The organism is Ferribacterium limneticum (assembly GCF_020510625.1).
Taxonomy (GTDB): Bacteria; Pseudomonadota; Gammaproteobacteria; order Burkholderiales; family Rhodocyclaceae; genus Azonexus; species Azonexus limneticus_A.
On sequence record NZ_CP075191.1, the window covers coordinates 1,974,247 to 2,204,932 of the forward strand.

179 protein-coding genes, 1 tRNA gene, 9 pseudogenes and 1 other annotated feature (2 of these 190 running past the window's edge) are annotated in these 230,686 nt (G+C 58.5%); of the genes and pseudogenes, 107 read left to right on the forward strand and 82 right to left on the reverse strand.

The window, feature by feature from the left end:
* The 5 genes in view from KI617_RS09370 to KI617_RS09390 are tightly spaced (at most 14 nt apart) and all read left to right on the forward strand, a layout consistent with a single transcriptional unit that may run on beyond the window.
* On the forward strand, positions 1–1,049 hold the 3' portion of the coding sequence (locus KI617_RS09370) for an EAL domain-containing protein (protein ID WP_226451729.1). It extends 1,516 nt beyond the left edge of the window; the window shows 1,049 of its 2,565 coding nt (coding positions 1,517–2,565); the start codon falls outside the window, past its left edge; the stop codon is at positions 1,047–1,049.
* Positions 1,042–1,347, forward strand: coding sequence for a hypothetical protein (locus KI617_RS09375; RefSeq protein WP_226451730.1), 306 nt, complete (start codon positions 1,042–1,044; stop codon positions 1,345–1,347). Before KI617_RS09370 ends, KI617_RS09375 begins: the two co-directional genes overlap by 8 nt.
* The gene (locus tag KI617_RS09380; protein ID WP_226451731.1) at positions 1,344–2,207 is read left to right on the forward strand and encodes an HDOD domain-containing protein; all 864 of its coding nucleotides are present in this window, start codon (positions 1,344–1,346) and stop codon (positions 2,205–2,207) included. The genes KI617_RS09375 and KI617_RS09380 overlap by 4 nt, the downstream gene beginning before the upstream one ends.
* Before the next feature lie 14 nt (positions 2,208–2,221).
* Positions 2,222–4,339, forward strand: a complete 2,118-nt coding sequence (locus KI617_RS09385) for a hemerythrin domain-containing protein (RefSeq protein ID WP_226451732.1) — start codon at positions 2,222–2,224, stop codon at positions 4,337–4,339.
* A gap of 9 nt (positions 4,340–4,348) precedes the next feature.
* Positions 4,349–5,395, forward strand: a complete 1,047-nt coding sequence (locus tag KI617_RS09390) for an ATP-binding protein (RefSeq protein ID WP_226451733.1) — start codon at positions 4,349–4,351, stop codon at positions 5,393–5,395.
* Between the two features lie 127 nt (positions 5,396–5,522).
* On the opposite strand, the gene dinB is transcribed toward KI617_RS09390, so the two are convergent.
* The gene (gene dinB / locus KI617_RS09395; protein WP_226451734.1) at positions 5,523–6,671 is read right to left on the reverse strand and encodes a DNA polymerase IV; all 1,149 of its coding nucleotides are present in this window, start codon (positions 6,669–6,671) and stop codon (positions 5,523–5,525) included.
* 216 nt (positions 6,672–6,887) lie between these two features.
* Here dinB and KI617_RS09400 point away from each other — a divergent pair, with 216 nt between their 5' ends.
* The 7 genes from KI617_RS09400 (at position 6,888) to KI617_RS09430 (ending at position 14,481) form a co-directional block, all read left to right on the forward strand.
* Positions 6,888–8,915 (forward strand): PAS domain-containing hybrid sensor histidine kinase/response regulator, encoded by a 2,028-nt coding sequence (locus tag KI617_RS09400; protein WP_226451735.1) that lies wholly within the window; start codon positions 6,888–6,890, stop codon positions 8,913–8,915.
* A gap of 106 nt (positions 8,916–9,021) precedes the next feature.
* Positions 9,022–9,405, forward strand: a complete 384-nt coding sequence (locus KI617_RS09405; protein WP_226451736.1) for a DUF302 domain-containing protein — start codon at positions 9,022–9,024, stop codon at positions 9,403–9,405.
* A gap of 111 nt (positions 9,406–9,516) precedes the next feature.
* Positions 9,517–10,437, forward strand: a complete 921-nt coding sequence (locus KI617_RS09410) for a bestrophin family protein (protein ID WP_226451737.1) — start codon at positions 9,517–9,519, stop codon at positions 10,435–10,437.
* Between the two features lie 84 nt (positions 10,438–10,521).
* Positions 10,522–11,106, forward strand: a complete 585-nt coding sequence (locus KI617_RS09415; RefSeq protein ID WP_226451738.1) for a TetR/AcrR family transcriptional regulator — start codon at positions 10,522–10,524, stop codon at positions 11,104–11,106.
* Positions 11,107–11,215: 109 nt separating this feature from the next.
* Complete coding sequence (locus KI617_RS09420; protein WP_226451739.1) at positions 11,216–12,304, forward strand: alkene reductase; 1,089 nt, start codon at positions 11,216–11,218, stop codon at positions 12,302–12,304.
* A gap of 64 nt (positions 12,305–12,368) precedes the next feature.
* A complete protein-coding gene (locus KI617_RS09425) occupies positions 12,369–13,283 on the forward strand; it encodes a DMT family transporter (RefSeq protein WP_226451740.1) in 915 nt (304 codons plus the stop codon).
* Between the two features lie 40 nt (positions 13,284–13,323).
* Positions 13,324–14,481, forward strand: coding sequence for an iron-containing alcohol dehydrogenase (locus KI617_RS09430; RefSeq protein ID WP_226451741.1), 1,158 nt, complete (start codon positions 13,324–13,326; stop codon positions 14,479–14,481).
* A gap of 18 nt (positions 14,482–14,499) precedes the next feature.
* On the opposite strand, the gene KI617_RS09435 is transcribed toward KI617_RS09430, so the two are convergent.
* Positions 14,500–15,117 carry a TetR family transcriptional regulator gene (locus KI617_RS09435; RefSeq protein ID WP_226451742.1) on the reverse strand — a complete coding sequence of 206 codons (618 nt, stop codon included), beginning with the start codon at positions 15,115–15,117 and terminating at the stop codon, positions 14,500–14,502.
* 134 nt (positions 15,118–15,251) lie between these two features.
* On the opposite strand from KI617_RS09435, the gene KI617_RS09440 reads away from it, so the two are divergent.
* From KI617_RS09440 to KI617_RS09450, 3 genes are read left to right on the forward strand one after another with little or no spacing between them, the layout of a single operon-like run.
* Positions 15,252–16,445, forward strand: a complete 1,194-nt coding sequence (locus tag KI617_RS09440) for an efflux RND transporter periplasmic adaptor subunit (protein ID WP_226451743.1) — start codon at positions 15,252–15,254, stop codon at positions 16,443–16,445.
* Positions 16,446–16,454: 9 nt separating this feature from the next.
* On the forward strand, positions 16,455–19,577 hold the full coding sequence (locus KI617_RS09445) for an efflux RND transporter permease subunit (RefSeq protein WP_226451744.1): 3,123 nt from the start codon (positions 16,455–16,457) through the stop codon (positions 19,575–19,577).
* Positions 19,574–21,001 carry an efflux transporter outer membrane subunit gene (locus tag KI617_RS09450; RefSeq protein ID WP_226451745.1) on the forward strand — a complete coding sequence of 476 codons (1,428 nt, stop codon included), beginning with the start codon at positions 19,574–19,576 and terminating at the stop codon, positions 20,999–21,001. Before KI617_RS09445 ends, KI617_RS09450 begins: the two co-directional genes overlap by 4 nt.
* A gap of 197 nt (positions 21,002–21,198) precedes the next feature.
* Here the strand turns inward: KI617_RS09450 and tnpC (KI617_RS09455) are convergent.
* Positions 21,199–22,509: pseudogene (tnpC, locus tag KI617_RS09455) on the reverse strand (IS66 family transposase); the annotation flags it as partial.
* A pseudogene (locus tag KI617_RS09460) lies at positions 22,510–23,283 on the reverse strand (IS3 family transposase); the annotation flags it as partial.
* Between the two features lie 157 nt (positions 23,284–23,440).
* On the opposite strand from KI617_RS09460, the pseudogene tnpA (KI617_RS20525) reads away from it, so the two are divergent.
* From tnpA (KI617_RS20525) to tnpC (KI617_RS09475), 3 genes and pseudogenes are all read left to right on the forward strand, one after another.
* Positions 23,441–23,755: pseudogene (gene tnpA, locus KI617_RS20525) on the forward strand (IS66-like element accessory protein TnpA); the annotation flags it as partial.
* A complete protein-coding gene (gene tnpB, locus KI617_RS09470) occupies positions 23,752–24,099 on the forward strand; it encodes an IS66 family insertion sequence element accessory protein TnpB (RefSeq protein ID WP_226446023.1) in 348 nt (115 codons plus the stop codon). The pseudogene tnpA (KI617_RS20525) and the gene tnpB (KI617_RS09470), both read left to right, overlap by 4 nt.
* A 64-nt stretch (positions 24,100–24,163) precedes the next feature.
* On the forward strand, positions 24,164–25,684 hold the full coding sequence (tnpC, locus tag KI617_RS09475; RefSeq protein WP_226451746.1) for an IS66 family transposase: 1,521 nt from the start codon (positions 24,164–24,166) through the stop codon (positions 25,682–25,684).
* Positions 25,685–25,723: 39 nt separating this feature from the next.
* On the opposite strand, the pseudogene KI617_RS09480 reads toward tnpC (KI617_RS09475), so the two are convergent.
* The 15 genes and pseudogenes from KI617_RS09480 to KI617_RS09550 all read right to left on the reverse strand — a co-directional run.
* Positions 25,724–26,148 (reverse strand): annotated as a pseudogene (locus KI617_RS09480) (transposase); the annotation flags it as partial.
* 32 nt (positions 26,149–26,180) lie between these two features.
* Positions 26,181–26,396, reverse strand: a complete 216-nt coding sequence (locus KI617_RS09485; RefSeq protein ID WP_226451747.1) for a hypothetical protein — start codon at positions 26,394–26,396, stop codon at positions 26,181–26,183.
* Positions 26,397–26,528: 132 nt separating this feature from the next.
* Entirely contained in the window at positions 26,529–27,461 is a 933-nt protein-coding gene (locus KI617_RS09490; protein ID WP_226451748.1) for a DUF6708 domain-containing protein, read from the reverse strand.
* Positions 27,462–27,473: 12 nt separating this feature from the next.
* Complete coding sequence (locus KI617_RS09495; RefSeq protein WP_226451749.1) at positions 27,474–30,026, reverse strand: T6SS effector BTH_I2691 family protein; 2,553 nt, start codon at positions 30,024–30,026, stop codon at positions 27,474–27,476.
* Positions 30,023–30,904, reverse strand: coding sequence for a DUF4123 domain-containing protein (locus KI617_RS09500; protein ID WP_226451750.1), 882 nt, complete (start codon positions 30,902–30,904; stop codon positions 30,023–30,025). The genes KI617_RS09495 and KI617_RS09500 overlap by 4 nt, the downstream gene beginning before the upstream one ends.
* A gap of 3 nt (positions 30,905–30,907) precedes the next feature.
* Positions 30,908–33,697, reverse strand: a complete 2,790-nt coding sequence (locus KI617_RS09505; RefSeq protein WP_226451751.1) for a type VI secretion system Vgr family protein — start codon at positions 33,695–33,697, stop codon at positions 30,908–30,910.
* Between the two features lie 132 nt (positions 33,698–33,829).
* Positions 33,830–34,303 (reverse strand): type VI secretion system amidase effector protein Tae4, encoded by a 474-nt coding sequence (locus KI617_RS09510; protein ID WP_226451752.1) that lies wholly within the window; start codon positions 34,301–34,303, stop codon positions 33,830–33,832.
* A 38-nt stretch (positions 34,304–34,341) separates the two neighbouring features.
* Complete coding sequence (gene tssH / locus KI617_RS09515) at positions 34,342–37,041, reverse strand: type VI secretion system ATPase TssH (protein WP_226451753.1); 2,700 nt, start codon at positions 37,039–37,041, stop codon at positions 34,342–34,344.
* A gap of 17 nt (positions 37,042–37,058) precedes the next feature.
* Positions 37,059–38,123: a type VI secretion system baseplate subunit TssG gene (gene tssG / locus KI617_RS09520; RefSeq protein ID WP_226451754.1), complete on the reverse strand. Its 1,065-nt coding sequence runs from the start codon at positions 38,121–38,123 to the stop codon at positions 37,059–37,061.
* Positions 38,087–39,919 (reverse strand): type VI secretion system baseplate subunit TssF, encoded by a 1,833-nt coding sequence (tssF, locus tag KI617_RS09525; protein WP_226451755.1) that lies wholly within the window; start codon positions 39,917–39,919, stop codon positions 38,087–38,089. The genes tssG and tssF overlap by 37 nt, the downstream gene beginning before the upstream one ends.
* Positions 39,920–40,399, reverse strand: a complete 480-nt coding sequence (gene tssE / locus KI617_RS09530) for a type VI secretion system baseplate subunit TssE (RefSeq protein WP_226451756.1) — start codon at positions 40,397–40,399, stop codon at positions 39,920–39,922. It lies immediately after the preceding gene.
* A gap of 48 nt (positions 40,400–40,447) precedes the next feature.
* Positions 40,448–40,984: an Hcp family type VI secretion system effector gene (locus KI617_RS09535; RefSeq protein WP_066881473.1), complete on the reverse strand. Its 537-nt coding sequence runs from the start codon at positions 40,982–40,984 to the stop codon at positions 40,448–40,450.
* 32 nt (positions 40,985–41,016) lie between these two features.
* A complete protein-coding gene (tssC, locus tag KI617_RS09540; protein ID WP_226451757.1) occupies positions 41,017–42,501 on the reverse strand; it encodes a type VI secretion system contractile sheath large subunit in 1,485 nt (494 codons plus the stop codon).
* Entirely contained in the window at positions 42,498–43,010 is a 513-nt protein-coding gene (gene tssB, locus KI617_RS09545; protein WP_226451758.1) for a type VI secretion system contractile sheath small subunit, read from the reverse strand. Before tssB ends, tssC begins: the two co-directional genes overlap by 4 nt.
* Before the next feature lie 80 nt (positions 43,011–43,090).
* Positions 43,091–43,582 carry a tetratricopeptide repeat protein gene (locus KI617_RS09550; protein ID WP_226452045.1) on the reverse strand — a complete coding sequence of 164 codons (492 nt, stop codon included), beginning with the start codon at positions 43,580–43,582 and terminating at the stop codon, positions 43,091–43,093.
* 327 nt (positions 43,583–43,909) lie between these two features.
* Between KI617_RS09550 and tssJ the strand changes: the two genes are divergently transcribed.
* The 8 genes from tssJ to tssA all read left to right on the forward strand — a co-directional run bounded on the left by tssJ (position 43,910) and on the right by tssA (position 54,385).
* Positions 43,910–44,503: a type VI secretion system lipoprotein TssJ gene (tssJ, locus tag KI617_RS09555; protein ID WP_226451760.1), complete on the forward strand. Its 594-nt coding sequence runs from the start codon at positions 43,910–43,912 to the stop codon at positions 44,501–44,503.
* Between the two features lie 12 nt (positions 44,504–44,515).
* Positions 44,516–45,859: a type VI secretion system baseplate subunit TssK gene (gene tssK / locus KI617_RS09560; protein ID WP_226451761.1), complete on the forward strand. Its 1,344-nt coding sequence runs from the start codon at positions 44,516–44,518 to the stop codon at positions 45,857–45,859.
* Positions 45,856–46,629 carry a type IVB secretion system protein IcmH/DotU gene (gene icmH / locus KI617_RS09565; protein ID WP_226451762.1) on the forward strand — a complete coding sequence of 258 codons (774 nt, stop codon included), beginning with the start codon at positions 45,856–45,858 and terminating at the stop codon, positions 46,627–46,629. Before tssK ends, icmH begins: the two co-directional genes overlap by 4 nt.
* 10 nt (positions 46,630–46,639) lie before the next feature.
* On the forward strand, positions 46,640–49,411 hold the full coding sequence (locus tag KI617_RS09570; RefSeq protein WP_226451763.1) for a type VI secretion system Vgr family protein: 2,772 nt from the start codon (positions 46,640–46,642) through the stop codon (positions 49,409–49,411).
* 14 nt (positions 49,412–49,425) lie between these two features.
* Entirely contained in the window at positions 49,426–50,970 is a 1,545-nt protein-coding gene (locus KI617_RS09575) for a hypothetical protein (RefSeq protein ID WP_226451764.1), read from the forward strand.
* 8 nt (positions 50,971–50,978) lie between these two features.
* Complete coding sequence (locus tag KI617_RS09580) at positions 50,979–52,133, forward strand: hypothetical protein (RefSeq protein WP_226451765.1); 1,155 nt, start codon at positions 50,979–50,981, stop codon at positions 52,131–52,133.
* A 23-nt stretch (positions 52,134–52,156) separates the two neighbouring features.
* Positions 52,157–53,110 carry a hypothetical protein gene (locus tag KI617_RS09585; RefSeq protein WP_226451766.1) on the forward strand — a complete coding sequence of 318 codons (954 nt, stop codon included), beginning with the start codon at positions 52,157–52,159 and terminating at the stop codon, positions 53,108–53,110.
* A 174-nt stretch (positions 53,111–53,284) separates the two neighbouring features.
* Entirely contained in the window at positions 53,285–54,385 is a 1,101-nt protein-coding gene (tssA, locus tag KI617_RS09590) for a type VI secretion system protein TssA (protein ID WP_226451767.1), read from the forward strand.
* A gap of 46 nt (positions 54,386–54,431) precedes the next feature.
* On the opposite strand, the gene KI617_RS09595 is transcribed toward tssA, so the two are convergent.
* From KI617_RS09595 to KI617_RS09620, 6 genes are read right to left on the reverse strand one after another with little or no spacing between them, the layout of a single operon-like run.
* Positions 54,432–55,211 (reverse strand): OmpA family protein, encoded by a 780-nt coding sequence (locus KI617_RS09595; protein WP_226451768.1) that lies wholly within the window; start codon positions 55,209–55,211, stop codon positions 54,432–54,434.
* A 2-nt stretch (positions 55,212–55,213) separates the two neighbouring features.
* A complete protein-coding gene (tagF, locus tag KI617_RS09600) occupies positions 55,214–56,197 on the reverse strand; it encodes a type VI secretion system-associated protein TagF (protein ID WP_226451769.1) in 984 nt (327 codons plus the stop codon).
* Positions 56,194–60,009 carry a type VI secretion system membrane subunit TssM gene (gene tssM / locus KI617_RS09605; RefSeq protein ID WP_226451770.1) on the reverse strand — a complete coding sequence of 1,272 codons (3,816 nt, stop codon included), beginning with the start codon at positions 60,007–60,009 and terminating at the stop codon, positions 56,194–56,196. The genes tagF and tssM overlap by 4 nt, the downstream gene beginning before the upstream one ends.
* Before the next feature lie 21 nt (positions 60,010–60,030).
* Entirely contained in the window at positions 60,031–61,452 is a 1,422-nt protein-coding gene (locus tag KI617_RS09610; RefSeq protein WP_226451771.1) for a hypothetical protein, read from the reverse strand.
* 19 nt (positions 61,453–61,471) lie between these two features.
* Entirely contained in the window at positions 61,472–61,738 is a 267-nt protein-coding gene (locus tag KI617_RS09615; RefSeq protein ID WP_226451772.1) for a PAAR domain-containing protein, read from the reverse strand.
* A gap of 43 nt (positions 61,739–61,781) precedes the next feature.
* On the reverse strand, positions 61,782–62,612 hold the full coding sequence (locus KI617_RS09620) for a M15 family metallopeptidase (protein ID WP_226451773.1): 831 nt from the start codon (positions 62,610–62,612) through the stop codon (positions 61,782–61,784).
* Between the two features lie 220 nt (positions 62,613–62,832).
* Here KI617_RS09620 and KI617_RS09625 point away from each other — a divergent pair, with 220 nt between their 5' ends.
* Positions 62,833–63,432: a hypothetical protein gene (locus KI617_RS09625; protein ID WP_226451774.1), complete on the forward strand. Its 600-nt coding sequence runs from the start codon at positions 62,833–62,835 to the stop codon at positions 63,430–63,432.
* A gap of 32 nt (positions 63,433–63,464) precedes the next feature.
* Here the strand turns inward: KI617_RS09625 and KI617_RS09630 are convergent, their stop codons facing one another.
* The 6 genes from KI617_RS09630 to mltG are packed head-to-tail and all read right to left on the reverse strand — an operon-like array spanning position 63,465 to position 67,904.
* The gene (locus KI617_RS09630; protein ID WP_226451775.1) at positions 63,465–64,124 is read right to left on the reverse strand and encodes an ankyrin repeat domain-containing protein; all 660 of its coding nucleotides are present in this window, start codon (positions 64,122–64,124) and stop codon (positions 63,465–63,467) included.
* 5 nt (positions 64,125–64,129) lie between these two features.
* Complete coding sequence (locus tag KI617_RS09635) at positions 64,130–64,903, reverse strand: TatD family hydrolase (protein WP_226451776.1); 774 nt, start codon at positions 64,901–64,903, stop codon at positions 64,130–64,132.
* A gap of 9 nt (positions 64,904–64,912) precedes the next feature.
* Positions 64,913–65,275, reverse strand: a complete 363-nt coding sequence (locus KI617_RS09640) for a PilZ domain-containing protein (protein WP_011287936.1) — start codon at positions 65,273–65,275, stop codon at positions 64,913–64,915.
* 6 nt (positions 65,276–65,281) lie between these two features.
* The gene (gene holB, locus KI617_RS09645; RefSeq protein WP_226451865.1) at positions 65,282–66,301 is read right to left on the reverse strand and encodes a DNA polymerase III subunit delta'; all 1,020 of its coding nucleotides are present in this window, start codon (positions 66,299–66,301) and stop codon (positions 65,282–65,284) included.
* A complete protein-coding gene (tmk, locus tag KI617_RS09650; RefSeq protein ID WP_226451777.1) occupies positions 66,298–66,912 on the reverse strand; it encodes a dTMP kinase in 615 nt (204 codons plus the stop codon). The genes holB and tmk overlap by 4 nt, the downstream gene beginning before the upstream one ends.
* A complete protein-coding gene (mltG, locus tag KI617_RS09655) occupies positions 66,909–67,904 on the reverse strand; it encodes an endolytic transglycosylase MltG (RefSeq protein WP_226451778.1) in 996 nt (331 codons plus the stop codon). The genes tmk and mltG overlap by 4 nt, the downstream gene beginning before the upstream one ends.
* Positions 67,905–67,996: 92 nt before the next feature.
* Between mltG and ygfZ the strand changes: the two genes are divergently transcribed.
* Both ygfZ and KI617_RS09665 read left to right on the forward strand, forming a co-directional pair.
* Positions 67,997–69,016, forward strand: a complete 1,020-nt coding sequence (gene ygfZ, locus KI617_RS09660) for a CAF17-like 4Fe-4S cluster assembly/insertion protein YgfZ (RefSeq protein WP_226451779.1) — start codon at positions 67,997–67,999, stop codon at positions 69,014–69,016.
* Positions 69,017–69,028: 12 nt separating this feature from the next.
* A complete protein-coding gene (locus KI617_RS09665) occupies positions 69,029–69,778 on the forward strand; it encodes an NRDE family protein (protein ID WP_226451780.1) in 750 nt (249 codons plus the stop codon).
* On the opposite strand, the gene KI617_RS09670 is transcribed toward KI617_RS09665, so the two are convergent.
* Together KI617_RS09670 and tadA are read right to left on the reverse strand one after the other, a co-directional pair.
* Positions 69,748–70,230: a L,D-transpeptidase gene (locus tag KI617_RS09670; RefSeq protein ID WP_226451781.1), complete on the reverse strand. Its 483-nt coding sequence runs from the start codon at positions 70,228–70,230 to the stop codon at positions 69,748–69,750. The two genes, KI617_RS09665 and KI617_RS09670, sit on opposite strands and share 31 nt — an antisense overlap.
* Positions 70,227–70,667: a tRNA adenosine(34) deaminase TadA gene (gene tadA / locus KI617_RS09675; protein ID WP_226451866.1), complete on the reverse strand. Its 441-nt coding sequence runs from the start codon at positions 70,665–70,667 to the stop codon at positions 70,227–70,229. The genes KI617_RS09670 and tadA overlap by 4 nt, the downstream gene beginning before the upstream one ends.
* Positions 70,668–70,945: 278 nt before the next feature.
* On the opposite strand from tadA, the gene KI617_RS09680 reads away from it, so the two are divergent.
* From KI617_RS09680 to KI617_RS09735, 12 genes are all read left to right on the forward strand, one after another.
* The gene (locus KI617_RS09680) at positions 70,946–71,935 is read left to right on the forward strand and encodes an ABC transporter ATP-binding protein (RefSeq protein WP_226451782.1); all 990 of its coding nucleotides are present in this window, start codon (positions 70,946–70,948) and stop codon (positions 71,933–71,935) included.
* The gene (locus KI617_RS09685) at positions 71,935–73,170 is read left to right on the forward strand and encodes an ABC transporter permease (RefSeq protein WP_226451783.1); all 1,236 of its coding nucleotides are present in this window, start codon (positions 71,935–71,937) and stop codon (positions 73,168–73,170) included. Before KI617_RS09680 ends, KI617_RS09685 begins: the two co-directional genes overlap by 1 nt.
* A complete protein-coding gene (locus KI617_RS09690) occupies positions 73,163–73,942 on the forward strand; it encodes an outer membrane lipoprotein-sorting protein (RefSeq protein ID WP_226451784.1) in 780 nt (259 codons plus the stop codon). Before KI617_RS09685 ends, KI617_RS09690 begins: the two co-directional genes overlap by 8 nt.
* 14 nt (positions 73,943–73,956) lie before the next feature.
* The gene (locus KI617_RS09695) at positions 73,957–75,204 is read left to right on the forward strand and encodes a hypothetical protein (protein WP_226451785.1); all 1,248 of its coding nucleotides are present in this window, start codon (positions 73,957–73,959) and stop codon (positions 75,202–75,204) included.
* A gap of 52 nt (positions 75,205–75,256) precedes the next feature.
* Positions 75,257–86,557, forward strand: coding sequence for a non-ribosomal peptide synthetase/type I polyketide synthase (locus tag KI617_RS09700; protein WP_226451786.1), 11,301 nt, complete (start codon positions 75,257–75,259; stop codon positions 86,555–86,557).
* Positions 86,558–86,575: 18 nt separating this feature from the next.
* Complete coding sequence (locus tag KI617_RS09705; protein WP_226451787.1) at positions 86,576–90,646, forward strand: non-ribosomal peptide synthetase; 4,071 nt, start codon at positions 86,576–86,578, stop codon at positions 90,644–90,646.
* A gap of 8 nt (positions 90,647–90,654) precedes the next feature.
* Positions 90,655–96,216: a type I polyketide synthase gene (locus KI617_RS09710; RefSeq protein ID WP_226451788.1), complete on the forward strand. Its 5,562-nt coding sequence runs from the start codon at positions 90,655–90,657 to the stop codon at positions 96,214–96,216.
* A gap of 123 nt (positions 96,217–96,339) precedes the next feature.
* Entirely contained in the window at positions 96,340–103,833 is a 7,494-nt protein-coding gene (locus tag KI617_RS09715) for a non-ribosomal peptide synthetase (protein WP_226451789.1), read from the forward strand.
* Between the two features lie 26 nt (positions 103,834–103,859).
* Positions 103,860–104,048: an MbtH family protein gene (locus tag KI617_RS09720; RefSeq protein WP_226451790.1), complete on the forward strand. Its 189-nt coding sequence runs from the start codon at positions 103,860–103,862 to the stop codon at positions 104,046–104,048.
* A gap of 11 nt (positions 104,049–104,059) precedes the next feature.
* A complete protein-coding gene (locus KI617_RS09725) occupies positions 104,060–105,283 on the forward strand; it encodes a DUF711 family protein (RefSeq protein ID WP_226451791.1) in 1,224 nt (407 codons plus the stop codon).
* 11 nt (positions 105,284–105,294) lie between these two features.
* Positions 105,295–106,059: a thioesterase II family protein gene (locus tag KI617_RS09730; protein WP_226451792.1), complete on the forward strand. Its 765-nt coding sequence runs from the start codon at positions 105,295–105,297 to the stop codon at positions 106,057–106,059.
* Entirely contained in the window at positions 106,022–106,759 is a 738-nt protein-coding gene (locus KI617_RS09735) for a 4'-phosphopantetheinyl transferase family protein (protein WP_226451793.1), read from the forward strand. Before KI617_RS09730 ends, KI617_RS09735 begins: the two co-directional genes overlap by 38 nt.
* Before the next feature lie 320 nt (positions 106,760–107,079).
* Here the strand turns inward: KI617_RS09735 and guaA are convergent, their stop codons facing one another.
* Both guaA and guaB read right to left on the reverse strand, forming a co-directional pair.
* On the reverse strand, positions 107,080–108,714 hold the full coding sequence (gene guaA, locus KI617_RS09740; RefSeq protein ID WP_226451794.1) for a glutamine-hydrolyzing GMP synthase: 1,635 nt from the start codon (positions 108,712–108,714) through the stop codon (positions 107,080–107,082).
* Between the two features lie 61 nt (positions 108,715–108,775).
* A complete protein-coding gene (gene guaB / locus KI617_RS09745) occupies positions 108,776–110,239 on the reverse strand; it encodes an IMP dehydrogenase (protein ID WP_226451795.1) in 1,464 nt (487 codons plus the stop codon).
* Between the two features lie 63 nt (positions 110,240–110,302).
* Here guaB and KI617_RS09750 point away from each other — a divergent pair, with 63 nt between their 5' ends.
* Entirely contained in the window at positions 110,303–110,803 is a 501-nt protein-coding gene (locus KI617_RS09750) for a DUF4124 domain-containing protein (protein WP_226451796.1), read from the forward strand.
* A gap of 13 nt (positions 110,804–110,816) precedes the next feature.
* On the opposite strand, the gene KI617_RS09755 is transcribed toward KI617_RS09750, so the two are convergent.
* A complete protein-coding gene (locus KI617_RS09755) occupies positions 110,817–111,143 on the reverse strand; it encodes an RnfH family protein (RefSeq protein WP_226451797.1) in 327 nt (108 codons plus the stop codon).
* Complete coding sequence (locus KI617_RS09760; RefSeq protein WP_226451798.1) at positions 111,136–111,579, reverse strand: type II toxin-antitoxin system RatA family toxin; 444 nt, start codon at positions 111,577–111,579, stop codon at positions 111,136–111,138. Before KI617_RS09760 ends, KI617_RS09755 begins: the two co-directional genes overlap by 8 nt.
* A gap of 59 nt (positions 111,580–111,638) precedes the next feature.
* Here KI617_RS09760 and smpB point away from each other — a divergent pair, with 59 nt between their 5' ends.
* Together smpB and KI617_RS09770 are read left to right on the forward strand one after the other, a co-directional pair.
* Positions 111,639–112,088, forward strand: coding sequence for an SsrA-binding protein SmpB (gene smpB, locus KI617_RS09765; protein WP_226451799.1), 450 nt, complete (start codon positions 111,639–111,641; stop codon positions 112,086–112,088).
* Positions 112,089–112,195: 107 nt separating this feature from the next.
* On the forward strand, positions 112,196–112,831 hold the full coding sequence (locus KI617_RS09770) for a response regulator (RefSeq protein ID WP_226451800.1): 636 nt from the start codon (positions 112,196–112,198) through the stop codon (positions 112,829–112,831).
* 15 nt (positions 112,832–112,846) lie between these two features.
* On the opposite strand, the gene KI617_RS09775 is transcribed toward KI617_RS09770, so the two are convergent.
* Together KI617_RS09775 and KI617_RS09780 are read right to left on the reverse strand one after the other, a co-directional pair.
* On the reverse strand, positions 112,847–113,239 hold the full coding sequence (locus tag KI617_RS09775; protein WP_226451801.1) for an Hpt domain-containing protein: 393 nt from the start codon (positions 113,237–113,239) through the stop codon (positions 112,847–112,849).
* Between the two features lie 186 nt (positions 113,240–113,425).
* Positions 113,426–113,502, reverse strand: a tRNA-Asp gene (locus tag KI617_RS09780).
* A gap of 119 nt (positions 113,503–113,621) precedes the next feature.
* Here KI617_RS09780 and menD point away from each other — a divergent pair.
* Genes menD through KI617_RS09800 form a run of 4 tightly spaced genes read left to right on the forward strand, consistent with a single transcriptional unit; the run spans position 113,622 to position 119,723 of the window.
* Positions 113,622–115,235: a 2-succinyl-5-enolpyruvyl-6-hydroxy-3-cyclohexene-1-carboxylic-acid synthase gene (gene menD / locus KI617_RS09785; RefSeq protein ID WP_226451802.1), complete on the forward strand. Its 1,614-nt coding sequence runs from the start codon at positions 113,622–113,624 to the stop codon at positions 115,233–115,235.
* A gap of 43 nt (positions 115,236–115,278) precedes the next feature.
* A complete protein-coding gene (queF, locus tag KI617_RS09790; protein WP_226451803.1) occupies positions 115,279–116,130 on the forward strand; it encodes an NADPH-dependent 7-cyano-7-deazaguanine reductase QueF in 852 nt (283 codons plus the stop codon).
* A 21-nt stretch (positions 116,131–116,151) separates the two neighbouring features.
* Positions 116,152–118,734 (forward strand): DNA mismatch repair protein MutS, encoded by a 2,583-nt coding sequence (gene mutS, locus KI617_RS09795; RefSeq protein ID WP_226451804.1) that lies wholly within the window; start codon positions 116,152–116,154, stop codon positions 118,732–118,734.
* The gene (locus KI617_RS09800) at positions 118,731–119,723 is read left to right on the forward strand and encodes a metallophosphoesterase family protein (RefSeq protein ID WP_226451805.1); all 993 of its coding nucleotides are present in this window, start codon (positions 118,731–118,733) and stop codon (positions 119,721–119,723) included. The genes mutS and KI617_RS09800 overlap by 4 nt, the downstream gene beginning before the upstream one ends.
* 32 nt (positions 119,724–119,755) lie before the next feature.
* Here KI617_RS09800 and KI617_RS09805 read toward each other — a convergent pair whose 3' ends face one another.
* From KI617_RS09805 to KI617_RS09835, 7 genes are all read right to left on the reverse strand, one after another.
* Positions 119,756–121,018 (reverse strand): IS4 family transposase, encoded by a 1,263-nt coding sequence (locus KI617_RS09805; RefSeq protein WP_264180071.1) that lies wholly within the window; start codon positions 121,016–121,018, stop codon positions 119,756–119,758.
* A gap of 188 nt (positions 121,019–121,206) precedes the next feature.
* Entirely contained in the window at positions 121,207–121,707 is a 501-nt protein-coding gene (locus KI617_RS09810; protein ID WP_226451807.1) for an FKBP-type peptidyl-prolyl cis-trans isomerase, read from the reverse strand.
* Positions 121,704–122,177: a peroxiredoxin gene (locus tag KI617_RS09815; protein WP_404826805.1), complete on the reverse strand. Its 474-nt coding sequence runs from the start codon at positions 122,175–122,177 to the stop codon at positions 121,704–121,706. The genes KI617_RS09810 and KI617_RS09815 overlap by 4 nt, the downstream gene beginning before the upstream one ends.
* Before the next feature lie 96 nt (positions 122,178–122,273).
* Entirely contained in the window at positions 122,274–122,558 is a 285-nt protein-coding gene (ftsB, locus tag KI617_RS09820; protein ID WP_226451808.1) for a cell division protein FtsB, read from the reverse strand.
* Between the two features lie 6 nt (positions 122,559–122,564).
* Entirely contained in the window at positions 122,565–123,848 is a 1,284-nt protein-coding gene (eno, locus tag KI617_RS09825) for a phosphopyruvate hydratase (RefSeq protein ID WP_226451809.1), read from the reverse strand.
* A gap of 62 nt (positions 123,849–123,910) precedes the next feature.
* The gene (gene kdsA / locus KI617_RS09830; RefSeq protein ID WP_226451810.1) at positions 123,911–124,747 is read right to left on the reverse strand and encodes a 3-deoxy-8-phosphooctulonate synthase; all 837 of its coding nucleotides are present in this window, start codon (positions 124,745–124,747) and stop codon (positions 123,911–123,913) included.
* Positions 124,744–126,384 carry a CTP synthase gene (locus KI617_RS09835; RefSeq protein WP_226451811.1) on the reverse strand — a complete coding sequence of 547 codons (1,641 nt, stop codon included), beginning with the start codon at positions 126,382–126,384 and terminating at the stop codon, positions 124,744–124,746. Before KI617_RS09835 ends, kdsA begins: the two co-directional genes overlap by 4 nt.
* A 158-nt stretch (positions 126,385–126,542) precedes the next feature.
* Here KI617_RS09835 and KI617_RS09840 point away from each other — a divergent pair, with 158 nt between their 5' ends.
* The 15 genes from KI617_RS09840 to KI617_RS09910 all read left to right on the forward strand — a co-directional run bounded on the left by KI617_RS09840 (position 126,543) and on the right by KI617_RS09910 (position 141,412).
* Positions 126,543–127,487, forward strand: a complete 945-nt coding sequence (locus tag KI617_RS09840) for a dialkylrecorsinol condensing enzyme (RefSeq protein WP_226451812.1) — start codon at positions 126,543–126,545, stop codon at positions 127,485–127,487.
* A complete protein-coding gene (locus KI617_RS09845; RefSeq protein WP_226451813.1) occupies positions 127,477–128,628 on the forward strand; it encodes a beta-ketoacyl-ACP synthase III in 1,152 nt (383 codons plus the stop codon). Before KI617_RS09840 ends, KI617_RS09845 begins: the two co-directional genes overlap by 11 nt.
* On the forward strand, positions 128,618–129,013 hold the full coding sequence (locus KI617_RS09850) for a hypothetical protein (RefSeq protein WP_226451814.1): 396 nt from the start codon (positions 128,618–128,620) through the stop codon (positions 129,011–129,013). The genes KI617_RS09845 and KI617_RS09850 overlap by 11 nt, the downstream gene beginning before the upstream one ends.
* Complete coding sequence (locus tag KI617_RS09855) at positions 129,013–130,005, forward strand: BtrH N-terminal domain-containing protein (RefSeq protein WP_226451815.1); 993 nt, start codon at positions 129,013–129,015, stop codon at positions 130,003–130,005. The genes KI617_RS09850 and KI617_RS09855 overlap by 1 nt, the downstream gene beginning before the upstream one ends.
* Positions 130,005–130,916 (forward strand): ABC transporter ATP-binding protein, encoded by a 912-nt coding sequence (locus tag KI617_RS09860; RefSeq protein WP_226451816.1) that lies wholly within the window; start codon positions 130,005–130,007, stop codon positions 130,914–130,916. Before KI617_RS09855 ends, KI617_RS09860 begins: the two co-directional genes overlap by 1 nt.
* A gap of 3 nt (positions 130,917–130,919) precedes the next feature.
* A complete protein-coding gene (locus tag KI617_RS09865) occupies positions 130,920–132,152 on the forward strand; it encodes an ABC transporter permease (protein WP_226451817.1) in 1,233 nt (410 codons plus the stop codon).
* Entirely contained in the window at positions 132,149–132,418 is a 270-nt protein-coding gene (locus tag KI617_RS09870) for an acyl carrier protein (RefSeq protein ID WP_226451818.1), read from the forward strand. The genes KI617_RS09865 and KI617_RS09870 overlap by 4 nt, the downstream gene beginning before the upstream one ends.
* The gene (locus KI617_RS09875) at positions 132,415–133,494 is read left to right on the forward strand and encodes a beta-ketoacyl synthase N-terminal-like domain-containing protein (RefSeq protein ID WP_226451819.1); all 1,080 of its coding nucleotides are present in this window, start codon (positions 132,415–132,417) and stop codon (positions 133,492–133,494) included. Before KI617_RS09870 ends, KI617_RS09875 begins: the two co-directional genes overlap by 4 nt.
* A complete protein-coding gene (locus KI617_RS09880; RefSeq protein ID WP_226451820.1) occupies positions 133,494–134,168 on the forward strand; it encodes a hypothetical protein in 675 nt (224 codons plus the stop codon). The genes KI617_RS09875 and KI617_RS09880 overlap by 1 nt, the downstream gene beginning before the upstream one ends.
* Positions 134,169–134,186: 18 nt before the next feature.
* Positions 134,187–135,044 (forward strand): tetratricopeptide repeat protein, encoded by an 858-nt coding sequence (locus tag KI617_RS09885; RefSeq protein WP_226445936.1) that lies wholly within the window; start codon positions 134,187–134,189, stop codon positions 135,042–135,044.
* A gap of 22 nt (positions 135,045–135,066) precedes the next feature.
* Positions 135,067–135,969: a histone deacetylase family protein gene (locus KI617_RS09890; protein WP_226445938.1), complete on the forward strand. Its 903-nt coding sequence runs from the start codon at positions 135,067–135,069 to the stop codon at positions 135,967–135,969.
* Between the two features lie 108 nt (positions 135,970–136,077).
* Complete coding sequence (locus KI617_RS09895; protein ID WP_226445940.1) at positions 136,078–138,795, forward strand: ATP-binding protein; 2,718 nt, start codon at positions 136,078–136,080, stop codon at positions 138,793–138,795.
* A 15-nt stretch (positions 138,796–138,810) separates the two neighbouring features.
* Complete coding sequence (locus tag KI617_RS09900; RefSeq protein ID WP_226445941.1) at positions 138,811–140,307, forward strand: NAD(P)H-hydrate dehydratase; 1,497 nt, start codon at positions 138,811–138,813, stop codon at positions 140,305–140,307.
* Between the two features lie 33 nt (positions 140,308–140,340).
* Positions 140,341–141,204 (forward strand): carboxylating nicotinate-nucleotide diphosphorylase, encoded by an 864-nt coding sequence (gene nadC, locus KI617_RS09905; RefSeq protein ID WP_226445943.1) that lies wholly within the window; start codon positions 140,341–140,343, stop codon positions 141,202–141,204.
* Between the two features lie 70 nt (positions 141,205–141,274).
* The gene (locus KI617_RS09910; RefSeq protein WP_226445945.1) at positions 141,275–141,412 is read left to right on the forward strand and encodes a hypothetical protein; all 138 of its coding nucleotides are present in this window, start codon (positions 141,275–141,277) and stop codon (positions 141,410–141,412) included.
* Here the strand turns inward: KI617_RS09910 and KI617_RS09915 are convergent.
* The 7 genes from KI617_RS09915 to KI617_RS09945 all read right to left on the reverse strand — a co-directional run bounded on the left by KI617_RS09915 (position 141,399) and on the right by KI617_RS09945 (position 148,791).
* Positions 141,399–142,028 carry an SAM-dependent methyltransferase gene (locus KI617_RS09915; RefSeq protein WP_226445946.1) on the reverse strand — a complete coding sequence of 210 codons (630 nt, stop codon included), beginning with the start codon at positions 142,026–142,028 and terminating at the stop codon, positions 141,399–141,401. The two genes, KI617_RS09910 and KI617_RS09915, sit on opposite strands and share 14 nt — an antisense overlap.
* Complete coding sequence (gene thrC, locus KI617_RS09920) at positions 142,025–143,452, reverse strand: threonine synthase (RefSeq protein ID WP_226445947.1); 1,428 nt, start codon at positions 143,450–143,452, stop codon at positions 142,025–142,027. Before thrC ends, KI617_RS09915 begins: the two co-directional genes overlap by 4 nt.
* A gap of 32 nt (positions 143,453–143,484) precedes the next feature.
* Positions 143,485–144,609, reverse strand: coding sequence for a hypothetical protein (locus KI617_RS09925; protein ID WP_226445948.1), 1,125 nt, complete (start codon positions 144,607–144,609; stop codon positions 143,485–143,487).
* Entirely contained in the window at positions 144,610–144,885 is a 276-nt protein-coding gene (locus tag KI617_RS09930; protein ID WP_226445949.1) for a DUF2249 domain-containing protein, read from the reverse strand.
* Positions 144,886–145,016: 131 nt separating this feature from the next.
* Complete coding sequence (locus KI617_RS09935; RefSeq protein WP_226445950.1) at positions 145,017–146,093, reverse strand: rhomboid family intramembrane serine protease; 1,077 nt, start codon at positions 146,091–146,093, stop codon at positions 145,017–145,019.
* Positions 146,094–146,233: 140 nt separating this feature from the next.
* A complete protein-coding gene (locus KI617_RS09940; RefSeq protein ID WP_226445951.1) occupies positions 146,234–147,544 on the reverse strand; it encodes a homoserine dehydrogenase in 1,311 nt (436 codons plus the stop codon).
* A 2-nt stretch (positions 147,545–147,546) separates the two neighbouring features.
* On the reverse strand, positions 147,547–148,791 hold the full coding sequence (locus KI617_RS09945) for a pyridoxal phosphate-dependent aminotransferase (protein WP_226445952.1): 1,245 nt from the start codon (positions 148,789–148,791) through the stop codon (positions 147,547–147,549).
* Positions 148,792–148,896: 105 nt separating this feature from the next.
* On the opposite strand from KI617_RS09945, the gene KI617_RS09950 reads away from it, so the two are divergent.
* Complete coding sequence (locus tag KI617_RS09950) at positions 148,897–149,268, forward strand: Mth938-like domain-containing protein (RefSeq protein WP_226445953.1); 372 nt, start codon at positions 148,897–148,899, stop codon at positions 149,266–149,268.
* Here KI617_RS09950 and KI617_RS09955 read toward each other — a convergent pair whose 3' ends face one another.
* Complete coding sequence (locus tag KI617_RS09955) at positions 149,269–150,708, reverse strand: mannose-1-phosphate guanylyltransferase/mannose-6-phosphate isomerase (protein WP_226445954.1); 1,440 nt, start codon at positions 150,706–150,708, stop codon at positions 149,269–149,271.
* A 42-nt stretch (positions 150,709–150,750) separates the two neighbouring features.
* Positions 150,751–151,548 carry an outer membrane lipoprotein-sorting protein gene (locus tag KI617_RS09960; RefSeq protein ID WP_226445955.1) on the reverse strand — a complete coding sequence of 266 codons (798 nt, stop codon included), beginning with the start codon at positions 151,546–151,548 and terminating at the stop codon, positions 150,751–150,753.
* Positions 151,549–151,598: 50 nt separating this feature from the next.
* On the opposite strand from KI617_RS09960, the gene KI617_RS09965 reads away from it, so the two are divergent.
* On the forward strand, positions 151,599–152,360 hold the full coding sequence (locus tag KI617_RS09965; RefSeq protein WP_226445956.1) for an ABC transporter ATP-binding protein: 762 nt from the start codon (positions 151,599–151,601) through the stop codon (positions 152,358–152,360).
* Positions 152,361–152,417: 57 nt separating this feature from the next.
* Positions 152,418–153,743: a DUF1302 family protein gene (locus tag KI617_RS09970; RefSeq protein WP_226445957.1), complete on the forward strand. Its 1,326-nt coding sequence runs from the start codon at positions 152,418–152,420 to the stop codon at positions 153,741–153,743.
* A gap of 257 nt (positions 153,744–154,000) precedes the next feature.
* On the opposite strand, the gene KI617_RS09975 is transcribed toward KI617_RS09970, so the two are convergent.
* The 7 genes and pseudogenes from KI617_RS09975 to KI617_RS10005 form a co-directional block, all read right to left on the reverse strand.
* Positions 154,001–154,525: a hypothetical protein gene (locus KI617_RS09975; RefSeq protein WP_226445958.1), complete on the reverse strand. Its 525-nt coding sequence runs from the start codon at positions 154,523–154,525 to the stop codon at positions 154,001–154,003.
* Positions 154,495–156,099 carry an IS66 family transposase gene (gene tnpC, locus KI617_RS09980; RefSeq protein WP_404826696.1) on the reverse strand — a complete coding sequence of 535 codons (1,605 nt, stop codon included), beginning with the start codon at positions 156,097–156,099 and terminating at the stop codon, positions 154,495–154,497. The genes KI617_RS09975 and tnpC (KI617_RS09980) overlap by 31 nt, the downstream gene beginning before the upstream one ends.
* A gap of 60 nt (positions 156,100–156,159) precedes the next feature.
* Positions 156,160–156,498 (reverse strand): IS66 family insertion sequence element accessory protein TnpB, encoded by a 339-nt coding sequence (gene tnpB, locus KI617_RS09985; protein WP_226445959.1) that lies wholly within the window; start codon positions 156,496–156,498, stop codon positions 156,160–156,162.
* Positions 156,495–156,890 carry a transposase gene (locus KI617_RS09990; RefSeq protein WP_226445960.1) on the reverse strand — a complete coding sequence of 132 codons (396 nt, stop codon included), beginning with the start codon at positions 156,888–156,890 and terminating at the stop codon, positions 156,495–156,497. The genes tnpB (KI617_RS09985) and KI617_RS09990 overlap by 4 nt, the downstream gene beginning before the upstream one ends.
* Before the next feature lie 138 nt (positions 156,891–157,028).
* Positions 157,029–157,190: pseudogene (locus KI617_RS09995) on the reverse strand (transposase domain-containing protein); the annotation flags it as partial.
* Positions 157,191–157,270: 80 nt separating this feature from the next.
* Positions 157,271–158,260 carry a PEP-CTERM sorting domain-containing protein gene (locus KI617_RS10000; RefSeq protein ID WP_226445961.1) on the reverse strand — a complete coding sequence of 330 codons (990 nt, stop codon included), beginning with the start codon at positions 158,258–158,260 and terminating at the stop codon, positions 157,271–157,273.
* Positions 158,261–158,484: 224 nt separating this feature from the next.
* Positions 158,485–159,236, reverse strand: a protein-coding gene (locus KI617_RS10005; protein WP_226445962.1) for an IS5 family transposase whose coding sequence is annotated in 2 segments (ribosomal slippage) — positions 158,485–158,909 and positions 158,909–159,236 — 753 coding nt in all. Because the reading frame shifts where the segments join, the coding sequence is not laid out codon by codon here.
* A gap of 344 nt (positions 159,237–159,580) precedes the next feature.
* Between KI617_RS10005 and KI617_RS10010 the strand changes: the two genes are divergently transcribed.
* From KI617_RS10010 to KI617_RS10120, 23 genes are all read left to right on the forward strand, one after another.
* Positions 159,581–160,741, forward strand: a complete 1,161-nt coding sequence (locus tag KI617_RS10010) for an ABC transporter permease (RefSeq protein WP_226445963.1) — start codon at positions 159,581–159,583, stop codon at positions 160,739–160,741.
* Positions 160,742–160,744: 3 nt separating this feature from the next.
* On the forward strand, positions 160,745–161,962 hold the full coding sequence (locus KI617_RS10015; protein WP_226445964.1) for an ABC transporter permease: 1,218 nt from the start codon (positions 160,745–160,747) through the stop codon (positions 161,960–161,962).
* 59 nt (positions 161,963–162,021) lie between these two features.
* Complete coding sequence (locus KI617_RS10020; protein WP_226445965.1) at positions 162,022–162,894, forward strand: ThiF family adenylyltransferase; 873 nt, start codon at positions 162,022–162,024, stop codon at positions 162,892–162,894.
* Between the two features lie 169 nt (positions 162,895–163,063).
* Positions 163,064–163,687, forward strand: coding sequence for an XrtA/PEP-CTERM system exopolysaccharide export protein (locus KI617_RS10025; RefSeq protein ID WP_226445966.1), 624 nt, complete (start codon positions 163,064–163,066; stop codon positions 163,685–163,687).
* Positions 163,688–163,755: 68 nt separating this feature from the next.
* Positions 163,756–165,315, forward strand: a complete 1,560-nt coding sequence (locus KI617_RS10030) for an XrtA system polysaccharide chain length determinant (RefSeq protein WP_226445967.1) — start codon at positions 163,756–163,758, stop codon at positions 165,313–165,315.
* Between the two features lie 9 nt (positions 165,316–165,324).
* Positions 165,325–166,290: an XrtA-associated tyrosine autokinase gene (locus KI617_RS10035; protein ID WP_226445968.1), complete on the forward strand. Its 966-nt coding sequence runs from the start codon at positions 165,325–165,327 to the stop codon at positions 166,288–166,290.
* The gene (locus tag KI617_RS10040; protein WP_226445970.1) at positions 166,256–167,845 is read left to right on the forward strand and encodes a TIGR03016 family PEP-CTERM system-associated outer membrane protein; all 1,590 of its coding nucleotides are present in this window, start codon (positions 166,256–166,258) and stop codon (positions 167,843–167,845) included. The genes KI617_RS10035 and KI617_RS10040 overlap by 35 nt, the downstream gene beginning before the upstream one ends.
* Positions 167,846–167,849: 4 nt before the next feature.
* Positions 167,850–168,944 carry an XrtA/PEP-CTERM system-associated ATPase gene (locus KI617_RS10045; protein ID WP_226445972.1) on the forward strand — a complete coding sequence of 365 codons (1,095 nt, stop codon included), beginning with the start codon at positions 167,850–167,852 and terminating at the stop codon, positions 168,942–168,944.
* Positions 168,937–170,109 carry a non-hydrolyzing UDP-N-acetylglucosamine 2-epimerase gene (gene wecB, locus KI617_RS10050; RefSeq protein WP_226445974.1) on the forward strand — a complete coding sequence of 391 codons (1,173 nt, stop codon included), beginning with the start codon at positions 168,937–168,939 and terminating at the stop codon, positions 170,107–170,109. Before KI617_RS10045 ends, wecB begins: the two co-directional genes overlap by 8 nt.
* 2 nt (positions 170,110–170,111) lie before the next feature.
* Complete coding sequence (locus KI617_RS10055) at positions 170,112–170,951, forward strand: XrtA system polysaccharide deacetylase (protein ID WP_226445975.1); 840 nt, start codon at positions 170,112–170,114, stop codon at positions 170,949–170,951.
* Positions 170,952–170,954: 3 nt separating this feature from the next.
* Entirely contained in the window at positions 170,955–171,989 is a 1,035-nt protein-coding gene (locus tag KI617_RS10060; protein ID WP_226445977.1) for a FemAB family XrtA/PEP-CTERM system-associated protein, read from the forward strand.
* Positions 171,990–171,995: 6 nt separating this feature from the next.
* Positions 171,996–173,216, forward strand: a complete 1,221-nt coding sequence (locus KI617_RS10065) for a TIGR03087 family PEP-CTERM/XrtA system glycosyltransferase (RefSeq protein WP_226445978.1) — start codon at positions 171,996–171,998, stop codon at positions 173,214–173,216.
* A complete protein-coding gene (gene xrtA, locus KI617_RS10070) occupies positions 173,207–174,724 on the forward strand; it encodes an exosortase A (RefSeq protein WP_226445979.1) in 1,518 nt (505 codons plus the stop codon). Before KI617_RS10065 ends, xrtA begins: the two co-directional genes overlap by 10 nt.
* Complete coding sequence (locus KI617_RS10075; RefSeq protein ID WP_226445980.1) at positions 174,721–175,884, forward strand: TIGR03088 family PEP-CTERM/XrtA system glycosyltransferase; 1,164 nt, start codon at positions 174,721–174,723, stop codon at positions 175,882–175,884. The genes xrtA and KI617_RS10075 overlap by 4 nt, the downstream gene beginning before the upstream one ends.
* A gap of 11 nt (positions 175,885–175,895) precedes the next feature.
* Complete coding sequence (locus KI617_RS10080; protein ID WP_226445981.1) at positions 175,896–177,803, forward strand: XrtA/PEP-CTERM system amidotransferase; 1,908 nt, start codon at positions 175,896–175,898, stop codon at positions 177,801–177,803.
* On the forward strand, positions 177,800–179,017 hold the full coding sequence (locus tag KI617_RS10085) for a TIGR04063 family PEP-CTERM/XrtA system glycosyltransferase (protein WP_226445982.1): 1,218 nt from the start codon (positions 177,800–177,802) through the stop codon (positions 179,015–179,017). Before KI617_RS10080 ends, KI617_RS10085 begins: the two co-directional genes overlap by 4 nt.
* Before the next feature lie 37 nt (positions 179,018–179,054).
* Positions 179,055–180,272: a glycosyltransferase family 4 protein gene (locus KI617_RS10090; protein ID WP_226445983.1), complete on the forward strand. Its 1,218-nt coding sequence runs from the start codon at positions 179,055–179,057 to the stop codon at positions 180,270–180,272.
* Positions 180,273–181,544 carry a putative O-glycosylation ligase, exosortase A system-associated gene (locus tag KI617_RS10095; RefSeq protein ID WP_226445984.1) on the forward strand — a complete coding sequence of 424 codons (1,272 nt, stop codon included), beginning with the start codon at positions 180,273–180,275 and terminating at the stop codon, positions 181,542–181,544.
* Between the two features lie 11 nt (positions 181,545–181,555).
* A complete protein-coding gene (locus KI617_RS10100; protein ID WP_226445985.1) occupies positions 181,556–182,230 on the forward strand; it encodes a tetratricopeptide repeat protein in 675 nt (224 codons plus the stop codon).
* Between the two features lie 97 nt (positions 182,231–182,327).
* Positions 182,328–183,302: a polysaccharide deacetylase family protein gene (locus KI617_RS10105; RefSeq protein WP_226445986.1), complete on the forward strand. Its 975-nt coding sequence runs from the start codon at positions 182,328–182,330 to the stop codon at positions 183,300–183,302.
* A 7-nt stretch (positions 183,303–183,309) separates the two neighbouring features.
* The gene (locus KI617_RS10110) at positions 183,310–184,269 is read left to right on the forward strand and encodes a glycosyltransferase family protein (protein ID WP_226445988.1); all 960 of its coding nucleotides are present in this window, start codon (positions 183,310–183,312) and stop codon (positions 184,267–184,269) included.
* A 133-nt stretch (positions 184,270–184,402) separates the two neighbouring features.
* Positions 184,403–185,557, forward strand: a complete 1,155-nt coding sequence (locus KI617_RS10115) for a glycosyltransferase (RefSeq protein WP_226445989.1) — start codon at positions 184,403–184,405, stop codon at positions 185,555–185,557.
* A gap of 133 nt (positions 185,558–185,690) precedes the next feature.
* A complete protein-coding gene (locus tag KI617_RS10120; RefSeq protein WP_226445991.1) occupies positions 185,691–186,404 on the forward strand; it encodes a class I SAM-dependent methyltransferase in 714 nt (237 codons plus the stop codon).
* Here the strand turns inward: KI617_RS10120 and KI617_RS10125 are convergent.
* The 13 genes from KI617_RS10125 to KI617_RS10185 all read right to left on the reverse strand — a co-directional run bounded on the left by KI617_RS10125 (position 186,378) and on the right by KI617_RS10185 (position 202,558).
* Entirely contained in the window at positions 186,378–187,541 is a 1,164-nt protein-coding gene (locus tag KI617_RS10125) for a carboxylate--amine ligase (RefSeq protein ID WP_226445993.1), read from the reverse strand. The two genes, KI617_RS10120 and KI617_RS10125, sit on opposite strands and share 27 nt — an antisense overlap.
* Positions 187,542–187,591: 50 nt before the next feature.
* Complete coding sequence (locus KI617_RS10130) at positions 187,592–188,749, reverse strand: acyltransferase family protein (RefSeq protein WP_226445994.1); 1,158 nt, start codon at positions 188,747–188,749, stop codon at positions 187,592–187,594.
* Complete coding sequence (locus KI617_RS10135) at positions 188,746–190,479, reverse strand: asparagine synthase-related protein (protein ID WP_226445996.1); 1,734 nt, start codon at positions 190,477–190,479, stop codon at positions 188,746–188,748. The genes KI617_RS10130 and KI617_RS10135 overlap by 4 nt, the downstream gene beginning before the upstream one ends.
* A gap of 43 nt (positions 190,480–190,522) precedes the next feature.
* Positions 190,523–191,962 carry a lipopolysaccharide biosynthesis protein gene (locus KI617_RS10140; RefSeq protein WP_226445997.1) on the reverse strand — a complete coding sequence of 480 codons (1,440 nt, stop codon included), beginning with the start codon at positions 191,960–191,962 and terminating at the stop codon, positions 190,523–190,525.
* 27 nt (positions 191,963–191,989) lie between these two features.
* Positions 191,990–193,177, reverse strand: coding sequence for a prenyltransferase/squalene oxidase repeat-containing protein (locus KI617_RS10145; protein ID WP_226445998.1), 1,188 nt, complete (start codon positions 193,175–193,177; stop codon positions 191,990–191,992).
* Between the two features lie 346 nt (positions 193,178–193,523).
* Positions 193,524–193,832 carry a hypothetical protein gene (locus tag KI617_RS10150; RefSeq protein WP_226445999.1) on the reverse strand — a complete coding sequence of 103 codons (309 nt, stop codon included), beginning with the start codon at positions 193,830–193,832 and terminating at the stop codon, positions 193,524–193,526.
* A gap of 454 nt (positions 193,833–194,286) precedes the next feature.
* Entirely contained in the window at positions 194,287–195,540 is a 1,254-nt protein-coding gene (locus KI617_RS10155) for a glycosyltransferase (protein ID WP_226446000.1), read from the reverse strand.
* 169 nt (positions 195,541–195,709) lie between these two features.
* A complete protein-coding gene (locus tag KI617_RS10160) occupies positions 195,710–197,389 on the reverse strand; it encodes an asparagine synthetase B family protein (protein ID WP_226446001.1) in 1,680 nt (559 codons plus the stop codon).
* 55 nt (positions 197,390–197,444) lie between these two features.
* On the reverse strand, positions 197,445–199,757 hold the full coding sequence (locus KI617_RS10165) for a VanZ family protein (protein WP_226446002.1): 2,313 nt from the start codon (positions 199,755–199,757) through the stop codon (positions 197,445–197,447).
* 118 nt (positions 199,758–199,875) lie between these two features.
* Positions 199,876–200,739: a hydrolase 1, exosortase A system-associated gene (locus tag KI617_RS10170; protein ID WP_226446003.1), complete on the reverse strand. Its 864-nt coding sequence runs from the start codon at positions 200,737–200,739 to the stop codon at positions 199,876–199,878.
* A complete protein-coding gene (locus KI617_RS10175) occupies positions 200,736–201,482 on the reverse strand; it encodes a hydrolase 2, exosortase A system-associated (RefSeq protein WP_404826698.1) in 747 nt (248 codons plus the stop codon). Before KI617_RS10175 ends, KI617_RS10170 begins: the two co-directional genes overlap by 4 nt.
* Positions 201,483–201,555: 73 nt before the next feature.
* A complete protein-coding gene (locus KI617_RS10180; protein ID WP_226446006.1) occupies positions 201,556–202,257 on the reverse strand; it encodes a GNAT family N-acetyltransferase in 702 nt (233 codons plus the stop codon).
* A gap of 49 nt (positions 202,258–202,306) precedes the next feature.
* On the reverse strand, positions 202,307–202,558 hold the full coding sequence (locus KI617_RS10185; RefSeq protein ID WP_226446008.1) for an acyl carrier protein: 252 nt from the start codon (positions 202,556–202,558) through the stop codon (positions 202,307–202,309).
* Between the two features lie 113 nt (positions 202,559–202,671).
* Between KI617_RS10185 and KI617_RS10190 the strand changes: the two genes are divergently transcribed.
* The 13 genes from KI617_RS10190 to KI617_RS10250 all read left to right on the forward strand — a co-directional run bounded on the left by KI617_RS10190 (position 202,672) and on the right by KI617_RS10250 (position 220,767).
* Positions 202,672–204,270 (forward strand): acyl-CoA ligase (AMP-forming), exosortase A system-associated, encoded by a 1,599-nt coding sequence (locus KI617_RS10190; RefSeq protein ID WP_226446009.1) that lies wholly within the window; start codon positions 202,672–202,674, stop codon positions 204,268–204,270.
* Positions 204,260–205,498, forward strand: a complete 1,239-nt coding sequence (locus tag KI617_RS10195; RefSeq protein ID WP_226446010.1) for a pyridoxal-dependent decarboxylase, exosortase A system-associated — start codon at positions 204,260–204,262, stop codon at positions 205,496–205,498. Before KI617_RS10190 ends, KI617_RS10195 begins: the two co-directional genes overlap by 11 nt.
* A gap of 359 nt (positions 205,499–205,857) precedes the next feature.
* Positions 205,858–207,240: a TIGR03013 family XrtA/PEP-CTERM system glycosyltransferase gene (locus KI617_RS10200; protein WP_226446011.1), complete on the forward strand. Its 1,383-nt coding sequence runs from the start codon at positions 205,858–205,860 to the stop codon at positions 207,238–207,240.
* 41 nt (positions 207,241–207,281) lie between these two features.
* Positions 207,282–209,396 carry an XrtA/PEP-CTERM system histidine kinase PrsK gene (prsK, locus tag KI617_RS10205; RefSeq protein ID WP_226446012.1) on the forward strand — a complete coding sequence of 705 codons (2,115 nt, stop codon included), beginning with the start codon at positions 207,282–207,284 and terminating at the stop codon, positions 209,394–209,396.
* Positions 209,393–210,748, forward strand: a complete 1,356-nt coding sequence (gene prsR, locus KI617_RS10210) for a PEP-CTERM-box response regulator transcription factor (RefSeq protein WP_226446013.1) — start codon at positions 209,393–209,395, stop codon at positions 210,746–210,748. Before prsK ends, prsR begins: the two co-directional genes overlap by 4 nt.
* A gap of 30 nt (positions 210,749–210,778) precedes the next feature.
* Positions 210,779–213,550 carry an XrtA/PEP-CTERM system TPR-repeat protein PrsT gene (prsT, locus tag KI617_RS10215; RefSeq protein ID WP_226446014.1) on the forward strand — a complete coding sequence of 924 codons (2,772 nt, stop codon included), beginning with the start codon at positions 210,779–210,781 and terminating at the stop codon, positions 213,548–213,550.
* A gap of 38 nt (positions 213,551–213,588) precedes the next feature.
* The gene (locus tag KI617_RS10220; protein WP_226446015.1) at positions 213,589–214,869 is read left to right on the forward strand and encodes a nucleotide sugar dehydrogenase; all 1,281 of its coding nucleotides are present in this window, start codon (positions 213,589–213,591) and stop codon (positions 214,867–214,869) included.
* 1 nt (position 214,870) lies between these two features.
* A complete protein-coding gene (locus tag KI617_RS10225) occupies positions 214,871–215,776 on the forward strand; it encodes a lytic transglycosylase domain-containing protein (RefSeq protein ID WP_226446017.1) in 906 nt (301 codons plus the stop codon).
* Positions 215,773–216,540, forward strand: a complete 768-nt coding sequence (locus KI617_RS10230) for a S1C family serine protease (protein ID WP_226446018.1) — start codon at positions 215,773–215,775, stop codon at positions 216,538–216,540. The genes KI617_RS10225 and KI617_RS10230 overlap by 4 nt, the downstream gene beginning before the upstream one ends.
* A 217-nt stretch (positions 216,541–216,757) precedes the next feature.
* The gene (locus KI617_RS10235) at positions 216,758–217,387 is read left to right on the forward strand and encodes a hypothetical protein (protein ID WP_226446019.1); all 630 of its coding nucleotides are present in this window, start codon (positions 216,758–216,760) and stop codon (positions 217,385–217,387) included.
* A gap of 282 nt (positions 217,388–217,669) precedes the next feature.
* Positions 217,670–218,581, forward strand: coding sequence for an HprK-related kinase A (locus KI617_RS10240; protein WP_226446020.1), 912 nt, complete (start codon positions 217,670–217,672; stop codon positions 218,579–218,581).
* 1 nt (position 218,582) lies between these two features.
* Positions 218,583–219,704: a nucleotidyltransferase domain-containing protein gene (locus tag KI617_RS10245; RefSeq protein ID WP_226446021.1), complete on the forward strand. Its 1,122-nt coding sequence runs from the start codon at positions 218,583–218,585 to the stop codon at positions 219,702–219,704.
* A gap of 13 nt (positions 219,705–219,717) precedes the next feature.
* Positions 219,718–220,767 (forward strand): IS630 family transposase, encoded by a 1,050-nt coding sequence (locus tag KI617_RS10250; RefSeq protein ID WP_226446022.1) that lies wholly within the window; start codon positions 219,718–219,720, stop codon positions 220,765–220,767.
* On the opposite strand, the gene KI617_RS20530 is transcribed toward KI617_RS10250, so the two are convergent.
* Positions 220,756–221,259 (reverse strand): tyrosine-type recombinase/integrase, encoded by a 504-nt coding sequence (locus KI617_RS20530; protein ID WP_404826700.1) that lies wholly within the window; start codon positions 221,257–221,259, stop codon positions 220,756–220,758. The two genes, KI617_RS10250 and KI617_RS20530, sit on opposite strands and share 12 nt — an antisense overlap.
* A 46-nt stretch (positions 221,260–221,305) precedes the next feature.
* Here KI617_RS20530 and tnpA (KI617_RS20535) point away from each other — a divergent pair.
* The 3 genes and pseudogenes from tnpA (KI617_RS20535) to tnpC (KI617_RS10265) all read left to right on the forward strand — a co-directional run.
* Positions 221,306–221,620: pseudogene (gene tnpA, locus KI617_RS20535) on the forward strand (IS66-like element accessory protein TnpA); the annotation flags it as partial.
* Positions 221,617–221,964: an IS66 family insertion sequence element accessory protein TnpB gene (gene tnpB / locus KI617_RS10260; RefSeq protein WP_226446023.1), complete on the forward strand. Its 348-nt coding sequence runs from the start codon at positions 221,617–221,619 to the stop codon at positions 221,962–221,964. The pseudogene tnpA (KI617_RS20535) and the gene tnpB (KI617_RS10260), both read left to right, overlap by 4 nt.
* A gap of 64 nt (positions 221,965–222,028) precedes the next feature.
* On the forward strand, positions 222,029–223,549 hold the full coding sequence (tnpC, locus tag KI617_RS10265) for an IS66 family transposase (protein ID WP_226446024.1): 1,521 nt from the start codon (positions 222,029–222,031) through the stop codon (positions 223,547–223,549).
* 40 nt (positions 223,550–223,589) lie between these two features.
* Positions 223,590–223,705 (reverse strand) — a sequence feature (AL1L pseudoknot).
* On the opposite strand, the pseudogene KI617_RS10270 reads toward tnpC (KI617_RS10265), so the two are convergent.
* Positions 223,592–223,983, reverse strand: a pseudogene (locus tag KI617_RS10270) (transposase); the annotation flags it as partial. (Overlaps the previous feature by 114 nt.)
* A 49-nt stretch (positions 223,984–224,032) precedes the next feature.
* Here KI617_RS10270 and KI617_RS10275 point away from each other — a divergent pair.
* Positions 224,033–224,341, forward strand: a pseudogene (locus KI617_RS10275) (transposase); the annotation flags it as partial.
* 437 nt (positions 224,342–224,778) lie between these two features.
* Here the strand turns inward: KI617_RS10275 and KI617_RS10280 are convergent.
* Positions 224,779–227,277 (reverse strand): sensor domain-containing protein, encoded by a 2,499-nt coding sequence (locus KI617_RS10280; protein ID WP_226446025.1) that lies wholly within the window; start codon positions 227,275–227,277, stop codon positions 224,779–224,781.
* A gap of 794 nt (positions 227,278–228,071) precedes the next feature.
* Between KI617_RS10280 and KI617_RS10285 the strand changes: the two are divergent.
* Positions 228,072–228,365 (forward strand): annotated as a pseudogene (locus tag KI617_RS10285) (3'-5' exonuclease); the annotation flags it as partial.
* A gap of 60 nt (positions 228,366–228,425) precedes the next feature.
* Here KI617_RS10285 and KI617_RS10290 read toward each other — a convergent pair.
* The 4 genes from KI617_RS10290 to KI617_RS10305 form a co-directional block, all read right to left on the reverse strand.
* On the reverse strand, positions 228,426–228,647 hold the full coding sequence (locus KI617_RS10290; RefSeq protein WP_226446027.1) for a hypothetical protein: 222 nt from the start codon (positions 228,645–228,647) through the stop codon (positions 228,426–228,428).
* Positions 228,648–228,992: 345 nt separating this feature from the next.
* Positions 228,993–229,415, reverse strand: a complete 423-nt coding sequence (locus KI617_RS10295; protein ID WP_226446029.1) for a deoxycytidylate deaminase — start codon at positions 229,413–229,415, stop codon at positions 228,993–228,995.
* The gene (locus KI617_RS10300) at positions 229,415–229,672 is read right to left on the reverse strand and encodes a hypothetical protein (RefSeq protein ID WP_226446030.1); all 258 of its coding nucleotides are present in this window, start codon (positions 229,670–229,672) and stop codon (positions 229,415–229,417) included. The genes KI617_RS10295 and KI617_RS10300 overlap by 1 nt, the downstream gene beginning before the upstream one ends.
* Positions 229,673–229,931: 259 nt before the next feature.
* Positions 229,932–230,686, reverse strand: partial view of an AAA family ATPase gene (locus tag KI617_RS10305; RefSeq protein WP_226446031.1) — the 3' portion only. It continues 1,411 nt past the right edge of the window; only the last 755 of its 2,166 coding nucleotides appear in the window; its start codon lies off the right edge, out of view — the gene reads right to left on this strand; its stop codon occupies positions 229,932–229,934.

Here is a 230,686-nt window from a genome sequence, read left to right on the forward strand (position 1 = left end):
TTACCGCCGATCCGGATGATGCCTCGATCACGCGAGCGGTCATCACGATGGCCCACCAGTTGAAGCTGAAGGTGATTGCCGAAGGTGTCGAAACTGAAGGGCAACTGACGCTGCTCATTGCGAACCAATGCGACGAGATTCAGGGTTTCTTTTTCAGCCGCCCGGTACCGGCCAGTGAGCTGGAGTGCATGCTTCGGGAAAAACGCTGCTTGCCGGCAGAGTTGATCCGCCCGGAGGACCGCCAGCGAACCATCCTGCTGGTCGATGATGAAGAAAACATTCTGGCCTCGCTTCGCCGCCTCCTGCGCCGCGATGGTTACCGCATTCTGGCTGCCACCAGCGCAGCCGAAGGCCTTGAACTGCTGGCCAAAAATTCGGTAGATGTGATCATCTCGGATCAGCGCATGCCGTCGATGACCGGCGTGGAGTTTCTCCGCCGGGTCAAGACCATTCATCCGGATACCGTGCGGATGGTCCTTTCGGGCTACACCGAACTACAGTCGATTACCGATGCGATTAACGAAGGGGCAATTTACAAGTTCCTGACGAAACCATGGGATGACGATCAGCTTCGCGCCAATATCGAGGAAGCCTTTCGCCACAAGGGTCTGGCCGATGAAAATCGACGTCTCGGCCAGCAACTGCAAATGGCCAATACCGGCTTGGCACGGACCAACCAGCAGCTCCAGGAATTGCTGAGTTCTGAGCAGCAACGGATCATTCGTGACGAAACCATGCTTGGGGTGATCCAGGAAGTGTTGCGGCAAGTACCAATTCCGATCGCCGGCGTCGATGAAGAAGGCATGGTGGTCTTTGCCAACGAAGAGGCGGACCGGCTGCTTGGTGGTGGCGCAAGCCTGCTGGGAAATTACGCCGGGGAGATCATCCCCGCTGCCCTGCTCGATCTTTTGGCCCGCCCGGTGGGCAGCACCCAGCACTGGGAAGCCGAAAATACAAGCTATCTGGCCTGTACCCGACCGATAGACGATCGCCAGAACGCCCGTGGCACATTGCTGATGCTGGTTCCGGAGAGGAGCAACCGTGGGTGATCACGAAGAAAGCCTTGATGAAAGCCCGGTCGGCGCAGAACTGAGCAATGCCGTTGTCGATGCCGAGGGTAACGTGCTCGTACCATGTGGCACCTTGTTGACGCCGCCGATAATCGAGCTATTACGCTCCCGGGGGATTGAATCGCTGGTGATTTCACAGCCGCCGATTGAACCGGCAGACAAGGAGCGTGAAATGTTGGACCGGATCAATTACCTGTTCCGGAATTGCGGCAACAACCTTCCGGCCAGCGACCTGCAGCGGCAGCTCATCGCTTACCGCCTGAAGGAGAAGTCATGACCGATGCCGGGGTATTTCACCTCGATCCAGAAACAGTCGCCCAGAGCATAGTCAAACTGCCTTCTCTGCCAGCGATCGTCCTCGACCTTCTGCAGTCGATGGAAAATGACGGCGTTTCCACCGAAAGCCTGGCGGCCAAGATTTCGGGGGATCAAGCCCTGGTCGCCCGTTTGTTGCGCATTGCCAATTCATCGTTCTATGGCCTGCAACGGAAGGTGCTCTCCATTCCCGATGCAATTTTCGTACTCGGGATGAGCAACGTCCGCACAATCGCCTTGGGAGCAACGCTTTCCGACAGTTTGAGCCGGCAACTGAACGGGAGCTCATTCAACTTCAATAGTTTCTGGCGGCACAGCGTGGGAACCGCCCTCTGCGCCCAGGCACTTGCCGAAAAGTTCAAATGCTCCCGAGAAACCGCCTTTGCTGCCGGGCTGATGCACGATATCGGACACCTTGTCCTCGCCACCGCCTTTCCGCAGCACCTGGAAGAAGTCAGGAAGCAACAACTCGGCATGGACTGCCAGGCTTACGAAGCAGAATGGAGTGTGCTCGGCACAGACCACGCCCGTATTGGCCAACTATTGACCACACGATGGAATTTCCCCGACTCCTTAAGTGAGGCAGTCGGGGCGCACCATAATCCTGAATTGTTATCCGGCAACCGTTTGGCCTGCACGATTCACCTGGCCGATGCGATCGCCCATTGCCTGGATCTGACCGGCGATGAGCGAGAGTATGTCCCTCGCATCTACCCTCACTGCTGGAGTGCGGCCGGTTTGTCATGGTCCGACACCCAGGAAATTTTTGCCCAGGTTGAAAAAGGCCTCGATACCCTCTGCAACCTGCTCTCCATTTCATAAAAGAGAAGCTGCCAATGGACACTTTTGCCTGGAGCGACCGCTTTCTGACCGGCGAACCGATCGTCGATAGCGAGCATAAGGAACTGTTCCGCATTATCAATTGGGTTGGCCAACTCCAATCCCAACCTGAACGTACCGACGAAATCAAGAATGTCCTGGCGGAACTGGTGCAATACGCCGCCAATCATTTCAAGCACGAAGAAGATTTAATGAAGGAAAGCGGGTGCGATCTTCGGCATGTTGAGTTGCATCAAGCGATTCATCGCGATTTCGCGCAGCAGATCACCGCCATGCGGGAGGTCACTCTCGGGCCGACTGACACCGAGTTTCTGCTCCGTTTCCTGGCCAGTTGGCTCGCCTATCACATCCTGGGCATTGATCAGGCGATGGCCCGTCAAGTCCAGGCCATACGGGCCGGGGCCACACCAGAATCGGCCTTTGAAGCGGAGCGCGCCACCCTGGCCGATCCCGCCACTGCCAGTCTGCTGGATGCCTTGAATTCGCTGTATCGCGTCATCGCTTCGCGAAACAAGGCGCTTATCGACCTCAACCAAGACCTGGAGCATTTGGTCGGGGAGCGCACCATGGCCCTCTCCAATGCCAATGCAAAGCTGGTCTCGGAACATGCCGAACTCAAGGATGCGCTGAACGCCGTGGAGGCGACCCAGCGCAAGCTGCTAGAGTCGGAACGGCGTCGTGCTCTGGATGCGCACCGCTATATGCAGCAGCTACTCGCCCAGATTGTGGATGGCGACCCGGTGCCGACATTGGTCATCGATGCCAACCACAAGATAACGCACTGGAACAAATCCTGCGCCGCCGTTACCGGCGTCGTCGCCAGCGAGATGATTGGCACAAACCGCCAATGGTCGGCCTTTTACCCGAACGAGCGGCCGATCATGGCCGATCTCATCGTCAGTTCTGCGATCGATGGCATGGAGGCGCTGTATCACGGAAAATTCAAGCGATCCAAACTGATCGAAGGCGCGTACGAGGCCGAGGATTTCTACCCCCACATGGGGGATTCCGGCCGCTGGCTCTACTTCACCGCCGCACCGTTGCGCGATGCCAATGGCCGCATCATCGGTGCCATCGAAACCCTGCAGGATGTCACCGAACGCCACAAGGCCGTCGATGATCTGCAAAACTATCAAACCCAACTCGAAGACCTGATCGAAAAACGGACGAGCGAACTTGGCAACGCCAATCGCCAGTTGGCGCAGGACATCGCCAAACGTGAAGAAGCCGAAACCGAACTGCTCCGGCGCTATTCGGAACTGACTGAACTGAACATCCAGCTCTCGGACGCCAAGAATCAACTGGTTCAATCAGAAAAACTGGCCTCAATCGGCCAACTCGCCGCCGGCGTCGCCCACGAGATCAACAATCCGATAGGCTATGTCCATTCGAATATTGGCTCTCTGCAGAAATATCTCTCCAATCTGTTCCGGATGCTGGACGCCTATGAGTCGGCCGAAAATGTGATCGCTGATCCGGCCGAACGCGCCCGTTTGCAATCACTGCGCCGGGAGATTGATCTGGACTTTCTCAAGGAAGACATTCCGGTCCTGATGGAAGAATCCAGGGAGGGCATTACCCGGGTCAAAAAAATCGTTCAGGACCTGAAGGATTTCTCCAGAGTGGATACGACCCAGGAATGGGAGTTGGCCGACCTGCACCAGGGAATCGACTCGACGATCAATATCGTTGCCAGCGAACTGAAGTACAAAGCTGAAGTGGTCAAGGAATACGGGGTTCTGCCAAAAATTGAATGCCTCCCATCGCAGCTCAACCAGGTTTTCATGAACCTCCTGGTCAATGCGGCTCACGCCATGGGGGATCAGCGGGGTGAAATCCGCATTCGTACCGGCGCGGCGAATAATCAGGTCTGGCTGGAGTTTTCGGACAACGGCAGCGGTATCCCGGCCGAAATCTGCGGCAAGATATTCGATCCCTTCTTTACGACCAAACCCGTGGGCAAAGGCACCGGGCTCGGGCTTTCGCTCGCCTACGGAATAATCCAGAACCATAACGGCTCCATCGAGGTGAGTAGCGAAGTTGGCAAGGGAACAACCTTCCGCATACAACTTCCTGTCCGGCGCGTTGATTCTTTCGTCGCCGCCAGCCAATGAGCGACTTGTATGCATCCATTGCTTAAACGCCAGCTAAAACGCCAATTCGGCTCCCCGGAGGCCGTTCCGGAGTCTCTGCAAGAATTTTTCGAACGGATCAATGTCGATTATGAGAAGGGCGATGCCGACCATGCGCTCGCTTTGCACTCCCTGGGCGAGATGTCTCGCGAACTCAATGAGCGTAACGAGACACTGCGGCGAGAACGTGATGAACAGGTAGCGCTCGCCAAGAGCCTGGAGGAGGCTCATAACCAGTTGCTGCAGTCAGAAAAGATGGCCTCGATTGGTCAACTGGCGGCGGGTGTCGCGCATGAAATCAACAATCCGGTTGGCTACGTAAATTCAAACCTGAAGTCTCTCGATACCTTCACTCAGGATTTGCTCACCCTCGTCGATGCCTACGAGCGATCTACAGAACATTTGCCGACGGACGCCCAAGAATCGTTATCCACCCTCAGGGAGCAACTCGATATCGATTTTCTCAAGACCGATGTGGTCGCCCTCCTCCGTGAGTCGCAAGAAGGGATCGACCGGGTCAAGAAGATTGTCCAGGACCTGAAGGATTTCTCGCACGTTGACGATGGCAATTTCAACTGGGCAGACCTGCACCTGGGCCTGAACTCAACCCTCAACATCGTAAACAACGAGATCAAGTACAAAGCCGATGTTTTCAAGGAGTATGGCGACATCCCGATGGTCGAATGCCTGCCTTCTCAGCTCAACCAGGTATTCATGAATCTTCTGGTGAATGCTGCCCACGCGATGCCTGTCGATGTACGTGGCAAGATTACGGTACGTACCGGAATGAATGCCGACGATATGGTCTGCGTGGAGGTATCGGACAATGGCAGTGGTATCCCGAAGGAAAACCTGACCAGAATCTTTGACCCCTTCTTCACCACCAAGCCGGTCGGCAAAGGTACCGGTCTTGGCCTCTCACTGGCCTATGGCATCGTGAAAAAACACGGGGGGCACATTGAGGTTAGCAGCACGGTAGGCGTCGGAACGACGTTTCGGATTCTGCTTCCAGTCCGCCAGCAAACCAGTGCTCAATAAGCAATAGATCTGAATGGATGCCGGGGGGGCTCTTTGGCGTCAGCAAGCGTTCAGCGGCCACTTCGGGAAACATCCGTCCTCGACCATCGGCGTATTCTTGCCGCAGGCCCCCTTCATGGGTGGATTGTCAAAACGGCAACTCCGCCTGCACCGAACCGGAGTCAATCTCGACCTCATCCAGGGAAACCAGACCGCTGGCCCGTACGCCGAGCAGTCGAATCCGTTGCGTCAGCGGAACGCGTTTCAGGCATTCACCGGCCGCCTTGCGAATCTGCTCGCCATCGCTGACGCCAACCGGCAGGGTCACATCGCGGGTCACTGCATGAAAGTCCGAATAGCGCAGCTTGATCCCGATCGTTCGGCTGGCGTAGCCCTTGCGCTTCAGATCGTCGGCCACCCGCATGCACAGCGACGTAAATATCTCGGATAGCGCCGCCCTGTCCTGCCGGGCGTGCAGATCGCGGTCGAAGGTGCTTTCCCGACTGATCGACTTGGGTTCGGATTCCATGACCACCGGCCGCTCGTCCAGGCCATGCGCCACCCGGTGCAACCAGGTGCCCGTTGTCCGGCCAAAGGCATTGACCAGAAACTCGACCGGAGCGGCGGCCAGTTCGCCGATTGTCGTGATCCCCAAGCGGCTCAGGCGTTCCGTTGCCTTGGGTCCGATACCGTTGATCTTCCTGGCTGGCAGCGGCCATATCCGCGTCGCTACCTCGGCCATGCCAAGCACGGTAATGCCGTTCGGTTTATCCAGGTCCGAGCAGATTTTCGAGAGCAATTTGTTCGGCGTGATGCCAATAGAACAGGTCAGGCCGGTCGCATCGAATACCGCCTGCTTGATACGCCTGGCCAGGACATGGGTTTCTTCCGGAATGTCGCTGAGATCGATGTAAATTTCATCGATACCTCTATCCTCGATTTGCGGTGCGATCGTCGCTACCGCGGCTTTGAAGCGGCGCGAATAATCGCGGTAGGCATCGAAATTGGCCGGCAGCAGAATCGCCTCCGGCGCCAGTTGCGCCGATTTCATCAGCCCCATGCCGGAAAAGACACCGAGGGCCCGTGCTTCGTAGGTGGAGGTGGTCACCACACCGCGCCCGGCATAGTCGCCCAATCTGGCGAAGCGCCTGGCGCCATCGGATTGATTGACCGGCTGATGAACATTGCGGCCGCCCACCACCACCGGCTTCCCCTTGAGTTCCGGGTAGCGTAGCAATTCGACGGAGGCAAAAAATGCATCCATATCGAGGTGGGCGATGCGCCGAGCACTGTTCATATTTACAGTTTATCGAATTTTGATCACCAGCGGCGAAGCGCTTGCCGGCTACGGACATGAAAAGCCAAAATCGGCACAAAGTAAGGTCTGCTTTGGCACTTGGCCGAATTCAATCACTGTCGGGAGGAGTAAACTGCGCGATGCTAATCACCGTCAGCCCAAGGATCCATTGGCATCATGGAAGTCAGCCAGCCAAGCAAAGAATTTCAATCATCATTGCAAAAAGCCATTCTCGATGAGTCGCCGGACGGAATTCTCGTCGTTGACCGGGAAAACCGGATCGTTTCGGTCAATAAGCGTTTCTACACGACTTGGGATATCCCCCAACCGGAATGCTCGCTGGATGATTTGCTACATAACGTCGATACGAAAATCCTTGAATATGGGTTGACCAAGGTACTTTACCCGGAACAGTTTCTGCAACGCGTCCAGGAGCTGTATGCCAACCCCGAGATGGAAGATATCTGTGAAATCCAGCTGAAAGACGGACGCACCCTTAAACGCCACTCGAATACGCTGTACGGCGCAGACGGTGTGTATCTCGGGCGAGTCTGGTATTTCCGCGACATTACCGAAATGATTGCTTCAAGGCAGGCCCGGGAAGACAGTGAGACACGCTATCGCACCGCCTTCCAGACATCGCTCGACGCGATTGCCATTACGACCCTGAGCGACGGTATCTATGTCGATGTCAATCAAGCCTTTCTGGATATTTTGGGCTATGAGCGGCATGACTTGATTGGCCACAGCTCGCTCGAACTGAACATCTGGGTCGATCCCGCCGATCGGCAATCCTTTAGCGAAAAATTGCGCCAGGAGCCGCTGCACCTGAAATTCGAAGCGCGCTTCCGCAAGAAGGACGGTAGTATTTTCTGGGGCCTGTTTTCAGTTTCGCGCCTGGTACTAAATGGCGTTCCCTGCCTGATGTCCATCACCACCGACATTACGCAGAGAAAAACGGCAGAAACCGAACTGGTGCAGCATCGTGATCACCTGGAGCACCTGGTCGAGGAACGCACCGCCGAGTTATTGCGCGCCAAGGAAGCGGCAGAAGCCGCCAATGTGGCGAAAAGCGCATTTCTTGCCAACATGAGCCACGAAATCCGCACACCGCTGAATGCCATTACCGGCATGGCCCACCTGATCCGCCGCGGTGGCCTGACGCCGAAGCAACAGGAGCAGTTGAGGAAACTTGAGGGGGCCGGCGAGCATCTCCTGAGCATCATCAATGCCATCCTTGAGCTTTCGAAAATCGAAGCCGGAAAATTCGTCTTGTCCGAATCGGCGATCAGCGTCGCAAACATCCTGGACAATGTCGCATCGATGCTGCAAATGCATGTCCAGACCAAGCATTTGACCCTGAATATTGAGGCCGATGGCATCCCCGAAAACCTGCTCGGTGATCCGACATCCCTGCAACAGGCGCTGCTCAACTATGCGGCCAACGCGGTCAAATTTACCGAAACCGGCAGCGTCACCTTGCGGGTCGGCTTGATCGAGGATCACCCGGAAGACGCCTTGCTCCGCTTTGAAGTCGAGGATACGGGCATCGGCATTCCGGAAGAGGCGATGGCCAGGCTGTTCGCAGCCTTCGAACAAGCCGACAACACAATGACCCGGAAATACGGCGGAACCGGCCTGGGACTGGCGATCACCAAGAAGCTGGCAGAGCGGATGGGCGGCACCTCGGGGGCCAGCAGTATCCCCGGAAAGGGCAGCACCTTCTGGTTCACGGCACGACTCAGGAAAGGCTCATCGCCCAGCCCGAAATCGCCCAGCCCGAAATCGGCCACCAAAGAATCCATCAGCGCCGAAGAGATTCTGAAACGCGACTATCCGGAACGCCGCATCCTTCTGGTTGAGGACGAACCGATCAACCGCGAGGTCGCCACGGTCATGCTTCAGGATGCTGCCCTGGTCGTCGACACGGCTGAAGACGGTGCTGAAGCCGTCGCGCTGGTGCAACGAAATTGCTACGACCTGATCCTGATCGATATCCAGATGCCAAAAATGGACGGGATAGAAGCGACCAGGATCATCCGCACGCTACTGAATGGGCAAGGCAAACCGGTCATCGCGATTACGGCCAATGCATTCTCGGAAGACAAGACGCGCTGCCTTGCCGCCGGCATGAACGACTTCATTGCCAAGCCGGTCGAACCGGAAATCCTTTATTCGACCCTGCTCAAATGGCTGGCTCAGCCGACGGGCGAACCGGCTCGTGAGCTTGCCTCCAGCCACTGATTCATAGGTTTCAGAAAAATCCAGGCCTGCGGCAGAACCGCGTGATTGTTTGATCGGCAAGCCTCCGTTATCCTGCAACCCGCCACCGTTGTGCCAAGGAAAGTTCGTGTTTTATATCGTCGAAAGCAGCAAGTCATTTTACGAAGCCGGTTTCGATCTGGAACCGGTGGTCCAGCGCCTTGGCTTTGCCATCCTGCACACTTTCGACTTCAGCGAAACGCTTCGCCGCAAGGGCATCGAGCTGGACGAAGACTGCCAGGTATTTGAAATCTGCAATTACCGCTACGCCGAAAAGATGCTCAGCCTCGACATGCGGCTCAGCCTCACGCTGCCCTGGCGGATTTCGATCTTCACCCAGAACGGCGCGACGATGATTGGTCTGACCCGCCCCGACACGATGCCCTCAATACTTGGCGAAAACGATGAACTGGCGAGAACTGCCGCCGAAATCGAAGCCAAGATGATCATGATCGTGGACGAAACGCGCTGAACGTTCTCTTTTTACTCAATTCAATTCCCGTAAGGGCCTAGCTGCCCACTTTCGGTGCTCCCAAGCGCTGCGAATTCCGCCCGCTTCCGCCAATTTCCTGCGAATTCCCACATGATCGTCCGCCCTCATTTGCATTGGTTCCGACTGCTATTTGTCTGGCGCGGTTCGGTGCTGCCTTACATCATCAGCCGACTGCTCCTGGTTCTAGCGGTTTCCGTGCTCAGCATCCTGAGCCGCGACTGGTGGATGAGCGCGCATGCCGCCTCGGCCTTGTCGATTCCGCCATTTACCCTGATGGGCATCGCCCTCGCCATCTTCCTCGGCTTCCGCAATTCCGTCAGCTACGACCGCTACTGGGAAGCCCGCAAGCAATGGGGGGCGCTCTTGATCGGCGCCCGCTCCCTGACCCGTGAGATCGCCAGCTTCGCCCCGACTGAAGTTGATTTGCAGCGACGCGTCGCCCGTACCCTGGCCGCCTTCGCCTATGCGCTCAAGCACCAGCTGCGCAACACCGATCCACGGGTCGATCTGGCCTGCCGATTGGACGCTGCAACGCTGGAACGGGTTTGCGCCGCCCGCTTTGCGCCATCAGCCCTGCTCCTTTGTCTGGCGCAGGATATTGGCTCGGCTCAGAAAGCGGGCGTCATCAGCGACCTGCAGTGGCAGTCGATCGATCGCAACCTCAACCTGCTGACGGAAGCCTCCGGCGCCTGCGAGCGGATTGCCAACACGCCCATTCCCTATACCTACCGGGTACTGATGAACCGGACGGTGATGGTCTATTGCCTGTTGCTGCCGGTCGGCCTGAGTACCTCGATTGGCTGGCTGACTGTCCTGGTCGCGCCGTTCATTGCCTACACCTTCCTGGCGCTGGATGTCATCGGCGAACAGATCGAGGAACCCTTTGGTAAGGAACCGAATGACCTGGCCCTCGCCTCGATGTGCCATGGCATCGAGGTTTCCGTCTGCGAACTGGTTGGTGAGCAGCCCCGGAGTTCGCCGCCAGAGGTGCTTGATTACGTCGTGATCTGAGCGGTGACTCGGCTTTACGGTCAGAAATTCGCGACCACGAAAGATTACTAGACGACCGGTCTAATTCATGGCAAAGTTCAAGCCATGAACATTCGTCACGACAATACGCGCCAGCACATTCTCGATACCGGCCACCGGATCATCGCCGGCAAAGGCTTTTCGAGCGTTGGGCTCAATGAGATTCTGACTACGGCCGGCGTGCCGAAAGGCTCGTTCTATCACTACTTCGAGTCCAAGGAGCAGTACGGCCAAACCCTGCTCCAGGAGTATTTCAATCGCTACCTGACGACGATCGACACGTTAGAGCAAAGCGATGCCGCATCCGGCCATGAGCGCCTGCTACGTTACTGGCAGCAATGGCTGAACGCCCAGTGCGATGACTGTGCCGATCAAAAGTGCCTGGTCGTCAAACTGAGCGCCGAAGTGGCCGATCTCTCGGATGCGATGCGCGTGACGTTGCGTGACGGCACCGATCAGGTGGTTGCCCGAATTGCCGGCTTGATCGAAGCGGGCGTTGCCGATGGCTCGCTGCCGGCACTGGAGCCGCGCTCGACCGCCCAAATGCTCTACCAGCTCTGGCTGGGCGCCAGCCTGCTCGGCAAACTGCACCGTAATAGCGATGCGCTGGAAGGCGCCATGAAGTTCACCCGGCAATTGCTGTCCCGCTGAATCCTCAAGCTTTGACCGGCCGCATCCAAGTGCGGCCAATTTTTCACTCTGATCTATAGACGACCGGTCTAATTAGTTTCTTAATACCAGCCACGAAGGAGAATCACCCATGAATTCCCTGTTCGACCCGATCAAAATTGGCGATATCGCCCTGGCCAACCGTATCGTCATGGCCCCGCTGACCCGGAATCGCGCCATCGAAGGCCACAAGCCCGGCCCGCTGACCGTCGAGTACTACCGCCAGCGCGCCACGGCCGGCCTGATCATTGCCGAGGCCAGCCAGATCAGCCCCATGGCCCAGGGCTATCTCGACACCCCGGGCATCTACTCCACCGAACAAGTGGCCGCTTGGCGCGAAGTGACCGATGCCGTGCATGCCGAAGGTGGGCGCATCGTCCTCCAGCTCTGGCATGTTGGCCGCATTTCGCATACCTCGCTGTTGCCGGATGGTGCCGCCCCGGTTTCATCAACCAGTCGCCGCCCCGAAGCCATGACCTTCACACGCGACGGATTCGTCCCGGTTTCGGAGCCACGTGCTCTGCGCGATGACGAGTTGCCCGCCCTGATCGAGGACTATCGCCGCGCTGCCCGCAACGCCATCGCCGCCGGGTTTGACGGCGTCGAGATTCACGCCGCCAATACCTACCTGATCGAACAATTCCTGCGCGACAGCATCAACGACCGCAGCGGCCCCTATGGCGGCAGCATTGCCAACCGCGCCCGCCTGCTGCTCGAAGTCGTTCAGGCCGTCACTGAGGAAATTGGCGCCGGCCGGACAGGTGTTCGCCTCTCGCCGATGACCACCTTTGGCAACACCGCACCGCTCGATAGCGACCCGCAGGCGCTGCACAACTACGTCGTCGAACAACTGGCGCCATTTGGCCTGGCCTTTCTCCACGTCATCGAAGGCGAAACTGGCGGCACGCGCAGCCCGGAAGGAAAAACCTTCGACTACGAGGCGCTGCATCGTCGCTTCCCCGGTGCCTGGCTGGTCAACAACGGCTACAGCCTTGAGCTGGCAAAGCAGACCATTGAAGATGGCAAGGCGGACCTGATCGCCTTTGGCCGCCCCTTCATCAGCAACCCCGATCTGGTTCGCCGCCTGCGCGAGGCCGCCCCGTTGAACGATTTGCGGGCCGACAAGCTCTATGGCGGTGGCGCTGAAGGCTACACCGACTACCCGTTCCTGCCCGCCTGATTAGCCTCTGTACCGTGGCGGCTGACCCCGTCACGGTTCCCCGCCTCTTGTTCCGGATATTTTGATGTCGTCATTTCGCCGCTGGCTACCCCCGCTCGCCCTGCTCGTCCTATCCCTGACCTGGGGTTACACGTGGGTGCTGGCCAAACAAGGGCTGGCCTATGCCCCGCCCTTTGCCTTCGCGGCGGAACGTTGCGTCGGTGGCGCCGTCGCCCTGTTCCTGGCGCTCAAGTTGATGGGGCGCCCGCTCAAGCTGGTCGCACCATGGCCCACATTGGCCATCGGCCTGACCCAGGTGGCCGGATTCATGGTTTTCCAGACCTGGGCGCTGGTCGAAGGCGGCCCCGGCAAAACCGCCGTGCTGATCTTCACGATGCCGATCTGGACGCTGCTGATGGCCTGGCCCATCCTCGGTGAGCGGGTCAAAGGCAAGCAATGGCTGGCTGCAGCCAGCACCCTGATCGGCCTGTTGCTGATCATCGAGCCCTGGGACATGCATTCCAGCCTGTTCAGCAAATTCCTCGGCCTGATGGCGGCGCTGTGCTGGGGCATCGGCACCATCCTGATCAAACGCCTGCGCTCGACTCAACCGGTCGACCTGCTCTCCCTGACCGCCTGGCAGATGATCTTCGGTGCCATCCCGCTCGTGCTACTGGCGCTGGTCGTGCCGGAGCGCTCAACGGAATGGACGCCTCACTACCTGGGCATTCTCGCCTTCATGTCGATTGCCAGCACCGCCCTCTGCTGGTGGCTGTGGATTTACATCCTCGACCGGGTACCCGCCTGGGAGGCCAGCCTCTCGGTGCTTGGTACGCCGGTCGTTGCCATCCTCTCTTCCCGCCTGACCTTCGGCGAGGAATTCAAGGCACTTGAAGTCGCCGGCATCCTGCTGATTGGCAGCGGGCTGGCCATGTTGTCCCTGCTGAGTTGGGCCGCCAGCCGGCGAAATCCGGCAAAATTGGCGCTCGATAAAGCCTGATTGCGCACACCGCACCAAACCGTCTCGAAGGAATACAGTCATGACCCACCTCTTTCAATTCAGTTATCACAACCCGACCCAGATTCACTTTGGTCTCAACAGCTTCAGCAAGCTAAAAGAACTGGTCCCGCTGGATGCCCGGGTACTGATGCTTTATGGCGGTGGTTCGATCAAGAAGAATGGCGTCTATGACCAGGTAAGCCAGGCGCTATCCGGACATCAGGTGGTCGAATTCGCCGGTGTCGAACCCAATCCGACCTTCGAAACGCTCAATCGTGCCGTCGAGCTTGTGCGGGCCGAAAAGCTCGATTTCATTCTGGCCGTCGGTGGCGGCTCAGTCAGCGATGGCGCCAAATACATCGCCTGCGCCGCCCTGTACGACGGTGACGGCTGGGACATCGTCAGCAGCAAGCACAGGGTGGAACGTGCCCTGCCCGTCGGTGTCGTCCTGACCTTGGCCGCAACCGGCTCCGAATCGAATGCCGGCGCCGTGGTCACTCGTGCCGCCAATCACGAAAAACGCGTGTTTTATGTCCAGCCAGCCCGGCCACGCTTTGCCATCCTGAATCCTCAGGTCCTGGCCACCCTGCCGGACCGGCAACTGGAAAACGGTGTGGTCGACGCCTTCGTTCACGTTTGCGAGCAATACCTGACCTATCCGGTCGGCGCCCTGGTCCAGGATGGCTATGCCGAAGCGGTCATGCGTGCCCTGAAAGCCCTGGCCGACACTTTCGACCAGCGCCGCGACATCGGCTGGCTGCAGAACCTGATGTGGGCTGCCAATCAGGCTCTATGCGGCGTTATTGGGGTTGGCGTGCCAACGGATTGGGCCACCCACCGGATGGCCGTCGAACTGACCGCCCTTTACGGCATAGACCACGGGCGGACATTGGCTATCATCCAGCCAGCACTGCTCCGCGAAGCCATTGAAGCCAAACGGGCCAAGCTGGAACAAATGGGGCGTGCCGTTTTCGGCCTTGAGCATCCGTCGGCCGAAGCGACCATCGCTGCCATCGAGAATTTCTATCGCAGCCTGAATATGCCGCAGCACCTGAGCGACACCGACATCAACGATCCCGATGCCGCAGAGCGCGTCATGCAGGCCCTGCGCGATCACGGCAATGCCGCCCTGGCTGGTCATGCCCAACTTGATGAAGCCAAGACGGAGCGGATAATCCGTGCCGCCTGCGCCAGATAAGAGAGAACGCCTTGCGGCTCAGGCGCGCCGCATCGCCATGTGAGCAGAGATCATCTCCGGAACCCGTGACGGCAAATCCGAGCCTTTCTGACAGCCGAGCAACAAGTGCAGCAAACCAGAGGTAAACGCCCAGGTATCCTTGGCCGTAGCGAGCGGATCCAGCCCTAATCGCAAGGTGCGCCGGTCAGCAGCCTGCTGATAGATCCGCTCGATCTTGGCGAGAAACGTCTGGGCCGGCCGGCCGACCTCTTCCTGTACCGCGGCAAACTCGTCGACATACTCGCAACGCGAAATCATGATCTCGAACACTTCGCGAACCACCGAACAGTCCTCGAGAACCCGGAAGAACTCCTTGATCGACGCTTCGATGGCATCGAGCGGATTGGAAAACTGATCTGACAGCAAATAAGCGTCAGTGCGCTCGACCATCGGCGCGAAAACATCCTCGCGCATGGCGAAGAACAATTCGGCCTTGTCCTTGAAATGCCAATAAACGGCGCCACGCGTTACACCGGCCGCCTTGGCGATTTTCTCCAGCGTCGAACGGCTGACGCCACACTCGTGAAATACGGTTCGAGCCGCTTCAATAAGGTGCTTGCGGGTCTGCTCCGCTTCTTCCTTTGTTTTACGTACCACTTTCTCTCCTGACCGAACCTTCCCCTGATTTATGCATCCTAAATCACACGGTAACGGTTCGTTACAAACTTCTATTTACATACATCCATGAATGTTTATAATCTAGCCAGCAAAAATAATCAAGGAGAACCGGCGTGAACCCAACTTCAACATTCCAACGTAAGGCCCTGCCCTTCATCGTTTCGGCCATTATCGGCGCACTGGCTGCCGCCGGATGTTCCGGCGACAAGACGGCGGGTGGCCCCCCCAAGATGGGGCCGATGCCGGTCACCGTCATCGAGATGCAGCCGCAGAAAGTACCTTCCAGCATAGAGATCATGGCGCAAACCGAAGGCGCTCGTGAAACCGAAGTTCGCGCTCGCGTTGGCGGCATACTGACCAAGCGTCTTTATCAGGAAGGCGAAACAGTCAAGGCCGGCCAGCCGCTGTTCCAGATCGACCGCTCTCCTTATGAAATTGCGCTCACCGAGGCCAAGGCCAAAGCCGAGCAGACAGCCCGCGAAGTGGGCCGCTTGAAAGGTCTGGCCGAAGCCAAGGCCATCGCCCAGAAGGACTATGACGATGCCGTCTCGGCCAACGCCATGGCCCAGGCTGCATTGCGCCAGGCTGAACTGAATCTCTCCTGGACCATCGTGACGGCGCCAGTCGCTGGCACGACCGGCCGCGCCATCAAGTCGGACGGCAACCTGATCTCGACTGCTGACAGCCTGCTGACCTCGATCTATCAGACCAATCCGATCTGGGTCCGCTTCAGCCTGGGCGAGAGCGATCTGGCTAAATTCCCCGGCGGTCGCGTTACCGCCAAGGACGTCAAGGGCGTCGAGCTGGTCATGGCCAATGGCCAGAAGTACGAGAAGCCGGGCAAAGTCAATTTCCTCGCCACCAATATAGACACCACGCTGGGCACCCAGGCGTTGCGCGCCGAGTTCGATAATGCTGGCGGCCAGTTGCTGCCGGGCCAGTTCGTCCGTGTCCGCCTGCTGACCGGTGAGCGTGACGGTGTCTATCTGGTGCCGCAATCGGCCGTCCTGCAAACCGAACAAGGCACCCTGGTCATGACCGCCGGTCCCGAAAACAAGGTGGCCCCCCGCCCGGTCAAGGCCGGCGAGTGGTACGGCAAGGACTGGGTCATCCTCGGCGGCCTGAATGCCGGCGACAAGGTGATCGTCGACAATCTGATCAAGCTGCGCCCCGGCATGCCGGTCGATCCCAAGCTACAGGGTACTCAGCCTGGCGGAATGGCGGGAATGAACGGGATGGAGGGCGCATCGTCAATGACTGGCATGTCCGGAATGTCCGGATTGACCAACAATCGCGCCAAGCCATAAGGAATCGCCATGGCAAAATTCTTTATCAACCGGCCGATTTTCGCGTCGGTCATCTCGATCATCATCGTCATTGCCGGGCTGGTCGCCTCGCAGGTATTGCCGATTGCGCAATACCCGCAGATCGCCCCGCCGACCGTGCTGATCACCGCTACCTATCCGGGTGCTTCGGCTGAAACGCTGGCCAAGACGGTGGCTGCGCCCATCGAGGAACAGCTGAATGGCGTCGAGAACATGCTGTACTTCACGTCATCGGCCAGTGCCAATGGCGCGGTAACCATCACGGCTACCTTCGAAGTCGGCACCAATGTCGATATGGCCTCAGTCAACGTCAATAACCGGGTCAAGGCGGCCGAACCGCGCCTGCCGGAAGCCGTTCGACGCAATGGCGTGATCGTCCAGAAACGCTCCAACGACATTCTTCAGGTCGTCGCCCTGAAGTCGGAAGGCGGCAAGTACAACACGCTCTTCCTGTCCAACTACGCCAGCCTGAACATCGTTGACGAGTTGAAGCGGGTCAAGGGCGTTGGTGATGTCACCATTTTCGGTGCGCAGGATTACTCGATGCGCGTCTGGCTGAAGCCGGATCGCATGGCCCAGCTTGGCTTGACGACGACGGAAGTTGCGGCCGCCATCACGGCGCAGAATGCCCAGAATGCGGCCGGCAAGATCGGCCAGGAACCGGCACCGAACGACCAGCAACTGGTTTACACGGTGACCGCGAAGGGCCGCCTGCTCAGCGAAGAGGAGTTCGGCAACATCGTCATCCGCGCCAGCGGCCCGGGCGGCGTGTTGCGTCTTAAGGACATCGCCCGCATCGAACTCGGTGCCTACAGCTACGACCAGCGCGTTACGCTGGATGGTCAGCCGACCATTGCCATGGGCGTGTTCCTGCAGACTGGCGCCAACGCGCTGGAAGTTGCCGAACTGGTCAAGGCCAAGATGGTCGAGCTGAAGGGCAAGTTCCCGGAAGCAATGGATTACGTCATTCCGTTCGACACCACCCGTTTCGTCTCGGCCTCGATCAATGAAGTGGTCAAGACCCTGATCGAAGCGATGATCCTGGTACTGGCTGTCGTCTTCCTTTTCCTGCAAAGCTGGCGCGCCACGCTGATTCCGATGGTTGCCGTGCCGATCTCGCTGATCGGTACCTTTGCCGGCCTGTGGCTGTTCGGGTTCTCGATCAATACGCTGACCCTGTTCGCCATGGTGCTGGCCATCGGTATCGTCGTTGATGACGCGATCGTTGTGCTCGAAAACGTCGAGCGCTTGATGGCCGAAGAGAAACTGCCGCCCAAGCTGGCAGCGATCAAGGCCATGCAGCAGGTCACCGGGGCGCTGATCGCCATTGTGCTGGTGCTTTGCGCGGTGTTCATCCCGGTCGCCTTCCTTGGCGGCATTGCCGGCCAGCTCTACAAGCAGTTCGCCGTGACCGTGGCTGTCGCTGTCGTGCTCTCCGGCGTGGTTGCGCTGACCCTGACACCCGCCCTCTGCGCCCTGCTCCTCAAGGCCCAGCATACCGAGAACAAGCTGTTCGCCCCGTTCAACCGGATGTTCGAACGCCTGACCGACAACTACACCCGCGCCGTCGGCTTTACGATGAAGCACGGCATCGTCGGCTCGCTGGTTTTCCTGGCCGTGATTGGCGCCACCTTGCTCTTCTTCCGCGTTATCCCGGGCAGCTTCGTGCCGGCCGAAGACCAGGGCTACCTGATCTCCGCCCTGATGTTGCCGGATGGCGCGACGCTGAAGCGCACGGAAAAGACCGGCGAAGGCATGCGTCAGATGATCGCCAACGATGAGGCCGTCAAGCATACCTTCATCGTTTCCGGCTTCGACCTGATCGGCGGCGGCAACAAGCCAAACGCCGGCACCATGTTCATTCCGCTCAAGGACTGGTCCGAACGGCAAGGCAAGGCGCAGGATCTGGCTGGCAAGTTCATGGGTATGGGCATGATGCAGCCGGACGGCATGGGTCTTGTATTCAATCCCCCACCGATCATGGGCCTGGGTTCGGCTGGCGGTTTCGAGGTCTACGTGCAGAACCGCGTCGACGGCGATGCCCGCAAGCTCAACGATGTCACCCAGACTTTCATGGAAGCGCTGAAGACGCATCCGGAATTCACCCGGATCTCCACCTTCTTCCGCCCGACCGTGCCGCAGTTGTTCGTTGAGGTCGATGAACAAAAAGCCCTGGCGCTGGGCATTCCCATCGCCGACATTTATTCGACGCTGCAAAGCACGATGGGCGCACTCTACGTCAATGACTTCAACAAGGCGGGTCGGGTCTATCGCGTGCAATTGCAGGCTGAAGCCAACTATCGCATGAAGGCAGACGACATCGGCAAGGTCTATGTGCGCAGCGCAACGACCAACGCGATGATTCCGCTGTCCGCCGTCAGCAAGGTGAAGAGCGTGGTCGGCCCCGAGCAGGTCGAACGCTTCAACGGCTTCATCGCCGCCAAGGTGATGGGTGACTCGAAGCCAGGCGTCAGCTCGGGCGATGCGATCAAGATCGTCGAGGAGGTGGCTGCTGCCACCCTTCCCGATGGCTACGGCATTGCGTGGACTGGTCAGGCTTTCCAGGAAAAGCGCAGTTCCGGCTCTTCCCTGCAGGCCTTCGGTTTCGCCATCATCATGGTCTTCCTGATCCTGGCTGCCCAGTACGAGAAGTGGTCGCTGCCCGTTGCTGTCGTGATGGCTGTACCTTTCGCGCTGATGGGTGCGCTGACCGCGATCTGGCTGCGCGGCATGCCGAACGACATCTACTTCCAGATCGGTCTCGTCGTGCTGATCGGATTGGCCTCGAAAAACGCCATTCTGATCGTCGAGTTCGCCGCCCAGAAGTACGCCGAAGGCATGAGTGCAGCCGATGCAGCTATTGAAGCAGCCCGCCTGCGCCTGCGCCCGATCATCATGACCTCGCTGGCCTTCGTGCTCGGCGTCTTCCCGTTGGTCAAGGCCACCGGTGCCGGTGCTGCGGCCCGTCAGTCGATGGGGACCGGCGTCTTCGGCGGCATGCTGGCCGCCACCTTCATCGCCACGCTGTTCATCCCGCTGTTCTTCAATTGGCTGGAGCGCGGCAAGCAGATCGACCCCTCGCACCTCGACATCAACGAGGAGGAACAAGCATGATTTCACCCGCCCTATACCGTCTGACGCCGCTGGCGCTGGCCTTCGCCCTGAGCGGCTGCGCCATCGGCCCTGACTACCTGCGCCCTTCATCCCTGCTGCCCAGCCTCTTTGGCGAAGCCAAGCCGGCGGAGACGGTCGCGATTGCGCCCAACCCAGCCATTGATCCTCGCTGGTGGACGCTGTTCAACGATGCCACACTGAACGACTTGGTCGATCAGGCGCTGAACAACAACGCCAGCCTTCGCCAAGCCATCGCCCGCGTCGAACAGGCCGAAGCCGTCGCCCGCGAGGCCGGTGCCTCCTTCTTCCCGGAAATTGACGGTTCGGCCGGAATCAGCAATACCAAGGCAAGCACCAAGACGGCGACTTATGTCGCTTCGCAACCGGCAATACGCCATGCCCGCAGCGCTGGGCTCAGCACATCATTCGAACTCGATGTCTGGGGCCGCATTCGCCGCGCCAACGAATCAGCCCGCGCCACCCTGCTGGCCAGCCAGTATTCCCGCGACTCCATCCGGATCACGGTGGCTGGCCTGGTTGCCAGTAACTACCTGGCCCTGCGGGCCTACGATGCGCAATTCGCCCTCACCAGCGAAACGCTGAAGAGCCGCGAAGACAGCCTGAAACTGGTGAAAACCCGCGTCGATGCAGGCCTGGTTTCCCCTCTCGATGGCTATCAGGCAGAAGGAGCGCTTGCCGCCGCACAGGTTCAGATCGCCGAACAACGCCGGCAGCGTGCTCTGGCCGAACACCAACTGGCGCTGCTGACCGGCAACCCGGAACTCAAGCTCGCCGCCGGCGACCTGCGCCAACTGCCCATGCCGCCACTCCCCCCAGCCGGCCTGCCCTCGGACCTGATCGAAGGCCGCCCCGATGTCCGCCAAGCCGAAGCCGAGTTGATCGCCACCAATGCCGGCATCGGTATCGCCAAGGCAGGCTACTTCCCGAAATTCACGCTGACCGGCAGCGTCGGCAGCGAGAGCAAGATACTTTCCGACCTGTTCAGCGCCGGTTCAGGCACCTGGTCGCTCGGCCTCGGGGCACTGATGCCCATCCTCGACTTCGGTCGCACCTCAGCCCGCGTCGATCAAGCCAAGGCCCTCAACCAGCAATCCCTGATCGCTTGGCAGAACTCCCTGCAAACCGCCTACAAGGAAGTCCGGGATGCCTTGGTCAGCCTGCGCGAAGACGGCGAAGCCGAAACCGCCCAAAATATCCGCGTAGACAGCGCCCGCAAGGCCCTCGACGTTTCCCGCCTACGCTACGAAGCAGGCCACGCCGGCTACCTCGAAGTCCTCGACGCCCAACGCACCCACAACGATGCGGTAACGACAATGATCACCATGCGCCAAGCCAGGCTAGGTGCGGCGATTGATCTGTTCAAGGCACTGGGTGGCGGGTGGAAATCAGACGGGCAGTCTTGATGGCTTGTTGAAAACAGTAGATTGCTGCATCAGAAAGACAAAACCCGAAGCTCTTGAGCTTCGGGTTTTTCGTTTCCGCCCACCATTCCAAGCAGGGAGTTGGCTACCGCTTGTTTGTTTTGACGATGAAATTTTGATTCAGATTGTTCTTTCAAAGTAACCGTCCGGCCACCACCGTCTTTCCGAGTTAATCGGAATCAGGCTGCAGCAGCGTGATGCTCGGTCTTGGCGATCCGCTCGGCGACACGCCAAGGCAGCAGGTCGTCGAGTTCGCTGATTCGGTAATCAGCAATTCGCTCAATGACGAAACGCAGATAGGCTTCCGGGTCGAGGTCGTTGAGTTTCGCTGAGCCGACCAGGCTGTAAATCGCGGCAGCGCGATCACCACCGGCATCAGAACCCGCAAACAGGAAATTCTTGCGTCCAAGCGCCACCGCCCGTAGCGCCCGTTCAGCCGCATTGTTGTCGATCTCGATGCGCCCATCCGAGGCATAGCGGATCAGTGCCTGCCAATGATTCAAGGCGTAGCCGATGGCATCCGCCAGGCCGGATTTCTTTGAGAGTTGTCGTCGCGTGTCCAGTAACCAGGCATGGAGTTCTTCGAGGATAGGCTTGGCCTGTTCCCGTCCTTTGAGCCTGACATCTGGCGGTTGTCCGCGAACCTTGCTTTCAATCGTATACAAGGCTGCGATTCGTTTGAGTGCCTCGGCGGCAATCGGTGAGCCTTGGGCCTGGTGAATCTCGAAGAACTTGCGGCGGGCGTGGGCCCAGCATGCGGCTTCCAGAATGTCACCCGTGGCATACAAAGCATCGAAACCGGCAAAGGCATCGGCTTGCAGAATCCCCTTGAAGGATTTTAGGTGGCTCTGCGGATGCTCGCCCTTGCGATTTGGTGAGTAGGCAAACCAGACGGCGGGCGGCATGTCGTTCCCGGCCGGCCGATCATCGCGGACATAGGTCCATAACCGCCCGGTCTTGGTCTTGCCATCGCCCGGGGCGAGCACCGGCACCGGCGTATCGTCGGCATGCAGCTTCTCGCCGGCCAGCACGTGGTGACGCAGCCGTTCCAGCAAGGGGCGCAGCAGCGCTGAACATTGCCCGACCCATTCGGCCAGGGTCGAGCGTTCCAGATCAACGCCTTCCCGAGCATAACTACCGCTCTGCCGATACAAAGGCAGGTGATCGCAATATTTGGCGACCAGCACATGGGCCAGCAATCCAGACCCTGCCATGCCTCGGGCAATCGGCCGACTGGGTGCCAGTGCCTGAACGATGGTGTCGCAACGGCCACAAGCCAGCTTCGGCCGAACATGGCGAATAACCCGGAAGCTGGCAGGTACGTAGTCGAGTACTTCCGAGACATCCTCACCCAGCGGCTTGAGATGACCGCCGCAGTCCGGGCAGCAGGCGTGCTCAGGCAGATGAACCACGGTGTCGTGTGGCAAGTGATCCGACAGTGGTTTGCGGACTGAGCTTCCCTCGGTTTTTCGTCTGCCAACGGGTGGGTTTCATGCTACCCGTTTTTCCTGATGCTGCTCTCTGATCCAGGTCTCCAGAAACTGAACAGGCGACTTGTAACCGAGCGTCGAATGCTGCCGTTTCCGATTGTAAAAAACCTCGATGTATTCAAAGGTTGTGGCCTTGATCTCGGCGTGCGTGGCGTAGCGAACACCATGGACTCGCTCGTTCTTGAAGCTGTTGAACCAACTCTCCGTCGGCGCATTGTCCCAGCAGTTTCCTTTCCGGCTCATCGAGCAGGTCATGCCGTAGGCTCTGAGCTTCTCCTGAAAGACCTGGCTGGCGTATTGGCTGCCCCGGTCGGAGTGATGCATCAGCCCCGGCGCCGGCCGCTTCCTGAACCAAGCCATGGTCAGCGCATCCGTCACGATGTCCGCCGTCATGCGCGGCTTCAACGACCAGCCAACCACTTCGCGGTTAAACAGGTCGAGAACGATCGCCAGATAGAGCCAGCCTTCATCGGTCCACAGGTAGGTGATGTCCGACGTCCAAACCTGATTCGGCGCCGTCGGCATAAAGTTTCTGGCGAGCAGGTTCTCCGCCACCGGCAGGCCGTGCTTCGAGTCGGTCGTAACCTTGTAGCGTCGCTTGTGGCGGGCGTAGATGCCGTTGTCACGCATCAGCCGTTCAACCCGTGCCTTGCTCGCCGAGAAACCTCTCGTCCGCAGCTCGCGCACCATGCGCGGACTGCCGTAGGCCCCTCTGAGTTCGGCATGAATAGCGCGGATCAGGGCCAGCATCTGGCTGTCGGACGTAAGCGTCCGGCCACAACCATCTTTCCACCGAAGCTTCGTTGTCTGAAGATACCTCGCGGACGGGCACCTCAAATTTGTGCCCACGAAGGGATTTATGGACACAAATTCAAAGGCAGTCATGGCCTCGAAGCGGCGAGGCCCCTACCGGCATCACCCGTTGGCGCAGAAGCGAGCGATCGTTGAAGAAACGCTGCAGCCAGGTGCCTCGGTTGCACAGATTGCCCGCAAACACGGTGTCAACGCCAACCAGGTATTTTTGTGGCGCAAGATCTACCGTGAGGGACTGCTGCCCGAAGTGAAGCCAGCGCTGTTGCCGGTCACCCTCACGCCGCTGATGGTCAGCGATCAGTTGCCGGCAGCCAGCAGCTCTGCCAGCACAGGGTGTCTGACGATTGAGTTCGGGCAAGTTCGCGTTCGCATCGAAGGCCGCCCTGACGCCGAGGTGCTGCGGCTGGTTCTCGCGGCGCTGCAGCAGCGATGATCGGGCTACCCAGCGGCACCCGGATCTGGCTCGCCGCCGGCTTGACCGACATGCGTCGCGGCTTTGATGGTCTGGCCAGCATCGTTCAGGAGAAACTCGCCGCCGATCCCTTTGCCGGTCACGTCTTTGTCTTTCGCGGTCGCCGCGGTGATCTGGTCAAACTGCTCTGGTGGGATGGCGATGGCCTCTGCCTTTTTGCCAAGCGCCTGGAGCGCGACCGCTTCATCTGGCCACAGGCCAGCGAGGGCTCGGTGCACCTCTCAGGCGCCCAACTTTCCATGCTTCTGGAGGGCATCGACTGGCGTCGCCCGAGTCGCACCGGGCAACCGGAACGGGCCGCATAAGAAAGCTGGAAAACCTTGGCTGGCGGGGCTGTTCACCCGTGGGCTATTCGCGTAAACTCGCCGCATGAACAGCGCTCCTCTGCCCCGCGACACCACGACCTTGCAAGCCATGGTGGTCGCCCAGCAAGCAGAAATCGAGCATCTCAAACTGATCATCGCCAAGCTGCGTCGTATGCAGTTCGGCCAGAGCTCCGAGAAGATCGACGAGATGGTCGGGCAACTCGAACTGGCGCTGGAAGAACTCGAAACCGGCAAAGCGGAACGGGCCGGCATCCCGGAAATCACCCCGGCCGAAGAAGTCCCCGGCAAACCAGTCCGCAAACCACTGCCGGATCACTTGCCACACGACACCGTGGTTCATCTGCCTGAGCACGCCTGCTGCCCGGACTGCGGCGGTCATCTCAAGCCGCTGGGTGAGGATGTCTCGGAAGTACTCGACTACGTACCTGCCAGCTTCCGGGTTATTCGCCATGTTCGGCCGAAGCTGGCTTGTGGCCGTTGCGACACCATCGTTCAGGCACTGGCACCCAGTCGGCCGATTGCCCGAGGCATGGCAGGGTCTGGATTGCTGGCCCATGTGCTGGTCGCCAAATATTGCGATCACCTGCCTTTGTATCGGCAGAGCGGTAGTTATGCTCGGGAAGGCGTTGATCTGGAACGCTCGACCCTGGCCGAATGGGTCGGGCAATGTTCAGCGCTGCTGCGCCCCTTGCTGGAACGGCTGCGTCACCACGTGCTGGCCGGCGAGAAGCTGCATGCCGACGATACGCCGGTGCCGGTGCTCGCCCCGGGCGATGGCAAGACCAAGACCGGGCGGTTATGGACCTATGTCCGCGATGATCGGCCGGCCGGGAACGACATGCCGCCCGCCGTCTGGTTTGCCTACTCACCAAATCGCAAGGGCGAGCATCCGCAGAGCCACCTAAAATCCTTCAAGGGGATTCTGCAAGCCGATGCCTTTGCCGGTTTCGATGCTTTGTATGCCACGGGTGACATTCTGGAAGCCGCATGCTGGGCCCACGCCCGCCGCAAGTTCTTCGAGATTCACCAGGCCCAAGGCTCACCGATTGCCGCCGAGGCACTCAAACGAATCGCAGCCTTGTATACGATTGAAAGCAAGGTTCGCGGACAACCGCCAGATGTCAGGCTCAAAGGACGGGAACAGGCCAAGCCTATCCTCGAAGAACTCCATGCCTGGTTACTGGACACGCGACGACAACTCTCAAAGAAATCCGGCCTGGCGGATGCCATCGGCTACGCCTTGAATCATTGGCAGGCACTGATCCGCTATGCCTCGGATGGGCGCATCGAGATCGACAACAATGCGGCTGAACGGGCGCTACGGGCGGTGGCGCTTGGACGCAAGAATTTCCTGTTTGCGGGTTCTGATGCCGGTGGTGATCGCGCTGCCGCGATTTACAGCCTGGTCGGCTCAGCGAAACTCAACGACCTCGACCCGGAAGCCTATCTGCGTTTCGTCATTGAGCGAATTGCTGGTTACCGAATCAGCGAACTCGACGACCTGCTGCCTTGGCGTGTCGCCGAGCGGATCGCCAAGACCGAGCATCACGCTGCTGCAGCCTGATTCCGATTAACTCGGAAAGACGGTGGTGGCCGGACGGTTACTGTCGGACAGGCGCTTGCGATCCGGTTTGCCGCCGCGCTTCCAGGCGCGATAGCCGCTGATGCTGACGTCGAGGACATCGCACATTTCTGTCAGGGAATACGCCTTGCCCTGCGCAGCAATCCAGGCGTACTTCACAGAACATCCTTTGCGAAGTACGCCGTCGCTTTTTTTAGGATTTCGTTCTCCCGCTTGAGCCGGAGATTCTCGGCACGCAGCCGGGTGAGTTCCATCTCTTCTGGCGTCACTACTCTGCTACCCGCCCCGGCAAGCTTGCCTTCTGCTGATGCCTTGACCCAGTTGCGCACGGTCTGGTCGCCGAGGCCGAGTTCCTTGCACACCGTGCTGACGCTCTGGCCATCTTTGATTCGTTTGACCGCCAGTTCCTTGAACTCGATCGTGTATGCCTGTTTCGGTATCTTCATTTCCTGCCTTCCAAAAGTGACTCGATTTTATGTCACCCTTGGCAGACGAAATTTCGGGGGAAGCTCAAGTACCACTTATCTACGCATTCGATGAAGGTGCTATTGAGCTTGATGAGCGAAAGGTCATAGAGAACATGGTCGCTGGCAGATTTCTTGACGTTCAAGTGCTGCTCTCGCTCGTGCTCGTTGAGTGGTCGGTTGACCAGGAAGCCCTGGGGGCCCATGCCGTAGGCGCTGAAGGTGGACATAGCGGTGCGTCCTTAGTCAGCCAGCGCCAGTTTGTACTGTTCGGCATGGCTCGTTACATTAGGGTACTTGTCATTCCCGGTACCGAAGTGGCAGCGCGATAGCCATTCTTGTAGTTTGTCGCAAGAACCCACTTACGCCCTATGCCTTCCATCGCGCACCCAGGGATCGTCTGGTGCAACGGCGCATTCATCCTCAACCCATTGCGGCCACATGGGAATCTTGCTGGTGCGCATGACGATCCAGCGGAATAAGCTAATCGGCAGCAGGAAGGGCTGAAAGAGTATTTGCAAGAGCGGTAGTCCTTTCATGCCGCCGGTCAGATGCTCCCAGCCGAAGAACCAGCTTTCTTTTTGATGATCGATACCCGGCAGCATGATCAGCGGCACAGGCTTGAGGGCATCGAGCACCGGGCCTGGCCCCTCCTCCATGTAACGGCGGAAGAATTCGAAGAATTGCAGCAGGTTCTGCCGACCGGGTTCGCCGGCATCCACAAGACTGAGTGCAATCGATTCTTTGATCGTGACACCATCCTTTTCCAATAGATGCCCCATCACGTTCAGGTCGCCGCCGCCCATGCCTAGCTTGGTGTTATAGATCGTCCAATAAACCTCGTCCCAGCCTGCCTTCAAGATGCTGCCGTCGCGGCGGAAGGCGTACACCCGTCGGTTCTGTCGGTTCAGGCGAATTGGATAGTGGGTGTAGGTAAAGGCGTCAGAGAGGAGAAATTTTGCTACGAACCAGAGAAACACAAAGAAAAATGGAAAGCCAAGTAGTTCTACGACAGACAATTTTTCAGAAAAAGCCAAATAGAGCAGTAACCCCTGCATACCCAAAGCGATTACCGACAACGCCCCCCCAACCATCGCCACAAAACCGCGCATTGAATACCATTTATCCACACATTCGACGAAGGTACTGTTGAACTTGATGAGCGAAAGGTCATAGAGAACCTGTTCGCTGGCTGATTTCTTGACATTCAAATGTTGCTCTCGCTCGTATTCGTTGAGCGGTCGGTTGACCAAGAAGCCCTGGGGGCCCATGCCGTAGGCGCTGAAGGTAGACATATTGGTGCGTCCTTAGTCGGCCAGCGCCAATTTGTACTGTTCAGCATGGGTCGTTACATTGGGGTACTTGTCATTCCCGGTACCGAAGTGGCAGCGCGATAGCCATTCTTGCAGTTTGTTGTCTTTGGTGTTCTCAACGAAGAAGATGGCAACCAGCCAGATCAGTACACCTATCGCCAACACAATCCAGCCAATGGGGCCAAGAGCTACCCAGCCCATGCCAACAAAAAGCATCGTCGTGGCTACACTTATTCCGGCTGCTCCTGATACAAAATACGCGCCGGCGATTCCACTCGGATCTCCCTTTGCACGCTCATCCCACCACTTTGACAAGTCCCACAACCCCAAAAACACCCCCACCCCAAACCCGGCGAAACGCCCGAACCATTGCAGTGCCCTTGGCGCGTATGCGGTCGCGCGTCCCATCATGTTTTTCAAGCGCGCTTCACCCAGTTTTTCCAGGCCATTTCCCATCTGTTCAGCCACAAAACCGGCAATGGCGATTTTGCCTGCCATGAGCTTGGAGGCTGCCTCGGTTTGTTCGTGGCTCATCCCTTTTTCAACATCTTCCAGGAGCTTGGAGAAGTTCCACAGCATTAATATCCCGGAAAGGACTGTAGCGCTGGCGTAGGCACCTCCCCTGATCTTGGCGGCACGACCAAGGTCGATTTTTTGGAGGTCTTGAGGTTTGTTGATGGCCTTTGCGAGTTCGTCCGCCAAGGCTTGGCCGCTCAGGTTTTTTGTGGTGGCACCAGCGACTACCTCCCTGTCCAGCAGCACGTACCAGCCCAATTTGCTCTTGGCTTGAGTCGGCACCCCTTCGATTTCGAGCAACCGGACTTGTGCCGCAACGGCTTTTTGCAACTGGTTTGCGCTGGTCTTCAGATTGGGGTCCAGACGAAAGAGTTGTTTGACGTGTGCCTGAATGAATTGCCCCTTGTTGCCAACGACTGGCAAGCGAACGATCTGCTTTCCAGTTACCGCTGCCATGGCAGCGGCCGCTTTCGGGCCAACTTTGCCCACATTGAAATCATCCCAGTATTTTAGCGCCGGGCCGCTGATTCCAGCCAGTAGGCCGGCGAGTTGGACATTCGCCGTGGGGGGCATTTTCTCCATGAAAGCTGCAACGGCTGCCGCCACGCCGTCGGTCGGGAAGGCGCGAGAGTCGACAGCCGCTGCATCCGCTTTATTGATTTTTTCGACCAACTCTTTTTGATTGAATGCCATCGCCCGCATTACGAGATTCTCAGCTGCGAACTCGCCATTTTTCAGCCAACCCAAGTAAAGATCATAGCTGGGTTGTTTGTCAGTCGTGTGGCGCAATAGATCGACGCAAACTTTGGTGTAGGCAACCCCGCTTTCGGGGTCTGCTTCATCGAAATTACAGGTCATGTATTCGGTCAAACTAGTGTGCTTCATCCAGGCAGCATGGGCTTTGGCCAGCGGCAAAATGTGTTCTGCGTCATATTTCTGCAACTTGTCGTTGTAGGTATTGAGCCAGTTCTTGCTGGTAGCCTCGTCAAATCGTGGCTTGCCGGCTGGGGTGTGCGTATAAGTACGCCATTGCTTATCCGCAGCACGCTGCAACTCCGCTGGTGTCGGATTGCGAACCCGTTCAACCTGTTTTTGGTATGAGTCAAGGAGGTTTGCCGCACCGCCATCGACAAGCATCTGGTTTGCCAATTCGTCGCCACTCAGGATTTCGCTGAGTTTTGCTTGACCCTTGATGGTCAGTTCCAACTGCGCGATCGTGCTGGCAGCAAAATGGGGTTTAGCTTCGCTTTCTGCTTTGGTAAATGCAAGCTTGCGCAGATCCATCAACGCAGCAAGTTCCATTGCCAGTCCAATCGGATCAAACAACGCTACCACCGCTGCACCGCCCTGTGGCCGCGCTTGCTGCACCGCAGCCTTGAAATCCTTGGCCTGTGCAACCCGGCTGTTGAACGGAAATGGGCACCACGGTTCGATCTGCTTCTTGACCGTGGCCGCATCGATCTTGAACTCTGGCACAACGCTGTCCACCTTGTCCAGTGGCGCAGTGTGCGGCTGGGGATTGACCTTACCGCCCGAGATCACGACCTTTTGCATGTGCCGTTGACGGTAGGCTGCATCGTTGTGCTTGGTCAATGTGTCGTCCGTCCATTCGACATCACTGAAGCCGATCCAGATGTTGGTCGCATGCTTTGGATTGCGGATGGTGATGACGCCAGCCAAGGGGGCTGCGCCGTTGCGGGCGCAAGCAAACTCGGTAGCCGGTGCGGCACGCGTGCCGGTCTTCGGGCGCGGTGGTAGCTTGGTCAGGAAACCGTCCGCGGTAACAAAGTATTCATCCCAGTGTTTTCGTGCTTCGTCGTAGACATAGACATAACCGCTGCGGAGCAGGCGAAGTCCGTATTGGGCGTGCTTGCCCACGGGAATCGATGCGAGTGCACCGCCGCCCAGCTGCCCCGTCAAGACTGGAGCCTGGCTTTCCTTGGCGTGAACCGCGTAGCGGGTCAGCAACAGCGGGAGCCCCTCCTTCTTGCAGGTTTCACAGGGGTTTGCACACATTTGGGCGGTGGTCATGGCTTGCTTCCTTGATCGTTCGTTGCTGCATTCAGTTCTTGTGCAATCCGCGCCCAGTCAACCTCATCCAGGCGGGATGTCAGTTCGCGATAGTCGAGTTCATCGTCGGGCATAGCATCAGCCAGCTCCGCGAGAAGGCGTCGGACAGTCGGATGGCGGTCGAACTCGGGATGCCATTGCCAGGCATGCAAAGCAAACAAGACAAGATCATCGCGCGCTTCAAGTTTGTGTTGCGCTCGAGCCCGTTCAATATGCTGCCTTGTCTGCAGTGCCGCGTGACACCACGCTCGCTGACTGCCGACGTCAGGCAAACCGATCAACACCCGGTTGACGACACTAGTCGTTTGCAGTCGTTCCCAGTGCGCTCGAAGATCGAAGTCTGCTGCGATTGGGGCATCATGCCGATCATAGCAACACCATTCACCCAACCAAGGGACGGCCAGCGTCTGTATAGGCCCCAGTAGCCACGCCATCCCTGCGGCACCCAGAATATCGGGTAGCTGGATGAATGTACCGGGATCGAAGTAGCGGAACTGTCGGGGTTGTCCATCCTGCGGATCAATCACCTGTATGCGGTTTTGCAGGTGATTGAGCAGCCCGGCTTCTGTGATGCTCGCTGCCAGGGCAAGGCTGACCAGACATTCCTGACCGGCTCGTGTTTCGGCTTCAATTCGATCCATCAGCGAGCTACGTTCTGCTAGTGGCAGTACATTTGTATCGATCAGTACGGGGCAACGCGCAGTGTCCCTGCCCAAAAACGCTGGGGCGATGGGTCTCGCAGCCCAGGAATCCGGCATCTCGTCGCGATACGCAGCATCGACAATGACGTAGGGGAAGCGCTCCAGGAAGCGATGTTCAAACTTTAGCGGTTGCGACATGGGTCAGAATTCGGTGATCGCATCCAGACCCTTGGCGCCTTGTTGCGAGCACCCCTTCACCTCCTCCGCCTTCGGCAAACTCGCACTACTCGAACTACTCGCCGGCCCGGTCAAATTCTTCTGACTCGCCTTAAGTTCCACCTTCTTCGGTGCATGCAGTTCGATGTTCCCGCCTTCGATCTTCAGGTAAGCGCCTTGGGCGGTGGCGAGGATTTTCTGCTTGGCGCTGGCGGTGAGGCTGCCGGTGGTGCTGGCGATGGTTACTTTCTTGTCGGCCGCTGCCGTGGTTTTGCCGCTCTGGCTTTGCAGGCTGACTTGCCCGCTGGCGGCGTGGAGGTGGATGCCGGTTTCTGTATTGGGTTTGTTTTTGCCGTTGGCTTTGCCGATCGTAAAAAGGGCAATGCCATCCTTGATGGCGAGGTTGTGGTGGCCTTGGGCGATGAGGTTGGTGTCTTGCCCGGTGGCGATGCTGAGATTCTTGCCAGCGGCGAGGATGTGGTTTTGCGGGGTGAGCTGGGCGATGCCGGCCGGGGCGCTGTATTGGATGCGCGGTTCGGACCAGGCGGGGACGGTGCCGGTGCCGCCCTGGGTGGCTTTGATGATTTCGCTGCCGGCCTGGGTAGATCCCTGGCTGGCGGTGGTGCTCATGACGTCGATGGCGTGTTTGAGGGCTGCGCTGGCCGGGAGTTGGTCGGCCTGGGGGTCGCCCTTGATTGCGGCGTTTTGTTTGGCAGCGACTTCGGCCAGGCTTTGCGTCAGGCTTTGGGCGTCCTGGGTCTGGGCGATGGGTTCGCGGCTATCGAGGTGAGTGCTGCTGGCGTTGGGACGGGCGTCGGCGCTGATCAGCAGGCCGTTGCCGGCACGCAGGGCGAGGCTGGCCTGGGTGGCCAGTTCGGCACCGTGGCCACGGTCGGTTTGGCGGGCGTTGTCGGTTTGTTGTTTGAGGTGGCCGAGTTGGAGGGCACTCTGGTATTCGGTGGTGGCGGCTTCGATACGGCTTTCACCCGGGGTGTCGTCGAAGACGAGTTGGTTGTAGCCGCCCTGCCCAGTTCTGCTGGCATTGAGTTGTTGGCTTTTGAGGCCGGAGAGGCTGGCGTTGTGGGTGTGCTGGCTGTCTTCCTTGCCGGCGAAGAAGGCGGGGGCATTGGCACTGGCTTGCAGGGTGCTGCCGGCTTGCTGGTTGCCTTGGGCGTCGGTCTGGCCGCTGCCGTTATAGACGGTGCCGATGATGATGGGGCGGTCGATGTTGCCGTTCTGGAAGGCGACGAGGACTTCCTGGCCGGGCCGTGGGGTCATGTGGCCGCCCCAGTTGGCCCCGGCGACCGGGGTCATGACGCGCAGCCAGACGCCGAGGGCATCGCTGGCCGGGCCGTTGTCAGATCCGGTGGGGTGTTCGCTGCGGCTGGCGGATTGAGCGCCACGTTGCCAGGGGAACTGGACGCGGACGCGGCCATCACGGTCGGTGTGGGTGGGTTGGCCGGCGCCGATGACGACGGCGGTCAGGGTGCCGTTGATGGTCGGGCGTGGGTGGATGTTCCGGCCGTGGCTGTCAGCGCTCAAGGGGCGCCAGGGGATGCTGGCGCGGATGGCGGTGAGGTGGTTGCGGTAGAGGTCAACGCTTTGTTCTCCGCCTTGCTCCCGGCCTTGTTCGCCATTGATGGATTCGGCGAGGTTATTGCGGGCTTCGTGGCGGATGGCGGTGATCAGAAACTTGCGTTGTTCCAGGGCATCCAGATCGTGTTCGGGGTGGTCGGCCAGCGTGAAGGTGGTGCCGGGGGCTGCGCTGCGGACGGTGCCTTGGCCGTCGAATTGTTTCAGGCGGGCGTCGATGGCTTGGCGCTGGTTGCCGAGCATGCGTTCGCCGTGGGCGCTGTTCTGCCAGGCGTATTGGCCGGGGTCGTGCCAAGCCACGGTTTTGGGGAGAGCGCCACTATCGATACTGCTGCGCGCACCTTGCGGGCGGGTCGAGAGGCTGCGGTAGTCCCAGCTGCTGGCGTTGGTTTCAACAGTGTCGAGCTGGCGCAGGCCGTGCCAGCGGTCGAGGGAGTCTTCGGCCAGCGTGGCGCCGGCCTGGGTAAAACGGATGCGGGATTGGGCATTGTCCGTAAAGGCGCCATTGCTGTCGGCGATGATCAGGGTGTGGCTGCCCAATGTTTCTCCGGCATCGGCCTTGTGTTCGAACCAGCAGAAGAGGCCTTCTTCGGCCAAGAGGCGCTTGAGGAAGGCGAGATCGGTTTCGCGGTATTGCACGGTCATGCCACGCTTGGGGTAGGCGGCGGTGTCAGCCAGGTTCCAGCGCCAGTCGGGAGCGAGCTTGCCTTGGGTTTTCCAGTCAGACAGGAGTTCGTCGATGATTTCGATGACGCTTTTGTCCTGGAAGAGGTAGTTGTCCTGGTTGTGACCGAGGAAGGCGAGCCAGGGTTCGAGGGTCAGTTGGTAGCGGGCAAAGCCGCCGTTGGCACCAAGACGGGTGACTTGCGTGATGTGGCCGTGGAAGGGGCGCAGCGCGGTGCGCACCCCAAGGGTACTTCCTTCGGGGCGCGAGGCGGCGGTTTGCAGATCCAGACGGGCCGACTGGCCGAGCAAGGCAGTCAGCGATTGCTCGGCATTGGTGGTCAGCACCGTCAGTTCGATGCGATAACCGGCGTGTTCGGCGACAGGACCAAGCGCTTCGTCAATGCGGGCTGTTTCGGCCAGCAAGGCATCCGGCCCAGCTGGCGTGGTCACGGTCATCAGGCGGTCGGTCTGGCGCCAGCCGGCGCCGCCGGAAATCAGGTCTAGGATGCTGTTCATGGTCATGCAATCAACGGTTGGAGTGGTGTCGCTAAACGGTGGGATGGACTTTTGATCAGCTCATCGAAAACCGGATTGAGCCCAACATGATATGTTAAACGAATTTTATTAGGCCAATGGAATACATGCCGTTCAAGGCAATGTCCAGAACCGAACTTCAAGCGGGTGTTTGATTTCTGCCGCACAGCACAACGCATTGGCATTTCGCCCATCGAGCAGGCCAATGAACCCACCCTGAGGCCCGGAACCCTGCATGAAGGCGACAATGCCGCGCCGACCAAATAGCTGATAGGCGACCTCAGACAAGCCCCTGTCGAGTGACAGTATTTCGGACGTTTCGTGATGCACGCTCAGCCACTCGGCGAGGCGGTTGGCACCATTGAAAACCTTACCCCCCATCAGCGACCCGGCATCGACGCGCAATGCGCCACCAAGCGGCACGCCACTGGAAAGCAGCGCCAGACTGGTCAGCACTGCGCCATTTCGAACGTAGCCTGACGAACCTGCCTTGTCAGCCCAGCCCAGGACGTTGAAAAGGCTCACCTTGTCCAGTTCGGCATAGCGCCGATAGGCATTGGAGAAGTTGGCGTAGTTCAGGTTAAACATGAATTGATCCCCGTTCGTTGACCGGCGGCAGGCGCCGCTTACTTGATGGCGTATTTGAATTCACCGTTCTTGCCGGCCCCGACCTTGATGCGCTCGACGGCAGCACCCTCGGCCATGCGAACCAGCACCACCTCGGCAATCTCGGGCAACAAGGTGCCGTTCAGGATGTGATCGACGTTGCGCGCCCCGGAATCGACCTCGGTACAGCGGGCCAGCACGGCTTCGACCAGCTTGTCGTCCCAGATGAACTCAGCCTTGTGGTTGGCGGCAATCCGGTCACGAATGCGGCCGAGTTTGAGTTCGATGATGCTGACCAGCACTTCGTCGGAAATCGGGTAGTAAGGGACAACCTTCATGCGCCCCAGGAAGGCCGGTTTGAAGGACTTGAACAGGATCGGGCGCAAGGCATCGGCCAGCGCATCGGCTTCCGGCAACTCTTCGACCGGCTTGTTCAGACAGGACTGCATGATCTGCGTTGAACCGACATTGCTGGTCAGGATGATCAGGGTGTTGCGGAAGTCGATTTCACGGCCTTCGGCGTCATCAAGCACGCCCTTGTCGAAGACCTGGAAGAAGAGCTCCAGCACGTCCGGGTGAGCCTTCTCCACTTCATCGAGCAGGACAACGCTATAGGGATTGCGCCGCACGGCCTCGGTCAGCACCCCGCCTTCGCCATAACCAACATAACCCGGCGGCGAGCCCTTGAGACCTGAAACGGAGTGCGCTTCCTGGTATTCGCTCATGTTGATGGTGACCAGCTTGCGTTCGCCGCCGTAGAGGATGTCGGCCAACGCCAGCGCCGTTTCGGTCTTGCCAACACCGGAGGGACCGACAAACATGAAGACGCCCTTCGGCTTGTTGGGGTCTTCGAGATTGGCCCGGGCGGTGCGAACGCGCTGGGCCACAGCCTCCAGCGCATGATCCTGACCGATGACCCGTTCTTTCAGGAGCGGTTTCAGGTTGAGGACAGTATTGATCTCGTTCTTGACCATCTTGCCCAACGGAATACCGGTCCAGGCGGCAATAATTTCGGCAACGACATGACCATCGACCTGCAGCGGCACCATCGGCGACTCGCCCTGCAATTCGCGAAGACGCGCCAGCGCCTTGTCGAGCTCGCTATCGCCAGCCGCTTCGCCCTCGCCTTTCTTGCGCGCCTTGGCTTTTGGCTTTGGTGCGGCATCGACGGCCGCTTCGCCATTTTCTAGCTGGCCACGCAGTTCGAGAACGCGATTGACCAGTGTCTTTTCATCTTCAAAACGTGTTTTGAAGATGCCGAGATCGGACTCGATGGCCGCAATCTGGGCCTTCAGTTCCTTGATCCGGGTGTCGTGCCAGGCGCCGCTGGCAGCTTCGCGTTCGAGGGCGGCCAGTTCGGCCCGCTCGCGCAGCAGGCGCTTGTCGGCTTCGTCGATCAGCGCCGGCGTGGCGCTCTGGCCCAGGGCTACCTTGGCACAGGCCGTGTCGAGCACGCTGATTGCCTTGTCCGGCAGTTGGCGGCCGCTGATGTAGCGGTGCGACAGGCGAACCGCTTCGGTCACCGCCTCGTCAAGAACGCGAATGCCGAAGTGCTTTTCCATCAAGGGCACCATGCCGCGCAACATGGCCGAAGCCAGCGTCTCGCTCGGCTCCTCAACCTTGACGACCTGGAAGCGACGAGCCAGTGCAGCATCTTTCTCAAAATATTTCTTGTACTCGGCCCAGGTCGTTGCCGCCACGGTACGCAACTCGCCGCGCGCCAGGGCCGGCTTGAGCAGGTTGGCCGCGTCGTTCTGACCGGACTGCCCCCCTGCCCCGATCATGGTGTGGGCTTCGTCGATGAAGAGGATGATCGGCTTGACGCTCTTCTTGACCTCGTCGATCACATTTTTCAGGCGATTCTCGAACTCGCCCTTGACGCTGGCCCCCGCCTGCAGCAGGCCCATATCCAGCGTGTGCAGTTCGACGCCGAGCAGCGGTGGCGGCACGTCGTCCTGAGCAATGCGCAAGGCCAGGCCTTCAACGACTGCGGTCTTGCCAACGCCAGCCTCGCCGGTCAGGATCGGATTGTTCTGGCGGCGGCGCATCAAAATATCGATCACCTGGCGGATTTCGCTATCACGACCGATCACCGGATCAACCTTGCCATCGCGAGCCCGTTGCGTCAGGTTGGTGGTGAATTGGTCGAGAGCCGGGGTCTTGCCACCTTGCGGGCTGCCAGCCAGCAAGGGATCGCTTTCATCTCCGCCATCGTCCGGCGCAGCCAGCCCGGCCACTTCAGCCGCTTCGGCCGAGCCTTCGGTCATCTTGTCGAAATTGTGCTTCAATTCATCCAGGCGAACCTTGGCCAGCAGCTTGGAGCCACGGAAAGCCAGTTGCGACAGTTCCGGCTCGGTCAGCAACGCCAGCAGCAGATGGCCGGAGCGAATGCGTGGCAGGCGAGCGTCAAGCGAGGCGATCAGCCAGGCTTGTTCGAACAGCTTGAGGATGTGCGTCGAAAAAACCGGTGTCCGGGTGTTACCGGTCTTGAAGCGGTCGATTTCCTGGTTCAACTCACGCTCCAGGCCGGTCGGGCTGATACCGCAACGCTTGCCAATCACCAGCATATCGGCACCAGGGTTTTCGAGAATCGCAATCAGCAGGTGTTCAAGATCAACCTCGTAATTGCCACGCGACATGCACAGGCTGGCGGCGCGTTCGGCTGCCTGGCGGCAGGTGCTATTCAGTTTGCTGATCAGGGTTTTCAGGGAGGTGCTCATCGCGGTCGTTCGTTTTATTAGTGAATGAAATGGGTGAGATAGCGGGTATCGCTGCGGTCGTCTGTTTCCGGCCTGGTCAGCATGAAGCTGTCGTAGCCAAGGCGGCAGCCGTTCGCACAGCCAAGGCTGGCCGGGCGCACATCGGCCGCGCACAGGATGGGGCAGATTTCGTATTCGAACTGGCCACCCGTCGCCAGCGTGAGGATTTTCTTGAGTGCTGCCGCCAGTTCGCCGCTAGGCAGGAAGGCCATGTAACGCTGATGAGGCAATGGGCCGATATGGATGCGCAGGCGCAAATTTCGCTGCCAGACCCGTTCTCCAACCAAGGCATTGCCGCCCAGCGCCACGTTGTTGCCACCCAGCGTCGAGCGCTGATCGGCTGGAATGGCATACCAATGCCCGACGAACTGCTCGACTTCGACGGTTTCACGAAAATAACCGCTGATCACACGCTGCAGGGTTTCCGCCGAAACCGGCCGCTGCCGCAAAAGTCCGGCAAAGAAGGCAATCGACTCGTCGTCGATGGCGCCTGCCCCTTCATTCATGCGTTGACGCAAGGCATCAAAGCCAAGGCCGCTCAGTGCCAGAACGATCGGGAGAAAACGGTTCTGCCGATCGGTTTCATACTGGATGGGCAGCTTGTATTTCTTCCAGGCGCGGTAGAAATGGCCAACCGAGCGGTTAGTGAACAGATCGAGGAAGGCTCGGCCCGAGTCATCGCGCTTGAAGCGCGCCTGGTTGATCACCTGCTCGGTGTAGTGAATCGGCAACGTGCCGTTGACGCCCAGCATCCCCATGAAACTGGGCGTGATCTCGACCTGCTCCAGGTCGGCAGTAGCCAATCCTTCTGCATCGCCCCGGTAAGTCGGCGCCATGGCGTCGACCTGGCTGGGCGCAAAGCCGAGGCGCAGAGAATTGCGGAAGCGAATTCGTTCGTTAACCACGTCGCTGCCTGCCGTTCGGGCCGTTTTCCGGAAGACGCTCTCGTACAGGCGCACGAGCTGGAAAAACTCGTAGCGTTCCGGCGCCTCCAGGGTGCTATCGACTAGGCCAGGATCGAGTCGCCGTTGCGAGGTGCGCATCGGATCAATTCCTCTCCGGTTCGATTTGAAACCACGACCAGTTGAATGAAGCTGTTGAGGCTGACGTACAGACCGAGAAAGCGGTCGATACAGCGGACGAACACATCAAGACCGCTGCCGACAAAGCTCGACTCGTCAATGGTCATGCGGACTTCCAGGCCCCGGACGAAACAGGCGAACGGCTTGCCGGCCATCCACACCGTTTTGTCGCTCTGCTCGATGCCGAGCACACCTTCGATCTGCCGGCGGCTGGCTGCCGTTCTCGGCAAGTCATAGAGGGCGAGCATCTCCTGAAAAGCCGTCAGGCCGTTGCCGGTCAGCGACAAATGGTTCAGCGACAGATGCGAAATGATCCGCCACTGGCCATCCCGTCGATGATCGAAACGACAGGGCTGGGTCGGTTTTCTCAGCAGCTTGATCGAACGGACGCTCGACCCACCTTCGAGAAACAGGTCACCTGAAGCCATGCCAACCGACATCAGGGTCGGCAGTTCACGATTGGTGCAGGTCAATTGCAGGCTGAGCACGTCGGTCTTCGGCTGCACCGGGTCGAAATCAGCATCGACGATGGACAGCGAGGTTTCATAACCCGGGCTGCTCTCGGCGACCAGGTGATCGCGCTGGGCATACCAGTAGTAACCGTTGCGCTCCGGGGTTTCGCCATGGCGTAGCGAAAAGAAGGAACGAAACTCGGTGATCGATTCGCCCTGCGCGGTTTGGCGGACGCGTCGCACCGAATCAATTGAATAGACATCGTAGGCATAAGCCCGCCGCCCATCGGCAACCACCGGGTAGGCCGACTGGCGATTGCTGATCCGGATCGGATCACCCCGCTGGGCAAAGAGATTGACCACCGGCACGCAACCCAGACGAAGGTTCTGTGCGGTCAGCGTTTGCAGCAAACGGGAGGCATCACTATCGGCCCGCAGATCCCCGAGCGCAATATGGAGGGTGATTTTCCCCTCGGCATGCAGCCCGGAAGGAATCTCGCCGATATTGATATCGAAGAAATTGAATTTTTCCGGGAAGCAGAAATACTCGGTCAGGTAGCGATAGGCGCCATGTGAGGTATCCGGCATGTCGATCAGCGCTTCCTGATCGGCAAATCCGACTTCGCTGATCAGCTTTTCCCGGGCAATGCGCCAGCGCTTGTCGGCACCAGAGGCATAGACCTTCAGCTTGCGCAGGAAGATGGCATCCCGCAACGCCGAAGCCACCGAGGGCTCGGCGTCGATATAGACCCGCAACTTGTCGAGTTTACCCAGCCCGGCTTCCGTGTTGTTGCCACGCAAGGCGAGCGAAAACGAAAGAATGGCATTGCAACCGACTGGCAGGCGCACTTCGCTGGGGGCGCTGGCGATTGGGTCAAATGCCAGTTCACCGATGGAAACCGGTGCCAGTTGAACATCCCATGCCGTCCGGAACTTGCAGATGGCGCCCTTGATCGGCCGGGATTGCAACTCGGTGCCGCGTGGGATGGTGGCGACGGAGGTCAGTTCACCGCCACCATGTTCGAAATGGGCAATGGAGCAACTCGGAAACGGCCTGAGATAGTGCGGGTAAAGAACATTGAGCAGCGCTTCGGTGAACTGCGGGTAGCTGTCTTCCAGTTTTTTTGAAACCCGTGCCGTCATCAGCGCGAAGGACTGGATCATCCGCTCGACATGGGGATCGTCGCAGCCCTCGCCCGACAGCAACAACTGGCCGGCAAGTTTTGGGTAGCGCTCGGCGAACTCGCGGGAATGCTGGCGCAAAAACGCCAGTTCTCGCTCGTAGTAAGGCAGCAGGTCTTCCACTTAGCCCCCCAACCGCGGACGATGCCGGGTTACGGAATACTGCAGGCTGGTCGGCTGTAGCAGCGCATCGAAACTGACGGGCTCCTGAGCGGGCCTGACGACCAGCACGGCATTGATTGAGAAATACAGGGCGTTCACCGTCTTTCGATGCAATTCAAGATCGACCCGAACCTCGCGCAAGCGTGGCTCGTGGGCAGCAATGGCTGCTTCGATGGAAGCACAGATCCGGCGCCGGTCATGGACATTGGCCAGGCTCAGCCCAGCAAAGTCGGACAGGCCAAACCCGGCAACTGAACGTGTCGTCAGCGGGAAGGACGTCTCGAATCCGTCATCGAGCACAACCCGGGTGTTCAATAGTGCTTCGAGATCGCGGGCGACCGAATCCTTCAACTGTTCAAGCGACAAACGGCGCCGGGCAGCCCCAACGGGCTGATCGTCGAATAATTTATCGAACAGGGAAGGTTCAAAACCTTTGATCATAAAAACGGCGGAAACGAGTTTCCGCCGTGGGTTCCACAGAAGGAATTATCAGGTCAGATTCGGCGTGTTCTTGGCCAGGTTCCAGGCGCCCTGGATATTGACCTTACCGGACTTGGTGCCGTCGATATTCAGTTCGTCGTAGGTCCACTTCACGGCGGAATACTTCAGCGAGAAGCTTTCCTTCGGAATGCCTTCCTCATCAACGGCCGGGGAGACCGAAGCGATGATGACGTTCTTCAGTTCGATCTTCAGATACTGGTGACGATTCTGGGTAGCCGACGGATTGCCGGTCGTGTTCTGGCCGCCGAAAGCGCGGTAGAAGTAGATGATAACGTCGCTGACCACCAGGCCGGACGAGCAAGCCTGATACAGCTTCGGGCTGGAGCCGTCGATATCCTTGGTAAAGATCATTTCGCCGTGCTCGACACGCTCGGCGGTGTGGCCGCCAGCAGCCGATGCCGTTGCCGACTTCGGCTGACGCATGGAGTGGCTCCAGCTGTAAACCTCAACCGTGTCCTTGTGCTTGGCATCGCGGGAATCACCCTTGATGTCGCTACCCTTGAATTCGACGTAAATATCCTTCATTTCTTACTTTCTCCTTGGAGGTTGTACAACGCTTAACTCTTGGTCGATTGCGGCAGTTCGGCGACCAGACGCAGTGATACTGAAAGCTCATCCAGCTGGAAATGCGGCCGGATGAACGATACGGCCCGATAAACCCCCGGGCGGCCCGGCACTTCGCTGACTTCGACAGAGGCCTCGCGCAGCGGGAACTGCGCCTTGGTTTCCTGGGAAGCTGAATCGTCGGCAGTTACATACTGGTCAATCCAGCGCTGCAGGTAGTTCTGAACGTTGGCGGCAGAAGCAAAGCTGCCGATCTTGTCGCGCATCATCGCCTTCATGTAGTGGGCGATACGGGACACTGCAAACATGTATTGCAGTTGGGCAGACAGCGAGGCATTGGCGTTGGCCGAGTCGGTGTCGTATTTCCTTGCCTTCTGCGCCGATTGAGCGCCAAAGAAAGCCGCGTAGTCCGTGTTTTTGCAATGGACCAGCGGAATGAAGCCGAGATCGCTCAACTCTTTTTCACGACGATCGGTAATCGAAATTTCCGTCGGGCACTTGAGAGCCACTTCGCCGTCGTCGGTGCGGAAGGTATGCGTCGGCAGATCTTCGACCAAGCCACCACCTTCAACACCACGGATCGCAGCACACCAGCCATAGTTTTCGAAGGCATCGGTCAGGCGGGCGGCAAAGGCAAAGGCGGCATTGCACCAGAGGTACTTGTCGTGCTCGGTACCATCGACTTCTTCGACGAAATTGAAACCTTCGGTGACTTCGCCATCGATCGGGTTATAGGGCAGACGGCCCAGGAAGCGCGGCAAGGCCAGACCGACATAGCGCGCATCCTCGGACTCGCGGAAAGACTTCCACTTGGCGTATTCGACGGTGTCGAACACCTTGCCCATGTCGCGCGGCTTGCCAAGTTCGGTATGCGACTCCAGGCCGAACAACTGTGGCGCAGCGGAAGCGATGAACGGAGCGTGCGAGGCAGCAGCGATATGTGACATCTGCTCGACGAAATACATATCTTCGGGCTGACGGCTGATTTCGTACTGGCCGATCAGTGTGCCAAAAGGCGCACCGCCGAAGGTACCGAACTCTTCTTCGTAAACCTTCTTGAACAGGGCGCTCTGGTCGAAATCGATGGCCGTCTTGAAGTCCTTGACCAGTTCGCGCTTCGAAGCGTTGAACAGCTTGATCTTGAGTTGCTGGCCGGTCGAGGTCTGTTTGCACAGGTAATGCAGGCCAGTCCAGGCGCTTTCCAGGGCCTGGAATTCCGGGGCATGCATCACTTCGCTCAACTGCTCGGAAATCAGACGATCAAGTTCGGCCACGCGGGCATCGAGGGATGCGGCCAGATTTTCTGAAACGACTACTTCACCGTCCAGCACCTGATTGACGAGCTCGCTGATGATGTCCCGAGCCCGATTCTTTTCCTGATCGGACTGGGCAACACGGCTCTCTTCAATGATCTGGTCAAGCAGACCCGATTCGCGAACATTGGCCGGTGCGGCGGCAACTGCAGCCTGGGCGCTCATTCTCCGTCTCCTGCGTTCGTCTTGCCACCCAGACTCTGCAACTGCTCGGTACTGTTCAAGACATCATTGAGAAGATCTTCAAGCTTTTCGTTACCGGCCAGCTTGTTGCGGAGATCGGCCAGCTTGGCACGCGCTTCCTGCAGCTTGCGCAGCGGTTCAACCTGCTGGACCACAGATTCCGGACGGAAATCCTCGAATTTTTCGAACTTGATATCGACGCCCAGTTCGCCACCGGCTTCGGTCAAACGGTTCTTGACACGGAATGCGGCGCGTGGCGCCATACCTTCCATGACATCGTCGAAGTTGTCCATATCGACGTTGACAAATTTTCGGTCGCGAACCTTGCCCTGCGGCTCTTTTGACTGTGCGGCAAAGTCGCCGAGCACGCCGACCACAAAAGGCAATTCCTTGACTTCGAGGGCATCGCCAATCTCAACGTCATAGGTCAGCTGAACGCGCGGCGGACGAACCTTTTGCAACCGCTTTTGAACACTTTCTTTTTTCGCCACAAGATCCTCCGGTATGGATATCCAGTCGGCCACCCAAGGCAAAAAACACCCCGAAGCCGATCAACAATTAACTTAAAAAATCACTTCAAAACACTGAATGGATTGGCACCCGATGCCGCAGGTGCAGCATCAGCGCCACCGGCTTTTTTGGGCGTTGCAGCCACCGTCGGCTTGGGACGCGCCACGGGCACCACCTTCTTTTTCTTATCGGGCTCTCCCGGAGGAACCAGCACGTCTTCCCCCAAGGTATCGCGCATGACCTTGGCCAAACCAACGGCGTCCGAACGCGCATCGCCCTTCAACTCGACATCGCCGCGCAGGTCAGTCAGCGACTGAGCCGCCACTCGCAAGCCGGCAACCGCACGAATGCTCTTTGCCGATCGGTCCGTGCCATCGCGCTGCAAAGCTTCTTCGGCCGCAACAATCGCCTGCGCGTAGTTCTCGGCGTCGAAATGCACCTTGGCCATGCGTATCCACGGCTCCTTGCGCCCCGGGTTTTGCTTGGCCAAATCACCAAGTATTTTGACTGCTTCTTCCTGGTTACCTTTTTCCAGCAATGAATCGACACTCATGCTGGATTGCGCCATTGCGGCCGAAAACTCTTCCTGGCTCATCGATACCTTGTTTGACGCACAACCGGAAATCACTACGGTGGTGCAAAAAACAAGCGCTATTGATAGACGCTTAAGGGTAAACATCGAAACTCCTAATTATGCCAAACGGCGTATAACATGCCATTTGGTTTGCTTACATGAAACCGAAATAGTACATTACGAACTTGGCTGTTATCAACTCATATGCATATTTTCATTTCTCATTTATATGATTTTTAGCCAATTTCAATAATTGGCGCACACTTAATGACAATTGCAACACTCAGACAACTTTTATGCACCCCAATGGCAACCTTGATGCTTGTTTGCGCAACGCTATCCGGATGCGCACAGGTCTCTGCCCTGCAAATGGCGGGAACAGCTGTTGGTATGGTTCTTGAAGCGACCGGCGTCACCAAGAAAGACGGTGGCGACCCGAGCAAAACCATCAAAGATTTATCAATAAGAATTTTTGCTGGTGATCAATTGAATTTAACCAGCAGTGGCAAACCGTTGTCATTGGTCGTGAAGATTTACGTACTACGCTCTAATGAACGCCTGAAATCCCTGACCTACGCGCAAATAACCTCGACCGAAAGCGAGAAAGAGGCGCTGGGCGAAGAGTTGATTTCTGTCCGTGAAATCATCCTGTTACCGGGCAAATCGTACGATGCGGTACTGAAGGTGCCGGGGGACGCGACAACGATTGGTGTCGTTGGCATGTTTCGCGCACCCTATTCATCCAGATGGAAACTCGCTTTCGACAGCAAGCAGTCTTTTGATGGCGGAATCACCGTTGGCGCCCACGCCTGTGCGCTGAGCGCCAGCAAAGGCACCCTGATCACCGAAATCAGTCCTGAATCAGTGCGATCGCTGGTCGGCATCCAATGCAACTCTTAGCAAACTGAAACAATGAACAACTCAAAAATTCTTTGGGGTGAAGGGCTTTTTCTTCGCCCGCAACACTTCCAGCAGCAGGATGCCTATACCGAAGCAATGAACCGGCGCACTCTGCTCTCGGCCAACCCCTTCGCCTGGGGCATCCGCGACCTTGATCTGGACCTGGACTCACTAAAAAGCGGAGTGCTTCGCTTTAACCGCATCGATGCCATTTTCTCCAACGGTGACTTTTTCACGGCCCCTGATGTAGACCAACTCCCCGCCCCGCTGGCACTGGACTCTGCAGTCGACGAAGAAGGCGCGACCGAGTTCTATCTGGCTCTAAATCACCTGAATGCCCATGGGGGAAACTGTGCCGAAGAAGCTTCCGACTCAGGACAGGCGCGTTATCTGATCATTCAGCGCGACCGTGCCGATCTTTACACCGAAGCGGCCGAGGCTGACATCGCCACCCTCAGCCAGATCTCGCACCTGAAATCGGCCAACGAGAACCGCGATCAGTTCCTGACCTTGCCAGTCGTCCGCATTCGCCGCACCTCCAGTAACGGTTTTGAAGTTGATCCAGCCTTCGTTCCGCCTTCGATCAGTCTGCGCAGCGCGCCGAATCTGTACATGCTGCTGCGCCGACAAATCGATGCCCTGCTGGCCAAGGTGGATGCGCTCTATGGTTTTCATCGCGAACCATCCAAGAATGTGATCGAATTTCGCTCCGGCGACATCGCATCATTCTGGCTGTTGCATACGGCCAGCAGCGCCTGCGCCACCCTGACCCATCTGTTCCGCAATCCCGAGACCTCACCCGAGCGGCTATTCCAGGAGTTGCTGCGCCTGGCTGGCGGCCTGATGACCTTCTCGAAAGGTTTTACGTTGAACGACCTGCCCAGTTACGACCACCTGCAACCCGGCCCCGGCTTCGCCCGTATCGACCAGATTCTGCGCGAATTGCTCGATACCGTAATTTCCACCCGCTATTTCGCGATTTCCCTGACCCAGCCCAAACAGGCCTTCTATGCCGGCCATCTGGATTCCGAGAAGATCAACAGTGAAACAGCTTTCTACCTGTCGATCACTGCGGCACACCCGCAGTCGGAAATCATCGAATCCATCCCGCTACGCATCAAGCTTGGCGCCCCGGACGATGTCGAAAAGCTGGTCCTCTCTGCCATGTCCGGCGTTCGTCTGACCCATGCCGCGCAAGTACCCGCCGCAATCCCGGTTCGTCCCGGCGCCTGCTATTTCGCACTGGATGCCCACGGCCCGCTTTACGAGCGAATGCTCAAAGCCCAATCCATCATGATTTATGCCCCGGAAAGTTACCGGGATCTCACCATTGAATTGATTGCCGTCACGCCATGACCACAGCCCCCAGTCTTTTTTCTGTCGCCCCGAGTGTCCGCCCTGACGAAACGAGCTCCGAGCGCCCTGCCAAGAGCCTTGTCGATCTGTTGTACGACGGTTTCTACATGCTCATCCTGCTCAACAATCGCAGCGTTCCGAAGGACCCTGACGAGTTCTCCGGCAACATCCAGAAATTCCTCGATCAGTTCGAGCGTGCAGCCAAGAAGAACAACTTCAATGCCGAAGACATCTTCGACGCCAAATACGCGTTCTGCGCCGCCATCGACGAATCTGTTCTCTCTTCCAAGATGAACATTCGCGACGTCTGGGAACGCCGCCCGCTGCAACTCGTGCTTTTCGGTGATCAACTGGCCGGCGAACATTTCTTCGACAAGCTGGAAGCCGCGCGCAATGGGGGAGCCAGCCGGATCAATGCGCTCGAAGTGTTCCACATGTGCCTGTTGATCGGCTTCAAGGGGCGCTACCTGCTCGAAGGGCCGGAAAAGCTCAAGTACCTGACGCTGCAACTCGGCGAGCAAATCGCCCACATCAAGGGCAAGGCAGCCACCTTTGCTCCAAACTGGGCCGCCCCGGACACCATCTCCAACGCCATCAAACGCGATATCCCGTTCTGGGTCATCACATCGGTGCTCGCCCTGTTTGGTCTGGTCGCCTATATCGGGCTGGACTGGCACGCTGGCAGCACCGTCCAGCAAACCCTGTCGCCCTTCAAGAACATTGTCCAGCTAGCCCCGCGGGCGCCAACGCTGACCATTACCCTGCCTTGATCAGCCAGCCATGACCCAGCCCCTGCTCGACACCCTGTTCACCCAGCACGCCCGCCTGCTCGAACTCAAGACCGCCCTGCCCGATGCCGCGCTGATCGTCGAGCGCTTCAACGGCCGCGAAGCCATCTCTGAATCCTTCCGCTTCGAAATCGACTGCGTCTCGACCAACGCCTATTTCGATCTCAAGCCGCTACTCGGTGAAGAAATCACCCTGCGCCTGTTGCAAGCCGATGGCAGCAAGCGTTCGTGGCATGGCTACGTCACGCAGGCCATGCAACTCGGTGCTGATGGCGGCCTGGCCCGTTACCGCCTGATCATGGAACCTTTCCTCGCCTTCCTGGCCCAGCGCCGGGATTGCTACCTGTTTCAGGACAAGACGGTCATCGACATCATCGGCCAGATCCTGACTGACTACCCCGAAGCCCACTGGTCCAATCAAGTCATTCAGCCGCTGCGCACCCATAGCGTCGCCACCCAGTACCGTGAAACTGATTTCGAGTTCATCCGTCGCCTGCTTTCTGAAGAAGGTCTCTCCTTCCGTTTCGATCATAACCAATCGGCCTCTGCCGGTGACGAGGCCACCCACGCCCGTCATCAACTGATCATCTTCGACCGGGATAACGAACTCCCGGCGGGTACCCAACCAACCATCCGCTTCCACCGCAACAACGCCACTGAAGATTCCGACACCCTGCAACAGTGGCATGAAGTCCGTACGGTATTGCCCAATGCCGTGTCGCTGGCTGGCTGGGACTACAAGACACTGGTTGCGACCGGCGCCCAGGCCCAGAGCGGCCTCGACAACGGCGAACTCCCCCGTCTGGAAATCCACGACGCCTCCCGCCCCTACCGGTTTGAAGACAGTGCCGCCGCTCAATTGCGGACCGATCTGGCCCTCGCTGCCGTCGAAGCCCGCTATCGGCGCTTTACTGGCGAGAGCACCGTCCGCCAGATGGCTGAAGGCACCATCTTCACGCTGACCCAGCATGACGCCTATGTCGGTGATGACGCACAATTCAAGGTGCGATCAGTTGATCATCACGGCGCCAACAATCTGGGAGCCAGTGCCGCCGAGTTGCTGGGCAGTACCGATGTCGAAGCCGGCAGCTATCGCAATACGTTGCAGGCCCAGCCAGCCTCGGCCCCAGTTGTCTCGGCCTTGCTGGCCAAGCCGGCGGCCCGGCCGCAAACCGCCCTGGTCGTCGGCCTACCCGATCAGGTCATCACCACCGAACGCGATCACCGGATCAAGATCCAGTTTCCCTGGCAACGGGGCGAAGCCCCCAACACCGGCGGTCTCGCCGAAACCGGCCCGAGCGGGCGCACCGCCGGCAAATCCGGCAACGCCCCGGGCAACGACCAATCCGGCACCTGGGTTCGGGTCGCCGAATGGCTGTCGGGGCCGAACTGGGGCAGTCACTTCCTGCCGCGCATCGGCAACGAAGTATTGGTCGATTTCCTCGATGGCGATATCGACCGCCCGGTCATCGTCGGCCAGAGCTATAACGGGGCAGACCTGCCTCCCTTCTCGGCTGGCCATGAGGCGAGTGCCAATCACCCCGGGGTGTTGTCGGGCTGGATGAGCCACAACCACGATGCAGGCCATAACCAGTGGGTGGTCGATGATGCGCCAGGGCAGCTACGCACCCGTCTGGCGACCAGCGAGAATGCCGGACAGTTGGGCTTGGGGCATCTGGTGCATCAAGCTCCGGAAAGCGCCAGCCGGGGCGCCTGGCGCGGCAGCGGCTTTGAACTGAGAACCGATGGCTGGCTAGCCGTACGAGCCGGGGAAGGCATCCTGATTTCAGCGACGGCTCGCCCGAATGCGCAAAGCACTCAGATGGATGTGGCGGAGACGGTGGCACAGCTGAAAGCCGCCCAGGAAACCGCCAAAGCCCTGTCCGATGCCGCAAGCCAGCAACAGGCCTTGCCCCTAAAAGCGAATGCCGCCCAAAGCCAGTTCATTACAGCCATTGATCCACAGCAGCAGGGAAAATTCTCCGGCAACATCGGCGGTCAGGCCGCCCAGAAGGCACAACCCGGCAGCCGCGAGCTGGGCGATCTGACCGAACGCTTCGCCGAGCCCTTCATCCTGGCAGAAGCACCGGGTGACATCGGCCTCGCCAGCCCAGCCAGTACACTCCTCTTCGCCGGCGCCAACCTGCATGCCACGGTGCAGCAGGATCTGCATATCGCCAGTGCGCATACCGTATCGACGGCCGCCGGCCACGGTGCCAGCTGGTTCAGCCACGCCGGTGGTATCAAGAGCATCGCCCAGGCCGGCACCCATACCATTCAGGCGAACACCGACCAGATGGAAATCCTGGCCGATCAGTCGCTGACCATCACCAGCAGCAACGACGAAATCCACATCCTGGCCAAGGACAAGATCGTCCTTCAGGCTGGGCAGTCCTCCGTCACCCTCGAAGGCGGCAATATCACCTTTGCTTGCCCGGGGAACTTCTCGGTCAAGGGGAGTGGGAATGCGTTTATGGGGCCGGGGCGTGGGGAGTTGAACCTCAAGGAGCTACCCACAGGACAATCAGAAATCAAGGACTGGGTCGGTCTTGATTATCGCGATCCGGAAACAGGTGATGCCATCGCAGGAGCTGGATATGAAATCCACTTTGCAGGTGGCCAGGTGTTGAGCGGAAGACTCGACGGGCAAGGTATCGCGCAACACGACAACGTTGACCACAAACCCGTTACCAAGGTGGTGTACAAACCTCGGCCAGCCGACAAAGACAAACCTTACGCATCCTTGAGCGAACTGCTGGGTTAATACCGAGAAGAATTATGGCCTCAGAAACAGATATCCGTGGTGCCTTGGAATGGGAAACCGGCAGCAAGGCACCCAGCGACAAAAATACTTGGGTATGGCTTTGGGAATCTATCCAAGGCGACTTCAACGACAACCGTTCAACCGGGCAAATTGCGTTCGATGCGGCAATATCGATGATCCCGGTGGTCGACCAAGTTTGTGACGCACGCGACATCATTGCCAATTGCAAGAGCATTGCCCAAAGCGAAGAACACGACGACAACACATGGAAGTGGGTTGCATTGGCGCTGACGCTGATCGGTCTGTTCCCCAGTCTTGGCAGTCTGGTCAAGGGTGTACTTAAAATCTTCTTTACCTTTGTCCGACGCTACGGGATGAACCATCTCATCAAAGCTGTCGATGAAGCCATGACATGGGTAATCACCCTGCTGCGTAAGCGCGATGTGCAGAAATACCTGCGGCAGCACAAAGTCGACGAAGTCTTCAAATGGTTGGCCGATGCGGTACGCGAGATACGGGGCAAGGTCAGCGTCGGCGCTTTGCTCACCGCATTCGACAAAGCCATTGGCATCCTAAAAGGCCTGCTGAGCAAGATCACTTGGCTCCCGAAGGTCGGCGAACGGGCCAAGCAAACCATTGCCCTCGTCGAAAAAATCCGCAAGCAGGCTGACGCCCAGCTAGCCAAAGCCATCGCACCCATTCAAAAAATTCTCGACCGCATCATCCACCGCCTGGACATGGAACACATGGTCCAGCGTTCCGGCATTCTCAATGCGAGCAACGTCCATTTCCGGGGTACATTGCCGGAGGCTGAGGCGGTGAGCTTGATGCGCAAAGCAGAGCCGTTGCCACCCTGGTTGAGCAAGGGGCGGGAGGGGAAATGGGCGGAACAGGATGTTGACGATGGCAAACAGCTACTAGCCGATTACCCAGACTGGCCCAAACTCAACGACAAAAATATCAAATCCTTCCACAGCATGACCAACGTCGAGATTAAAGGCCCCGCCAAGCTATTCCGTGTCACCTCGCCCAGCAACGGCGCGATGGGCGATTGCTGGGTACCTGAAGACGTCTGGAAGAAAATCCTCGCCTCCCCCGACCCCAAGGCGGCCTGGCGAAAGTACAGCGCCGTCTGGCCAGACTGGAATCCAAACGGGCAATTCGTCGTGCTGGAGATCAAGGAAGGCGAAACCCTGAAGGCCTGGCGCGGGCCGGCGGCCAGTCAAGCCAAACCTCGCGGCACAAACCTAAACGCCCACCTTGAGGGCGGCTGGGATCAGGTCATCGTCAAGGTGGGCGGCAATCAATGGGACAGCACCCGCTACTACATGCGTGGCGGCGGTCATGGCGAGAAGTTGCATCCGCCGGGCTTGAGCCGCGCCGAATGGGAAGCGCTTTCCGAAGCAAAAAAGAAGGCGTACACCCCGATCCGTGAAAAAATCAACCACCCCAACATCAAAGGCCCGCTCGATACGGGCTGGGGACCAACAGATTTCGATGCGCAGTTGCGCGATGCAAAAATTGGCTTGCCCGCCTTGTCCGGCCAGGTCACCAACTAAAGACAGCCATGACGACAGACCTTTTTAACAACCCCTTGTCCGGCGGCCCAGCCTTTCCTCTCTCGCTCTGGCAAAAACGCCAGGCGGCGCTGCTCTATTACTGGATGTCCCTCGATTACCTCAAGGGCCTCAAGGGCATGATCGACAAGCTGATGACCGGGACGGATGTCCTCCTCGACCTCGCCCAAAGCCAGGGGCGCGACGCACTGATCGCCGATGATCGCTGGGGGGGGCGCGACACTTCGACCAACTGGTCAACCTATGGGCATTCAGCGCTGGCGGATTTCAGGAAATCAGTTATTGGTGACATCGCTGCTCGAGTCAACGAGGATTATGGCAAGACAGGCGCCTACCAATGCGCCTACCTGCTCGATGAAACTTCGTCGCGCTGGATGACGGAAGATGAAGAAGATGGCTTCAAACGGCAATTCGAAGCGGTCTTCTCCTATGCATCACGAATCGATGAGGTTTCTGGTGCGGGGGGGCAAAAACGTCTAAGAGACAAAAGCATGATTGCATTCTGGCAAGAATACGGCAGTCATTTCCCGCGCCTGCCCCGCTTCCGCGTACGCACCGACGTGGTGGGCGAGACGGGCAAACTGCCTCCGCGCACCGGGGTCTATGTGTCGCAGGACGATCCCTACGGCACCTTGCAGTTTGGCTGGACAGGCAACGGCGATGGCATTCTGGGCAAGGTCCAGACGTATAACGAGGCGGGGCTGGACGCTGTTAGAGCCATGGGCAGGAATGCCATTTGGCAGGATGAACAAAAAATGATGGCCTACGTGATTGAGTCCCTGAAGCAGGGACGTCTGCAACCGGCCAACGGTCGAGACTGGAAAGACGTTGCACGGCTTAATACTGCTTGTGTAATTTTGTCCCCCCAAGTATTTACCGAACTCCCCTGCAAATGGTATTTCGTCGAAATGATCGATAGTGAATTCGACGACGCGACCGAAGAAGACGAAGCTGCAGCTGAACCGGTGCGCCACCCCAACGTCCCCGCAGGCACCCTCTGCCCCGAAGCAGGCTGGTGGTTCACCCCGGCCCAATCAGGCTCCCGCCGATACTTCAAGGTAGGCGAGAACATGCCTTCAGTCGGCGGCGATTACGGCCTGACCTTCTGGCAATGGTCGCCGGACCAGTCGGCACCGAAACTATAGCTAGGTAGGCAAATTCGCGATTCATGCAGCCCCCGCTGATCCCTCAGGAAGTCTATCTGCTCGAACGTTACAGTTCGCTGGAATACTTCGGGCAAATGCGCGATGCCTTCGAAGCCTGTGTCAAGGCAGCCGAACATGCTCTGGCCGAATTCATGAAACACTTGCCGCCGGACTATCGTAACCAGCCGTTATGGAAACAACCCGATGCGGTTTGGGGGGAAACCGTCATTCCTAATTTGCAGTATTCCCTCCGGGGCGTCTTTAACGGGTACATCCGGCTAAGCCACGGGGATTACGAAGGGCTGGCCTTGGCCGGAAATGTCAATACATCGTTTGCCGGCGTAATTCGGGACTACGATAGTGAGTGGATGCCAGAACCGTTCATGGCGGAATTCGATACCAACATGAGTATCGCGTGGGAATTGGCCTCGAACATCAGCCGTACCCAACAAGGCGATTGGCTACGAGATACGCTTGCCAGTCGATACAGAGAAGACTCACGAGGCCCCCTCGACGCTCCTCCAAGCTGGCCGGTCTACCGCCTGAATCACGCCGTCCGCGTCAAAACCGGCGACAAAGTCCCGCAGAACGGCGTTTACCTTCCCGATGCCCCCGGTAGCTGTGCCGAGTTTCTGATCGAAGGTTACGAGACATGGGAAGCGAACGTGATGGACCATCCAGAAAATCCCGAAGATCGTTCCTCTACATCGCAAGCGACGGTGTGGACCCTCATTGAACGCGTCGCCGACACTGGCGGCGGCACCGGCTGCGGCCCGCAAGAAAGTACGGGCGGCGAAACGCGCCGCTCCAACGTCCCCGCCGGCACCCACTGCCCCGAATCCGGTTGGTGGTTCACCCCGGCCCAATCCGGCTCGCGCCGTTACTTCAAGGCAGGTGAGAACATACCGTCAGTCGGCGGCGATTACGGCCTGACCTTCTGGCAATGGTCGCCGGATCAGTCGGCGCTCAGCCTGTAGATTTCTGCTGGATAAGAATTGACGATATATCTACATATGGGCCAATCGTTTTTCCAATGCGCGAGATGCCATCGATTCATTGATATAAAAATGCCACATGTCATCCCTCATATTTCTTAGGAACGTCCTTATATTCCATTAAAATATGCCAATTTAGCCCACAGGCATACGACGATGGATTTTGAACATCTAGCCCAACCACTTGCCTCAAGTCATGGCCCTTGCGGTGATGATCTGGTCTTTTCTGCCGAATTCGACGAGATTCAGGAAGCCAGGCGCTTTGATGACCCCTCCCTCTCTCAAGGCGAATGGGTTACCGAAGTAAAGGAGGCTGACTGGGTTCGCGTGGTTCGTATCTGTGAAGGCATCCTGGCCAACAAGTCAAAGGATCTGCGCGTTGCTGCCTGGTTGACTGAAGCAAGCTGCAAATTAGAGGGGCTTGGTGGTCTAGCCAACGGCTACACGCTGCTTGGGCGGTTGTGTGAGACTTTCTGGAACGATATCCACCCGCAACCGGAAGATGGCGATATTGAACAAAGGGTTGGCGTCCTTGATTGGCTGGTCAATCAGACAGCTCGCCTGATTCGCGAAACGCCGCTGACGCATTCCGACAAGGGCAGGTTTTCATTGATTGACCACGAATCGGCCCGCGCCACTGCCAAGAACATTGAACGTAATCCAGGCATTGCTGAGGAACTCGCCCGCACGGCGCATGTGAAGCTGGAAACCTTTGATGCAGCACTTAAAGACACACCCAAACGCTATTTTGTCGACGGCATGCGCAATGCCGAGCGCCTGAAAGATTCTGTCAAATCCCTGCAAACAGTGCTCGATGCAAGGATGGGAGAATATTCGCCAGCCTTCAGCCCAAGCTTCGAAGCGCTTGATGACGTTTACCGCTTTTTCCAACGCCATGCCGGAGACGCAGGTGCAAAGCCATCAGAAATACAGGAAAAATCGACAATCGACGGCGTGGGAAACAAGGCGTTTGGTGCCATCGAACGGGTCGAGCCAAGCATTGGCGGACAAATCGTCGAGGTAGGTGGTGGGCCGATTCGCTCCCGCGAGCAGGCCATTCGCCAGCTACAGGAAATTGGCGCGTTCTTCCGGCGCACAGAACCACATAGTCCGGTTGCCTATCTGGCAGAAAAGGCCGCCAAATGGGGAACGATGCCACTCCACGAATGGCTGCGGACTGTCGTCAAGGATGACAGCGCCTTGCTGCGGATGGAAGAATTGCTGGGGGTTGATCCCAACACTGGGGAATCGGGCTAAGAACAGGCAATAAGGCGGCTACCTCACGGTAACCGCCTATGCCCAATTACTGGCCAGCCAGCCGAAACTCGATGCGCCGATTTTTCGCTCGTCCCTCTGAGGAGTCGTTCGAGCCTACCGGCTGATCCGGCCCGGAGCCTACTGCGGTCAGATTTTCACCCGGAATGCCCTTTTCGATCAGGTAATTGCGCACCGTGTTGGCACGCGCCAGGCTGAGCGAAACATTGGCCTGGCGATTCCCCGAACTGTCGGTATGGCCGATCACCTGAACCTTCGGCGTACCGATTTGCTTTATCGCGGCATACATCTCGTCGAGGATGACGCGCCCGGCGGGCGTCAATGTCGCCGAGCCGACTTCAAACTCGACGACACGGTTGGATAGTGTCTTGTCCAGCACACTCTGCGCTTCGCCGCCCGCCGCCACCAGGCCGTTGTCGATGGTGTAGGTCGGATTGAGCGAAGTGGCGAGATTACTGACCACCTGCTGGCGCAAGGCCTCATTGGCCACATTGCCCTTGATCGATATCTGCGTACCGCTGACCTGCATCTGCCCTTTATGCACCTGCTTGAGATTGGGGCCGATGATCTTGGTCATGTTCTCGGTCCAGTTGCTCGGCGGCACGACGCCGCCAACTTCCAGGCGATCAACCACATTGCCCGCTCCGTAAAGATCACGAAGCTTGCCGAGGATCGCGGCGCGTGACGCTTCGTCAGGAACAGTACCGGAGGCAATCACCTTCCCCGGTTCTTCTGGTAGTTTGGCCTGGGCGAACACCGCCCCCTGAAAGGCAAGACAAAATGCAGCGACGATTAGTGGGGTTTTCATGTTCATTCGCCTAGAAAAACTTCTCTGAACGTGTTGATGGCATGCTCAAGGGAAATGTTCGGCTGAGCGAGGTAGGAGGAGAGCTTGGCGACGCCATAGTCATTGACGATATCCGGCTGATCGTCGATCCACTCCGGATCAATGAGGGAAATAATCCGCTCGGCGGCAGTTTCTGGCGAAAGAGCCGCCAGCAGCGTTGAGGCAGAAGAGCCATTGAACCCCAGCACCAGATGGGGATTACCGGCACGGCGCTCAATAATTACCTGGAGCTCAACTGAGGTCTTGCGCAGGAATGCGGTGACCAGATACAGCCATAGACCAGCCACCAGATTCCGATTGCGCTCATCGGCAGGAAGCGGCAAAACAATGTCCTTCTCGACAGAAACCGTTCCCTGACCAAGAACCGGGCGCATCAGCAAGCCTATCGCCAGGATGATCCGGCGAACGGATTCGGTATTCGGTGCTCCCACCATGCTGGCCAGTGAATCGAGGGTATTTCGGCGGACAAAATTACCCAGTGGATCAGCCTGAACGGCCGTTTCGAAATCACCGGCACAATTGATCGACTCAAGCTCGGTCAGCAGTTGCCCGACTTCTGCTCCATTGACCCCGGCCTCGGAGAGCCTTGCCAATGCTCCAAAGGAATAGGCAAGCCCGACGGGGGCGCAGCGGAACATCAGCGCGTCGTCGCGCTCGACTGTCGCCGCCGCAATAAACGGAAAACGGCGCCCCGACGAATCGGAGCTCGGCCGCAAATGACCAACGACCGAAAGCCGGCTTCGGGCACCAATGAAAGCAAAGTCCACCGAACATGCGCCGTCATAGGCTGTTTTCCAGCCCGGATCTTCCGAGAGTCGCTCCATGGTTTGCGATACCCAGCGATCAAGAACGCTAATCAACTGATGCTGCCCTGCCCCCTTGACGAAATCGCCGCGCGACGGAATCTTGCCGAAACAGGTAGTCGGAGAGGCGATCACTGTGCTCATTGTGCACCTCCTGCCGTAGCGACCGGCGCCGGCGAAGCTGTCTCAGGCGTTGCCTCCTGATATTTGCTGGCCTTGCCAACCGCCACTGAGCGCGGCAGCACGACCCCTGCCAGGCCCCTCTGGGTACTGGCACCTTCGCTCGAACCACTCGCGGCTTGCGCCTGGGCGCTGCTGACCACGCGGAGGTCAATACCGACCTCCACCCCATCGGCTACCCAGGTGAGATGGAAAGAACCATCCGCCTGACGAGTACGCTTGGCGGCATTGATCATCTTTTCAAGGCCAAAACGGCCCGGCACGTTGATAACCTCGACGATCTTGCCCTCGAAGGTCGTCGCGGTGATCTTGGCGCCCGGCGCTCCGGCAGCATTCGGCCAGACAAAGTTGGCCCACTGCGGCGCACCATTGCGATAAGCCAGTTTCTGCCCATCAATCTCGATGACATAGCCGCTGGTGCCCGGTGACGGTTGCGGGCGCAGCATGAAGACCGTCTGCGCCTGACCGCCTGCCCCGCCGGCACCACCGCCCGCATCGGAGGCGGCCCCTCCCTCCAGCGGCGAAACCCAGCGCGCAAAGTCGCTCATGAACTCGGGCTGCAAGGTAATCCCGAGATCCCCCCAAGTGCGCGGCGTCACCGTATTGCCACGACGCACGACCAGCGATCCCATGGCCGATTCGACGTACTTGGAGACAGCGCCTTCCGGCCCGAAAACCTGAGCGATCTCGGTTGGCGACGCCTCGATATTGGATTTCGCCGCAAACGGATACTTGATCGCCAGCTTGCGGTTAAACGGCTCGTATACCTGGGCTTCCCATGTCTTGTTCAACTCTTCGGAGGCCGGCTTGATGATTGCCGCGTACGACTGCAAGAGCGGACGAACCAACAAGGGGCGCAACACGGCACGCTGGTTATCCGGCAGGCCGGTCAGCATCTGCTCATCGACAAAGCGCAGTGTTTCCGCCAACTCGGAGCCACCACCATCAATGGTCTCCCGCATCAGCTTGAGCGCCCCCGGCCCGGCATCACCCTGGTTCTTGAGTTGATTCAGGCGGGTACGCACCTTTGAAAGCTGCTTGAGATAGGTATCGACCAGCGGATCGGCCTTGTCGCGCGGAATGACCAACCGGCCAAACCCGGCAAACTCCTTGCCGATCGGCCCCATCGGGATTTCAGCTGGCTTGGCGGAGACATTGACATCCATCTGGACACGACTCGGTGCCATCTGCAGCACCGAACGCTTGAACCATTCGATAAACCCTTTCTGCGCCCGTTCCAGCCCCAGATTGGCCATCGCCGGGTTATCCCAGGCAGTCTGATCAAAAACCACCTTGATCAGCGTACCGACTGGGGATATCTGCGCATCACCCAGACGATCCATTGCCGCCACCGCCTCAGGGAAGGTTTCGAAGGAGGCAACGCTGATGCCTTGGACGAACTGCTTCCACTCCTCCGTGTAATCACGCTTGTACATGGCCACCAGTGACTTCTGTATCTGCTCAGGGCTGCCTTCCAGCGTCAGATCGTCCTTGGTCGAAGTCTGCAGCACCCAATCCGCGTTGTTCTGCTCGCTGGTTGCCGCTTCCTTGATGGCGGTCTGGACATATTCCCGCCAGGCTTCAACAGTGAATGCACCGGACACCACATGGCTACCGGCAACCAGCGTTGCATTGTCCGGACCAACGATATTGGCCACGGTCAGCGGCGCAAAGCGTGTCGAGGCGCGGGCCTTGATTTCGGCATAGACGCGTTCAGCCGCCGGCATGCCGCGCACCACCTGGCGCAACTTGTCGCGCACTTCATCGACCAGAACCAGGTTGTTGTTTATAACCGGCCACTCAGGATGCGTTGCGTGCTCCAGATAGAAGGTCAGCACTTTCCCGGCCGAGCGAATCATTTGCTCTCGCGTCATGGTGCCGCGATTGGCCTCCAGCCAGCCTCGCCAGAAACGCGTCATCTGGTCGGAAAGGTGACCGACGTCGACATGGTCGTGGCTCGACAACATCAGGTAAGTCTTGAGAGCGTTGTAGCCATCTTCAACATCGGATGGCGTCGCATCCTTGTACTGTTTGCTACGGGGCTGTTTGGCGGCCTGATTGCCTCCGTCTGCAGCACCTTGCGGCTTGAGACGGTCGCCTTGGGCATTGACCTCGTTGAGGAAGGCTTCAAGGTTGTCCTTGACCGGGATCAGCATGACATTACTGACGCCGGCAAAGTATTCCCGACGCAATTTGTCAGCCATCAACTCGCCTTGATACAACCCAAGGCCAATGGAAACCGGGTGATCCTCGTTGAACTGCTCAAGTTGCGCCAAGCGGTCCTGGATAATTTCGAGGGCTTCGAGACGGGACTGCAGATCGATCCGCCCTTCCTGCACCTTCACCGCCTTGGCAATATCCTGTTCAACATTGGCCAGCAAACTCCGGTTATTGAAATACGACCAGCTCCAGCCGCCCAGCGCTACGCCCAGGAAGCATAAGGCGCCCAGCACTGCAAACTGGCGTAACTGGGCCTTGGCCTTGGTGGTGTGCTGGCGGACCAGATTGCGGTCCGGGAAAATCACTTTCGAGAACAGTTCCTTGAGGAAGTAGCCATGGCTCAAGGCCGTGCGGACCGAAGCGCTGCCACCGCCATTCAAGGAAAACTTTCGCAGGATGCGGTCGTTGGAGACCGGCTTGATATCGGCGCTCTGAATGGCCGAGGTGATGTAGAAGCCGCGGAAAACCGGCTTGAACTGGAACGGGTTATCCTCAAACAGTGTGGCAATGAAGGCTTTCAGTGCTGGCTTGATCGAGGCAAATTCAGAGGGGAAGGTCAGCAATCCAGGCGGTGCGCTTTCGCCCTGCAGCCGCGACATTTGCGCGACGCTCATGGCGCGCAGGCCTTCATAAAGTTCGTCGAAATGCCGGTCGAACAGCGTGATCAATTCGCTGCCGTTCGACTGGTCATAAGGAATGGTGCCCCCCCAAACCCTGTCCCGCTCATTCCAGTCCAGATCGAGAAAGAACTCGTGAAATCCGGGAATCAGATCAACCTTGGTGAACAGGACGTAGACCGGCGCGAAAACCTCAAGCTTCTCGGTAAGCTCCTGAACACGCTGGCGCAGGCTCTTGGCCAGGTTGATCGCGAAGCTCGGCGAGTTGCCCATAAGCTCGCCGATGCTGACGGTGACGATGATGCCGTTAATCGGTGCCCGCGGCCGATGCTTCTTCAGCAGACCAAGAAAGCCGAGCCACTCCTCCCGGTCTTCCTCATGCACGGAATAGCGCCCCGCCGTATCGAGCAGGATGCCTTCAGTCGTGAAGAACCAGTCGCAGTTGCGGGTGCCGCCAATACCCTTGATGATCGCGTCGCCACCATCATCAAAGGGAAATTTCAGCCCGGAATTGACGATGGCAGTGCTCTTCCCGGCAGCCGGATTGCCGATCGTCATGTACCACGGCAATTCGTACAATGCTTCAGCTCCGGAGACCTGACCGAGCTTGGAGGTCTTGATCGTCTTGACTGCCTCTTGCATGCGCTGCTTGAGCGTCTGGATTTCAGCCGAAGTCGCAGCCCCACCCCGTTTGGGCGATACGTCGGCCTGCTGCTCGAGCATGGAACCGATCGCCTCCCCTGCCTTGCGCGCCCTTTGCCGGCGCACGAACCAGACCACGGCCCAGACAGCAAGTATCACCAGACTGGCTATTCCTGCCCAAATCATCGCCACCTTGAGCGTCTTGGCCCCCAGGAAAAAGAATGCCGCGACGGCAGCGACACCGATGAATGAAAGAAAACGGGAGTCAGTCAGAAACGAACGTATTTGGGACATCATGAATTGGCTTTGCTCATTTACTCAAGTAAGGCTGGGTTCGGTATTCGGTGACGGGATATAAGGCATGGCCAGCAGCACAGCCCTGTCGCGTTCATGTTGGTTGCTCAGGCATAGCACCGGTGCTTCGGTCGCCAAAACCTTCGTCCTGGCGCAGGCAAGCGCAATCAGTCCGCCAATCGGCGACAAGTCGCCACTGACCGTACCAACGGCGAGGCAATCCTTGATCGGATCAAAATGCTCAAAGGTCTGTCCGAGCCCTTCCATTGCTTCTGCAATTCGGCTGGCGCGATGATCGGCGTCCAGCAAGGCGGTCTTGACCTGCGTACTCTCGACGGCGCTGACATCAAGAAGTCCGGTGACGAGCTGTTCGATCAGCTTGCCGCCAATCCGCCCGCCCGCATCGACCGGCTTGTCCCGAACGCCCATGCTGACCCGGCTGAGGACCGCTACCTCCGGCAGCTCAAAACGTTCAACGCTTGCCCGACCGGCAAGGAGCAAGCCGACTGCACCTTCTCCGGGTATCTTTCGATCCTGATGATCGGCCGAAAACAGCTTGTTGCTGGCCGCCCAGCTTTCCACCGTTTGCTCATCCACGGCCGATGCAGCACCCAGCAACAGGGTCAGTTCAGAATTTGCAGGATCGCGATTGATGCGCAGATTGATTTCATCAAGCTGACGCATCGCATCGAGTTCAGAGGCCACCGGAACCAGTGCGATATCCAGACCGGACCGCTCCTGATTGGGCCAGTAATTAAGCTGCAACCAGACCCGCAGGGTTGCAAGCTGCGACGAATCCCAGTTGGCTGGAACCAACCAGACGATCCGCAGCTTCAAGGCTGGACCAGCCTGTGCCAGCAAGGGTGTCAGGCGTTCTTGCACCGTGCCCAGCAAATGATCGAGCAGAGCCAGAGTACGAGCAACGTCCTCCCGCTCGGCAAATTTGCGAATAGACGCGGCATCAGCGGCCATTTTTTCCTGCATGCCATCGACGTCGAGATCCTTGACCTCGGCGAGAAAGACGGGGAAGCCAGCCCCGTCGGTCAAACGAAAGCTGGGCTCTGGCCGCTGGCCGCCATCAATTGCCGCCAGGACATCATCCGTCGACGCGCCTGGCGCCGCAACAACAAAGCCTTCAACCAAGCAAATATTGAATGCACGCTCGGCCGCTGCCGTCTTGGCCGACGTCGCAGCCAGTGGATCGTCGTCGCGCAGTGCCGGCGCATCGGGCTTATCAACTGCCGGCGGCGCCTTGAGATGTTCGATGAACCCGCGCAACAGCAAATAGCCCCCGACGAGGGCCAGCGGCAAGGCGCCTAGATAAAGGGCAAGATCAAGCTTGCTTGGCTCGTAATCGTTCGACTGCCACCATCCGAGCACGAGCGCCCAGACGAGGGCAAACGTCAACAAGCTCCCGCCAAGTATTTTGAACACCGTAGGCCACATGAGAATCTATCGCCGCGTTTCAGTCTGTGGTCAGTGACTGACTGGCGATCAAAGTCGCCCCGCAGGCAGTCTTGTCACCATGACGGGCGGCCGGGCGTCCATCGATCAGCGCCGTGGAATCCCCAGTCACAATGGTCGTTACGTTGCCATGACCTCGTTTTGGACAGGTCACCTGATCGCCGACCCGCGCCACGCCCTTCCCGTTGCAGTCGCTCGATTCGGATGCAGTGATAACCACTCCGCCGTGATCCGTCTTGTCGCCCAATAGAATGAAAGGTCTGCTCATCAATTACTCCAGAAGATACGAGATTGCCCAAGTAGGGTCTTGATCACTGACTAGCGCCTCGACCCAGGACACCGCTACGACGCAACTCCACGTGTCCGTAGTCCTGCATCTTCCACTTGCCGCCCCAGGTCAGTCCGACCTGTTCGGCGATTTCCCCATACAACTGGTAACCACGCATGGCCCACGGATCGCGTTCCGAAATCACGACCTTTCCGTCCCGGTAAAAAGCGGAATCGGCAGCCAGGCCGTACTGGTGGTAGCTCATGTTGGCGCCGACCTGAGTGACATGCGCCCCCTGCTCAAACAATTTTGCCTGGCGCTCCGGGCTGCGATAGCCCTCGATCAACACCATGTCGTAGCCGTGCCGCTCCTTCATCAGCTTGAAAACAACGAGAAGGCGCTGGGTAAATACCTGATCAAGCAAGTTCCAGTTGCGACTGGCATGAATCACATCCGGACGCACCATTTCCACTTCCCGAGATGTAAAGACCTCTGGCGGCAACGGCGGCGGCGGGACGAGCTGCTCACCTTCGAGCAATACAGCAATCTGCCGGTCAGCAATTCGATGCTCATCGGAAAAGTCGAACACCGCCGGACTGTGCAACGCCAGCGCAATCAGCGAGGGCGCCACGACCAAAAGCAAGGCTCCTCCGGTGAGCAGCGGGTTGGCGCTGACAAATCGCCCAAGACCTTTGATAAGCCCACGAAGCAGTTGGCCAACAGAGAGAAATCCTGAGGAAAATTTGAGCCCCACCCGGACCACTGGAAGCGCGCCGTTATTGAGAGCCCCCAGCAAGGTCGAGATGACGCGCGTGCGATAGCCGGGAAAAACAACCAGCAACACACCCAGCACAACAATCAGGAAATACGCCAATACGGCAGCCGCAACCACAGAAAGCTTTCACAAAGAGCCGCTCAAGACGCATTCAGAAGAAATACGCAGAACAGGGAAATAATCAATTTGTATTATTTTAATACAAATGGATTTCTTTATGAACTTGCCAACGTCCTATTATAATGGCCGATGACTCAATGACATTCCACAATTACACGATGGAAGCATATCCAGACTGGAAGACAACAAAGGCTGAACGATGAGCATCCTGCAAGACCTCGACCCAAAATACGCAAAAATCCACACCCAGTCTTCATTTGCCGTATGGAAGTCAATTACCTGGATTTTGTCATTGCTGTTGATTCTGGCGTGGGCCAGCTGGCTGGTTTTTACGCTGCAGATCGACAACAGTGCCTCTGGAAATAAACTGCCCGGAAACGGCATGCCGGATCAAGGTGAGATCAGCAACGAGATCGCCAAAGCGCCGAGCATCGAACGCTCCCAGATTGCCTCGACCGACCTAGCGGCTGCGTCTCCAGCCAACAGCGGAGCAGGAAGCGCCATCATTCAGGAAGCTGGACAGCCTGCGTCGATAAAATCGGAAAAAGGCCAAGAACCCATGCCTTTTCCTTCAATCGCACCAGAAGAAAAAAAACTGACGAATTCAGACCGGATGAGTAAAACCGATTCGAGGAATCAAAGCGCCCACCAGCAGGCCAAGAGACAAACAGGCCATTCTGCAGAACGAAAACCTGCCAACAACCATGCGAACAAGGTATCTGCCGACAAGAATTCGCAGCCAAATGCAAAAAAAGCCGCCGAACGCGACGTCGATATCATTACAGCAATCGTTCGGTAATCAGATCCGGGCTTGGGGCAACAAGCCTGAGCTCACCTGACCTCGATAGTCACCGAGCGGCCCGAGACGCCACCAGCGCGCCGCAATGCGTCACCGATGTCTGTATTCTTGTTCCTTAGCGCAATATCAAGCGCCGTCTCTCCAGTATCGAGTTTCCGATTCGGGTCAGCTTTTTTGCCCAACAGCAATTGAACGATCTCGGCATGCCCGCTACGGGCGGCGGCGATCAAGGGCGTGGTGCCATTCTCGCTGGGCGAATTGACATCGGCCCCCGCGTTGATCAACACCCTGGCAATCTCGAGATGGCCGCTGAAGGCTGCATAGGCCAGCGGTGTCCAGCCCGTCATATTGACGCCAGCCCCTCCCGCCACCAATAACTCGACCACCTTCAGATGGCCTCGAAAAGCAGCCAGCCGCAGGGCAGTGTCTCCAGCCGAGTTGCGCGCGTTGAGTTTGGCGCGATGCTTGATCAGGTAGCCGACCAAATCGGCGTGGCCATCGCGGGCCGCCAACATCAGCAGCGTATTGCCATCGATATCCGTCGTATCGATCGAAGCGCCTTTCTGCACCAGCTCGGCCACACCACTGGCATCCCCCATCTTCGCTGAGCTGATCAGGTCATCATAGGTCGCAGCGCAGACCAGAACGGGAAAGGCCAGAGCAAAGACAGCGGTCAAAAAGGTTTTTTTCATGGTTTTCACAGGCGGGCAGCGTGTTTGAACAAGCGGAAGAAATTGTCGGTCGTCGCCGTGGCAATCTCTTCAAGCGAGACCCCGCGCAGGCGAGCAATTTCTTCGGCGACATAATGAACGTAGGCCGGTTCGTTGGGCTTTCCCCGGTACGGCACCGGCGCCAGATACGGGGAGTCGGTTTCAACGAGCAGGCGGCCAAGCGGGCATTTCTGAGCCACTTCCTTGACGATGGTAGCGTTCTTGAACGTCACAATCCCCGAAAACGAGAGGTAGAAACCCAGATCGAGTGCTTGCCTGGCTATTTCCCAGTTTTCGGTAAAACAATGCATCACGCCACCAACCGTGTCAGCCCCCTCTTCCTTGAGCACCCTGAGCGTATCAACGGCAGAATCCCGGGTATGCACCACGAGCGGCTTGCCACACCGTTTGGCCGCCCTGATATGCGTGCGAAAACGATCCCGCTGCCACTCCGGCTGATCCTTCTGCCAGTAGTAATCGAGCCCTGTTTCGCCCATGGCGATGACCTTCGGGTGCGAAGCAAGAGCGACAAGGCGATCTTCATCGGGCTCTTCGACATCCGTGTATTCCGGATGAACACCGACAGTAGCGAACAGGCATGGTTCCTGTTCGGCCAGCGCGAGAACCTTGGGAAAGTCCTCCAGATTGACGCCGATGCAGACCGCCAACCCGACCTGCTTGTCCTGCATGCGCTGAAGCACATCAGGCAGGCGATTGGTCAGATCAGGAAAATCGAGGTGGCAGTGAGAGTCGACCAGCATGATGGCTGATCAGAGCGTATGCGTCGGCCGGGCAGATTGCATGACGCCGCCGAGCAGGCCTTCAATCTTGCGCCGCGCTTCCTGACCGCTTTCGTCATTGTTGAAATGCACACCGATACCCTGCGCCCGACCATTCTGGGCACCAGCCGGGGTAATCCAGACCACAGTCCCAGCGATTGGCAACTTGGCGGGATCGTCCATCAGAGAGAGAAGCATGAATACTTCATCGCCAATCTTGTAGCCTCGGGTCGTCGGGATAAAGATTCCGCCAGCTCGCAGATGCGGCATAAACGCGGCATAAAGCGCGGATTTCGAATTGATGTTCAGCGAGAGAACGCTCGGGCGCTGGGGAGCGGGTTTTGCTTCACTCATCGTTGATCAATTGGCAAACAGGGCTCGGTAATCCAGGAAGAGGCCTTCCAGAAAGAGGCGCGCATTTAGCGGCTGCTCGGCCTCCTGGCGGCGCGATATTGCGGCTCGATAGGACTGAATCAGCCGCGCAGCAGGAATCATATCAGCCAGCCCTGAAATTGTGGGCTGTTGCGGCAGAAAATACCGTACAGGCAAGCCATTCTTGGCCAGCGTCAAATCGACCAGCCATTTTTGCACCCCTTCGACGACATGCTTCAGCAATAGCTTTCCCTTGCTGTCCTTGACCGCTTTTTCCAGTTCAGCCGCCATCGCCAGTGCATCCACATTTCGGCCCTTGCCCAGTCGTGCGACCAATAGTTCAACCCAGGCGCTTTGACCGGAGGCAGCCAGATCCAACGCCAAAGCCGGAGAACCACCGGCCAGCGCCAGCCAACGTTCGGATTGCTGCAACCCTTCGTCAGCCAATACCTTTCCGGCAAGCTTCGCCGCAGGCACCGGCACGGGAACCACCTGGCAACGGCTGCGGATCGTTGGCAGCAAACGCATAGGTTCGCTAGAAACCAATAAAAACAATGTATCTGCGGATGGTTCTTCAAGTGTTTTAAGAAGAGAATTTGCCGTGCTGCGGTTCATTGCCTCGGTCGGATTGACGATAACAATCCGCAAACCACCCCGGTGCGTTCCAACATTGAAGAACTCATCAAGTGCGCGTACCTGGTCAATAGTGATCTGCTGACTCGGTTTTTTCTTGCCGTCTTCAACTTCGACATCCTCGCCGAGTGCATCAGGCTGCAACAGACGGAAATCAGGATGATTTCCTTGCTCAAACCAGTTGCAGGCCAGGCATTTGCCGCAAGCCTGACCATTCGACTGAGGTGACTCGCACAACAAACCAGCGGCAAAACGTCGCGCCAGCTCGAATTTTCCAAGGCCTTTTTGCCCCACCAGCAACAAGGAATGTGGCAAGTGTTCCCGTCTTGCTTGCAAGCCAGCCCAGACTTTGAAATGAAGCTCTATTACATTCATAAACAATTATTTGAAACAATCTGTTCAAGTTGTTTGCGAATATTTTCAATCGTCTGGTTAGCGTCAATCACCCGGATTCGCGATGGACTGGAATGCGCCCTTTCCAGGTACGCTTGGCGGACACGCTCATGAAAATCGACACGCTCCTGCTCAAATTTGTCGAGCACGCGATTGGCCAGCACGATGCGCTCACGGGCAACGTCCAACGGCAAATCGAATAGCAGCGTCAGATCGGGCTGCAGATGCCCATGAACCCAATGTTCGAGCGTCAGGAATTTTGCCCTGTCCAGACCACGGCCACCGCCCTGGTAAGCATAGGTGGCATCGCTGAAACGATCACAAACCACCCATTCGCCGCGGGCGAGTGCCGGCTCGATCAAGCGAGCCAGATGTTCGCGACGAGCCGCAAACATCAGTAGCGTTTCGGTTTCCAGATGCATCGGTTCGTTCAGCAACAGTTCGCGCAGTTTTTCGCCGAGTTCGGTTCCGCCGGGTTCGCGCGTTACTTGAACGACGATCCCGCGTTCTCGCAGCGATTCAGCCAGCCATTCGACGTGGCTGCTCTTGCCCGCTCCGTCAATGCCTTCGAAAGTGATGAATTTGCCTTTCACTTCCCACCTCTCTGATATTTATTAACTGCCCGGTTGTGTTCGTCCAGCGTCCGGGAAAATTCGCTGCTGCCATCGCCTCTTGCCACGAAATAGATGACATCGCTAGGGGCCGGATTCAGCGCCGCCCTGATCGAAGCCTGCCCCGGCATCGCGATCGGCGTTGGCGGCAAGCCAGGGCGGGTATAGGTATTGTACGGGGTGTCCGTGAGCAGATCGCGCTTTCTCAGGTTGCCGTCGAATTTCTCGCCAATGCCGTAGATCACGGTTGGATCGGTCTGCAGCAACATTCCCTTGCGCAAGCGATTGACGAAGACTGCAGCAACAAGCTCCCGGTCCGACTCTCGCCCGGTTTCTTTCTCGACGATGGAGGCCATGATCAGCGCGTCGCTCGGAGTCTTGTAAGGAAGACCGGTGGAGCGGCTAGTCCATTCGGCGTCCAGTTTGCGCTGCATGGCCCGCTGGGCTCGCGCCAGAAGCTCAAGATCGCTGGATTGCTTGTCAAACAGGTAAGTATCCGGAAACAACTGCCCTTCCAGGCTGGCAAGCCTCAGACCCAGCTTCTCGATGATTTGCACCTCGCTCAAGCCAAGCAATTCGTGCTTCAGATCAGGATGCTTATCCAGGCGGGCACGCCATTGCCGAAAGGTCCAGCCCTCAACCAGCGTCAGTTCGCCTTGAGTAACCTTGCCCTTGAGTAACTTGTCGAGCAATTGGCTCGGGGTCACCCCTTCGTAGACCGCATAGCTGCCTGCCTTGATCGCCGTATCGGCTCGCTTGGCCCGGGCCAGCAGGGCGAGCAAGTTTGGCTCGACTTCCATACCGGCCTCCCGCATCTGGGTAATCGCCGAGCGCAGGCTGCTACCAGCCGAAACATGGAAATCAAGCGGCGACGTGCGCAGGGACAGCGGCTGATTGGCCCACCACCACAGCCCGCCAGCGGCGATCACGAACAGCGCAAAAACAGCGAATAGAATCTTGGTCAGGGTGCGCACGGGAACTCGTCGGCTGCAAGCAGGTCTTGCCCGTGTGGAACGAGCACGTTATAACGAGCGATATAATATCCGAAACCCTATCAGGAGCCCCCATGAATCCCCACTGGCGCAGCTTTTTGGAATCAGCCGAAGCCATCTTCGACGCTGATTCGGCCGAGCTTCTCAATTTTGGCGATGCCGCCGGCGAACTGCAGGCGGCAACGCAAAAAACCGTTGTCGTTCCGCTGACCCATCTGGGGCTGATCGAAGCTACTGGTGAAGATGCCAAGACTTTCCTGCACAGCCAATTCACCAGCGACATCAACCACCTGCCGGAGAATCAGGCACAGCATGCCGGCTGGTGTACTGCCAAGGGTCGTATGCAGGCCAGCTTTATTGCCTGGCGTCAGGATGAACGCTACTTGCTGGCCCTTTCCGCCGACTTGCAGGAGGCCACGCAGAAACGTCTGCAAATGTTCGTTCTGCGCTCCAAGGTCAAGCTTGCATCACTGACTGACAGTGTCGTCATGCTGGGTCTCTCTGGCCCTCAAGCGCCCGAAGCACTGGCCGATGCTGCGCTACCCTGCCCGACCGAGGCCATGGCTGCTACCAGTTCAAACGGCGCAACGGTCATCCGTCTTGACCAGAGCCGCCTGCTGGTAGCTGCGCCGGAGTCGGCCATGGCAGAACTGTGGCAAAAGCTGACCATCAAGGCTCGCCCAGCCGGCCTGCCCGTCTGGCGCTGGCTCGATGTGCAGGCGGCTTTCCCGCTGGTCACGCTGGCGACAAAAGAGGAGTTCGTGCCGCAGATGGCCGACTTCGAGAAAATTGGCGGCGTCAGCTTCCACAAAGGCTGCTATCCCGGCCAGGAAGTGGTCGCCCGAACCCAGTATCTGGGCAAGGTCAAGCGCCACCTGTTCCGACTGACCAGCCAGCAAGCTCTGAAGGCCGGCGATGCGTTGCACTCACCGGACAATCCGGATCAGTCCTGCGGTACCGTGATGACCGTGGCGCCATCACCGGCTGGGGGTTACGAAGCGCTGGCGGTTGTCCAGAGCAATTTCGCGGGCAATGTCCGTCTCGGTTCGCTCGAAGGCCCAACCGTCCAGGCGGCAGCAGTCAATCCTTCTTAAATCGTTGCAATAATGTGCTTGATCGTCGTCGGCTGGCGGGTGCATCCGGACTACCCGCTGGTCGTCGCCGCCAACCGTGACGAGTTCTACGCCCGCCCCACCGCCGCTTTGGCCCGCTGGCCAGACGCGCCACAGGTGATTGGTGGTCTCGACCTCGAAGCTGGTGGTACCTGGCTAGGTGTTACCGAGAAGGGACGCTTTGCAGCGGTAACCAATGTTCGGGAACCGGGTATGGCCAAGGGCTTGCTCTCGCGCGGCGCCCTGACCCGGAATTTCCTGACGTCTGGATTATCGGCCAGCGAATACGTCTCGCAGATCGATTACGCTCAATATTCCGGATTCAATTTACTGTTGAGTGATTGCGAGTCGCTGGTCTACTGCTCCAATCGCGATGGCCAGCCGCGCGCCCTGGCGCCCGGCGTCTATGGCCTCTCCAACCATCTACTGGACAGCCCGTGGCCAAAACTGCTGCAAGCGCGCGAACGCTTCGCCGAAGCGCTACCCGGTTTGCCCGATGAATCGGCCTTCTTCGACTTGCTGGCCGACCAGAGCATTGTTGATGACGAAAATCTGCCCAGTACTGGAGTTCCGATCGAATGGGAACGCCTGCTGTCGGCTGTATTCGTCAAATCCGAAAGCTACGGCACCCGAGCCTCGACAGTTGCCTGGCAAGATACCGACGGTGACCTCACCATCCACGAAAAAAGCTTTGGGCCGTTCGGCCAGCCGCTTCAATCCTCGGTAATCTCGACTTCCGTATAACAGGGAACGAGGTCGAAGAGTTCGACGATATCGGCATTCCGCATGCGAATGCAGCCATGCGAGCCAGGCAGACCCATTTCCGCAGTATCCGGACTGCCGTGGATATAGATGTAGCGGCGCATGGTATCAACGCAGCCGTGACGATTGCAGTTGGGCTCACATCCTGACAACCACAGGATACGCGTCAGTATCCAGTCTCTATCAGGAAACTGCTCACCCAATTCGGGAGTCCATAGCTCGCCCGTCGGCCGCCGACGAACAAAAACCGTATTTTCTGGCTGATCGCGACCAATCTTGGCCCGTATGATGTGCCGACCGCGGGGTGTCTGGTAACTGCCCGATACCTCACCGACGCCAGCCAGTGCTGTCGATACCGGGTATTCGCGCAGGATTTCGCCAGCCTCATCGACGACAGTCATAGACTGCCTGGCAACAGACACCTGAAGTTTCATGGCGTTTTCTTGCGACGACTGGCGAAGAAACCCGACAAGAGCGTGCTGCACTCATCGGCCAGCACGCCGCCCTCCACAGTCGCGTGATGGTTCAGGCGTTCAACACCAAAGAGATCGACGACACTGCCATGCACCCCCGTCTTCGGGTCACGCGCCCCATAAATGACACGGCTGATCCGGGAATGCATGATCGCCCCGGCGCACATGGCGCAGGGCTCCAGCGTCACAAACAGTTCGCAACCCGGCAGGCGGTAATTGCCCAACACCCTCGCCGCATCGCGCAAAGCGGCGATTTCCGCATGCGCCGTCGGATCGCTCTCGCCGATCGGCGAATTGAAGCCCCGCCCGACAATTTCGCCATTCAGTACAACAACCGCGCCGACCGGTACTTCGCCAAGGCACTCCGCTGCGCGGGCCAGCGAAATGGCCTCACGCATGAAAAATTCGTCGCCAAGCCCGGCGACGGTATCCTCGATTATTCCCACTTGATCATTTCCGAAGTCCAGAAACTTGCACAAAACCAAGCTTTGTATTCGTTCGCATTCTTGCCTACCGTCATATATTGGGTGTTATTGCTGGCGCTGGAGATGAACTCGAATCGCCGCTATCTGTGATCGGTATTCACTTTGAGAACGTCCATCAAATCGTAGTTCAACTACGACTGCTCGAAGTAAAAAAACCGCCGCTTCCTTGAAGCACCAAGGATTATCGTAGCATGGCCAAGGGGTTTCCGGGCGTCAGCTGCTTCATCGTTCAAGTACCGGCTCTTCAGAAAAAACTCGCCCGCTTATCCAGCCGGTTTATTTCAGTTCCATACGCCAACCCCCTCCGCTCGGCTCATAAAAAGCCATTGCACAGCGACATTTGCAGAAACAACCGCCTGCTAATCTGCGCCACCAATAGACGGGAACGCAATAGCGGGCTGAGTTTGCTTGAATTTTTGTGCAGCCCTCCTTTATGTCCAGCCAGAAACAGTAAGAGGATTTGCAAAATGGAACTGAGTGACTGCATCGTCGAACTCACTGATGCTTGTAAAACCTACGGCACCGATCAAGCTCAGGTAAGAGCATTGCAGAAAGTCTCCCTCCAGATACGACGGGGCGAGTTTTCATGTGTATGGGGGCCATCGGGCAGCGGCAAATCCACCTTGCTCAACCTGATCGGCTTGCTCGACACACCGGACACAGGCTCAGTACACATTGCCGGCAGCGACTGCGCAACTCTGGACAAAGCAAGCGCGGCGCGTTTTCGCAACGAAAAAATCGGCTTTGTCTTCCAAAGCTTCAATCTTGTCCCCGTATTAAGTGCGCTCGAGAACGTGATGCTGCCTCTGCAGATCGCCAAGAAGTCTCCAGCGGAAGCAAAACAGGTCGCCTTGGCAGCACTCGCCGATGTCGGTCTCAGCGAGCAGGCTCACAAGCATCCCGACAAGATGAGTGGCGGGCAGCGTCAGCGGGTTGCCATCGCCCGTGCCCTGGTCAATAGTCCCCAACTGGTACTCGCCGACGAACCAACTGCCAACCTCGACTCGGTCACGGCGGAGTCGATCATCGAGCTGCTGCGCCGACTGAACGAACAAAAACACGTGACCTTCCTGTTTTCCACCCACGATCCGCGTCTGCTCGAATATGCGAATCGCCTCATTGAACTCAAGGATGGCCGCATCGCCAGCGACCATCTGCACACCAACCTGAAGGTGGCGTGATGGACTTTTCTACCCACATCAAGATTGCCGCACGCAATGTCGTGCGCAATCGTCGGCGCAGCCTGGTTACCTTTCTCTCGGTGGTGATCGGCTTTGTCGCGCTGTCGCTGTTCGAAGGCTACTTCGTCTCGGTCTATGACTCGCTGGAGGATCAGGCCATTGTCGGCGAGCGCCTGGGCCACCTGACCATCGCCAGGAAAGGTTTCTTCCAGAACGGCGCGCAGGATCCGCAAGCCTATGCCTTCAGCAAGGACGAACTGGCCACCATCGCCAGCAAGCTGGGCGGCCTCGGCAATGTTGCGCTGGTTAGCCCGCGCCTGTCGCTGTCCGGCCTGATCAGCAACGGCAACAGTTCGCGCATCTACATTGGCGAAGGAATCCGTCCCGAGGACATGACCGTGCTGCGCGGCGAAAAATACGCCAACCTGCCCGGCATGCTCGATGCGAGCCAGCCCGGTGCGGCCATTCTCGGCAAGCGCCTGGCCGAAAACCTCGGCCTCAAGACCGGTGACAACGCCACGCTGATGGGCTCGACGCTGGACGGTCTGGTCAATGCCGTCGGCGTCACGCTGCTGGCCCAGACCAGCACCGGCAACATCGGCACCGACGACAAATATGTGCTGACCACGCTAGCCAGCGCCCAGCGCCTGATGGCCTTCGAAGGTGCCGAACGGGTCGTCGTGCTGCTCAAGGATCCGAGCACCATCGTCGAAAGCGCCGCCGCCATCGAGGCAGCCATGCTTGATCTGGGCATCGCCTGCGAGGTCAGGGACTGGAAGACACTGTCCTCCTACTACGGCCAGGTCAAGGGACTGTTCGACGCCATGTACCTGTTCATCAGCATCGTCGTTGCCATTGTCGTCATCGCCAGCGTTTTCAACACCATCAGCATGACCATCGCCGAACGCACCCGCGAAGTCGGCACCTTGCGCGCCTTGGGCATGCAGATCGGTTCCATTGATCTGCTCTTCGTGCTCGAAGGCATGCTGGTCGTCATGGCCGGCTGCCTGGCCGGGGCGGCGATCACGCTGGCGCTCGGGGGGCTGATCAACAGCGCCGGCATCTCCTACACGCCGCCGGACGCCACCGAAGCCGTCCCGCTGGTCGTCAAGCTGGTCGGCGAGAACCTGTTCGGCTCGCTGTTCACGCTGGTCGTGCTCTCGGCGCTGGCCTCCTACCTGCCGGCGCGCCGCGCCAGCCGCCGCGCCATCACGGAGGCCCTGGGCCATGTCTAAGCCGATTTCCCAACGCCGCCGGGTGCTGGCCTGGGCGACCGCCGCCTCCCTTGCCCTGCTGGCAACCGGCGTCCACGCCGGCCCGGCCGGCGGCAACGCGGACCAGTTGCTGGCCGACAGCGACAAGGCGCGCGGCGGCAACCTCAACGGCGTCAAGCTGAAAAGCACCATCACCGAGTTCAACAACGGCAAGCCAGGCACGACGCTGCATCTGGACGTGCAGTCGGACCAGGACAACAGCCTGGTCGTGTTCACCGAGCCGCCACGCGTCCGTGGCAACAAGATGCTGATTCAGGGGCGCAACATGTGGTTCGCCTCGCAGGACGTCATCAAGCCGGTGCCGATCTCGCCCCGCCAGCGCATGCTGGGCGAGGCCTCGAATGGTGACATCGCCGTCACCCGCTATTCCCGCGACTACAACGCGACGCTGGCCGGTGAGGAAATCCTGGACGGCAAGCCAGTCTGGGTGCTCGACCTGCGGGCCAAGGGCAGCGGCGTCGCCTATGACCAGGTGAAATATTTCATCGACAAGAAAAGCTTGCTCGGGCTACGCGCCGATTTCCATTCGGTAAGTGGCGACCTGCTGAAGTCGGCCACCATGGAATACGGCAATTCGGTCGAACAAAAAGGCGTCAGGCATCGCTTCATCAGCAAGATAGAGATTTCCGACGCCCTGGCCAGCAACAAGAAAACAGTCCTCGACTATTCAGAGGTCAGGACCGATGACATCCCGTCGACCATCTTCAATCTTGCCGACCTCACCCGTCGCTAGCGCGTGATCCGGCCATGTCCCGTTCCTGTCTCGCAATTCTCTGGCTCTGCTCGGGCGCCTGTCTGGCGGCGCCCGAACTGCAGGTCGCGGGCGAATGGCTGAATTTCGCCACCGTCCAGGGGGTGCGCGAGAATTCGCCCTACAACCCCGGGAACAATCTGGCCGGCCTGCCCAATACGCGCTTCGAGTCCGTGCTGCGCGGCAACCTGCGCCTCAATGCCGCCCCCTTCGTTCTGGCCATCGGCCCGCGCCTCACCGGGCGGCGCGACTACGGCACCAACGACGCCAGCACCAACACGACGCATGAAGAACTCTATCTGCAGAGCTGGCAAATGGAATATCGCGGCGCTGCGGTCGACCTGTTCTACAACCGCGAATTGCTGCTCTGGGGCCCATCGCTGTTCGCCTCACCGTCGAATCCGTTTTTCCGCGACACCAACCAGGTCAATCCCTTCACCGAACTGCCGTCCCGCGCCTTCGTCGGCGGCCGCTGGCGCTTCTCCGACACCTCGCAGCTGAACCTGCTGGTCAATGTGGACGATGGCCGGGACAGTGAAGTGTTGCGCCACTTCAAGGCCATCACCGCGCTGCAGCTGGAACACCGCGGCTACGACTATTCGCTGGGCGTCGTGGCCGCCAACCGCGACGGCAAGTGGCGGAGCGGACTGTACGGTCAGCACACGCTGGGCGAATCGGCAGTGCTCTATGCCGACGGCGCCTGGTTCGCTAGCTCGGATCGGCTGATCGCCCGCCAGCAAGGCAGCGACTGGGCCTTGACGACCCGGCCCGAGCGAAACTACGTCGACCTGCTGCTCGGCGGCGCCTACACCTTCAGTGGCGGCGTCACCATCAATGCCGAACTGCGCCGCAACGGCGAGGGTTACGACGCCGGGGAACGGCGCGCCATGGCGCGTTACGCGCAGTTCCATGCCGACGGCTTCACCGGCAACGACCCGGCGACCATCGGCCGCTCGGCCCAGGCCTTGGGTGCCGTGGTTCAGCCGCACGCCTCGACCTACGGGCGCAACTATCTGCTGCTGCAATACAACGACCAGCAGATCGCCGAGCGGACCAGCCTGGTCATGCAGTGGAGCTACAGCATCGACAGCCACGAATCCACAGTCACCGCGGTGATTTCGCACGATGCCGGTGACCGCATCCGCCTGCAGGCCAATCTCAACGCCTTTACCGGCAGTGGCAGCGGCGAATACCACAAGTACCTGGATTACGCCATTTTCACCGGCGCCAAGATTTTCTTCTGAACCGACCAACGAACGAGACACGGGTGAACAAGTGAGGGCAACGAGCAACGCGATGGACGCAAACAACCTGGTCGAACTGCTGGTCGGTCAGGCCGCCAGCCAGCCCGATTTCGAGGTGTTCGTCTATTTGCGCGACGGTGAAGAGGCCGCCGAACGGATGACTTTCGCCGAGCTCGACGCCCGTGCCCGCGCCATCGCCGCCGCGCTGCAGGCCAGCACCCGGCCCGGTGACCGCGTGATGCTGCTCTACTTGCCGGGCACCGAATTCATCTGTGGCTATTTCGGCTGCCTCTACGCCGGCCGCATCGCCGTGCCGCTACCGCCGCCGCGCCCATCGCGCCTGCAGCAGACCCTGGAAAAGCTGCTGGCCATCGCTGCCTCGGCCGAGCCGACCGCCGTGCTGACCAGCCGGATGCTGGCCGACAAGGCCGCCGAATCCTTCGCCGCCCTGCCCGCCCTCGCCCCGCTGAAGTGGATCGCCAGCGAGGAAGTGGACAAGGCCGGGGCCGGCGACTGGCAGCGCCCGACCATCGACCGCGACGACATCGCCTTCCTGCAATACACCTCGGGTTCAACGGCGCTGCCCAAGGGCGTCATGCTGACCCACGGCAACCTGCTCGCCAATACCGACTACTTCGCCCACGGCTGCGTCCAGGCGCCGGGCTCCAGCCTGCTCAACTGGCTGCCGCCCTTCCACGATCTCGGGTTGATCTACGGCCTGCTGACACCGATCCGACTGGGCATCACCGGCTACATCATGCCCAACGCTGCATTCGTCCAGCAGCCCTCGCGCTGGGTGCGGGCGATCAGCCGCTACCGCATCACCCACACCATGGGGCCCAATTTCGCCTACGACCTGGTCACCCAAAGCGTCACCGAGCAGCAACTGGCTGAACTGGATCTTTCCCACTGGCAGCAGGCGCTGAACGGCGCCGAACCGGTGCGCATGGAAACCATGCGGGCCTTTGGCGAGCGCTTCGCCCCGGCCGGCTTCCGTAGCAGTGTCTTCAATCCCTGCTGGGGCCTGGCCGAAGCCAGTTGCATCGTGACCGGCGCCCACTTTGGCCACCCTGCGGGCGACCGTCCGGAACCGCTCGGTCTCTGGGTCGATGCCCGCGCCCTGGAAACCAACCGCGTGCAACTCCTTGAAGCGGACACCGCGGGCGCACTTTGGCTGGCGACCAGCGGCCAGGCCATCGACGACACCGAACTGACCATTGTCGATCCATCCTCCCGGCTGCGCTGCCCGGCCCAGCGCATTGGCGAAATCTGGGTGCGCAACGCAGCGGTCGGCCAAGGCTACTGGCAGAACCCGGAGCAAAGCGAGGAAACCTTCGGCGGCGTGCTAGCAGACGACGGCGAGGCCCGCCGCTGGATGCGCACCGGCGACCTCGGTTTCCTGCATCAAGGCCAACTGGTCATCACCGGCCGCCTCAAGGATGTCATCATCATCCGCGGCCGCAACCACTATCCGCAGGACATCGAATGGTCGGCCGACCACGCCCACCCGCTGATCCGGCCGGCCGGTGCCGCCGCCTTCGCGATCGAGGCCGCAGGCGAGGAACTGCTCTGCCTGGTCCTTGAAGCCGACCGCCGCTTCAAGGCTGAAACGCATGGCGACGAAGTGCTGGGTGCAGTACGCCAGGCGATTGCCGAAAACCACGAACTCAAGCTGGCCGGCATCGCGATTGTCCGCCAGGGCACGCTACCCAAGACAACCAGTGGCAAAATCCAGCGCCGCGCCACCCGCGATGCTTTCATCCACGGAGAACTGGACGAGCGCCTGCGCTGGGTCGGCCCGCTGCTGGCCAGCCATATCGATACGCTGCTGAACAAGGTGGCTACCGACGAACCAGCTCCTGTCGGTGAAGCTGCCTTGCCGGCAACGAATACCGACATTGAAGGACAAGTGCTGACCTGGCTGCGCCAGCGCATTGCCCAGATCACCGGCCTCGATCTCGCCCAGATCCTGCCCGAGCGCGCCTTCGCGCAATGGGGCCTGGATTCGCAGGATGCAGTCATGCTCTCCGGCGAAATCAGCCGCCATTTCAGGCTCGGCAACCTGCCAACCACGCTGCTCTTCGATTACGCAACGCCGGCCCAGGTGGCCCGCTTCGTCGCCGAGCGTCTGTCAGCCCCGGCCGGGCCAGTCGAAATGTCCGCCGCGGCGCCGGCAGAGCGTGCCGAAATTGCCATCGTCGGCCTGGCCGGCCGCTTCCCCGGCGCTGCCGATGTCGACGCGCTATGGCGCCAACTGCTCGCTGGCGGGCAAAGCATCGGCCCACTGCCGGCGGCCCGCCGCGCGTTGGTCGAAGGCTTTATTCCCGAGCGCGAAGGCTTCGACATCGAAGCTGGCTGGCTCGACGGCATCGAGCAGTTCGATGCCGCCTTCTTTCATATTTCACCGCGTGAAGCGGAAAGCATGGACCCTCGCCAGCGCCTGCTGCTGGCCAGCGTCTGGCACGCGCTGGAAGCGGCCCGCATCCCGCGCGAGGAACTGGCCGGCAGCCGCACCGGCGTCTTCATCGGCCTGAGCGGCCAGGAGTATGGCCAGTGGGCGCTGCTCGACGGCGAGGCAGCCCAACTGACCACCGGCGGCGCCAACAGCATCGCCGCCAACCGGATTTCCTACTACCTCGACCTGCACGGCCCCAGCGTTGCCGTCGATAGTGCCTGCTCCTCCTCGCTGCTGGCGCTGCACCTGGCCTGCCAGAGCCTGCAGGCCGGCGAATGCGATACCGCCATCGTCGGTGCCGCCAACCTGGTTCTCGATACCCGCCTGTCAAGTGCCCTGCGCCGCGCCGGGATGCTCTCTCCCAGCGGGCGCTGCCACAGCTTCGACAACGCAGCGGACGGCTATGTCCGTGGCGAAGGTGTCGCCGTCGTCGTGCTGCGCCGCACTGACTTCGCCATCCGCGCCGGCAATCCACTGCGTGCCCTGATCGCCGGCAGCGCCTGCAACCAGGACGGCCGCAGCTTCGGGCTGACCGCGCCCAACGGCAGCGCCCAGCGCGATGTGATCCACGCCGCGCTGAAGGCGGCCGGCGTCGCCCCGGCCGAGGTCCAGTACGTCGAAGCCCACGGTACCGGCACGGCGCTCGGCGATCCGATGGAATGGGAAGCCTTGGCTAGCGTGCTCAGCACCGGCCGGGCGAACACCTCACCCTGTACGGTCGGTTCGATCAAGGCCAATATTGGCCACCTCGAAGCCGCCGCCGGGCTGGCTGGCCTGATCAAGACCGTCCTCTGTTTGCAGCACGACCGCATCGTGCCGCTGGCCGGCTTCGCGCAAGCCAATCCGCGCCTGGCCGAGACCGCGGCGCTGGCCCTCGACCGCCCGGCCGACGGCCAGCCGCTGACGGTAGCCGCCGTAACCTCGATGGGTTTCGGCGGCACCAACGTCCATGTCGTTCTCAAACGCGCGCCGCAACCGCTGGCGCCCTCCGCCGAACAGCTCGATGCCTGGCCGCTGCCCCTGGCCGCCGAAAGCGCCAGCGCGCTGGCTGCGCTCGCCGCCCAACTGGCGCCCCGCCTCGGCGACCACGCCAGCCTCACCCGCTACAGCCGCCTGGCCGGCAATGGGCGTTCGCGGCTGGCCCACCGCGCCGTGTTGATTGCCAGCGAGGCCGGGCAGGCTCGTCAGAGTCTCGATGCCCTCGCGACCGGCCAGAATTCGGCTTCCAATCGGGCCGGCCTGCTGACCGGCATCGCCCGCTCCAGCGAGACTCCGCGCATCGCGCTGGTCTTCGCCGGCCAGGGTGCCCAGCGCCGGGCGATGGGGGCCGCGCTCTATCGCAACAGCAGCGCTTTCCGGCACGCCTTCGATGCCGCCGCCAGCGCCTTCCTGGCCAACGGCTGCGACGTTGCCGGCTGGCTGCTCGGCGAGGCCGCGCTCGACGAGCACAGCCTGAGTCGCACCTGCCACGCCCAGCCCGCGCTCTTCGCCTTCGGCTACGCCGCCGCCTGTGCGCTGAAGGCATGGGGCGTTGCTGCCCAGGGGCTGATCGGACACAGCCTCGGCGAATACGTCGCCGCCTGCGTTGCCGGCAGCCTGTCGCTGGCTGAAGCCTGCGCGCTGGTCGCCGCCCGTGCCGAGCTGATGAAGCGCTGCCCGGGTGGTGCCATGGCGGCCATCGCCGGCGATCCGGCCAGCATCGAGCGCTGGCTGGCCAACACCGGCAGCGCCGTCGAGGTCGCTGCCTACAACGCATCTGGCGTCATCACGGTAAGCGGCAGGGCCGAAGCGCTGGCCACGGCCCTAACGAGTGCCAGCGAGGCCGGGCTGGCGGCAATGCCACTGGCCGTCGAGACGGCTTTCCATTCGGTGCTGATGGAGCCGGTGCTCGACGAATTCCGCAGCCTCTGCCAGCGCGTCGACTGGCAGCCACCAACGCGGCGCCTTTACTCGAATCTCACCGGCGGCACGCTTGAACGCCCGGATGCCGACTACTGGGTGCAGCATCTGCGCCAGCCGGTGCGCTTCGCCGACTGCATCGATGCGGCGCTGGCCGACGGCATCGACCTTTTTGTTGAAATCGCCGCCCAGCCGACGCTGGCCTCGCTGATCCGCCGCCAGGCCCGGGGCATCCGCGTCATCACGCTGGGCGCCGGTACGCCGGGCAGCGACGAATGGAGTGACGCACTACGCCTGCTCGGCCAACTGTATTGCGCCGGCGCGCCGGTCGACTGGTCTGCCCTGGTCGGTCGCGAAACCGACGCCACCGCTGCCCTGCCGCCCTACCCCTTTGACCTGACCCCGCACTGGCTGCCCCAGCCCGAGAGTTCCACCATGACCGCCGACCACCACGCCGCCATCGCCCCGCCAGCCGCCAACGCGCTAAGCTGGTTGCGCGACAACCTCGCCGATCTGCTGCATACCACGCCGGCAGCGCTTGACCCGGCCCGCAGCTTCCTTGAACTGGGGGCCGATTCGCTGGTGATGACCGAACTGCTCGGCCGCCTGCAGCAAGTTTTCGGCATCGAAGTCGAGCTGGCCAGTTTGTTCGAAGGCCTGGAATCGCCCGCCAAGCTCGCGGCCCGGATGGGAAGTGCGCCAGGCAGCATCGAAGCTGGGCGTTTGCCAGCTGCTTTGCCGGCTGCCAGTGCCGCGGTCGTTGTCCCCACCTCTGCTGACGCCATGCCGCAGATCGCCGAAGACCTGCGCCGGCAACTGGCAACGCTGCTGCGCACGCCGGCTGCCACACTGGCCACCGATCGCAGCCTGCTGGAACTGGGCGCCGACTCGCTGGTTCTCACCGAACTGCTGCGCCTGTCCGACGAACGCTACGGTGCCGCCCCTGGCATGGCCGAGCTGTTTGGCGACTTGAATACGCTGGACGCACTGGCTGGCTGGCTGGCCCGGCATGGCAACCTGTCCATTGAGCTGGCGCTAGGCGCCGCCCCGGCGTCGCCCACCATCAAGGCGCCGGTTGCACCGGCGCAATCCGTCGCCCAGCTGGAGCGCATCGGTATTCCGCTCGCCTCGCAAGTCGACCGCCTGAACGCCGCGCTGCCAACCGCGTCGAGCGGCGCCAGCGATGGATTGCAGCACCTGCTCGCCAAGCAGCTCGACACCCTGCGCGACGTGATGAGCCTGCAGATCGCCAGTCTGGCCGGCACCGCTCCACCGGCCCAGCCGGCCGTTCAAGCTGCCGCCAGCCCCCTGCCGCTGCCGGTCGCCGCGCCACTCGCCACCACGCGCCTGGCGCCGCCAGCCCCGGCCGGCAAGCAGGCCGGTTCGCTGAGCCCAGCCCAGCAGGCCCACATCGACCAGCTGGCCGGCGACTACGTGGCTCGCACCGGCGGTTCGCGGCGCTATGCCGAAACCCATCGCCAGGTTTTTGCCGACTACCGCAGCTCGCTCGGCTTCCGTGCCGCCACCAAGGAACTGATCTACCCGCTGGTGGTGGAAAGCGCCCAGGGCAGCCATCTGACCGACATCGACGGCCATGACTACATCGACCTGACCATGGCCTTCGGTTCCTCGCTGTTCGGCCACAATCCGCCGCTGGTCATCGATGCACTGCGCGACCAATTGACGCGCGGCATCCAGGTCGGCCCAAAATCGCCGCTCTCCGGCCGCGCCGCGGCGCTGGTCGCCGAATTGACCGGCTGCGAGCGAGTTGCCTTCGCCAATTCCGGCACCGAAGCGGTAATGACCGCGCTGCGGCTGGCCCGCGCCGTCACCGGCCGCAACCGCGTTGTTCGCTTCACCGGCGCCTACCACGGTCATTCCGACGGCACGCTGGTCAAGGCCGGCCCCGATGGCAACGGGGCGCCCGGCGCCCCCGGCGTGCCGGCAGGCGTCGCCCGCGAAACCACGGTACTGGAATGGGGTAGCGAGCAGGCCTTGGCCCAGGTCCGCCAGATGGCCGGCGAAGTCGCCGCCATCGTCGTCGAGCCGGTGCAGAGCCGCCGCCCCGGCTTCCGGCCCCAAGCTTTCCTCCAGCAACTGCGCGAAATCGCCGATACCGCCGGCTGCGCGCTGCTGTTCGACGAAATCATCACCGGTTTCCGCCTCGCCGCCGGCGGTGCCCAGGCCTGGTATGGCGTGCGCGCCGACCTGGCCACCTACGGCAAGGTGGCCGGCGGCGGCATGCCAATCGGCATCATCGCCGGCCGCAGCCGTTTCATGGATGCCATCGATGGCGGCGCCTGGCGCTATGGCGACGACTCCGCCCCGCGTCAGCCGCATACCTTCTTCGCCGGCACCTTCAGCGCCCATCCGCTGACCATGGCGGCGACGACGGCCACGCTGGAACGCATCAAGGCCGAAGGCGAAAACCTCTATGCCCGACTGGAAGCCACCACCGGCGACATGGCCGGGCGCTTGAACGCCTGGTTTGCCGAACACGACTTCCCGATCCGCATCGATCACGCCGGCTCGCTGTTCCGCTTCGTTTTCTTCAACAATTTCAGCGTCGAATTTCAGCCGATCGAAGCCAATCTTTTCTTCTATCACATGACGCTACGCGGCGTGTATATCTGGGAAGGTCACACCTGCTTCCTGTCCACTGCCCACAGCGCGGCCGATGTCGAATGTATCGTCCAGACCGCCATTGAGGCTGCCTGTGCGCTGGCCGCTGGCGGCTTCTTCCCCGGCGCCCGCCCGCCCACGTCCGCCCTCGCTGCAATCGCCCCGGCCACCTTGCCGGCAGCCGTGGCAAACAACGCCATCGCCGCCGCCATCCAGGCGCTCAATGAAGCGGCACTCGCCGCCTTCGCCGGTGCCCTGGTCCGCCTGGGCTGGAGCGGGCGCAGCGCACCCGGCGGCAACTCGCTGCTGGCCGCTCTCGGCGTGACCAAACAACATGCTTCGCTGCTCGGCCGCATGCTCGAACAGCTCAGCCTGAGCGGCGCACTGACCGAACAGGACGGCCACCTGCAGGCGGTGACGCCGCTCGACGCCCTGGCTGCCGGTCTCGATGCCCGGCTGGCCGCCCTGCCCGCTGCTGCCGGCAAGGAAATCGCTGCCCTGATGACACGCTGCGCCGGAGAACTCCCCGCTGTGCTGACCGGCAAACGGGACGCCGTCGAAGTTCTCTTCCAGTCCGAAGCATTCGCCTGGCTGACCCGCCTCTACACCAGCGCCCCGGGTGCCGACGTGGCGATCGACCGGCTGATCGATGCGATCAGCACCCATGGCACCGCTGACACGCCGTTGAGGATCATCGAAGTCGGTGCCGGCACCGGCGCCATCGCCCGCCGCCTGTTGCAGCGGATCGGGGCGCGCCCGCTGGAGTACTGGTTCACCGATATTTCACCCGCTTTCCTGGCTCGTGCCGAGCGCGAACTGGCCGACCCCCGTTTGCGCTATTTCCGGTTTGACGCTGAGCACAGTCCGCTGTCGCAGAATATCCCGACCCATCATTTCGACCTGGTGATCGCCTCCAACGTCGTCCATGCCACGCGGCATCTCGGCCAGACGCTGGCCAACCTCAACCAGTTGCTGCTCGACGACGGCGCCATCCTGCTCCACGAATGCACCGAAGCGCACGCCTGGCTCGACCTGATTTTCGGCATTACCGATGGCTGGTGGCAGCGCGAGGACCACGACCTGCGTCCCAACCACCCGCTACTCACTACCGCCGCCTGGCAGGCCGCGCTCAATGCCGCCGGTTTCCAGGGCGCCGAGCCGCTGGTCGTTTCCGGTGGCCAGGCGGTGTTCCATGCCCAGCCGGCCCGCGTGCTGCGCTTGCCGATGTCGGCGGCGCAACGGCAGATCCTGGTGCACCTTGAAACCAGCGACGACATCGCACCAGCCTACAACGAGGCCATGCTCTGCGGCATCCGCGGCCAGTTGAACAAGGATGCGCTAACCAGCGCCTGGGCCCATGTGCTGAGCCGCCATCCGACACTGCGTGCCCACGTCGCGGTCGACTGCAGCAGTTTCGAAGTCGCACCAGAACGGCCGGGCGCGCTGGAAACGGTCGATTTCTCGACGCTCGGTGAGCAGGCCGGCCAGCGCGCCCTTGACTGGATCAGCGTGCGCCAGCGTAGCGCCTTCGATCCCCTGCAGGGTCCGCTGCTCGATGCCTGGCTGTTGAAATTGGCCGACGACGAGCACTGGCTGTTCGTCATCGCCCATCACCTGATCGTCGACGGTCTCTCCTACGGCCGCCTGCTCGACGAGGTATGGGCCAGCTACGCGGCACGGCTGGCGGGTAGCGCCCCGGCCCTGCGCCCGGTGTTGCCGGCCGCCACCGCCTGCGCCCGGCTCGACGCCATCGACGAAGTGGCCGCCATCTGGTGGCGCCGCCGGCTGGCCGAACTGCCGCCGGCCGCCGAGTTGCCGATCGACAAGAAACGCCCGGTCGTCCAGCGCTTCGAAGCCGAACGGACCAGTCTGATCCTGCCGGCCGACCAACTGGCGGCCGTCCGCGCCCTCGGCGCCAAGGCCGGGGCGACGCCCTTCATGACGCTGAACGCCGTCTGGCGCGTGCTGCTCTCCCGGCTGTGCGGCACCCGCCGGCTGGGGATTGGCGTACCGGTCTCGGTCCATCCGGAATCGGCCCGCGAATCCTATGTCGGCTTCGCGGTAAACATCCTGCCCCTGTGTACGCCGATCTTCCCCGGCCAGAACTTCCTCGAACTGTTGCGCGAAGTACGCAGCGAAATCACCGCTGCGCTCGAGCACAAGGGTCTGCCTTTCGCCGAAATGGTCAAAATGGCCGGCGGCGAGCGCGACCCGGCCCGCCCGGCACTGGTCCAGGTACTCTTCAACTGCGAAGCCCACGATCAGTGGCAGGCTGCCAATGTCGAAGTGCGCACCCTGGTGCCGCCGGCCACTCATACCAAGTACGAGCTGACGCTGGACGTGCTGATCGGCAAGGATGGCCTGGAACTGGTTCTCACCTATGCCAGCGCACTCTTCAAGGGCGCCACGGCACGCAAGCTGCTGGCCCGCTACGCCGCCCTGCTCGAACGGCTGTGCAGCACTCCGGAAGCGCCGCTGGCCAATGTCGACATCCTGCTCGAAGCCGAACAGCAGCAGTTGGGCCTCAACCCGCCGGTTCCCATGCTCGAGAGCTGCCTGCACGAGCTGTTCGAAGCCCAGGCGGCGCACACCCCGGACGCCGTCGCCATCCGCCGCGATACCGAGCAATTGACCTTCCGCGAACTGGACAGTCGCGCCAACCGCCTGGCCCACGTCCTACTGGCCCATGGCATCCATCGCGAAGACCGTGTCGCCGTCTGTCTGCCGCGCAGCCTCGACCTGCCGGTTGCGCTGCTCGCCGTGCAGAAGGCCGGCGCCGCCTATGTGCCGATCGACCCGACCTACCCGGAAGAGCACCAGCGCACCATCCTCGAGCATTCCGGCGCCCGCCTGCTGCTGGTCGCCGAGGCCGGCGCTGCCGCATGCTTCCCGCAACAGGCCGTGCTGGCCCTGGCCGATGCCGAGGGCGATCTCGCCGCTGCCTCGCCGCAGCCACCGAAAGTTGCTGTCTCACCGCAGCAGCTGGCTTATGTGATCTTCACCTCCGGCTCGACCGGCGTGCCCAAGGGCGTCGCCATCGAGCACCGCACCGTCTGCAGCTTCCTGGCCTGGGCGGCGGCGGAATTCCCGCACGATGAGCGAGCCGGCGTCCTGGCGTCGACCTCGGTCTGCTTCGACCTCTCGGTCTTCGAACTCTTTCTGCCGCTGACCCACGGCGGCCGCGTCATCCTGGTGGACAACGTGCTGGCCCTGGCCCAGTCCGAGTCGGGCGCCGACATCACGCTGGTCAACACCGTGCCCTCGGCGATGGCTGAACTGGCCCGCGCCCAGGCCCTGCCGCCCAACGTCCGCGTCATCAACCTGGCTGGCGAGGCGCTGCCTGAGCCGCTGGTCGCCAAAATCCGCGAAACCTGGCCGCGTCTCGCCGTCTGCAATCTCTACGGCCCGACCGAGGACACCACTTATTCGACCTGGCTGCGCATGTCGCCGGGCGAGAAGGTCGATGTCACCATCGGCCGGCCGCTACCGGGCACCCGGCTCTATCTGCTTGATGACGAACTGCTGCCGGTGCCTCCCGGTTCCCAGGGCGAAATCTGGCTGGCTGGCAACGGCCTGGCGCGCGGCTACCTGGAGCGCCCCGGCATGACGGCCGAGCGTTTCCTGCCCGATCCGCACGCCCCGATGCCGGGCGCCCGCATGTACCGGACCGGCGATCTCGGCCGGCTGCGCAAGGATGGCACCGTCGAATATATGGGCCGGCGCGACGATCAGGTGAAAATCCGTGGCCACCGCATCGAACTGGGCGCCATCGACAGCGTTCTGCGCAAGACCGAGAGCGTCACCGGCGGCGCCGTGATCGCCCACGGCGAACCGCTGAAGCTGGCTGCCTTTTACACCGCGAACCGGGCTGCCAGCGACACTGAACGCCTGGAAGCCGATATTCGGCTGCAACTGGCCTCCCGGCTGCCGCGCTACATGATGCCGGCCAGTTTTGAGCGACTAAGCGAACTGCCGCTCACCCCGAACGGCAAGATCGACCGCAAGGTTCTGCGCGAAATGGCCGGCTGCTGCAAATCCGCTACCCCGGCCGGGCAGCGCGAGCCGCGCAGCGAAATCGAGGCCGAACTGCGCCAGCGCTATGCCGAGGTGCTCGGCCGGGCGCCGGAAAGCATCGGCATCGACGACGACTTCTTCTCGCTGGGCGGCCACTCGCTGCTGGCGACCCGGCTGCTCTTCGATCTGAACAGTGCCTGGCAGGTCGAACTGCGCCTGGCCGACCTGATGCGTGGCCCGAGCGTCGCCGAACTGGCTGAGAGACTGGTTTCGACGCTGGCTGCCGAAGTCAGCGACCTGGCCTCGCTGGTCGATGAAATCAGCCAGGACACCCCGCCTGCCCGTCCCTTTTCCGCCGACTAAGCACCCGAAAAGTCCACCATGACTGCCCTCGCCCAAATTCGTAACCTCAGCCCGGCCCAGCGCGACGCGCTGGTCGCCCGCCTGCGCAGCCGCCAACAGCAAAATGCCTCGGCCGGCCAGGGCATTCCGCAGATCGAGCCCGATCCGGCCCGCCGCCGCGATGCCTTTCCGCTGACCGACATCCAGCAGGCTTACTGGGTCGGCCGCCAGGCCGGTTTCGAAATGGGCAACATCGCCGCCCACGGCTATCTTGAAATCGAGGCCCGCGACATCGACCTGCCGCGACTGGAAGACGCCTTCAACCAGCTCATCGCCCGCCACGACATGCTGCGCGCCGTGATCCAGGCGGATGGCCAGCAGCGCATCCTGGCCGATGTCCCCTACTACCGCTTCGCCACCACCAACCTGCGCCAGCTGGACGAGGCCGAGCGCACCGCCCAACTGGCGGCCCTGCGCGAGCAGCTCTCGCACCAGGTGCTGCCCACCGAATTATGGCCGCTGTTCGACATCCGGGTCAGCCTGCTGCCCGACAACGGCATCCGCCTGCACCTGTCGCTCGACGTGCTGATTTTCGACGCCCACAGCTTCGACAACGTGATCAGTCCGGAATGGCAGCGTCTCTACGCGCAGCCCGAGCATCCGCTGGCGCCGCTCGAATTCTCCTTTGCCGACTATGTCGCCGGCCTGCAGGCGCTTGAAGCCAGCGACAGCTTCCAGAAATCGCTGGCCTACTGGCGCCAGCGGCTGGACAGCCTGCCGCCCGGCCCGGAGTTTCCGCTGGCCAAAAACCCGGAAGCGATCAAAAAACCGCATTTCGCCCACCGCAGCCTGCGCCTGCCACGCCTGCAGTGGGAGGCCCTGCGCCGTACCGGCAGCGCCCACCGCATCACGCCGGCGGCGCTGCTGCTGTCGGCCTATGCGCTGACCGTCGGCCGCTGGTCGCAGTCGCCGCATTTCACGCTGAACCTGACACTGTTCAACCGCCAGCCCTTCCACCCCGAAGTCAATCATCTGGTCGGCGACTTCACCTCGGTAACACTGCTCGAAATCGACCTGCGCAACTTCAGGAGCTTTGGCGAAATGGCCCACGCCATCCAGAGCCAGCTGTGGGAAGACATGGATCACCGCGCTGTCAGCGGTGTCCGCGTACTGCGCGAAATCACCGAACATCGGCGCGGCACGCAGGCAATGACGGTACCAGTGGTGTTCACCGGCGCCCTGTCCAACGATGCGGCCGGCGAAGCACCGGCCGCGATGAGCTGGCTGGGCAAGCCCGGCTATGTCGTCACCCAGACGCCACAGGTCTGGCTCGACTGCCAGGCGGTCGAGGATGGCGGCGATCTGGTTCTCGACTGGGATAGCGTCGACGAGCTGTTCGAACCCGGCTTCATCGACGCCATGTTCGCCGGCTTCGGCAAGCTGGTGAACAAGCTGGCCAATGACCCGGACAGCTGGGCACGTCCCCGCCTGAACATCCTGCCCGACAGCCAGCTGGCGATGATGGCGGCGGTCAACCAGACCGCAGCACCGATTCCGGCCGGCCTGCTGCACGCGCCGCTGCTCGCCCGCTGCCACATGACACCGGACCGCCTGGCGGTGGCCGACGGCCGGCGTCAGCTGAGCTTCGGCCAGCTCTACCGCGAATCCAACGCGCTGGCCCATGCCATTCTGGCCGCCGGCCTGCCACGCAGTTCGCTGATCGGCGTCATGCTGCCGAAGTCGGCAAGCCAGGTGGTCGCCGTGCTCGGCATCCTGGAATCCGGCAACGCCTACCTGCCGATCGAACCCAGCCTGCCGCTCGATCGCATCGTCGAAATCCTCCGCCTCTCCGGTGCTGCCGCGGTAGTTACCAACGCCGCGACGCTGGTCGAGCGGCCGCTGCCCGAGACGGCTCGCCACTTTTCGCTAGACGCCATCGAAGCTCCGGCGCCACGTCCGCTGCCGACGCTGGCCGGGCCGCGCGACCTGGCCTACGTGATCTACACCTCCGGCTCCACCGGCACTCCGAAAGGCGTCGCCATTGACCATCGCGGCGCCCTCAACACCTGCATCGACTGCAACCAGCGTTTCGCCATCGACGAGAACGACCGCGTGCTCGGCCTCTCGGCGCTGAATTTCGATCTGTCGGTGTGGGACATCTTCGGTGTCATCGGCGCCGGCGGCGCGCTGATCCTGCCCGACTACGAGCGGGCCCGCGAACCGGCGCACTGGGCCGAATGCATGGCCACCCACGGCGTCACGGTCTGGAACACCGTGCCGGCACTGCTCGACCTCTACGTCAGCTACCGCCGCGAAGTCGCCCGCGACTGCGACACGACGCTGCGCCTGGCAATGATGAGCGGTGACTGGATTCCGCTGACGCTGCCCGGCCAGATCCGCGCCACCTGCCCGCAAGCTGCGATCTTCAGTCTGGGCGGCGCCACCGAGGCCTCGATCTGGTCCATCCTGCACCCGATCGACGAGGTGAACCCGGCCTGGCACTCCATCCCCTACGGCCGGCCGATGCTCAACCAGACTTTCCATGTCCGCGACGACCGCCTCGACCACTGTCCGGTCGGCGTGCCCGGCGAGCTTTGCATCGGAGGCATTGGCGTTGCCATGGGCTACTGGCAGGACGAGGCGCGCACCGCCGCCCAGTTCGTTTTCTGCCCGCACACCGGCGAGCGCCTGTACCGCACCGGTGACCTCGGTCGCTGGCTGCCCGACGGCAATCTCGAAATCCTCGGCCGCCTCGACTTCCAGGTCAAGATCAACGGCTACCGCGTCGAACTCGGTGAAATCGAGGCCGCCATGGCCGCCTGCAAGGGCGTGCTGACCGGCGTTGCCCAAGTCGTCGGCGGCGCCGGTCAGGCCAAGCAACTGATCGGCTATTACGTGCGCGACAACAGCGACGCCGATGCCGAAAACCGCAAGCTGCAGGCCCGCCTCAACCGCGACGGCATCCGCCGGCTGGCGGCGCCGCTGCTGCAACTGCCGGGCGCTGAGGTCAGCAACCCGGCCCGGCGCTCGGTACGCCACTTCCTGTCTGACGAAGTCAGCCAGCAAGCCCTGGCCGCCATGCTGGCGCCGCTGCGCCTCGCCGACGTCAACGGCATCGCCCGCTACCGCTACGCCTCGGGCGGCGGTTTCTATCCCGTGCAGCTCTACGTCCAGGTCGCGCCCGACCGCGTCAAGGGCCTGGCCGGCGGCCTCTATTACTTCCATCCCGGCGAGAACGCGCTGCAGCTGGTCGACGCTACCCGCACACTGTCGCCCGAGTGGTTCCCGCGCGTCAATCGGCCAGTGATCGACGCCGCAGCTTTTTGCCTATTCCTGGTCGGCTCACGCCAGGCCATCGAGCCACATTATGGCGCCGCCGCAGCGCCCGTGCTGTGCATGCTGGAAGCCGGCGCAATGACCCAGTTGCTGGAGGACAGCGCCGCTGCCGCCGGCCTGGGCACCGTCCAGCTGGGCGGCTTCCGGGCCGACAAGGCGGGCGACTTCTTCGGCCTGGGCGATGACGCCCTCTACCTGCACATGCTGGTCGGCGGCATGCCCGGCGAAGAGCCGGCCGCCGCCCCGGGTTCGTCGGTAATCACCGACAACGTTTTCGAGGAAGGTCTGCGGGCCCATCTCGCCAGCCGGCTGGCCGACTACATGGTGCCCCGCCAATTCGTCCGCATCGAACATCTGCCACTGTCAGCCAACGGCAAGGTGGATCGCAAGGCGCTGCCCGAGCCGCGCGCCCGCCGCGCCATGCGCACGGTGGCGGCCGGCCAGCTGGAACAGGATCCGCTGGCCCAGGAAATCCGCAGTCTCTGGCAGGAAGTGCTGAAACTCGACCGGATCGCCCTCGACGACAATTTCTTCGACCTCGGCGGCACCTCGGTAGACATGATCCGCATCCACACCCGGCTGCAACCGCGGCTCGCCCAGCCGGTAACGCTGGTCGACATGTTCTTCAGCCATCCCACCATCGGCGACTTCGTCCGTGCCCAGAACACCGCCCAGCCTGCAACGCCGGCCGCCGAACAAGCCGAGCCGGCGCCCGAACTGCCGCGCAACCGCCGCGCCCGAAACCGCAATTCCACATCCACCGCTTCCCACTGAGGTTGAACATGAACAGCGCCAAGTCCTATTCCGGCCGTATCGCCATCATCGGCATGGCCGGCCGTTTCCCGGGTTCGTCGGATGTTGAGCATTTCTGGCAGCACCTGTGTGAAGGCCGCGACGCGCTACGCCAGTACAGCGCCGAGGAAGTGCGCGCCGGCATCGACCAGCACGACTACCTGACCATCCCCTATCTTGAACGTCAGGTCGGCAGCGGCAATTGGGTAGGTGCCGGTTACTACCTGGCCGACGCCGACAAGTTCGATGCCGGCTTCTTCGGCTACTCGCCCAACGAGGCCGAGCTGATCGACCCGCAGCAGCGCATCTTCCTGGAAGCGTCCTGGGCGGCGATGGAAGACGCCGGCTACGTGCCCGACGCCTATCCCGGCGCTGTCGGCACTTTCGGCGGCACCGGCCTGTCGCGCTATTTCCTGAACAATGTCTTCGCCAACCGCGAAATCATGTGTGCCTCGGAGCGCGACCTGATCGCCGGCATCGGCAACGAGCCGGACTACCTGACCAACCGGGTCGCCTACAAGCTGAACTTTACCGGCCCCTCAATCACCGTACAGACCGCCTGCTCGACATCTCTGGTCGCCATCCACCTCGCCTGCCAATCGCTGCGCGCCGGCGAATGCGATCTGGCGCTGGGCGGCGGTGCGATGGCCATCGTGCCCAACGGCATCGGCTACCAGTACCAGGAAGGCAGCATGAACTCGGGCGACGGCCGCATCCGCGCTTTCGATGCCGAAGCCTCAGGTACTGTCTTTTCGGAAGGCGGCGTCGGGGTCATCGTGCTCAAGCGCCTCGAAGACGCCGAGGCCGACGGCGACAACATCTACGCCGTGATCCGCGGCTCGGCGGTAACCAACGACGGCAATCACAAGGCCGGCTACACCGCGCCGGGCATCGACGGCCAGGTGGACGTCATCACCCGCGCCCTGCGCGCCGCCAACACCCATGCCAGCGAAATTACCTATGTCGAGGCCCATGGCACCGGCACCTCGCTGGGCGACCCCATCGAGCTGACGGCGCTGACCCGCGCTTTCCGCAACCACACCGACCGCCGCCAATATTGCGCCATCGGCTCGGTCAAGACCAATGTCGGCCACCTGGCGCCGGCCGCTGGCGTCGCCTCGGTGATCAAGGCGGCGCTCGCCGCCCACCACGGCATGCTGCCGCCCAGCCTGCACTACAAGCAACCCAATCCGCGCATCGATTTCGCCGACAGCCCGTTCGCCGTCAATACCGAGCTGACCCGCTGGATTCCGCCCGAATCAGGCCGTCGCGTCGCCTCTGTCAGTTCCTTCGGCATCGGCGGCACCAACGCCCACCTGATCCTCGAAGAGCCGCCGGAGCTGATCGCCACGCAATCGGAGCGCCACCTGCGCACCATCCAGCTTTCGGCCAAGACGCCGGGCGCGCTGGCCCGCAGCGCCGAACAGCTGGCCGCCTATCTCGAACGCCACCCGGAAACCGATCTCGACGACGTCGCGCTGACGCTGCAGGAAGGCCGCCGCGCCTTCGACCTGCGTGCTGCGATCGCCTGCGAGGAGCGCGAGGAACTGCTCAAGGCGCTCACCGAACTGGCCACCAATCCGCCCAAGCAGGCCGCCCTGCCGGCCAGCGGCAAGCTGGCCCTGTTGTTCACCGGCCAGGGCTCCCAGCATGCCGGCATGGCTGCCGCACTGCACGAACACTGTGCGATCTTCCGCGAGGTGATGGACACCTGCTGCGAACTGCTCGCCGGCCACCTCGAACTCGACCTCAGGCGTTTGCTGCTGGCCGCTCCCGACGACCAGGCCGCCCAGGATAGTCTGCGTGAAACGCGCTACGCCCAGCCGGCCCTGTTCGTAGTCGAATACGCACTGGCCCAGCAGTTGCTGGCCTACCAGATCCAGCCGGCGGCGATGATCGGCCACAGTCTCGGCGAATACGTCGCGGCGACACTGGCCGGCGTTTTCGAGCTGGAAGACGCACTCGCCCTGGTCGCCCTGCGCGGCCAGCTGATGCAGGCGATGGAGCCGGGCGCCATGCTCTCCATTCCGCTCGACGGTAACGGCGTCGCCCAGTGGCTGTCCGACGAGATCAATCTGGCGGCCATCAACAGCCCGCGCGCCAGCGTCGTCGCCGGCAGCCACGCCGCCATCGACGCCCTGGCCACCCGCCTCGAAGCCGAAGGCGTCGGCTGCCGCAAGCTGCAGACCTCGCATGCCTTCCACTCCTGGATGATGAAGCCGCTGGCCGAACAATTCCGCGCCGCCGTCGCCGCCGTGCCGCGCCGGGCGCCGACCGCCCGCGTTGTCTCCAACCTGACCGGTGACTGGCTGAGCGAAGCCCAGGCCATCGACCCCAATTACTGGGTCCAGCACCTGCTTTCACCAGTGCGCTTCCAGGCCTGCCTGGAAACCCTGCTCAACGACGGCTACACCTTCCTCGTCGAAGCCGGGCCGGGCGGCGTGCTCAGCGCCTTCGCCCGCCACCTGCTGGCCAACCCGAACGGCCGGCCACGCGCCCAGGCGGTGCCAATGATGCCGCACCCGACCGAAGCCCAGCGTGGCGATGCCTACCTGCGTCAGGGTCTGGGCAACCTGTGGGCAGCCGGCTATGCGCTTGATTTCGCCATCGTCGAAGCCGACAACGTCGGCCGCCGCATCCCGCTGCCGGCCTATCCTTTCGCCCGCGAACGCCATTGGCTGGATGCCCCAAAAGCCCCGGCCGGCCTGGAATCCGAAGCTGGCCTGAAGCGTAGTGAAGACCTCAGCGACTGGTTCAACAGCACCTCCTGGCGCCGCCAGCCCTGGCTACACCAGCAACCGCGGGTCGAAGGCGGCCTCGTGCTGATCCTCGGCAACGACAGCCCAACCGGCCATGTGCTCGGTGTCGCCCTCTGCGAGGCGCTGGTCACCCTCGGTGCTCGCGTCGCCCGCGTCCAGCCCGGCGTCGCCTTTGCCGACCAGGGCGAAGGACGCTACGCACTGGCCCTCGGCGACGCCGGCCAGTGGGAACAACTGCTCGCCCACACCGGCCGCCCGCAGGCCGTCATCCACACGCTGTTGCTCGATACCACCGGCGGCGACACGCTGGACAACGCGGCACTCACCCGCCAGTTCGCCTTCGACGCGCTGCTGGCGCTGACCCAGGCGCTGGCCGACGAAGCCGCCGACGAGCGCGTCGCGCTGCTGACGCTGGGCAGCGAAATGTTCGACGTTGTGCCCGGCGAGACCATCGACGCCGTCAAGGCCAGCGCCATCGGCCCGCATCTGGCTATCGGCCACGAATATCGCAAGCTGGTCAGCCGCGTACTCGATGTACCGACCAGTGCCGCCGAACTGCCCAACAACCTGGCCCGCATCACGCTCGACGAACTGGCCCGACTGCAGGCCGAAGCCCACGCCCCGCTGGTACTCGGCGACAAGTGCGTCGCCTGGCGCCACGGCTCGCGCTGGCTGGGCCACGTCGAAACGGTACCGGTCACCAAGCCGGCCATCCCGGTTGACCTCGCCGCCCTCGACGGCGCCATCATCATCACTGGCGGCCTCGGTGGCATCGGCCTCTCCTTCGCCGAAACGCTGGTCCGCCATGGCGCCCGCCAGCTCGTGCTGGTCGGCCGCTCACCGCTGCCGGCGCCTGAAGAATGGGCCGCCTGGCTGGCCGAGCATGGCCCGGCCGACGCCACCTCGGGCCGCATCGCCGCCGTTCGCAAGCTGATCGCCATGGGTGCCGAAGTCGAGGCGGAAGCCTGCGACATCACCCAAGCCGACACCGTTATTGCCATGGTCGAGCGCGTCCGCGTTCGTTTTGGCCGCGTGGCCGGCGCCATCCACGCTGCCGGCGTTGCCGGTTCCGGCGTCATGGCGATGAAGACGCTCGAAGCGGCGAATGCCGTGCTCGATCCCAAGATCGTCGGCGCGCTGGCGCTGGAACGGGCGCTGGAAGGCGAAAACCTGAGCTTTTTCGTGCTCGTATCCTCCCTGTTTGCGGTAATCGGCGGCACCGGCCAGGTCGACTACTGCGCCGCCAACAACTTCCTCGATGCTTTCGCCCGCCGCCGCGCCGCCCGCGGCCTGCACACCGTGTCGCTGGCCTACGGCGGCTGGCGCGAAGTCGGCATGGCGGTGGCCATGGGCCACACCGGCGCCGCCAAGACGCCAGCCCTGCCGGCCGGGCGCAGCGAAAGCCACCCCTTCCTGTTCAGCCGTGAGCCGGACGGTGCCGCTACCCGCTTCACCACCCACCTGCGCGTCGAAGACCACTGGGCGCTGAGCGACCACCGCATCAACGGCGTGCCGGTGATGCCCGGTACCGGCCTGATCGAGATGCTGCGTGCCGCATGGCAGGCGCTGACCGGCCAGGCGACTTGTACGCTGGGTAATGTCTTCTTCTACCGGCCGCTGTTCGTGCCGGAAAACGAAATGATCGAAGTGCGCCTGACGCTGACCCCGACCGGCGATGCCCATGATGTCGAAATCGTCACCGAGCAGGGACCGGTGCTGGTCGCCGATGTCCGGGCCACCAGCGGCGAAACCGCCATCATCGATGTCGCCGCGCTGAACGCCGCGTGCAATGGCGAGGTCGTCGAATTCGGCGGCCAGGCGGCGCTGATCGGCGAAGAGGGTTTCCTGAGCCTGGGCGAACGCTGGCAGGTCGTGCAGCGCCTGCATTTTGGCGAAAACCAGTTGCTCGGCGAGCTGGCGCTGCCGGCCCATTGCCGCGCCGATCTCGAACAGTTCGCCCTGCACCCGGCCCTGCTCGACATGGCTACCGGCCCGATCACCGGCCATCTGCTGATGCGCCTCGACCTCGGCCTGGATAGCGAATACCTGCCCTTCACCTACGGCCGCCTCGAGATCCACGGTGCGATGGAAGCCGAGCTGCTGACCCACGTCGTCTATCGCGGTATCGCCGAGGATCGCGACACCATCCATTTCGACATCCGCGTCATCACGCCGGATGGCCGACTGGTGGCCAGCGTCGAGGATTTCCGGCTGCGCCGCGTGCCGGCCGAAGCCTTCGCCGCCAAGGCCGCACCGCTGATCGGCGCCACCGACGACGGCTCGATTTCGCCGCAGGAAGGCTGCGAAGCCCTGCTCCGCGTGCTGGCCCTGGATGGCGCCGCACCGCACTGGGTGTTCAATCCGCATCCGCTGGAGACCATGCTGCGCCGCATGCGCGCCGAGCGCATTGCCGAAGCCACCCGTGGCGATGGCAAGAAGGCCAAACTGGTGCGCGAGGACGTGATCGTCGCTCCGCCGACGACGCCGGAAGAGGAAATCCTGGTCGCCATCATCGAAGAAGCGCTGGGCATCACGCCGGTCGGCATCCACGACAATTTCTTCGATCTCGGCATCGACTCGGTGATCGGCATCCAGATCGTCGCCCACGCCAAAAAACACGGTGTGATCCTCAAGCCCAACCAGTTGTTCGAGCACCAGACCGTCGCCGAACTAGCCGCCGTTGCCAGTCGTGCCGAGACGGCGCCGGTCGCCCCTGCCCCGGCTGCTGCCGTGGTTGATGACCTGGGCGGCGCCGACCTGTCGGATGTCCTCAACGCGCTGGGAGCCAGCTAAGCAGAAGCTCCCGGGAAAATCCCCGTAGGTCGGACAGGAGCCGATCTCCGCTGCAGCCCAGCCTACGGGATTACGCCTTTTCGCAAGCACAGCGTCAGCCAACGACCTTCCTCAAGCCCCCTCATGACCAAACCAGACATTCAGGCCATCCACCGCCTCACGCCCTTGCAGGAGGGCATGCTCTTTCACGCCTTGAGCGCCCCGCAGTCGGGCGTCTATGTCGAGCAGTTCGCCTGCCGCGCCCCGGGGGTCATCGAGTGTGCCGGCTGGGAGGCCGCCTGGAACCACGTGCTCGCCGCCTATCCGGTACTGCGCTCGGCCATTGCCTGGGAGGGACTGGAACAGCCGCTACAGGTAATGCTGCGCCAGACCCGGCTGGAAGTCCGCGAAATCGATGCCCGTGGCGACGACGATGCTGCCTTCGCTGCCCGGCTCGAAGCTCTGCAGCAAGAGCAGGCACGGCAGGGCTTCGACCTGCGCACTGCCCCGCTGCTGCGCCAGATCCTGCTGCAGCGGGCCGATGCCAGCGTCGTCTTCTGGTGCTATCACCACATCATTCTTGATGGCTGGTCGGCTTTCGTCGTCCTTGGCGAAGTCCTTGCCGCCTACATGAGCAGCCTGGCCGGCCAGGCCTGGCATCCGCGCGAAGCCGCCAGCTATGCCGATTACCTGGCCTGGCAGCAGGTCCAGGATGGCGCTGCGGCGGAAAACTACTGGCGCCCGCGCCTGGCCGGCTTTGCCGTGGCGACGACGCTCGGCCTGGTCGAACGGCACGACGGCGAAACCGTCAGCGATGCCGGTGCCACTGTCGTCGACCATCTCGGCGAGGCGCTGGCCGGGCCGTTGCGCGACTACGCCCGGGCCGCCCGGATCACCGTCGGCACCGTGCTGCAGGCCGCCTGGGCCTACACGTTGGCCATCTACAGCGGCGAAAATGACGTGGTGTTCGGCGTTACCGTCTCCGGTCGACCGCCGGAACTGCCCGGTACCGAGGCCATGGTCGGCCTGTTCATCAATACCGTACCCTGCCGCGTGCAGGTCGACCCGGCACAGACCGCCGGCGAGTTCGTCGCCGCCCTGCAACGCCAACTGCTCGCCCAGCGCGAATTCGAGCATGTCGCGCTGCCCCGCATCACCCAGTGGAGCGATGTGCCGCGCGGCCAGCCGCTGTTCGACTCGATGCTGGCCATCGAATCCTTTCCCTACAACGAGCAGGTGTCGCTGGCCGATGTCACGGTCTGGCAGCAGACCAATTTTCCGCTGGCACTGGTCGTCGACCCGGTCGGCGAGATGCGCGTCAAGGCCTTGTTCGATCCCCGCCGCCACGCCCCGGCCGCCATTGCCCGCCTGCTTGGCCATTTCGCCCAGGCTCTCCGGGCGCTGATCGAGCAGCCGACGGAACCGCTCGGCACGCTGTCGCTGCAACCGGCCGACGACGCCCGCCGCCAGGCCGGCTGGAACCACCTGCCGGCAGTCGGCGAAGCCGAAGTCGACATGGCGACGCTGTTCGCCCGCCAGGTCGCCCGCCGGCCGGAAGCCACCGCCGTCGTCGCCGGCGAGGAAAAAGTCAGCTACGCAGCGCTCGACCGCGCTTCCCGCCGCTATGCCGCACGCCTGCTGGCCACCGGCGTCCGCCCGGGCCAGACCGTTGCCTTCGCCTTCGAGCCAGGCGCCGACATGATTGCCGCGCTGATCGGCATCACCCGGCTGGGCTGCGCCTACGCGCCGCTCGACCCGAGACTGCCAACCCTGCGCCTGCACGAAATGCTGGCCGACCTCGCCATCCACCAGGTGATCTGCGGCACCGAATACGCTGCCCTGTTCGATTTGCCCGGCATCACCGTCCATCTGCCGGAAGCCTGGAGCGATAACGCGCCGATAGTTGAAGTCGAGCCCCCCGCCGCCCGCCACCTGCTCTACGTCATCCACACCTCCGGCTCCACCGGCAAGCCCAAGGCAGCCGGCGTCTATCACGACAGCTTCGTCCGCTTCATCCAGTGGTGGAACCGGGAACTGGCGCTGACCGAGGCCGACCGCTGCCTGCTGATCAACAAGATCACTTTCGATCTCGCCCAGAAATGTGTCTGGGGTGCGCTGACCACCGGCGGCGAACTGCATCTCGCCCCGACCCGCCATTTCGACCCGCTGGCCGCTCGCGAACTGACCCAGGCCCAAGCCGTCAGCTGGATCAACTGCACGCCGTCGATGGCCTACGCGCTGGCCGAAGTGGCCGAAGACCCCGCCGCCGCCTTCACCAGCCTGCGCCTGCTGCTGGTCGGTGGCGAACCGGTGGACAAGCGCCGTCTCGCCAACTGGCTGCTCGACGCAGCCTGCCATACCGAGCTGGTCAATACCTACGGGCCGACCGAGTGCACCGACCTCTGCAACACCCACCGCTTCAGCGGCGATGAGTTCATCGACCTGGCCCGGCCGGTGACCGTCGGCCGCGTACTGCCCGGCCTTGCCGTCCATGTCCTCGACCGCTTCGGCAACAAGCTGCCCTGCGGCGTCACCGGCGAGGTGGTGATTGCCGGCGGTTCGGTCGGCTGCGGCTACCTGAACAACGCGGCAATGAGCGCCGAGAAATTTTCGCCCGATCCGGAAGCGGGCCCCGGCGAGCGCCGCTACTACACCGGCGACCGTGGCTATTTCAACGAGGACGGCACGCTGATCGTTCGCGGCCGCACCGACTTCCAGGTCAAGCTGCGTGGCTACCGCATCGAACTCGACGCCATCGGCCATGAGTTGCGCGGCCACCCCGCCGTCCGCGACGCCTGCGCCGTGGTCAGCAGCGACGGCCAGCGACTGGTCGCCTATGTCGTCACCGACGCCGAGCAGCCGTGGACACCCGAACTGCAGGCCGCCTGCCGCGCCCATCTCGCCGCCCGCCTGCCGGACTACATGGTGCCGGCCATCTTCATGCCGCTGGCCGTGCTGCCGCTCAACGCCAACGGCAAGCTCGACCGCGCCGCGCTGCCCGAGCCGCAGGCCGGCGAGGCGGCAAGCGAGCGCGTCGCGCCGAGCACCGACAGCGAGCTGAAGCTGGCCGCAATCTGGGCCAGGATCCTCGGCCACGAGGATTTTGGCATCCACGACAACTTCTTCGAACTGGGCGGCCATTCGCTGTCCATCACCCAGGTCTATTCCAGGCTCAACAAGGTGTTTGGCGTCCGCATCCCGCTGGCGCTGCTGTTTGAGCAACCGACCATCGCCCAGCAGGCGGCGGCGCTCGATGTGGCGCTGGCCGCCGCCGGCGCCATGCCGGGCAGCGTCACGACACCGGCCACGCCGGAAATCGTGCCGCAGGAACGCCCGGCCCGCATTCCGCTCTCCTTCGCCCAGTCGCGGCTGTGGTTCCTGCACCAGTACGACCCGAGCAGCCTGGCCTATCACGTACCCAATGCCCTGCGCCTGCCCGGCGAGGTCGACCGCGCGGCATTGGCGGCGGCGCTGGCCTGGCTGCACGAGCGCCACGAGGCGCTGCGCACCAGCTTCCCGGAAGCCGATGGCATGGCCTGGCAGCACATCGCGGCGCCCGGGCCGGTGGCGCTGGCCTATGACGACCTGCGCGGCGATCCGGCGGCCGACGACAAGCTGGGCGAGATCGCCGGCCTTGAAGCGGCCGGCCTGTTCGACCTGCACAACGGCCCGGTCGCCCGCTACCACCTGGTGCAGTGCGACGATGAAGCAGTGCTGCTGATGACGCTACACCACATCGCCACCGACGGCTGGTCGATGGACCTTCTGGTCCGCGATCTTTCCGCCGCCTACGCGGCACTGGCCGCCGGCCGGCAACCGGCGGCGGCACCGCTGCCGGTGCAGTACGCCGACTACACGCTGTGGCAACAGGCAACGCTATCCGGCCAGCGCCTCGACGACGAAGTGGCTTTCTGGCGCGACGAACTGGCCGGCAGCAATGCCCAGATCGCGCTGCCCTACGACCACGCCCGGCCGCCGGTGCAAAGCGTTGCCGGCCGGCTGCACGTCACCCACATAGACGCCGATACGGCGGCCGCCATGCGCCAGTTCGGCCAGGCCGCCGGCGCCACCGAGTTCATGACCTGGCTGGCCCTCTACGACCTGTTGCTGCAGCGCTGGAGCGGCCAGGATGACTTCAACGTCGGCAGCCCCGTGGCCAACCGCACGCATGTCGAAATCGAGGAGCTGATCGGCTTCTTCGTCAATACGCTGGTGCTGCGCGCCCGCACACCGGCCACCGCCAGCTTCGAGCAACTTCTGCGCGACACCCGCGACACCGCCCACCGCGCTTTCGAGCATCCCGACCTGCCGTTCGAACTGCTGGTCGACCGCCTCAACCCGGAGCGCCACCCCGGCTACCAGCCTTTCTTCCAGGTCGGCTTCGCGCTGCAGCGCGCCTACGAGGACACCTCGCTGCTGGGCGGCGACGACTGGATCGCCCGCTTCGACCTGCAACTGATCATCTATTTCGAAGCCGATGGTTCGCTGCGCGCCCACTGGGAATATGCCAGCGCCCTGTTCGCGCCGGAAACCATTGCCCGGCTGGCCGAATCCTTCGCCGACCTGGCGCGTCAGGTGCTCGCCAACCCGTCCCGGCCGCTGGGCTGCTACGGGCTCCTGCCGCCAGCCGCTGCCATGCTGCTCGATGGCTGGAACGACACCGCCCGGCCACTACCGCCGCTCAACGTGCATCAACTGGTCGAAGCCCGGGTCCGTCTCGCGCCCGACGCCGTCGCGCTGATTGGCGGCGACGGCCGGACACTGAGCTACGCCCAACTCAACGAGCGCGCCAACCGCCTGGCCCACTATCTCCGAGACCAGGGCACCGGGCTGGAGCAACCGGTCGGTGTCTGCCTGGATCGCTGCCCGGAACTGATCGTCGCGCTGCTCGCCATCCTCAAGGCCGGTGGCGCCTACGTGCCGCTCGACCCGGCCTACCCGGCCGACCGCCTGGCTTTCATGCTCGATGACAGCGACGTCCGGCTGGTCATCACGCGCAGCGACCTGGGCAGCCTGTTGCCGGCCTCGGCCAAGCGCTTGAACGTCGATCTCGAACAGCAACTGATCGAACCAATGCTCGGTATCGACCCGGCTCCGCTTGCCTCGCCAGACAACCTTGCCTACATCCTCTACACCTCAGGCTCCACCGGCCAGCCCAAGGGCGTCATGGTCGAGCACCGCGCCATCGTCCGCCTGATCTGCGAAACCGGCTACGCCCGCTTCGCGGCCGACGAACGCTTCCTGCAATTCGCGCCGGTCGCCTTCGACGCCTCGACCTTCGAAATCTGGGGCAGCCTGTGCCACGGCGCAACCCTGGTCCAGGCACCGGCCGGCCTGCTGGCGCTCGACGAGCTGGCGGCACTGATCGAGCGCGAAAAGGTCACCACGGCCTGGCTGACCGCAGCCCTGTTCAACGCCATGGTCGATCACCACGGCCACGCGCTGCGCGGCCTGCGCCAGTTGCTGACCGGCGGCGACGTCATCTCGCTGGCCCATGCCACCCGAGCCATCGACCTGCTCGATAACGGCCGCTTGATCCACTGCTACGGCCCGACCGAAACCACCACTTTTGCCACCTGCCATACGGTAAGCCGCGCCGACATCGCCGCCGGGGTCATTCCCATCGGCCAGCCGATTGCCAACACCACTTGCCACGTGCTGAACCGCGCGCTGCAACCGCAACCGGTCGGCGTCGAGGGCGAGCTCTACATCGGTGGCGCCGGCGTCGCCCGCGGCTACCACCGCCAACCCGAGCTGACCGCCGAGCGCTTCATCGCCAATCCTTTCGACAAGGCTGGCGGCCGCCTCTATCGCAGCGGCGACCGCGTGCGCTGGCGGGCTGATGGCAGCCTCGAGTTCCTCGGCCGAGTCGATTTCCAGATCAAGTTGCGCGGCTATCGCATCGAACCCGGCGAAATCGAAGCTGCCCTGTGCCGCCACCCGGAGGTCAAGGAAGCACTGGTGTTGCTCGTCGGCAACGACGTCGACAAGCGCCTGGTCGCCTACTGCCTGAGCGACACGGCGCAGCCCGAAACCTTGGGTGAAGCGCTGCGCCAGCATCTCTCGGCGCTACTGCCGCCCTTCATGGTGCCCGGCGAATTCATTGTCCTCGCCACCTGGCCGATCAACGCCAACGGCAAGATCGACCGCGGCGCCCTGCCGCAGCCCGGCCAGCGCCAGGAGGAGGCCTACGTCGCGCCGGAAACCGACACCGAGCACAAGGTCGCCGCCGTCTGGGCCGAACTGCTGGGCTGCGAACGAGTCAGCGTCACCGCCGACTTTTTCGCACTGGGTGGCAATTCGCTCAGCGCCACGCAACTGCTCGCCCGCATCCGCGTTGCCTGCGGGCGCAGCGTCACCATTCCGGTCTTCTTCGCCGAACCGACGGTGCGCGCCATGGCCCGCCATCTCGACGCCGCCGAGCGCGGCGATACCGTCGAAGACCTTGATCGGCCGGTCGATGGCGACGCCGAATCGATCATTGAACTGCCCGAGCACCTGCCACCTGTCGCCTCATCCCTGGAACAGGTGCTGCTCACCGGCGCCACCGGCTTCCTCGGTGCCTACCTGGTTGCCCGTATCCTCGAACGCTGGCCGCAGGTCACACTGCATTGCCACGTCCGCGCCCGCGACGAGGCGGCCGGCCTGGCCCGACTGGTCGCCAACCTGGAGCAGTACGGCCTGTGGCAGCCGCACTTCGCACCACGCCTGCGCATCCTGATTGCCGACCTCGACGCGCCGCGCTGCGGCCTCGACGACGCCGCCTGGCAGGAACTGGCCCGTGGCATCGACCTGATCGTGCACAACGCTTCGCTGCTCAACCACGTGCTGCCCTACGCCGCACTCAAGCAGGCCAACGTCGAACCGACCCGGCAATTGCTGGCACTGGCCCTGGAACACAAGCTCAAGGGCTTCATGTACGTTTCTACCGCCGGCGTGCTCCACGGCGACGGCAAGGGCCGCACCGTCGACGAAGACATCGACATCGAAAGCGAGCCGCAGGAGCACGCCGAAGGCTACAACGCTTCAAAGTGGGTGGCCGAGCTGATGGTCCGCCGCGCCGCCCGCGCCGGGCTGCCGGCACAGATCGCCCGGCTTGGCCGGGTGGTGATCGACAGCAGCAGCGGTGGCGGTCGCCTCGACGATTTCGTCGCGCTGTTCATCCGCACCTGCCTGCGTCTCAACGCCTATCCCGATTACCCGATCACCGAGCAGATCGTGCCGGTGGATTACCTGGGCGAGGCCGTGGTCGCGCTGGCCGGCGACTACACCTGCACCGCCGTCCATCACCTGGTCGGCGAGGAGAGCCGCAACTGGAGCAAGCTGCTGCCCGATTTCGTCGATTGCGAGCGAGCCGGCCTGGTGAAGATTCCCATCCGCGAGTGGGTGGACCGCGTCAAGCAATCGAGCATCGACGATCCGCTGCCTTTCGCGCCCTACCTGTTCTGGTGGGATACCGACGCCACCGAACCCGAGGAAAAGCGCCTGAAGATCAAGAGCCAGCGCACGGTCCGGGCGCTGGAACGCGTTGGCGTCAAGGAGCCGAAAGTGGCTACCGAGGCCTGGACCAATTATCTGAAACGCCTCTTCGCCGACGAAGGCCGCGAGTTCCATCCGCGTCGCCGGCGCCTGTTCTGATTTGGAATCTCTGAAAAGGTAATGACATGACTGAACACGACTACCGCATTGTTCATAACGACGAAGACCAATACGCCATCTGGCCGGCGTTCCGCAGCGTGCCGGTCGGCTGGCAAAGCGTTGGCGAACCAGCCAGCCGCGAGACCTGCCTGGCGAAAATCGACAGCCTGTGGACCGACATGCGCCCGCGCAGCCTGCGCGAGCTGCAACACTGAAAGAGACCGCCATGGCCCAGTTGCGCACGGTGACCCTCGGCATGCCGCTGGATATCGCCAATCCAGCCGCCACCGCCGGGAAAGTCACGGCTTTCTTCGATGGTCTGGAAGACCTGCTCTATGTCATGGGCCTGGAAGCCCGCTGCTTCCGCTATGTCGCCCCGCCGCTGTCCGATGGCCCGCATGAACTTGCACCTGAAGATTTCGGGCGGCTCGCCGCCGAGCTCGAAACGGCGTTCGGCGACCGCATCTGGTGCTGCCTGCCCGGTCCGGTCTGCGCCCAAGACAACGACCATGACGATGATTTTGCGGCGGTGGAAGCGATCCTGACCGGCACGCAGCATGTGTTCTCCAACGCCCAGGTCGGCCATCGCGGCGGCCTGGACAACCATGGCATCGCGCTGGCTGCCCGGACCATGGCCCGACTTGCCGAGTCCGACACCCACCAGCAGGCCAATTTCCGCTTCGCTGCCATCGCCAATGTCGAACCCGGTACGCCTTTCTTTCCTGCCGCCTACCATCGCGGCGAACCCGGTTTCTCCATTGCCCTCGAGCTGGCCGAGGATTTCAATCGCTGTGCCGAAAAAGGCGAAACGCTTGCCGAGCGACTCGATGCCTGCCGCCAGTTGCTGGTTCAGCGGGTTGCCCTGAGCCGCCAGCTGGCCGAAACTTATGCTTGGCAAACCGGCATTCGCTTCCTTGGCTTCGACCTGTCGCTGGCCCCTTTCCCCGGTCCCGACAGCAGCGCCGTTGCCGTCGTCGAAAAACTGGCCGGCAGCCGGATCGGCCAGCTCGATTTCCTGTTTTCGCTGTATGCCCTCAACGACATGCTGCAGCATTCCATCGAGGGTCTGCCGATGGTCGGCTTCAACGGCACCATGCTCTCGGTGCTTGAAGACACCCGGCTGGCCGAGGCGGCGGCCGACGGCGAAGTCAGCATCAAGGATCTCCTGCTCTACGCCACGGTCTGCGGTTGCGGACTGGACATGATTCCGGTGGCGCGCGACGCCTCGGCCGGACAACTGGCCAGCCTGATTCGCGCCATCGCCACCATCGCCCAGAAATGGCGCAAGCCGCTGCTTGCCCGCATCCTGCCCAGTTCGGTCGATGCGGCGGGCTACACGCGCTACCAGCACGACTTTCTGGTCAACACCCGGGTCTTGCCGCTGGACGGTACGGCCCAGGTGCCCGTCGAGTGCTTTGGCTTCTTCCACCCCCTGCGTCGCGTCGCCTGAACGGAAATTTCATGACTGCCTGGTTTACCACTTTCGGCGTAGCAAAACCCCACGCAGCATCGCGCCTGCTTTGCCTGCCCAGCTCAGGTAGCGGCTCGACGCAATTCCGCCCATGGCTGGAGCACCTCCCCGACATCGAAATGCACGTCGCACTGTTGCCTGGCCGCGAGCGCCGTTTGATGGATCCCCCGATCGACAATCTGGCTGAACTGATCGACAAGCTACTGCACCAGGTGACGCGCTTGATTGATCGTCCATACTTCCTGCTCGGCCACAGCATGGGGGCGCTGATCGCTTTCGAATTGACCCGGGCTCTGGCCGCCCGCGATCTGCCGATGCCCCGCCGCCTGTTCGTTTCCGGCTATCGTTCGCCGGAGCGCCCCCGGCGCCGCCCAGACCTGCATCAACTGCCCGACGACCAGTTCATTGACGCCTTGCGCGGCTACGGCGGCACACCCGAAGCGATCCTCGCCCATCGCGAAACGATGGAACTGCTGCTACCGATGATCCGCGCCGATTTCAAGTTGCACGAAACCCACCGCTTCCAGCCCGGCGCGGCGCTTTCCGTGCCAATCAGCGCGCTGGCAGGGGAAAACGACTGCATCGTGCCGCCGGACGAGATGGTCGACTGGAAAAACCATAGCGCCCGCCACTTTGAAATGCATCGCTTCCCGGGTGGCCATTTTTTCATTCACGATGCGCTGGAACGCGTCGTGGCAACCCTGAAGCGGCGCGTTCATGACGATCTGGTCGAATCCGCCCTCGCCGTCGGCTGATTGCACGCTGTACTGGTTATGCACCGCCGAGGTCCAGGCCGCACTGCCGCTGGCGCGGCGCTGGCTGGATCAGGAGGAAGCGCAGCGCGCAGCCCGCTTCGTGTTCGAAGAACATCGCAACGACTTTCTCGCCAGCCGCCTCCTCACCCGCGGCGTGCTCGCCGCCTACACCGACCAGCCGCCCGAGCAGCTACGTTTCTCGCGTAGCCCGACGGGCAAGCCGGCGCTGGCCGGGGCCGAATTCGTATTCAGTCTTTCGCACAGCCATGGCGTCTGCGCCCTGCTCGTCTCCGCGACCGGCCGGGTCGGCGTCGACATCGAATGCCGGCAAACAAAGCGGGCCGACATCTCCATCGCCGAACACTACTTCGACCCGCGCGAATATCGCTGGATCCTGCTCGGCCAAGATCTCAGCGATCGCTACCGCCGTTTCCTGATCATATGGACGCTGAAGGAAGCCGTACTGAAAGCCGAAGGTAGCGGACTGAGCTTGCCGCTCGACTCAGTCGCGGTTCAACTGGAGGACGACAGCTCGGTTCGCTTTCTCGCAGTGCCTGAATCGTTGCGCGAAAAGAATCTGCATGGGGGACTGATCGATCTTGATGCCGACGTATTGTGCTCTTGGGTACGCACAGGCCAAGGCCACGTAGCCCCGCCCTCGGTCACACGCTTGCGACTTAAGGAAATCCAGAAGCAGTAGTGGGTCAAGATGCATTCCGCGGGCATACGCCGAGCGGCCTTGCACGAATCACGCTCGCGGCAAAAATGCCCGACATTTGTAGATCAAAAACCCCTTACTCCCCCTAAAAACGCTCCGTAGATACCGTCACCACCAAACTTATCTGACGGTATCGCCAAACCACCAGCAGCCCACCAACCGCCAATACCGTCCCCTGTACCGTCAATTTGCCCCACATACAACCAAAAGTCCCCAATAGCCAATAAAGCAAAAGCCCCGCACTGGGCGGGGCTTCGCGAGACATTACGAGTTGTAGAAAATAGTCAAAACCACCAATCAAATCATTCCCACTCGATCGTCGCCGGCGGCTTGCCCGAGACATCATAGACAACCCGGTTCAGACCACGCACTTCGTTGATGACCCGGTTCGACACCCGGCCGAGCAGTTCGTACGGCAGATGTGCCCAGTGGGCAGTCATGAAGTCGCTGGTCACCACGGCACGCAGGGCAACCACGTTTTCGTAGGTACGGCCATCGCCCATCACGCCGACGCTCTTGACCGGCAGGAAGACGGCGAAGGCCTGGCTGGTCAGGTCATACCAGCTCTTGCCGATATCGGCCGCAGTACAGGCGCCGGCCGCCACATCGCGCTCGGTAGCGTGCGTGGCACGCAGTTCATCGATGAAAATGGCGTCGGCACGTTGGAGCAGATGAGCGGCCTTCAGCGTAACTTCGCCAAGAATACGAACCCCAAGGCCCGGCCCGGGGAATGGATGGCGATAGACCATCTCGCGTGGCAGGCCGAGGGCGACGCCAAGTTCGCGGACTTCGTCCTTGAACAGTTCGCGCAACGGTTCGAGCAGCTTCAGGTGCATGTCTTCCGGCAGGCCACCGACATTGTGGTGGCTCTTGATGGTGTGGGCGCCCTTCTTGCCCTTGCCGGCGGATTCAATCACGTCCGGGTAGATGGTGCCCTGGGCCAGCCACTTGGCGGCGCTCAGCTTCTTTGATTCAGCCTGGAAAACCTCGACGAACTCCTTGCCGATGATCTTGCGCTTCTGCTCCGGGTCGGAGACGCCGGCCAGCTTGCCCATGAAGGCGTCGACGGCATCGACGCGGATGACCTTGACGCCCAAGTTGCGGGCGAACATGTCCATGACCATGTCGCCTTCGTTGAGGCGCAGCAGGCCGTGATCGACGAAAACGCAGGTCAGCTGGTCGCCGATGGCCTTGTGAATCAGGGCCGCGGCAACGCTGGAATCGACGCCGCCGGACAGGCCGAGGATGACTTCCTCGTCGCCGACCTGGCGCTGGATGGCATCGACGGCCTCAGCGATGTAGTCGCCCATCACCCAGTCGGTGCCGCAACCACAAATGCCGTGCACGAAGCGTTCGAGAATGGCGCGCCCCTGCTGGGTATGCGTCACTTCCGGGTGGAACTGGACAGCGTAGAACTTGCGGCTCTCGTCGGCCATCGCAGCAATCGGGCAGGAGGCGGTCGACGCCATCTTGACGAAGCCAGCCGGCAGCTCCATCACGGAATCGCCGTGGCTCATCCAGACCTTGAGCATGCCGTGGCCTTCCGGGCTGTAGAAATCGGCAATGTCGTTGAGCAGTGCGGTGTGACCATGTGCCCGAACTTCGGAATAACCGAATTCACGGGCCTTGCCAGCCGCTTCAGCCGTCATCACCTTGCCACCCAGTTGCTGGGCCATGGTCTGCATGCCATAGCAAATACCGAGCACCGGAACGCCTAGCTGGAAAACGATTTCAGGGGCGCGCGGCGTATCGCCTTCGGTTACCGAACTCGGTCCACCGGACAGGATGATGCCCTTGGCCCCGTAGTTACGAATGAATTCGTCGGAAACGTCGTACGGGTGGATTTCGCAGAAGACCTTGGCTTCGCGCACACGGCGGGCGATCAGCTGGGTGACCTGAGAACCGAAATCGAGGATGAGGATTTTCTGGTGAGCCATTTTCAAAACCTTGAAAGAACAAGGGCGGCTACCGGAGCCGCCCTATGGGACACGGAAACAATCAGTCGAGATGGTAGTTCGGCGCTTCCTTGGTGATCTGCACGTCATGGACGTGAGACTCGCGGATACCGGCCGAGGTGATTTCGACGAAACAGGCGTTGTCATGCATGTGATCAATCGTCGGGCTGCCGAGGTAACCCATCGAAGAACGCAGGCCACCCATCAACTGGTGAATGACGGCCAGCACGGAACCCTTGTAGGGAACGCGACCTTCAATACCTTCCGGCACGAACTTGTCGACGTTGGCGGTTGCTTCCTGGAAGTAACGATCCGATGAACCAGCCTGCATTGCACCGAGCGAACCCATGCCACGATAGGACTTGTACGAACGCCCCTGGAACAGCTCGACCTCACCCGGAGCCTCTTCAGTACCGGCGAACAGGCCGCCGAGCATGACAGTATCGGCGCCGGCTGCGATCGCCTTGGCGATGTCGCCGGAATAACGAATGCCACCGTCCGCAATCATCGGCACGCCGGTGCCCTTCAGCGATTCGGAAACATTCTGGATGGCCGTGATTTGCGGCACGCCAACACCAGCAACGATTCGCGTCGTGCAGATGGAGCCCGGACCAATACCGACCTTGACGCCGTCAGCACCTTGATCAACCAGAGCCCTCGCCGCGTCGGCGGTCGCGATGTTGCCGCCAATCACTTCAATCTGCGGGAAGTTCTTCTTGACCCAGTTCACGCGATCAAGCACACCCTGGGAGTGCCCGTGTGCAGTATCAACAACGATCACATCAACGCCGGCTTCCGCCAGCAATTCGACGCGCTCCTCGGTACCAGCACCAACGCCAACGGCAGCACCGGCACGCAAGCGGCCCCTCAAATCTTTGTTGGCCAGCGGATGTTCGGTGGACTTCAGAATATCCTTGACGGTAATCAGGCCGCGCAGATGGTATTCATCGTCAATGACCAGCACACGCTCCAGACGGTGCTTGCGGATCAGTTCCTTGGCATCCTCGACGCTGGCTTGCTCGTTAACTGTAACCAGTCGCTTGCGCGGGGTCATGATCAGCTTGACCGGCTGGTCCAGATTGGTTTCAAAACGCAGGTCGCGGTTGGTCACGATACCAACCACCTTGCCGCTCTTGTCGATCACCGGCAGACCGGAAATGCGGTGCTGGCGCGTGATTTCGATCACATCGCGCACGGTCATCAGGGGCGAAACGGTGATCGGATCGCGCAGGATGCCCGACTCGAAGCGCTTGACCTTGGCCACTTCGGCAGCTTGTGCCTTGGCGGTCAGGTTCTTGTGGATGATGCCGATTCCACCTTCCTGAGCCAGCGCGATCGCCAGGCGACCTTCCGTTACAGTATCCATGGCAGCGGAAAGCAACGGCAGGTTCAGGGTGATGTTGCGTGTAAGCCGGGTGGCCAGGCTTACGTCACGCGGGAGAATCTGGGAATGTGCGGGGACGAGCAGAACGTCGTCGAAAGTCAGGGCTTTTTGCAGCAGTCGCATGGCCTTTAGCCTTTAATCCAAGGTCACAAAATCGTATTATACAGAAAAGCCAAGGAAACCCAGATGACCACGAAATCCTCTCTCGTTTTTGCCCTTGTTTTCACTTCCGGCACCTTCAGTGCAGCAATCCATGCCGAGACCTTTCAATGGAAGGACAGCAACGGCCAGACTGTGGTTTCCGATGTACCTCCGCCTGCCTCGGCCAAGAGTCGACGTTCGATAGGCGGCCAGCAACCGACAGTCATTTCGGAAAAGCCGGCAGACAAACCGGCAGAAGGCGCCAAATCCAGCGACGCTCCGAAGAGCACTGCCGACAAGGATCTGGATTTCAAGAAACGCCAGCAGGAGGCCAAGGAAAAGGCTGAAAAGCAGGCCAAGGAACAGGCAGCAGAGAATGACAAGCGCGAGAATTGCGCGCGCGCCCAGCGTAATCTGGCCGCGCTGGAGGCACAGCAGCCAATGGCAACTTTCGATGAAAAGGGTGAGCGCAAGCTAATGGATAACACTCAGCGCGAACAGGAAATCGAGCGCTCGCGCAGGGTTCTGGCTGAGTCCTGCAAATAGGCGAATACCCAGATTACCCTTCAGAGGCGTCGGCATCCCCCGCGCCTTTTTTCATGACCTTACCTTCGGCTGCACGTTGCTTGCGAACCTCTTTCGGATCGGCAATCAGCGGCCGGTAAATTTCGACGCGATCCTTGTCACGCAATATCGAATCAACTTTGGACAGTTTGTTCCAGATACCGAATTTGTTCTTCTTGAGATCAATCTCCGGGTACTTCCCCAGCAAACCGGAGGCCTCGATTGCTTGTTGCAGTGAAGCCCCCTCTGGCAATTTGACGCGAACGAGCTCCTGCTTGTTGAGCAAGGCGTAACAAACTTCAACATTCAGCATTTCAGCCATGGCTGACTCCATAGACCTGTGCAGCACGACGCACAAAGGCGTCGACAAACGTGTTCGCGATATGACTAAAAACAGGGCCGATCACTTTTTCGAACAGCTTGCTGGAAAACTCGTAATGCAACTGGAACTCGATCTTGCAGGCATTCTCGGCCAGGACCTTGAAATGCCACGCGCCTTCCAGGCGACGAAAAGGCCCGTCAACCAGCCGGATTTTCATCAAACGCGGGAATTCCTTGTCATTCTCCGTCGTAAAACAGGATTTGACTGAATGGTAGTTGATGTGGAGGGTCGCGACGGTTTTCAACGCATCGCGAAATTTCACCTCGGTATGACTGCACCAGGGCAGAAATGCCGGGTAATCCTCGCAGCGATCCACCAGTTCGAACATGCGTTCGGCGGATTGCTCGATCAAGACTGTCTTTTCAACCAGAGCCATGCGGCGGCAGCATTCCTGTATCCTGTAGAATTCGCGATTTTAATGGATCACCCGGCAGCATGAGCATTACCGTCAACAAAAAAGCCTTTCACGACTACTTCGTCGAAGAAAAGTACGAGGCAGGCATTTCCCTCCAGGGTTGGGAGGTCAAAGCCATTCGCGCCGGGCGGATGAACATCAAGGAATCCTACGTCATCATCAAGGGTGGCGAGCTTTACCTGATCGGCATGCATATCTCGCCGCTGGCAACCGCCTCGACCCACGTCAGCCACGATCCGACGCGCACGCGCAAGCTGTTGTTGCACGCCAAGGAAATCAGCAAGCTGATCGGCAAGGTTGAGCGGGCTGGATACGCCTTGATACCACTGGATCTGCATTTCGTGCGCGGCCGGATAAAACTTGAGATTGGCTTGGCCAAGGGCAAGAAACAGCATGACAAACGCGCCGACGAGCTGGACAAGGATTCGAAACGCGAAGCTCAGCGTGCCATGAAAGAGCGCGTGAGATAACTCACCCCGGCCAGAACGATTGTGTGGCAATCTTTGAACCCCAATCAAAGACAGCGTAATAGGCAAATCAATATGATCAATTACGTTGACACTTTCCTGTTCCCCGCATGAAAAAAACTCGCATCATTCTCGCTGACGACCAGCTACTGATCAGGGCAGGAATTCGGGCGATTCTCGAAACCTTGCCCGGTTACGAGATTGAGGAAGAATGCGCCGACGGGCATGAGGCCATCTCTGCGATACAGCGTATCCAACCCGATGTCGTCCTGCTCGACATTGCAATGCCGGGCCCTTCGGGCATCGAAGTGGCGCGTACGATTCGCCAGTTCGACCCAAACACCAAGATTCTGGTGCTATCCAGTATTGATCGCCAGGAAATCGTTGAACAAGCGTTAGCCGCTGGCGTCAATGGCTACCTGCTAAAAGATTTTGTGCTCGCCGAACTGCTGCAAGCACTTGAATCCGTTTTGCGGGGAGAGCTTTTTCTCTCACCAAAGATTCGGGAAATGCCACGATCTTCAAGGGCGGAAGGAACATCCGGGGGTAGCGCACAGTTGACCGTTCGACAAATGGAAATTCTCCGTCTCGTCGCATCGGGAAGAACCACCAAGGAAATCGCCAGAGATTTGGGAATCAGCCCCAAAACGGTAGAGTTTCATCGCGGCAGACTGATGGAACGCATCGGCGCCCACGACGTCACCGGATTGACCCGGTTTGCGTTACAAACAGGCGTCGTCTGTTGAATTTCGGCTTTTGGCTTACAAGCCCTTTTGTTCCAGATAGGAAGTCAGTTCACCGGCCATGCACAGCATGCACCGACTCAGGGCAGTGGCCATAGAATCCCAGTTGGCGTCGCTTTCCATCCTCTGCCCCTCACCCTGTAATGCCTTTTCAAACTCCCTGGCCAGCTCAACGCATTGATGACCAGAGAACAAGACACAACTACTGCGAATATCGTGCAGAGCATCCTGGAGCGCGGGCACATCCCCTGCCCTGAGAGCGTCTTGCATCCGCCGTATCAAGATCAGATGATTGTCCAGAAAAAGTTTGATCAAACGTTCAGCCGTCGCCTGATTGCGGCCAAGATTGACGATCAGATACTCAAGGTTGCAGAGGCTATCGCCCTGCAAATTACTGCTTTTCTCCGACATTACCGGGTATCCAAACTTTTTCGTATTGTTTGGTCATAGCTTAGAACCTATGCAACAAGGCCGTGAACTCGGCATTACCCTAGGGAGAGCGCAATATTTCAGCAACTGTCACTATTCATAAGAAATACGCAGCCCGAAAAATGAAAAAGCCCGCAAAGCAAAGCTTTCGGGCTTTAACAATAATTCTGGCGGAGTGGACGGGACTCGAACCCGCGACCCCCGGCGTGACAGGCCGGTATTCTAACCAACTGAACTACCACTCCGCATTGGTCTGCCCTGAATCTTGGGCAGCAAAGAACGGCGCGAATAATAGCATGGCCCAATAACTCCAGGTGGGGCGCAGCGACTACAATTTCGCTTTTACCAACCTGAAGCAGATGCGATGAGCGATACCGGCACACTTAATCTCGCCTGGTCACAAGCCATGGTGGCCGGTTTCATCGCGGCAGGCGTTTCCGATGCGGTAATTTCACCGGGATCGCGCTCCACACCGCTGGCGCTTGCCATGCTCCGCCAGCCCAGGTTGAGGTGCCACGTCGCAATCGATGAGCGCAGTGCGGCTTTTTTTGGTCTGGGTCTCGCCAAGGCGAGCCAACGTCCCTGCCTGCTGCTGGCCACTTCGGGTACTGCGCCGGCCAACTGGCTTCCCGCCGTCGTCGAGGCAAGCTACGCCGGGGTGCCACTGATCATGATTTCAGCCGATCGCCCCCCCGAACTCCAGGGTTGCGGCGCCAACCAGACCATCAACCAAGCGGGGCTGTTTGGTTCGCATGTTCGTGCCAGCCATGTGTTGGGCGTGCCGGAATCGGGTTTTGACCCAGGCTACCTGTATTGTCTCGCTGCCCAGGTCTGCGAACAGGCAAGTTGGCCGCACCCGGGTCCAGTCCATGTCAATCAGCCGTTCCGCGAGCCGCTGCTGCCATCGGAGCCGCAACTTTCCGAGGAAATGCCGGAAACGATACGCATCGCACACCCGGCACTTCCGCCGGATCTGAATGACATACGCGAACTGGTTGGCCGAATTTCCGGCCAACCGGGCATCATCGTTTGTGGCGAGATGCCACCCCGGAACGGACAAAGTGAAGCCATTGCCGCACTGGCAGCACGGCTGGACTGCCCGATTTTTGCCGAACCGCTTTCCGGCCTGCGTTTTGGGCCGCATGACCGGTCACACCTCCTTGTCCGTTACAACGACTGGCTGAGCCAAGTCGATCCTGTGGCTCAATACCAGCCAAGATGGGTGATCCGCTTTGGTGCCTATCCGGTCACCCGGAACCTGCAGAATCTCGTCGCCGGAACCAGCGAGACACACGCGCTGGTCGATCCATGGCCGCGCTGGATCGATCCATCCCGAAGACTGACCCACCTTCTGCGCGCTGAACCTGCCGCCGTCTGCCAGGCACTGCTCGATCAACTCCCTGCCCCGGCTGCCGAAACATGGCTTTCCACCTTCAACAAATCTGAAGCCGATAGCGAAACGCGTGAAGAAAACAATCACATTCACGCCTTGCTCGCAGAACTGCCAAACGATACCGATTTATTCGTCGGCAATTCGCTGGCCATTCGCCAACTGGATACCCACTCCGGCTGTTCGGACAAGCCCCTTCGTTTTCACGCCAACCGCGGCGCCAGTGGCATTGATGGCAATATTTCCACTGCTGCCGGCATTGCGGCCAATCAGGGGCGAGCCGTCGCACTGATCGGCGACCTGACCTGCCAGCACGACATCGGCGGCCTGGCCCTGACCCACGGGCTGAACATCGTGATCGTTGTAGTGAACAATGGCGGCGGCGGCATTTTCGATCACCTGCCCCAACGCAATCTGCCTGAGTTCGTCCAGGGCTGGCGCACGCCACAAAATATTAATTTTGAGTCCGCCTCTAGCACCTTTGGGCTCGGCTACGCACTTGCCGATTCTGATGAAGCGCTGCGGCAGGCACTGCGCAACGCACTGACAGCCGGCGGCCCGCATCTGATCGAACTCAGGCAATGCTGATGCCGCCGGATCGAAACCAGCCTTGCAGGTAAAATTCGCCTCCATGACATTGCCCACAACACCCACTGCCGACCCAAGTCACGCCTCCCCGCTGGGCAAGGCGACGGAATACCAGAGCCACTATGCGCCGGAACTGCTCTATCCGATCCCGCGCCAGCTCAAGCGGAGCGAACTCGGTCTCACCGACGCCGCGCTGCCCTTCGTTGGCGAAGATCTGTGGAATGCCTACGAATTGTCCTGGCTGAATACCAAAGGCAAGCCGGTCGTGGCCATCGGCACTTTCCGGGTACCTGCTGACAGCCCCAACCTGATCGAATCCAAATCGTTCAAGCTCTATCTGAATTCCTTCAATCAGAGCTCTTTCGACAGCATTGAAACGGTCGGAATGACGATGGCTCGCGACCTCTCGGCTGCCGCCGGCGGAGCGGTTGAGGTCGTACTGGAGTCTTTATCGGCATCGCCCCAGGCATCGATCGGAATCCCCAACGGCACCCTGCTCGATGAACTCGATATCACCTGCGACCGCTACCAGCCGGCCCCTGAACTGTTGACCACCTTGCCCGGCCAAATCATCGAAGAAACGCTCTATTCCCACCTGCTGAAATCCAACTGTCTGGTCACCGGGCAACCGGACTGGGCGATGCTTGTCATCCGCTATCGTGGCAGCCCGATCGACCGCGCTGGCCTGTTGCGCTACATCGTGTCCTTCCGCAACCACAACGAATTTCACGAGCAATGCGTCGAGCGGATATTCACTGACATCAAACAGCACTGCCAGCCTGAAGCGCTGGCCGTTCATGCGCGCTACACGCGACGCGGCGGCCTCGACATCAACCCTTTCCGCAGCACCGGCGACTACGCCCCCCCCGACAACACGCGCGAAATTCGCCAGTAACCAAGAACAACCTACAAATACATGGTTAAAGACACCGGTCCCGATCTCTCCAAGCACACCCCGATGATGCGCCAGTATCTCGGGCTGAAAGCCAGCCATCCGAATACCCTGCTCTTTTACCGGATGGGCGATTTCTACGAGTTGTTCTACGAAGATGCAGAAAAGGCGGCACGCCTGCTCGACATCACACTGACGACACGTGGGCAGTCGGCCGGCGTGCCGATCAAGATGTGCGGCATCCCCTTCCATTCGCTGGAACCCTACCTGGCAAGACTGGTCAAGCTCGGCGAATCGGCGGTGATCTGCGAGCAGATCGGCGATCCGGCAACCAGCAAAGGGCCGGTCGAACGTGCCGTGGCACGCATCGTCACGCCGGGCACGCTGACCGATGCGGCACTGATCGACGACAAGCAGGATCTATGGCTGCTGGCTGTAACGACGACCCGCAACACCGCTGGCCTGGCCCGCCTCAATCTCGCCAGTGGCGAGTTCATCCTTCTTGAAGTGCCGGCCGACCAGATTCCGACAACGCTGGAGCGTATCCGCCCGGCCGAAATCCTCTACCCCGAAAGCTGGACGCCGAATTTCGGGATTGATGTTGCGCGTACCCGCCAGCCCGACTGGTATTTCGAATTCGACTCGGCCCGCCGCCTGCTTTGTGACCAGTTCGAAGTTGCCTCGCTGGCCGGCTTTGGTGCCGAAGGCCTGAAGCCTGCCGTCGCCGCGGCCGGTGCCCTGTTGCAGTACGCGCAGGCGACCCAATCGGGCAAATTGCCACATCTGCGCGGCCTGACCGTCGAAATCGAGGGTGCATATCTCGGCCTCGACCTGGCCACCCGGCGCAATCTGGAACTGACCGAAACACTGCGCGGCCAGCCGTCGCCGACGCTCTTTTCGCTGCTCGACAACTGTGTGACCAGCATGGGTTCGCGCCTGCTCTGCCACACATTGCACCATCCGCTGCGCGAGCGCTACATTCCCGCCGCCCGCCACGGCGCCGTCGAAGCGCTCCTCGAAGACTACGGTCGCTTGGCCGGCGAGGCCAGAAAAACCCTGCGCGGTATCGCCGACATCGAGCGTATCGCCGGCCGCATCGCGCTACGAAACGCCCGGCCACGCGACCTGGCCAGCCTGCGTGAATCGCTGGCCCGGCTTGACGGCCTGCGCGCGCCGCTGGCCGATAGCCCGGCACCGCTGATCACCCAGCTCTTCGGCGAACTGGCTACGCCCTACCCGGCACTTGAATTACTGGTCCGCGCCGTCGCCGCCGAACCGGGCGCCCAGGTGCGCGACGGCGGCGTCATTGCGCCAGGCTACGACGCCGATCTCGACGAACTGCGCTCGCTGAACGACAACTGCGGCGCCTTCCTGGTCGACATGGAAGCCCGCGAGCGCGAGCGCAGCGGCATCGCCAGCCTCAAGGTCGAATACAACAAGGTGCATGGCTTTTACATCGAGGTCACGCACGCCAATGTCGACAAGATTCCCGACGACTACCGCCGTCGCCAGACGCTGAAGAATGCCGAGCGCTATATCACGCCGGAACTGAAGGCCTTCGAGGACAAGGCGCTGTCCGCCCAGGAACGTTCGCTGGCCCGCGAGAAGCTGCTCTACGAAGCCATTCTCGACGCGCTGCTCCCGGTCGTCCCGACCCTGCAGACGATCGCCCGGGCCATCGCCCAACTCGACCTGCTGGCCGGCTTCGCCGAGTCGGCGCTGAAGCGCAACTGGTGCAAGCCGGAATTCGCGGCCGAAACGCAGTTGACCGTCACCGGCGGCCGCCACCCGGTGGTTGAAGGCGAGTTGACCAACAACGCCGAGACCTTCATCGCCAACGACTGCCTGCTGGCCGACAACCGGCGCCTGCTGCTGATCACCGGCCCGAACATGGGCGGCAAATCGACCTACATGCGCCAGGTTGCGCTGATCGCGCTGCTCGCCCACATCGGCTGCTACGTGCCGGCCGACAGCTGCGTGCTCGGCCCACTCGACCGCATCTTCACCCGCATCGGCGCTTCCGACGACCTGGCTTCCGGCCGTTCGACCTTCATGGTCGAGATGACCGAGGCGGCGGCCATCCTGCACCATGCGACAAACCAGAGTCTGGTACTGATGGACGAGATCGGCCGCGGCACCTCAACCTTCGACGGCATGGCGCTGGCCTTCGCCATCCTCCGTCACCTGATCGACAAGAACCGCAGCCTGACACTGTTCGCCACCCACTATTTCGAGATGACCCGCCTGTCGCATGAATACAGCGAACTGGCCAACGTCCACCTCGGCGCTGTCGAACACAACGACCGCATCGTCTTCATGCACGCTGTCGAAGAGGGTCCGGCCAACCAGAGCTACGGCATCCAGGTAGCGGCGCTGGCAGGGATTCCGTCGGCGGTCGTCCGCGCAGCAAGAAAACAGCTGCGTGAATTCGAACAGCGTGCCACGGTCGATCCGCTGCAACCTGACCTGTTCGCACAAGGGGAACCGGAACCAGCCGAGCCAGCACCGCATCCCGCCATCGAACAGCTGGCTGCTATCGACCCGGACAGTCTGACGCCGCGTGAGGCGCTCGACGCCCTCTATGCGCTGAAAGGCCTGCTGCGGTGAAACCTTGCCGGCCCATTGCTGCAACCACGGGAGCAACAGCTGCCCCCAGGGTCAATTTCAATTTCGGCAAAAAAATCGGCCTGACCGCAGCATTCCTCCTCTGGGCCACGCTGGCCGCTGCCGAAACCTGGCGTTTCGCGCTCATCGGCGACACGCCCTATTCTGATCACGAACGCATCGAGCTGCCGAAGATGCTGGACGCCATCGCCGACAGCCACGTCGAGTTCGTCGCCCATATCGGCGATATCAAACATGGCAGCGCACGCTGCGACGATGCGCTGTTCGAGGATCGCCGACGGATTTTCGACGCCAGCCGGGTTCCTTTTGTTTTCGTCCCGGGCGACAACGAGTGGACCGATTGCGACCGCCTGTCGAATGGCGCCTATTCGCCTCTTGAACGGCTGAACAAACTGCGCAGCCTGTTCTGGCAAGACAGCCTCTCACTCGGCCAGAAGAAGCTGGCGCTCGAACGCCAGCCGGGGAATTATCCGGAGCACGCCCGCTTTCGTATTGGCCCCGTCCTGTTCGTCACCCTCAACCTGCCCGGTGGCAACAACAATTGGGGAATGACACGGGAAGCGTCGGCGGAGTTTCGGGCGCGAAATCCGGTCGTCATTGCATGGCTGAAGGAGAACTTCGCGCTGGCCCGTCGTGAGTCGCTACCGGGCATCGCTTTCCTTTTCCAGGCCAACCCTGGCTTCAAGCACTTTTCCCAAGGTCTGCCGCATGACGGATTCCAAGAACTCCTGACCGTGCTGCGCGACGAAACGGCCCGCTTCCCGGGAGCTGTCATCGCGGTTCATGGCGACACCCATCTCAGTCGCATCGACCAGCCCCTGCGCGACGAATCCGGCCGGGTTCTGTCCAACTTCACCCGCGTCGAAACCTTCGGCTACCCCTTCATGGGCTGGACCCGCGGCATCATCGACACCGCCAACCCCCAGCTATTCCGCTTCGAAACCCATCCGTGGCCAGCCGGAAAACCATAAAAAATGCCCGCCGAAGCGGTAATGCCGTTCAGTTAAGGCTTTTTTTTCAGATATTTGACGGCATAACGCTTGGGCAGGGCTTTAACAACACGGGGGCATTGACGCCCCCGTCGCTTTTCCACGATGGCGAATTGAAGCTGGATGCGCAAGCGCAACAAATGGGAGGGCAGTCTGCCCGGCGCCATCCCGGCCGCCCAGATCATTTCATTCTGCAAGATGTGCAGAGCCCGCAGGAAACTGAGGTCAGTCGGCTCGACCTTGGCTTGAATGGCGGCCTTGGCCATTTCCAGGCGGACCAGATTGTAGGCAATCAAGGCCCCCCAGATTTCCTGATTGATCCCCGTGGGTTGCTGACTGCGCAACGTCAGGGCCGTGCCGAGCATGGATTGCTTGAGTTCGCGATAGCTGGTTTCGATTTCCCAGCGACGGCGATAGCACTCGGCCAAATCCTCGGCCTTGAAGCGGCGACGATCCAGCAGTGAGGTCAGCAGCACCCGTTCCTTCCCGTTGGCCGCCACCATCCGGACAGCGCGGGCCGTCCAGTATTCGGGCAGCGAGGGCGCTTTGGCGCGGGCTTGCGGCGAAACGCGCATACGCACGAGGCCATCTTGCTCGGTACCGGAGAGTCGTTCCCATTTTGTATTGGATTTGGCGGGAATCAGGTAGTGCCGCTCTTCTCCTCTCAAGCTCAGACCCAAGAGGATTTCCGCACAGAGAAAGCCACGATCAAAGACGGTCAGCGAATGCTCGGCGATACGCTCGACCAGCGTCTTGGCGTACAACATCTCGTTCTGGCCGTACTGGCCGAAGGCCATGTCGGCCACCAGATGCGAGGGAATCGCCGTGACGCTGACGGCCCGGACCTGCGGGTAACTCGCCACCTTGCCGCTGGCGTATGTCTGAGCACCAAAATGGGCCCGGTTCTCGGCGCTATCGGGCGTGCGAAAGGTGGTGCCATCCATGGCCCACAGGGAGAGTCCCTTCCAGGTATGGCGCTCGGCATCTTGCGCGCACCAGGCGCTTGCCGTCTGGCTGAAGAGAGTTTCAAGCGGATCGCTCCCCAGGCGTTGCCTGGCTTGCGTGACGGCACTCTTGCTGATGACCGGGGTCGCTGTGGACGGCAATGCCAGGTCCAGTGTCGCCAGCACTTCGGGCACGGATTGGTGCCGGTACAACGCCAGCGCAATAACCAACCACACCACTTGTTCGGCCGGTAATCGCCGTCGTCTGATACTGGCCGTACCGGTCGCCCTGAGCGCCTGCTCAATCCACGCCAGCGGCAGATGCTCGGCCAATCGGTCAAGACCGATTGCGGGTAGAACATCCGTTGTCGCGTGAAGTTGGCTCGAGAACATCGAACCAGAAGTTAACAGCGTTTACTATTGTTTACAATAGCTTGCAAAAAAATAAAAATGCCGTTCAGTCTTAACTGAACGGCATTACCGCCGAAGCGGGCATTCCGGATCGTTCGGACAGCTTGAAATCAGTGGCAGGTCTCTTCGTCATCATCCGGATGATGGACGTGACCATGCTCAACTTCCTCTTCGCTGGCCGGGCGAATCGAGGTCACCGTGCAGGTGAAGACCAGCGCCATGCCGGCCAGCGGATGATTGCCGTCAAGGACGACCTTATCGTCGGCGATATCAGTCACGCGGTAGATCACGAAGTCATCTTCGCCGCCATCTTCCGGGCCGCCTTCGAACTGCATGCCAACCTGCAACTCTTTCGGGAAATCCTTGCGCGGTTCGATCTGGACCATCTCGGCATCGTAGTCACCAAAGGCCTCATCCGGCTGCAGCTTGACCTGAATCGATTCGCCAACCTTCTTGCCTTGCATGGCTTCCTCGATCTTCGGGAAGATGTCCTCGTAACCGCCATGCAGGTAAATCAACGGCTCACGGCCTTCATCGACCACTTCGCCATCCGGGTCGGTGACATGGTAGTCGAGGGTAACGACGGTATTCTTGGCAACTTGCGTGTTCATGAATTCAGTTCCTTGATCAGGCGCAGCACTTCCAGTGCGTGGCCCTTGTAATTGACGTTATAGAGCGCATGGCGAATGGTGCCGCTGCGATCAATGATAAAAGTGGAGCGTGACACACCAAATTTCCGGTGGCCATCGACTTCCTTGGCTTGCCAGACACCGTACTGCTTGCAGACAGTTCCTTCTGCATCCGACAGCAACTCGATTCCGATGCCTTCCTTATCGCGAAATTCTGCGTGCTTCAGACAGTCATCGCGGCTGATGCCGAGTAATACGCAATCCTGTCGGAGAAACTCATCTTCATGATCAGAAAAATCAGTAACCTCCTTGGTGCAACAGGGGGTGCCATCTTTCGGATAGAAGAAAAGAACGATGTGTTTCTTCCCTTGAAACTTCGCCAGGTCGACAGTCTCCATATCGGCATCCGGCAGTGAAAACGTTGGGGCTTTTTCGCCAACCTTGAGCAGCATGGTGTTCTCCTTGAACGCTCTGCACGGGGGACTGCTGAGAACGATTCTAGCGGAGGGATATACCGGTGACTACGGCGGTTAACGCGTTTTCGTGAATTATTTTCCGGAAACTTTTTCAGGAATCTGTACGAAGATTTCGTCCTGCCTGACCATGCCCAACTCGAAACGGGCGCGTTCCTCAATGGCGTCATAACCTTGCTTCAGGTCGCGGACTTCGGCATCGAGGCCCGCGTTCCTGATTTCCAGCTTCTTGGTCACTTCCTTCTGCTGCTGCAATTGACGGTCGTACTCCCAAACCTTCAGCCAGCCCCCCTTACCCACCCAGAGCGGATACTGGAGGAGGCCGATGGTTGCGAGCAGGCCGACCGTCAGCCAACGCATGCGTGATTAGCGCAGGTTGTAGAAGGTTTCGCGACCTGGATACGATGCGGTATCGCCCAGATCTTCCTCAATGCGGATCAACTGGTTGTACTTGGCGATACGGTCAGAACGGGACAGCGAACCGGTCTTGATCTGACCGGCGTTCAGGCCAACGGCGATATCAGCAATGGTGCTGTCTTCGGTTTCACCGGAGCGATGCGAGATCACGGCGGTATAACCGGCACGCTTGGCCATTTCAACGGCAGCAAAGGTTTCGGACAGGGTGCCGATCTGGTTGATCTTGATCAGGATCGAATTACCGATGCCCTTCTTGATGCCTTCCTTGAAGATCTTGGTGTTGGTGACGAAGACGTCGTCGCCAACGATCTGCACGTTTTTGCCCAGACGGTCGGTCAGCAGCTTCCAGCCATCCCAGTCGGCTTCGGACATGCCGTCTTCGATCGAAACGATCGGGAACTGATCCGCCAGGTTGGCCAGATAGTCGACGAACTGGGCCGAGGTCAGTTGCAGGCCTTCGCCAGACAGGTGGTACTTGCCGTCCTTGTAGAACTCGGAAGCGGCGCAGTCCAGGGCCAGCAGGACGTCCTTGCCCGGCACGTAACCGGCTACTTCAATCGCCTGCATGATGATCTGCAGGGCTTCGGCGTGGCTACCCAGATTCGGGGCAAAGCCGCCTTCATCGCCGACCGCGGTGGAATGACCAGCCTTGTTGAGCAGCTTCTTCAGCGCATGGAAAATCTCGGCACCACAGCGGATGGCTTCGCGGATATTGGCAGCGCCAACCGGCATCACCATGAATTCCTGGATATCCAGACTGTTGTTGGCGTGCTCGCCACCGTTGATGATATTCATCATCGGCACCGGCATCTGCATCGGGCTCATGCCACCGAAATAGCGGTAGAGCGGCAGGCCGGACTCTTCAGCAGCAGCTTTGGCAACCGCCATCGAGACGGCGAGAATGGCGTTGGCGCCGAGGCGGGACTTGTTGTCCGTGCCGTCGAGATCGATCATGGTCTGATCGATGAAAGCCTGTTCCTGGGCATCGAGACCGATGATCGCTTCGGAAATCTCGGTATTGATGTTCTCGACGGCCTGCATGACGCCCTTGCCGAGGTAACGGCTGGCATCGCCATCACGCAGCTCGATGGCTTCGCGGGAACCGGTGGAGGCACCAGACGGAACCGCTGCCCGACCCATGACGCCAGACTCCAGCAGAACATCCGCTTCGACCGTGGGATTGCCACGGGAATCCAGAATTTCGCGTGCTACAACATCAACGATTGAACTCATACTTCTTCCTTATTATCAGAAGGTTAAATAGACAACTTAAATTAAATTATTAACACTAAAACTTACTTTAGTTCCTCGAAACCCGCCGATTTTACGGCCTTATCCAAGGCAACCAAGGTTGCCAGCAGGCTTTCCATGCGGGCCAGCGGCCAGCTATTCGGACCATCTGACCAGGCTTTTTCCGGGCAAGGATGGGTTTCCATGAACAAACCCGAAATGCCGACCGCGACCGCTGCCCGTGCCAGGACCGGCACAAATTCACGCTGACCACCGGACGTCGTACCCTGCCCACCCGGCAACTGGACGCTGTGCGTTGCATCGAAAACGACCGGACAACCGGTTTCGCGCATGATGGCGAGGCTACGCATGTCGGAAACGAGGTTGTTGTAGCCAAATGAAGCGCCGCGCTCACAGACCATGATGTTGTCGGCGCCGTTGTTCACTTCGCGCGCCTTGTCGACGACGTTTTTCATATCGCCCGGCGCCAGGAACTGGCCTTTCTTGATATTCACCGGCTTGCCGCAGGTAGCGACCGCATGGATGAAATCAGTCTGACGACAGAGGAAGGCCGGCGTCTGCAGCACATCGACGACACTGGCGACAGCCGGAATGTCTTCAATGGCATGGACATCAGTCAGCACCGGCACGCCAATCTGGCGCTGCACTTCCGAGAAGATACGCAGGCCTTCTTCGAGCCCAAGACCGCGCACCGACTTGCCGGAACTGCGATTGGCCTTGTCGTAGGACGCCTTGAAGATGTAGTTGATACCAAGTCGACCGCAAACCTCTTTCATGTGACCAGCCACATCGAGGCACAGTTGCTCAGACTCAGCCGTACAAGGCCCGGCAATCAGGAAAAAAGGCTGGTCAAGACCAGCCTCGAAACCACATAGCTTCATTTGCCTTTGGCCTGTTGATTGGCCAGCGCTGCCTTCACGAATGAAGTGAAGAGAGGATGACCTTGACGCGGGTTGGAGGTGAATTCCGGATGGAACTGACAACCGACGAACCACGGATGCACGTCAGCCGGCAATTCGACCATTTCGCACAAATCGGTCCCCGGGGCGCGACCGGCGACGATCAGGCCCTTTTCTTCCAACTTGGCCAGCAGCGTGTTGTTCACTTCGTAGCGATGACGATGGCGCTCGGTGATTTCCGGGGCACCGTAGATGCTACGGGCCAGCGACCCTTCACCCAGCTTGCAGACCTGGGCGCCAAGACGCATGGTGCCGCCGATATCGGAATCCTCGCTGCGCTTCTCGACCTTGCCGGAGGCGTCCAGCCACTCGGTAATCAGGCCAATGACCGGGTAAGGCGTGTCCTGAACGAACTCGGTGGAGTGTGCGTTCGGCATGCCGGCCACATCACGGGCAAATTCAACGACCGCCAGTTGCATGCCGAGACAGATGCCAAGGTAAGGCACCTTGTTCTCGCGGGCAAAACGGATGGCGGCAATCTTGCCTTCGGTACCGCGGCGACCGAAGCCACCGGGGACGAGAATGGCGTCGAGGTCTTCAAGGACGCCCGTGCCATTCTTTTCGATATCTTCGGAGTCGAGATAGACGATGTTGACCTGGCTGCGGGTATGAATACCGGCATGCTTGATGGCTTCAATCAGCGACTTGTAGGACTCAGTCAGGTCGACGTACTTGCCGACAAAAGCGATCTTGACCGAATGCAGCGGGTGTTCCAGCGCCACGATCAGGTTTTCCCAGACGGTCAGGTCGGCTGCCTTGGCCAGAATATTCAGCTTGTGGCAGACGATTTCGTCGAGCATCTGTTCGTGCAGCATGCCCGGGATCTTGTAGATCGAATCGGCGTCGAGACACTCGATGACGGCTTCCGGCATCACGTTACAGAACAGCGCGATCTTGCGACGCTCTTCGACCGGAATAGAACGGTCGGCGCGGCAAAGCAGGATATCCGGCTGGATACCGATTTCACGCAGTTCCTTGACGGAATGCTGGGTCGGCTTGGTCTTCAACTCACCGGCGGTCGGAATGTACGGCAACAGCGTCAGATGCATGTAGCAGACGTTATTGCGACCTTCCTGAATACCCATCTGACGGATGGCTTCGAGGAAGGGTAGCGACTCGATGTCACCGACCGTGCCACCGACTTCGACGATCGCCACGTCGGCGCCTTCGGCACCGGCCTTGATGCGATCCTTGATCTCGTCGGTGATGTGCGGGATGACCTGCACGGTCTTGCCGAGATATTCGCCACGACGCTCTTTCTTGAGCACCGAGTCGTAAATCTGGCCGGTCGTGAAGTTGTTGCGCTTGGCCATCTTGGCGCTGGTAAAGCGCTCGTAATGCCCCAGGTCGAGATCGGTCTCGGCGCCGTCATCGGTGACGAAAACCTCTCCATGCTGGAAAGGACTCATCGTGCCGGGGTCGACGTTGATGTAGGGGTCAAGCTTGAGATGGGTGACTTTGATGCCGCGGGATTCCAGAATGGCCCCGAGCGACGCGGCGGCGATGCCTTTGCCCAGAGAGGACACGACACCACCTGTAACGAAAACGTATTTGGTCATGGAAAGACAGGCTGCGGGAAAGCAGAATGATAGCCGATAAGCTGACATTTCCCCAAGCCCGTCGACTCAACTGGCCAAGCAAAATGACTAGAACCCGGCCAACGGCAAAAAGCGACCATTTGATAGAATCTCTTGCAAATCAATCACCAGAAACCCCCTTGAAGCGCGTTCTCGTCGTCAATTTTTCGCAAACCGGCCAGCTATCGGACATCACCGCGCAGTTGATCGGCCCGCTGCGCGATGCCGGCAATGAGGTTCATCTGGAAACGCTGCAGCCAGAGAATCCATTTCCTTTTCCGTGGCCGATCATCGATTTTGTCGATGCCATGCCCGAGTGCGTGCAACTTGATGCGCCGCCCCTGAAAGCGCTGGGCATCCCGCCCGCAACCGACTTCGATCTGGTGATCCTGAGCTATCAGGTCTGGTTCCTTTCCCCCGGTCTGCCGATGACGGCTTTCCTGAAAAGCCAGGAAGGCCAACGGCTGCTCAATGGCAAGCCGGTCGTCACCCTCGTCGCCTGTCGCAATATGTGGCTGTCGGCCCAGGAAACGATGCAGCGATTGATCGTCGAGGCCGGTGGCCAGTTGCGCGACCATATTGCCTTCACCGACCGCGGCCATCCGCTGGCCACTTTCATTACCACACCGCGCTGGGTTCTGACCGGCAAACGAGATCGCTTTCTTGGCATGCCCCCGGCCGGCGTCGCACCTGAAGAAATCGACGCAGCCAGCCGTTTCGGCCGAGCGCTGGCCGATGCGCTGAGCAAGGGTGAAGAAACAACCGGCCGGGCGATGCTGACCGGGCTACGTGCTGTCACCGTCAACCCTAGGCTGGCCATCAGCGAACGGGCTGGGCGACGGGCGTTTGGCGTCTGGTCAAAACTGATCCGTGCCTTCGGCAAACGCGGGCAATGGCAACGCCGCCCGGCCCTGCTCGTCTTTTCGATTTACCTAATTACCATGGTATTGACGGTCGTTCCGACAAGCCTATTGTTACAATGGTTATTTTCCCCCCTGCTCAAACCGCGACTCGATCGGCTGCGCGCCCAACTAGAACAACCCAGCGGTTCCCAGGAATTCAACTTGCAAAAATATGACCAGTAGCGGTAGCGCCTACATCACGAGTACCTCAGCCTTCCTGCCCAACGCCCCGGTCGCCAACGACGACATCGAAAAGGTGCTTGGCATGATCGCCGGCAAGCCTTCGCGCGCCCGCCGCATTGTGCTGCGCAATAACGGCATTCGAACCCGCCATTACGCGATCGACCCGGCGAGCGGCGAATTTACGCACTCCAATGCCCAACTGACGGCCGAAGCGATCCGCGGCCTTGATCTTGCCGGGGTCGATGTCCTCGCTTGCGGCACCTCCTGTCCTGACCAGCTGATGCCCAGCCACGGCGTGATGGTCCATGGCGAATTGGGCATTCCTCCCTGCGAGGTAGTATCGACAGCGGGCATATGCGCCGCCGGGGTCAGCGCCCTGAAATACGCCTACATGGCAGTGTTAACGGGGCAGGCCCGCAATGCGCTGGCCACGGGCTCCGAGCGGGCTTCCGGAGGCCTGCTGGCCCGCAATTACGACCTGGAATCGACACATCGCGTCGCAGAACTGGAAGAGAATCCGGAAATCGCCTTCGAAAAGGATTTTCTGCGCTGGATGCTCTCCGACGGCGCTGGCGCTTTTCTTGTGCAGAACGCACCGCGCCAGCAAGGTTTGTCACTGCGTATCGACTGGATCGACATCCAGTCACAGGCCGGCAGCATGCCGGTTTGCATGTATGCAGGCGGAGACAAGGCCGCCGACGGCACCCTGAAAGGCTGGCAGGAATATGCCGCCAGCCAATGGGGGGAACGCTCGATTTTTGCTGTCAAACAGGACGTCCGCCTGCTCAATGAATCAATCGTGGAGCAGACCTTTGGCAAGCCACTGAGCAAAGCCAGACGCAACCACGACCTCGCAGCCGACGAAATCGACTGGTTCCTGCCCCACATGTCCTCAGAGTATTTTCGACAACCGTTGGCCGATTTCATGGCCGCAGCGGATTTCTGCTTGCCGCCGGAAAAATGGTTCACCAATCTGCAGACCAAGGGCAATACCGGCTCGGCATCGATCTTCATCATGCTTGACGAACTGTTCCGCAGCGCTCGCCTCAAAGTCGGGGACCGCTTGCTCTGTTTCGTCCCGGAAAGCGGCCGCTTCACCGGCTCGCTGATGCATCTGACCGCCGTTGATCATGCTGGATAGCGAAGTCCCGCAGGAAGGCAACAGCACACTGGGCGGACACCGCAAGGCGCTTTACGCTCGCGGCGACGACGGCAAGCTGCACATCGTCCAGTCAGCCGGCTGGGAGGTTGAGGAAATTGTCACCCGCCAGGCCATTGACGACCTGCTGCGGCTGACCGAAGACGCCCGCCAGCGCGTGCTTTCCGGCCAGACTTCGCCGCTCGAATACCACATGTACCGGGTACGGATGGATGTCCCGCTGCTCTCGCAGGCCAGCGGTGTCTGGCAATGGCGCATTCGCCGGCATTTTCGGCCGGCCATTTTCGCCAGCCTGTCGCCCGCCCTGCTCGCCCGCTACGCCAACGCCATGGGCCTCACCGTCGAACAGCTGAAAAAGGCCGACTGATGGACTTCCAGCACAGCCAGGCCTCCCACTGCGAAAGCGGCGTCATGTCTTCGATGCTGCGCCATCACGGGCTGCCGCTCTCCGAGCCGATGACCTTCGGCCTGTCATCCGCCCTCTCCTTCGCCTACCTGCCGATCATCAAGATCAACGGGCTGCCGCTGGTCGCTTACCGCATGCCGCCCAAGGCCATCATCAAGGGCCTGCAGAAGCCGCTCGGCCTGAAGATGCGTTTCGAGACTTTCCGCAATCCGGACGCCGGTGTTGCCCGTCTCAACGAACTGCTGGCTGATGGAAAGATCGTCGGCCTGCAAACCTCGGTCTTCTGGCTGCCCTACCTGCCGGAAGACCTGCGTTTCCATTTCAACGCCCATAACGTGCTGGCTTTCGGGCGTGACCAAGCCTCCGGCGATTACCTGCTGTCCGACCCAGTGGCCGAAACCACGGTCACCTGTCCCGCCCCCGACCTGCAGCGGGCGCGCTTCGCCAAGGGGGCGCTGGCGCCGAAAGGCCTGCTCTACTACCCGGTCGGCCAGCCGCAGATGCCGGACTGGCATAAGGTTCTGCCTGCCGCCATCAAGAAGACAACGCGCATCATGCTCGACGCCCCGCTGCCGATCATCGGTGTGCGCGGCATTCGCCATCTGGCCAAGGCCATCGAAAGGCTCGACGCCAGCGGCGACCCGGCACGCACCAAGATGTTCATCGGCCAGGTGGTGCGCATGCAGGAAGAAATCGGTACCGGCGGCGGCGGTTTTCGTTTCATCTACGCCTCGTTCCTGCAGGAAGCGGCCGAACTGCTGGCACGTCCGACGCTCAACGAGCTCTCCGAAACCCTGATCGACATTGGCGACGAATGGCGTGAATTCGCGCTGGCCACTGCCCGCCAGATCCGCGACCGCGACCCGCTCGCCCCCGTGGCCCTGGCCGACAAGCTCCGCCAGATCGCCGACCGCGAACAGGGCTTCTTCCGCGACCTGCGCCGCGCCGTCTGATGCTGCACATCGAGGGCGTCTCGTTCCGCTACCGTGAGGCGACGAGCCCGGCGCTGGCTGACCTGACGTTGGACATCCCGGCTGGCGCTGTCTATGGCCTGCTCGGCCCTAACGGTGCCGGTAAAACGACACTGATTTCGCTGCTGGCCGGGCTGCTGAAAACCGCCACCGGAAACATCTTGCTGCATGGCCAGCCCTTGGCCGATGCCCGGGCTGCCAATCCCCGCGCCATTGCCCTGGTGCCGCAGGATTATGCTTTCTACCCGATGCTCACCGTGGCCGAAAACCTGCGCTTCTTCGGCGGCGTACTCGGTCTGACCGGCGCCGACCTGAAGGCGCAGACAGATGCCGCCATCGTCTTCGCCCGTCTCGAACAGGTTACCGCCAAGCGGGCCGAACAGCTTTCCGGCGGCCTGCGCCGGCGCCTGAATCTGGCCATCGGACTGCTCGGCCAGCCGCAACTGTTGCTGCTGGATGAACCGACCGTCGGCGTCGACCCGCAATCGCGCCACTTCCTGCTCGACGCCATCGCGGCCCTGCCGGCGGCCGGCACGACAGTGATCTACACCAGCCACTACATGGAAGAAGTCGAGGCCATCTGCCAGCGCATTGCCATCATCGACCAGGGCCGACTGCTGGCTGAAGGTTCTCTGGCCGACATCTTGCACAGCCCTGAGCCGCAAGTCGAACTCCAGCTCGACCTGCCGTTGCCCGAGGACATTGCAGAACGCTATACCGCCTGCCCGCTCGGCCATCTGCAATACCGGCTGGACCTGGCATCGACCACCTCCTTGCCCCGCCTGCTCGACGAACTGGCGGCAGCGGGCTGCACCGTCCGCCACCTGAATCTCGGCCAGCATGACCTGGAGCAGTTTTTCATGCGCCTGACCAAGCGCTCGCTGCGGGACTGAGCCATGTCGCCCCGCCTGCTTGCTCTCTGGCTCAAGGAATCGATCGCCCTGCTGCGCGACCGGCATGGCTTGCTTGCCCTGTTCATCATGCCGACCATTTTCATCCTGGTCATGACCATGGCACTGCGCGATGCTTTTTCGCCGGGCGTCAGCATCGACGCCGCCTATGTCGTCGTCGATCTCGACCACAGTCCGCATTCCAAGGCACTGATCAAGCGCCTCGACAAGAGCGTTTCCTTCAAGCGCCTGCCGGCTGCCGATGATGCCGAAAAGGCCCGCCAGGGCATCCTCGATGGCCATCAGGTACTGGTGCTGGTGCTCCCCAAGGGCTTTGGCGAACGCCTGCTGGCGCCGGCCGGCGCTGACGGCCAGCCGACCGAAGCACTGCAACTGCTGCTCGATCCGGCGCTCAGCCCGGCCCTGCAACTCGCCTTCCGCAACCAGGTGATGGCGGCGCTGGGCGCGGTGCGGGCCGACGAACTGACGCGCAGTGCCGGCAAGCTGTTCGGCCTGCCGGTTGCCCCCGGCGCCAGTGCCGAACGCGAGTGGCCGGACGAAATCCACAGCATCGCCGTGCGCAACGACCGCAGCATCCGGCCGCCCTCTTCGGTGCAACAGAACGTCCCGGCCTGGCTGATCTTTGCGATGTTCTTCGTCGTCATTCCGGTTTCGTCGATTTTCATCATCGAACGCCAGCAGGGCACGCTACAGCGCCTGCGCGCCATGGGCCTGCCTTTCCATCTGATCCTCGCCGGCAAGCTGCTGCCCTTCTTCATCGTCAATCAATTGCAGGCCGTGCTGATGGTGCTGGTTGGCATTTACCTCGTCCCGTTGTTCGGCAGCGAAGCGCTGGAACTGCCGGGCAGCCTGCCGCTGCTGTTCAATCTGTGGGCTGTCGCCGCCGCCGTCAGCCTGGCCGCCGTCTCGCTCGCCCTGCTCGTTGCCAGCCTGGCCCGAACCTCAGAACAGGCCACGGTCATCGGCGGTGTCGGCAATATCCTGATGGGCGCCATCGGCGGCATCATGGTCCCCAAATTCGTGATGCCGGCCGCCATGCAAAAGCTCGCCACCCTGTCGCCAATGGCCTGGGGTCTCGAAGGCTTCCACACCGTGATGCTGCGCCACGGCAGCTTTACCGACATCCTGCCCAGCCTGGCCCAGTTGCTCGCCTTTGCCGCTGCGGCGCTGACCGTTGCCGTCTGGCTCAATCACCGCTCACTCGCTGCCCAATCATGACCGCTGAACTCCGCCTCGAACTCAAGGCCCTGATCATCGAAGCCTGTGACAAGGACTGCGCTCCGGCCAGCATTACCGACGACGAAATCCTGTTCGGCCCGGAAGCCCCGCTGCAACTCGATTCGCTCGACGCCCTGCAGGTCTCGATGGCGATCAAGAAGAAATATGGCCTGCGCCTGCCGGACAGCAAGGAAACCCGCCGCATCCTGTCCAGCGTAGGCAACCTGGCCGAGCACCTCGAAAGCTGGCTCGCCAGCCGCGCATGAAACGACCGGTTTATATCGCCGACTGCGGGCTGATCTGCGCCCGCGGCGAAACGGCAACGGCTGTGGCTGAAGCCCTGTGGCGCGGCGAATCCGGCTCCGAGAAGCGCTGCCTGGGCGAACGCGAATTCCCCTATTTCGCTCTGCCGATGAGTGAAGACAGCTGGCTGCAGCGGGCCGAACGAGCCATTCGCTTGGTGACTGGCCAACTGGCGTCGCTCCCTCCGACCACCCCGCTGTTCATCGCCTCATCCTCTTTCCAGATCGGCCATTTCGAGCAGCAAGGGGCGCCGTTCGACCTGCCGCTGGCGACCGCTTCGTTGAGCCGCCAAATTGCCCGCTGGATGGACCTTTCCGGCCCATGCTACAGCTTCTCGAATGCCTGCATCTCAGGCTTCTCGGCCATCGACGCGGCCGGTACCTTGATCGCCGCCGGCCAGATCGATGAAGCGGTCGTCCTCGGATTCGAGCTGGCCAACGTTGCCACGCTGGCCGGCTTTGCCTCAATGGAACTGCTGTCGCGCACAAGCTGCCGCCCCTTCGATGCCCGGCGTGACGGCCTGGTCCTTGGCGAAGCCGTCGCCGCCGTTCGCCTGAGCGCCAAACCCGCTCCGTGGAGAATCGCCGGGCTACGCACCGGCCTGGACGGCTACTCGACGACCGGCCCCGACCCGGATGGCGGCCCCATCGCCAAGACGGCTATCGCCAGCCTGAAAGCAGCCAATGTCGGCCCGGCCGAAATTGATCTGGTCAAATTGCAGGCTGCCGGCTCGCCCGGCACCGACCTCGCCGAAGCCAACGCGCTGCACAAGGTTTTCGGCACCGAGATGCCGCCGCTGCTCTCGCTAAAACCAGCCCTTGGCCACACGCTCGGCGCCAGCGGCATCGCTGAACTGGCGGCCCTGCTGGCCTGCCTCGACGCAGGAACCATCCCGGCGACGGCAGGTTTCACCGAAGCCGACCCCGAACTCGGCCTGGCGCCGATCACTCACCGCAGCAATGACCCGGTTCGCCGGGCCATGCTTAACCTGATCGGCTTCGGCGGCGGGCTGGCCACGATGATCGTGGAGCGCACCTGATGATTTACCTTCACGCCGCGCTCAGCCAGCAGTTTGCCCCGGCCAACCTGCCGGGTGCAGTCCGTGCCACGCTCGGCAAACCGCTGCGCCGCGCCGCCGGCTTGACCCAGTTGGCCTTGGTTGGCGCTTTCGCCTGCTTGCCGGAAGAGCGCCGCCACCTGCCGACCGCCCTGCTCTGGCAATCAACCAGCGGCCCGCGGCTCGAAACGATCACCCTGCTAGAGGAAATCTGCGACGGCGCCGCCGAGCCGATGCCCTACGACTTTCTCGCCACCCAGCCAGCCATCGCCGCTGCCCAGATCCAGCCCATGTTGCCTGGGCTGCAATCCGCCATGCACATTCCGCTCGACAGCGAGAACAGCACCAACTGGTCGCTGCTGCTCAATCTGGCGATCGAATGGCTGAACGAGGGCCGCTACGCCCAGGTTCTCTGCGCCCAACTCGACCATTGGGCCGAGCGCTCGAGCGGCCACTGGCTTTGTGTCGGCACCGAACCTCTTGAAAACTCGCTCACCAGCCTCCAAATAGTCACGGAACCATCGCCTGATGCCCATGCCGACACGTCGGATTTTCCGGCGCGACTGTCCGACTGGCTGAATCACGGCGACACCGCCACCCTTTCCCTGCATTCCACCGCCGCCCCACAGCTGGCGGTAGAATTCGCCCGACTCTAATTTCCACAGGCCCCCACCATGTCCGAATTTGCCTTTGACGTAACCCTCGAAGAATTTGAATCCAAGGTGCTCCTGCCCGCCCAGGAAGTGCCGGTGGTCGTCGACTTCTGGGCACCGTGGTGCGAACCCTGCAAGGTGCTGAAGCCCATGCTGGAAAAGCTGGCCGAGGAATACAAGGGCCGCTTCCTGCTCGCCATGGTCAATGCCGACGAGTTCCCGGAACTGTCCCAGCACTTCGGCGTGCGCAGCATTCCCTCGGTCAAGGTGCTGTTCCAGGGCCAGCTGGTCGATGAATTCAATGGCGCCCTGCCGGAAAGCCAGGTTCGCGAATTCCTCGACCGCATCGCCCTGCCGGCCGGCCCGGGGGGCAACCTGCGCGAAGAAGCAGCGGCGCTGATCGTTGAAGGCAAGCTGGACGAAGCGCTGGCCAAACTGGTCGAGGCCAGCCAGGCCAATCCGCAGGATCAGGCCGTCCAGCTCGACGCCGTTGATGTGCTGTTGCAACTCGGCCGCACTGACGAAGCCAAGCAACTGCTGGCCGGTGAATACGCCAACGAACCCGACCGTGCCAATGCCCTGCGTGCCCGCCTGGCCCTGGCCGATGGCGCCGCCGACACCGCAGAAATTGAAGCCCGGCTTGCCGCCAACCCGGCCGACCACGGCGCCCGCCTTGAACTCTCCCGTGCCTACGCCGCCCAAAGCCGTTTCCGCGAAGCAATGGAAGCCGCGCTCGAAGTCGTCGTCCGCGACCGTGCCTTCGACGAAGGTGCCGGCCGCAAGGCACTACTCCAACTGTTCGAAGCGCTCCGCGGCAGCGAGCAGTACGACGACCTGATCCGCGAGTTCCGCCGCAAGATGTCCGCCGCGCTGAACTAAGCCGGCTCCGAAAGCATCGGCCGTGCGCCTGTTCTACACCGATGTTTTCGTGCTTCCCCTGCCAGCCGGGCACCGCTTTCCGATGGAAAAGTATTCCCGGCTGCGCCAGGCCCTGCTCGCCAACGGCGAGTTCAGCGAAACCGATTTCCACTTGCCCCACGCCGCGACCGACGAAGAGCTGGGCCGCGCCCATGATCCCGATTACATCCAGGCCATTGCCACGGGGCAACTTTCCGAAAAAGCCCAGAAAGCCATCGGCTTTCCATGGAGCGAAGGCATGGTCGAACGTTCGCGCCGTTCGGCCGGGGCGACCATCTGCGCCTGCCGAGCGGCGTTGGAAGACAGTGTTTCGGCCAACCTGGCCGGCGGCACCCACCACGCCTTTCGTGACCGGGGCGAGGGTTTCTGCATCTTCAACGATGCCGCCGTCGCGGCCCGTGCCATGCAAACCGAAGGCCGTGCCAAGCAGGTATTGATCGTCGATTGCGACGTCCATCAGGGTAACGGCACCGCCAGCATCCTGCGCGGCGACGACAGCATCTTTACCTTCTCCATCCACGGTGCGCGCAATTTCCCGTTCGACAAGGAACAGAGCGATCTCGACATCGAGCTGCCCGATGGCTGCACCGATGCGGCCTATCTCACGCGCCTCGCCGAAGGCCTGGACACCGCTTTCGACATCTCCCGCCCTGACCTCGTCATCTACCTGGCCGGCGCCGACCCCTACAAGGATGACCGTCTGGGGCGCCTTAGTCTGAGTTGCGAAGGATTGGCCGAAAGGGATCGGCTGGTCTTTACCAAATCCCGGGCGCACGGAACCCCCGTTGCCATTGCGATGGCAGGTGGATATGCCCGCCAGATCGACGATACGGTCAGAATTCACAGCGCGACGATTCACCTCGCCAAAGCGCTTCTGGGCAGTTAGAGTAACGAACAGGCACGGCCCGGCCGGGGCCGGAAAGTGAGGCCAGCGTCCAATGCAGGCTGAGCCATTCAAACGTATTGCGATAGCCGCAGGAGAGATTTAAAAAAGATGTTCGGCCTGTTCAATTGGCGCTCGCTTCAGACCCGCATCGCGGTCGGTACATTGTTTGTGGTGCTGGGCATACTCTGGACGACGGTCATCGCGCTGAGCCAGCTCCTGAACCGAGACATGGAAAAAACCATTTCGGCACAGCAGTTTTCAACGGTTTCACTGATTGCCAGCGAAATCGACCGTTCCATCCTTGAACGATTGAGCATTGCCGAATCCGTTGCCAGCAGCCTCACCGCCGACATCCTTCGCTCGCCCGCTGCCACCCAGCGCCTCCTTGAAGAACGCAAGATTCCGGAACGCTTTTTCAACCGGGGCATTATCGTCACCGACAGCCAGGGGACGGCGATTGCCGACAGCCCTGCCGAACATGGACGGACTGGCACCAACTACGCCGAGTTCGACTTCATCGCCAAAGTTCTGAGTACGGGCGTTCGACAGATTTCCGATCCGGTTTTCAGTCCCAATGGCGGCATGCCGGTATTCACCATGGTTGTTCCCATCCTGAATGCTGACCATAAAACCATCGGCCTGGTTATCGGCGTAACCAACCTTGCCCTACCCAATTTCCTCGACGAAATTGGTTCAGCCAAATACGGCAACACCGGAGACTTTCTGGTTACCGCCCCGGCCAAGCGACTTTTCGTCGCCTCCTCGGACAAGCGACGCGTCATGAAAGCCGGCCCACCGCCCGGCATCAATCCGGTGTACGACCGCTACATCGGTGGCTATGAGGGCTCGGGGGTGGCCAAGAGTTCCCGTGGCGTGGTCGAGCTGTCGTCAAACAAGAAAATCGCCAGCACAGGCTGGCTGATGCAAGCCGTGCTGCCGGTCGACGAAGCTTTTGCGCCCATCCACGCCATGGAGCGCCACCTGATCGTTGTTTCCCTGCTTCTGACGCTGGTCGCCACGTTCGCCAGCTGGTGGTGGCTGCGCCTGCAACTTCGACCGCTCTCGGAAACGGCCACCCAATTGCGCCAGATGCGCGATGGCGAGATCCCGAGACAGGCGCTGCCAGTCGTTCGCCAGGATGAAATCGGCCTGCTGACCGAAGCCCTGAACGGTTTGCAGGCCGTCATCATCAACGAAGAAGCAAAGGCGGCTGAGCACGCAGCCAACGACCGCCTGCGGCGCATCGTTTCCTACGTACCGGGCATCGTCTTTCAATATCGTCTCTTTCCGGACGGTCATAGCGCCTTTCCCTTTGCCAGCGAAGGCATTCGGAAAATCTATGGTTTGGCCCCCGAGGAAGTTGAGACTCACGTCCGCCCACTGCGCGACATGATGCACCCGGATGACGTGGAACATTTCCAGGCCACCATGCACGAGTCGGCGAAAACCCTTGCCCCATGGCATGTCGACTACCGCATCTGCGTGCCGGACAAGGGCACCAGATGGTTGATGATCAACGCCCAGCCAGAGCGCGATAGCGATGGCAGCACGCTTTGGCATGGCTTCATTGCCGACATCTCGGAAATGAAAGCGATGTCAGCCGAGTTGGAGCACTATCGCGATCACCTCGAACAACTGGTCGAACTGCGGACCGCCGACCTCGAAGCCGCACGGGCCGAGGCCGTCCGCCTGGCCATGGCGAAAAGCGAATTCCTCGCCAAGATGAGCCATGAAATCCGCACGCCCTTGCACGGCGTTCTCGGCATGGCCCACATCGGCAGCCGCAACACGGCCGAAGGCAGCAAGGCCCGCGATGCCTTCGCCAAGATCACCCACTCGGGCAACCTCCTGCTTGGCATCATCAACGACATCCTCGATTTTTCGAAGATGGAAGCCGGCATGCTCAAGATCGAATCAACCGATGTGGATCTTGTATCTATCCTCAACGAGTCGATCGAACTGATGCAGGACCGTGCCAATGCGAAAAAACTGGCCCTGCAACTCCGCGTGGCGGAAAACCTGCCAGCCCATTGCCGAAGCGATTCCCTGCGCCTGCGCCAAATTCTCCTGAACCTGCTCTCCAATGCAGTCAAATTCACGAGCAGCGGCTCAGTCACACTCGATGCCTCGCTTGACGGCGAGCAACTCGTCTTCAAGGTAAGCGATACCGGCATCGGCATCACCCGTGAACAATCCGCCAAGATTTTCAATCCCTTTGAGCAAGGCGATAACTCGACCACCCGCCGCTTTGGCGGCACCGGCCTCGGGCTGGCCATTACCTCGCATCTGGTCAAGCTGATGGATGGCAGCATCCAGCTCGACAGCACCCCGGATAGCGGCAGTTGCTTCGAAGTTCGCCTGCCCTACCTTCCGGTCGTTTCCGCCCACACAGCAAGCACACCCGTGATCACGGTGGCGACGGCGCCCAAGCCGCTATCGGGCATGCGCCTGCTGGTGGCCGAAGATGTCGACGTCAATCAGGAAATCATGGAAGCCATCCTGCGCGATGACGGCGCCGACGTGGTCATCGCCGGCAACGGCCAGGAAGCCGTGGAACTGATTCGGCAGAAAGGCGCGGCAGCGTTCGATCTGGTGCTGATGGACATCCAGATGCCGGTGATGAACGGCCACGATGCCGCCCGTGAAATCCTGCGCATCGCACCGGATTTACCTATCGTCGGGCAAACCGCCCACGCCCTGAGCGACGAGAGGGAAGCCTGCTTTGCCTCCGGCATGGTCGCCCACATCGCCAAGCCCATCGACCCGGACAAGCTGCTCGCCACCATTCTCAAACACGTCCGCCCCAAGCCCGAACCCCGGCAATAAACTCGCCCATTCACCATGACGCCATCGAGCCTCTACCTCAGCACCACGCTTCGCCGCATTGAAACCCGCTACGCCAGCCAGCCGCTGATGCAGCGTGCCGGTGCAGCGGCGGCCGAATGGGCGGCAACGCTGGCCGACGAGCAGAACCATCCGATTCTTGTCCTGGCCGGCCCCGGCAACAATGGCGGCGATGCCTTCGAAATGGCGCGCCTGCTGCGGGAACGCTTCTTCGATGTCTGCGTCGTGTTTGCCGCACCCCCGGACAAACTCCCGACCGACGCCGCTGCGGCCTACCAGCGCTACGTTGCCGCCGGAGGCATGACAACCGATGCCATCCCGGAAGAAACCCGCTGGTCGCTGATCGTCGATGGCCTGTTCGGCATCGGCCTGGCCCGTGCCCCGGAAGGCCGCTACGCACAATGGATCACTGCTGCCAACCAGATGGCGGAACGCGACGATTGTCCGCTACTGGCGCTCGACTGCCCGTCCGGCCTCAATGCTGATACCGGCACCGCCCTGGCGCCGATCATCCGTGCCACCCAGACGATCACCTTCATCGCCGCCAAACCTGGGCTATTCACCGCCGACGGGCTGGATCACTGCGGAGAAATCCGTGTCGCCAAGCTTAATCTCGAACCGACCGGCGAAATCCCGCCGGATGGACAGCTGCTCAGCCTGGCCGATTTCGCCTCACGCCTCAAACCCCGCCGCAACAACACGCACAAAGGCAGCTTCGGTAGTGCCGGCATCCTCGGAGGTGCCAAATCCATGGTCGGCGCCGCCTTCCTGGCCGGCCGGGCGGCGCTCAAGCTGGGCGCCGGGCGCGTCTATCTCGGCATGCTGGACCCGGAGGCCCCGTCAGTCGACCTGCTGCAGCCCGAATTGATGATGCGCCGAGCCGACACACTGCTGCAAACCGACCTCCAGGCGCTGGCCTGCGGCCCCGGCCTCGGTCGCTCGGCCGAAGCGCTGCGCCTGCTTGAACAATCGCTGAAGGCCCCCGTCCAGATCGTGCTCGATGCCGATGCGCTGAATCTGCTGGCCGAAGACGGTCGCCTCGAAGGCAACCTCTACAACCGCGTCGGACCCGCCATCCTGACGCCTCATCCGGCCGAAGCAGCCCGCCTGCTCGGCTGTTCGGTCCGCGACATCCAGAACGACCGGATCAAGGCTGCCCGCGAGCTGGCCGAGCGCTATCGCAGCCATATCGCCCTCAAGGGCTGCGGCACTGTCATTGCGACCATCGATGGCCGCTGGTGGATCAATCCCACCGGCAACCCCGGCATGGCTACAGCCGGCATGGGCGATGTGCTGAGCGGCCTGATCGTCGCCCTGCTGGCCCAGAATTGGCCGCCTGAAATGGCCCTGCTGGCCGCCGTCCACCTGCATGGCGCGACGGCGGATCGCCTGGTGGCCAGCGGTATCGGCCCGATCGGCCTGACCGCCGGCGAAATCATCGATACCTCGCGAGATATTTTCAACGAGTGGGTGAGCAATAACGCCAGACTGTAAAATGCCCACCTCAAACGCTGCCTGAAAACTGAAATGACCATCGAATTCGACTACCCGCTCGCCGCCGAGATCTCCCGCAACGTGGATGCCGCCCTGACCGAAGACGTCGGCGCCGGCGACCTGACCGCCAGCCTTGTTCCCGGCGACCGCCAGGTCAAGGCCACCGTCATCTCCCGTGAAGCCGGCGTCCTGTGCGGTACCGCCTGGTTTGCTGAATGCGTCGCACGCCTCGACCCGAATGCCCGCATCACCTGGCATGGCGCCGATGGCGACCGGATCGTCGCCAACCAGCTGCTCTGCGAAATCGACGGTAACGGCCGCGCCCTGCTCACCGCCGAGCGCAGCGCCCTGAATTTCCTGCAACTGCTCTCCGCCGTGGCCAGCAAGGCACGCATTTACGCCGATACCATCGCCGGCACCAAGGCGCAGGTGGTCGATACCCGCAAAACCCTGCCCGGCCTGCGCATCGCGCAGAAATACGCGGTCCGGGCCGGTGGCGGCGGCAACCACCGTCTCGCCCTGTGGGATGCCATCCTGATCAAGGAAAACCACATCCATGCAGCCGGCGGCATCACTCAGGCGATGGCAGCCGCCAAGCAGGTGGCCGAACAGGCCAAGAATCGCTGCAAGTTCATCCAGATCGAAGTCGAAAGCATCGACGAACTGAATCAGGCCCTGAATGCCGGGGCAAGAATGGTCCTGCTCGACAATTTCAGCCTCGACATGATGCGTGAAGCCGCCCAAATCAATGCCGGGCGCGCCATTCTGGAGGCCTCGGGCAACGTCACGCTGGAAACCATACGCGGGATTGCTGAAACCGGTGTCGATAGAATTTCGGTTGGGGCACTGACCAAGGATGTGAAAGCGCTCGACCTGTCAATGCGCTTCGTTGGCTAGGCTTTTTGGCTGTTTGTCTTCATAATCGCCCACAGATAGGCCAAAAACAAAAAACAAGGGGAATCCAAAAATGCTGTTTGTGCTGTTCTACATCGTCGCCATCACAATACTGGTACTGCACTTCACGGGCTTCCTGGCCCGACGCAATCTCGAATGGCTTGTTCTGGTGCTGGCTGTCGCGGTTTTTCCCGCCGTTATCTACCTGTAGGCTTGCGCGCCACCAGGTCGATCAGGGCCGATCGACCGGCGTGGGCGGTTCCCTCTTCGATCGTATCCTCATGCTCGCGGAGCAGAACAATGTCCCAGTCGGCAAACAGTTCGCGCAGCATGGCCTCGGTATAAAGGTTTTCAACCGCTGACGGGCCGCCCGTCCGGTGCTCCAGCTGTTTCGGCGTATAGCCCTGCAACAGCAGCAATCCACCCGGTTTCACCGCCAGCTTCATCCCCGCCAGTTGCCGCGGACGCTCGGCCGGTGTCGCAAACTGGATGAAGATGCCAAGCACGGCATCGTAGGCCGCCTCAGGCCAATCCCAATTCAGGATATCCACCTGAACAAAATCGACCGCCACACGCCGCACTCGCGCCAGCTTGGCGGCCTTTTCCAGCGCGACAGGAGAGATTTCAGTCGCCGTCACCCGGCAACCCTGTTCGGCCAACCAGACGGCGTTACGTCCCTCGCCGTCGGCCACCGACAGCACATTCATCCCCGCCCCGAAGCGCTCCGCCTGCGCGGCAAGGAACTTGTTCGGCGCCGTGCCGAACAAGTATTCGTCACCCGCATCACGATAGCGGGCCGACCAATGCGCTTCGTGATCGAAACTCACACGCGCTCGACGATGAACTGCTTGATTGCAGCCACGTCTGGCGCCATGACCACGACGCGCTGCGGCAGATTCTCGATACCCGCCAGATCAGCCGGACGAACCGGCTCGGTACCCAGTGCCTCGCGAATCGTTTCTTCGAATTTGGCCGGCTGAGCGGTTTCCAGCACGATCATCGGCACATTCGGCAGACGCTGCTCCTGCGCCACCTTCAGACCATCGGCGGTATGGGTGTCGAGCATCACGTTGTAGCGCCCCTGGGCAAAACGGATGGTATTGATGCGGTCGATGTGCGTGCTCTTGCCGGAAACGAAACCGAATTTCGGCAGGTTCTTCCAGTAATCCGTGGCCGACAGGTCGAAAGCCTCACCCTTGTCCACCTTGGCCCACAATTCCTTGACGACCGCCGGGTCACGTCCGACCAGGTCGAAGACAAAACGCTCGAAATTGGAGGCCTTGGAAATATCCATCGACGGGCTGGAGGTAATGCTGGTTTGGGCTGCCGTGCGCGGACGATAGACACCGGTACGGAAGAACTCGTCGAGCACATCGTTTTCATTGGTTGCCAGCACCAGACGCGCAATCGGCAAGCCCATCTGGCGGGCAATGTGGCCAGCACAGATGTTGCCGAAATTACCCGACGGCACGGCAAAAGCGACCTGCTCGTCATTCGACTGGGTGGCCAGGAAGTAACCCTGGAAGTAATAAACGATCTGCGCGGCAACGCGTGCCCAGTTGATCGAGTTGACCGCACCGATCTTGTACTTGGCCTTGAATTCGGCATCGTTGGAAACGGCCTTGACGATGTCCTGAGCATCGTCAAACAACCCGGTGACAGCGATGTTAAAGATATTGGCGTCCTGCAGCGAATACATCTGGGCGCGCTGGAAGGCACTCATCTTGCCGTCCGGCGACAGCATGAAAACCTTGACGTTGTGCTTGCCGCGCATGGCGTATTCGGCTGCTGAACCGGTATCTCCCGAGGTGGCGCCGAGGATATTGATCGCCTCGCCACGCTTGTCCAGCACATACTCGAACAGGTTGCCAAGCAGTTGCATGGCCATATCCTTGAAGGCCAGCGTCGGGCCATTGGACAGTTCCTGCGTGTAGAGACCGTCTTCCAGCTTGGTCAGCGGGGTGATCTGTGCAGGATCGCCCCCATTGCGGGTATGGCAATAGACCGCGGCGGTGTAGGTCTTGGCGACCAGCGCCTTCAGGTCGGCCGCCGGAATGTCGGTGATGAACTTGGAAAGAATTTCGTAGGCCAGATCGGCATACGAGAGCTGACGCCAGGCATCCAGTTCGGCGCGGCTGATCTGCGGGTAGCTTTCCGGCAGATAGAGTCCGCCATCCGGGGCCAGGCCGCCGAGAAGGATGTCGCAGAAGGACTGGGGAACGGCGTGACCGCGGGTCGAGAGATAGCGCATGGCGAAAACCTGAAAAGCGAAAAACAGCGATTTTACCGCGTCGAGCGATTCATGCGCGCGGCTTGGAGGAGCGCAATGATAAAGAGAGCCAACCCAAAGGCGACAAAAGCCCCGCCTAGCTGTTCATGGCCGGAGAGCAAAGCCATCGCCGAAGCCAGGAATGACAAGCCACGCCAGCCGCCGCTTGCCGCCAGTTTCTGGCGCATGAGGATGCGTGCCGGAATCGTCGGCCCCGGCCAGCGCCATACCGGCAACAATTGACTGAGCGCACCTGTGACCAAGGGCAGCAAAAACCCTGCTCCCCAGGCGAGTAAAGACGGACGCGTCGATAATAGACCGGCGCCATGTAGCAGGCCTGCGACCAATGTCATTAACAGACCGACGACGGCGGCCAGCAACGAAGCCGCGACACCGTCCCGCAGCAGGCTCCAAAGCCCGAAGCGGCGCGCCCATTGCCCGGCCAGCCCGAGCGCCGCGACGACAAGAAGCGCGGTTCCCGGCGCGGCAAACGGCCAGGCGATGACGGCACCGGTCGCTATCAACAGTGCTCCTGAAGCGACCAGCCATAGGCGCCGCTGCAACCAGCCGGCTGCTTCCGGGTCAGGTTTGCCAAGCACCGTCGGCAAAAGGACCGGCAAGGTACCCAGGGCCGACAATCCGACCAGCCCCAGCGTATTGAGATGCAGGTGAAAAACTCGCAGGCTTTGCCAATAAGTTGGCCAAAGCGGGATAAGCAGGATGGCCAGCAAGGCCAGCAGCAGACAGCCCAGCGCCGTACCGTACCAGCGCCAGCCCGGATGCGGCGAACCCAGCGTAGACCGGGCTCGAAGGGCAATCCAGTTAAGCAGAATGGCCGCCAGAACAAAATCAAGCGCCGCCGCCAGGTAAACGAGGAGATAGGGCAACCAGCCCTGCATCCCGCCAACCGCCACCAAACCAGTGGCTTGGGCCACCATCGGCAAGCGCGCCAGGCGCTGACCGGGATCACCGGTACGCGTCAGCACCGGTACAAAATGCATCATCGCCGCAAAAATCAGCGGCACGATGCCGACGGCAAACGCCAGATGCGCCACCGCCAATGGCGAACCCCACCCGCCCAACGCCAGCATGGCGCTGGCGATCAATGAAAGCAGACTGAGGCTCGCTGTGGGTATCACTCAGCCGACGACGGTAAAGTCGATCACGATGGCACCTGGCTCACGCTGCTTGTATTCGATGCTCAGGTGGGCGCCATAGCGATTCTGCAACTGGGCCAACAGCGGCAGGGGGTCATGATCATTGCAGAAGCGCATGGTTTCGCCAGGCATCAGCGAATCGAGCGCACCGAAGATGGCAGCATGGCGGAAGCGCTTGGCGATACCGCGAGCATCGAAGGGATAGAGGGCTTCGGCGGTCGGGCGGTCGCAGGAATGAACGGGTTGAATAGTTTGCATGTTAGCTCCTAAAAATGGCTTGCCGGGATGGCAATCGGTAGCGATTCTGCCGGTGTGCCTACCCTATTTCCTTGATCAGGATTGGAATAACCTCATCCTCATCAGGCCATCTGCAAAAAGCAATACGCCCGTCACTTTTCCTTTCCGGACTGGCGCGCCTGATCCAGTGCTTTCCTGATCTTTACCTTATCCCTGGTCCGCAATCCCTCGACCATCGCCCGCGACGCATCGCGCCGCTGTTCGGCATAGTGCTTCAAATGTTCAACCGTTTGAGCGGACGGCAAGTTCTCATCCAATGGCAAGGCCGAGAGCTCCTCAAAGCTTTGGTCGTATCGGTCGGCCACCATGCGCTCAATGGCATCAGCCATTACGTCCGCAGATACGCCCAGTTTCCCGCCTTGCGACATGAGACTCTCCCAACTCCGCGCGATTGACGCATCCTCCTGGAGAAACTCGACGACCTCCCCGCGAATCAGCTTTTCCTCACTCCAGCGATAGGCTGGCTTCGGAATCTGGCTCACCATGACCGCGACAAGAAAGAGCAAAAACAGCCCGGATACCCATCTGCCGAGTTGCGGCCCGGCCTCTACCGAAGGATCTGGCCGGATCAGCAGCGCACCCATCAGAACACCGGCAATCCATCCACCAATGTGTGCGGCGTTGTCGATACCGGGAACCAGCAACCCGAAAACGACGGTCGCAACGGAGAAACCAATCGCTGCCCAGAATAACCAGCGGAACTCACCGGGATGAATCCTCGAACGCTCCAGCCACAGATAACTGAGTAACGCTCCGTAGATGCCGAAAATGGCGCCTGATGCGCCACCCGATACCGCGGCCCCGGCATTTGCCACCAGCGACAGCAGATTTCCGGCCAGACCGGCAACCAGATAGATGACAGCGAATCGCAAGGTACCGTACATGCGTTCCACCCACTGGCCAACATCCCACAGAGCCCCCATATTCAGGAGCAGATGCAGCACACCGAAATGCAGAAAGAGCGCACTGCCGAGTCGCCACCATTCACCATCCTGGGTCGCTGGCCCGAAATTGGCGCCCCAAGCCAACTGGATAGTATTTTGCGCATGCCACAGGCTCGCGCCGTTGAACAGCATTGCAATAAAAATCAGGACATTAGCCGCGATCAGTAGCGGCGTCAGGCGCAATTGCGGCATATCAAGGCGAAGCTGATCGTGAAGTGAGGGCATGGTCCCTAGGTAAAGCAAGTCAATGAACACTCAAACATGAATTATGCGCGTCTGTTGCCCCAAGAAGCAGAGCAGCAAAGCTTGCGCCAATAAAAACGGGAGCACGCAGCTCCCGTTTTTATGCATCAGGCAAACCAGGATTACTGCAGCTCTTCCAAGCGAATGCGCTTGACCTTGCCCTTCTGGGCAGACAGGCCTTCGATCTTGGCGATGGCCGCGTCGGCGGCACTTTCCTTGCAGACATGGGTCAGGATGATGATATCGGTCTCGCCTTCGCCCTCTTCCGGCTCACGCTGCAGCATGGCATCGATAGAGATGGCCTGGTCAGCGAGGATGCGAGTGATGTCGGCCAAGACGCCCGGCTTGTCTTCAACACGCAGACGCAGGTAGTAACCGGTCTCGACTTCGCTCATCGGCAGGATCGGCAGGCTGGACATGGCATCCGGCTGGAAAGCCAGGTGCGGCACGCGATGGGCTGCATCGGCGGTAGCCAGGCGGGTGACATCGACCAGGTCGGCGATCACGGCCGAGGCAGTCGGCTCGGCACCGGCGCCCTTGCCGTAGTACAAGGTGGTGCCAACGGCATCGCCCTTGACCATGACAGCGTTCATCGCGCCTTCAACGTTGGCCAGCAGGCGCTTGGCCGGAATCAGGGTCGGATGGACGCGCAATTCGATACCGTTCTCGCGGCGCTTGGCGATGCCCAACAGTTTGATGCGATAACCGAGTTGCTCGGCATACTTGATATCGGAAGCTTCGAGCTTGGTGATGCCTTCGATGTAAGCCTTGTCGAACTGGACCGGAATACCGTAGGCAATAGAGGCAATCAGCGTTGCCTTGTGCGCGGCGTCGACGCCTTCGATGTCGAAGGTTGGATCAGCTTCGGCGTAACCCAGACGCTGGGCTTCCTTGAGTACGTCGTCAAACGACAGGCCCTTGTCGCGCATTTCGGACAGGATGAAGTTGGTTGTGCCGTTGATGATGCCGGCCGCCCATTCGATCCGGTTGGCGGTCAGGCCTTCACGCAGTGCCTTGATAATGGGGATGCCACCGGCCACAGCGGCCTCGAAAGCCACCATGACGCCCTTTTGCTGGGCAGCGGTAAAAATTTCGGTGCCATGCACAGCGAGCAGTGCCTTGTTGGCGGTCACCACATGCTTGCCGTTGGCGATGGACTGCATGACCACGTCCTTGGCCACACCGTAGCCACCGATCAGTTCGACGATGATATCGATCTCGGGATCATTGACCAGTGAGAAGGCATCGTCGGTGACACGGGCAGCGCCGCCAGTGATCTGCTTGGCGAGTTCAACATTCTTGTCGGCCACGGCCGTAATGCGAATCGGACGACCGGCACGACGGGTAATTTCTTCCTCGTTGCGCTTGAGAACGGTCCAGGTGCCACCGCCGACGGTGCCGATGCCGATAAGGCCAACATTGATGGGTTTCATGTTCAGTCTTTAATGAGTTGGTTGGTGTTGTGACGCTTGCGATAATTTTCGAGGAAACGGGCAATACGAGCGATCGCCTCCCGCAGATCATCCTCGTGCGGCAGGAAAACAAGGCGGAAGTGGTCCGGGTGCGGCCAGTTGAAGCCTGTACCCTGAACGAGCAGCACTTTTTCTTCCTGCAGCAGCTCGGAAATGAATTGCTGGTCGTTCTTGATCGGATAAACCTTGGGATCCAGCTTCGGGAACATGTACAGCGCCGCCTTCGGTTTGACGCATGAAACCCCGGGAATGGCGGTGATCAGCTCATGCGCGATGTCGCGCTGACGACGCAAGCGGCCGCCTTCCTTGATCAGGTCATCAATGCTCTGGTAACCGCCCAAAGCCGTCTGGATGCCGTGCTGCCCCGGCGCATTGGCGCACAAGCGCATCGAGGCCAGCATGTCGAGGCCTTCGATGTAGTCCTTGGCATGACGCTTGTCGCCTGAAACCACCATCCAGCCGGCGCGATAGCCGCAGGAACGGTAATTCTTCGAGAGACCGTTAAAGGTGATCATCAGCACGTCCTCGGCCAGCGAGGCAATCGACGTGTGCTTCACATCGTCATACAACACCTTGTCGTACACCTCGTCGGCGTAGATGGTCAGATGATGTTGGCGGGCGATGTCGATGATCTCGCAGAGCAGATCATCCGGATACAGTGCGCCGGTCGGATTGTTCGGATTGATCAGCACGATCGCCTTGGTGTGGGCGTTGATTTTGCTGCGGATATCGTCCAGATCGGGCAACCAGCCCTTGTTCTCGTCGCACAGATAATGCTTCGGCGTCCCACCAGATAGGCTGATCGCCGCCGTCCACAACGGGTAATCCGGGGCCGGCACCAACACCTCGTCACCGGCATCGAGCAAGGCATTCATCGCCATGACGATCAGCTCGGAGACACCATTGCCAACGTAGATATCCTCCAGCGTCACGCCCTTGATACCCTTTTGCTGGGTGTAGTGCATGATCGCCTTGCGTGCCGCGAAAATACCCTTTGAATCCGTATAGCCCGCGGCATTCGGCAGATTGCGGATCATGTCCTGCTGGATTTCCTCGGGCGAATCAAAACCGAACGCGGCCAGGTTGCCGATGTTCAGCTTGATAATCTTATGACCCTCTTCCTCCATCTGCTTGGCCTTCTGCAGAACAGGGCCGCGAATGTCGTAGCAGACGTTGGCGAGTTTGGCGGATTTCTTGACGTGTTTCATGCGAATCTTCCGGCGTGGCGTTTGGCCCACAAGGGCCAAAGGTATAATCCTACTTTATCGAATGGTGCACCGCAATTTCGGCGGGCTTTTTGGAACAAACGCGCAGTGAAACTTCACATTCCCAATACCGCTGGTCTCAACCTTTTTACCGCTTACGGCGAGGACTACATTGCGGTTAATCAGGAAAAATACAGTACCAATCTGATCCTGCTGCCAGAGTCGATCATTCCGGAATGGACTGCAGCGAAAGTTGACTCACTGACCGAAGCAGACATGCAACGCCTGCTTGAGCTGGGCACCGAAATCATCCTGCTCGGCACTGGCAACCGACTGCGCTTCCCTCCAGGCGCCCTGCTCCGTCCCTTCGCCGCTGCCGGGATTGGGCTGGATGTCATGGACCTGCAAGCCGCCTGTCGCACCTACAACATTCTTGCCGCCGAGGGCCGCAAAGTAGCTGCAGCCCTCCTTTTCGACTGATCAGTTGCGCCCGTAGGTATCCTCGAAGCGGACGATGTCGTCCTCGCCGAGATAGCTGCCTGACTGAACCTCGATCATTTCGAGCGGCACAATCCCCGGATTTTCCAGACGGTGCTTGGTACCCAGCGGAATGTAGGTTGATTGGTTTTCGGAGACGAGAAACTCCTCGTCGCCCTTGGTCACTTTTGCCGTACCGGTAACGACAATCCAGTGCTCGGCGCGATGATGGTGCATCTGCAGTGACAATGATGCCCCGGGCTTCACACAGATCCGCTTCACCTGGAAACGCTGGCCAGAATCAACGCCGTCATACCAACCCCACGGCCGGTGAATTTTGCGATGCCACTGCGCCACCGAGCGCTTGTCTGCCTTGAGGCGATCAACGATCTTTTTGACATCCTGCGTTGCATCATGGTGCGCCACCAGCACGGCATCGTTGGTTTCAACCACCACCAGATCACTGAGGCCAATACAGGTTACCAGCCGACTTTCGGAAAACGCCAAGGTATTCTGGCAAGACTCGAGCATCACATCGCCCCGCACAGCATTCCCAGCCTCGCACTTGGGCAACACCTTCCACAGCGCATCCCAGGCCCCCACATCTGACCAACCAGCCGACAGCGGAATGACCGCACTTTTCGGCAAGTTTTCCTGCGCACCAGAGAGGCGCTCCATAACCGCATAGTCAATCGAATCGGACGGGCAACGCTCAAACTCGGCACGATCAACTCGCACAAAATCACCGTCCTGACTAACGCCACTCAAAGCCTTGGTACATGCAGCGAGAATGTCAGGCCGGCAAATCTCCAGCGCAGACAACCAAGTCGAGGCCCGCAGTACAAAAATGCCGCTATTCCAAAGGTAGTCGCCTGAATCAAGATAGGCTTGAGCGGTCTCACGATCTGGCTTTTCGACAAACCGGCGAAGGGAGAATGCCTCATCCTCGCTGGCAATACCGGTTCCACGCTGAATGTAGCCGTAGCCTGTTTCCGGACAATCCGGCGTAATACCAAAAGTAACAGCAAACCCTTGTTCCGCAAGTTTCACCGCATTGGCCACAGCCCCGCGGAAAACGTCCCCCTCCAGAATCACATGATCAGCTGGCATGACCACCAGCACAGGATCATCACCGTTCCGCCGAGCCAGTAAGGCAGCCAGCGTCAGCGCCGGTGCGGTATTGCGACCAAATGGCTCAAGCAATATCTGGCCACGCTTGCCCAGAACACGAAGCTGTTCGGCCACCACAAATCGATGCTCTTCGTTGCAGACCAGTAACGGTTCAGACAGCCCATCAAGCCCATCAAGACGCGCCACCGTCTCTTGCAACATGGAGTTACTGCCGACCAGCGGCAGTAACTGCTTGGGATATTTCTCGCGGGACAAGGGCCACAAACGGGTTCCAGAACCACCGGAAAGCACTACGGGTATCACTTGAGTCATTTAAAAACCTTCAACCAAATCAGAAAATAACCGGACAGCATACTAATCCAGCTTCTTCAGATATTCCTTGGTAAATATCTTGTCCGGCAAATCACGTAATTTCATCTCGCTATATTCGAGCACTGATTTTTCGCCATTGCGCAGTGCATCTTCCATCACCAACCGAGTGGGACGAACACGTCCCGCCAGAGTCTGGAAATTCTCATAGGCACATTTTTTCAACAGCCGGTTGGATAGCGAATAAAACTCCGCTTTCAATGGCCAACCAGACTTCTCGTTAACCCAATAAACGACACGCTGATAAGTCACACTGCGATCAACAGCAATCAACTCCAGCACGTGATAGCTCTCACTACCAATTTTTTCGGTGCTGATGATTTTCGGATTGTAATCACCTGAAAAATTGGCTCGAGCCAAGTCGCCGTTAGCCACCTGTCCGGTCAGGCGCTGCGCCAGGGAAATTCGCACGGGCTGCGAAACCTCCGGCATAAAAACCCACAGGTCACGCCCCTTCATCAACATGATCTGACCGCGCTCTGAAGCCGGCTCTGTCACCATCACCACCGCGTTCTCATTTCCTTTGGAGAGAACGCGATATTTGTGGAGGTCAACCTCCTTGTCCGGACGCACGCTGTTTATGACCACGTCAACCTGAAATGCCTCGGCCGGAAATCGAACTTTGTCTGCCTTTTCAACTATACTGCGCGCTAAAGCATCACTCGCCGACGTTGCTCCTGCCTCCTCTGCCTGCAAAGGAAACGATAGGACTGCCATGAAGATAGCCCCCACCAAAACCAATGCCGGATGTGTCGAAAAATGCCTTTCGATTTTCGATTGCATGAGTAGCTCCATCCAGTTCAGAACCTTCAATTAGTTGCCCATCGAATGCCATGAGCGTCGTTCGTATAGAACATGTCTACAAGGACTATCAGCTTGGCGAGCAAACCGTCCAAGCCCTGCATGATATTACATGGTCAATTGATGCCGGGGTATTCCTGGCGATCTCAGGGCCATCGGGGAGCGGAAAAACCACGTTGCTCAACCTGATTGGCTGCATTGACAAACCGACCAGCGGCAAAATCTTCATCAACGAAGAAGATGTATCGGAAAAATCAGCCAACGAACTGGCCGATATCCGCGCACGTTCCATCGGATTCATTTTCCAGACATTCAATCTACTCCCAGTCCTTTCAGCTGCCGAGAATGTCGAGTATCCGCTACTCCGCCGCCCGGATATCTCTGCCGAAGAACGCAAAAAACGCGTCGACTATTTTCTCGATATTGTCGGCCTTAGCAAATTTGCCGACCATCGCCCAAACCAGTTGAGTGGCGGTCAAAGGCAGCGCGTCGCCATCGCTCGAGCCCTGGCAATCAAACCAAGCATCATTCTTGCCGATGAGCCGACTGCCAATCTGGACAAGGCGACCGGTCGCGAGATTCTGCGCCTGATGAAGCAGATCAATCGCCACCTCAAAACCACCTTCATTTTCTCGACACATGACCAGAAGGTCATCGACCATGCCGACCGACTGGTTCAGGTCGAGGATGGCTACATCACCGCCTTTGGCATACGCACCCAGGGTGAAAAAACCTGGAATATCGCCCGTGTTCGCGCCATGCCGGACGCCGAAGAAGAAGCTGACTCCGACTAACGTCCTCCGCCTGAACTTATTGTGATTACCCAAAAACACAAACTACTGAAACTCTCCTTGGCCATTTCGGCCTGCTTTTCGCTGACTTGCACTGCCGCTGATGATGACCTCCTTGGTCGAGACTCTCTCTTTGGCGACGACATCAAACCTGTAGCCACCAGCCCATTAGGGACAGGCGGTGGCATCAAAGGCTTTGTCCAGTTCGAGGGCGCCAGAACCACGTCATCTCCAGATCATTGGTCAAAACTTCGAACGCGCGCCGATCTCAATAGCAACGGAAAATTGGGAGAAGGCCTGAAATGGAAGCTGGGCGTTAGACTCGACTACGATTTCGTCTACGGCATCAACGACTTCTACAACAGTGCCGTCGAGCAAAACCAGCGCCTCGATGTCGCACTACGCGAAAACTACCTGGACTACAGCGTCGGCAATTGGGACTTCCGTTTTGGACGGCAGCATGTCGTCTGGGGCGAGATGGTCGGCCTTTTCTTCGCTGACGTTGTGTCCGCACGCGACCAAAGGGAATTCATCCTGCCGGAATTCGACCAGATGCGCACACCGCAGTGGGCTGCGCGCGCCGAATACTTCGTCGATGACATGCACGCCGAATTGCTCTGGATACCTGTTGCCTCCTACGACAATATCGGCAAACCTGGAGCGGAGTACTTCCCCTACCAGCCACTCCCGCCCGGTGCCAATGTTCAATATCTTGCTGAACAGCGCCCCGACCGTAACACCAACAACATGAACTACGGCGTCCGCCTCTCAACACTCAAGAACGGCTGGGATGTCTCCGGTTTCTATTACCGTAGTTCAGACACCAACCCCACCTTCTATCGAGAGATCGTACTCGGCCCAACACCGACCTTCATCTACCAGGCCCGCCATGATCGTATTCACCAGTTTGGCGGAACGCTCGCCAAGGACTTTGGCGATATCGTCCTAAAGGCTGAAGGCGTATACACTCGCGACCGTCAATTCGCAGTACTGAACATGACTGACCCGGATGGTCTGGTGAAACAGAACACCCTCGACTGGGCCGTCGGACTGGATTTTACGCTTCCAGCAGAAAGTCGCCTCAACGTACAGTTCTTCCAGCGCCAACACTTTGACCATAACCCGGAAATCATTTCGGATCGCCTGGAAAACGGCTACAGCCTCTTCGCCAGCACAAAGCTCACGAATAACTGGGAAGCCCAAGCGCTGTTCATTTCCAGCCTCAACCGATCCGACTGGCTATTCCGCCCGCGCGTAACCTGGAACCTCCAGCGCAACTGGCGTCTGCTGGTCGGTGCGGACGTATTCAACGGCCCTCCTTTAGGGCTATTCGGACGCTTCGACCAACATGATCGCGTGTACTCAGAAGTTCGTTACAGCTTTTAATTTTTTCTTTGGCCAGATTCGCTCAGCACCACTTGAAGCCATCACGCAGAAAAACAATAAATCATTTTTCTAATATTTTAGAACCCGCCACATCAAAGAGGATGGCCCGCCAAAGCGAGCCATCCTCGGACTGCTGACGAACCCCCGATTTTTCGAGGGTTTTGTTTTTTTGGAAATCAGTCTGAATTCCGGATTCAAGACGAAATGAGGCGGATTGTGAAGTTTGGTAAGCGTACAGCCGCCCCGTATTGATCCGATCAGCGTTTGATGAGCTCGACGTTGATCGTCTGCGCTTTCGAGGAATTAAGTACGCGATGTAGCAGGGCGTAAGCGACTCGCCACTTCTGCCCATCTGCGTTGAGGGTGACGGTTTTGTCATTGAGGCGGACGACCTGGCCACTACGTTGCCGATGCTCATGGTCAAGGAAACCGACGGTATCGCCGATGGCCACTTCATGGCGGCTCAGCCCTTGCTGAGGATTGTCACGGATGCGGACATCAACGCCACCCAGATTGATGGCGGTGTAGGCAATCAGCCAGTGCTCCCCGGTGTCGGTTTCACGAACCAGCACTTCCTTGGTTCGGAACTCGCGTACTTGTGCCGGGCGAAGCTTATTTGCTCGGGCATCGAAATACTCGATTTCCTGGCCAATGCGCAGTTGCGAACGAATGGCGATGATCCATTTGGGATCGGCCAGCACGCGATCAATCGCGGCACGTAGGCGATAGAGTTCGAAGCCGGAGGCCTGGTTCATGGCATCGAGCAGTGTGGCAAATTCCATGGCCAATGGACCTCCGTCGGCTTGAGCGGCAAGAGTTCATCGATCCGGCTGTAAGGCCAGACAGGGAGCTTTTCCAGAACATCCTTGAGCCAGGCATAGGGTTCAAGGCCATTCAACTTGGCGGTCGCCAGCAGGCTTTGAATGGCCGCAGCCCGACATCCTGCCCGTTCCGAGCCGGTAAAGAGCCAATTGCGGCGCCCGAGCGTAATCGGCCGAATCGCGTTCTCGACCGGATTGTTGTCGATCGGGTTATCACCTCGCGACACATAGCGCAGGATGGCCGGCCAGCGCTTGAGCGTATAGTCGACTGCTCGCGCCAATCCGCTGCCATTCGCCGTTCTGAGCCGCTCGACTTTCAGCCACTCATGGAGTGACTGGAGGCGCGGCAGCGCCTCGCGTTGGCGTAACACCAAACGATCTGCCGCTTCTACCCCTGCCACCTCAGCTTCCAGCGCATACAACTCGCCGATGCGACGCAGCGCTTCTTCCGCTACCGGATGGCCGCCCGGCAGCGCATGCAAGTCGAAGAACTTGCGACGGCAGTGTGCCAGGCAGGCGAGTTCGGTCACGCCTTGCTGAAACAGGGCTTTGTATCCCCCGTAATCATCGACCATCAGGTCGCCACGCCATTCCGCCAGGAAATCGCGCGCATGCTGACCGCTACGACTGGTCTGGTAATCGAAGACGACGATGGGCGGCCTGCGCTCCAGGTCGTTGCTGCGGTAGGCCCACATGTAGGCCCGTTTTGTCTTGCCCTTGCCGGGATCGAGCTGCTGAACCGGCGTTTCGTCGGCATGCAGGACCTTGCCCTGCTTTAGTAATTCGCTCAGTCGATCAACCAGCGGCTGCAGGGCAACGCCCAATTGCCCAACCCATTGCGCTAGGGTCGAACGGGCAATCCCGACACCGTGTCGTTCGCTGATCTTCTCAATCCGGTACAACGGCAGATGATCCAGATATTTCTGGATCAGTACCCAGGCATGCAGCCCCGGCGCCGCCAGGCCACCGTCGATCAGCGCCGGCGCAACGGGAGCTGCGGTGATCGTTTCACAGGTGCGGCATGCATACTGCGGCCGAATGTGGCGATGCACGAAGAAACGTGCCGGTTCGACATCCAGTTGCTCGCTGACATCCTCACCAATCTTGATCAGGCCGGCACCGCATTGCCCACAGGTGCAGGATGCGGGTTCATGACGGTGCTCGATGCGCGGCAATTCTGGCGGAATCGCCTTACGCCCGGTCGGCTTCGGACGCGACTTCTCGATGGCGCCTTGAAGCTGTGCGAGTTCGGCCGAAATGGCGGCCTGATCTTCGTTGCAGGATTCGAGAAACAAATCCTGCTGCGCAACCGACAGGGATTCGCTCTTGGCGCCAAACTTGACTCGTCTGTAGTACGCCAGTTCCAGCGTCAGTTTCTGAATCTTCAGATCGCGCTGCTTAATTTCTCCGGCTTGTTCCTGACGTTGCTTCTCACTGGCGGCCAACTCGGTTTGCAGGGCTGCAAACTGTGCTTCAGCCCACTCTGGCAGCACCCGTGCCGCCGCAAATTGAAGGGTTTCGGCACCAGAGTTCATGCCCCGGATTATACCATCGACAACGCCGAAAACCCTTGCCAACACAGGGTTTATGCCCGATCAGACGCGCCATTCCGCAGGCGCCTTGGCGTGCAGTCGGCGCCAATCAATTCCCTTGGTCAGCCACTGCCACTCGGTGGCGCTCAACGTGCACGTCGTACTGCCCGGTTTGGGCCAGGAGAACCGCCCCTGATGCAATCGCCGGACACACAGCCAGACGCCGGTGCCATCCCAAACCACCAACTTGACCCGGTTGCCCTGGAGATTGCAGAACGCGTATGCCGTACCGTCGCAGGGTGAACAACCCAGTAATTGCTGAATCCGCAGTGACAGTCCGTCAATGCCCATTCTCATATCAACCGGCTCGACCGCCAGCCAAACCTGTTCCGGCATAATCATCGCAACAGGTCTCGTAGCCAGTCAGCGCAGGATGTCGATTGCGATACCGGCCAGGTAATCGAGATCAACATCTGGCTGCGATGGATTTCGATCTTGATCTCACCTGAGGGAGCTGTCTCCGGCATCGCGACCGTGATCGGCACCAAGCCAGGCGTGGTCGGTTCGGCGATTTCCAATGGATGTTGATCCGGCAATATGCCAGTGCCAGCCGCCTCTTCTTGGCGCTCGGTAACCCAGCGCCGGAGCAGGTTGGCATTCAGGCCGTTGGCCAAGGCGACCGACGCCATGGATATCCCGGGCTGCAGACAGGCCTCAATCGCCTGCTGCTTGAACTCTTCCGTATAACGCCGCCTGCTCCGGCGCATCGGTGCTTTGATTAGCTTCGTGTGCATGTGTCCACCTAATTTACGTGGACACGAGCATCCTATCCCCCAGGGGCTTCAGCAATGTGGTGCCGTTGAACGCTTACGAAGTTTGCCTGTAAGCGCCCGGTAAACACACCTTGAATTTCAGACTGAGGTTTCCGTCAGCTAGCGATGCGGTAGTAATGCGCTGATCCGACTGTTGGGCTGAGTCGGCAAGCGAGACAGGGCGTCTTTCAGGCAAAGGAAGGGATCGTGGCCATTGTGTTTGGCCGACTGAATCAGGCTCGAGATGGCGGCCGCCCATTTGCCGGCGCGCAGGCTGCCGGCGTGAAATGGCCCGCCAAAGCGGGCCATCCTCAATCTGAACCTTAAACTGTGGTCCGTCGATACTGCTACTACAAAACTAATTAAGCTTGCTTACGACGACGACCAACAAATCCAAGTCCTGTGACTGCCAGACCCAGCAGGGCCAAAGAACCAGGTTCGGGAACACTGAACGTCGCGCTACCATCGAGAGAAGTTTGGCGAATCAGCGGATTTTTGCAATCTGCAGCAAGCGCGTCGCTGAATCCGCAGACCAACTGCGCAGGATCGGGTACTGCAGGGTCGACGTTGGTATCAAGACGGAATTGAACCACCGGTGCAGTAGTATTCGTCTTCCAGAGATCGTAGAAGCTCTTTCCACTCGGAACATCATTGAAGAAATTCTGAATGACAGTATCGCCCGCCGTGTCATCCACTGCGCCCACACCATCGAAGTCAAAGCTCACGCTACCATTAAGCACAAGTTCGGCAATTGTTAATGACGAATTTGTAATATTGATACGCAACACTTGCTTTGAAGTGGTACCGTTAGTGTAAAAGATATCGAAATAGCCACTGGTGTAATCCACGCCCGAACCAGTAGTTGTTCCCTTGATCTCATATTGGTATGTCAATCCCCAAGTCGTGCCATTGGCAGTTGGAATACCGTAAGGCGTGAACACACCATCGGCAAAGCCTTCACCATCCCCTGAACCACCTTGAGCGTTCAGGGCATCAATATTGATGCCTGCGGGAATGGGAGGTGCGAAGAACTCGCCGTTGGGGGTAAGATTGCCATTATCGACAGACGTACCTAGGATGTTCGTGTGTGCACCGGCTGAAAATCCGTACGAAGTCATGACAGATAGAATATTCGTATCGACCACCGCCGTGCCAGCCACCGCTGGATTACCCAGGTAGATGGAAGTGGCATAGGTTCCAGTAAAGCCAAGTTCGTTGAGGCTGGCGGTAACGGTATTCCCATCAGGCGTAAAGCCACCATCGAATCCAGGATTCAGAGTAAACGGAGCAGCGTAGGCCGTTGAAGAAACCAGCCCAGCCAAGGCGGTTGCCAGTAGAGTTTTACGGATCATTTTCTTCTCCTGATCAGTTATAGAAAGAGGCTGGGCCTCGGTGGTAAGACATAAGCACCTTCCATGCCACAGTCACAACAGGAACACAAATATTCAATATTAATCATCGGGTTAGAAAAAAAACACATGTTCAGAAGATGCATCGTAAGGCGCCACTTAATCTGGCCTGTAAAATTTCTCGACACCGGGATCCTAGGGGCTGTTAACAATTGGGTTTTTGGCGATCATGCCAGCCAGATATAGGCGGAAGCGAGGTTGAGCATGGACATGAAGTTCTGCGCTAGCTTCTCGTAGCGTGTGGCGATGCGCCTGAACTGCTTGAGTCGGCAGAAAAAGCGTTCGACGAGGTTGCGGTCTTTGTAAAGGTGACGATCATAGGCACGCTGAGTCAGGCGATTACCGCGTGGCGGAATCACCGCCTGTGCGCCCTGCGCTTCAATGGTGTCGACGAATGCGTTGGCATCGTAGCCCTTGTCGGCGATGACGCTCTGCGCCTCAATCCCCTCGATGAGAGCGGCTGCTTCGGTAATGTCGGCGATTTGCCCAGCGGTCAGGCGCAAACGCAAGGGATTACCCAGGGCCTCAACCGCCGCATGAATTTTGGTACTCAGTCCGCCCCGGCTACGCCCGATGGCTTGATCGCCCGCTTTTTTTGGGCGCCAGTCGCGTGTTGGTGGGCTCGCACGATGGTCGCGTCGACAAACAACTGCTCCAGATCGGCGTCGCTCTTGAGTGCTTCGGCCATCCGCGCCCAAACCCCTTTCTTGCTCCAGCGGGAAAAGCGCATGTACGTCGTGTGCCAAGCTCCGAAGTGCGTGGGCAGGTCGCGCCACGGCGAGCCCGTGCGGGCGATCCATAGCACCGCTTCGACAAAGAGTCGGTTGTCGCGCCCAGTTACCCCGCGCTCGTTGGCTCTGCCTGAGCACAGGGCTTCGATTCGCCGCCATTGGTCGTCTCGCAACATCTTCCGGTCCATCCTCGCAGACTCCAAAAAGCGAGAATGTACATAGTTTCGTCATTTGTGAACAGCCCCTAGGCACTTTTGCATACCTCCTCGATTCGAGTGACTGACAGCCCACCAAGCTGACTACGACCCCACAAATGGAAAATGCCGCTCAACTGACCAAACAGCATTATGCTTAAGAGCGCTCTTTTCTATTTTCAGAATTACAATTACTCTGCGCTTGGGAATGTAACCCCGCATCCTGCAGGCACGCCAATCGCAATCACCAAAGAGAATTTGGCTTGACCCATTGCTCCGGTATGATTTCTGTAGCCTTGGCTTTTTTTTCCATTGCCAGGCAACCCCGAAGATCGCTGATGGCCATACTTGCCGTCGCATTCGGCATTTCAGCTTTACTCTTGGCCAGTGGTTTCATCGAGTGGAATCTGCGCTATGGCCGAGAATCAACGATTCATTCAGAACTTGGTCACATTCGAATTTTCAAACCAGGTTACTTGTACGCCGGTTCGGCGGACCCATTCGGCTACCTGCTGGATACCGATACTGCCCAAGAGAAGAGCGTATCTAGTTTCCCTCACATCGAACTGATCACTCCTCGCTTATCTTTCAATGGATTAGCTAGTTTTGGCGAGTCAACCCTATCCTTCATTGGCGAAGGGGTAGACCCGATCAACGAGGAACGCCTGAGCAAATCTTTGACGATCACATCGGGCAAATCACTTTCACCAGAATACCCAAAGGGAATTATTGTCGGTCAAGGGTTGGCTGAGAATTTGGGCGTAAAACCAGGTGACTCGATTGTATTGATGGTCAATAGTGCAACCGGCGGTGTCAATGCCATCGAGGTCACAGTCCTCGGACTTTTTGCGACAATCACTAAAGCCTACGATGACGCAGCCCTCCGCGTCCCGATTTCACTTGCTAGGCAACTGATGAGGGTCAAGGGATCACACTCCTATGCCATTCTGCTCGACAAAACAGAAAACACTTCAAGCAGTCTGGATGGTCTAAAAACCAGCTTTGGCGAAAAGGGACTTGAGTTCGTCCCGTGGTATGAGATGGCGGACTTCTACAATAAGACCGCCGAGCTTTTCTCGCGGCAAGTGAATGTTGTTCGCTTGATCATCGCTGTCATCATCGTACTCAGCATATCGAATACGCTAATGATGAACGTTATGGAACGAACGGGTGAGATAGGGACGATCATGGCGATCGGGGTCAAGCGCAAAGAGGTGCTGATTCAATTTCTAGCCGAGGGGTTGATTCTGGGTATGGCCGGCGGAGCGCTAGGACTTATATTAGCCTATACCCTCGGAGTACTCATATCAGCAATCGGGGTACCGATGCCTGCACCACCAGGAATGTCATTTGGCTATACCGCCGAAATCCTTATCAACTGGCGGATGGCTTTTGAAGCCTATTTTCTGGCCATCATGACAACACTGGTGGCTAGCGTAATTCCGGCCATCAAGGCTTCACGGATGGAGATCGTCAATGCATTGCGACACAATCGCTGAACCATGATGCTCAAACTTGCATTTCGCAACATCTTCCGACAGCACGTTCGTACCGCAATCACACTGGCAGCCATTATCTTTGGCGTTGTCGGCCTGATTCTGGGCGGCGGCTTCGTTCGCGATATTTTTTTCCAGCTCGGTGAAGCCTTGATCCATTCGCAATCCGGCCATCTGCAAGTCGTCAAACCTGGGTATTTCACTTACGGATCAAGGTCTCCAGAGAAATTCTTGATTACTGATGCCCAGCCATTGAAACGTGAACTAGCAAAGATTCCTGAAATACAAGAGGTACTCGAACGAGTCAGCTTTACGGGGCTGCTGAATAATGGAAAAACGGATTGGCCAATCGTGGCTGATGGTGTTGAACCGGATGGCGAAGCACGGCTAGGCAGTTTCATGCAGATCGTCGAAGGCCGCCAGCTTACTCAGAAAGACAATTTTGGCGTGACGATTGGGCAAGGCGTTGCCAAGGCGCTTAATCTCAAGCCTGGCGACCGAGTTTCTCTGCTTGTCAACACGCCAGAAGGTGCCTTGAACACGATGGAGTTGGAGATCGTCGGTATCTTTCAGAGTTTCTCGAAAGATTACGATGCTCGCTTCATTCGCCTCCCCTTACCTGCAGCTCATGAGTTGTTAGGCTCGCAGGGCATCAACAGCTTGGTTATCTCATTAAAACAGACCGCTGACACAGAGACCGTGTCAGCAAAACTGAAGGCCATGCTCAAACCAGAGCAATACGAAAGCCGGACATGGGTTCAGCTCAATGATTTCTACGAAAAGACAGTCGCACTCTACGAGCAGCAATTTGGTTTCCTGCAACTGATCATTTTGATCATGGTTCTATTGAGCGTGGCCAATAGTGTCAGCATGAGCATCTTCGAGCGCACAGGTGAGTTTGGAACAATAATGGCCACAGGCAGCCGCCCGATAGATGTCATTAAAATGTTGATTACTGAAAGTGCGTTGCTTGGATTGATTGGCTCAAGCCTGGGAGTATCTATTGGCATTGCCGCTGCGCTGCTGATATCAAGTATCGGGATACCCATGCCCCCCCCCCCCAACGCCAACCTCGGTTATCTGGCGACAATTCAACTCTCTGTGATCGATATTTTTATCTCGTTCATGATTGGTTTTGCGGCGACCACGCTTGCCTGCCTTTGGCCGGGAATACGGGTGACCAGGTTGCCAGTCATCGACGCGTTGCGCCAGAATCAGATCTGAGTACCGACGGGTCTCTGTTGTGCATCCAGAGATAAAACGCCAATACACCGGGAGCAATAATGCGCACATTTGACTACAACACCGCATTTTCTCGAAATATCGGCTGGGTTACCGAAGCCGAGCAGGAACGGCTAAGAAATTGCCGTGTCGCCATTGGCGGTCTAGGCGGAGTTGGAGGGGTACACTTGCTAACTCTCGCCCGCCTGGGAATTGGAAAATTCAACGTAGCTGATTTTGATAAATTTGATCTCGTCAATTTCAACCGCCAGGTCGGAGCAACAATGAGTTCGCTTGACCGCCCAAAGATCGAAGTCCTTGAAGAAATGGCACGGGATATCAATCCGGAACTGGATATCCATCTCTTTCCTGAGGGCCTCTCCAGCGAGAATCTCGATAAATTTCTGGAGGGAGTGGATGTATATGTCGACGGCCTGGATTTTTTTGTATTCGACATAAGACGAAAGACCTTCGCCGCCTGCCGAGCCAAGGGAATTCCAGTCGTAACAGCAGCCCCATTAGGCTTAGGGACAGCGGTTCTTGTCTTTAGCCCGAGCGGCATGTCTTGTGAAGACTATTTCGGTTTCGAAGGCTGCGACGAGCTTGAAATGGCAATCCGCTTCCTCGTCGGCCTCTCGCCCGCAGTATTACAGCGTGGTTACGTTGCAGACATGAGTCGCATCAGCCTGCCCGAACGGCGCGGACCATCGTCCATTGCATCATGCCAGTTATGTGCCGGTGTTGCTGCCGTGGAAACGCTAAAGCTTCTGCTGGGTCGGGGTGAAATTCAGTACGCCCCTAGGGGTAGCCAGTTCGATGCCTACCGCATGAAATATGTTCGCACCTGGCGCCCGGGCGGACACCGAAATCCATTACAACGGTTGATGCGCTTTCTTTTGAGACAACAGCTAAGAAAAGCAAGCAATTCCGCTTGAAAAATTGGTCGGCACGAATACCCCCCGAGAACGTCCTTTTCCGTGAAATAGTTCCACATCGCTTTCCTTGAAAGCACAGTATCCTCGGGGTGTTTTCCGTTATCATAATGCTCTAACCATTTACCGGCCGCTGCCTCCTGTGGCCAGATCGAGGGAAAAGAGGATGACCATGTTTCGTTCGACCATCAGATCTATCAAATATTGGCTGCCAGTGAGTTTGGCGGGCCTCTTGTTGGCCACCGGCTGTGCCGGCAACCGCCCTGCTGCTCCGGCAGCAGCAGCTTCTGCAGAATATAGCTACAAGATAGGCCCGGGAGACAACCTGAACATTGTCGTCTGGCGCAACCCGGAACTGTCAATGACCGTTCCTGTTCGACCAGACGGCAAGATTTCCTCTCCGCTAATCGATGATCTGAACGCCATGGGCAAGGACTCAACCGCCTTGGCACGCGATATTGAAAAAGAACTGGGGAAATACATTCGTGACCCGGTCGTAACAGTCATCGTAACGGGCTTTGTCGGCCCATACAGTGAGCAAATTCGAGTCATTGGTGCAGCTACAAAACCACAAATTCTTGCCTATAAGCAAAAAATGACTCTACTTGACGTCATGATTGCAGTAGGTGGAATTACTGATTTTGCCGATGGCAATAGTGCCACGATCCTGCGCACCTCTGAGAACAACGTGCAATACAGTGTCCGCATCAAGGATCTAGTAAAACGTGGCGATGTTTCAGCTAATGTTGAGATGAAACCCGGTGATGTATTGATCATCCCACAGAGCTGGTTCTGATCTTAAGTTGTCACCCAATATCAACCGCTCGGCCATTTGGCCGAGCGGTTGTCTGTCTGGATTCCTAAATGGAAGAAATTCTTCGTCAGGCTCTGTCAATTCTCCGAGCAACATGGAAATACCGTCGCCTTGGCATGCTCGTCGCTTGGGTGGTCGGAGCTATTGCTGCCGGCATCGTAGTCAGGATGCCAGATCGCTATGAAGCATCAGCCCGCATATTTGTGGATACACAATCCATTCTTAAGCCGTTGATGTCAGGACTGACTGTTCAGCCGAACGTAGAACAGCAGGTAATGATGCTCAGTCGAACGCTGATTAGCCGACCCAATGTCGAAAAATTGATTCGAATGGCTGATCTCGATCTGAAAATTCAGGGAAAGCGAGAACAGGAAGCTCTGATTGACGAGTTAATGCGGACTCTGGCAATTCAAAGCCTGGGCCGCGACAACCTCTACACCATCGCCTACCGTGATACCGACCCAGCCAAAGCGCAACGGGTAGTTCAGGCCCTGGTATCGATTTTTGTCGAGTCCAGCCTCGGTGACAAGCGCCAGGACAGTGACTCGGCCCTCAAGTTTATTGATGAACAAATTCGAAACTACGAGAAAAAGCTTGAAGATGCGGAAAATCGCCTGAAGGATTTCAAACTTCGTAACGTTGAGTTGAATACCGGAGAAGGCAGAAGCGGCATTGATAAACTATCCGAACTCACCAATGTATTGAATAGCTCCAAGCTTGCACTTCGCGAAGCGGAAAATTCACGTGACGCACTACGTCGGCAAATCATCGGTGAAGAGCCAGTGCTGCTACCTGAATCATCAAGCAGCGACTCAGGCATTTCATTGCCCGAAATTGATGGCCGACTGGATGTACAAAAGCGCAATCTTGATAATTTACTGCAACGCTATACCGACCAGCATCCCGATGTCATCGGCGCACGTCGTCTAATCAAGGATATTGAAGAACAGAAGCGGCAGGAATTATTGGCACGCAAGAAATTCGCAGCAGCCAATCCGGGAGCATCGGTCAGCAACAATCCGGTGTACCAACAACTAAAGGTTTCGCTAGCTGAATCTGAAGCGAATGTTGCCTCTCTGCGCGCCCGTGTCAGCGAGTATGAAACACGTTACAAACGTACAACAGACATGCTCAAGTCGCAGCCGCAACTTGAAGCGGAATATACCCAACTCAATCGTGACTACGATATCCACAAGAAAAACTATGAACAGTTGGTTACTCGTCGAGAGGCTGCCGAACTGTCCGGCGACCTTGAATCAGCGGGTTCCGGTGCTGACTTCCGGCTGATAGACCCACCGCGGGCCTCATCAAAGCCTGTTGCTCCGAACCGGCTTTTGCTTCTTCCAGGCGGTCTTGTTCTGGCTTTAGCTGCAGGTTTGTTCGTAGCCTTCGCTGCCAGTCAGGTACGCCCGGTATTCTTCGATGGCAAGACCCTCCGAGAGGCAACTGGTCTGCCGTTACTTGGGACGGTTTCCCTGCTACCAAACCCTGCTCGAAAACAAAAGGAACGAGCCAGTCTGAAGAGATTTCTTATCGCCACGATTGGTCTTGTTTTCGCGTATGGCTTAGGCATCGCTGCGCTCTTTCTACTCACCCAACGTGCAGCCTGAGGAATTCTGATGAGTCTGATAGAACAAGCAGCCAAACGCCTGGAGCAACTACGCCAAGCTGGGGTTGAACTGCCCAATAGCGAGCCGGAAGGTCAACAACCCCCGCGCACCGTCCACAAACCTGAGCCAGCCTCGCCGGCAACTGCACAGGCACCAAGTTTGGCTCCAGCGACCCAGGCTGATTCCAGCACCCACAGTCCAGAGCACCCCTCGTCTGCTTCAGCCAAACGTATCGAGTTGAATCTGGAAGCCATCTCTGCATCTGGTTTGCTGGTCCCGAACGCAGCACGTAGTGAATTGGCGGATGAGTATCGTGTAATCAAACGGCCACTGATCGCAAATGCGATGGGACGTAACAGCACTACGATCGACTACGGCAATTTGATCATGGTGACAAGCGCGCTACCTGGCGAAGGAAAAAGCTTCTCCGCCATTAACCTCGCGATCAGTATTGCCATGGAACTCGACAATACAGTGATGCTGGTCGATGCCGATGTTGCCCGTCCATCAATACTCAACATGCTTGGGCTTGCCCCTGCCCCTGGCCTGCTGGATGTCGTCGACCGCGGCTCGGTGGATATCTCCGGGGTGCTATTACGTACCAACATTGACAAACTATCGATTCTGCCGAGTGGGACACAACATCCAAGAGCCACTGAGTTGCTTGCCAGCGACGCAATGATCAAGCTCCTTGATGACATGTCCAGGCGCTACAGCGACCGGATCATCATATTTGACTCCCCTCCCCTATTGCTTACGACTGAGGCACGGGCATTGGCAACTCACATGGGGCAGATTGTCATTGTGGTCAATGCAGAGAACACGACTCAAGCAGCAGTGAAGGAAGCCGTTGCTACTATCGAAGCTTGTCCAGTCAAGATGATGCTACTCAATCAGGCACGGCAAGCAGGATCGGGCACATACGGGTATGGATATGGCTATGGGTACGGAAACAGGTACGGAAATGAGACATAAGCTCTTCAGAATCTGTCGCCTCTCTAGCTTGATGCTGCTTGCAATGGGCAATGCACTGGCACAACAAACTGCCATTGCTCCAAACCAGACATCAGAGCAGGACAAGTTACAAACAACACAGAATCCAGCCTGGATCATCAAGCCCCGCATTTCGCTGACTGAAACCTGGACTGATAACGCCAACCTCAATCAAGGTACTAATTCGAAGCAAAGTGACTTGATCACCGAAGTCGCGCCAGGCATTCAAGTCCAAGCCAGAACTGCCCGCTTGAAAGGTTACCTTGACTATTCTCTGCGCGGCCAACAATACGCACAAAACACCAATTCAGCACGCACTCAAAACTCGTTGAATGCATTTGGAACGCTGGAAGCCATCGACAACTGGCTATTCCTTGACTTCAGTGGGGTAATTGCCCAGCAATCAGTCTCAGCATTTGGAACACAATCGACATCCAACACTGCAGTCAATAGCAATAGCACCGAAACCTCTACCTATCGACTATCTCCCTATGTTCGCGGCCAGTTTGGTGGTTTCACCGAATATCTGCTGCGCTATAACGCATCAACCACGCGATCCGATGCCAGTGCCGCCTCCGGGATCGATATTTCCCAACTGAGTGGCCAGTTAAAAGGCAGTACGCCGTTTCAACGCTTGAAATGGACGATAGACGGCAATCAACAAACGACTGACTACAGCACCGGACGTACCACTGAAGCTGAAATTTACCGGGGCATGTTGACCTACTCGTTATTCCCGCAGTTTCGGGTATCCGCCAGCGGGGGCTGGGAGTCAAATAATTACGCATCTGCTGTACAAGAATCGCGCAGTACCCATGGATATGGTTTTGACTGGAATCCTACGGAGCGAACACAGTTTTCCGTCTTCAAGGAACGACGTTTCTTTGGTGACGGCCACAATATTTCGTTTAGCCACCGATTCCCGATGAGCAGTATCCAGTACACCAATAACCGTGACGTATCGGCACTGCCAGATCAGTTTGGATATGTTGGCAGAGGAAGGTTATACGACTTCTATTCCCAATTTGTCAGCACCATTGCCGATCCAACACAACGCGCCAACATGCTAAACGCATTGATTGCTGCCAATCCTTTTAACATCCCTGGAGCTAGCAGTTTTGTGTCCTCTCAAGCCAGCGTTCAGCGTCGACAGCAGCTTTCTTACGTAATTTATGGGGCCCGAAACTCATTAACCCTCATGGCCAACCGCAGTGAAAGCCAGTCATTACTCGCTACAAGCGTTGGCAATGATGATTTCTCCAAGAGCACCATAATTCGCCAAAGCGGACTCAGCGTGAATTTTGCCCACCGACTGAGCGAGATTTCCAATCTGAATTTGTTGTTATCGCGGCAAGAAAGCACTGGCGGTACTGGCAGTTCATTGAAGGCGACAACCACAATGTATCAAGTGAATGTCTCGACAAAACTCGGTGCAAAAACCACAGGTTCCCTGAGCGTTCGTCGCTCGGAATTCGACAATTCGACAACCCCCTACACCGAGAATGCACTTATCGGTGTAGTTACTTACGTTTATTAAGCGCATGTACGAAGCGTTTTATGGCTTGAGCAGCAAGCCTTTCCAACTGAATCCAGACCCCTCCTTCTACTTCGGTAGCAAGCAGCATCGGCGCGCCGCGGCCTATCTTGAATATGGCCTGCACCAAAATGAGGGATTCATTGTCATCACCGGTGAAGTAGGCGCGGGAAAGACGACCATTGTCCGCGGCATGCTTGACAGCCTTGACCAGGACAAGGTGATTGCCGCCCATCTGGTCAGCACCCAGCTTGATGCCGACGATACGCTTCGCCTCGTTGGCGCCGCCTTCGGCTTGCGCACCAAGGATGTATCGAAGGCTGACGTCCTGATGACCCTGGAGGCCTTCCTGATCAGCATGACCGGCAAGGGCAAGCGCTGCCTACTGGTTGTGGATGAGGCACAGAACCTGACCCAGCGCGCGGTCGAAGAACTGCGCATGCTGTCGAATTTCCAATTTGGCAATCACGCGCTTCTGCAAAGTTTTCTCGTCGGCCAACCTGAATTTCGCCATATTTTGCAGAGTCCGAATCTGATGCAATTCCGACAACGCGTCATTGCCGCCTGCCATATCGGACCACTCGATGTCGATGAAACAAAGTCTTACATCGACCATCGTCTTAAGTGCGCCGGCGCCAACGAGAGCATCGTAATTTCTCCAGATGCACATGAGGCTATCTTCAAGGCCAGTAGTGGCATTCCAAGACGCATCAATTCAGTCTGCGACCGATTGTTGCTTTTTGGTTTCCTGAGCAACAAGAAAGAATTCAAGGCGGAAGATGTCGAGGAGGTCGCCAGGGAAATCTACGAAGAAACAATGGGAGGTTCCACATTTGTTTCCATTCCTAACGGATTGGGAGATGTTGGAAACAACCAGTTTTCTTCTCAATTTGCCTCGGCCGATGGTTCCATTAGCGATCCTGGGCAATTCCTCGCATCGCTGAACGTTCAGCAGTTTGGCGATCGCTTGGCGCGCCTTGAGAGTGGCTTGATGCAACTTGAAAAAATCAACAGCGCTACCCTTTCGCTACTCCAGCAAGTTATTGGCACTCGCCCCCAAACACCGACAGACATGGCCGAAAAAGAGAAAACAAATGCCTGATATTTGGCCAGCAGACTTGGGACCAGTCATTTGCGTCGTCGGCGCCCGCCCGAATTTCATGAAGATGGCGCCGATTCTTCGGGCCTTCTCCAATAATCAACCGGCCATTCCAACGTTGTTAGTTCATACCGGGCAACACTATGACCGGGATATGAACGACAAGTTATTTGAGGATCTGCAACTCCCTCATCCGGATATAAACCTTGAAGTTGGCTCCGGTACCCATGCGGTTCAAACTGCAGAAGTGATGCGCCGTTTCGAACCGGTGCTGGATGAAAAGAAACCTTCGTGCGTTCTGGTCGTTGGTGATGTCAATTCAACGCTCGCCTGCACCCTTGTTGCGGTGAAAAAAGGGATTCCGGTGGTACATGTAGAAGCCGGACTGCGTAGCTATGACCGCGCAATGCCCGAAGAAATCAATCGCATCCTGACCGATCAGATTGCCGACATTCTCTACACTACCGAACGTAGCGCAACGGCCAACCTGACTCGCGAAGGTATCTCGGAAGAACGTATTCGTTTTGTCGGCAATGTCATGATCGACTCTCTTCTGAGCAATCGCGAAAAGGCGCGCGATCCTCAAGAAACCCTTCGCACCTGCGGTGCCGATCCTCAAGCAATCGCCAGCACGCAAGGTTTTGGTGTGGTAACGATGCACCGGCCATCAAACGTTGACCATCCGGAAGTGCTGCGCTCCCTGCTTGGGGTATTAAAGGAAATATCCGAATCGCTACCGTTGGTTTTCGCGCTTCATCCGCGAACCAAAGGAAATATCGAGCGTTTCGGGTTAAGTGACCTAATTGACACGCCGCGCATGATCATGCTGCCCCCACAGGGCTATCTTGAAATACTTGGCCTGATGGCAAATGCGCGGATTGTACTGACCGACTCCGGCGGCTTGCAGGAAGAAACCACTGCGCTTGGCGTGCCCTGTCTCACCATGCGCGAAAACACTGAACGCCCCATTACGGTCGATCAAGGAACCAACACCATGGTTGGCCGGGACATCGAAGCAATTCGCTCGCACACTCGTGAGACATTGGCGGGTCACGGCAAATCAGGCCGTGTCCCGGAATTGTGGGATGGTCTTGCTGCCGAGCGCATTGCCGCCGATCTCGGCGGATGGCTCATCGCTCGTCATCAATCCAAGCAGTCAATTCAGTGACAATGGCAGTCAACGTCGTCCGCAATGCTTTTACCATTGACGTTGAAGACTATTTTCAGGTTTCAGCATTCGCTCCGCACATTCCTCGTAGCGAATGGCCAGACCGTGAATGTCGTGTTGAGCGAAACGTCGACTGCATCCTGGCGATGCTTGATGAGCATGATACCAAGGCGACTTTCTTTACCCTTGGCTGGGTAGCCGAGCGCTATCCGAATCTCGTCCGGAGCATCGTTGACAACGGGCACGAAGTTGCCAGCCACGGCTATGGCCATGAACGTGCCAGTGACCAGACGCCAGAAAATTTCTTCTCTGACATCAATCTGGCCAAGTTGCTGCTCGAAGACATCACGGGGGTAAAAGTCAGCGGCTACCGCGCTCCCAGCTTTTCCATCGGGGAAAAGAACCTGTGGGCATTCGAGTGCCTTGAGCGAGCCGGTTACCGTTACAGCTCCAGCGTCTATCCCATTCGCCATGACCATTACGGCATGCCAGATGCTCCAAGGCATGCGCATCAGATAGGCCAATTGCTAGAAATACCGCCAACTACGTTACGCCTTCTGAGCCGAAACTGGCCAGCAAGCGGTGGCGGCTACTTTCGTCTGATGCCCTACAAACTCTCGTCCTGGATGATTCGTCGCGTCAATGAAATCGACCAATTGCCGGCGGTGTTTTACTTTCATCCTTGGGAGGTCGACCCGGGGCAGCCACGCATTGCTGGCATCAGCGCCAAAACACGCTTCCGTCACTACCTGAATCTTCATCGCATGGAACTCCGTCTGCGTTGCCTCCTCAAGGACTTCTCGTGGGGCCGTATGGACGAGCTTTTTCTCGAAAAACCCTAAACCATGCAGATCAGGCAACTAAATCCTTCGGACAAGGAAGGCGCAGTACGCTGGGATGCTTTTGTTTATGCCTGCCCGGAAGCTACTTTTTTTCACCGTGCGGCATGGCAAGGCATTATTCGCGAGGTATTCAGACATCCCACCTGGTATCTCTATGCCGAAAAAAATGACGAAATCGTCGGTGTTCTGCCGCTGGCACAGATCAATAGTCTTCTTTTTGGCAATTCCCTGACCTCCCTGCCCTTCGCTGTTTATGGGGGCGTTGTGGCCAGATATCCAGATGCCGTCGCCATGCTGGAGCAAGAAGCACAAAAGCTCGCCCAGGAACTCAAGGTAGACCACCTCGAATTCCGAAACATCACCCCACGCCACAGCGAATGGCCAACCCAGGATCTCTACGTGACTTTCCGCAAAGAAATCCTGCCTGATGTCGAAGCCAATATGTTGGCCATTCCTCGCAAACAGCGTGCGATGGTCCGCAAAGGCATCAAAAACGGCTTAGTCAGCAACATTGACACTACCAGCGACAGATTTTTTGCCCTCTTTGCCGACAATGTCCACCGTCATGGCACCCCCGCCCTGCCAAAGCGCTACTTTGACTGTCTGCTCAAGGTTTTTGGAAACGATTGCGAAATTCTTACGGTGACAGGGCCAGACGGACAGATCTTAAGCAGCGTGCTTTCGTTTTATTTCCGCGATGAAGTCCTGCCTTATTACGCTGGCGATGACGAAGCGGCGCGCGACCTGGCTGCCAATGATTTCAAATACTGGGAACTGATGCGCCGTGCTTGCGAGCGTGGACTGAAGATTTTCGACTACGGGCGCAGCAAGGTGGGCACCGGCCCCTATGCATTCAAGAAAAACTGGGGCTTCGAACCACAGCCGCTGTCTTATGAGTATTGCCTGTACAAGCGCAACGATATTCCTCAGAACAACCCCAGCAATGCCAAGTACAAGTTGTTCATCGCAGCCTGGCGACGACTGCCCATCGGTCTCGCCAACCGGCTTGGCCCATACATCGTGCGCAACTTGGGCTGAGATCGAATGGCCAATATTCTCTATCTGGTTCACCGACTGCCTTATCCTCCGAACAAGGGCGACAAGGTGCGTTCATACCATCTGCTCAAACACTTGGCCAAAGAGCACAACGTGTATCTCGGCACGTTCATTGATGATCCGGAAGATGAAGTTCACATTGAAACTGTGCGCAATCTGTGTACCGATCTGCATGTCGCTCGCCTTGAGCCGCGTTTCGCCAAAATTCGCAGCCTCAATGGTCTCCTCGCCGGAGAACCATTGACCCTTCGTTATTACCGCGATGCAGGCCTGCAGGCGTGGGTGGACAACACTTTCAAGTATCACAAGATCGATGCCGTCGTAATCTTCAGTTCGGCCATGGCGCAATACATTGAGGATAAGCGCCGGGTTCCGGTACTGATCGATTTCGTCGACGTCGATTCGGCCAAATGGACGCAATATGCCGACAAACATCGCTGGCCCATGTCCTGGATCTATCGCCGTGAAGGCAAGTTGCTGCTTGCCTACGAACGCCTGATGGCAAACCTGGCGACCCGCTCCTTTTTTGTCACTGAGGCCGAGGTAGTGCTGTTCACGCGCTTGGCCCCGGAATGCCGGGTCCGTATCGATGCGATGTGCAATGGTGTCGATGCCGAGTTTTTCTCGCCAGATGTTGGACGAGAGAATCCGTTTGGCGCCAACGAAACCTCCATCGTCTTTACCGGCGCAATGGACTATTGGCCGAACATCGATGCCGCCACCTGGTTCGTGAACGAAATACTGCCAAGCCTTAGGCAGCAGCGCCCTGAAATTCGCTTCTATATCGTTGGCCGTAGCCCAACGCCGGAAGTACTTGCACTGGCAGATGAACACGTCGTTGTTACCGGCACTGTGCCGGATGTTCGTCCCTATCTGCAGTACGCAGCTGTCGTCGTCGCACCGCTCCGTGTCGCCCGAGGCATTCAAAACAAGATTCTGGAAGCCATGGCCATGGAGCGCCCCGTTATTGCCACGACGGAATGTGCCGCTGCCGTCGATGCCAAAATCGATGCAGAATTGCTCGCGGCGGCCACTGCCGGGGAGTTCATTGCCCAAATCAACCGGCAACTGACCAACCCGGAAAACGCAACTACCATTGGTCAGGCCGCGCGTGCGCGGGTTGTTGCACGATACAGTTGGGATGCACACCTGAGCGGCATTGATCCCTATCTCAATTTTGCTGAACAACCAGAACCGTCATGCCCCTAGCCACCAGACTCCCCACCGCCTGGCAGCGCACATTGCCGCTACTGCTGGCACTGATCGGCTGGATTCTCTTCTGGTATTGGGAAACCTTGTCAGCGATGGTCGGTATCTGGGAACGTTCCGACACTTACGCACATGCCTTTATCGTGCCGCCGATCGCCCTCTGGCTGATCTGGCGCAAGCGTGATGAACTGCTTGCCCTCCAGCCCAATGCCTCCGGCTGGCTAGCTATCCCGCTGGCTGTGGCAACTTTCCTTTGGCTCCTGGGCCAATTGACGGCGGTCAACGCGCTGACTCAATTTGCACTGGTCGTTACGCTGATTCTCGCCATCATGTCCCTGTTGGGTCTGAAGATCAGCCGCCACATCGCCTTTCCGCTGTTCTTCCTCCTCTTCTCGGTTCCGATCGGTGATTTCATGATGCCGAAATTGATGGACTGGACTGCTGCGTTCACGGTCACGGCGCTCCGCGCAACCGGCATTCCTGTTTACCAGGAAGGAAATCAATTCGTTATTCCATCCGGCAATTGGTCAGTAGTTGAAGCATGCAGCGGCATCCGCTACATCATCGCCTCAGTAACGGTCGGCACCCTTTTCGCCTATCTCAACTTTGTCAGCTTGCGCCGACGCTTGCTCTTCATCCTGGTATCAATACTGGTTCCAGTGGTCGCCAACTGGCTGCGCGCCTACATGATCGTCATGCTCGGCCACTTTTCCGGGAACAAGCTTGCCGTCGGCGTTGATCACCTGATCTACGGATGGGTATTCTTTGGCGTAGTGATGATGGCAATGTTCATGATTGGCGCAAGATGGGCCGAGGAACCTGCCTCCTCTCATCCGGCCCCTTGGACGGTGACTTCCACAGGCAAATCAGGCTGGCTCGCCAGCCTGATCATCGCACTCGTTGCGGCAGCCGGACCGCTTGCATTTACCGCCATTGACCAGTTGGACAAGGCAAATGAACCACGACTTGCGCCGCTCACGCTATCGGATGGTTGGCAGGAACACCCGCCATTCGCCAGTTGGCACCCAGCCTTCGATGCCCCGCCCGCGAAATTTCAGGCGGCGTTCAGTAAAGACAATAAATTTGTTGGCTTATACGTAGCCTATTACCGGAATCAGGACTATCAGCGCAAGCTGGTGACTTCGACCAATACGCTGGTCACAACCAACGATTCTGTGTGGTCAGTTATCTCCCGCGACACGGCGAGTACAAGCATCGATGGCCTCCCCGCGGTGGTCCGTACTGCCCAGCTGCTCGGGAGAGACACGACCCCACCTACCAATCTCATTGTCTGGCAGTGGTACTGGATCAACGGCAAGCTCGTCACGTCCGATGCCGAGGCAAAGATCCAAACCGCATTGTCCCGCCTTCGTGGTGCCGGCGATGATTCGGCCGTCATCATGATTTACGCACCGAGCGATTCGGCAACCGATACGCTACCTGTTTTTTCTGCCCAGGCCGCAGGAGCAATCAACCAATGGCTCACCACGACGCGTGACGCTCGATGAACAACGATCCACGCCCGCTCATCGCACATGTCGTCTACCGTTTTGACACGGGCGGGCTGGAAAATGGCGTAGTCAATTTGATCAACCACATGCCAGCAGATCGATACCGGCATGCAGTCATAGCGCTGACTGAAGTCACTGATTTCCGTGAGCGCATCGAGCGTGACGACGTTCAGTTTTTCTCATTACGTAAGCCACCCGGTCAAACCTTCTGGATTTTCCCGCAGCTGTTTCGCCTCTTTCGCCAATTACGTCCGGCCATTGTCCACAGCCGCAACCTGGCGGCACTCGAAACCCAGTTGCCGGCCTGGCTAGCGGGCGTTCCTGTACGTATTCACGGCGAACACGGCCGTGACGTAGGCGATCTGGATGGCAGCAATGTCGCCTATCAACGTATCCGCCGCTTTTACCGCCCCTTCGTGACTTTTTACCTCGCCCTGTCCCGTGACCTCGCGCAATATCTAAACGGTATTATTCACATCCCGGAAAACAAGATGCTGCAGGTCTACAATGGTGTCGACACTGAACGCTTCAAGCCCTCGCGAGATCGCACACCGATTTTGGGCTACCCGTTTTCTGCCGATGAACACTGGGTAATCGGTACCGTAGGGCGCATGCAAACGGTCAAGGATCAGGTGACGCTGGCCAAAGCTTTTGCTAGAGCGGTCGAACTTGTGCCAGAACTTCAGTCCCGCATCCGCCTGGCAATCGTAGGAGATGGCCCGCTTAAACCAGAGTGCCTGCAGATACTGGATGGAGCGGGCATTGGGCACCTGGCCTGGTTGCCAGGTGAGCGCACCGATATCCCCGAAATCATGCAAGCCCTTGATTGCTTCGTTCTGCCTTCGCTGGCCGAAGGCATTTCAAATACCATCCTCGAAGCGATGGCCTCGGGGTTACCAGTGATCGCTACCGACGTTGGGGGCAATGCCGACTTGGTGGATTCCGGCATTACCGGGGAGATCATTCCTCCGGCAGACTGCGAAACCATGGCTCGAAGCATCGTACGCTATGCGAGCGATCCTGATGCCTCCAACGCTGTTGGTTGTGCAGGACGCCAACGCGTCGAGCAGAAATTCAGCCTGAACGCCATGGTTGCTGCCTACCAAGGCATCTACGATCAATTAATGCACCGTAGCGGTGCGCTTTCCCAGCACTGACAGGACACAGCATGTGCGGCATCACCGGCATTTTCGACACCAGAGGCAAACGCGACATCGATCGTGCGGTACTGCGCCGCATGAACGAATCGCAGTTTCATCGCGGCCCCGATGAAGGTGGAATCCACATCGAACCTGGCGTTGGTCTCGGCCACCGCCGCCTGTCGATCATTGACCTGTCCACCGGCCAGCAGCCGCTCTATAACGAGGACAAAAGCGTCTGCGTGGTTTTCAATGGCGAAATCTACAACTATCAGGAACTCATTCCCGAACTGCAGGCTCTCGGCCACGTTTTCCATACCCGTAGCGACACCGAAGTCATTGTCCACGCCTGGGAAGCCTGGGGCGAGGGCTGTGTCGACCGCTTCCGCGGCATGTTCGCCTTCGCGCTGTGGGACCGCAATCGCGAAACCCTGTTCCTCGCCCGCGACCGCCTCGGCGTCAAACCGCTTTTCTATGCCCTGCTCGACGATGGCAGCTTCTTGTTTGGTTCCGAACTGAAATCGCTACTGGCCCATGGCGGCCTCAAGCGTGAGATCGATCCCTGTGCCGTCGAGGAATACTTTGCCCTCGGCTACGTCGCCGAGCCGCGCGCCATCTTCAAGCAGGCTAGGAAGCTACCTCCGGCCTGCACCCTACTCTTGCGTCGCGGCCAACCGGTCGGCCAGCCGCGTGAATACTGGGACGTCCGCTTCACGCTCGACAATCCGATCAGCGATGCCGATGCACAGGCCGAACTGACACACCGCCTGGAAGAGTCGATCAAGCTCCGCATGATCTCGGAAGTACCGCTCGGCGCCTTCCTCTCCGGCGGTGTCGACTCCAGCGCCGTGGTTGCCATGATGGCCGGCCTCTCGGCCAATCCGGTCAACACCTGCTCGATCGGTTTCTCCGATCCGGCCTTCAACGAGTCCGAATTCGCCAAAATGGTGGCCGACCGCTACCACACCAACCACCATCTCGATGTAGTGGAAAGCGATGACTTCGACCTCATCGACACGCTCGCCCGGCTTTACGACGAACCCTACGCCGACAGCTCGGCCATCCCCACCTACCGGGTCTGCCAGCTGGCCCGCAAGCACGTCACGGTCGCCCTTTCCGGCGATGGCGGCGATGAAAGTTTCGGCGGCTATCGCCGCTACAAGCTGCACCTGATGGAAGAGAAAATGCGCTCGGCCTTGCCCCTCGGCCTGCGCCGGCCACTGTTCGGCACGCTGGGCAAGCTTTACCCAAAAGCCGATTGGGCACCGCGCGTCTTCCGCGCCAAGACAACCTTTGAAGGAATCGCCCGGACATCGGTGGAGGGCTACTTTCATTCCGTTTCCATCCTGCGCGCCCCGATGCGCCGACAGTTATTCAGCGACAAATTCAAATTCGCCCTAGGCGGTTACGATGCCCAACAGATATTCCAACGCCACGCTAGCAAAGCGAATACCGATGACCCGCTCGCTCTGATCCAGTATCTCGATCTAAAAACCTACCTAGTCGGCGACATCAACACCAAGGTCGATCGTGCCAGCATGGCCCACTCGCTGGAAGTCCGCGAGCCGCTGATGGATCACAAACTGGTCGAATGGCTTGCGACGCTGCGCTCATCGGAAAAGATCCGCGGCCAAGAGGGAAAATACATTCTCAAGAAATCGATGGAATCCTATCTCCCGAACGACGTACTCTACCGGCCCAAAATGGGCTTCTCGGTACCGCTCGCCCGCTGGTTCCGTGGCCCGCTTAAGCAACGTGTCCAGGATGCCATTCTCGGCTCGCGTCTGGCTGACACCGGCTGGTTCAACCGTGGCTATCTGCAGCAACTGGTCACCGATCACAACAACGGTACCCGGGATTACAGCGCTTCGATCTGGACTTTGTTGATGTTCGAAGCTTTCCTGCGCAACGTCATGGAGCCGGAGTTACAGGCATGACCCGCACGCTGCACATTCTCGACCACTCGATCCCGCTCCATAGTGGCTATACTTTCCGTACGGCCGCCCTGCTCCGTGAACAGCGCGCCCTAGGGTGGCAAACCTTCCATGTCACTTCACCCAAGCAAGGTGCCAGCAACGCAGCCATCGAAGAAGTAGACGGCCTGCAGTTTTATCGTACCCCGCTGCCCACCGGCATCACGTCCAGACTACCGGTCATCAAGGAATTCGCCTTGATGCAGCAGTTGGAGAAGCGTATCGAAGAAGTCGCTCGCGAAATTCGTCCGGACATCATCCACGCCCACTCCCCGGTACTCAATGCCTTTCCCGCCATCAAGGTGGCCCGCAAACTAGGCATTCCGGTCGTCTACGAAATCCGCGCCTTCTGGGAAGATGCCGCGGTCGATCATGGCAGCACCCACGAAGGCAGCCTGCGCTATCAGGCCACACGCGCCTTGGAAACTCACGCCATTCGGCAGGTCGACCATGTATTCACAATTTGCGAAGGTCTGCGGGCCGATATCGTGGCACGAGGCGTTCCTTCCGAAAAAGTGACCGTCATCCCTAATGCAGTCGACATCGAATCGTTCCAGCTGGCCAGCCCACCCGACCCGCAACTCCAGCTCCAATGGGGGCTGAACGAAAAAACAGTGATCGGTTTTATCGGCTCCTTCTATGCCTACGAAGGACTCGACCTATTGCTCAACAGCTTCCCGATGATCCTGGAAACGGCCCCCGAAACCTGTCTTCTGCTGGTTGGCGGGGGGCCACAGGAAAACAATCTGAAACAACAAGCCAAGGCCTTGGGCATATCCGACAAGGTCATATTCACGGGCCGGGTACCGCACAAGGAAGTTAACCGCTATTACAATCTGATCGACGTCCTTGCATATCCCCGCCACTCGATGCGTTTGACTGAACTGGTGACGCCGCTCAAGCCGCTGGAAGCGATGGCCCAAGGCAAACTCTTCGTTGCATCAGACGTCGGGGGACATCAGGAACTCATCACTGACCGCTACAACGGAATCCTGTTCAAAGCGGGTAATCCGGAAGCATTGGCAACCAGCATTCGGGAACTGATTTCCTCCCGCGGGCATTGGCCCCAACTTCACGCCAATGGCCGCCGTTTCGTCGAGGACGTTCGCAACTGGCGCAATAGCGTTGCCAACTATATCGCGCCGTACACCCGGCTACTTAACAAGAAGCCTCTTTGATCTTCGGAGCCCGAAACGCCCATCTCGACGACTTCTAATGGCTCGCCCGATCAAGACCCTTCTATTTTCTTCACTGTACCCAAGCTCCGTACGCCCGGGACACGGTATCTTTGTAGAAACCCGATTACGCGAGCTGCTGAAAACGGGCGAAGTCGAAACTCAGGTGGTCGCTCCGGTGCCCTGGTTTCCCTTCTCCAGCAAGCGCTTCGGTGAATACGGACGCTTTTCCGCCACCCCGAAATCAGAACATTGGAATGGTGTCAGCGTCCACCATCCTCGTTATTACCTTCTGCCCAAAATTGGCATGAACTTGGCTCCGCAGGCACTCGCCAATGGCGCTCTACCGACCATACGCAAACTTATCGCCAATGGCTTTGACTTCGATCTGATCGATGCCCACTACTATTATCCCGATGGCGTTGCCGCCGGCATCATTGCCCGAAAAATTGGCAAGCCTTTTATCGTGACTGCACGAGGCACCGATCTCAATCTGATTCCGAACTATAGCGAACCCCGCAGACGTATTCTGGAAACGGCGTCACTGGCTGATGCCTCGATAGGGGTCTGCAATGCACTGATGGAAAAGCTTTCCAGCCTGGGAGCAGCGCCCGAAAAACTGGAGGTATTCCGCAACGGGGTAGACCTTGAGCGCTTTCGCCCGGAGCCAAAGGAAGAAGCGCGTGGCCGCTTAGGCTTAACTGCTCGCCAGATCATCCTTTCAGTCGGTAATTTGGTTGAACTTAAGGGTCACGATATCGCCATTTCAGCAATGACTAAGCTCCCTACCGATACAACACTGGTTATCGTCGGACAAGGTCCACTCGAGTCCGAACTGAAAGGTCTCGCCGAGCGTCTGAAGGTTAACGACCGCGTCGTTTTCGCGGGCCCAATACCCAACACTGACCTACGCTGGTGGTACAGCGCCGCAGATGTGCTGGTACTTTGCTCCAGCAGGGAGGGTTGGGCCAACGTCTTGCTCGAATCCATGGCCTGTGGAACACCGGTTGTTTCAACTTCAGTCGGAGGAACTCCAGAAATTGTGACGAATCCGCAAGTTGGCCGTCTGATGCTCACCAGAGATTCAGCAACCCTCCTCAAGGAACTCCATGGCCTTATGGATAAGTTCCCTGACCGCGCAGCTGTTCGCCAATTCGCCGAGAAATACTCTTGGACCGAAACATCAGTCCGCCAAATCAAGCTATTTCGTCGCATCATAGCTATGCAATGCACTACCACACAGCTGGAAAAAAACTAAATGCGTGATATTGCACTCATAACAATTTTTGTAGCACTCATTCCAGCGATACTGCGTCGCCCCTATATCGGCGCGCTCGCATGGGCTTGGATTAGTCTTATGGCCCCGCACCGTCTTGCTTATGGAATTGCCTACTCTCTTCCGTTCGCAATGATGGTTGCAATTACCACTCTGATTGCCCTGACTTTTTCCTCCCAGCGCAAGCCATTTCCTGTTACCGGCTTCACTGTGCTGCTCTTGATATTTATCTGCTGGATGTCAATTACGACAATTACGGCAATGAATCCTGATAGTGACTCCGTCATCTACATGTGGAAACAAGTTCTCAAGTCACATCTTATGCTTATGGCCACACTCATGCTTATCCGTGGCCGAAAGCATATTGAGTATTTGATCTGGGTGATATCTGTATCGATCGGTTATTACGGCGTCAAAGGTGGCTTCTTCACGATAATCATGGGAGGCGAATCTCGGGTTTGGGGGCCAGCTGAAACGTTCATCGAAGGAAATAATGAACTCGCACTTGCCCTCGTCACGCTTATCCCGTTGCTTTACTACCTGAAACAGATTTCAAATAACAAGTGGATAAAAATCGGCATGTGGGTCAGCATCGTTGCCTGCCTCTTTTCAGTACTTGGAAGCCACTCGCGTGGGGCGCTGATAGCGATCGTCGCCATGTCGGTTTTTTTCATACTCAAAAGTGACCGACGCTTACCATTAGCGATGGTAATGATCGCTACCGGTATTGTTGCAGCGATTTTCATGCCAGAATCATGGCACGCACGCATGCACACGATCGAGACCTATCAGGATGATGGCTCAGCCCAAGCACGCCTGAACACCTGGGCGACCATATGGAATATGGCACTGGATCGCCCTTTGGTTGGCGCAGGTTTCCAGGTAGGCAGCGATCTGCTCTACAGTCTTTATTCACCCGGACCGTGGTCCAAATCGTTTGACGCCCATAGCATCTATTTCCAGGCATTGGGAGAACATGGCTTTCCGGGTCTCATCCTTTATCTTTCCATCGGGCTCCTCACTTGGGTAAAGGCCAGTAAGATTGCAAAGGAATATGCTACCGGTGCCGATGCGCAGTGGATTCCATTACTTATGCACATGATTCAGGTGAGCCTGCTTGGTTTCGCTGCAGGCGGAGCCTTCCTTGGACTTCTGCACTACGACTTCCCTTATTTTCTAGCAGGCCTTGTAGTAATTGTTGAAGCCACCCAAAAGGAGAGCAAACTCATTTCCAACAGCGCCAACAATCCATGAGAGATCATCAAATGCCCCGGTTCCGCCAAACCGTTATCTGGCCCATTTTTTTAAAAATGCATATAGCCCTGAGAATCCTTGCAGTTCTCATTGGACTTTCACTGCTCACACCAGGTCTGGCCATCAGTGCCGGAATGGTCATGAGCGATGGCGAATTTGGGATGCTCCCAGAATATTGCCGGCAAAAGAGCCACGTTTCCGTACGCCACAGCGTCTCAAACCAGGCTTACTTTGAAGGAAGCGCTTCATACGTCGGATCCCTGCACCACTACTGCTGGGCACTCGTCAATCTTACGCGTTCGTATCGCGCAGGTATCTCCATTCAGGAGCGCACGAGCATTCTTTCCAACGTGGTTGCCGATATCGATTACGTCTTTAACAATCATCCGGTCACGTCCGGAAACTCCTCATTGTTTTCTGAAATGTATGGAACCAGAGGGCTGGCGCTACTACGTTTGGGCAACGCCCGAGCTGCCGAGTCATCCTTTCAAGAGGCAAACAAGCTCGACCCGAAAAACTGGCGCGCATACCTCCAGTGGGCGATTTATCTTCGCCAAGCAGGAAGAAACAAAGAAGCCTTGAAAGTCGTTGAGGAAGGGCTCGAAAACACGCCTGACTCACGCGCGCTGAAGTCGCTCCAATCCGAAATTCAAGGTAATCCGTCAAAAGGAAAAAAGGAACAATGATTCTCCCTTCGCTGCAGGCATGACGCTCTACATGTTGAACACATTCAATATTTCTCTCGTACCCACCGCTGGAGATGCCGTTTTCGGCTAAGCCAAAATGCTTTGGAAAACTGCGATACGCCATTTATCAGGCAAGGGAAAGTCAGCCAAGTTACAAGTCTTCATCTTTCACCGAGTCCTGCCCGAAACTGACGAACTAATGGCGGGAGAGCCCAGTATCAAAGAATTTGACTGGATGGTCCGTTTCATTGCCGACGCCTATACCGTACTGACCTTCGGCGACGCGGTTTCCCGCCTTCAGTCGGGCACCCTCCCGCCCGGATGTGCTTGTATCACCTTCGACGACGGCTATCAGAACAACGCGACCCTAGCCGCACCCACGCTGAAAAAATATGGCGTACCCGGAACGTTTTTCATTGCGACAGCCTATCTGGATCGGCAGAGAATGTGGAATGACAAAGTCATTGAGGCAGTGAGACAAATGCCCGACGGAGAGTTTGACCGCACACCATATGGCCTCGCTCCATGCCAGCTCGGCTCCGGCGTTACGCGTGCCGAATGCATCTCCCAGCTTCTTGACGCGCTCAAATATCTTCCTCACGGTCAGCGAAGCGAGCTATCTCAATCTCTGACCAACGCAGCCGGCATTGGCGAATCCTACGACACCATGATGACGCCAATCGAAGTCAGGACACTGCGCAACTCCGGAATGGAAATTGGGGCACACACGCACACCCACCCGATTCTCAGCGGTTTGCCAGACAATGTGGCAGAAGCTGAATTGGCGCGCAGCAAGGACGAGCTAGAGGCCATCCTGGGCGAACCCATCACGTCGTTCGCCTACCCAAACGGCAATACAAGTCGAGATCTCAGCCTGCAACACGTCGCGATGGCCAAAAAACTGGGCTTCCGCGCCGCAGCAACGACAGACTGGGGAATTGCAACCATGCATACCGACCCCTTCCTGATTCCCCGCTTCACCCCATGGGATCGTACGCCCCGTCGATTTGCGCTGCGCTGCGCGCTCGCCATGGGAAAACCTTTTAAGTTAACGAACGATGCAACAGCCTGACAGCGCAATGACAGCTACCACGCCACCAAAGTGGGCAGTTGTAGTATTTGCTGCGCGGGAATCTGCAGAGACCATTGAGTCCACCATCGAAGCGATCAATCAGGCAGTAACAGAAGATGACTGTCAAATCGCAATTCTGGTCAATGGCAACAGAAACCTTGCCGACCAGTTGTCGCGCCGCTATCAGGAGCGTTCCTACAGCCCCCCGAAGGGAATCAGGATCGACATCTGGTTTCTGGAAGTGGGCGACAAGGCACAGACCTGGAACGCTTACGTCCACCGACTCTACCCGGGTGCCGAGTTAACGTTTTTTGTCGACGGCTATGCTGAGCCCAAGCCGGATGCACTGCATTTGCTATCACGCGCAATCAGCGAATCGCCACAAGCGCTGGCCGTCTCCGGCGTCCCATCCTGTGGCAGCTCTGCACGCTGGCAAGCCGCCGTCATGCTACGCAGCGGCGGGATTCACGGCAATCTCTTTGCCCTACCCAAGCGAACCATGGAGGAGCTCCGCCAACGTGCAATATGCCTGCCAAAGGGGCTCTATCGCACAGATTCGCTGATCGGAGCCATCCTGAATTTCCGCTTCGATCCATCCAAGCACAATTGGGATCCAGGCCAAATTCTGGTCCAAGGGGATGCAACCTGGAAAACTAACACCCTACGCTGGTGGCATCCGGGCGATATACGCACGCACGTGAAGCGACTCCTTCGACAGTCGCAAGGGCAACTGGAAAATCTTGCCGTCAGCGACCACCTCGGGCGCCATCGCCGCTCCCCCGAAACCCTTCCGCCAACCGCACGCGAGCTCGTACTGCAATGGTGGTACGGCAACACCGGGCCGAACTGGCATCGCATCGCGCTCCACCCGAGTTGGTTGTTCGCCTTGCGCCGTATGCGCGAAATCCGCGACTGGTCCAAAGCCGACCAAGCACCGAGCCTGATTGATTCATACCCTCATCCGTAACATCCCTAGGGACCGAAACCCTCAGCAAAACACTGATGTCATATGGTAATGTGGAGTCCCTCAAAACATAGGGAGCGCGCCATGCCTTGGAAAATCGAATGCCTAACCGGCCCATGGCGACCACCTGCTTGAAATGACACACAACCGCAAGATATTGCTCGTTACGCCCAGCTCGCCTTTCTCGCCCCAATCGGGCGCCGAGCAGCGCACCGCATTGTTGTACGAGGCATTGCTTCAGTTGGGTCAAACTGACGTGCTTCTGGTTTCCCCCACAGATCTGTCGTCACGCGTTTCGACGGCGAAAGACGACCGCATCATTGCCGAATTGCTGTGGAAAAAATCCCGATTCGGCATCTCGAAATACGCACCGCAAACATTCTCCGAAACTGAAGGAGCCCCCCGGAAACCGGACTACCGACAGTACGACATGATTGTCGGCCGTTATCTCAACCCGATCTGCAAACTTCATCTTCCCCGAGACATACCCACCATTGTCGATCTCGACGACTGGCAAAAGAGCTATGGAACCGACAATGGATTTTCACCATCTGCCGTCGCGCAGCGCCTGAAACAGACTTACGCTGCTTGGCTAGCCAAACGTCAACTTGGGCGCTTCAACGGATTTTTCTTCGTCTCCGAACGCGACCGCAACTCCGAACCGCAACGCCTGAGCGCAACCCTGCCCAATATACCGTTTGCCCCCCCGAAGATTCCGCTACCGGATAACGTCAGCAGCAATATCCTGTTTGTCGGTGCGCTCTGGTATGCGCCGAATTCGAACGGGATAGACCATTTTCTCGCCAACTGCTGGCCCCGGATACGATCAGCCGTTCCTACAGCAACACTCAGCTTGATCGGCGCTGCGCCCCAGGAAACCAGAAAAAACTGGGAGAAGCACCCCGGTGTAAGTGCTCCGGGCTTTGTCGACGATCTGGGCGATGCCTATCGTTCGGCAGCGTTCACGATCGCCCCCATTTACTTTGGTGGCGGCACAAACATCAAGGTCGTCGAATCGCTCGCCTTTGGCCGCGCCTGCGTCACGACACCGCACTGCGCCAGCGCTTTCGAAAGCGACCTTGTCGCCGGCAAAGCCATATCAGTTGCAGCAGACGACGATACCTTCGTAGACCACTGCATTACGATGCTGAGCAATCCGGCCCGACGGCACGAGCAGGCCGAAATAGGCCACCAGATCGTCAGCACCATATACAACCGGGATACGTTTACCCGCAAAGTACTCGACCTTGCAGACAAGGTTCTCGTCGCCCGCGCGCCCATCCTTGGTTGAACATCCATACATCGAAAGCATGTCTATGTCGGCTCCCTGCCCTCTCTGCGGTAAAGAAAGCTCGTTCCTGTTTGAACGGGCAGTCCTGGGAAAATACACAACCGCTTACCAACACTGCCGGACCTGCGACTACGTGTTTGTACCGCAAGCACACTGGCTGGCAGAGGCCTACTCTGAAGCCATCGTCGAGTCGGATACCGACATCGCAGCGCGCAACATTTTCACCTCACTCCGATTGGCGGCCTTACTCTATCTTGCCTTCCATGAACGCGGCCAGGGGCGCTTTGCCGACGTAGCCGGCGGCTACGGTTTGCTGACGCGCCTGATGCGGGATCTCGGCTTCGATTTTTACTGGTCGGATTCCTACGCCAAGAACATTCTGGCACGAGGCTTCGAATACAGCGGAGCGCTGGGCCCGTGCGATGGCGTTACAGCCATCGAAGTACTTGAGCACACCGTTGACCCGGCAGCCTTCATACGCGACAACCTGGCGCGTTGTAAAAGCGACACACTGATCTTCACCACAGAAGTATTCCCGGACGGAAAACCGCCTGCCGCCGACAAATGGTCTTACTACGCATTCGAAACTGGCCAGCACATCTCGTTTTTTTCGGCCCGGGGCCTTGCCATTCTGGGTGAACGTCTCGGTCTGCGCTATATCCGGCAGGGACGACTGCACATACTCACCCGCCGCAACCCCTCTCCCATCCTGGTCGCACTGGCATCCAAGCGCTGGGCATCGCTACCACTGGCGCTCTATGCCGCCAGAAAGCTGGGTTCTCGACGAAATGCCGATCAGCGCCTGCTGCTCCAGCGCGCCTCAGCCTCGCCCGAAAATCCCCAGTGAAGCCAGGCGCGCCTTGATGCGCCCCAAGGTTAGCTCCAGCCAGGGCATTGGGTCAGACAAGCGCCAGTAGGCGTCGACCAACGGGCTGGCTGGAGGGTTTCCCAACTCCGGCTGTAATTCGGCAGACCACTTGTCGGTCACCGGCTCCCGCCAGATACGCGCCGGCTGGAAGTAATTTCCGGTCGGCGCTGGCATCCCGGTTTCCCGGCAGTAAGCCGCAAGCGGGATATTGATGCCATTCACCGTGGCAACCTCTTCCTGGAAATCGGTACGTCCGACAGTCGGTTCGACCATGTAGAAACGACCATCACGGGAATCCCGCTTGTATTCCATGCTGCCCATACCAACGAAACCGACATCGCGGAAAAATGCAGTCGTTTCAGCGGCCAGTTCCTGATGAAACTCCGGCGCTGCCACACAACTGGCTGTTCCACCTATCCGTGGTGGCCAGGAGCGCAGCTTGCGTCCCACAAACGACACCACTTCAGCCTGATCGGCATTGATGTATTGAAGGCAGAAATAAATATCCGAATCGGTCCCCTCGATCCACTCCTGGACAATGAGGTCGGACAGAACCGGAGAAATCTCGTTGAACAGGGCCACCGCCTCATCCGGGTTCGCAACCACATACGCCTTTTTGAACTTTGCCCCATAGGCGTAGTCTTTGACGGCCGGCTTGAGGACACATGGATAGCGCAACGAGGACAACCTGCCGAGATCAACAGGCGAACGCAGGTGCTCAGCAGCAGGTATGGAATAGCCGAGATTCTGTGCGTACTGCTGAAACTCCTCCTTGCGCATGAGCGCCATCAGGAGCTCATGCTCGGGCAGTGTCAGGCGATACCAGGGCAGAATCTCCTCTCTCCGCTCGGAAACCGTGGTCACTGATTTTTCTTCGGTCAGGAAAAGTACCGGTTTGACCGACTCGGATTTTCCAAACGCAACCAGCGCGTCAATCACCGAATCGCCCCCCGTACTGTCAATGCGGTGGCGTCGTGCGAGACGGGTATGCATTGCCGCATCCTCGTCATCGCCGAATACGACGACCGGAATGCCTGCCTTGGCCAGGCTGCGCACGATACCCAGCGCATTAAGACCACTCCCAACCACGACTGCCTTGGCATTAATGATGCTCATGCAAACTCCCCAACTGCTAATGCTAGCGACGAATTGAACAAGATATTCCCTCAGACCGGGCGTATACGCCCGAGAAAACGCATGGCCAGGCGGCGGTAACTCTGCTTGCGTTGCTCGGTCAGCGCGCCGAGCGCGAGGCAGATCAGGGCAACGCCCAGTATCGACCCAAGAGCGATCGCCTTGTCATGTCCGGAATTGGGAAAGAAATAGCCGATGAACTGCGACATTGGACGATGAAACAGATATAGGCTGAAGGTGTAACCGGCCAAGAAGACGACCGGCTTCCTGCAGGCCTGCAGCCAGACCTTGGCGCTGTCGTCGAGTCCGCGAAAAGCCAGGAAGTTGGCGGCCACCAGCAAGCCGAGCACATAGTCGGTCGCGAATGTTTGCGAGGCTTGTAAGTGCCAAAACCCCGGAATGGTGTCGTGGAGGTTCTCTTTTATCTGCACATCAACCCCTGTGTAATGAAGTCCAATGATTGTCAAGATTGATCCAATCCAGATAACCAGACCCCAAGCATGGCTAGGCACAAGCCTTGCCCCATGTGCGGCAAGCCATGAACCCAGTAACCACAGCGGAAAAAGGAGCAGGATGGCCGGCCCGGCGAGCAATGCTGCTGCCGTCACCCAAAGCCAGCGTCGCCAACCCTGAACGAACAAGGTAAGGCCAAAGATGACGTAGTACCACGCCTCATAGCACAGCGACCAGAACGGATCGTTCCAGGGAAGTGCCGTGCTCATTGACCACGATTCATTGAGGAAGAACAGCGCCCCAAACAGATTCCCCCAAGCCAGTTCTTTGCCAAAGAAAATGGGGCCGAGTCCCTGAGGGTCCATCATCACACCCAATGCCTTGACCGCAAAGCTGAGCACGATGGCCGGCAAGACGACGGAGTAGATTCGTGCAAAGCGGGCTGCCACGTAGGCGCGCCAGTCATGCTCTCGACCGAAGGCGGAATGGCTGATCACGAGGCCGGACAAAACAAAGAAGATCACAACGGCCTCATGACCGAAGTGACCGATCTCCAGCCAGCCCGTTGCCATACCATCCTGGTCGAGGTGTCCGACCAGAACCGCCAGCGCAGCCAGAAAGCGAACCAGATCGAGATAGACCGAGAAATCCTCGGTCATCAAACCACTGGCTACCGCAGCGGGAGCGGGATGACCGGTAGGTTTTTCAGCAGCCGGACTTACGGGATCGCGCATCATTTCGGCCCGTCAATATCCTGGCATTGATTGGCATACAGCAACACCGATGATGCGAATTGCAAGGCGTAGGAATAATCCTGAATACCGAAGTAGGTAAGCAGAACGGCGCCGATCAGTTTTCTGCGATTGATCAAGCCGTCGGAGACTCTTCCACCCGCACGGGCCAGCGACCAGTATCTGCGAACATCCTCACGCCGCAAGCGTTTTGCGGCATCGCCCGTCTCGGCATCCCATTGCAGCCGGACGCCGGGTGGTGACGGAATCGGGCATGGTAAATGGCCGGGGTAGGCTTGCCACGGAACGCTGGTAACTGCTGGAGGAAAGTGGCCGAGCCATTCCAGATAAAAGCGATGATAAAGACAGCTATCGATGGGCAAGGAGAGAATGACAGCCATGAAACGTGTGTCGAAAAACGGCAGTTGAAGCTCAATGCGCTTCAGGTCGATGTTCTCGAAGTGTTCGGCCATGTGGCGGCGCTGATCGTTGAACATCAGGAAGAGGTGCATGCGCCGCCCGGGGTCTGGGCATTCGGCAAGACGCTCGAGTTCTGCCACCACCCCCACCTTGGGCAATTCGGCGAGCCTGGCAGCCTCCTCCGGATGCAATGCGCCGAGCGTCAGGCCCAGGCGATTGTGGCAGAGGAACTGTTCTGCTGCTGCTTCAGTCCTGCCCTCCCGCATCAGGGCCATGAGTTTTTCAGTCAGGTAAACATGGCCAAGGCCAACACTACCGCCATCTCCTCCCCAGATCATCTTCGGATGCTCCGGCGCCAGATCGGACGTCGCCACGGCAGCCAGCCAATCGGCGACGGCGTTCGGACGCTGCCCGATTTGATGGTGGCGGGTACCCAGCGCCTCGGCAATCATCTGCCCGAATACTTCATCCTGTGTATTGGGACGGGAGCAATTGGCGGTATGGACAGTAATTCTTTGTTCGCTGAGGCATCCGACAATCGCCCGCGAGTCCAGACCGCCGCTGAGAAAGGCGGCGACCTTGCGATCCTGCCCTAGGCGTCGCCGGACGGCATTTTCGAATTCAGCATGCGCGAGTTCGGTACCCTCCTGTAGAGAACCGGAAAACCCTTGCAGGTTCGGCCACCAGCGATAGTTATTGGCCACGATGCCTTGGGTTGTGATCGTAATGGCCTCTGCTTCGCGAATTGTCTTGATGTCGGCAAATGGCGTCCTGTCGGCCAACGAGAAGTGAAAGGCCGCATATTCCATCAAGCCGGCCGTATCAGCTCGCTTCGGCACAATCGGCAGCGCCTCGAGTACCCGCAATGCGGTCGAGAAAACGGCATATTGATCGCCCACCCAGTAGTAGATGGGGCGCACACCGAAATGATCGGCCAGCAGGGTCAAATCCCCGGAGGCCTTGTCGAAGAAGGCAGCACAGAAGGTTCCGCTGGCCCGGTCCGGAACGCTCCAGTCACCGGTCGCCACGGCGTGTTGCAAGCTGGCAAGGTCTTCTTCCCGGGAAGCAGGGCTTCCACGGTGCTCATCGACCAGCAAAGGCTCTCCAGCCAAGAGCGCAAGTTGCCGTTCGTCATCAAGAATTCCAGCACTTCCGAAAGCTCCAATGTCGACCTTGACGAAATGAAAGCCTTTTCCGGCCACTTCGGTGACAACTTCGTTCCGAAAACGAGACAGCTCCCGCTTCAAACCCGCTCTTACCGCATCGGGTACTACCACCGACGGCGCTCTCGCGACGATTCCTGCAAATATTGTCATTGCTTACTCCACAACGGTTCCTGCCTTGTCGGCAGCAACCCGTTCAAGCGGTCCGCCCCCGCACGATGTTCAAGACTTCCAGCAAGCCCTGCCGGTTGACTACCCATGCCGTAAGACCGTAAGACAGTGCGCCCGTTAAGATCAGGAGCACAAGATTTTCAAGTGAAGATAGCGTCGATATATATCGCGTTGCAGCCACTGCTCCGTACATGGCCGTGCTACACAGCAGAGAGGGGAGCATGGTGGCTATCAGTGCACGGGTCGCCACTTCCAGATGAGGACTCGATCTGTACAAATTCCAAAAGAATACGATCGGGAAAACAAAGACCCACGACAAGCTGAGCGCCACAAGGCCGTAACGGTAAGTCACGATGAAGGCGAGGCACATTACGACGGCGGTGGTACAGATGTTCCGGAAGCTGACGTCCGCCCGCCCTACTGATTGCAACCCGCCGGCGACGAATACGGAGAGTACGCGCAACGGCATCATGAGACAGATCATGGCGAGGGGCACAATGGCTTCCTCCCAGGTTTCGCCGAGAAGTGTCCTCACCAGTTCGGGGGCAACACACGAGATGCCCCACATGACGGGGAAAGCAAACAGGCTCAGGGTGCGCATGCCCTTCAGGAGATAGCTGCCGACTTTGCCGCCTTCCCGGTGGACCTTGGACAATGCTGGCGTACCGACCTGGTTGAGTACGGCAGAAATGCGGGCGGCCGGGAGCGATGCCAATTCCATCGAAATCGAGTAGATGCCCAGCGCATGCCCACCCAGCATTTTGCCGACAATAAAGGAATCGGCCTGGGAATAGAAAAACCAGACAAACTGGTGCTGCGCCACGTTACGTCCAAAATGGAACATTTCTCCGCAACCGGAGAACTCGAATATTGGCATACCAACCGGTCGCACCAGGAAATTCAGTCCGATTGCGCGGATGACCGCAATGGCAATGCTGCCCCAAGCCAGCGCGTATACGCCGTATCCGTAGTAGGCCATACCGAGCGTTAGCAGGGAGCCGCTCAAGCTGGCTGAAAAATCGACTATGGCGCGACCACCAAAGGACATCTCCCTTGCCAACAGGGCGGACGGAACGACTGCAAAGGCAGCAGGCACAAACTGCAAGGCGATCACCTGAATGACCTGCAACAGGTCCGGCGATTCGAAAAAGGCCGAGGCGAGCGGCGCAGCAACCATCGCCATCAGGACGAGTACCACGATATTCGAGAGCAGCACGATACCGAATATCTGACGTAACTGCCGGTCGGAGACATCCTTGGTCCTGACGAGTGCCGAGCCAAGACCGATTTCTGAGAGCAATCCGAAAAAAGAACTGAAAATCGACGCCAACGCCATCAGACCGTATTGGTCCGGAACGACAAGCCTCATCACGTAGATGGTGATGGCCCATGTCACAAGCTGTGTCGCAAGGCGACCGACCACAGTCCATTTAAGGCCCGTGAGAAACTGGCTACGAAGGCTCAATCGGATAACCCTGGCGGAACCGGCACGTCAGGCAGCCTTCAGATCGAGTTCCATCAACTGTGCGTCGGCACAAAACTTGGCTGCCCAGTTGAGGTATTCAAATCGACCGTAGTGTCCATTCACGGGATAAGCACCGCGAATGCCGCCAATCACGTCAGCCGATCCAGCCAGATGCACGCTACGGCGCACATAGCGATTGGCTAGACACGCTGCTTCGGCGTAGGCCCGGTTTCCGGTAATGGCATGAAGGATGAACCAGCAAGCCGCGATTTGAACATTTCCGGTCAAGCATACCCAATCTACCGCGGGTTGCCAGTTGCTATCGAGACGACCGGCAATCCGGCCATCTGCTTCGATGATGCGTAACAAGGCCTGCGCGGTACGTTCAGCCGCCTGCAGAAGATCCGCTTCGCCAGAAAGGCGATAGGCTTCGATGACACCGCGAAGTACGTATCCGATGGTGTGCGTCAGCGGACGATCCGGCTCGTCCAGGCAGTTACTGGCGAACCAACCATTCGCCTGTTGCTTGGTAAGCGCCCAACGCACCTGTTTGAGACCTGCTTCACCAAAACCGGCATCTGGATTTACACGCGCTGCCTCGAAAAGCCCCCAGGAAACGTGAGTTTCGTAGGCTTTTTCACCCGGTGCTGCAAAGGGTGTTGGGTGTTTGCGCCAGCAGCCGTCGGCATCAAGCGAGTCTCTCAGCCACGCTGCCGCACGGTTCATCGGATCAAGGTAGCTGGCGCCGAAGCGACGAGCTCCAGCTGCGAGTCCCATCAGGATTTGACCGGTGTTGAAGGTGACCGGAACGCGCGGGGAACCGTCAACCTTGCCACCCTGGAACCCTCCCTCGGGAAACTGAATGGATACCAGCCAATCAAGCATCGTTCGCGCATTGGCAAGCAGCACTTGGTCATTGGTTCGATCTGCATAGGCAATCAGTGTCGGCACGATGTAACCACTGGTTTCCGGGTAAGAACTAGCCCAGCCATGAACAAGGCTGAAATCCCTCGCTGAACCACCGTCGCGAAATTTCGAGCACTCCTGGGAGCGAATAAGCCACTGTATGTTTGCTGCGGCCACCGCCTCCGGTCCAGCGTCATATTCCGGCAGCCCTACGCGGTCGAGTTCTAGTTGTTGGCGAGCAGGAGCCGGCAGCTTTGGCTCATCGATCAGGCGCTCTTTGAGTTGTGTCGCGAATTGCTTGAGTCCCATGTTCGGTCAATGCTTTATTTGATAAGTTGGTCAAGAAGTCTGAATAGTTTGGTCGTTCGCGACTTCCCTGATTTTAGCGCGGCAGCCTCGCTGGCGACGCTTAAACGAGCACTAAGGCGCCAAGCATCGAATAGGTTCTCGAGCTTATGACGGCCCGCTCATCGAGGCGAAGATGTATTTTCCTGGTCAAAGGATCACACGCCCCCTTGCTCAGTCGTGGAAGTCCGGAAATCCATCCCTCCCCGCAGCAAACAGCTACGCTTCTGCCAACTAAGCCCGATGCTATGGGCTGTTGCTGTTGGAAAGGTCGAGATGACCGCCTCCGGTCGATTCTTGCTAATTATTTTCATACCTGACCAGACACACGCTGGCCACCAGCTAACCCAGCCATCCAGTGGATGGTATTTTCCGCCAATCGCCAAATACGGTGATGTATCAAGCCAGAATGCCGCAACAACACCAACATCCTTCGGTATTTGCCCTGCTGGGATGGACCGATAGTTTGATGGGTATTGGGTGAAACGGTGCAGGTCAGCGGCTCACGCCAGAACTCACGTAAGAGGGTACGGAAACTCGAGGCAAGCAGAATGCCGCTGATGACGCAAACAGGAGGGAAGTGGTGCGCGTTACTAAAGACCCGCTTGTTGTTGTCCATGTCTTTCTTTTAACTCCATTGCCGTTATTGGCATCACCCCGAGACACAACGTTGTAACGAATGGCTTTGGCACGATGGGCTCACGATTCAGAACAACATCCTACTCAAAAGAACAGTGAATCATATTACATAAGCAAGTCGCCCCCACTTATCTCAGCACTCATTTATCGCCCGATGATACGGATAGCCCGAAAAATCGCCCGTGAAATACTACTCAAAGAGCATGCCAAATCATCATCTGCAGAGAATTGGCGACAGCTATTACATTTTGAATGCGGGCATTTTGGCACGTGACCACCTCCAATACTCCGGGAAGGGACCCCAAGTAAACAACCTACTGAGACATTACAGCTAAGGATTGTCTGAACAAGTCAAAACATTCGACCCAGAATCCACTTAACTCATTGTTTTAAAAATATAACAATATTCGTAACGGCACTTACCCAGACCATCCCTAACCCGTTCCATGATCCAATACGGAGTTCAAAAACCCTGAGAGTGACAAACATCTTCCTCGACGTGAGCACTGTTCAACGGCCTCAATATCCGGAATAGGAGCGTCGTTTTCTTGCAAAGAGTGAATCCACTCTTTTAGGCCTGATTCAATTCTATCAGCGCTATCCAAATCACATATCCAGTGAAGGCCTGCTTGCCTCAATACATTAGCTGTATCCCCCAAGGGGTCTGTAAGCGCAACAATCGGCCGGCGAGCCCGAAGATATTCATATATTTTGGCTGGAATTTGTTCGTTACAACTTGAAGCCTGAAGTACCAACAAAGCATCGGCCCGAAGCATTTCAGCGAGCGCTTCGCGATAGGGAAGCGAGCCACATACTTCAACAAAATCGGATACGCCATGCTCAGTAGCAAGAGAGTGCAGCAACTCTTCGTGAACTGCTGCGCGAAATCGAATCTTGATATCACCTTTTTCAATAAACTTTTGATCCTTGAGCTTTGCAAGCACGATGAATAGTTGTCTGGGATCTCGCTCTTCTGGATAAACGATGCCGCTATGCAAAAAAGTTAGGCAACCAGGATTGAGCTGATTATTGGTATCACCATCCGTTGTCACGCTCGAAAAGCTCTCTTCGTCATAACCGTTCTCTAGCACGATCATTCGATCTGCTTGTTGAGGGTATCTCTCCTGATACATGCGAGCAGCCCCTGGCGTTGTAAAAAGGCATAGTTTGGCTAACTCAACTGCCTTCTCTTCAACTCGCTTGAAACTGCGCCATGTCTTTTCATCCGCCGGATATCCTTCTTGCGCCATTGGGTCACGGAAGTCGGCAATCCATGGGAGATTTGTCTTTTCACATAATTCCGCACCGATGAGATGGGCGGTTGCAATCGGGTATGTAGACCAAATTGCATCCGGCCGATATTGCTGGATCATTCTCAAGCCTTCGCGCACAGCCGAATATTTCCAACTAATCCAACGATCTGGTTGCGCCATCCAATTGAAATATCGCCCGCCGATTGATAGGTGCCTGGCTGTATCAAGCGCTAACGTCCTTCGTACGACGGTTCTTGGGGGGATTTCGGCCAATAAATCGTCGCTCGTCGATTCATATGCCTTCTGATCCGCAGTAAGAACCAAAGGCTCCCACCCAAAATTTGGCAAGTGTTGGACAAAACGCAAAGTTCGCTGGATACCACTACTCCCGGCCAACGGGGGGAAATGGTAAGCAATCATGAGAACACGCTTCATTGGCATATTTTGGGATTCCAAGCATCCGGCGATGCCGATACGGCCCCGGAGAGAGTGTAGAGTGAAAAATTAGCTTTCAGCTATCTGGAGCGGAAAGTCTAGACTCCAAATTGCATATCCTGTGTGAATTGAAACACAGTCAGAATATGGATTCTGAAGACAAGAGGACTCAGTTGAAATTTCTGATTGCGTAGCCAGCCCGATGACTTTGAAGCCATTGCTCAAGCATCATTGATATCCAGATCATCTCTCCGTAGTAACCGGGGTGCTCTTGGAGGTGCTTGCTGAAGAGCCGCTCGACAAATTCGGCACGAAGAATTCCACGATCAACCAGCCCCATGACAGAGTTTCTGGCCAGCTTTCTCAATGCATCGTGACGAGTCAGCCACACGCCAAAGGGAAGACCGAATCCTTGCTTTTTTTTGACGATGATTTCATCGGGCAAAAATCCACGAAGCGCTTCCTTGAAGAACCAACGCAGCTTCAGCCCTTTAAGTTTGTACTCGACGGGCAAGCGCAATGAGAACGCCAGCAAATCATCATCAAGCATCGGGAATCCGACATTAATGCCAGCTAGGCGAGTAGTTCCACACACCTTAGGTAAATCGCTTTCTGCTAGCGTAAAACGCCAATCAAACGCTAGTTCCCGGTTAGTCAGATTGCAGGTCATCGCAGAAGACCAGACCTCTCGTTGAAGACCAAGAGGGGCACTCAGGTTAATGGATTGCAAAAACCCTGGTGTCAGCACCTGATCAACACCGAGGCGTGTAATCAGGTTGTATAGCTGAAGACGGTCTGGCATCGGAATGCTGGCCTGCTCAATATAGCTACTCCCTTTTTTAACCAAGGGGATTTGGTCCATTCCCGGCAGGCTGAATAAGGGCTCAAGAAGTCCTTTTTTCAGGAGGCTTGGGAGATGCCGATAGCTATTGAATATCCTTTGCTTGGCATAACGCGAATTTCCACCGAAGAGTTCATCGCCACCGTCACCGGCAAGTATCGTGGAAACGCCGCCCTCTTTTGCCATCTTTGCGCAGTAGTAGGCCGGGAGAGCTGACGAATTACCGAAGGGCTGATCGTAGCTGGATGCAACCATTGGGATGCTACTCACGAGATCGTCTGGTGTGACGTAATACTCGTGGTGCTCGGTATTGAAATGGCGTGCTGCAATGCGTGCAAACTCCATTTCATCGTAACCCTCGGCCTCGAACCCGATTGAGTATGTCGCTGCTGGCGCACCATGCGCGAGGCCAATCATCCCTGCAACAGTAGAACTATCTGTTCCACCACTCAGGAAGCATGCTGCTTTTCCTCCATCTAGCTGGCGAGCGGCTGCTTGCTGCAGAATCTCCCGGAACTCATCACGAAGCTTCTCGAAGGGCTGATTCCTGGCCTCTTCGAAAGCAGGTTTCCAATAGGGCGCAACAGTTAATTGGCCATTTTCAAACAAAACATAGTGACCCGGAGGTACCCGATAGACCCCTTTGAAGATCGTCCTTGGAGATGGGATTGCGTGGAAATAAAAATAGTCAAAGATCGCTTGAGGATCAATTTCCGTACTTGCATCCGCCAATTCATCAGCGCGCTCGGCAAAGAGCAGCCGGCCGCCTACTTCGCGATAACACAACGAGCGAATGGCAAATCTATCAACAGCCATGAAGACAGTGCCAGCCGCTGTTTGCATTGCCACTGCAAAATCGCCGGCAACGGTATTGGGGGCTTCGGTCTTGTGGCGTTCAAAAGCATTTTGCCAGGCACTCAATACACCTTGGTTCGTCGCGACTTGCTGGATATCCGTATCGCGAAATCGCGGTTTTCCGAGTACTAGACAGGTCTGAATGGATGTCATTGAGAGATTTCCAAAGTTATTTATCGCGAAATATTGGCAAGACGAGGCACTGTACTCAAGCCCTCACTTCCGGACTCCTGCCGGATCGCGGTTGCGACACCGAGGAGGCGCAGTTTTTCCAGAACGGGTAGTGCAGCAGTGCAACCAGGACGAAATAGGCGGTGAAAACAACAGCAAAATGAAGCCACAACTGTGAGCCGACGATATAGTTGTTGCGGTCCGGACTAAGAAGAAACTGCCATGCCGAGAAGACCTTTCCATATTTCAGGATCATCGGTTCCGAGCCAAACCATAGGCAGGCGACACTGCTGATCATCGCCGCAACAATCAAAAATAGCTTTGCAGGAATATGGCTTGGGCGAGCCAGCAGGCTGGCCAGCAAGGTAGCTGACAGTGAAGCCAGAAACGCCCCTGAAAACAGCAACATGGCATAAGGAAAATCGCCGCCACCGCGCATCAACTCGGTAAGGTTGTCGGTGGCTGCATGGCTGACAATAACTGCGTGTAGCGGCCAGGCAAGCAGAAGGGACCAGAGACACCATATCGCCAGAATCCCCTTCTGCCCCCCCCTGCTCAGACTCGCTGTCAGGATGATCGCACCCAGCAGAGGCAAGGAAATTGCGCAGTGCAAGGCCACATAGCGGCCTATCAACTCGAGATCCCAGGCCCAGTCGAGGACAGGACTACCGACGATATCGTGAATACTTTCCAGCGGCACGCTAAGCCGCAACAAGACCCAGTTAACCAAGGCATGTCCGATCAGCCATAGCGGCAGGAAGCACAACGCTCGCGAGGTCGGATCAAATTTCCGGATTACAGGGAAATGGCCATTGATTAGCCATAGGAGCGCCATGCTTATGCCTGCAATCGAGAAAAGCCCGGCGATACCAGGGGCCACCAGTTCCTTGATGTTGTACGGGACGCCGGGCAGCTTGATCAGCACTGCCAGTCCGATGAAAAGAACAGCAAAAGCAATGAGCTGTGAATATTCTATAGACACAGGAAATGGGGTCGTGCTTTCAACCGAAAGCCCTGCTCTGGGTTCAGTTTGAACTGTCTTTGGCGTTGTTGATTTCAAAGTTTTCCAATCAACTGAGCGAAAGGTTTTGGCTAGGTGCAACCCGAGCCAGCCACCGAGACTGAACAATAAAATGTCCGTGGTATCGGCAACTTTGCCGGGTAGGAATAACTGGCCTGTTTCGATGATTGACGCCAGCATCAACATCAGCAGCCCCCCAGCGCGCACTGAGCCACCCGATTTGCTGACTGCCATGCCAAAAATCAAACCACCGGGGACGAACAAGGCGATCTTGCGAATGATTTCGTTGATGGCGCGGAATTCCGTTCCTTGGTAGAGCGTCAGAAATGGCAGTCTTGTCAGCATATCCTGCGCATTTTCGATCAGCACTGAGCTGACAGCAAAATCAAAGGGAAACCAGAAAACCACGACCATGGTTACTGCCCAGGCGCCCCAAGCGCGATACCAAAAACTCGAAGAGCGGCTAGAGATGATGGAGAAGAGCTTTCGTTCTCGACTCGCCAGATAACCGCCCAATCCTCCGCCTAAGGCAGCCAGCAGAGGATCGGTAACGTCAGTGACACGCGAATAGACAAACAGTTGGGCAAGCTCCACCCCCATTGCCAGTAGGCCGACATCAATCGCCGCCCCTAAAGACGACGATCGCCGTTCCATGGCAAGCAGTAAACCAACGGGAAGCCAGAGCAGAAGATCAGTAGCCAGTTCGTAAACAATTTCCGCCACGCCGCCTTTCAAGCCACTGAATGGAACAAGAACGAGGCGCCCTTCCGTCCATTTGTGATAAATCTCGACGGCGCTCACTGTTATATCGAGCGGCAAGATACTGAATAGCAGAACAACCAGCAGGTAAAGATGCAGGGCCTTTAACAGACCACTTCTCCCCTGCTCCGCTTGCCAAAGCGTACCCAGCCACTGCCCAACCAGCGCCCCCCAGCGCAATTGCGCTATCGCTCCGAGCAGCCCACCGAGGCTTAATGCCAATACGTCCTTTTGCGAAACAGTACGCGGTGGAAAATATATCTGTGAAAACTCGAGGAAAAATGCCAGTACAACCCCGGTTGCTACCGCCAAAATCACTGAAAGAAGCGCACCACAGCCTGGAAAGCGATGCCTGCACCAGCCCCCCAATAGAAACGTGAAGGGAATGAGCAAAATGCTGTTGGTTGCCCAATCCGTGGCCGATTCGATTGCTTGGTCGGCAAAAGGCAAACTGGCAAAGCGCTGAAATGCATCTGCAAGCGGTAATGGAGAGAAATTCAGTGGCACCCAACTGCCATAGATCACAAACACCAGGTAAATCAGGGTACTTGCAGCCAAAATGCGGGGCATGGGATGAGGGCTCAAGACTTTTCCCTTTCACATGCAAAAACGACGAGCTTTATCCACTGAAGCTGGCCAACATCATTACTTGCCTGAATGCCTATTGGCGGTTGCAATACCCTGCGCATTATCGCGCCATCAACTTTCTAAGCCAGGAAAGCGTGGCACTTTCCACTGCTTGCTGCTGCTCAGGTGCTGAGAATGTATGATCCGCCTCGACCAGATTCACACGCTCAAGGCGTGCTCCTGATAGCGCTTTCATTGCCTCAGCATCGGCTTGGCAATACTCCAGAAATTCTTTGGCGGTGTAGTCGTCACCACTGAGAATAAGCAAGGTGTATCCGGTAAAGGCCTGCAGACCTCTGATCATTTTTCGTTGAAAGATACCAGACGAACTGCTTGACGCTCCTTGAGCTTCATTTGTTCGGGCACGTAGCCATGCCCCCACCAGACCCTTCAATGATTGGCCAAGCCCAAGCCTGAAAGTCAGCAACTTTTTCCAGAACTCTGCTTGCAGAAGGCGTTGACGGTAGTAGTGCTTGATATGGGTCTTCGCCAAGCTGGCTTCCGAACGCACCCATGGATTAAGCAGAACCATACCTGCCACGCGCTTATCCTGCGTGACATCCCAGTAAATCAGGCTGGCCGATGCAGCATCGCAAAGTCCCCACAGTACAATCCGCTCCACCTCGGGACATGCAGCCTGAAAAGCATCAATGGCCGCTGCAACATCATCGCTGACGTCATCGAACTGACGTAAATCGCCTGTGCTATCCCCCATGCCACGATAGTCGAAACGAAATACGGAGAAGCCGGCCGCAGCCAGAGATCGGGCCAACAAAACAAATTGCCTGTGACTACCCACGCGATATTGAGGTCCACCAACAGCAATCAGCACACCAAGGTTATTAGTTGGTTCAGATTTGGTGAGAATGCCCAAGAGACTCTCGCTGCCACAGGAAAACATGACCGGAGATTCGACGTAGCTCATGACTCAGCATCCAGAGCATCCATAGTCTTCAGCAACAGTTCCGGTGCATCTTCAATTTCTGTTGTTTGCCAAAATGCAGAGCCTGCTGCCAGCGCTGTATGCACAAGATAACCCGCTGCCAACCAGTCCTGAACTCGTTTTTGTGCAACAGGGGAAAGCGTGGCATCAGCCCGATTGGAGAGTTCAATCCACGCCACCTGGGAGCACTTAGTGGAAGGAGGCAAGAGGTCAGCCGATTCCATACCTTGCGCCAAACCTGGAGCAATCGAATATCCAGCGATATCAACAGGCAGGCCGTCAGCCAGGGTCCGTCTTATTTCATCAGCCAGCCCTTTCCCATTGCCAGAAACCAAGTCACTTGCCATTTTCAGACGCATGAACTGCTGCCAATGCTGTTTCCCGGACAAGACAGGTTGCCAAAAAATGAAATTGACTGATTCCGATAGCTCAGCCGCTGCCTGAGCCGCAAGCAAGCATCCCGCGCGTAGTCCCCAAAGCGTAAGGGGCGCCTCGCTACGAGACCTTAGGTGTTCGCAGGCATACAGTACATCTTTCAGCCACAAATCCCACGTGGCGTCTTCAAACACACCAGAGCTATCACCACAGCCGAGTAGATCCATCTGTAGCACGCAAAAACCAGCGGCAGCCAAACGTCGGGCTTGCCTGGCAGCCATGCGCCGGGACTTGTTCATTTCCTCGGCAAAGGGATGTACATACAGCACAGCGCCTCTTGCCGGATGCATGTGGGCCTCGTGAAAAACACAGAAGCGAAAGCCGTCAGCAACAGGAAGAAAATATGGAGTCAATCTTTGGGACCTAGCGCTTTGGTTTGAGGCGAATTACGGGCCGGCCTAAACCATTCCAGCTAATGTTGATGAAGGGATAGCATGAGGAAATCATGAGTTGCAGCGGGCCCAGGCAGAAAAAATTTAGCCTGGCAAAAACATGCAATCCCATTCTTTTGTGCGATTGCAGCGACTGACTGTTGAATGCAGATATTCGCGAAAAACTCCACTTGATACCTTGCTCGCTCAGCCGCATGTTGGCTGCGTCCCATAAGCGGGCAAATGTCCTACCCAAGCGGAAACGTGGTTCTACATGAACGTCGAAATCCCAGACACCTTCGGCTGGTTGATCTATTACGAACCGGCAATGCACTTCGTCTTCCTCGTAAAAGTCGTTGGCATACCAGAGGAATCCGGAAAAAACACCTTTGCTGGTTGCGAATAGACAATTATGTTGGCGAGCGAAGCGGCTGGCGATGACGTGTGGTGGCCTGGGAAAAAAGGCCGTCACCGGATCTGAGCTTCGGGCAACTGTAACCACATCGGTATCCGATGGCTTGCATACAGGCACGCTGTTCGCTGGAACGGGCTGGGCCACAAGGTAATAGCGAATAAGTCGACAATTTCCCCGACTCAATTTCTGCATGCTCCTGCCCAACAGGTAAAGCATACCGTTCGTGACCCCGAGCGTGCGAATTGCCGCAACGAGAGGTGATTCCGGGGCGGCTGCCATGACGTGTCAGGTTCGCTCTATCGCCTGAAGCAGGGCTTTATAGAACATCTCAGGCCCCAAGCTTGCCGGCTACAAAGTCAACCAAGGAGCCAACAGTCGCGAACGTACTCCCTTCGATCTCATCGTCGTCCACCGTGAAACCGAATCGTTCTTCAAGGTTCGTAATGAGGGCAACCACCGCCATGGAGTCCAGTTCCGGAATCGCCCCGAGCAGGGGAGTATCTGAGGTAAACCCTGTTGCGCGGCCATTGAGACTAAGAATTTCGTCAAGCAGGGAAAGCACTTCGTTCTGGATGTTCAATCGATGCTCCTGAGCTATTTAGTGGGGAAGCGGAATTATAGGGGGAGATTGCCGTTTAGGACTGTGAGATACTGCACGTCGTCATACTCCGATTTCTGCCAAACTGCCTGCCCATGCGAGACTCGACGCTTCTACCTGAACTGATTTCCCGTGCCGCCGAGCGTGATGCCGCCGCTCCAGCCCTCACCTACGGCAAGACTACCCTCAACTACGGCGAACTGCAGGAATCCGTTTCCCGCTTTGCCAGCGGCCTGATCGGACTTGGTCTGGCACGCGGTGAGCGGGTTGCCATTTACCTGGAAAAACGCTTCGAGACAGTGATTGCCAGTTTTGGCGCACCGGCGGCCGGCGGCGTGTTCGTGCCGCTCAATCCGCTACTGAAGCCGGAACAGGTGGGTTACATCATGCGCGACTGCAATGTCCGCGTGCTGGTCACCTCGCCCGAGCGCCTGACACTGCTCAGGGAAACTCTACCGGCCTGCCACGATCTGCGCCATGTGGTCGTGCTTGATTCGCCCAGCGCGCTATCGGCGCTGGGTGGCTTGAACGTACTAAGCTGGAGCACGCTACTCGATGCCCCTTCTGCGCAAGGCCATCGGGTCATCGATACCGACGTTGTCGGCATTCTTTATACCTCCGGTAGCACTGGCAAGCCGAAAGGCGTGGTGCTATCGCACCGCAACATGGTCGCCGGCGCCAAGAGCGTAGCCAGCTATCTGGAAAACCATGCCGGCGATACCCTGCTAGCCGCCCTGCCACTGTCCTTCGACGCTGGCTTCAGCCAGTTGACGACGGCCTTCCATGTCGGTGCCCGTGTAGTGCTGCTCAATTACCTGCTACCGCGCGACGTGATCAATGCCATCGAGCGCGAGAAGGTCACCGGCCTGACAGCGGTGCCGCCGCTCTACATCCAGCTGACGCAACTGGCCTGGCCGGAAGGCATCACAGACCACCTGCGTTATTTCGCTAATACCGGTGGCCGCATGCCGCGCGAAACACTCGATGCCCTGCGCCGCCACCTGCCCCGCAGCAAACCCTTCCTGATGTACGGTCTGACTGAGGCGTTCCGCTCAACCTTCCTCCCGCCCTGCGAAGTGGACAAGCGACCGGATTCCATCGGCAAGGCAATTCCAAACGCTGAGATCCTTGTGCTACGCGAGGACGGCTCGACTTGCGGGCCAAACGAACCAGGCGAACTGGTGCATCGTGGCGCCTTGGTCGGCATGGGATACTGGAACGATCCGGAAAAGACTGCTGAGCGCTACAAACCGCTCCCCATCCATGCTCCTGGCCGCGAGGCCGGTCTTGTGTTGCCTGAAATCGCCGTATTTTCCGGCGACACCGTACGCATGGACGAAGAAGGATTCCTGTACTTTATCGGCCGCCGTGACGAGATGATGAAAACCTCAGGTTACCGGGTCAGCCCCACCGAGGTTGAAGAGATTCTGTACGCGACAAAGATGGTTGGAGAGTGTGTTGCCTTTGGCGTAGATAACGACCGACTCGGCCAGGCCATTCAGGTTATTGCCACCGCACCAGCCAACGGTACGCTCGACGTTGCCGCCCTCCTCGCCGAATGCCGTGCTCGCATGCCTGCCTACATGGTGCCAAGCGGCATTGAGATTCAAGATGGGCCACTCCCCCGCAACCCGAACGGAAAAATTGACCGAAAAACCCTGTCGACTGCTTGGATCGAAGCCCATGGAAGCTAAAGCCCCCCCGACTCACGCGCCAATGACTCAATTTGCCACAGTCGATAGTGAGTTGCTGATTGGCGGCTTGCCGCTCTCTCGCCTCGCTGAGCGCGTTGGCCAGACCCCCTTCTATGCCTACGACCGCGAACTGTTGCGCACCCGGGTTAGTCAGCTGAAAGCTGCTTTGCCAGCCGGAGTCAAATTGCACTACGCCATGAAAGCCAATCCGATGCCAGCGCTGGTTGCTTTCATGGCGACTTTGGTTGATGGCATTGATGTGGCTTCCGGCGGCGAAATGAAGGTGGCACTGGACGCTGGCGGTAACCCGCAAGAAATCAGTTTTGCCGGCCCCGGCAAACGGGATGCTGAACTTCGGCAGGCAGTCGCTGCGGGAGTATTAATCAATGTCGAATCGTTTCGTGAACTCGATGTACTCGCCCGTGTATCAAACGAACTGGCGCTGCCTGCGCGCGTGGCCGTCCGGGTCAATCCTGATTTCGAGCTGAAGGGTTCGGGCATGAAGATGGGCGGAGGACCAAAACAGTTCGGCGTCGATGCTGAACAGGTTCCGGCCCTGCTTGCTCGTATTGGTGAATTAAAGTTGAGTTTTGAGGGGTTCCATTTATTTGCGGGATCGCAAAACCTGAAACCGGAATCCATTTGCGAAGCGCAGCAAAAATCCTACGAATTAGCGCTTTCACTATCTCGTCACGCGCCGTCACCGGTACGCTTCCTGAATCTGGGTGGAGGATTCGGTATCCCCTACTTCCCAGGTGAGCAGCACCTCGACCTATCACCAATCGGTGACAATCTGACCCATCTCGTCGCCCGAGCCGCTCAAGACTTCCCACTCGCCTCGCTGGTCATTGAATTGGGGCGTTATCTCGTGGGCGAGGCAGGTATTTATGTTTCCAGAATCGTTGATCGCAAGATTTCGCGCGGACAAACCTACCTGATCACGGATGGCGGCCTGAACCATCACCTCTCGGCATCAGGCAACTTTGGACAAGTGATACGCAAAAACTACCCTGTTTCTATTGGCAACAGGATGGGGGCCGAGGATACCGAAATAGTCACCATCGTAGGACCTTTGTGCACTCCGCTAGACATACTCGGTGATCGAATGACGCTCCCTGTTGCCGTACCTGGTGACTTGGCTGTGGTATTCCAATCGGGCGCTTACGGCGCTAGTGCCAGCCCTCAAAGGTTTCTTGGCCACCCGGAAGTCGTTGAAGTTCTCGTTTAGGCTTGCGAGGCTTTTTTCCGCATCGCGCAAGCAAAGCTCTTCAAAATCAGCATTCCAAGCAGCCGCGAGACCGGAATAATGTCGAACTGCCATTCGTCGTAGGGAAATTTCAATGGCATTTCATTACAATGCGCCCCTTGTCTAGCGAAACTCTTTGCCTCCATTCGTAGTCTCTGTGAAATAGTGCACAGGCAGGATATGCCAAAGTAAATAGACTAAATACTGTGTACAGAACCAGTCTAACCACGTTTTGACCCATCAGATCGTGGTTCGACTAGGGGATAAAAGCAATTGGGGATAGTGCCACCATTACCCAGCTTAATTTCCGGGCAGCGAAGCTAGGATGGAGCCTCAGCATCATGATCAGATTATTCAATCACTGGTTTTCTTGGCGAAGCGCCGCAGGGATGCTATTCGACTTGTCATTTCTATTTGTCAGCCTCGCCATCACGCTGATGTGGGTGCACAGCGACCTGCCGATCAATCCTCAACACATCATCATTTACGCTTCGCTCTTTGCCATTGCCATGCTGTGCATCAATGGTGTGTTGGGGCTTTATCAGCGTCTTTCCATTCGTGCCTCGACCGAAACCCGTGCTCGGGTCGTTTTGTCGCTTTACTTGGCAATCCCAGTTGCCTACCTCCTCTACGCTTTGTTGCCTTTGGCAGCAGTCAATCGCGAATTAATCCATCTTTCAGCCATGTCTGCCGTATTTGGCATGCTGGTTACCCGTGTCGGTGCAGCTCATGCCCCTGCCGCAAAAATGTTGCGACGCCGTATTCTCGTTTTTGGGACTGGACACCAGGCACTGGCGGTCAAGCTTGCCTTGGAGCGCTCTGACCCATCGGCCCAGATCATCGGCTTCTTCCCTGGTGCAAATGAAGACCAGTCGCAGGTGCCAACGAATTTAATTCTCAGCCGTGATCACTCGTTGAATGACACCGCGCGCAATATGAATGTGGATGAAATCGTTGTCGCGCTCAGCGAGCGGAGAGGCGGAGCGATGCCGCTACGAGAACTTCTTGACTGCAAACTGCAAGGTATTCGAGTTCTCGATCTGGCAAGCCACTTCGAACAAACCCTGGGTCAAATTCGGCTTGATTCGCTTTACGCCGGATGGCTTATCTTTGGCGACGGCTTTTGCCAAGGCACATTGAGGACAGCCGTAAAACGTATATTTGACATTATCTGCGCAACGATCCTGATCATCGCTGCATTGCCCGTCATGCTTCTGGCGGCAGTATTTATCGTGCTGGAAGATGGTTTTCCTCTGCTCTACCGGCAAGAGCGTGTTGGCCTCAACGGTCGTCTGTTCAACGTCATCAAGTTTCGCAGCATGCGGCGGGATGCCGAGAAAGATGGGAAGCCAATCTGGGCGCAAGCGCAAGACAATCGAATCACCCGTGTCGGTCAAATCATCCGCAAACTTCGTATTGATGAACTCCCGCAATTGTTCAGCGTCCTCAAAGGCGACATGAGCCTCGTCGGCCCGCGCCCGGAGCGCCCATTTTTTGTTGATCAGCTGACCAAGGAAATCCCGTTCTACGCGGTTCGTCATAGCGTCAAACCTGGCGTAACCGGCTGGGCACAGGTGCGGTATCACTACGGTGCCACCGTTGAGGATTCGGCTGAAAAGTTGCAGTACGATCTCTATTATGTGAAAAATCACTCGCTATTTCTGGATATTGTGGTTCTCTTTGAAACCGTGGGTGTCGTGCTGACAGGCAAAGGTGCTCATTAGTCACCAACAGTTACGACCATTCGTAACAAAGAACCCCATTCATGGATACAACAAACGCTTCGCTGATCTCTTGGGGTTTCGGACTCGCCGCCTTCGGCTATCTATCTTTTTCTGCCTATCTATTTTCTTTTGGCAATGATTGGCGCCAGGGAAAACGCCCTCGGAGAATGCTCGCCACAGGGTTTATTTCGGCGCTCTGGGCCTTCGCCAGCTTGGCTTTCACCCTCGATACCAAACCAATCACGCTTGTTACTGCGTCGATGCTTGATGTCATTCGGTACGGTGCCTGGTTTGCTTTCCTCCTATCCCTGCTATTGCCACTCAGCGAGTCATCAGACGAGAAACCGCAAGTTGCTGCATGGCTGCCCAAAGCCTGCTGGTTGCTGGTTACGGGAGGGGTAGCGCTTCAACTTTCGCTTGCAATAGGCGTACTTTCTCCTCAGGAATGGCTACGAAATACAATCCTTCACGGTCTCGCCGAGGCGGTGCTAGGGCTGATACTCATAGAACAACTATTTCGAACGGTGACCGAGGATTCTCGCTGGAACGTCAAACCGCTCTGCCTTGGCCTGTTCTTCCTGTTCGCTTTTGACGTCTATCTATTCTCTGACGCCATGATGTTCAACCGCTTTGACAGCGATGCCCTGACTGTTCGCGGATTTATCCAGGTTATGTCGATTCCCCTGCTGATTCTCGCCACAGAACGAAGCAAGGACTGGACATCAAAAATCCGTCTGTCACAGAAAGCCGCCTTTCACTCGGCAACACTTCTTTTTGCTGGAATTTACCTGTTGTTCATGGCCAGTGTTGGCTATTACGTTCGCTACTTTGGCGGCGAATGGGGGCGTGCCTTCCAACTGGCCTTGATTTTCGCAGCAACCCTACTTCTGGGCATCCTGTTGGTATCAGGATCCATGCGCGCCAAGATGAAAGTGCTGGTTGGCAAACATTTTTTCCGCTACCGCTACGACTATCGTGAAGAATGGCTGCGTTTTACCCAGACGCTGACCATTCAAGACTCACCGCAAACCATGGGGCAGCAAGTCATTCGGGGGCTTGCCGACATGGTTGAAAGCCCAGCCGGCACTTTGTGGCTGAGAGAGGTAAACCAAACAACGTATCGACAAAGTGCGCGCTGGAATCTTCCTGAGTGTTCTTCGGAAGCGCAGCATGACTCGCCACTTTGTCGTTTTTTGCTCGCCAGTGGTTGGGTGATCAACCTTGAAGAGTATCGCTGCTATCCCGCTCGCTATAACAATCTTGAAATTCCTGGCTGGCTTTCAGAACTCCCGAACGCGTGGTTGATCATTCCTTTAATGGCTGGCAATGAAATGCAAGGTTTTGTGATTCTCGCAAGTTCTCGCACACCGCTAAACGTCAATTGGGAAGTAAACGATCTGTTACGCACCGCCGGTTGCCAGGCAGCAAGTTTCTTGGCCAAAATGCAAGCAACAGAGGCTTTGCTCGAAGTACGAAAATTCGACGCATTCAACAAGATGTCCGCATTCGTGGTGCACGACTTAAAAAATATTGTCACTCAACTTTCCCTGATGTTAAAAAATGCCGAGCGCCACCGAGACAACCCAGAATTCCAGCAAGACATGCTAATGACCGTCGAAAACTCTGTGGAGCGCATGCGCCAACTGATGATGCAGCTCCGTGAAGGGGCCACACCCCCGGGAGCGGTGGTTGGTGTTAGTCTTTCGGATGTCATAGAAAAAATTCAACGCGACAAGCGCGGACAGGGACGACAAATTGAAGTCAGCATCACAAACTCCCTCACAACACGCGGGCATCAGGAAAGACTGGAAAGAGTGATCGGACATCTTGCACAGAACGCACTTGATGCGACACCGGCCGAAGGCCGCGTATGGATAAACCTTGAGCGCCGCGGTGACCGCGCCTCGCTGGAAATTGGCGACACCGGCCAAGGAATGACACCCGAATTTATCCGTGATCGACTGTTCAAGCCATTCCAGACCACCAAACATGCCGGAATGGGAATTGGCGCATATGAAAGCGCCCAGTACATCCGGGAGTTGGGTGGAGAAATTACTGTCGATAGCAACCCCGGCATTGGAACACGAATGACCCTGACCCTTCCTCTTCTGGAAATTCGTCAAGAATCCGATCTTCACCAAAGGGAGGCAGCGTGAGTAGTGAAAAAACGCTCCCGTTGCTGATCGTTGAAGACGATCCGGCACTGCAAAAGCAATTGCGCTGGTCTTTTGATCAGTACGAAACCATCGCTGCCGCTGATCGCGAAAGCGCACTCGCTCTGGTACACCGCCACCATCCCGCAGTAGTCACAATGGATTTAGGTTTGCCACCCGATGCAGACTCGGTCTCCGAAGGTTTTCTGCTTCTGGAGCAAATACTTTCAGCCCAGCCCGATACCAAGGTCATTGTATTAACCGGACAAAATGATCGGGCAAATGCCTTGCGTGCCATAGGCCTTGGTGCCTACGACTTTTTCGCCAAGCCGTTTGAACCGGAACTTCTAACCCTGACGATCGACCGGGCGTTCCGTCTTTATGAATTGCAGCAAGAGAACCGCAGACTGCAGGCTGCGCAGCACCCAACAGCGCTTGGTGGCTTGCTGACCCGCGACGCCGGCATGCTACGTATCTGCCGCACAATTGAGAAAGTGGCCAGCAGCAATGCCACCGTATTGCTCCTTGGAGAGAGTGGCACCGGCAAAGAGGTTCTAGCTCGAGGCCTGCACGAAGCCTCCCCGCGTAAGAATGAGCGTTTTGTCGCCATTAACTGTGCGGCCATTCCTGAGAATCTGCTTGAAAGCGAATTGTTCGGCTACGAAAAAGGTGCATTTACCGGCGCAGCAAAAACAACGCTGGGCAAGATCGAAACGGCGCATGGTGGCACCCTGATGCTTGATGAAATCGGCGATCTTCCACTCGCACTTCAGGCCAAACTCCTGCGTTTTTTGCAAGAGCGCGTCATCGAACGACTCGGTGGCAGACATGAAATCCCCGTTGATGTTCGAATTGTCTGTGCGACACATCAGGATCTCAAATCACACATCAAGGAAGGCCGTTTTCGGGAAGACCTCTTTTATCGACTGGCCGAAATCATTGTCGACATTCCACCGCTTCGCAGCCGGGATGGGGATGCAGCCTTACTTGCCCATGCCTTTGTCCACCGTTTCGCCAATGATCACAAGCGAGGCGGCATGACCCTTACGGAAGACGCGGTGCGAGCCATTGAGGCACACAATTGGCCAGGCAATGTCCGAGAACTTGAAAATGCGGTCAAACGTGCTGTCATCATGGCTGATGGTCACCAAATCACTCGTGAAGACATCGGCCTTGATCATCTTGAAGGCACTGCGAACTTTATTGATTTGCGACTCGTTCGCGAAGAGGCTGAACGACGCGCCGTAGCCACTGCAGTTTCCCGGGCCGACGGCAACATGGTTCGTGCTTCCGAAATCCTCGGGATCAGCCGACCAACCCTGTACGACCTTATGCACCGCCTTGGTTTGAAATAATCCGAAGCAAATCCAGCAAAGAAGACAATCATGAAAAAAAACAGTTTCTTCATTACGTCCGCTCTCACTACTGCATTGCTTGCTGCGTTTCTTAGCGGCTGTGGAGACTCCCCGGAATCACTGATCGCCTCAAGTCGAGACTTTCTTGCCAAGAATGACAACAAGGCTGCGGTCATTCAGCTAAAAAATGCCCTTCAGCAAAACCCGAGCCTTGGCGAGGCGCGCTTTTTGCTCGGAAAAACGCTCCTTGAGACCGGAGACATTGCTGGCGCTGAAGTTGAGCTACGCAAGGCTTATGATCTGAAGTATTCCGCAGAACAGACAATCCCTCTTCTAGTCAAGGCAATGCTTGGTGCAGGCCAAGCAAAAAAAATAATCGACGAATTTGGAAAAACAGATTCGCTCAGCGGGGAGCCACTCGCTGCACTCAAGACAAGCTTGAGCGTTGCTTACCTCGTTCAAGGCAACCGAGACGCCGCTCAATCCGCACTTGCGGACGCACTGAAGGCGCAACCGGATTTTGCCCCCGCCCTGCTTTCCTTGGCTCGTAACAAAGTCGCCAATCGTGATCTGGAAAGCGCCCAATCACTTGTCACCCAGGTATTGGAGAAAAACCCAAAGAATCACGATGCGTTGCTCCTGAATGGGTCTTTGCTGGGCGTAAAGACAGGAACCGAAGCTGCATTGGTTGAATATCGGAAGGCCATCGAGGCCAAGCCGGATTTCATCGCAGGGCACGCAGCGGTCATTACCACGCTGTTCCAGCAAAAGAAATTCGACGAAGCCTCGGTTCAGATCGACGCCTTGAAGAAAATTGCACCGAAACATCCGCAAACACTCTATCTGGATGCCCAGGCGACTTTCCAGCGCAAGGATTTCCAAGGTGCGCGCTCAAAACTTCAAGATCTTCTTAAATTCAACCCCAACAATCCAACTGCACTGCAACTGGCCGGCGCTGTCGAGTTTCAATTGCGCTCTTACATTCAGGCAGAAACCTACTTGAATAAAGCGCTCTCACAAGCGCCTGAATTGCGCTTCGCACGACGCACGCTAGTTTCCACCTATCTTCGCAACGGGCAAGCCGCCAAGGCACTCAACACACTCCAACCCATGCTTGATAAGGCTGATACTGATTCGGCTCTGCTGACGCTGGCCGGAGAAACCTATTTGCAAAACGGTGATGCCAAAAAGGCTGAAGAGTATTTCGCCAAAGCCAGCAAGCTCGACCCGAACGACCCTGGTAAAAAAACATCAATCGCCTTGACCCACTTGGCTCAGGGGGATGTCTCAGGTGCAGTTGAGGATCTGGAACAAATTGCCCAAGCCGATAAAGGCGTTAGGGCCGACCTCGCGTTGATATCGACTTTTATCCGAACCAACCAGGCCGACAAGGCGCTGAAAGCAATCGACAGCCTTGAAAAGAAGCAGCCTGATAACCCTGCGACACATAATCTACGCGCACAGACACTCTTGCTAAAGAAAGATCTGGCTGGCGCTCGGTCAAGCTATGAGGCTGCACTAAAGATCAATCCGGCTTTCTTCCCAGCCGCCGCCAGCCTCGCAAAAATCGATCTGGCTGAAAAGAAGCCGGATGACGCAAGAAAGCGCTTCGAAAACGTACTTGTTGCTGACCCAAAGAGCTTCCCGGCATTGCTTGCCCTTGCTGAATTAAAGGCAGCCAGCAAAGGCTCAGCTGACGAAGTTGCAGCCCTGATTGGCAAGGCAATCACGACGAATCCCACTGAAGTCAACCCGAGACTAGCCCTGATCCAGTATTACCTTAGCCAAAAGGATACAAAAAAGGCCATGAGTGCTGCGAATGACGCTGCAGCAGCAATCAAGGATAAACCTGAAATCATCGAGGCACTGGGACGCACCCAACAGATGGCCGGGGACATGAATCAGGCACTGGCAAGCTATGCAAAGCTTGCGGCACTACAGCCAGCCTCACCTTTACCCTTACTGCGAACCGCAGAAGTTCATCTTGCGAACAAGAACCAGGATGAAGCAGGAAAGAGTCTGAAAAAGGCACTCGATATCAAACCAGACTTGATTGAAGCGCAGCGTGGTCAGATTCTGCTGGCTCTGGATGCGAAAAAGCCGAACGAAGCGCTGCAAATTGCTCAGCAGATCGAAAAACAACGGCCCAAGGAAGCCGTTGGTTTTGCGTTGGAAGGAGACATTCACGCTACATCCAAAAACTGGAGCGAGTCGGCAAACGCCTACCGGAATGCGCTGAAACGAGCCGCCAGCCCAGAGATCGCCATCAAGCTTCATTCCGTATTGATGGCATCTGGCAACTCGCAAGAAGCCGGACGGATGGCTGCGACATGGCAGAAAGAGCACCCCAAGGACATTGCGCTCCTCGTTCATCAAGGTGATGCAGCGACCGCTCGCAAAGACTACTCGCTGGGCGCTCAGCACTACCGTCAAGCCCTCGATCTTCAGCCAAACAACGCGCTTGTCTTGAACAATCTGGCTTGGGTGTCGGGAGAACTCAAGGCCCCCAAAGCCATTGAGTATGCAGAAAAGGCTAACCAACTGGCGCCTGGACAACCACAAATCATGGATACCCTCGCCATGCTGCTTGCCCAAAAAGGCGATACCAAACGGGCTATCGAACTGTTACGCAAGGCGATGGGTGTTACACCAAATGCTGCCCCGATTCAACTCAACCTTGCCAAGGTGTTGATATCGGCGGGCGAGAAACAAGAAGCACGCAAAGAACTTGAGGCACTGGCAAAGCTGGGGGATAAATTCTCCGGCCAACCTGAAGTTGCCAAGCTGTTGCAGGGCCTCTAAACGCAAATAATAAACTTTCGACTAAGTAAGGATTTTCGATGACGACAATAGCAGTGGTAGGCTTGGGTTATGTTGGTTTGCCCTTGGCAGTGGAATTCGGCAAGAAATATCGGACGATTGGCTTTGATCTGTCCACACACAAGATCGAATGCTATAAAAAACACTACGACCCAACCGGTGAAGTCAGCACCGACGACCTAAAGGCGGCGACGTTACTTGAGGTAGGCACTGATCCCGCAGCCATCAGCGAAGCTGATTTCGTCGTAGTTGCCGTACCCACCCCGGTTGACGATGCCCATCAGCCTGATTTTTCCCCACTAGTTGGGTCGTCGACTGCTGTCGGTCAAAATCTGAAGCAAGGTGCGATCATTGTTTTTGAATCAACGGTTTACCCCGGCGCCACCGAGGAAGTCTGTATCCCTATAATCGAAAAAGAATCCGGAAAAACATGGAAAAAAGACTTTTTCGTTGGCTACTCTCCTGAGCGAATCAACCCTGGTGACAAGGAACGCACAGTCACCAAGATCATCAAGATAGTCTCTGGTGACACCCCCGAGACACTGGCCAAAGTGCAGGAAATCTACGGCAGCATTATTACCGCCGGGGTTTACCCCGCATCGAACATCAAGGTTGCAGAAGCAGCCAAGGTGATCGAGAACACACAACGTGACCTGAACATCGCTCTAATGAACGAACTGGCAATCATCTTTGACAAGATCGGCATCGATACGCTGGAAGTCTTGCAAGCAGCTGGTACAAAGTGGAATTTCCTTCCCTTCCGCCCGGGCCTGGTTGGTGGCCACTGCATCGGCGTTGACCCTTACTACCTGACCCACAAGGCGCAGAAGCTTGGCTACCATCCTGAAGTCATTCTTGCCGGTCGTCGTATCAACGACGGCATGGGTAAGTTTGTTGCCGAACAGACGATCAAAATGCTTATCAAATCAGGCCACCCAATCAAGGACTGCCCCATCATTGTGCTTGGCTTGACGTTCAAGGAAGACTGCCCTGACCTGCGTAACTCACGAGTCATAGATGTCATTCGAGAATTGGAGTCTTATGGCGCCAAGGTGGTGGTTCACGACCCTGTTGCCGATGCTGCCGAGGCACGCCATGAATACGGCGTCGATCTAGTTGCCTGGAACGATCTGCCGAAGGCTGCTGCCATCGTTGCAGCCGTCAATCACAAAGAATTCAAAGCCCTTCCAATTGGTGATTTCGTAGCTAAACTGGAAAAAGATGGCGTAATCACTGACGTCAAGAGCATGCTTGATAGCAAGGCTTTTTCGGAAAATGGCATTACGGTCTGGCGTCTATAAAATGAGATCAACGAAACGCTCGAAGCAAACCAATCAGGGACAGCGACCTTGGTTGCTTTTGGCGTTTCTTGCTGCCTTTTCCATTACTCCGCCAGCCGTTGCCGACCTCTCCGAACAAGGCAAACGAGCAGCGGCTATTCGTGAGGAAGCCAAGAGTTTTGAACATGGCAATGGAAACCCGCGTAACCCGGAAAAAGCGCTAGAGTTGTACTGTGAGGCGGCTCGTCTTAACGACATGGAAGCCCAGTACAACGCAGGCTGGATGTATGCCATGGGCCGAGGTATCCCCCGCGACGATGCTACTGCTGCATATTTCTTTGCCATGGCAGCCAAGCAAGGGGACGCATTGGCAGCACGCATGCTTCGGCAGGTGGGAGAACCTGCTACCAAACCACCTGCCTGCCTCTTCGATACCGAAGGCAACGATATTGTTGAGAAATCGCGACCAGAACACCGCAAGGTGATGGACTTGGTTCAGAAATTGGCACCGGAATACGGTGTTTCACCGCGCTTGGTAATGGCAATTATCCGCGCCGAATCGAACTTCAACCCGGGCGCGGTTTCACCCAAAAATGCCCAGGGCCTCATGCAATTGATTCCTGAAACAGCCGAACGATTCAACGTAAAAAAACCTTTTGATCCAGAACAAAACATACGCGGAGGATTAGCCTACCTTCGATGGCTGTTGGCCTATTTCCAGGGAAATATAGAATTAGTCGCTGCTGCCTACAATGCAGGAGAAGGCGCGGTAAACCGTTATGCCGGCGTCCCACCTTACGCGGAAACCCAAGGATACGTGGCGCGTATCAAAGAGATATTCAAGCGCCAGGATCACCCATTTGATGCACAGGTAACCTCACCTTCGCCAGAATTGCACCGTATCAATGCCTCACGAAGGATGATGTGAAGAGAAAACCATTCTCTCGCTTTCTGTTAACAAGCATTGCTTTTGGGTGCTGCCTTATTTCATCAAGGGTTTTTGCTGAACTTTCCGACATCATCGAGAAAGTCAAACCATCGGTTGTTGCTATCGGAACCTACCAAAAAACGCAAAGTCCGCCATTTGTGTTTCGAGGAACCGGTTTTGCCTTCGGCTCGGGCAATCATATTGCGACCAATGCTCACGTACTACCTGAACTCACGCTCCCCGATGGCCCCGAGGTCGCCGTATTGTTGGCAAAACGAAACGGAGAAAATGAGTTGCGTCGAGCCAAAGTAGTTGCTAAGGATCCTGCTCACGACCTCGCAGTACTTCGTATTGATGGCCCTCCCCTACCCGCTCTCGAGGTAGGGGACTCATTGTCGGCCCATGAAGGCCAGAACATTGCCTTCATGGGCTTTCCAATAGGAGGAGCATTGGGCTTCTCCCCAGTGACGCACCGTGGAATCGTTTCAGCTATCACCCCGATTGCCTTGCCGGGGGGAAATGCCAACCAGCTAAGCGCACGGCTAATCACTCAACTTAAACAGCAAAAATTCAATGTACTTCAACTTGATGCAACGGCCTATCCGGGCAATAGCGGAAGTCCAGTCTTTGACCCGGCAAATGGACGTGTGATTGGCGTAATCAACATGGTCTTTGTAAAAGGCTCCAAAGAAGCCGCTTTGTCAGCTCCTTCGGGAATAACATACGCAATCCCTGTACACTTCTTGCTTCAACTAATGAACTAGCCCCAGTGTCAGTTTTCTTTACACTAACCGCTCTCATTTGATCGTTGGTTCAAAATCTACAACCCAAAAAAATGTAACCAAATGAATTTAAATGGATAATGTGTTTTTGCACGAATTTTGCTTGCAATTCGTCAAGTGAACAAATTTATTGATGCTCGATCATACTTATCGCCCTCTCGAGGCAAGGTCGAATTGATATTAACCAACTGGTGCCACCATGCTAGATAAGCAACCAAATAAAAGTTCTACCGGAGAAGCGGTTAGCCAAGAACTGCCCGAGCCAACCGAAAGCAAGCGCCGCCGGGTGCTCACCTCCGCCATATCCGCTTCAGCCTTGATCGTTACCGCTGCCAATCAACCAGCATGGGCAGGAGATCGATGCACACGCTCGGCGCTCAACTCCGCCAACCTATCGGGCAGGCAGACATTCCTAGGCTGCGGGAGATCTGCAGGAAAATGGAAAACCCATCCTGAGCTATGGCCGTCGGACTGCTCATCAGGCCAAGCATTTACTGGAATTTTTGGTAGCTGGAAATACAAGAGCACAACTGCCAGCCTGTTCGCGGGAAAGACCCTAGGAGATGTCATTCAATTGGATGGCGCGTCAGATAGCAATCCGGGAAATATCGCAATGCATGTTGTCGGAGCCTACGTAAACGCGCACGCCTTCCCGAAGTCCAGCCCGAGCGGCAAGGGATATACCTATTCACCAACGGATGTGGTTAACATGTTCAAGAATGCGGCAGCTATCTCCTGTTTTGAACGCACCCCCGACGCCCTCGCGAGGTTAAAGGATACGTTTGATGCCGCAAACAATCTATATGACGGGACCACAGACTGGCCATAATGAGCTTCACATACTGCCTACCCAACGAGGCCAGAACCCAATTTAATTGGGTTTCTTGGAATGATGAAGCAGTGTTATACAATAACCTGTCCGGCGACACTCACCGGGCACTATCGCCAGCCGGGCATATTCTTAAGGTATTCGAGTCAGCTCAAGACGAAATCGTCATAACTGCAAACGAGCTTCTCAAGTCAATGCCGGATACTTATCCAAGTACACTTAGCGAAGTTGAAGAGTTGTTATCGGCACTGTGTTCGATTGGCCTACTGAAAAAAACCCCCGTTGAAGATTGCCGACCTCTCCCTTACGGAACTGACTCGTCGGCTTGCTGTTGATGGCTTGAGGATAAAAACCGGGCCGTTTGTTTTCTCGATTCGCAGCAAGCTAGAAGCAGTCAGAGATGGGCTGGTTGTACTTTACGACCAATTCCCTACTGTTGAGTCGGATACATTCGCAGATTTTCATATATCCGTGGACCGTGCCAAAGGTGTTCGTCGATGGATTCGCCCGCAGAGCATTTTTGAATTCGATGGCGAAATTCCTTTCAAACCTCTTACTGCCGGCCAAGGATTCGCTTTGCTGGAATGGGGCATGAATTGGTGCATATATAACCACGCCCATGCCTTCCTGATCATTCATGGGGCGGTCTTGGAGCGCAATGGCAAAGCCTTGCTGATGCCAGCACCTTCCGGCTCCGGAAAAAGCACTTTATGTGGCGCGTTAATGACCCAAGGCTGGCGCCTTTTGTCTGATGAGCTGATATTAATTAACCCAAATAATGGGTTGATCTACCCACTAGGTCGCCCTATCAGCTTAAAAAATAATTCAATTGAAGTATTGAAAAAGTTCTCGCCAAGTCACCATATCACAGCCCCGGTCTACGATACCGCTAAAGGTACTGTGGCACACATGAAGCCATCGCCCGACAGCGTGATGCGCTGCAGTGAGCTTACCCCTCCTCGCTGGGTAATCTTTCCTCAGTACTCAGCCAATGCCGAAACCCAGATACTATCAATAGAAAAAGCAGATCTCTGCATGCGCTTGATTGACAATGCGTTCAATTACAACATTCTTCGCAAAAAAGGTTTCTTGAGCATGGCCCACATGGTGACCCAAATCACTGGTTTCAGCGCGACCTATAGCAATTTGCAAGACGTGATTCACCAGATAAACCGGCTAACTGACGAATCCTAAGATGCAGGCCAACCGCCTCCTCATCGACACACTGATATCCCCTGAGACAATCCGGCAATTAACAATCCCGGATTGGGAACTATGCATTCGCCAAGCAAGGTCATCACAACTACTCACACGCCTTGCCGTCACCATACGCGAAGCATCTTTAGAGAATTTTGTACCGCACTCTGTGCGACAGCATTTCATTGCAACAATGGCGCACCAAGCTCATCTCCGCAATGCCATTCGGAACGAGGTTGCGTATATCGCTGAAGCGCTAAATTCGATCAATGTCCAACTAGTTCTACTAAAGGGGGCTGCCTACGAATTGGCGGAATCTATGCCTGCTCGATGCCGAACATTTAACGACATCGACCTCTTGGTACCAAAAGACAGGATCAATGATGTTGAACTCAGCCTCCTGATACACGGCTGGGCCAGTATCCAGCACGACACGTACGATGATCATTATTACCGGACGTGGATGCATGAAATTCCACCACTTAGACATTTAACCCGTCACAGCATTATCGATGTTCATCACAATATCGTGCCAGACTCGGGCCCGGTTCATCTGGCTGCAAATAAGCTTCTTGCGAATATACGCCCATGCCTTAGCACCCAAGGCGTTTTCGTACTATCCGCACCAGATATGATCCTGCACAGTGCCGTACATCTGTTCAACGACGGCGAATTTGATCATGCCTTGCGCGACCTATTCGATATCAGGGATCTCATCCGTCAAACGATGGTTTCAGAGGCGGATTGGCAGCAACTAATTTCTCGAGCCCAGGAACTTGGACTTGGCCGACCGCTCTACTATGCCCTACGCTATATCGGCACCGTACTCAAAGAACCATGCGCCCCTTACCTAGCATTACTTTCGAAAAATGCCCCAAACCGGATTTTTCTTCACGCCATGGACAATTTATTTACGAGAGGACTAAAGCCTGAGCATTCAAGTTGCGACGACTTGGGCACGTTCGTTGCGCGCTTTTTACTCTATGTACGCGGACACGCGCTACGCATGCCATTGCGTCTATTGTTGCCTCACTTAGCAAGAAAAGCATTCATGCAACTACGAGATGAATATTTTTCCCGGCGCGAATTATTAACCCGGCAATCAAATAGCCGATTTTGATATAATACTGGGCATGGAAAAGTTCGATGCCCGTAAATTGCCCCGCGATGCCCAAGACGAAATGCGTCGGCAGGCGATGCGGATGCGTGAAGAACTGAAATTGTCCTGGAAGGCCATTGCAAAGGTAGTTGGGGTGCATGTGAGCACGGTCATTGGTTGGTCCAAGCGCTATTCAATGGAAGGCTCGACGGGTCTGAAATCGAAGACGCGGGGTCGCCGTTATTTGTCGGGGCGGACGCTGACTTTGGCTCAGGAATGGCAATTGCGCTCGATCATCGTGGGCGAGAATCCAAAGCAGTTGAGTTTGCCGTTTGCCTTGTGGAATCGCCGTGCGGTGATGCAAATGGTCAAGGTTCTCTTTGACATCGACATGCCGATTCGCACGGTGGGCGAATACCTGCTGCGCTGGGGCTACACCCCGCAGCGACCGATGAAGCGGGCGCTGGAGCAGAACCCCGTCAAGGTTGAGCAGTGGCTCAATGACACCTACCCGACAATCGCTGCCCGGGCTAAGGCTGAAGGAGCCACCATCTATTGGGGTGATGAGACAGCGGTGGCGGAAGACGGGCACTGGCTTCGCGGTTATGCGCCGGCTGGCCAAACACCAGTCCTGGCTGCACCGAGCAAGCGACATGGCTTGTCGATGGTCTCTGCCATCAGCAACCAGGGGCTGGTTCGCTTCGAGTTCATTGAAGAAGCCATGAACACCGACCTGTTCATTGGGTTCATGGAAAGGCTGATCGCCGACAGCGGCCAGAAAGTCTTTCTCATTCTCGATAACCTGAAAGTCCATCACGCCAAGCTGGTCACCGCGTGGCTGGCGGAGAGGACGGATCAAATTGAGGTCTTCTATCTCCCGCCGTACTCGCCGGAGATTAATCCCGACGAATACCTGAACCGGGATTTCAAAACCGGGCTGCGTTCCTCTGACCGTGCCACCAGCAAAAAGGCGTTGCTGCAAAAGGCGACCGGATTCATGGAATTCCTCAGCAAAACACCGGAACGGGTGATGGCTTATTTCAATCATTCGGCTGTCCAATATGCAGCTTTGTCATCTATTTGATTGCCGGGTTAATAATGAAATAATTGCCGCTCCTGCTTTCAGTTTGTCCAAGTAGTCTGCCCAATCTCGCATCATCTTCTTTCGCTCGGGCAAATACTCGGCGCGGTTGTACGCAGCGCGTACCTGGTTTTTTTCAGCGTGCGCCAATTGCCGCTCAATGACGTCGTGTCGGTACCCCTGTTCGTTCAGAATGGTGGACGCAACCGAGCAAAAACCATGTCCAGTCATTTGGCCTTTGAAGCCCATACGGGCGATAGCGTAAGTGACCGTGTTTTCGGAAATTGGGCGATCTCGGTTTGTCGTTGATGGAAACAGCAGTCGGCCAGAGCCAGCGAGGATCTTTAGTTCTTCTAGTTGACTTATGACTTGTGTAAGCGTCCGGCCACAACCGTCTTTCCACCGAAGCTTCGTTGTCTGAAGATACCTCGCGGACGGGCACCTCAAATTTGTGCCCACGAAGGGATTTATGGACACAAATTCAAAGGCAGTCATGGCCTCGAAGCGGCGAGGCCCCTACCGGCATCACCCGTTGGCGCAGAAGCGAGCGATCGTTGAAGAAACGCTGCAGCCAGGTGCCTCGGTTGCACAGATTGCCCGCAAACACGGTGTCAACGCCAACCAGGTATTTTTGTGGCGCAAGATCTACCGTGAGGGACTGCTGCCCGAAGTGAAGCCAGCGCTGTTGCCGGTCACCCTCACGCCGCTGATGGTCAGCGATCAGTTGCCGGCAGCCAGCAGCTCTGCCAGCACAGGGTGTCTGACGATTGAGTTCGGGCAAGTTCGCGTTCGCATCGAAGGCCGCCCTGACGCCGAGGTGCTGCGGCTGGTTCTCGCGGCGCTGCAGCAGCGATGATCGGGCTACCCAGCGGCACCCGGATCTGGCTCGCCGCCGGCTTGACCGACATGCGTCGCGGCTTTGATGGTCTGGCCAGCATCGTTCAGGAGAAACTCGCCGCCGATCCCTTTGCCGGTCACGTCTTTGTCTTTCGCGGTCGCCGCGGTGATCTGGTCAAACTGCTCTGGTGGGATGGCGATGGCCTCTGCCTTTTTGCCAAGCGCCTGGAGCGCGACCGCTTCATCTGGCCACAGGCCAGCGAGGGCTCGGTGCACCTCTCAGGCGCCCAACTTTCCATGCTTCTGGAGGGCATCGACTGGCGTCGCCCGAGTCGCACCGGGCAACCGGAACGGGCCGCATAAGAAAGCTGGAAAACCTTGGCTGGCGGGGCTGTTCACCCGTGGGCTATTCGCGTAAACTCGCCGCATGAACAGCGCTCCTCTGCCCCGCGACACCACGACCTTGCAAGCCATGGTGGTCGCCCAGCAAGCAGAAATCGAGCATCTCAAACTGATCATCGCCAAGCTGCGTCGTATGCAGTTCGGCCAGAGCTCCGAGAAGATCGACGAGATGGTCGGGCAACTCGAACTGGCGCTGGAAGAACTCGAAACCGGCAAAGCGGAACGGGCCGGCATCCCGGAAATCACCCCGGCCGAAGAAGTCCCCGGCAAACCAGTCCGCAAACCACTGCCGGATCACTTGCCACACGACACCGTGGTTCATCTGCCTGAGCACGCCTGCTGCCCGGACTGCGGCGGTCATCTCAAGCCGCTGGGTGAGGATGTCTCGGAAGTACTCGACTACGTACCTGCCAGCTTCCGGGTTATTCGCCATGTTCGGCCGAAGCTGGCTTGTGGCCGTTGCGACACCATCGTTCAGGCACTGGCACCCAGTCGGCCGATTGCCCGAGGCATGGCAGGGTCTGGATTGCTGGCCCATGTGCTGGTCGCCAAATATTGCGATCACCTGCCTTTGTATCGGCAGAGCGGTATTTATGCTCGGGAAGGCGTTGATCTGGAACGCTCGACCCTGGCCGAATGGGTCGGGCAATGTTCAGCGCTGCTGCGCCCCTTGCTGGAACGGCTGCGTCACCACGTGCTGGCCGGCGAGAAGCTGCATGCCGACGATACGCCGGTGCCGGTGCTCGCCCCGGGCGATGGCAAGACCAAGACCGGGCGGTTATGGACCTATGTCCGCGATGATCGGCCGGCCGGGAACGACATGCCGCCCGCCGTCTGGTTTGCCTACTCACCAAATCGCAAGGGCGAGCATCCGCAGAGCCACCTAAAATCCTTCAAGGGGATTCTGCAAGCCGATGCCTTTGCCGGTTTCGATGCTTTGTATGCCACGGGTGACATTCTGGAAGCCGCATGCTGGGCCCACGCCCGCCGCAAGTTCTTCGAGATTCACCAGGCCCAAGGCTCACCGATTGCCGCCGAGGCACTCAAACGAATCGCAGCCTTGTATACGATTGAAAGCAAGGTTCGCGGACAACCGCCAGATGTCAGGCTCAAAGGACGGGAACAGGCCAAGCCTATCCTCGAAGAACTCCATGCCTGGTTACTGGACACGCGACGACAACTCTCAAAGAAATCCGGCCTGGCGGATGCCATCGGCTACGCCTTGAATCATTGGCAGGCACTGATCCGCTATGCCTCGGATGGGCGCATCGAGATCGACAACAATGCGGCTGAACGGGCGCTACGGGCGGTGGCGCTTGGACGCAAGAATTTCCTGTTTGCGGGTTCTGATGCCGGTGGTGATCGCGCTGCCGCGATTTACAGCCTGGTCGGCTCAGCGAAACTCAACGACCTCGACCCGGAAGCCTATCTGCGTTTCGTCATTGAGCGAATTGCTGATTACCGAATCAGCGAACTCGACGACCTGCTGCCTTGGCGTGTCGCCGAGCGGATCGCCAAGACCGAGCATCACGCTGCTGCAGCCTGATTCCGATTAACTCGGAAAGACGGTGGTGGCCGGACGGTTACGGGCAATCTGCAATTGCCTGCAGATCGGCTCGACCCCGAAGGCATCACGATGCTTGTCGACGAACGCTCTCAGGATTTGAATCGGCGGTCGAGCTCCGCCTGGGCGAAAAACGCGCTGGCAAGCTTGAGGATCTCGTTGGCCTTGCGCAACTCCTTGACCTCGCGCTCCAGTTCCTTGACGCGCTTCTGGTCTGCCGTGGTCGGCCCTTCACGCTGACCACTATCTCGTTCGTGCTGACGCACCCAGGTGAGCAGCGTCTGCGGCGTGCAACCGATCTTGGCGCCGATGGATTCAACGGCGGACCACAGGGAAGGATGATCGGCACGGCATTCGATAACCATGCGCACGGCGCGCTCACGAAATTCGGGGGAGAACTTAACTGACTTCTTCATGGCTCTATCTTCTCAAGAGTTAGAGCCTCCATCAAATCCGGGGCGATTCATTCGCAGCGACAACGGCCCGGAGTACATCAGCGGGACCTTTGTCGCCTGGGCGGAACGCAGAGGCATCCGGCTGGATCACATCCAGCCCGGTAACCCGCAGCAGAACGCCTACATCGAACGCTACAACCGGACGGTCCGCTACGACTGGCTCAGCCACTATCTGTTCGAGTCGATCGAAGAGGTGCAGAACTATGCCACCGACTGGATGTGGACCTACAATCACGAGCGCCCCAACATGGCGCTCGGTGGCATTACCCCGAAACAGAAGTCAGCACTTTTAGCCCACTCTACTTCTGACTGCTGCTAAAAATGGGGGGATTACCATTCACCACCACCCCGCCCGTCAGCCAAGCGGAATGACTGGAAAGCCTCGCCTGAGGCCAGCTTCCGGCGATGACGGCGCTAAACGGGTCGGGCTCGGTTTTCGTATGAACAAATCAACAGGGACAATATTTCAAAATGTTTTTCGCCCTAATCTTCCTTACCCTGGCCGCCTTGGGCGCCTACCTCTTCCCGGAATGGTCCTGGGCGGCAATTCTTGGGGCTTCTTTTGGCTGCGTCGCGGCTTTGCGGCTAGCGCTGTTTTTCACCGATCGCTCGAACAAGGCCTCGGCAAAGGATAGCCAACCCTGATTGGGGCCAGCGCGGCACTTGGTCTGCCATTGGTTTTCCCGGGCATGGGCCAGGTTCAGCTACTGCCCCGGCCGGTTTGCTGCATTGGCAAGAGGATGCCCGGCGATGGACTCAAGCCGGAATATCGACCATCGCATCGTTTGCGCCGGTATCACAACCTTGCAGGAATTGCTCGAACTCCACCAGCGGCAGGGGGCGGCCGAACAGGTAGCCCTGATAGTTCCGGCATCCCACATTGGCCAGGAGGCGCCACTGGGCGTCGGTTTCGACGCCTTCGGCGATGACTTCGAGGCCGAGGCCTTTGCCCAGGGCAACGATGGTTTCAGCGATGGCGGCGTCGTCGGGATCGGTCAGTACGTCGCGCACGAAGGACTGGTCAATCTTCAGCTGGTTCAATGGAAGGCGCTTGAGATTGGCCAAGGACGAGTAGCCGGTGCCGAAATCGTCGAGCGAGAAGCGGATGCCCAACTGTTTGAGTTCCGCCATCCGGCCAATGATTGCCTCGGTGTCTTCCTGCAGCATGCTTTCAGTCAGTTCCAGCTTCAATCGCGTGGCCGGGGCGCCCGTTTGGCGCAGGATATCCCTGAGCTGATCGGTGAATTTGGCCTGCCTGAATTGTCGGGCGCTCACATTGACCGCCAGGGTGAGCCCGGCGGTTGCCGGCTTTTTTGACCAGGCGGCCAGTTGCCGACAGGCTGTGGCCATCACCCATTGGCCGATGGGGACGATGAGGCCGGTTTCTTCGGCGAGTGGAATGAAGCTGGCTGGCGGGATCGTGCCTCTGGTCGGGTGTTCCCAACGCAGCAGCGCCTCACTGCCGGTCGGGCGTCCGGATTCATCGATCTGGACCTGAAAACACAGGTGGAACTGTTGTCCGTCGATGGCCTGGCGCAACTCGCTCTCCAGGGCTGCCCGATGCGTTACGGCGGCCTGCATCGCGGGGTCGAAGAATCGCAGGGTATTGCGCCCCGCTGCCTTGGCCTGGTACATGGCCGTATCGGCGCGGCGCAGCAGCTCTTTGGCGCTGACCGTCGTGCCGTCGAACAGCGCAATACCGGTACTGGAGGCGCAGTGGTAGTCAATGGACAAGCCTTCCGGGCCCCTGACCAGGCTGAAGGGATGATTCAGCTGGGCCTGGATGTTGCCAGCAATCAGTTCGGCCTGATTGGCGTCGTCCCCGGTTCCGTCGATGTCCTCAAGGATGACCACAAACTCGTCGCCGCCCAGCCGTGCGGCGGTATCGCCTTGCCGGATACAGGTTTTCAGGCGCTTGGCCACTTCAATCAACAACTGGTCGCCGACCTCGTGACCGTGGGTGTCGTTGAGGAACTTAAAATTATCCAGATCGATCAGCAACAGGGCGCCATGGCGCGCTCGCCGCGCACTGCCGATCAGCGCATGTTCCAGTCGATCGAACATCAGTCGCCGATTGGGCAGATGGGTCAGCGAGTCGTAGAAAGCCAGGCGGTGGATTTCCTCTTCGTTCCGCTTGCGGTCGGTGATGTCCTGGTTGAAGCCGACGATGCCGATGGTTCGGCCATCCACCTTGATCGGCGCGACGACGTTGTTGAAGATGCGCTTCCGGCCGTCGACCTCATATTCGACTTCCTCCTCGACCACTTCGCCTTCATAGACGCGTCGGTTGTTGTACTGCCAGACCGCCAATTCATCCGGGCTGACATTGCTATCCTGCGGACGCTTGCCCAGCAGGCTGCCCCAATGCTCGACCACCAGCGCGTTTTCCATGATGCAGCGGCCATCGAGGTCACGGGCCCAATATTCAACCGGGGTGTTGTCGACGATGGCGCGCATCAGCGAATCGCTTTCCCGCAAGGCATGCTCGGCATTTCTCCGGTCGGTGATATCGCGTGACAAAACAATGAAATGCGGCAGATGGTCGCCGGCGGAGGCCTTCCGTGCCACCGACAACTCGAACCAGCGACTTCCGTCGTGAACATCGAGCTGGAACTGCAAGCCGGTGGATATCCCCTTTTCCATGGCTTCGCCCAAGGAGCGGATGCAAATGGCCGCCACATCAGGCGGCAGAACCTCATGAACAGTCTTGCCGATCAAGTCACCCGGGGAAGCCACCAGCAATTCCGACTGCTGCGCATGGCAATCGAGATACCGCCCCTCGCTGTCTAGTTCGAACATCAGGTCCGGCAACGCCTGCAGCGTTGCGGCAAATTTGTTCTTCAGCGCGACCAGTTCGAGCTCCTGCCGCTTGCGATCGGTAATGTCCGTCGCCACGCTGGCCAGCCCGACAATCTGCCCGTGTTCGTCGCGAAGCACTTGCCTGACTAGCCAGTAGCATCGTTCGCCATCATGACCGCGGCCGGACAAGGAAATCTCGCAGGCAGCGCTATTCCCGCTCGCCACAAGCTTGTCATCACAAGCCAGCATCCGCACCGCCATCTCACTGCTGAACAAGTCATGGTCAGCGCAACCGACGATTTCTGAAGCAGGCCGACCCAACATGCAGCCAGCCATCTCGTTGGCGTAGATATAGCGGCCGTTCAGATTCTTGACGAAAACGGGGGCCGCCAGCTTGTCCAGCAGCGCCTCATGGGTAATCCCCCAAGCCGTTATCGTTTCCTCGAACAAGCCCATCGACCAGCCTCACATGTTGATACCGCCTGAAGACCAGCGGCAACGATTTATCAATTTTGAAATATTCTGCGGTAATTTGTCAGAATCAATTGTGCATTTTTTAACGAGCCACCCCACATAGTCCATTTGGCTAACAGGCCAGACCGGCGGTATCGCCGACAATTTTCCGTCAATTTACCAGCCCGTTCCAGTCGCCATGCACCCGCTTTTCCAGCCGGTGAGGTGTCGAGAAAATTGACAGTGCATATGCATATTTCGCCCAATCATCCGGATGGACTCTGTCGAGCCCAATAGGCAGGCAATCGGTTCGTTTATTGCTTGTCACTACCGACGAAGAAGCCACCCAACCCCCTGCACGGAACTGAACTGTGAACACGATACATTTTGCTGAAAGACGCCTGAGCGAAAGGCGGCAAGAGCTCGAACTGTTGGGTTCTGGCGAGAGCACCCCGCCTGACACTGTGCCCATCGCAAAATCGAGACGCAGTGGCGAACGCCGCCTCGGGGAACGGCGCAAGGAAAATCTTGGCCCTCCTGCAGGTATCGGGGAACAGCGCTTTCGCCCAGACATGCGCGGCGTTGTTTTTCCCCTCTTCTACAATTTCAAGTAGAAAGCTGAATTTCCGTTGCTTCAGCCTGGCTGAAGCAACGGGAATTGCGGGGACAGCACCAGATTTCAGCGCTTGCGACCCCTCCGGGCCAGATACCGCAGCCAATAGGCAGCCCTACGCCAGCAGTAGTGCATTCGTGGCAAAAGAAGCGATAGAGCAAGCCGGCCGTGAGAAAATTCGCCCATGCGCCCCCTAGCCTTTGTCGACCTCGAAACCACCGGAGCTACCGCTACCATCGACCGCATCACCGAAATCGGCATTGTCGAAGTCGACGAAGACGGTTCGGTGCGCGAGTGGCAGCAACTGGTCAATCCCGGCACCCGGATTCCGCCCTTCATTGAGCAACTGACCGGCATCAGCAACGAGATGGTGGCCGATGCCCCGCCCTTCGAGGCGGTGGCCGCCGATGTCATGCAGCGTCTGGAGGGCCGGCTGTTCATCGCCCATAACGCGCGTTTCGACTATGGCTTCCTGAAGTAGTCGTAATATAACTTCATACTCCAGACGTTAAAAAGCCCGCCGAAGCGGGCCGGATGCTCAGCTTGGTAACGGGAAGATGACACGCATGCGCCCATTGCCAATCCAGAATTGATTCTGAGCTTCGACTACAGCGTCCATCACCTTATCGGCTAGACCCCTGGTCGCAACCACTTGACCTTCCTCATCAACCAGAGCTAGGTTGAATTTTTTCTCACCTGAAGTGAAGCTGATCCCGTCATGCAGCCTGACGGTTATGCTTATTGCATCGAGGGTTTCCATTTGGTGCCCTTCTTATTGTTATTTTTGGTAAATCCCCGTAAAAGCCCTGCTAGTGGGCTTCTCGGGGATTCTGGTTTGCCAATGCCTAAGCCTTGGCCGGCTCGCGTTCGTCCATTTTGGAGCGATTCTGAAGGTCGTTTTTGCTCGCCCTTTCAGCCCTTCTCCGCTCATTACGAACCCTGGAGCAGATGTAGTAGTACTCCTTGACCCCGCTCCTATTCACCCTCGCTACATCAAACTCAGAGACTGGGTGATGCACCTTGCAAGCTGAGCACCACGAGATTGCCTTATCAACAACCTTCGGTTTCTCAGCCAGCATCGGAGCAAGCAGTACTGACATCGCGCTCATGACACCTCCCGAACCAGTACGCCAGCCTCGCTGAACATCGTCATCGCTGCGTCGTAGCTGGTAAGCCACCGATCGAGGAAGTCTCGCGTCGGTGCCGGGAAGGTGACCGATGCAATCCCTCGCTGAATGAGGTGGCCGGCGCAGTGGCAGCATGGCGGGTGCGTAACAAACAGGTGGCACCCAGTCACATCACGGTGAGCGAAGTGCAAGGCGTTCGCCTCTGCATGGATCGTGCGCAGAAGCTTCACTTCGCGTTCAAGGTAGGTGTCATCCACCCCTTGAGGTGACCCGTTGAAGCCTAGGCTGATGACGCGGTTGTTGGAGTCGGCAATGACAGCACCCACCTTGGTGCTCGGGTCTTTCGACCACGTGGCGACAACTTGAGCAAGCTCTAGGAAACGCTGATCCCACTTGCTCATCAGTGTAGCCTCGGCACAGAGCCATCATCAGGCTCTTCAGGTTCAGGAGGCTCTGAGCCTTCATCCACCTCAAGTTCCGACAGCAGGAGGTCCATCTGCATTATCAGGAGGTCCGCGTACTCTGGCTCCATGACAAACATCGGGCCGGTACCCAGCTGGATGCCAATGCCTTTTCCGCCTCCGTTGGGGAGGTCACAGATGCCAGTGAGAACGCCAGCAATCGGAATAACTTCTTCTTTCGGTTTGACTTCGTCCATTATTATTTTCCTTATGAGGACGTTGATGGGAACTACTACGCCTTGACTACTGTGTAACCAAGCTCATCAAGGGCAATTAACGCTTGGCCCATGCGGTACCGAACGTCTAGGTACCTCGCATCGTTAGTCACAGCCAGCATTACTGCTCGGCACCTAGCTTCTACTGCTGGAACAAACATGTCTGTGAGGTCAGAAACCACTACCTCTACTGCCAGTGCTTCAGCTAGGTTCTCCCAATCTCTCTGCTCCATGATTGCTCCTAAATGACTATAAGGTTGTCAGCAAAGCTCTCCGAGATGGATTCATGGGTGACCAGCAGGGTCTGCTTGAACCCTGCTGCAGCAACGAACCCGAGCAGGTTCGTGGTTCGTTCATCGTCGCACCCTTGCGCCGGCTCGTCCAGGACGAGGAAGGAGCAGTGGGGCAGGAAGGTTTTCACCAGCGAGGTGCGGATGGCAAGGCCCAGCACGTCCAGCGTGGAACCGCTAAGGCCCCGGGTATTTTTGCCATTGACGAGGAAGCCGTCATCCGTCTTGGTTACCTTCGACGGCTCGCCGCGCATCTGGGTGAACATCGTGCCAACGGCTGCCAGCACCTGATTCCAGAGGCGGTCAGCCACCAGAGGGCGGATGGCCCGAACCTTTTTCAGCAGCGCGTTGTTGAAGGCCAGCGTTTGCAGATCGGCGGAACACTGCTTGACCGCGGCTCGAAGCTCGTCGCCGCGGGCGGCTGCCTGCTCGTACTCCTCCTGCACCCGGGCCAGCTTGGCGTTGGCAGAAGTCCAAAGATCCCGAAGCGTGGCAGCTTCAGCCTTCAGGCCTTCAACCTTGGCTGCTGCACCTTGACTGGCTCGCTTGAGTTCGTCGACATTGGCAACGGCTGGGTACTGGGCGAGTTGCCCACGGCTGGATTCAACAGCTGCTCGGTCGTCAGGAAGGGCGGCACGGAGGGTTTCGGCCTGTCCTTCCGCCCGTCTGGCCGCGTCCTGCTGCTGTTCGAGCGTAGTAAGCCGGT

Coding starts and splice junctions, on each gene's coding strand:
- KI617_RS09855 (WP_226451815.1), top strand. CDS start 129,013: ATGGACTTCCAGCACAGCCAGGCCTCCCACTGCGAAAGCGGCGTCATG.
- KI617_RS09760 (WP_226451798.1), bottom strand. CDS start 111,579: ATGGCTCTGGTTGAAAAGACAGTCTTGATCGAGCAATCCGCCGAACGC.
- KI617_RS09625 (WP_226451774.1), top strand. CDS start 62,833: ATGAGCATCCTGCAAGACCTCGACCCAAAATACGCAAAAATCCACACC.
- KI617_RS09910 (WP_226445945.1), top strand. CDS start 141,275: ATGCTGTTTGTGCTGTTCTACATCGTCGCCATCACAATACTGGTACTG.
- xrtA (WP_226445979.1), top strand. CDS start 173,207: ATGCCCCTAGCCACCAGACTCCCCACCGCCTGGCAGCGCACATTGCCG.
- ygfZ (WP_226451779.1), top strand. CDS start 67,997: ATGAATCCCCACTGGCGCAGCTTTTTGGAATCAGCCGAAGCCATCTTC.
- KI617_RS10105 (WP_226445986.1), top strand. CDS start 182,328: ATGCTTTGGAAAACTGCGATACGCCATTTATCAGGCAAGGGAAAGTCA.
- KI617_RS09930 (WP_226445949.1), bottom strand. CDS start 144,885: ATGCAAACTATTCAACCCGTTCATTCCTGCGACCGCCCGACCGCCGAA.
- KI617_RS09990 (WP_226445960.1), bottom strand. CDS start 156,890: ATGCACACGAAGCTAATCAAAGCACCGATGCGCCGGAGCAGGCGGCGT.
- KI617_RS09750 (WP_226451796.1), top strand. CDS start 110,303: ATGACCACGAAATCCTCTCTCGTTTTTGCCCTTGTTTTCACTTCCGGC.
- KI617_RS09680 (WP_226451782.1), top strand. CDS start 70,946: ATGGCCAAGGGGTTTCCGGGCGTCAGCTGCTTCATCGTTCAAGTACCG.
- KI617_RS09940 (WP_226445951.1), bottom strand. CDS start 147,544: ATGAAACCCATCAATGTTGGCCTTATCGGCATCGGCACCGTCGGCGGT.
- KI617_RS10175 (WP_404826698.1), bottom strand. CDS start 201,482: ATGCATCCGGCAAGAGGCGCTGTGCTGTATGTACATCCCTTTGCCGAG.
- tnpB (WP_226446023.1), top strand. CDS start 221,617: ATGATCGGGCTACCCAGCGGCACCCGGATCTGGCTCGCCGCCGGCTTG.
- smpB (WP_226451799.1), top strand. CDS start 111,639: ATGAGCATTACCGTCAACAAAAAAGCCTTTCACGACTACTTCGTCGAA.
- KI617_RS10180 (WP_226446006.1), bottom strand. CDS start 202,257: ATGGCAGCCGCCCCGGAATCACCTCTCGTTGCGGCAATTCGCACGCTC.
- KI617_RS10155 (WP_226446000.1), bottom strand. CDS start 195,540: ATGAAGCGTGTTCTCATGATTGCTTACCATTTCCCCCCGTTGGCCGGG.
- tnpB (WP_226445959.1), bottom strand. CDS start 156,498: ATGATTATGCCGGAACAGGTTTGGCTGGCGGTCGAGCCGGTTGATATG.
- KI617_RS10290 (WP_226446027.1), bottom strand. CDS start 228,647: ATGGAAACCCTCGATGCAATAAGCATAACCGTCAGGCTGCATGACGGG.
- KI617_RS10045 (WP_226445972.1), top strand. CDS start 167,850: ATGTACGAAGCGTTTTATGGCTTGAGCAGCAAGCCTTTCCAACTGAAT.
- KI617_RS09965 (WP_226445956.1), top strand. CDS start 151,599: ATGAGCGTCGTTCGTATAGAACATGTCTACAAGGACTATCAGCTTGGC.
- KI617_RS10100 (WP_226445985.1), top strand. CDS start 181,556: ATGCCCCGGTTCCGCCAAACCGTTATCTGGCCCATTTTTTTAAAAATG.
- KI617_RS09495 (WP_226451749.1), bottom strand. CDS start 30,026: ATGACCACCGCCCAAATGTGTGCAAACCCCTGTGAAACCTGCAAGAAG.
- KI617_RS10040 (WP_226445970.1), top strand. CDS start 166,256: ATGGGTACGGAAACAGGTACGGAAATGAGACATAAGCTCTTCAGAATC.
- KI617_RS10245 (WP_226446021.1), top strand. CDS start 218,583: ATGCAGGCCAACCGCCTCCTCATCGACACACTGATATCCCCTGAGACA.
- KI617_RS10030 (WP_226445967.1), top strand. CDS start 163,756: ATGGAAGAAATTCTTCGTCAGGCTCTGTCAATTCTCCGAGCAACATGG.
- KI617_RS09705 (WP_226451787.1), top strand. CDS start 86,576: ATGACTGCCCTCGCCCAAATTCGTAACCTCAGCCCGGCCCAGCGCGAC.
- KI617_RS10235 (WP_226446019.1), top strand. CDS start 216,758: ATGCTAGATAAGCAACCAAATAAAAGTTCTACCGGAGAAGCGGTTAGC.
- KI617_RS09415 (WP_226451738.1), top strand. CDS start 10,522: ATGAACATTCGTCACGACAATACGCGCCAGCACATTCTCGATACCGGC.
- tssA (WP_226451767.1), top strand. CDS start 53,285: ATGGATTTTGAACATCTAGCCCAACCACTTGCCTCAAGTCATGGCCCT.
- KI617_RS10025 (WP_226445966.1), top strand. CDS start 163,064: ATGTTTCGTTCGACCATCAGATCTATCAAATATTGGCTGCCAGTGAGT.
- KI617_RS10295 (WP_226446029.1), bottom strand. CDS start 229,415: ATGAGCAAGTGGGATCAGCGTTTCCTAGAGCTTGCTCAAGTTGTCGCC.
- KI617_RS09900 (WP_226445941.1), top strand. CDS start 138,811: ATGACGCCATCGAGCCTCTACCTCAGCACCACGCTTCGCCGCATTGAA.
- KI617_RS09895 (WP_226445940.1), top strand. CDS start 136,078: ATGTTCGGCCTGTTCAATTGGCGCTCGCTTCAGACCCGCATCGCGGTC.
- mutS (WP_226451804.1), top strand. CDS start 116,152: ATGGTTAAAGACACCGGTCCCGATCTCTCCAAGCACACCCCGATGATG.
- KI617_RS10250 (WP_226446022.1), top strand. CDS start 219,718: ATGGAAAAGTTCGATGCCCGTAAATTGCCCCGCGATGCCCAAGACGAA.
- KI617_RS09945 (WP_226445952.1), bottom strand. CDS start 148,791: ATGAAACACGTCAAGAAATCCGCCAAACTCGCCAACGTCTGCTACGAC.
- tssH (WP_226451753.1), bottom strand. CDS start 37,041: ATGAGCACCTCCCTGAAAACCCTGATCAGCAAACTGAATAGCACCTGC.
- KI617_RS09595 (WP_226451768.1), bottom strand. CDS start 55,211: ATGAAAACCCCACTAATCGTCGCTGCATTTTGTCTTGCCTTTCAGGGG.
- tssK (WP_226451761.1), top strand. CDS start 44,516: ATGAACAACTCAAAAATTCTTTGGGGTGAAGGGCTTTTTCTTCGCCCG.
- KI617_RS10055 (WP_226445975.1), top strand. CDS start 170,112: ATGGCAGTCAACGTCGTCCGCAATGCTTTTACCATTGACGTTGAAGAC.
- KI617_RS10015 (WP_226445964.1), top strand. CDS start 160,745: ATGATGCTCAAACTTGCATTTCGCAACATCTTCCGACAGCACGTTCGT.
- KI617_RS09960 (WP_226445955.1), bottom strand. CDS start 151,548: ATGCAATCGAAAATCGAAAGGCATTTTTCGACACATCCGGCATTGGTT.
- KI617_RS09500 (WP_226451750.1), bottom strand. CDS start 30,904: ATGTCGCAACCGCTAAAGTTTGAACATCGCTTCCTGGAGCGCTTCCCC.
- KI617_RS10145 (WP_226445998.1), bottom strand. CDS start 193,177: ATGGGACTCAAGCAATTCGCGACACAACTCAAAGAGCGCCTGATCGAT.
- KI617_RS09535 (WP_066881473.1), bottom strand. CDS start 40,984: ATGAAGGATATTTACGTCGAATTCAAGGGTAGCGACATCAAGGGTGAT.
- KI617_RS10080 (WP_226445981.1), top strand. CDS start 175,896: ATGTGCGGCATCACCGGCATTTTCGACACCAGAGGCAAACGCGACATC.
- KI617_RS10095 (WP_226445984.1), top strand. CDS start 180,273: ATGCGTGATATTGCACTCATAACAATTTTTGTAGCACTCATTCCAGCG.
- KI617_RS09835 (WP_226451811.1), bottom strand. CDS start 126,384: ATGACCAAATACGTTTTCGTTACAGGTGGTGTCGTGTCCTCTCTGGGC.
- KI617_RS09385 (WP_226451732.1), top strand. CDS start 2,222: ATGGACACTTTTGCCTGGAGCGACCGCTTTCTGACCGGCGAACCGATC.
- KI617_RS09710 (WP_226451788.1), top strand. CDS start 90,655: ATGAACAGCGCCAAGTCCTATTCCGGCCGTATCGCCATCATCGGCATG.
- KI617_RS10170 (WP_226446003.1), bottom strand. CDS start 200,739: ATGAGCTACGTCGAATCTCCGGTCATGTTTTCCTGTGGCAGCGAGAGT.
- KI617_RS09880 (WP_226451820.1), top strand. CDS start 133,494: ATGATTTACCTTCACGCCGCGCTCAGCCAGCAGTTTGCCCCGGCCAAC.
- KI617_RS10060 (WP_226445977.1), top strand. CDS start 170,955: ATGCAGATCAGGCAACTAAATCCTTCGGACAAGGAAGGCGCAGTACGC.
- KI617_RS10225 (WP_226446017.1), top strand. CDS start 214,871: ATGAGATCAACGAAACGCTCGAAGCAAACCAATCAGGGACAGCGACCT.
- KI617_RS09885 (WP_226445936.1), top strand. CDS start 134,187: ATGTCCGAATTTGCCTTTGACGTAACCCTCGAAGAATTTGAATCCAAG.
- KI617_RS09810 (WP_226451807.1), bottom strand. CDS start 121,707: ATGAACACGCAAGTTGCCAAGAATACCGTCGTTACCCTCGACTACCAT.
- KI617_RS09665 (WP_226451780.1), top strand. CDS start 69,029: ATGTGCTTGATCGTCGTCGGCTGGCGGGTGCATCCGGACTACCCGCTG.
- KI617_RS10000 (WP_226445961.1), bottom strand. CDS start 158,260: ATGATCCGTAAAACTCTACTGGCAACCGCCTTGGCTGGGCTGGTTTCT.
- KI617_RS10160 (WP_226446001.1), bottom strand. CDS start 197,389: ATGACATCCATTCAGACCTGTCTAGTACTCGGAAAACCGCGATTTCGC.
- KI617_RS09975 (WP_226445958.1), bottom strand. CDS start 154,525: ATGGAATTTGCCACACTGCTCGATGCCATGAACCAGGCCTCCGGCTTC.
- KI617_RS09935 (WP_226445950.1), bottom strand. CDS start 146,093: ATGCCCTCACTTCACGATCAGCTTCGCCTTGATATGCCGCAATTGCGC.
- KI617_RS09575 (WP_226451764.1), top strand. CDS start 49,426: ATGGCCTCAGAAACAGATATCCGTGGTGCCTTGGAATGGGAAACCGGC.
- KI617_RS09870 (WP_226451818.1), top strand. CDS start 132,149: ATGACCGCTGAACTCCGCCTCGAACTCAAGGCCCTGATCATCGAAGCC.
- KI617_RS09490 (WP_226451748.1), bottom strand. CDS start 27,461: ATGTCTACCTTCAGCGCCTACGGCATGGGCCCCCAGGGCTTCTTGGTC.
- KI617_RS09815 (WP_404826805.1), bottom strand. CDS start 122,177: ATGCTGCTCAAGGTTGGCGAAAAAGCCCCAACGTTTTCACTGCCGGAT.
- tssC (WP_226451757.1), bottom strand. CDS start 42,501: ATGAGCGCCCAGGCTGCAGTTGCCGCCGCACCGGCCAATGTTCGCGAA.
- menD (WP_226451802.1), top strand. CDS start 113,622: ATGAGCGATACCGGCACACTTAATCTCGCCTGGTCACAAGCCATGGTG.
- ftsB (WP_226451808.1), bottom strand. CDS start 122,558: ATGCGTTGGCTGACGGTCGGCCTGCTCGCAACCATCGGCCTCCTCCAG.
- KI617_RS10010 (WP_226445963.1), top strand. CDS start 159,581: ATGGCCATACTTGCCGTCGCATTCGGCATTTCAGCTTTACTCTTGGCC.
- KI617_RS09430 (WP_226451741.1), top strand. CDS start 13,324: ATGACCCACCTCTTTCAATTCAGTTATCACAACCCGACCCAGATTCAC.
- KI617_RS10195 (WP_226446010.1), top strand. CDS start 204,260: ATGGAAGCTAAAGCCCCCCCGACTCACGCGCCAATGACTCAATTTGCC.
- kdsA (WP_226451810.1), bottom strand. CDS start 124,747: ATGAAGCTATGTGGTTTCGAGGCTGGTCTTGACCAGCCTTTTTTCCTG.
- KI617_RS09570 (WP_226451763.1), top strand. CDS start 46,640: ATGACCCAGCCCCTGCTCGACACCCTGTTCACCCAGCACGCCCGCCTG.
- tssJ (WP_226451760.1), top strand. CDS start 43,910: ATGGCAACCTTGATGCTTGTTTGCGCAACGCTATCCGGATGCGCACAG.
- guaB (WP_226451795.1), bottom strand. CDS start 110,239: ATGCGACTGCTGCAAAAAGCCCTGACTTTCGACGACGTTCTGCTCGTC.
- KI617_RS09615 (WP_226451772.1), bottom strand. CDS start 61,738: ATGAGCAGACCTTTCATTCTATTGGGCGACAAGACGGATCACGGCGGA.
- KI617_RS10280 (WP_226446025.1), bottom strand. CDS start 227,277: ATGGGCTTGTTCGAGGAAACGATAACGGCTTGGGGGATTACCCATGAG.
- nadC (WP_226445943.1), top strand. CDS start 140,341: ATGACCATCGAATTCGACTACCCGCTCGCCGCCGAGATCTCCCGCAAC.
- KI617_RS09410 (WP_226451737.1), top strand. CDS start 9,517: ATGATCGTCCGCCCTCATTTGCATTGGTTCCGACTGCTATTTGTCTGG.
- KI617_RS10130 (WP_226445994.1), bottom strand. CDS start 188,749: ATGATGCGCGATCCCGTAAGTCCGGCTGCTGAAAAACCTACCGGTCAT.
- prsT (WP_226446014.1), top strand. CDS start 210,779: ATGAAAAAAAACAGTTTCTTCATTACGTCCGCTCTCACTACTGCATTG.
- KI617_RS09720 (WP_226451790.1), top strand. CDS start 103,860: ATGACTGAACACGACTACCGCATTGTTCATAACGACGAAGACCAATAC.
- KI617_RS09775 (WP_226451801.1), bottom strand. CDS start 113,239: ATGTCGGAGAAAAGCAGTAATTTGCAGGGCGATAGCCTCTGCAACCTT.
- KI617_RS09685 (WP_226451783.1), top strand. CDS start 71,935: ATGGACTTTTCTACCCACATCAAGATTGCCGCACGCAATGTCGTGCGC.
- KI617_RS09630 (WP_226451775.1), bottom strand. CDS start 64,124: ATGAAAAAAACCTTTTTGACCGCTGTCTTTGCTCTGGCCTTTCCCGTT.
- KI617_RS09730 (WP_226451792.1), top strand. CDS start 105,295: ATGACTGCCTGGTTTACCACTTTCGGCGTAGCAAAACCCCACGCAGCA.
- tagF (WP_226451769.1), bottom strand. CDS start 56,197: ATGAGCACAGTGATCGCCTCTCCGACTACCTGTTTCGGCAAGATTCCG.
- KI617_RS09700 (WP_226451786.1), top strand. CDS start 75,257: ATGGACGCAAACAACCTGGTCGAACTGCTGGTCGGTCAGGCCGCCAGC.
- thrC (WP_226445947.1), bottom strand. CDS start 143,452: ATGCGCTATCTCTCGACCCGCGGTCACGCCGTTCCCCAGTCCTTCTGC.
- KI617_RS09635 (WP_226451776.1), bottom strand. CDS start 64,903: ATGCTGGTCGACTCTCACTGCCACCTCGATTTTCCTGATCTGACCAAT.
- holB (WP_226451865.1), bottom strand. CDS start 66,301: ATGAATGTAATAGAGCTTCATTTCAAAGTCTGGGCTGGCTTGCAAGCA.
- KI617_RS09955 (WP_226445954.1), bottom strand. CDS start 150,708: ATGACTCAAGTGATACCCGTAGTGCTTTCCGGTGGTTCTGGAACCCGT.
- KI617_RS10135 (WP_226445996.1), bottom strand. CDS start 190,479: ATGACAATATTTGCAGGAATCGTCGCGAGAGCGCCGTCGGTGGTAGTA.
- KI617_RS09390 (WP_226451733.1), top strand. CDS start 4,349: ATGCATCCATTGCTTAAACGCCAGCTAAAACGCCAATTCGGCTCCCCG.
- KI617_RS09735 (WP_226451793.1), top strand. CDS start 106,022: ATGACGATCTGGTCGAATCCGCCCTCGCCGTCGGCTGATTGCACGCTG.
- guaA (WP_226451794.1), bottom strand. CDS start 108,714: ATGGCTCACCAGAAAATCCTCATCCTCGATTTCGGTTCTCAGGTCACC.
- KI617_RS10075 (WP_226445980.1), top strand. CDS start 174,721: ATGAACAACGATCCACGCCCGCTCATCGCACATGTCGTCTACCGTTTT.
- KI617_RS10110 (WP_226445988.1), top strand. CDS start 183,310: ATGACAGCTACCACGCCACCAAAGTGGGCAGTTGTAGTATTTGCTGCG.
- KI617_RS10125 (WP_226445993.1), bottom strand. CDS start 187,541: ATGAGCATCATTAATGCCAAGGCAGTCGTGGTTGGGAGTGGTCTTAAT.
- KI617_RS09610 (WP_226451771.1), bottom strand. CDS start 61,452: ATGTGGCCTACGGTGTTCAAAATACTTGGCGGGAGCTTGTTGACGTTT.
- tnpC (WP_404826696.1), bottom strand. CDS start 156,099: ATGAACTCTGGTGCCGAAACCCTTCAATTTGCGGCGGCACGGGTGCTG.
- tnpC (WP_226451746.1), top strand. CDS start 24,164: ATGAACAGCGCTCCTCTGCCCCGCGACACCACGACCTTGCAAGCCATG.
- tssG (WP_226451754.1), bottom strand. CDS start 38,123: ATGCGCACCTCGCAACGGCGACTCGATCCTGGCCTAGTCGATAGCACC.
- KI617_RS09485 (WP_226451747.1), bottom strand. CDS start 26,396: ATGTCCACCTTCAGCGCCTACGGCATGGGCCCCCAGGGCTTCCTGGTC.
- KI617_RS09860 (WP_226451816.1), top strand. CDS start 130,005: ATGCTGCACATCGAGGGCGTCTCGTTCCGCTACCGTGAGGCGACGAGC.
- KI617_RS10020 (WP_226445965.1), top strand. CDS start 162,022: ATGCGCACATTTGACTACAACACCGCATTTTCTCGAAATATCGGCTGG.
- KI617_RS09875 (WP_226451819.1), top strand. CDS start 132,415: ATGAAACGACCGGTTTATATCGCCGACTGCGGGCTGATCTGCGCCCGC.
- KI617_RS09690 (WP_226451784.1), top strand. CDS start 73,163: ATGTCTAAGCCGATTTCCCAACGCCGCCGGGTGCTGGCCTGGGCGACC.
- KI617_RS09755 (WP_226451797.1), bottom strand. CDS start 111,143: ATGGCTGAAATGCTGAATGTTGAAGTTTGTTACGCCTTGCTCAACAAG.
- tssM (WP_226451770.1), bottom strand. CDS start 60,009: ATGATGTCCCAAATACGTTCGTTTCTGACTGACTCCCGTTTTCTTTCA.
- tadA (WP_226451866.1), bottom strand. CDS start 70,667: ATGCGTGAGGCCATTTCGCTGGCCCGCGCAGCGGAGTGCCTTGGCGAA.
- wecB (WP_226445974.1), top strand. CDS start 168,937: ATGCCTGATATTTGGCCAGCAGACTTGGGACCAGTCATTTGCGTCGTC.
- KI617_RS10220 (WP_226446015.1), top strand. CDS start 213,589: ATGACGACAATAGCAGTGGTAGGCTTGGGTTATGTTGGTTTGCCCTTG.
- tnpB (WP_226446023.1), top strand. CDS start 23,752: ATGATCGGGCTACCCAGCGGCACCCGGATCTGGCTCGCCGCCGGCTTG.
- KI617_RS10035 (WP_226445968.1), top strand. CDS start 165,325: ATGAGTCTGATAGAACAAGCAGCCAAACGCCTGGAGCAACTACGCCAA.
- KI617_RS20530 (WP_404826700.1), bottom strand. CDS start 221,259: ATGACTGCCTTTGAATTTGTGTCCATAAATCCCTTCGTGGGCACAAAT.
- KI617_RS10090 (WP_226445983.1), top strand. CDS start 179,055: ATGGCTCGCCCGATCAAGACCCTTCTATTTTCTTCACTGTACCCAAGC.
- KI617_RS09450 (WP_226451745.1), top strand. CDS start 19,574: ATGATTTCACCCGCCCTATACCGTCTGACGCCGCTGGCGCTGGCCTTC.
- KI617_RS09510 (WP_226451752.1), bottom strand. CDS start 34,303: ATGTTTAACCTGAACTACGCCAACTTCTCCAATGCCTATCGGCGCTAT.
- KI617_RS10300 (WP_226446030.1), bottom strand. CDS start 229,672: ATGGACGAAGTCAAACCGAAAGAAGAAGTTATTCCGATTGCTGGCGTT.
- tnpC (WP_226446024.1), top strand. CDS start 222,029: ATGAACAGCGCTCCTCTGCCCCGCGACACCACGACCTTGCAAGCCATG.
- KI617_RS10115 (WP_226445989.1), top strand. CDS start 184,403: ATGACACACAACCGCAAGATATTGCTCGTTACGCCCAGCTCGCCTTTC.
- KI617_RS09380 (WP_226451731.1), top strand. CDS start 1,344: ATGACCGATGCCGGGGTATTTCACCTCGATCCAGAAACAGTCGCCCAG.
- tssE (WP_226451756.1), bottom strand. CDS start 40,399: ATGATCAAAGGTTTTGAACCTTCCCTGTTCGATAAATTATTCGACGAT.
- KI617_RS09715 (WP_226451789.1), top strand. CDS start 96,340: ATGACCAAACCAGACATTCAGGCCATCCACCGCCTCACGCCCTTGCAG.
- KI617_RS09585 (WP_226451766.1), top strand. CDS start 52,157: ATGCAGCCCCCGCTGATCCCTCAGGAAGTCTATCTGCTCGAACGTTAC.
- prsK (WP_226446012.1), top strand. CDS start 207,282: ATGGATACAACAAACGCTTCGCTGATCTCTTGGGGTTTCGGACTCGCC.
- KI617_RS10200 (WP_226446011.1), top strand. CDS start 205,858: ATGATCAGATTATTCAATCACTGGTTTTCTTGGCGAAGCGCCGCAGGG.
- KI617_RS09865 (WP_226451817.1), top strand. CDS start 130,920: ATGTCGCCCCGCCTGCTTGCTCTCTGGCTCAAGGAATCGATCGCCCTG.
- KI617_RS10165 (WP_226446002.1), bottom strand. CDS start 199,757: ATGCCCCGCATTTTGGCTGCAAGTACCCTGATTTACCTGGTGTTTGTG.
- KI617_RS09445 (WP_226451744.1), top strand. CDS start 16,455: ATGGCAAAATTCTTTATCAACCGGCCGATTTTCGCGTCGGTCATCTCG.
- icmH (WP_226451762.1), top strand. CDS start 45,856: ATGACCACAGCCCCCAGTCTTTTTTCTGTCGCCCCGAGTGTCCGCCCT.
- KI617_RS09725 (WP_226451791.1), top strand. CDS start 104,060: ATGGCCCAGTTGCGCACGGTGACCCTCGGCATGCCGCTGGATATCGCC.
- KI617_RS10085 (WP_226445982.1), top strand. CDS start 177,800: ATGACCCGCACGCTGCACATTCTCGACCACTCGATCCCGCTCCATAGT.
- KI617_RS09670 (WP_226451781.1), bottom strand. CDS start 70,230: ATGAAACTTCAGGTGTCTGTTGCCAGGCAGTCTATGACTGTCGTCGAT.
- eno (WP_226451809.1), bottom strand. CDS start 123,848: ATGAGTTCAATCGTTGATGTTGTAGCACGCGAAATTCTGGATTCCCGT.
- KI617_RS10150 (WP_226445999.1), bottom strand. CDS start 193,832: ATGGACAACAACAAGCGGGTCTTTAGTAACGCGCACCACTTCCCTCCT.
- dinB (WP_226451734.1), bottom strand. CDS start 6,671: ATGAACAGTGCTCGGCGCATCGCCCACCTCGATATGGATGCATTTTTT.
- KI617_RS09420 (WP_226451739.1), top strand. CDS start 11,216: ATGAATTCCCTGTTCGACCCGATCAAAATTGGCGATATCGCCCTGGCC.
- KI617_RS09695 (WP_226451785.1), top strand. CDS start 73,957: ATGTCCCGTTCCTGTCTCGCAATTCTCTGGCTCTGCTCGGGCGCCTGT.
- KI617_RS09770 (WP_226451800.1), top strand. CDS start 112,196: ATGAAAAAAACTCGCATCATTCTCGCTGACGACCAGCTACTGATCAGG.
- KI617_RS09505 (WP_226451751.1), bottom strand. CDS start 33,697: ATGAACAGCATCCTAGACCTGATTTCCGGCGGCGCCGGCTGGCGCCAG.
- KI617_RS09640 (WP_011287936.1), bottom strand. CDS start 65,275: ATGAGTGAAGCAAAACCCGCTCCCCAGCGCCCGAGCGTTCTCTCGCTG.
- KI617_RS09580 (WP_226451765.1), top strand. CDS start 50,979: ATGACGACAGACCTTTTTAACAACCCCTTGTCCGGCGGCCCAGCCTTT.
- KI617_RS09550 (WP_226452045.1), bottom strand. CDS start 43,582: ATGAGTGTCGATTCATTGCTGGAAAAAGGTAACCAGGAAGAAGCAGTC.
- KI617_RS09425 (WP_226451740.1), top strand. CDS start 12,369: ATGTCGTCATTTCGCCGCTGGCTACCCCCGCTCGCCCTGCTCGTCCTA.
- KI617_RS09850 (WP_226451814.1), top strand. CDS start 128,618: ATGCTGGATAGCGAAGTCCCGCAGGAAGGCAACAGCACACTGGGCGGA.
- queF (WP_226451803.1), top strand. CDS start 115,279: ATGACATTGCCCACAACACCCACTGCCGACCCAAGTCACGCCTCCCCG.
- KI617_RS09845 (WP_226451813.1), top strand. CDS start 127,477: ATGACCAGTAGCGGTAGCGCCTACATCACGAGTACCTCAGCCTTCCTG.
- KI617_RS10065 (WP_226445978.1), top strand. CDS start 171,996: ATGGCCAATATTCTCTATCTGGTTCACCGACTGCCTTATCCTCCGAAC.
- KI617_RS10190 (WP_226446009.1), top strand. CDS start 202,672: ATGCGAGACTCGACGCTTCTACCTGAACTGATTTCCCGTGCCGCCGAG.